206 protein-coding genes, 4 tRNA genes, 3 pseudogenes and 1 riboswitch (2 of these 214 cut by a window edge) are annotated in these 226,852 nt (G+C 70.8%); of the genes and pseudogenes, 119 read left to right on the plus strand and 94 right to left on the minus strand.

Annotation, left to right across the window (positions count from 1 at the left end; genetic code table 11):
* Both AB0C19_RS03030 and AB0C19_RS03035 read left to right on the plus strand, forming a co-directional pair.
* On the plus strand, positions 1–19 hold the end of the coding sequence (locus AB0C19_RS03030) for an Lrp/AsnC family transcriptional regulator (RefSeq protein ID WP_030331732.1). The gene continues 446 nt to the left of window position 1, outside the view; the window shows 19 of its 465 coding nt (coding positions 447–465); the start codon falls outside the window, past its left edge; it ends in the stop codon at positions 17–19.
* Positions 20–91: 72 nt separating this feature from the next.
* On the plus strand, positions 92–1,048 hold the full coding sequence (locus AB0C19_RS03035; RefSeq protein WP_357178543.1) for a zinc-binding dehydrogenase: 957 nt from the start codon (positions 92–94) through the stop codon (positions 1,046–1,048).
* Positions 1,049–1,054: 6 nt separating this feature from the next.
* On the opposite strand, the gene AB0C19_RS03040 is transcribed toward AB0C19_RS03035, so the two are convergent.
* The 3 genes from AB0C19_RS03040 to AB0C19_RS03050 all read right to left on the minus strand — a co-directional run bounded on the left by AB0C19_RS03040 (position 1,055) and on the right by AB0C19_RS03050 (position 3,297).
* On the minus strand, positions 1,055–2,161 hold the full coding sequence (locus tag AB0C19_RS03040; protein ID WP_357178546.1) for a hypothetical protein: 1,107 nt from the start codon (positions 2,159–2,161) through the stop codon (positions 1,055–1,057).
* An 81-nt stretch (positions 2,162–2,242) separates the two neighbouring features.
* On the minus strand, positions 2,243–2,509 hold the full coding sequence (locus AB0C19_RS03045) for a DUF6457 domain-containing protein (protein ID WP_357178549.1): 267 nt from the start codon (positions 2,507–2,509) through the stop codon (positions 2,243–2,245).
* Entirely contained in the window at positions 2,506–3,297 is a 792-nt protein-coding gene (locus tag AB0C19_RS03050; protein ID WP_357178552.1) for an NTP transferase domain-containing protein, read from the minus strand. Before AB0C19_RS03050 ends, AB0C19_RS03045 begins: the two co-directional genes overlap by 4 nt.
* A 319-nt stretch (positions 3,298–3,616) precedes the next feature.
* Between AB0C19_RS03050 and fdhD the strand changes: the two genes are divergently transcribed.
* The gene (gene fdhD / locus AB0C19_RS03055) at positions 3,617–4,483 is read left to right on the plus strand and encodes a formate dehydrogenase accessory sulfurtransferase FdhD (protein ID WP_357178555.1); all 867 of its coding nucleotides are present in this window, start codon (positions 3,617–3,619) and stop codon (positions 4,481–4,483) included.
* A 13-nt stretch (positions 4,484–4,496) separates the two neighbouring features.
* On the opposite strand, the gene AB0C19_RS03060 is transcribed toward fdhD, so the two are convergent.
* The 4 genes from AB0C19_RS03060 to AB0C19_RS03075 form a co-directional block, all read right to left on the minus strand.
* On the minus strand, positions 4,497–5,213 hold the full coding sequence (locus AB0C19_RS03060; RefSeq protein WP_357178558.1) for a GAP family protein: 717 nt from the start codon (positions 5,211–5,213) through the stop codon (positions 4,497–4,499).
* 116 nt (positions 5,214–5,329) lie between these two features.
* Positions 5,330–5,728, minus strand: coding sequence for a hypothetical protein (locus tag AB0C19_RS03065; RefSeq protein ID WP_357178561.1), 399 nt, complete (start codon positions 5,726–5,728; stop codon positions 5,330–5,332).
* Positions 5,725–5,976 carry a hypothetical protein gene (locus AB0C19_RS03070; RefSeq protein WP_357178564.1) on the minus strand — a complete coding sequence of 84 codons (252 nt, stop codon included), beginning with the start codon at positions 5,974–5,976 and terminating at the stop codon, positions 5,725–5,727. The genes AB0C19_RS03065 and AB0C19_RS03070 overlap by 4 nt, the downstream gene beginning before the upstream one ends.
* A gap of 61 nt (positions 5,977–6,037) precedes the next feature.
* Positions 6,038–7,081, minus strand: a complete 1,044-nt coding sequence (locus AB0C19_RS03075; RefSeq protein ID WP_357178567.1) for a DUF4192 domain-containing protein — start codon at positions 7,079–7,081, stop codon at positions 6,038–6,040.
* 173 nt (positions 7,082–7,254) lie between these two features.
* On the opposite strand from AB0C19_RS03075, the gene AB0C19_RS03080 reads away from it, so the two are divergent.
* From AB0C19_RS03080 to AB0C19_RS03100, 5 genes are all read left to right on the plus strand, one after another.
* Positions 7,255–8,169: a fructosamine kinase family protein gene (locus tag AB0C19_RS03080; RefSeq protein ID WP_357178570.1), complete on the plus strand. Its 915-nt coding sequence runs from the start codon at positions 7,255–7,257 to the stop codon at positions 8,167–8,169.
* Positions 8,166–9,179, plus strand: coding sequence for a GTP 3',8-cyclase MoaA (moaA, locus tag AB0C19_RS03085; RefSeq protein WP_357178573.1), 1,014 nt, complete (start codon positions 8,166–8,168; stop codon positions 9,177–9,179). The genes AB0C19_RS03080 and moaA overlap by 4 nt, the downstream gene beginning before the upstream one ends.
* A 2-nt stretch (positions 9,180–9,181) precedes the next feature.
* Complete coding sequence (locus tag AB0C19_RS03090; protein ID WP_357178576.1) at positions 9,182–9,436, plus strand: MoaD/ThiS family protein; 255 nt, start codon at positions 9,182–9,184, stop codon at positions 9,434–9,436.
* 13 nt (positions 9,437–9,449) lie between these two features.
* Positions 9,450–10,694 (plus strand): metallophosphoesterase, encoded by a 1,245-nt coding sequence (locus AB0C19_RS03095; RefSeq protein ID WP_357178579.1) that lies wholly within the window; start codon positions 9,450–9,452, stop codon positions 10,692–10,694.
* A 61-nt stretch (positions 10,695–10,755) separates the two neighbouring features.
* Entirely contained in the window at positions 10,756–13,935 is a 3,180-nt protein-coding gene (locus AB0C19_RS03100; RefSeq protein ID WP_357178582.1) for a UvrD-helicase domain-containing protein, read from the plus strand.
* Positions 13,936–14,122: 187 nt separating this feature from the next.
* Here the strand turns inward: AB0C19_RS03100 and AB0C19_RS03105 are convergent, their stop codons facing one another.
* Entirely contained in the window at positions 14,123–14,767 is a 645-nt protein-coding gene (locus tag AB0C19_RS03105) for a prepilin peptidase (RefSeq protein ID WP_357178585.1), read from the minus strand.
* A 10-nt stretch (positions 14,768–14,777) separates the two neighbouring features.
* Positions 14,778–15,782: an EamA family transporter gene (locus AB0C19_RS03110; protein WP_357178588.1), complete on the minus strand. Its 1,005-nt coding sequence runs from the start codon at positions 15,780–15,782 to the stop codon at positions 14,778–14,780.
* Positions 15,783–16,217: 435 nt separating this feature from the next.
* Here AB0C19_RS03110 and AB0C19_RS03115 point away from each other — a divergent pair.
* The 3 genes and pseudogenes from AB0C19_RS03115 to AB0C19_RS03125 form a co-directional block, all read left to right on the plus strand.
* Positions 16,218–16,685: pseudogene (locus AB0C19_RS03115) on the plus strand (hypothetical protein); the annotation flags it as partial.
* Between the two features lie 422 nt (positions 16,686–17,107).
* Positions 17,108–17,557: a hypothetical protein gene (locus tag AB0C19_RS03120; RefSeq protein WP_357179477.1), complete on the plus strand. Its 450-nt coding sequence runs from the start codon at positions 17,108–17,110 to the stop codon at positions 17,555–17,557.
* A gap of 156 nt (positions 17,558–17,713) precedes the next feature.
* Positions 17,714–18,955, plus strand: a complete 1,242-nt coding sequence (locus tag AB0C19_RS03125) for an ATP-binding protein (protein ID WP_357178591.1) — start codon at positions 17,714–17,716, stop codon at positions 18,953–18,955.
* A gap of 25 nt (positions 18,956–18,980) precedes the next feature.
* On the opposite strand, the gene AB0C19_RS03130 is transcribed toward AB0C19_RS03125, so the two are convergent.
* Positions 18,981–19,529 (minus strand): N-acetyltransferase, encoded by a 549-nt coding sequence (locus tag AB0C19_RS03130; protein WP_357178594.1) that lies wholly within the window; start codon positions 19,527–19,529, stop codon positions 18,981–18,983.
* 133 nt (positions 19,530–19,662) lie between these two features.
* On the opposite strand from AB0C19_RS03130, the gene AB0C19_RS03135 reads away from it, so the two are divergent.
* Positions 19,663–20,208, plus strand: a complete 546-nt coding sequence (locus AB0C19_RS03135; RefSeq protein WP_357178597.1) for a DoxX family protein — start codon at positions 19,663–19,665, stop codon at positions 20,206–20,208.
* 215 nt (positions 20,209–20,423) lie between these two features.
* Positions 20,424–21,890 (plus strand): glycosyltransferase 87 family protein, encoded by a 1,467-nt coding sequence (locus AB0C19_RS03140; protein ID WP_357178601.1) that lies wholly within the window; start codon positions 20,424–20,426, stop codon positions 21,888–21,890.
* A 4-nt stretch (positions 21,891–21,894) separates the two neighbouring features.
* Here the strand turns inward: AB0C19_RS03140 and AB0C19_RS03145 are convergent, their stop codons facing one another.
* The 5 genes from AB0C19_RS03145 to AB0C19_RS03165 form a co-directional block, all read right to left on the minus strand.
* Positions 21,895–22,323 carry a molybdenum cofactor biosynthesis protein MoaE gene (locus AB0C19_RS03145; protein ID WP_357178604.1) on the minus strand — a complete coding sequence of 143 codons (429 nt, stop codon included), beginning with the start codon at positions 22,321–22,323 and terminating at the stop codon, positions 21,895–21,897.
* Positions 22,320–23,576 (minus strand): molybdopterin molybdotransferase MoeA, encoded by a 1,257-nt coding sequence (locus AB0C19_RS03150; protein ID WP_357178607.1) that lies wholly within the window; start codon positions 23,574–23,576, stop codon positions 22,320–22,322. The genes AB0C19_RS03145 and AB0C19_RS03150 overlap by 4 nt, the downstream gene beginning before the upstream one ends.
* A gap of 101 nt (positions 23,577–23,677) precedes the next feature.
* Positions 23,678–24,148, minus strand: coding sequence for a MogA/MoaB family molybdenum cofactor biosynthesis protein (locus AB0C19_RS03155; RefSeq protein WP_357178612.1), 471 nt, complete (start codon positions 24,146–24,148; stop codon positions 23,678–23,680).
* Complete coding sequence (gene moaC / locus AB0C19_RS03160) at positions 24,145–24,636, minus strand: cyclic pyranopterin monophosphate synthase MoaC (RefSeq protein WP_357178616.1); 492 nt, start codon at positions 24,634–24,636, stop codon at positions 24,145–24,147. The genes AB0C19_RS03155 and moaC overlap by 4 nt, the downstream gene beginning before the upstream one ends.
* 261 nt (positions 24,637–24,897) lie before the next feature.
* A complete protein-coding gene (locus tag AB0C19_RS03165; RefSeq protein ID WP_357178619.1) occupies positions 24,898–28,002 on the minus strand; it encodes a BTAD domain-containing putative transcriptional regulator in 3,105 nt (1,034 codons plus the stop codon).
* Between the two features lie 708 nt (positions 28,003–28,710).
* On the opposite strand from AB0C19_RS03165, the gene AB0C19_RS03170 reads away from it, so the two are divergent.
* The 5 genes from AB0C19_RS03170 to AB0C19_RS03190 all read left to right on the plus strand — a co-directional run bounded on the left by AB0C19_RS03170 (position 28,711) and on the right by AB0C19_RS03190 (position 34,511).
* Complete coding sequence (locus tag AB0C19_RS03170) at positions 28,711–31,242, plus strand: bifunctional diguanylate cyclase/phosphodiesterase (protein ID WP_357178622.1); 2,532 nt, start codon at positions 28,711–28,713, stop codon at positions 31,240–31,242.
* Between the two features lie 50 nt (positions 31,243–31,292).
* Positions 31,293–32,657, plus strand: coding sequence for a glycosyltransferase family 87 protein (locus AB0C19_RS03175; RefSeq protein ID WP_357178625.1), 1,365 nt, complete (start codon positions 31,293–31,295; stop codon positions 32,655–32,657).
* A 41-nt stretch (positions 32,658–32,698) separates the two neighbouring features.
* Positions 32,699–33,331 carry a phosphoribosyltransferase gene (locus AB0C19_RS03180; protein ID WP_357178628.1) on the plus strand — a complete coding sequence of 211 codons (633 nt, stop codon included), beginning with the start codon at positions 32,699–32,701 and terminating at the stop codon, positions 33,329–33,331.
* A 22-nt stretch (positions 33,332–33,353) separates the two neighbouring features.
* Positions 33,354–33,728: a zf-TFIIB domain-containing protein gene (locus tag AB0C19_RS03185; RefSeq protein WP_357178631.1), complete on the plus strand. Its 375-nt coding sequence runs from the start codon at positions 33,354–33,356 to the stop codon at positions 33,726–33,728.
* A 105-nt stretch (positions 33,729–33,833) separates the two neighbouring features.
* Complete coding sequence (locus AB0C19_RS03190) at positions 33,834–34,511, plus strand: maleylpyruvate isomerase N-terminal domain-containing protein (protein WP_357178634.1); 678 nt, start codon at positions 33,834–33,836, stop codon at positions 34,509–34,511.
* 20 nt (positions 34,512–34,531) lie between these two features.
* Here the strand turns inward: AB0C19_RS03190 and dnaB are convergent, their stop codons facing one another.
* On the minus strand, positions 34,532–35,938 hold the full coding sequence (gene dnaB / locus AB0C19_RS03195) for a replicative DNA helicase (protein ID WP_357178637.1): 1,407 nt from the start codon (positions 35,936–35,938) through the stop codon (positions 34,532–34,534).
* A gap of 395 nt (positions 35,939–36,333) precedes the next feature.
* Between dnaB and AB0C19_RS03200 the strand changes: the two genes are divergently transcribed.
* A complete protein-coding gene (locus tag AB0C19_RS03200) occupies positions 36,334–37,887 on the plus strand; it encodes a hypothetical protein (RefSeq protein WP_357178640.1) in 1,554 nt (517 codons plus the stop codon).
* A 115-nt stretch (positions 37,888–38,002) separates the two neighbouring features.
* Here AB0C19_RS03200 and rplI read toward each other — a convergent pair whose 3' ends face one another.
* The 4 genes from rplI to rpsF form a co-directional block, all read right to left on the minus strand.
* Positions 38,003–38,449 carry a 50S ribosomal protein L9 gene (gene rplI, locus AB0C19_RS03205; protein ID WP_030487689.1) on the minus strand — a complete coding sequence of 149 codons (447 nt, stop codon included), beginning with the start codon at positions 38,447–38,449 and terminating at the stop codon, positions 38,003–38,005.
* 14 nt (positions 38,450–38,463) lie between these two features.
* A complete protein-coding gene (gene rpsR / locus AB0C19_RS03210) occupies positions 38,464–38,745 on the minus strand; it encodes a 30S ribosomal protein S18 (RefSeq protein WP_051723758.1) in 282 nt (93 codons plus the stop codon).
* Positions 38,745–39,281, minus strand: coding sequence for a single-stranded DNA-binding protein (locus AB0C19_RS03215; protein ID WP_181518404.1), 537 nt, complete (start codon positions 39,279–39,281; stop codon positions 38,745–38,747). The genes rpsR and AB0C19_RS03215 overlap by 1 nt, the downstream gene beginning before the upstream one ends.
* Before the next feature lie 80 nt (positions 39,282–39,361).
* Positions 39,362–39,652 carry a 30S ribosomal protein S6 gene (gene rpsF, locus AB0C19_RS03220; protein WP_036391391.1) on the minus strand — a complete coding sequence of 97 codons (291 nt, stop codon included), beginning with the start codon at positions 39,650–39,652 and terminating at the stop codon, positions 39,362–39,364.
* Between the two features lie 629 nt (positions 39,653–40,281).
* Here rpsF and AB0C19_RS03225 point away from each other — a divergent pair.
* A complete protein-coding gene (locus AB0C19_RS03225) occupies positions 40,282–41,073 on the plus strand; it encodes a deoxyribonuclease IV (RefSeq protein ID WP_357178645.1) in 792 nt (263 codons plus the stop codon).
* Positions 41,070–43,184 (plus strand): hypothetical protein, encoded by a 2,115-nt coding sequence (locus AB0C19_RS03230; RefSeq protein ID WP_357178648.1) that lies wholly within the window; start codon positions 41,070–41,072, stop codon positions 43,182–43,184. The genes AB0C19_RS03225 and AB0C19_RS03230 overlap by 4 nt, the downstream gene beginning before the upstream one ends.
* Before the next feature lie 108 nt (positions 43,185–43,292).
* Here AB0C19_RS03230 and AB0C19_RS03235 read toward each other — a convergent pair whose 3' ends face one another.
* Positions 43,293–44,801: a glycosyltransferase 87 family protein gene (locus AB0C19_RS03235; protein WP_357178651.1), complete on the minus strand. Its 1,509-nt coding sequence runs from the start codon at positions 44,799–44,801 to the stop codon at positions 43,293–43,295.
* Positions 44,802–44,927: 126 nt separating this feature from the next.
* Positions 44,928–47,237 carry a transglycosylase domain-containing protein gene (locus AB0C19_RS03240; protein WP_357178654.1) on the minus strand — a complete coding sequence of 770 codons (2,310 nt, stop codon included), beginning with the start codon at positions 47,235–47,237 and terminating at the stop codon, positions 44,928–44,930.
* Between the two features lie 4 nt (positions 47,238–47,241).
* On the opposite strand from AB0C19_RS03240, the gene AB0C19_RS03245 reads away from it, so the two are divergent.
* On the plus strand, positions 47,242–47,928 hold the full coding sequence (locus AB0C19_RS03245) for a hypothetical protein (RefSeq protein ID WP_238687616.1): 687 nt from the start codon (positions 47,242–47,244) through the stop codon (positions 47,926–47,928).
* 139 nt (positions 47,929–48,067) lie between these two features.
* On the opposite strand, the gene AB0C19_RS03250 is transcribed toward AB0C19_RS03245, so the two are convergent.
* Entirely contained in the window at positions 48,068–48,517 is a 450-nt protein-coding gene (locus tag AB0C19_RS03250; protein ID WP_030487681.1) for a DUF5318 domain-containing protein, read from the minus strand.
* Between the two features lie 175 nt (positions 48,518–48,692).
* Here AB0C19_RS03250 and AB0C19_RS03255 point away from each other — a divergent pair, with 175 nt between their 5' ends.
* Both AB0C19_RS03255 and AB0C19_RS03260 read left to right on the plus strand, forming a co-directional pair.
* Positions 48,693–49,331 carry a PadR family transcriptional regulator gene (locus AB0C19_RS03255; protein ID WP_030331823.1) on the plus strand — a complete coding sequence of 213 codons (639 nt, stop codon included), beginning with the start codon at positions 48,693–48,695 and terminating at the stop codon, positions 49,329–49,331.
* A 23-nt stretch (positions 49,332–49,354) separates the two neighbouring features.
* Positions 49,355–50,434, plus strand: a complete 1,080-nt coding sequence (locus AB0C19_RS03260; RefSeq protein ID WP_238687617.1) for an inositol-3-phosphate synthase — start codon at positions 49,355–49,357, stop codon at positions 50,432–50,434.
* A gap of 62 nt (positions 50,435–50,496) precedes the next feature.
* Here AB0C19_RS03260 and AB0C19_RS03265 read toward each other — a convergent pair whose 3' ends face one another.
* The 3 genes from AB0C19_RS03265 to AB0C19_RS03275 form a co-directional block, all read right to left on the minus strand.
* Positions 50,497–50,841 carry a hypothetical protein gene (locus AB0C19_RS03265; RefSeq protein ID WP_238687618.1) on the minus strand — a complete coding sequence of 115 codons (345 nt, stop codon included), beginning with the start codon at positions 50,839–50,841 and terminating at the stop codon, positions 50,497–50,499.
* 38 nt (positions 50,842–50,879) lie between these two features.
* Positions 50,880–51,086 carry a ribbon-helix-helix protein, CopG family gene (locus AB0C19_RS03270; RefSeq protein ID WP_238687619.1) on the minus strand — a complete coding sequence of 69 codons (207 nt, stop codon included), beginning with the start codon at positions 51,084–51,086 and terminating at the stop codon, positions 50,880–50,882.
* Positions 51,087–51,284: 198 nt separating this feature from the next.
* On the minus strand, positions 51,285–51,764 hold the full coding sequence (locus AB0C19_RS03275) for a methylated-DNA--[protein]-cysteine S-methyltransferase (RefSeq protein ID WP_357178662.1): 480 nt from the start codon (positions 51,762–51,764) through the stop codon (positions 51,285–51,287).
* Positions 51,765–51,880: 116 nt separating this feature from the next.
* Here AB0C19_RS03275 and AB0C19_RS03280 point away from each other — a divergent pair, with 116 nt between their 5' ends.
* A complete protein-coding gene (locus AB0C19_RS03280) occupies positions 51,881–52,420 on the plus strand; it encodes a hypothetical protein (RefSeq protein WP_357178665.1) in 540 nt (179 codons plus the stop codon).
* Positions 52,421–52,448: 28 nt separating this feature from the next.
* Positions 52,449–53,972 (plus strand): SPFH domain-containing protein, encoded by a 1,524-nt coding sequence (locus tag AB0C19_RS03285; RefSeq protein WP_357178668.1) that lies wholly within the window; start codon positions 52,449–52,451, stop codon positions 53,970–53,972.
* A gap of 128 nt (positions 53,973–54,100) precedes the next feature.
* Here the strand turns inward: AB0C19_RS03285 and AB0C19_RS03290 are convergent, their stop codons facing one another.
* Positions 54,101–56,212 carry a S8 family serine peptidase gene (locus AB0C19_RS03290; RefSeq protein ID WP_357178671.1) on the minus strand — a complete coding sequence of 704 codons (2,112 nt, stop codon included), beginning with the start codon at positions 56,210–56,212 and terminating at the stop codon, positions 54,101–54,103.
* A 287-nt stretch (positions 56,213–56,499) separates the two neighbouring features.
* Positions 56,500–57,960: a CCA tRNA nucleotidyltransferase gene (locus AB0C19_RS03295; protein WP_357178674.1), complete on the minus strand. Its 1,461-nt coding sequence runs from the start codon at positions 57,958–57,960 to the stop codon at positions 56,500–56,502.
* Between the two features lie 126 nt (positions 57,961–58,086).
* Between AB0C19_RS03295 and murJ the strand changes: the two genes are divergently transcribed.
* From murJ to AB0C19_RS03330, 7 genes are all read left to right on the plus strand, one after another.
* Positions 58,087–59,844, plus strand: coding sequence for a murein biosynthesis integral membrane protein MurJ (gene murJ / locus AB0C19_RS03300; RefSeq protein ID WP_357178677.1), 1,758 nt, complete (start codon positions 58,087–58,089; stop codon positions 59,842–59,844).
* A gap of 446 nt (positions 59,845–60,290) precedes the next feature.
* Positions 60,291–61,898, plus strand: coding sequence for a protein kinase family protein (locus AB0C19_RS03305; RefSeq protein ID WP_357178681.1), 1,608 nt, complete (start codon positions 60,291–60,293; stop codon positions 61,896–61,898).
* A 43-nt stretch (positions 61,899–61,941) separates the two neighbouring features.
* Positions 61,942–62,652, plus strand: a complete 711-nt coding sequence (gene sigM, locus AB0C19_RS03310) for an RNA polymerase sigma factor SigM (RefSeq protein WP_357179479.1) — start codon at positions 61,942–61,944, stop codon at positions 62,650–62,652.
* Positions 62,649–63,671, plus strand: coding sequence for a hypothetical protein (locus tag AB0C19_RS03315; RefSeq protein WP_357178686.1), 1,023 nt, complete (start codon positions 62,649–62,651; stop codon positions 63,669–63,671). Before sigM ends, AB0C19_RS03315 begins: the two co-directional genes overlap by 4 nt.
* A gap of 183 nt (positions 63,672–63,854) precedes the next feature.
* The gene (gene trxB / locus AB0C19_RS03320; protein ID WP_330439380.1) at positions 63,855–64,805 is read left to right on the plus strand and encodes a thioredoxin-disulfide reductase; all 951 of its coding nucleotides are present in this window, start codon (positions 63,855–63,857) and stop codon (positions 64,803–64,805) included.
* Positions 64,806–64,836: 31 nt separating this feature from the next.
* Positions 64,837–65,160, plus strand: a complete 324-nt coding sequence (gene trxA / locus AB0C19_RS03325; RefSeq protein WP_030331849.1) for a thioredoxin — start codon at positions 64,837–64,839, stop codon at positions 65,158–65,160.
* A 171-nt stretch (positions 65,161–65,331) separates the two neighbouring features.
* Entirely contained in the window at positions 65,332–66,495 is a 1,164-nt protein-coding gene (locus AB0C19_RS03330; protein ID WP_238681543.1) for an N-acetylmuramoyl-L-alanine amidase, read from the plus strand.
* Between the two features lie 14 nt (positions 66,496–66,509).
* On the opposite strand, the gene AB0C19_RS03335 is transcribed toward AB0C19_RS03330, so the two are convergent.
* A complete protein-coding gene (locus AB0C19_RS03335; RefSeq protein ID WP_357178691.1) occupies positions 66,510–67,175 on the minus strand; it encodes a GNAT family N-acetyltransferase in 666 nt (221 codons plus the stop codon).
* 294 nt (positions 67,176–67,469) lie between these two features.
* Here AB0C19_RS03335 and AB0C19_RS03340 point away from each other — a divergent pair, with 294 nt between their 5' ends.
* A complete protein-coding gene (locus AB0C19_RS03340) occupies positions 67,470–68,783 on the plus strand; it encodes a PLP-dependent aminotransferase family protein (RefSeq protein ID WP_357178693.1) in 1,314 nt (437 codons plus the stop codon).
* 7 nt (positions 68,784–68,790) lie between these two features.
* Positions 68,791–69,792, plus strand: coding sequence for a D-alanine--D-alanine ligase (locus AB0C19_RS03345; RefSeq protein ID WP_357178695.1), 1,002 nt, complete (start codon positions 68,791–68,793; stop codon positions 69,790–69,792).
* 752 nt (positions 69,793–70,544) lie between these two features.
* Here the strand turns inward: AB0C19_RS03345 and AB0C19_RS03350 are convergent.
* The 9 genes and pseudogenes from AB0C19_RS03350 to rpmH all read right to left on the minus strand — a co-directional run.
* Positions 70,545–71,135, minus strand: a pseudogene (locus AB0C19_RS03350) (hypothetical protein); the annotation flags it as partial.
* Between the two features lie 1,354 nt (positions 71,136–72,489).
* Positions 72,490–73,506 carry a ParB/RepB/Spo0J family partition protein gene (locus AB0C19_RS03355; RefSeq protein ID WP_357178698.1) on the minus strand — a complete coding sequence of 339 codons (1,017 nt, stop codon included), beginning with the start codon at positions 73,504–73,506 and terminating at the stop codon, positions 72,490–72,492.
* Between the two features lie 27 nt (positions 73,507–73,533).
* Complete coding sequence (locus AB0C19_RS03360; RefSeq protein WP_357178701.1) at positions 73,534–74,859, minus strand: AAA family ATPase; 1,326 nt, start codon at positions 74,857–74,859, stop codon at positions 73,534–73,536.
* Positions 74,860–75,115: 256 nt separating this feature from the next.
* On the minus strand, positions 75,116–75,970 hold the full coding sequence (gene rsmG, locus AB0C19_RS03365; protein ID WP_357178704.1) for a 16S rRNA (guanine(527)-N(7))-methyltransferase RsmG: 855 nt from the start codon (positions 75,968–75,970) through the stop codon (positions 75,116–75,118).
* 4 nt (positions 75,971–75,974) lie between these two features.
* Entirely contained in the window at positions 75,975–76,592 is a 618-nt protein-coding gene (locus tag AB0C19_RS03370) for a R3H domain-containing nucleic acid-binding protein (protein ID WP_091397533.1), read from the minus strand.
* Positions 76,593–76,804: 212 nt separating this feature from the next.
* Positions 76,805–77,794, minus strand: a complete 990-nt coding sequence (gene yidC, locus AB0C19_RS03375) for a membrane protein insertase YidC (protein WP_357179481.1) — start codon at positions 77,792–77,794, stop codon at positions 76,805–76,807.
* A 2-nt stretch (positions 77,795–77,796) separates the two neighbouring features.
* The gene (gene yidD, locus AB0C19_RS03380) at positions 77,797–78,093 is read right to left on the minus strand and encodes a membrane protein insertion efficiency factor YidD (RefSeq protein WP_091396555.1); all 297 of its coding nucleotides are present in this window, start codon (positions 78,091–78,093) and stop codon (positions 77,797–77,799) included.
* Positions 78,090–78,506 carry a ribonuclease P protein component gene (gene rnpA, locus AB0C19_RS03385; protein ID WP_357178710.1) on the minus strand — a complete coding sequence of 139 codons (417 nt, stop codon included), beginning with the start codon at positions 78,504–78,506 and terminating at the stop codon, positions 78,090–78,092. Before rnpA ends, yidD begins: the two co-directional genes overlap by 4 nt.
* A 34-nt stretch (positions 78,507–78,540) precedes the next feature.
* On the minus strand, positions 78,541–78,678 hold the full coding sequence (rpmH, locus tag AB0C19_RS03390) for a 50S ribosomal protein L34 (protein WP_007453904.1): 138 nt from the start codon (positions 78,676–78,678) through the stop codon (positions 78,541–78,543).
* 626 nt (positions 78,679–79,304) lie between these two features.
* Here rpmH and dnaA point away from each other — a divergent pair.
* From dnaA to AB0C19_RS03415, 5 genes are all read left to right on the plus strand, one after another.
* The gene (dnaA, locus tag AB0C19_RS03395) at positions 79,305–81,134 is read left to right on the plus strand and encodes a chromosomal replication initiator protein DnaA (RefSeq protein ID WP_357178713.1); all 1,830 of its coding nucleotides are present in this window, start codon (positions 79,305–79,307) and stop codon (positions 81,132–81,134) included.
* Between the two features lie 775 nt (positions 81,135–81,909).
* Positions 81,910–83,043 carry a DNA polymerase III subunit beta gene (gene dnaN / locus AB0C19_RS03400; RefSeq protein ID WP_210782097.1) on the plus strand — a complete coding sequence of 378 codons (1,134 nt, stop codon included), beginning with the start codon at positions 81,910–81,912 and terminating at the stop codon, positions 83,041–83,043.
* A 40-nt stretch (positions 83,044–83,083) separates the two neighbouring features.
* Positions 83,084–83,956 (plus strand): phosphogluconate dehydrogenase (NAD(+)-dependent, decarboxylating), encoded by an 873-nt coding sequence (gene gnd / locus AB0C19_RS03405; protein WP_357178718.1) that lies wholly within the window; start codon positions 83,084–83,086, stop codon positions 83,954–83,956.
* A gap of 16 nt (positions 83,957–83,972) precedes the next feature.
* Positions 83,973–85,106, plus strand: coding sequence for a DNA replication/repair protein RecF (gene recF, locus AB0C19_RS03410; protein WP_357178720.1), 1,134 nt, complete (start codon positions 83,973–83,975; stop codon positions 85,104–85,106).
* A complete protein-coding gene (locus tag AB0C19_RS03415; protein ID WP_357178723.1) occupies positions 85,096–85,701 on the plus strand; it encodes a DciA family protein in 606 nt (201 codons plus the stop codon). The genes recF and AB0C19_RS03415 overlap by 11 nt, the downstream gene beginning before the upstream one ends.
* A 9-nt stretch (positions 85,702–85,710) precedes the next feature.
* Here the strand turns inward: AB0C19_RS03415 and AB0C19_RS03420 are convergent, their stop codons facing one another.
* Positions 85,711–85,938 (minus strand): hypothetical protein, encoded by a 228-nt coding sequence (locus tag AB0C19_RS03420; RefSeq protein WP_357178726.1) that lies wholly within the window; start codon positions 85,936–85,938, stop codon positions 85,711–85,713.
* A gap of 125 nt (positions 85,939–86,063) precedes the next feature.
* Here AB0C19_RS03420 and AB0C19_RS03425 point away from each other — a divergent pair, with 125 nt between their 5' ends.
* Positions 86,064–86,552 (plus strand): MarR family transcriptional regulator, encoded by a 489-nt coding sequence (locus AB0C19_RS03425; RefSeq protein ID WP_357178729.1) that lies wholly within the window; start codon positions 86,064–86,066, stop codon positions 86,550–86,552.
* Here AB0C19_RS03425 and AB0C19_RS03430 read toward each other — a convergent pair.
* The gene (locus AB0C19_RS03430) at positions 86,537–87,091 is read right to left on the minus strand and encodes a hypothetical protein (RefSeq protein WP_357178731.1); all 555 of its coding nucleotides are present in this window, start codon (positions 87,089–87,091) and stop codon (positions 86,537–86,539) included. The two genes, AB0C19_RS03425 and AB0C19_RS03430, sit on opposite strands and share 16 nt — an antisense overlap.
* A 522-nt stretch (positions 87,092–87,613) precedes the next feature.
* On the opposite strand from AB0C19_RS03430, the gene gyrB reads away from it, so the two are divergent.
* The 6 genes from gyrB (at position 87,614) to AB0C19_RS03460 (ending at position 93,645) form a co-directional block, all read left to right on the plus strand.
* Complete coding sequence (gene gyrB / locus AB0C19_RS03435) at positions 87,614–89,560, plus strand: DNA topoisomerase (ATP-hydrolyzing) subunit B (protein ID WP_238687640.1); 1,947 nt, start codon at positions 87,614–87,616, stop codon at positions 89,558–89,560.
* A gap of 130 nt (positions 89,561–89,690) precedes the next feature.
* Entirely contained in the window at positions 89,691–92,213 is a 2,523-nt protein-coding gene (gyrA, locus tag AB0C19_RS03440; protein WP_357178735.1) for a DNA gyrase subunit A, read from the plus strand.
* Positions 92,214–92,217: 4 nt separating this feature from the next.
* On the plus strand, positions 92,218–93,132 hold the full coding sequence (locus AB0C19_RS03445; protein ID WP_357178738.1) for a DUF3566 domain-containing protein: 915 nt from the start codon (positions 92,218–92,220) through the stop codon (positions 93,130–93,132).
* 150 nt (positions 93,133–93,282) lie between these two features.
* Positions 93,283–93,356 (plus strand) — tRNA-Ile (locus AB0C19_RS03450).
* 42 nt (positions 93,357–93,398) lie between these two features.
* Positions 93,399–93,527 (plus strand): DLW-39 family protein, encoded by a 129-nt coding sequence (locus AB0C19_RS03455; RefSeq protein WP_209444550.1) that lies wholly within the window; start codon positions 93,399–93,401, stop codon positions 93,525–93,527.
* Between the two features lie 42 nt (positions 93,528–93,569).
* Positions 93,570–93,645: transfer RNA gene (locus AB0C19_RS03460), tRNA-Ala, on the plus strand.
* Positions 93,646–93,854: 209 nt separating this feature from the next.
* Here AB0C19_RS03460 and AB0C19_RS03465 read toward each other — a convergent pair.
* Together AB0C19_RS03465 and AB0C19_RS03470 are read right to left on the minus strand one after the other, a co-directional pair.
* The gene (locus AB0C19_RS03465) at positions 93,855–94,718 is read right to left on the minus strand and encodes an alpha/beta hydrolase (RefSeq protein ID WP_357178741.1); all 864 of its coding nucleotides are present in this window, start codon (positions 94,716–94,718) and stop codon (positions 93,855–93,857) included.
* Positions 94,719–95,018: 300 nt separating this feature from the next.
* A complete protein-coding gene (locus AB0C19_RS03470; protein ID WP_357178744.1) occupies positions 95,019–95,777 on the minus strand; it encodes a TetR/AcrR family transcriptional regulator C-terminal domain-containing protein in 759 nt (252 codons plus the stop codon).
* A gap of 111 nt (positions 95,778–95,888) precedes the next feature.
* Between AB0C19_RS03470 and AB0C19_RS03475 the strand changes: the two genes are divergently transcribed.
* A complete protein-coding gene (locus AB0C19_RS03475; protein ID WP_357178747.1) occupies positions 95,889–97,100 on the plus strand; it encodes a DUF418 domain-containing protein in 1,212 nt (403 codons plus the stop codon).
* A 578-nt stretch (positions 97,101–97,678) separates the two neighbouring features.
* Here the strand turns inward: AB0C19_RS03475 and AB0C19_RS03480 are convergent.
* Positions 97,679–102,121 carry an HAD-IC family P-type ATPase gene (locus tag AB0C19_RS03480; RefSeq protein WP_357179483.1) on the minus strand — a complete coding sequence of 1,481 codons (4,443 nt, stop codon included), beginning with the start codon at positions 102,119–102,121 and terminating at the stop codon, positions 97,679–97,681.
* A gap of 217 nt (positions 102,122–102,338) precedes the next feature.
* Between AB0C19_RS03480 and AB0C19_RS03485 the strand changes: the two genes are divergently transcribed.
* The 5 genes from AB0C19_RS03485 (at position 102,339) to AB0C19_RS03505 (ending at position 105,837) form a co-directional block, all read left to right on the plus strand.
* On the plus strand, positions 102,339–102,599 hold the full coding sequence (locus tag AB0C19_RS03485) for a hypothetical protein (protein ID WP_196920384.1): 261 nt from the start codon (positions 102,339–102,341) through the stop codon (positions 102,597–102,599).
* 59 nt (positions 102,600–102,658) lie between these two features.
* Entirely contained in the window at positions 102,659–104,047 is a 1,389-nt protein-coding gene (locus tag AB0C19_RS03490) for an MFS transporter (protein WP_357178751.1), read from the plus strand.
* Between the two features lie 51 nt (positions 104,048–104,098).
* Positions 104,099–104,752, plus strand: a complete 654-nt coding sequence (locus AB0C19_RS03495) for a GAP family protein (RefSeq protein WP_357178754.1) — start codon at positions 104,099–104,101, stop codon at positions 104,750–104,752.
* 246 nt (positions 104,753–104,998) lie between these two features.
* The gene (locus AB0C19_RS03500) at positions 104,999–105,193 is read left to right on the plus strand and encodes a hypothetical protein (protein WP_030331904.1); all 195 of its coding nucleotides are present in this window, start codon (positions 104,999–105,001) and stop codon (positions 105,191–105,193) included.
* 95 nt (positions 105,194–105,288) lie between these two features.
* Positions 105,289–105,837: a YbaK/EbsC family protein gene (locus tag AB0C19_RS03505; protein WP_112601232.1), complete on the plus strand. Its 549-nt coding sequence runs from the start codon at positions 105,289–105,291 to the stop codon at positions 105,835–105,837.
* A gap of 74 nt (positions 105,838–105,911) precedes the next feature.
* Here AB0C19_RS03505 and AB0C19_RS03510 read toward each other — a convergent pair whose 3' ends face one another.
* The 4 genes from AB0C19_RS03510 to AB0C19_RS03525 are packed head-to-tail and all read right to left on the minus strand — an operon-like array spanning position 105,912 to position 109,290.
* The gene (locus AB0C19_RS03510; RefSeq protein WP_357178759.1) at positions 105,912–106,553 is read right to left on the minus strand and encodes a DsbA family oxidoreductase; all 642 of its coding nucleotides are present in this window, start codon (positions 106,551–106,553) and stop codon (positions 105,912–105,914) included.
* A 20-nt stretch (positions 106,554–106,573) separates the two neighbouring features.
* A complete protein-coding gene (locus AB0C19_RS03515) occupies positions 106,574–107,002 on the minus strand; it encodes a SufE family protein (RefSeq protein ID WP_238687650.1) in 429 nt (142 codons plus the stop codon).
* 35 nt (positions 107,003–107,037) lie between these two features.
* Positions 107,038–107,463, minus strand: a complete 426-nt coding sequence (locus tag AB0C19_RS03520) for a CBS domain-containing protein (RefSeq protein ID WP_030487636.1) — start codon at positions 107,461–107,463, stop codon at positions 107,038–107,040.
* Positions 107,464–107,520: 57 nt separating this feature from the next.
* On the minus strand, positions 107,521–109,290 hold the full coding sequence (locus AB0C19_RS03525; RefSeq protein WP_357178764.1) for a proline--tRNA ligase: 1,770 nt from the start codon (positions 109,288–109,290) through the stop codon (positions 107,521–107,523).
* Between the two features lie 140 nt (positions 109,291–109,430).
* Between AB0C19_RS03525 and AB0C19_RS03530 the strand changes: the two genes are divergently transcribed.
* From AB0C19_RS03530 to AB0C19_RS03560, 7 genes are all read left to right on the plus strand, one after another.
* A complete protein-coding gene (locus AB0C19_RS03530; protein ID WP_112726603.1) occupies positions 109,431–109,961 on the plus strand; it encodes a SigE family RNA polymerase sigma factor in 531 nt (176 codons plus the stop codon).
* Positions 109,958–111,163 (plus strand): hypothetical protein, encoded by a 1,206-nt coding sequence (locus AB0C19_RS03535; protein WP_266304093.1) that lies wholly within the window; start codon positions 109,958–109,960, stop codon positions 111,161–111,163. The genes AB0C19_RS03530 and AB0C19_RS03535 overlap by 4 nt, the downstream gene beginning before the upstream one ends.
* Before the next feature lie 216 nt (positions 111,164–111,379).
* The gene (locus AB0C19_RS03540) at positions 111,380–112,516 is read left to right on the plus strand and encodes a hypothetical protein (RefSeq protein WP_357178769.1); all 1,137 of its coding nucleotides are present in this window, start codon (positions 111,380–111,382) and stop codon (positions 112,514–112,516) included.
* A 173-nt stretch (positions 112,517–112,689) separates the two neighbouring features.
* The gene (locus tag AB0C19_RS03545; protein WP_238687704.1) at positions 112,690–113,457 is read left to right on the plus strand and encodes an SGNH/GDSL hydrolase family protein; all 768 of its coding nucleotides are present in this window, start codon (positions 112,690–112,692) and stop codon (positions 113,455–113,457) included.
* Between the two features lie 2 nt (positions 113,458–113,459).
* A complete protein-coding gene (locus AB0C19_RS03550) occupies positions 113,460–113,906 on the plus strand; it encodes a hypothetical protein (protein ID WP_238687653.1) in 447 nt (148 codons plus the stop codon).
* Positions 113,907–114,035: 129 nt separating this feature from the next.
* On the plus strand, positions 114,036–115,394 hold the full coding sequence (locus AB0C19_RS03555) for a hypothetical protein (RefSeq protein ID WP_357178774.1): 1,359 nt from the start codon (positions 114,036–114,038) through the stop codon (positions 115,392–115,394).
* Between the two features lie 92 nt (positions 115,395–115,486).
* On the plus strand, positions 115,487–116,389 hold the full coding sequence (locus AB0C19_RS03560; RefSeq protein ID WP_238687655.1) for a sulfurtransferase: 903 nt from the start codon (positions 115,487–115,489) through the stop codon (positions 116,387–116,389).
* 104 nt (positions 116,390–116,493) lie between these two features.
* On the opposite strand, the gene AB0C19_RS03565 is transcribed toward AB0C19_RS03560, so the two are convergent.
* The 3 genes from AB0C19_RS03565 to AB0C19_RS03575 form a co-directional block, all read right to left on the minus strand.
* A complete protein-coding gene (locus tag AB0C19_RS03565) occupies positions 116,494–117,687 on the minus strand; it encodes a hypothetical protein (RefSeq protein ID WP_357178779.1) in 1,194 nt (397 codons plus the stop codon).
* Positions 117,684–118,232, minus strand: a complete 549-nt coding sequence (locus tag AB0C19_RS03570; RefSeq protein ID WP_357178782.1) for a SigE family RNA polymerase sigma factor — start codon at positions 118,230–118,232, stop codon at positions 117,684–117,686. Before AB0C19_RS03570 ends, AB0C19_RS03565 begins: the two co-directional genes overlap by 4 nt.
* 70 nt (positions 118,233–118,302) lie before the next feature.
* Positions 118,303–118,884, minus strand: coding sequence for a TetR family transcriptional regulator (locus AB0C19_RS03575; RefSeq protein WP_357178785.1), 582 nt, complete (start codon positions 118,882–118,884; stop codon positions 118,303–118,305).
* Positions 118,885–118,989: 105 nt separating this feature from the next.
* On the opposite strand from AB0C19_RS03575, the gene AB0C19_RS03580 reads away from it, so the two are divergent.
* Complete coding sequence (locus tag AB0C19_RS03580) at positions 118,990–120,147, plus strand: FAD-dependent oxidoreductase (RefSeq protein ID WP_357178788.1); 1,158 nt, start codon at positions 118,990–118,992, stop codon at positions 120,145–120,147.
* On the opposite strand, the gene AB0C19_RS03585 is transcribed toward AB0C19_RS03580, so the two are convergent.
* Complete coding sequence (locus AB0C19_RS03585; RefSeq protein ID WP_357178791.1) at positions 120,144–121,367, minus strand: MFS transporter; 1,224 nt, start codon at positions 121,365–121,367, stop codon at positions 120,144–120,146. The two genes, AB0C19_RS03580 and AB0C19_RS03585, sit on opposite strands and share 4 nt — an antisense overlap.
* Positions 121,368–121,488: 121 nt before the next feature.
* Between AB0C19_RS03585 and AB0C19_RS03590 the strand changes: the two genes are divergently transcribed.
* From AB0C19_RS03590 to AB0C19_RS03610, 5 genes are all read left to right on the plus strand, one after another.
* A complete protein-coding gene (locus AB0C19_RS03590) occupies positions 121,489–123,276 on the plus strand; it encodes an HSP90 family protein (RefSeq protein WP_357178794.1) in 1,788 nt (595 codons plus the stop codon).
* A gap of 2 nt (positions 123,277–123,278) precedes the next feature.
* Positions 123,279–126,197 carry a hypothetical protein gene (locus AB0C19_RS03595; RefSeq protein ID WP_357178797.1) on the plus strand — a complete coding sequence of 973 codons (2,919 nt, stop codon included), beginning with the start codon at positions 123,279–123,281 and terminating at the stop codon, positions 126,195–126,197.
* A 100-nt stretch (positions 126,198–126,297) separates the two neighbouring features.
* A complete protein-coding gene (locus tag AB0C19_RS03600; RefSeq protein ID WP_238669677.1) occupies positions 126,298–126,897 on the plus strand; it encodes a TetR/AcrR family transcriptional regulator in 600 nt (199 codons plus the stop codon).
* 71 nt (positions 126,898–126,968) lie between these two features.
* Positions 126,969–128,336 (plus strand): biotin carboxylase N-terminal domain-containing protein, encoded by a 1,368-nt coding sequence (locus tag AB0C19_RS03605; protein ID WP_357178801.1) that lies wholly within the window; start codon positions 126,969–126,971, stop codon positions 128,334–128,336.
* A 177-nt stretch (positions 128,337–128,513) separates the two neighbouring features.
* Positions 128,514–129,434, plus strand: coding sequence for a hydroxymethylglutaryl-CoA lyase (locus AB0C19_RS03610; RefSeq protein WP_357178804.1), 921 nt, complete (start codon positions 128,514–128,516; stop codon positions 129,432–129,434).
* 54 nt (positions 129,435–129,488) lie between these two features.
* Here AB0C19_RS03610 and AB0C19_RS03615 read toward each other — a convergent pair whose 3' ends face one another.
* Positions 129,489–130,049: a snapalysin family zinc-dependent metalloprotease gene (locus AB0C19_RS03615; protein WP_357178808.1), complete on the minus strand. Its 561-nt coding sequence runs from the start codon at positions 130,047–130,049 to the stop codon at positions 129,489–129,491.
* A 168-nt stretch (positions 130,050–130,217) separates the two neighbouring features.
* Here AB0C19_RS03615 and AB0C19_RS03620 point away from each other — a divergent pair, with 168 nt between their 5' ends.
* The 3 genes from AB0C19_RS03620 to AB0C19_RS03630 all read left to right on the plus strand — a co-directional run bounded on the left by AB0C19_RS03620 (position 130,218) and on the right by AB0C19_RS03630 (position 135,770).
* A complete protein-coding gene (locus tag AB0C19_RS03620) occupies positions 130,218–131,750 on the plus strand; it encodes an acyl-CoA carboxylase subunit beta (protein WP_357178811.1) in 1,533 nt (510 codons plus the stop codon).
* Between the two features lie 77 nt (positions 131,751–131,827).
* Positions 131,828–132,976, plus strand: a complete 1,149-nt coding sequence (locus AB0C19_RS03625; protein ID WP_357178815.1) for an acyl-CoA dehydrogenase family protein — start codon at positions 131,828–131,830, stop codon at positions 132,974–132,976.
* A 133-nt stretch (positions 132,977–133,109) separates the two neighbouring features.
* On the plus strand, positions 133,110–135,770 hold the full coding sequence (locus AB0C19_RS03630; RefSeq protein WP_357178818.1) for a helix-turn-helix domain-containing protein: 2,661 nt from the start codon (positions 133,110–133,112) through the stop codon (positions 135,768–135,770).
* A gap of 230 nt (positions 135,771–136,000) precedes the next feature.
* Here AB0C19_RS03630 and AB0C19_RS03635 read toward each other — a convergent pair whose 3' ends face one another.
* Entirely contained in the window at positions 136,001–136,519 is a 519-nt protein-coding gene (locus AB0C19_RS03635; protein ID WP_357178821.1) for a MarR family transcriptional regulator, read from the minus strand.
* Between the two features lie 99 nt (positions 136,520–136,618).
* Here AB0C19_RS03635 and AB0C19_RS03640 point away from each other — a divergent pair, with 99 nt between their 5' ends.
* Together AB0C19_RS03640 and AB0C19_RS03645 are read left to right on the plus strand one after the other, a co-directional pair.
* Positions 136,619–137,200 carry a YceI family protein gene (locus AB0C19_RS03640; RefSeq protein ID WP_357178824.1) on the plus strand — a complete coding sequence of 194 codons (582 nt, stop codon included), beginning with the start codon at positions 136,619–136,621 and terminating at the stop codon, positions 137,198–137,200.
* Positions 137,201–137,510: 310 nt separating this feature from the next.
* On the plus strand, positions 137,511–138,989 hold the full coding sequence (locus tag AB0C19_RS03645; protein ID WP_357178826.1) for a glutamate--cysteine ligase: 1,479 nt from the start codon (positions 137,511–137,513) through the stop codon (positions 138,987–138,989).
* Between the two features lie 137 nt (positions 138,990–139,126).
* Here the strand turns inward: AB0C19_RS03645 and AB0C19_RS03650 are convergent, their stop codons facing one another.
* Positions 139,127–140,572, minus strand: a complete 1,446-nt coding sequence (locus AB0C19_RS03650; RefSeq protein WP_357178829.1) for a hypothetical protein — start codon at positions 140,570–140,572, stop codon at positions 139,127–139,129.
* A gap of 123 nt (positions 140,573–140,695) precedes the next feature.
* Between AB0C19_RS03650 and AB0C19_RS03655 the strand changes: the two genes are divergently transcribed.
* Positions 140,696–141,376, plus strand: a complete 681-nt coding sequence (locus AB0C19_RS03655; protein ID WP_357178832.1) for a PASTA domain-containing protein — start codon at positions 140,696–140,698, stop codon at positions 141,374–141,376.
* A 160-nt stretch (positions 141,377–141,536) separates the two neighbouring features.
* Entirely contained in the window at positions 141,537–142,379 is an 843-nt protein-coding gene (locus tag AB0C19_RS03660; protein WP_357178835.1) for a PASTA domain-containing protein, read from the plus strand.
* A 7-nt stretch (positions 142,380–142,386) separates the two neighbouring features.
* On the opposite strand, the gene AB0C19_RS03665 is transcribed toward AB0C19_RS03660, so the two are convergent.
* Positions 142,387–142,842 carry a hypothetical protein gene (locus tag AB0C19_RS03665; protein WP_357178837.1) on the minus strand — a complete coding sequence of 152 codons (456 nt, stop codon included), beginning with the start codon at positions 142,840–142,842 and terminating at the stop codon, positions 142,387–142,389.
* A 104-nt stretch (positions 142,843–142,946) separates the two neighbouring features.
* Positions 142,947–143,231: a hypothetical protein gene (locus AB0C19_RS03670; protein ID WP_091396374.1), complete on the minus strand. Its 285-nt coding sequence runs from the start codon at positions 143,229–143,231 to the stop codon at positions 142,947–142,949.
* Positions 143,232–143,857: 626 nt separating this feature from the next.
* Here AB0C19_RS03670 and AB0C19_RS03675 point away from each other — a divergent pair.
* The 3 genes from AB0C19_RS03675 (at position 143,858) to AB0C19_RS03685 (ending at position 145,543) form a co-directional block, all read left to right on the plus strand.
* On the plus strand, positions 143,858–144,739 hold the full coding sequence (locus AB0C19_RS03675; protein ID WP_357178840.1) for a helix-turn-helix transcriptional regulator: 882 nt from the start codon (positions 143,858–143,860) through the stop codon (positions 144,737–144,739).
* Positions 144,709–144,930, plus strand: a complete 222-nt coding sequence (locus AB0C19_RS03680) for a DUF397 domain-containing protein (RefSeq protein WP_091396369.1) — start codon at positions 144,709–144,711, stop codon at positions 144,928–144,930. Before AB0C19_RS03675 ends, AB0C19_RS03680 begins: the two co-directional genes overlap by 31 nt.
* Before the next feature lie 214 nt (positions 144,931–145,144).
* Positions 145,145–145,543: a hypothetical protein gene (locus tag AB0C19_RS03685; protein WP_355004604.1), complete on the plus strand. Its 399-nt coding sequence runs from the start codon at positions 145,145–145,147 to the stop codon at positions 145,541–145,543.
* Here the strand turns inward: AB0C19_RS03685 and AB0C19_RS03690 are convergent.
* Positions 145,511–146,110, minus strand: a complete 600-nt coding sequence (locus AB0C19_RS03690) for a hypothetical protein (RefSeq protein WP_357178844.1) — start codon at positions 146,108–146,110, stop codon at positions 145,511–145,513. The two genes, AB0C19_RS03685 and AB0C19_RS03690, sit on opposite strands and share 33 nt — an antisense overlap.
* Positions 146,111–146,326: 216 nt before the next feature.
* Here AB0C19_RS03690 and AB0C19_RS03695 point away from each other — a divergent pair, with 216 nt between their 5' ends.
* Positions 146,327–147,883, plus strand: a complete 1,557-nt coding sequence (locus tag AB0C19_RS03695) for a S8 family serine peptidase (protein WP_357178846.1) — start codon at positions 146,327–146,329, stop codon at positions 147,881–147,883.
* Positions 147,884–147,949: 66 nt separating this feature from the next.
* Here the strand turns inward: AB0C19_RS03695 and AB0C19_RS03700 are convergent, their stop codons facing one another.
* The 3 genes from AB0C19_RS03700 to AB0C19_RS03710 form a co-directional block, all read right to left on the minus strand.
* A complete protein-coding gene (locus AB0C19_RS03700) occupies positions 147,950–148,756 on the minus strand; it encodes a WecB/TagA/CpsF family glycosyltransferase (protein ID WP_357178849.1) in 807 nt (268 codons plus the stop codon).
* Positions 148,753–149,868, minus strand: coding sequence for an NAD-dependent epimerase/dehydratase family protein (locus tag AB0C19_RS03705; protein WP_357178852.1), 1,116 nt, complete (start codon positions 149,866–149,868; stop codon positions 148,753–148,755). Before AB0C19_RS03705 ends, AB0C19_RS03700 begins: the two co-directional genes overlap by 4 nt.
* A gap of 64 nt (positions 149,869–149,932) precedes the next feature.
* Positions 149,933–150,018 (minus strand) — tRNA-Leu (locus tag AB0C19_RS03710).
* 206 nt (positions 150,019–150,224) lie between these two features.
* Between AB0C19_RS03710 and AB0C19_RS03715 the strand changes: the two genes are divergently transcribed.
* From AB0C19_RS03715 to AB0C19_RS03750, 8 genes are read left to right on the plus strand one after another with little or no spacing between them, the layout of a single operon-like run.
* On the plus strand, positions 150,225–151,013 hold the full coding sequence (locus AB0C19_RS03715) for a DUF3662 and FHA domain-containing protein (protein WP_007454122.1): 789 nt from the start codon (positions 150,225–150,227) through the stop codon (positions 151,011–151,013).
* 6 nt (positions 151,014–151,019) lie between these two features.
* Complete coding sequence (locus AB0C19_RS03720; RefSeq protein WP_357178856.1) at positions 151,020–151,505, plus strand: FHA domain-containing protein; 486 nt, start codon at positions 151,020–151,022, stop codon at positions 151,503–151,505.
* Positions 151,502–152,971, plus strand: coding sequence for a protein phosphatase 2C domain-containing protein (locus tag AB0C19_RS03725; protein ID WP_357178859.1), 1,470 nt, complete (start codon positions 151,502–151,504; stop codon positions 152,969–152,971). The genes AB0C19_RS03720 and AB0C19_RS03725 overlap by 4 nt, the downstream gene beginning before the upstream one ends.
* Before the next feature lie 30 nt (positions 152,972–153,001).
* Entirely contained in the window at positions 153,002–154,495 is a 1,494-nt protein-coding gene (locus AB0C19_RS03730) for an FtsW/RodA/SpoVE family cell cycle protein (RefSeq protein ID WP_357178863.1), read from the plus strand.
* Entirely contained in the window at positions 154,492–155,997 is a 1,506-nt protein-coding gene (locus AB0C19_RS03735; protein WP_357178866.1) for a penicillin-binding protein 2, read from the plus strand. The genes AB0C19_RS03730 and AB0C19_RS03735 overlap by 4 nt, the downstream gene beginning before the upstream one ends.
* 1 nt (position 155,998) lies before the next feature.
* The gene (locus tag AB0C19_RS03740; protein WP_357178869.1) at positions 155,999–157,417 is read left to right on the plus strand and encodes a protein kinase; all 1,419 of its coding nucleotides are present in this window, start codon (positions 155,999–156,001) and stop codon (positions 157,415–157,417) included.
* The gene (gene pknB, locus AB0C19_RS03745) at positions 157,414–159,231 is read left to right on the plus strand and encodes a Stk1 family PASTA domain-containing Ser/Thr kinase (protein ID WP_357178872.1); all 1,818 of its coding nucleotides are present in this window, start codon (positions 157,414–157,416) and stop codon (positions 159,229–159,231) included. Before AB0C19_RS03740 ends, pknB begins: the two co-directional genes overlap by 4 nt.
* A gap of 19 nt (positions 159,232–159,250) precedes the next feature.
* Positions 159,251–159,946: an ElyC/SanA/YdcF family protein gene (locus AB0C19_RS03750; RefSeq protein WP_357178875.1), complete on the plus strand. Its 696-nt coding sequence runs from the start codon at positions 159,251–159,253 to the stop codon at positions 159,944–159,946.
* Between the two features lie 46 nt (positions 159,947–159,992).
* Here AB0C19_RS03750 and AB0C19_RS03755 read toward each other — a convergent pair whose 3' ends face one another.
* The 4 genes from AB0C19_RS03755 to AB0C19_RS03770 are packed head-to-tail and all read right to left on the minus strand — an operon-like array spanning position 159,993 to position 163,471.
* Positions 159,993–160,643 carry an aminodeoxychorismate/anthranilate synthase component II gene (locus AB0C19_RS03755; RefSeq protein ID WP_357178878.1) on the minus strand — a complete coding sequence of 217 codons (651 nt, stop codon included), beginning with the start codon at positions 160,641–160,643 and terminating at the stop codon, positions 159,993–159,995.
* 2 nt (positions 160,644–160,645) lie between these two features.
* Positions 160,646–160,927, minus strand: a complete 282-nt coding sequence (locus tag AB0C19_RS03760) for a hypothetical protein (protein ID WP_238687886.1) — start codon at positions 160,925–160,927, stop codon at positions 160,646–160,648.
* Positions 160,928–160,931: 4 nt separating this feature from the next.
* Positions 160,932–162,674 carry a class E sortase gene (locus AB0C19_RS03765; RefSeq protein ID WP_357178882.1) on the minus strand — a complete coding sequence of 581 codons (1,743 nt, stop codon included), beginning with the start codon at positions 162,672–162,674 and terminating at the stop codon, positions 160,932–160,934.
* On the minus strand, positions 162,671–163,471 hold the full coding sequence (locus AB0C19_RS03770; RefSeq protein ID WP_357178885.1) for a DUF881 domain-containing protein: 801 nt from the start codon (positions 163,469–163,471) through the stop codon (positions 162,671–162,673). The genes AB0C19_RS03765 and AB0C19_RS03770 overlap by 4 nt, the downstream gene beginning before the upstream one ends.
* 221 nt (positions 163,472–163,692) lie before the next feature.
* Between AB0C19_RS03770 and AB0C19_RS03775 the strand changes: the two genes are divergently transcribed.
* The 5 genes from AB0C19_RS03775 (at position 163,693) to AB0C19_RS03795 (ending at position 169,968) form a co-directional block, all read left to right on the plus strand.
* A complete protein-coding gene (locus AB0C19_RS03775) occupies positions 163,693–163,959 on the plus strand; it encodes a cell division protein CrgA (RefSeq protein WP_238687690.1) in 267 nt (88 codons plus the stop codon).
* 206 nt (positions 163,960–164,165) lie between these two features.
* Complete coding sequence (locus AB0C19_RS03780) at positions 164,166–166,364, plus strand: (Fe-S)-binding protein (RefSeq protein WP_357179486.1); 2,199 nt, start codon at positions 164,166–164,168, stop codon at positions 166,362–166,364.
* A 103-nt stretch (positions 166,365–166,467) separates the two neighbouring features.
* Positions 166,468–167,793, plus strand: a complete 1,326-nt coding sequence (locus AB0C19_RS03785) for a hemolysin family protein (protein ID WP_357178888.1) — start codon at positions 166,468–166,470, stop codon at positions 167,791–167,793.
* Entirely contained in the window at positions 167,786–168,787 is a 1,002-nt protein-coding gene (locus tag AB0C19_RS03790; protein WP_112601088.1) for a hemolysin family protein, read from the plus strand. The genes AB0C19_RS03785 and AB0C19_RS03790 overlap by 8 nt, the downstream gene beginning before the upstream one ends.
* A 167-nt stretch (positions 168,788–168,954) precedes the next feature.
* The gene (locus tag AB0C19_RS03795) at positions 168,955–169,968 is read left to right on the plus strand and encodes an NlpC/P60 family protein (protein ID WP_357178893.1); all 1,014 of its coding nucleotides are present in this window, start codon (positions 168,955–168,957) and stop codon (positions 169,966–169,968) included.
* 55 nt (positions 169,969–170,023) lie between these two features.
* Here the strand turns inward: AB0C19_RS03795 and AB0C19_RS03800 are convergent, their stop codons facing one another.
* Complete coding sequence (locus AB0C19_RS03800; RefSeq protein ID WP_357178896.1) at positions 170,024–172,006, minus strand: peptidoglycan recognition family protein; 1,983 nt, start codon at positions 172,004–172,006, stop codon at positions 170,024–170,026.
* A gap of 235 nt (positions 172,007–172,241) precedes the next feature.
* Positions 172,242–172,377: riboswitch (cyclic di-AMP (ydaO/yuaA leader) on the plus strand.
* Between the two features lie 76 nt (positions 172,378–172,453).
* On the opposite strand from AB0C19_RS03800, the gene AB0C19_RS03805 reads away from it, so the two are divergent.
* Positions 172,454–173,431 (plus strand): NlpC/P60 family protein, encoded by a 978-nt coding sequence (locus tag AB0C19_RS03805; protein WP_357178899.1) that lies wholly within the window; start codon positions 172,454–172,456, stop codon positions 173,429–173,431.
* Positions 173,432–173,504: 73 nt separating this feature from the next.
* On the opposite strand, the gene dcd is transcribed toward AB0C19_RS03805, so the two are convergent.
* Positions 173,505–174,083 (minus strand): dCTP deaminase, encoded by a 579-nt coding sequence (gene dcd, locus AB0C19_RS03810; protein WP_030332009.1) that lies wholly within the window; start codon positions 174,081–174,083, stop codon positions 173,505–173,507.
* Between the two features lie 99 nt (positions 174,084–174,182).
* Between dcd and AB0C19_RS03815 the strand changes: the two genes are divergently transcribed.
* Both AB0C19_RS03815 and AB0C19_RS03820 read left to right on the plus strand, forming a co-directional pair.
* A complete protein-coding gene (locus AB0C19_RS03815; RefSeq protein WP_357178904.1) occupies positions 174,183–174,740 on the plus strand; it encodes a pyridoxamine 5'-phosphate oxidase family protein in 558 nt (185 codons plus the stop codon).
* A gap of 252 nt (positions 174,741–174,992) precedes the next feature.
* A tRNA-Gly gene (locus AB0C19_RS03820) sits at positions 174,993–175,066 on the plus strand.
* 16 nt (positions 175,067–175,082) lie between these two features.
* Here the strand turns inward: AB0C19_RS03820 and AB0C19_RS03825 are convergent.
* The 4 genes from AB0C19_RS03825 to AB0C19_RS03840 all read right to left on the minus strand — a co-directional run bounded on the left by AB0C19_RS03825 (position 175,083) and on the right by AB0C19_RS03840 (position 177,863).
* Positions 175,083–175,625 (minus strand): hypothetical protein, encoded by a 543-nt coding sequence (locus AB0C19_RS03825; protein ID WP_357178906.1) that lies wholly within the window; start codon positions 175,623–175,625, stop codon positions 175,083–175,085.
* A gap of 73 nt (positions 175,626–175,698) precedes the next feature.
* Positions 175,699–176,220 carry a 2'-5' RNA ligase family protein gene (locus AB0C19_RS03830; protein WP_357178909.1) on the minus strand — a complete coding sequence of 174 codons (522 nt, stop codon included), beginning with the start codon at positions 176,218–176,220 and terminating at the stop codon, positions 175,699–175,701.
* Positions 176,221–176,325: 105 nt separating this feature from the next.
* Positions 176,326–176,997 carry a class I SAM-dependent methyltransferase gene (locus AB0C19_RS03835; RefSeq protein WP_357178912.1) on the minus strand — a complete coding sequence of 224 codons (672 nt, stop codon included), beginning with the start codon at positions 176,995–176,997 and terminating at the stop codon, positions 176,326–176,328.
* Positions 176,925–177,863: an LD-carboxypeptidase gene (locus AB0C19_RS03840; RefSeq protein ID WP_357179489.1), complete on the minus strand. Its 939-nt coding sequence runs from the start codon at positions 177,861–177,863 to the stop codon at positions 176,925–176,927. Before AB0C19_RS03840 ends, AB0C19_RS03835 begins: the two co-directional genes overlap by 73 nt.
* Positions 177,864–178,148: 285 nt before the next feature.
* Between AB0C19_RS03840 and AB0C19_RS03845 the strand changes: the two are divergent.
* Both AB0C19_RS03845 and AB0C19_RS03850 read left to right on the plus strand, forming a co-directional pair.
* Positions 178,149–178,874 (plus strand): annotated as a pseudogene (locus AB0C19_RS03845) (AfsR/SARP family transcriptional regulator); the annotation flags it as partial.
* Between the two features lie 5 nt (positions 178,875–178,879).
* Positions 178,880–179,170, plus strand: a complete 291-nt coding sequence (locus tag AB0C19_RS03850; RefSeq protein WP_357178915.1) for a hypothetical protein — start codon at positions 178,880–178,882, stop codon at positions 179,168–179,170.
* A gap of 26 nt (positions 179,171–179,196) precedes the next feature.
* Here the strand turns inward: AB0C19_RS03850 and AB0C19_RS03855 are convergent, their stop codons facing one another.
* Genes AB0C19_RS03855 through AB0C19_RS03865 form a run of 3 tightly spaced genes read right to left on the minus strand, consistent with a single transcriptional unit; the run spans position 179,197 to position 180,765 of the window.
* On the minus strand, positions 179,197–179,634 hold the full coding sequence (locus AB0C19_RS03855; RefSeq protein ID WP_357178918.1) for a GyrI-like domain-containing protein: 438 nt from the start codon (positions 179,632–179,634) through the stop codon (positions 179,197–179,199).
* Positions 179,635–179,668: 34 nt separating this feature from the next.
* Positions 179,669–180,013: a transcriptional regulator gene (locus tag AB0C19_RS03860; RefSeq protein WP_357178920.1), complete on the minus strand. Its 345-nt coding sequence runs from the start codon at positions 180,011–180,013 to the stop codon at positions 179,669–179,671.
* Complete coding sequence (locus tag AB0C19_RS03865) at positions 180,010–180,765, minus strand: hypothetical protein (protein ID WP_357178922.1); 756 nt, start codon at positions 180,763–180,765, stop codon at positions 180,010–180,012. Before AB0C19_RS03865 ends, AB0C19_RS03860 begins: the two co-directional genes overlap by 4 nt.
* A gap of 182 nt (positions 180,766–180,947) precedes the next feature.
* On the opposite strand from AB0C19_RS03865, the gene AB0C19_RS03870 reads away from it, so the two are divergent.
* Positions 180,948–181,289 (plus strand): VOC family protein, encoded by a 342-nt coding sequence (locus tag AB0C19_RS03870; protein ID WP_238685215.1) that lies wholly within the window; start codon positions 180,948–180,950, stop codon positions 181,287–181,289.
* A 25-nt stretch (positions 181,290–181,314) separates the two neighbouring features.
* On the opposite strand, the gene AB0C19_RS03875 is transcribed toward AB0C19_RS03870, so the two are convergent.
* From AB0C19_RS03875 to AB0C19_RS03885, 3 genes are all read right to left on the minus strand, one after another.
* Entirely contained in the window at positions 181,315–181,959 is a 645-nt protein-coding gene (locus AB0C19_RS03875; RefSeq protein ID WP_357178926.1) for a dihydrofolate reductase family protein, read from the minus strand.
* 32 nt (positions 181,960–181,991) lie between these two features.
* Positions 181,992–182,696, minus strand: a complete 705-nt coding sequence (locus AB0C19_RS03880; RefSeq protein WP_357178929.1) for a dihydrofolate reductase family protein — start codon at positions 182,694–182,696, stop codon at positions 181,992–181,994.
* 77 nt (positions 182,697–182,773) lie between these two features.
* A complete protein-coding gene (locus AB0C19_RS03885; RefSeq protein WP_357178931.1) occupies positions 182,774–183,205 on the minus strand; it encodes a hypothetical protein in 432 nt (143 codons plus the stop codon).
* Between the two features lie 116 nt (positions 183,206–183,321).
* On the opposite strand from AB0C19_RS03885, the gene AB0C19_RS03890 reads away from it, so the two are divergent.
* Positions 183,322–184,230 (plus strand): LLM class flavin-dependent oxidoreductase, encoded by a 909-nt coding sequence (locus tag AB0C19_RS03890; RefSeq protein ID WP_357178934.1) that lies wholly within the window; start codon positions 183,322–183,324, stop codon positions 184,228–184,230.
* 32 nt (positions 184,231–184,262) lie between these two features.
* On the opposite strand, the gene AB0C19_RS03895 is transcribed toward AB0C19_RS03890, so the two are convergent.
* The 3 genes from AB0C19_RS03895 to AB0C19_RS03905 are packed head-to-tail and all read right to left on the minus strand — an operon-like array spanning position 184,263 to position 186,383.
* Positions 184,263–184,694, minus strand: a complete 432-nt coding sequence (locus AB0C19_RS03895) for an ASCH domain-containing protein (RefSeq protein WP_112700111.1) — start codon at positions 184,692–184,694, stop codon at positions 184,263–184,265.
* Between the two features lie 57 nt (positions 184,695–184,751).
* Entirely contained in the window at positions 184,752–185,798 is a 1,047-nt protein-coding gene (locus tag AB0C19_RS03900) for a questin oxidase family protein (protein ID WP_357178938.1), read from the minus strand.
* A 33-nt stretch (positions 185,799–185,831) separates the two neighbouring features.
* Positions 185,832–186,383: a phosphoribosyltransferase family protein gene (locus AB0C19_RS03905; RefSeq protein ID WP_357178941.1), complete on the minus strand. Its 552-nt coding sequence runs from the start codon at positions 186,381–186,383 to the stop codon at positions 185,832–185,834.
* Positions 186,384–186,570: 187 nt separating this feature from the next.
* On the opposite strand from AB0C19_RS03905, the gene AB0C19_RS03910 reads away from it, so the two are divergent.
* From AB0C19_RS03910 to AB0C19_RS03925, 4 genes are all read left to right on the plus strand, one after another.
* On the plus strand, positions 186,571–187,209 hold the full coding sequence (locus AB0C19_RS03910; protein WP_357178945.1) for a septal ring lytic transglycosylase RlpA family protein: 639 nt from the start codon (positions 186,571–186,573) through the stop codon (positions 187,207–187,209).
* Between the two features lie 104 nt (positions 187,210–187,313).
* Positions 187,314–188,438: a PP2C family protein-serine/threonine phosphatase gene (locus AB0C19_RS03915; protein WP_357179492.1), complete on the plus strand. Its 1,125-nt coding sequence runs from the start codon at positions 187,314–187,316 to the stop codon at positions 188,436–188,438.
* A 129-nt stretch (positions 188,439–188,567) separates the two neighbouring features.
* A complete protein-coding gene (locus AB0C19_RS03920) occupies positions 188,568–190,424 on the plus strand; it encodes an acyl-CoA dehydrogenase (RefSeq protein WP_357178948.1) in 1,857 nt (618 codons plus the stop codon).
* Positions 190,425–190,619: 195 nt separating this feature from the next.
* Positions 190,620–190,889, plus strand: a complete 270-nt coding sequence (locus AB0C19_RS03925; protein ID WP_030487564.1) for a DUF6458 family protein — start codon at positions 190,620–190,622, stop codon at positions 190,887–190,889.
* Between the two features lie 49 nt (positions 190,890–190,938).
* On the opposite strand, the gene AB0C19_RS03930 is transcribed toward AB0C19_RS03925, so the two are convergent.
* A complete protein-coding gene (locus tag AB0C19_RS03930; RefSeq protein ID WP_357178950.1) occupies positions 190,939–191,478 on the minus strand; it encodes a histidine phosphatase family protein in 540 nt (179 codons plus the stop codon).
* 112 nt (positions 191,479–191,590) lie between these two features.
* On the opposite strand from AB0C19_RS03930, the gene AB0C19_RS03935 reads away from it, so the two are divergent.
* Positions 191,591–191,878, plus strand: a complete 288-nt coding sequence (locus AB0C19_RS03935; RefSeq protein WP_210783027.1) for a DUF6458 family protein — start codon at positions 191,591–191,593, stop codon at positions 191,876–191,878.
* Positions 191,879–192,388: 510 nt separating this feature from the next.
* Here the strand turns inward: AB0C19_RS03935 and AB0C19_RS03940 are convergent.
* Positions 192,389–193,066, minus strand: coding sequence for a hemolysin III family protein (locus AB0C19_RS03940; protein ID WP_112601190.1), 678 nt, complete (start codon positions 193,064–193,066; stop codon positions 192,389–192,391).
* Between the two features lie 107 nt (positions 193,067–193,173).
* Here AB0C19_RS03940 and AB0C19_RS03945 point away from each other — a divergent pair, with 107 nt between their 5' ends.
* The 3 genes from AB0C19_RS03945 to AB0C19_RS03955 are packed head-to-tail and all read left to right on the plus strand — an operon-like array spanning position 193,174 to position 195,594.
* Positions 193,174–194,001, plus strand: a complete 828-nt coding sequence (locus AB0C19_RS03945) for a carboxyltransferase domain-containing protein (protein WP_357178954.1) — start codon at positions 193,174–193,176, stop codon at positions 193,999–194,001.
* Entirely contained in the window at positions 193,998–194,861 is an 864-nt protein-coding gene (locus AB0C19_RS03950) for a biotin-dependent carboxyltransferase family protein (RefSeq protein ID WP_357178957.1), read from the plus strand. The genes AB0C19_RS03945 and AB0C19_RS03950 overlap by 4 nt, the downstream gene beginning before the upstream one ends.
* Positions 194,845–195,594: a 5-oxoprolinase subunit PxpA gene (locus AB0C19_RS03955; RefSeq protein ID WP_238685227.1), complete on the plus strand. Its 750-nt coding sequence runs from the start codon at positions 194,845–194,847 to the stop codon at positions 195,592–195,594. Before AB0C19_RS03950 ends, AB0C19_RS03955 begins: the two co-directional genes overlap by 17 nt.
* 33 nt (positions 195,595–195,627) lie before the next feature.
* Here AB0C19_RS03955 and AB0C19_RS03960 read toward each other — a convergent pair whose 3' ends face one another.
* The 6 genes from AB0C19_RS03960 to pdhA form a co-directional block, all read right to left on the minus strand.
* Entirely contained in the window at positions 195,628–197,466 is a 1,839-nt protein-coding gene (locus tag AB0C19_RS03960; protein ID WP_266304060.1) for an NHL domain-containing thioredoxin family protein, read from the minus strand.
* A gap of 660 nt (positions 197,467–198,126) precedes the next feature.
* On the minus strand, positions 198,127–200,859 hold the full coding sequence (locus AB0C19_RS03965; protein ID WP_357178962.1) for a hypothetical protein: 2,733 nt from the start codon (positions 200,857–200,859) through the stop codon (positions 198,127–198,129).
* A gap of 343 nt (positions 200,860–201,202) precedes the next feature.
* Positions 201,203–201,340, minus strand: a complete 138-nt coding sequence (locus AB0C19_RS03970; RefSeq protein WP_165435866.1) for a hypothetical protein — start codon at positions 201,338–201,340, stop codon at positions 201,203–201,205.
* 218 nt (positions 201,341–201,558) lie between these two features.
* On the minus strand, positions 201,559–203,052 hold the full coding sequence (locus AB0C19_RS03975; protein ID WP_357179494.1) for a dihydrolipoamide acetyltransferase family protein: 1,494 nt from the start codon (positions 203,050–203,052) through the stop codon (positions 201,559–201,561).
* A 5-nt stretch (positions 203,053–203,057) separates the two neighbouring features.
* The gene (locus AB0C19_RS03980) at positions 203,058–204,047 is read right to left on the minus strand and encodes an alpha-ketoacid dehydrogenase subunit beta (RefSeq protein ID WP_357178965.1); all 990 of its coding nucleotides are present in this window, start codon (positions 204,045–204,047) and stop codon (positions 203,058–203,060) included.
* Complete coding sequence (gene pdhA / locus AB0C19_RS03985; protein WP_357178968.1) at positions 204,047–205,222, minus strand: pyruvate dehydrogenase (acetyl-transferring) E1 component subunit alpha; 1,176 nt, start codon at positions 205,220–205,222, stop codon at positions 204,047–204,049. Before pdhA ends, AB0C19_RS03980 begins: the two co-directional genes overlap by 1 nt.
* Positions 205,223–205,747: 525 nt before the next feature.
* On the opposite strand from pdhA, the gene AB0C19_RS03990 reads away from it, so the two are divergent.
* Positions 205,748–206,632 (plus strand): hypothetical protein, encoded by an 885-nt coding sequence (locus AB0C19_RS03990; protein ID WP_357178971.1) that lies wholly within the window; start codon positions 205,748–205,750, stop codon positions 206,630–206,632.
* A 58-nt stretch (positions 206,633–206,690) separates the two neighbouring features.
* Complete coding sequence (locus AB0C19_RS03995) at positions 206,691–207,314, plus strand: phosphatase PAP2 family protein (protein ID WP_357178974.1); 624 nt, start codon at positions 206,691–206,693, stop codon at positions 207,312–207,314.
* A 97-nt stretch (positions 207,315–207,411) separates the two neighbouring features.
* Here AB0C19_RS03995 and AB0C19_RS04000 read toward each other — a convergent pair whose 3' ends face one another.
* Genes AB0C19_RS04000 through AB0C19_RS04010 form a run of 3 tightly spaced genes read right to left on the minus strand, consistent with a single transcriptional unit; the run spans position 207,412 to position 212,195 of the window.
* The gene (locus AB0C19_RS04000) at positions 207,412–208,635 is read right to left on the minus strand and encodes a hypothetical protein (protein WP_357178976.1); all 1,224 of its coding nucleotides are present in this window, start codon (positions 208,633–208,635) and stop codon (positions 207,412–207,414) included.
* A 57-nt stretch (positions 208,636–208,692) separates the two neighbouring features.
* Entirely contained in the window at positions 208,693–210,378 is a 1,686-nt protein-coding gene (locus AB0C19_RS04005; RefSeq protein WP_357178979.1) for a GTPase, read from the minus strand.
* On the minus strand, positions 210,375–212,195 hold the full coding sequence (locus AB0C19_RS04010) for an ABC transporter (protein WP_357178982.1): 1,821 nt from the start codon (positions 212,193–212,195) through the stop codon (positions 210,375–210,377). Before AB0C19_RS04010 ends, AB0C19_RS04005 begins: the two co-directional genes overlap by 4 nt.
* A 220-nt stretch (positions 212,196–212,415) precedes the next feature.
* Here AB0C19_RS04010 and dnaK point away from each other — a divergent pair, with 220 nt between their 5' ends.
* The 5 genes from dnaK (at position 212,416) to AB0C19_RS04035 (ending at position 217,157) form a co-directional block, all read left to right on the plus strand.
* The gene (gene dnaK, locus AB0C19_RS04015; RefSeq protein ID WP_112586096.1) at positions 212,416–214,284 is read left to right on the plus strand and encodes a molecular chaperone DnaK; all 1,869 of its coding nucleotides are present in this window, start codon (positions 212,416–212,418) and stop codon (positions 214,282–214,284) included.
* 48 nt (positions 214,285–214,332) lie between these two features.
* Positions 214,333–215,088, plus strand: coding sequence for a nucleotide exchange factor GrpE (gene grpE / locus AB0C19_RS04020; protein WP_357178986.1), 756 nt, complete (start codon positions 214,333–214,335; stop codon positions 215,086–215,088).
* Positions 215,089–215,173: 85 nt separating this feature from the next.
* Positions 215,174–216,355 carry a molecular chaperone DnaJ gene (gene dnaJ / locus AB0C19_RS04025; protein ID WP_357178989.1) on the plus strand — a complete coding sequence of 394 codons (1,182 nt, stop codon included), beginning with the start codon at positions 215,174–215,176 and terminating at the stop codon, positions 216,353–216,355.
* 30 nt (positions 216,356–216,385) lie between these two features.
* Positions 216,386–216,826, plus strand: coding sequence for a helix-turn-helix transcriptional regulator (locus tag AB0C19_RS04030; protein WP_030332087.1), 441 nt, complete (start codon positions 216,386–216,388; stop codon positions 216,824–216,826).
* 136 nt (positions 216,827–216,962) lie between these two features.
* Positions 216,963–217,157 carry a hypothetical protein gene (locus tag AB0C19_RS04035; protein WP_357178992.1) on the plus strand — a complete coding sequence of 65 codons (195 nt, stop codon included), beginning with the start codon at positions 216,963–216,965 and terminating at the stop codon, positions 217,155–217,157.
* A gap of 278 nt (positions 217,158–217,435) precedes the next feature.
* Here AB0C19_RS04035 and AB0C19_RS04040 read toward each other — a convergent pair whose 3' ends face one another.
* Positions 217,436–217,867, minus strand: coding sequence for a hypothetical protein (locus AB0C19_RS04040; RefSeq protein ID WP_357178995.1), 432 nt, complete (start codon positions 217,865–217,867; stop codon positions 217,436–217,438).
* A gap of 173 nt (positions 217,868–218,040) precedes the next feature.
* Between AB0C19_RS04040 and AB0C19_RS04045 the strand changes: the two genes are divergently transcribed.
* Positions 218,041–218,499 (plus strand): GNAT family N-acetyltransferase, encoded by a 459-nt coding sequence (locus tag AB0C19_RS04045; RefSeq protein WP_357178998.1) that lies wholly within the window; start codon positions 218,041–218,043, stop codon positions 218,497–218,499.
* On the opposite strand, the gene AB0C19_RS04050 is transcribed toward AB0C19_RS04045, so the two are convergent.
* The 3 genes from AB0C19_RS04050 to AB0C19_RS04060 all read right to left on the minus strand — a co-directional run bounded on the left by AB0C19_RS04050 (position 218,488) and on the right by AB0C19_RS04060 (position 221,462).
* On the minus strand, positions 218,488–219,702 hold the full coding sequence (locus tag AB0C19_RS04050; RefSeq protein ID WP_238685255.1) for a cation:proton antiporter: 1,215 nt from the start codon (positions 219,700–219,702) through the stop codon (positions 218,488–218,490). The two genes, AB0C19_RS04045 and AB0C19_RS04050, sit on opposite strands and share 12 nt — an antisense overlap.
* Before the next feature lie 5 nt (positions 219,703–219,707).
* The gene (locus AB0C19_RS04055; RefSeq protein WP_030332098.1) at positions 219,708–220,208 is read right to left on the minus strand and encodes a TrkA C-terminal domain-containing protein; all 501 of its coding nucleotides are present in this window, start codon (positions 220,206–220,208) and stop codon (positions 219,708–219,710) included.
* 117 nt (positions 220,209–220,325) lie between these two features.
* Positions 220,326–221,462 (minus strand): epoxide hydrolase, encoded by a 1,137-nt coding sequence (locus AB0C19_RS04060; RefSeq protein ID WP_357179003.1) that lies wholly within the window; start codon positions 221,460–221,462, stop codon positions 220,326–220,328.
* Between the two features lie 85 nt (positions 221,463–221,547).
* Here AB0C19_RS04060 and AB0C19_RS04065 point away from each other — a divergent pair, with 85 nt between their 5' ends.
* From AB0C19_RS04065 to AB0C19_RS04090, 6 genes are all read left to right on the plus strand, one after another.
* A complete protein-coding gene (locus tag AB0C19_RS04065; RefSeq protein WP_357179007.1) occupies positions 221,548–222,192 on the plus strand; it encodes a helix-turn-helix domain-containing protein in 645 nt (214 codons plus the stop codon).
* 85 nt (positions 222,193–222,277) lie between these two features.
* Positions 222,278–224,869, plus strand: coding sequence for an ATP-dependent chaperone ClpB (gene clpB, locus AB0C19_RS04070; RefSeq protein ID WP_357179010.1), 2,592 nt, complete (start codon positions 222,278–222,280; stop codon positions 224,867–224,869).
* Between the two features lie 177 nt (positions 224,870–225,046).
* Complete coding sequence (locus AB0C19_RS04075; RefSeq protein WP_357179013.1) at positions 225,047–225,673, plus strand: DUF4178 domain-containing protein; 627 nt, start codon at positions 225,047–225,049, stop codon at positions 225,671–225,673.
* Between the two features lies 1 nt (position 225,674).
* Positions 225,675–226,187 carry a DUF2617 family protein gene (locus AB0C19_RS04080; RefSeq protein WP_357179016.1) on the plus strand — a complete coding sequence of 171 codons (513 nt, stop codon included), beginning with the start codon at positions 225,675–225,677 and terminating at the stop codon, positions 226,185–226,187.
* On the plus strand, positions 226,184–226,609 hold the full coding sequence (locus AB0C19_RS04085; RefSeq protein ID WP_357179019.1) for a DUF4247 domain-containing protein: 426 nt from the start codon (positions 226,184–226,186) through the stop codon (positions 226,607–226,609). Before AB0C19_RS04080 ends, AB0C19_RS04085 begins: the two co-directional genes overlap by 4 nt.
* 33 nt (positions 226,610–226,642) lie before the next feature.
* Positions 226,643–226,852: the beginning of a DUF350 domain-containing protein gene (locus tag AB0C19_RS04090; RefSeq protein ID WP_357179022.1), read on the plus strand. It continues 213 nt past the right edge of the window; 210 of the gene's 423 nt are visible here — the first part of the coding sequence; it begins with the start codon at positions 226,643–226,645; its stop codon lies beyond the right edge, outside the window.

Below are 226,852 nucleotides of genomic sequence, written 5' to 3' on the forward strand. Positions count from 1 at the left end.
GTCCGCCGGCACCTCTTGACCTCAACCCAGGTTGAGGAGGTGGACTGGCAGCGAGTGGGCGAGGCAGCCCATCGGGGCCGAGGGGGCTGTCATGCGGGCGATCTGGTTACGTGAGTTCGGTGGGCCCGAGGTGCTGGTGCCCGGCCCCGCGCCCGACCCGGTTCCCGGTCCCGGCCAGGTGCTGATCGACGTCGCGCACGCGAACATCACCTTCATCGAGACGCAACTGCGCGCCGGACACCCCGGCCCGTTCCGCCTCACCCCACCGCTGATCCCCGGCAACGGCGTCGGCGGAGTGATCACGGCGATCGGGCCGGACGTCGACCCGGCGCTGACCGGGCAGCGGGTGGTCAGCGCCACCGGAGGTTCCGGCGGTTACGCCGAACGCGCGGTAGTGGACGCGTCGGCGACGATCGCGGTGCCGGCCGGGTTGGCTCTGGACGAGGCGGTGGCACTGCTGGCCGACGGGCGGACCGCCACCATGCTGATCGAGGCGGTCGGCGTCCGCCCAGATGACCGGGTGCTGGTGGAGGCCGCGGCCGGCGGCGTCGGCAGTCTGTTGGTGCAGCTCGCGGTCCGGGCCGGGGCCCGGGTGATCGGCGCGGCCGGTGGGCGACGCAAGGTGGACCTGCTACCCGGCCTGGGCGCCGAACTGGCCGTCGACTACCTGCTGCCCGAGTGGGCCGAGCAGGTCCGCGCTGCGGTGGGCGCTGTTGACGTGGTGCTCGACGGGGTCGGCGGTTCGGTGGCCCGGGCGGCCTTCGGCCTGCTCTCCCCGGGCGGCCGGATGGTCAGCTTCGGGCTGGCGAGCGGGGAGTGGTCCCCGGTGTCGGCGGAGGCCGCTGCGGCTCGGCAGGTCACACTGGTCCGCCCGGACGTGCCGCCGGCCCGGCTGCGGGCGTACACCGAACAGGCCCTGGCGGACGCGGCGGCCGGCCAGCTGCGACCGCTCATCGGCCAGCGCTTTCCACTGGAACGCGCCGCCGACGCGCACGCCGCCATCGAGGCGCGCGCGACGGTCGGCAAGACCCTGCTGGACGTGGCCTGATCGAGCTCAGAGGTACATGCCGGTGCGGTGCTCCGACTCGTCGCGCCGGACCGGCTTGTCACCCTCACCGAAGAACCGCTTGCCACCGAACTCGCCGTGCAGACGGTCGTCCAACTCGTCGGCGAGACCGGTCATCACCTGCACCGCCAGCATCAGATGGGTCGCCTGGAAGTTACGGCCGAACACCGGGATGGACGCCCAGACCGTGTCGTCGGCGCAGTAGAGGCGGCCGATCGGCATCCGGTTCGTCAGCTCGGAGAGCTTGACGTAGAGCCGCTCGGTCGGCTCCACCTCAGTGAGCACCGGCGAGAAGACGTCCACCAGGGGCGGATTGTCCCGCACCCGCACGAAGACCATCGCCGAGCCGGCACGGATGGTGATGTCGCCGTCCGAGTCGATCTGCAACCGGTCGGTGTCCGACTTCAACATGGTGGAGACCACTGTGCGGACCCGATCGGCCAGGTCGAGCACGTCGTCCCGCTCGACCTGCGAGGCGGCCGCCTCGGCCAACGCCTCCTCCAGATCCGCCTCGACGTCGGCGTCCGGACCGAACTCGCTACGGGCGGTGCCCAGCGCGTCCACTGCCAACGGCTCGCCCTCGGCGTCATGCACCAGATAGACGAGGAAGGCCGGGTGCGGAGCACCGTAGACATCCCGCAGCGTGCGGGAGAGCAGCGTGGCGACCTGCGTCGACTCGGCAGTCGTGGCGTTCAGCCCGAAGGAACCGCCGGAGCCGGCGACCACCCCGGGCGGGGACCAACCGAGCGCGACCATGTCCGCCACCGCGCCGCGGTCCAGTCGGTAGCCCGCCGGCAGAGCCGCGTTGCCGACCGCGCGGGCGGACAACACCCGGTCCGCGTCCACGTCGACGCTTATCGAATAGACGGCGTCCCCGGTGCCGGAGGCGGTGGGGTCCAGGGTCACGTCGAGGTGCGCGCCGACGGGAAGTTCCCGCAGCCGTACGGCGAGCGCGCGGGCGAACTCCCGCCACGCCTCGGTCACCTTCGCCCGCAGGTCGGTGGTGCTGGGCTCGTCGAGCAGGATCGATTCCGCCGGCTCCGTCGAAGCGCCGGGCAGCTCACCGTGCGGCGCCGAGGGGTGGTCAGCCGTCATGATCGCCTCCGTCCGTCACGATCACCCTACCCACGCCGCCTGTTGGTCGAATCAGCCCGGACCGGGATCGGACAGCGGCGGTCAGGGGGCTGTCGGGTCGGCGGGGTCGGCGCCCAGCTCCACCGGCCAGGCGCCCGCCAGCGCGGTGAGCCGGGCCGCGGCGTCCGCCGGGTCCGCGCCCCGACCAACGGCCAACCCGAAGAGGTACGCGGTGACCGGCGCACCCGGACGCAGCACCTGATGGGCGACGTCCCGGGCCAGATCCAGCACCGCCGGCACCGGCACCGCGGCCGGGTCCAGATCCAACTCGGCGCACACCGCCGTGACCCAGTCGTCCATCACCGTCATCGCGCCCACTCCTCCGCCCGGCGTACGTCCTCGTCAGTGTCGCAGTCGAACCACGGCGGCGGACCCTCGCCGGACCAGGCCATCTCCCGCACGACGAGACCCGCGAGCAACGCCCGGACCGGGGCTCCGGACAGGCTGCCACCTCGCTCAACCCTCAGCCGGTCCAAGGCCGCCCGCAGCGCGGCGACCCGCCAGACGCCGCAGAGCGACTGCCGCCGCCCGTCCCCGTCCACGAAGCACGCCCCGTCCGGTCCCCGCTCAGCGCCGCCGAGGCCGCTGTAGACCGGCGGAGCAACGCCGCTGTGGGCCGGCGGCGCCGACGCAACGCCGCTGTAGGCCGGCGCCGCCGGGGCGGAGCCGCCGTGGGCCGGCAGCGCCGGAGCGGAGCCGCCGTGCGCCGGCAGCGCCGGAGCGGAGCCGCCACCCGCCGGTTCGGTGTCGGGGGCCTCAAGGTCGAGGTGTTTCAGCAGGTCGCCGATCGCGGTCCGGGTGAGCAGTGGCAGGTCGGCGGCGAGCAGCGCGACCACCGTGACGTCGGGATCCAGCAGCGCCAGGCCGGCCGCCGCCGCAGCGACCGGACCCCCGCCGGGCGGGTCCTCCCGGACGACCCGCACACCCGCCGGCACGGCGTCGGCCGCACCGACCAGCACGCGCGGCGTCGCGTCGCTGACGGCTGCCAGCACCCGGTCGCGCATCGGCCGGCCACCGACCGGAAGCGCGGGCTTGTCGACCCCGCCCATCCGTCGGGCGGCCCCACCCGCGAGCACCACTGCGGCGTACGTCCCCACCCGCCCACCGTAGCCGTGCCCACGCCCGCTCGGGCCGGCCTGCCCTTCGCCTCGCCCCTCGCCCCTCGCCCCTCGCCCCTCGCCCCTCGCCCCTCGCCCCTCGCCCCTCGCCCCTCGCCCTGGTGATCATGAAGTTATCGCTCGACACGCCCACGACACGCGCGGACAACTTCATGATCAACGCGTGAGGGCGGGGTGGGGGCGGGTCGGAGTGGGGGCGGGTCGGGCGGGTGGGCGGCGCTCGGTCGGGTCGGCGCTTGCGGGTGCCCGATGGCCGGCGGTCGTGCGGGTGTGCCGGCGGGGGGTGGAGGATGGCGGGATGGGACGGGCAACTGATCGACGCGGCGTACTCCGGATCGACCTGGACGCGGCGACCGCCGGGCGCGGGTCGGTCCGCCGGCCGGACACGCTCGCCGTGGAGGAGCCGCTGGAGATCCGGGTCGGCGCGGCCGGCCCCGGCCGACGCCGGCCGCTCGCCGTCACCATGCGTACTCCCGGCGACGATCTGGACCTGGCCATCGGGTTCCTGCTGACGGAGGGGCTGATCCGGTCGACCGACGACGTGTTGACAGCGCAACTCTGTGCCGGCGCGGAGACGCCGAACACGTACAACGTGGTGGACGTGGTGCTCGCCCCCGGCGTACCGGAACCGACCACCGACCCGTCCCGGAACTTCTACACGACAAGCTCCTGCGGGGTCTGCGGCAAGGCCAGCATCGACGCGGTACGCACCCGGTCGCTCTTCCCTGTCGCGGCGGACCCGCTCAGCGTGCCGGCCACGCTGCTCGCCGAACTGCCCGACCGGTTGCGCGCCGCCCAGCGCGGCTTCGATCGGACCGGCGGGCTGCACGCGGCGGGGTTGTTCACCCCCGGCGGTGAGCTGGTGGTGCTCCGAGAGGACGTGGGCCGGCACAACGCCGTGGACAAGGTGATCGGCTGGGCCGTGCGGGAACGCCGACTGCCGCTCGCCGGGCACCTGCTGCTGGTCTCCGGACGGGCCAGCTTCGAGCTGACCCAGAAGGCGTGGATGGCGGGGTTGCCGCTGCTGGCCGCGGTGTCCGCCCCGAGCACCCTCGCCGCGGAACTGGCCGACGAGGCAGGGATGACGCTTGTCGGCTTCCTGCGCGGGCGGACCATGAACGTCTACGCCGGGCCGCACCGGATCACTGTGGAGCAGCCAGCCTGACGGGAGTGGCCCGTCAGCGACCGATCCGGTCGATCAGGTCGAACAGGGCCAGCCGTGCGGCGGCATCACGGGCGATCAGGAAACCGGCGATGCCGAGGATCCAACCCAACGCGCTGCCCGCCTTCGTGACGATCCAGGTGTTCAGGCGGGCCAGCACCGGCTCGACCAGTCGCGGGCGGGCCACCCTGGCACCCAGCAACAACACCGCCGGCAGCACCATGACCAGGCAGTACCCGGCGAGCAGCACCACCACGCTCGCCGCTCCCACCTCCGAGGTGGCCAACAAGCCAACCGCACCGAGGTACGGAAGCATGGTCGCCACCTCGGCAAGCGCCGCGAGCAGCGCGAGCCCGACCAACCAGCGGGCCGAGGAATCTCCGGCGGTGGCCCGGTCCCGCCAGCGCAACACACCACCGGTACGGGGACGCCGCTTGCCGTCGTAGCGGAAGCTGAGCGCCAGCATTCCCACGCCCAGGACGAGTTGTGCCCAGAGGACGCCTCGGTTGTCCAGGGCGCCGCCCAGCGCGTCGCCCAGCCTGCTGCCTCCCCAGACCAGCAGCAACCCGACCGCGAGGTAGAACACCGCGATGGTGGCGAGGTAGCCCAGGATCCGCCGGACGTTGACTGGCCCGGGGGCGAGCAGCAACCAGACCGGGATGAAGAGGGTGCCGATGCTGGTGCTGTCGATCAACGCCAGCCCGGCCAGCGACAGCAGCAACTCGGGGGTCATGTCGTACCGACGCGGAGAAGGGCCACGAGATCATTCTCCGGCGGCGGTGAGCCTGCCGCGTCGGCCGTGGACAGGAGTAACGCGTACATCCTTCGACGGAGGCGTCGCCGGAGCCGTCACCCCAGGTCGAGGATGCTCCAGTTGGTGGGGAGCACCTTCGCCGCCACAGTGGGTTGCACTGTCGCGTAGTGCGCCTCGTGGGTGAGTGCCGCGCGGGCGGCCTGGCCGAACGAGATGTCTCCGGCCGCGGCGCGAGCCAGCTTGCCGGTGTCGCGCACGTCCTCGGCGTCGAGCGGCAGCAGTCGGATCATCGGGGCAGTCGTCATCAGGGCCAGCAGCGCGGCATCGATCTCGTCGGCCACGCTCGCGAATGCGACAGCCAGGCAGGTCGCGGGGATGGCCACCTGCCGACCCTCGTCGGCGACCTCCAGCATCAACTCCCCCACCGAGACGTTGCCCTCGATGTAAGCCGTCAACGCCGACGCGTCGAACACGACAGCGATCTGATCGCTCATCCGGCGCGTCCCAACATCCGGCGCCCCTCGGCGAGAGCGTCCGCCGGAATGGGCGTCGCCAGGCGCTCCCGCCATCGCGCCCTGCCCGCCTCGGTCACCTCGATGCCGGCTCGCCGCAGCACCTCGTCGAGGTGCCCGCGGGCCATCTGGACCCGTACCGCCGCGGTGATGGCGGCCGAGACGTTGGGCTGCTGGTCGAGCCACTCCGCGACGTCGTCGGGGAGGCTCACGGAGCGCTTCACTGTCACGCTCGCCAGCCTAGCAACGTCGGTAGCACCGGCGGTATTACCGCACGGATGGCCGGGCCGGTCAGCGGCGGCCACGTCGGCTCCGTTTGCGGGGCCGGATGACGCCGGGCATCCCGACCGACGGCCAGCCGTCCAACTCGGCCGGGGGCACACCCCGCCGGAGCAGGTCGTCCAGCACCAGGGCGAGCGGGTAGTCGGGGTGCAGGCTCAGCGTGCGTTCGAGCGCGACCGCCGCCAACGCGCCCTGACCGGCGCGCCAGGCGGCGAACGCCAGCAGCGCACCCGGCGCGGCGGCCATCTCCGGCTCGGCGCGGCGCAGCACGTCGGTCCAGAGGGCGATGTCCCGGTCCCGGCCGTCGGTGCGTTCCCACGCGTGATCGCGGACCGACAGGTGGGTCATCAACAGGCTCAACCAGGCCACCTCGTCGTCGTCGAGCCGCTCACCACGCCGCTGCCGGCGCTGGGCCTCGCGGACCGCCGCCACCCCGGCGGCGCGCAGCGCCCGCGCTCCGAGCAGGTCACTCTCGGGTGCCTGCTCGATCAGCTCGGCCAGTCTCAGCTCGGCGCGGGCGGTTGCCGCGCGGGCCGCCTCCCGGGCCGGGCCGTCCACCGGTGCCACCTGCGCCACCAGGGCGGACCGGTCGGGGAGTGCGACCTGACCCGCGAAGATCGCCGAGGCGGTCACCCGGTTGACTGTCGGGTCGTAGCGGCGCCCCTCGGGCGGGCAGCAGTCGGGCTCGGTGCAGAGGTAGGACCACCAGCGGCCGTCGGTCACCCGCAGCGCGTCGAGCACGTGCAGCCCGAAGTCGTTCAACGCGTCGCGCACCGCGTCCACGGCCGGGGTGACCCGCTCCGGTTGCCCGTAACCCACGACGGTGGCGGCCTCCGCGCCCTGCCGGCGGATCACACCAGCCAGGTGCCCGGCCAATCCGCCCAGCTCGGCCGGCTCGGGCAGGTCCGCGCGGGCGGCGAAGACGATCTGTCGGCCGACCAGCGCCACGGCGACCACGCTGTCGGTGGGATGAAAGCCGAGCAGGTACGGCACAGCGGCGATCAGGTCGGCGGGTGAGCGGACGGCGAGCTGGGGGCGTTCGGTCGAGGTCATGTCGGAAGCCTGCGGCGGGTGTACCAGGCCCTGCCACCCCTGTGGACGACACGCGACTTATCCACAGTTACTGAACGTGTTTTCCCTGCTCACGCCACACCTACGGGTGCGGAAAGAGCGCCGATGTCGTCGGGCGACACCTGGCTGTCGTAAGGAGCGGTTACCGTGCGCTGATGGACCTGGCGTACCTGCGCGCGCATCCGGCACACCTCCCGACTTTCCGAACCCATCAGCGGCTCCGGGAGACGCCGGTCGCCGGTGGAAACATCTGCGCGGCCGCCCGGCTCACCCTCGACGACGGCCACTCCGTCTTCGCCAAGTCCTGGCCGGAGGGTGCCGACCGTCCGGCGCCGGAGGGCTTCTTCGCCGCCGAGGCCGCCGGGCTGCGCTGGCTACGGGAGGCGGGTGCGGTCGGCGTACCCGAGGTGATCGTGGTGTTGCCGGAGCTGCTGGCGCTCGACTGGGTGGAGCCCGGCGAACCGACGCCGGAGGCCGCAGAGCGCTTCGGTCGGGAGTTGGCCGGGCTGCACGGTGCGGGCGCAACCGCCTTCGGTGCCACCTGGCCAGGGTTCATCGGCTCGCTCCCACAGGACAACACCCCCACGGCCGGGCGCTGGTCGACCTGGTTCGCCGAGCGACGCCTCGCCCCCTACCTGCGACGCTCGGTCGACGGTGGCGCGCTGACCAGCGCCGATGCCGCTCTGGTCGAGCAGGTGATCGGTCGCCTCGACGGGCTCGGCGGCGACGAGCCGCCCGCGCGCATCCACGGCGACCTGTGGCCGGGCAACGTGCTGTGGGGTGCCGACGACCGGGCCTGGCTCGTCGACCCGGCAGCGCACGGTGGGCACCGGGAGACGGATCTCGCCCAGCTCGCCCTCTTCGGCGGCATCCCCCACCTGGATCGGGTGCTGGCCGCCTACCAGGAAAGTTGGCCACTACCGGACGGTTGGCGTGACCGCGTGCCGGTGCACCAACTGCATCTGCTGCTCGTGCACACAGCACTCTTCGGCGTCAGCTTCCGAGATGTGGTCGTCCAGACCGTCCGTGGCGTCCTGAGCCGGGCCGAGCGCGCTACGGTCGACAGGTGAGCGTCGCCCCGAGGACCGACGGCGTCCTCGTCGACCGGTACGGCCGTGTCGCCCGGGACCTGCGTGTGTCCCTCACCGACAAGTGCAACCTGCGCTGCACCTACTGCATGCCGGCGGAAGGTCTCCCCTGGCTGGCCGGCCCCGAGTTGCTGACCGACGAGGAGATCGTCCGGCTGGTCCGGGTGGCTGTCGAGCTGCTCGGCGTGACCGAGGTGCGGTTCACCGGCGGTGAGCCTCTGATCCGACCCGGGCTGGTCGACATCGTGACGGCGGTCGCCGCCCTTCAACCCCGCCCCCGGGTCTCGCTGACCACCAACGGCATCGGCCTGGATCGGCTCGCCCCGGCGTTGCGGGCGGCCGGCCTGGACCGGGTGAACGTCTCACTCGACACCCTGGACCCCGACCGGTTCACCAGGCTCACCCGCCGCCCCCGCCTCGATGCGGTTCTGGCCGGGCTCGCCGGGGCGGCGACCGTCGGGCTCAGCCCCGTGAAGATCAACTCAGTGCTGATGCGTGGTGTCAACGAGGACGAGGCGCCGGCGCTGCTCCGCTTCGCCCTCGATCACGACTACCAGCTGCGGATCATCGAGCAGATGCCGTTGGACGCCCAGCACGGTTGGGCCCGCGACACCATGGTGACCGCCGAGGAGATCCTGGCGTCGCTGCGTACCGTCTTCGATCTGAGCCCCGATCCGGCCGAGCGCGGCGCGGCACCGGCGGAGACCTGGCTGGTCGACGGAGGCCCCGCCCGGGTCGGTGTGATCGCCAGCGTCACCCGTCCCTTCTGCGGGGACTGCGACCGCACCCGGTTGACCGCCGACGGCCAGGTCCGTGCCTGCCTGTTCGCCACCGAGGAGTCGGATCTGCGCGCCGCGTTGCGCACCGGTGCGGACGACGACGAGTTGGCCCGGCGCTGGCGTACCGCTATGTGGGGCAAGCGCGCCGGGCACGGCATCGACGACCCCACCTTCCTCCAACCGACCCGCCCGATGTCGGCGATCGGAGGCTGAGCGTGGAGGGGACCCCGCTGACCGTCCGCTACTTCGCGGGCGCCCGCGCCGCCGCCGGCCGCACCGAGGAGGCCATCTCCGCCGGGCGGTCACTGGACGACCTCACGGCCGAGCTGACCCAGCGCCACGGCGACCGTCTCGCCGGGGTGCTGCGGGTGGCGAGTTTCCTCGTGAACGGCGTCACCTGTCATGATCGTCAGGCACCCCTACCGGCCGGGGCCACGATCGATGTCCTGCCCCCGTTCGCGGGCGGCTGAGGGAGGCGCACACATGATGGCGGTTCTGGGGTTCGTGGCTGTCCTGGCGCTGGTCACCGGTCTGATCCACCTCTACCTGTGGAAGCGGCTCGTTCGGGACACCACAACGCCGGGCCGTTGGCGACGGATCGGCGGGATCGCCGCCCTGGTGCTGGCCCTGCTCGTGCCGGTCACCCTCGCCGGAACGCAGGCCGGACTCTACTGGCTCGCCTGGCCGGGCTACCTGTGGCTCGCGCTGATGTTCTACCTGCTGGTCGTCCTGGTCGTGCTGGAAGTCCCGATGCTGGTCACCCGGCTGGTGCTGCGTCGCCGGGTGGTCGCCGCGGAGCCCACCACCGCCGCCCCCGAGCCGGTGCTGGTCGGTGCCGCCGGGCCGACCGAACCACCGGCAGCCGGCGCCGTGGCGGCACCGGACCACGACCCGTCCCGTCGGTTGCTGCTGGCCCGCGGGGCGGCCATCTTCGCCGGCCTCACCGCCACCGGCGTCACCGGGTACGGCATCCGCACGGCGCTGGGCCCGCCCCACCTCGACCGGGTGCGGATCCCACTGGCCAAACTCCCCCGCAGCATGGACGGCCTGCGCATCGCCACCGTCTCCGACATCCACCTCGGCCCGCTGCGCGGGCGGGCACACACCGAGCGGATCGTCGCCGCGATCAACCGGCTCGACGCGGACATCGTCGCTGTCGTCGGTGACCTGGTCGACGGCTCCGTGGCCGAGCTCGGCTCGGCCGCCGCGCCGCTGCGCGACCTGCGCTCCCGCTACGGCAGCTTCTTCGTCACCGGCAACCACGAGTACTACTCCGGCGTGGAGGAGTGGGTCCAGGAGGTCGACCGGCTCGGTCTGCGGGTGCTGCAGAACCGGCGGCAGGAGATCCAGGCCCGGGGCGGTGTGCTCGACCTGGCTGGCGTGAACGACATCACCGCTGTGGGCACCGGCCTCGCCGCCGGGCCGGACTTCGCCGCCGCCCTCGGTGACCGCGACCCGAGCCGACCCGTTGTCCTGCTCGCGCACCAGCCGCTGGCCGCCAAGGAGGCGGCCCGCTACGGCGTCGACCTGCAACTGTCCGGGCACACCCACGGCGGGCAGATGGTGCCGTTCAACCTGGCCGTCAAGCTGGAGCAGCCGGTGGTCAGCGGGCTCGGCGAGGTCGACGGCACCAAGGTCTACGTGACCAATGGCGCCGGTTTCTGGGGGCCGCCGGTCCGGGTCGGCGCGGAGCCGCAGATCAGCCTGGTGGAGCTGCGCTCGGCATAGCGGAGGTCACGTACGCGCGTGGCGGCGGGTGGCCGGCGCGGCGGGCGTGACAGGATGCGGCGTGCCTCCGTTCAGCGCCGTACCCCCCGGTGGCCTACCGCCATTCGTCGCGGACCTGCACATCCACTCGAAGTACTCGCGCGCGTGCAGCCGTGACCTCACCCTGCCGAACCTCGCGTGGTGGGCCCGGCGTAAGGGCATCGGCCTGCTCGGCACCGGAGACTTCACCCACCCCGCCTGGTACGACCACCTGCGGGAGACGCTGCGCCCGGCCGAACCGGGGCTCTACCGGCTCGACCCGGAGGCGGAACGGGACATCGCCCGTCGGCTGCCACCGCGGCTCGCGCACACGGCGGAGGCGGACCCGGTCCGTTTCATGCTGAGCGTGGAGATCTCCACCATCTACAAGCGGGACGACCGGACCCGCAAGGTGCACCACCTGATCTACCTGCCGGATCTGGACGCGGTGGCCCGGTTCAACACCGCGCTGGGCCGGATCGGCAACCTCGGCTCCGACGGCCGGCCGATCCTCGGACTGGACTCCCGCGACCTGCTGGAGATCACGCTGGAGGCCAGCCCGGACGGCTACCTGGTGCCGGCACACATCTGGACTCCCTGGTTCTCCGCGTTGGGCTCGAAGTCCGGCTTCGACGCGATAGCGGACTGCTACGCCGACCTGGCCGAGCACATCTTCGCCGTGGAGACCGGGCTCTCCTCCGACCCCGCCATGAACTGGCGGGTCGGCAGCCTGGACAGCTACCAACTGGTGTCCAACTCGGACGCGCACTCGCCGCCGGCGCTCGGCCGGGAGGCGACGGTGCTGACCGCCGAACGGGACTACTTCGCCGTTCGGGAAGCGCTGCGAACCGGTGACGGTCTGGCCGGCACCATCGAGTTCTTTCCCGAGGAGGGCAAGTACCACGCGGACGGGCACCGGCTGTGTGGGGTCAACTGGTCACCGGAGCGCACCCGAGCGGCCGGCGGGCGCTGCCCCGAGTGCGGCAAACCCCTCACCGTGGGTGTCCTCAGCCGGATCGAGGAGTTGGCGGACCGCCCGGACGGGCACCGGCCGGCGCACGCCCGGGACGTCACCCACCTGGTGCCGCTGGCCGAGATCCTCGGCGAGATCAACAAGGTGGGTGCCCGGTCGAAGAAGGTCGAGGGTCGGCTCAACGAGTTGCTGGCCGCACTCGGCCCCGAGCTGGAGATCCTGACCACCACCCCGCTGGCCGAGATCGCGCAGGCCGGTGGTGAGCTGCTCGCCGAGGGCATCGGACGGCTGCGGCGCGGCGACGTCCGCCGGGTGCCCGGTTACGACGGCGAGTACGGCGTGATCACGCTTTTCGACAGGGCCGAACTGGGCGCGCAGGAGACGCTGTTCGACGTACCGGTGCCGGCGCAGCGACGACCCGCGGAGCCGGCTCCCCGGGTCCCGGCCAAACGCCCGGCGGCGGCCAAGGCGGAGCCGAAGCGGAAGCCGGTCCCGGCACCCGCGCCGCCGATCGCATCGCCGCCGTCTCCGCACGAGCCGTTCGAGCCGATGCTCTCCGGCATGGAGGAGGTCGGCACCGGCCTGCTGGACCGACTGGACGCCATGCAGCGGGTGGCCGCCTCCGCACCCGGCGGTCCGTTGCTCATCGTGGCCGGTCCAGGCACCGGCAAGACCAGGACGCTCACCCACCGGATCGCGTACCTCTGCGCGGAGCTGAACGTCTTCCCCGAGCACTGCCTCGCGATCACGTTCACCCGCCGGGCCGCCGAAGAACTGCGGCACCGGCTCGACGGCCTACTCGGCCCGGTCGCCGAAGACGTCACAGTGGGTACGTTCCACGCGTTGGGGTTGACCATCCTGCGGGAGAACGCCGACGCGGCGGGTCTGCCGGCCGACTTCCGGATCGCCGACGACGCCGAGCGGGCGGCAGCGCGCACCGAGGCCGGCGACGACAGCGCCGCGTACGTGTCGCTGCTGCGCAAGCAGGACCTGGTCGACCTGGACGAACTGGTGACGCTGCCGGTGGAGCTGCTGCGGGCCGACCGGAAGCTTGTCGAACGGTACCGGGACCGCTGGCGGTGGATCTTCGTCGACGAGTACCAGGACGTCGACGAGGTGCAGTACGAGCTGCTGCGGCTGCTCAGCCCCGCCGACGGCAACCTCTGCGCCATCGGAGACCCGGACCAGGCCATCTACTCGTTCCGGGGTGCCGACGTCGGCTACTTCCTGCGCTTCTCCGAGGACTTCACCGACGCCCGACTGGTCCGGCTCAACCGCAACTACCGCTCGTCGGCCCCGATCCTGGCCGCCGCCGTGCAGGCCATCGCGCCGTCCTCGCTGGTCCGGGGCCGACGACTGGACCCGGCCCGGCTCGACCCGGAGGCTCCGCTGGTCGGGCGCTACCCGGCGGCGTCCGTGGCAGAGGAGGCCGACTTCGTGGTGCGTACCGTCGACGATCTGGTCGGCGGGTTGTCGCACCGTTCGCTGGACTCGGGCCGCATCGACGGCCGGTCCACCTCGCTGTCGTTCTCCGACATCGCCGTGCTGTACCGCACCGACGCGCAGGCCGCCCCGATCGTGGACGCCCTGGCCCGGGCCAACATCCCCGTGCAGAAGCGTTCCCACGACCGGCTGCGGGATCGGCCCGGGGTGGCCGCCATCGCCCGCGAGCTACGGCACGCCGACGGTCTGGCCGGCTCACTTGCCGCCCGGGTGCGGCTGGCCGGTCAGGTGGTCGCCGAGCGGTTCGCCGTGCCCACACTGGACGGCGCCAGCAACGCGGTCCGGCCCGAGGACGTCCGCTCGGCCGTGGACCTGCTGACCCCGCTGGCCCGACGCTGCGGTGACGACCTGGAGGCTTTCCTGTCGCAGTTGGCCACCGGCGCGGAGGTGGACGCGCTCGACCCGCGTGCCGAGGCGGTCACGCTGCTCACCCTGCACGCCGCGAAGGGCCTGGAGTTCCCGGTGGTCTTCCTTGTCGGTGTCGAGGACGGGCTGTTGCCGTTGCGCTGGCCGGGCTCGACGCCGGACGAGGACGCCGTCGCCGAGGAGCGCCGGCTCTTCTTCGTCGGCCTGACCCGGGCCCAGGACCGGCTGTACGTCAGTCACGCCGCCCGCCGCACCCGGCACGGCGCCGAGCGCGACTGCGCCCCCTCACCGTTCCTCAACACCATCGACCCCGGCCTCTTCGAACGCTTCGGCGAAGCCGAGCCCCGCCGCCCCAAAGACCGCCAACTCCGCCTGATCTAACCCGGTCCCCACGCCCCGCGCCCCTCCACCCCGCGCCCCTCCACCCCGCGCCCCTCCACCCCGTCGATCTTGCACTTTCGGTCGTCGTTGTGCGTGGAATGCACCTTATGTCGGCGCAGAAACTGCAAGATCGACGAAGCCGGGGGGCGGGGCCGGGGCGGGGCAGGGCGGGGCGGGGCGGGGCGTTTTAGGTGAGGAGGGGGGCTAGCCAGGTGCCTACCAGCAGGGCCGGGCCGAGGGGCAGCAGGGTGTTCCGGTGCACCTTTCGGGTGGCGAGCAGGCCGAGCACCACACCGCCGTGCAGCACGTGCGGCAGGAGCAGCCCGGTCAGTAGGACGTCCCACCCCAACCAGCCGAGCGGCAGGCCGAGGACGGCGGCGAGTTTCACGTCCCCGAAACCCAGCCGTGAGCCGGGCAGCAGGGCCAGCAGCACGTGTGCCGCGCCCGCCACCGCCGCACCTCCCAGCGCGCCGAGCAGCCGGCCGGGGGTGTCGGACAGCAGCGCCGCGATGGTCAGCCCTCCGAGGGCCAGCAAGCCGGCGACGAGCACCAGCGGGTCGGGCAGCCGCAGGCAGGCCAGGTCGACCCGCGCCAGCACCAGACCGACCGCCGCGACCGCGAGGAAGACCGGCAGCGCCGGGTCGCCACCCACGGCGACGGCAAGGCCGACGAAGACGCTGGCCGCCACCATCGGGTCCACCCAGGGCCGCTGCGGCAGTGGAAACGCCGGTGGCCGGGCGTCCGCTGTGGCGAAACGCCGCGACACCAGTGGTACGACGAGGCCGACCAGCGCGCCGAGCAGCGCGATAGACACCAGCACGGCGGCCGACATGAGCCGGACGTTACTGGCGGTCGCGCACCGGCGTGTCCCCCGATCGTGATCCCGTGCCCGCCCGACGCGGCCGTTCGGTGGTCACCACCAGGGCGACCCCGGCGACGATGACAGCACCGCCGAGCAGCACCTGCGGAGTGATCGGCTCGGCCACGAGCAGCGCGCCGAGCGCCACCGCGACCGCCGGGTTCACGTAGGCGTACGTCGACACCAGCGAGATCGGCGCGTTGTGCAGCAGCCAGACGTACGCGGTGAAGGCCACCAGCGAGCCGGCCACCATGAGGTAGCCCAGCGCCAACCAGGACCGGGTGCTCACCGCCGCCGGGTGGAAGTCGGCCAGTTCGCCACGACCGGCGGCGACGGCCACCAGAAACAGCGCGCCGGCCATCATCTCGTACACCGTAGCCACGAACGGGTCAGCGGGCATCCGGATCCGTCCGGACAGGAACGACCCGACCGACCAGGAGGTGGCCGCCGCCACCACTGTCAACGCCCCGATCAGCGGCACCGCTGCCGAACTACCGCCCGGCAGCACCAGCAGGATGAGGCCGACGAAGCCCACCGTGACCCCGGCGAACGTCCAGATCGGCGGTCGATCCCCGGTGGCCGAGCGCAACAGCACCACCAGCAGCGGCACCGTGGCCACCAGCAGCGCGGCGATCCCCGACGGCACCGCCACTCCCGGCGGCCCCGATTCGGCGAGCACCACCAGGCCGTTGCCAGCGGCGAGCAGGAGCACCCCGACCAACGCGGCCGAGCCGAGTTGCCGTCGGTCCACCCGCAGCGCGCCGGGGCCTCGACGCAGTCGCAGCACCACCGCCAGGACCAGGCCGGCCACGGCGAACCGGAGCGCTGCCGACAACAGCGGAGGCATCGTCTCCACAGTGATCCGGATGGCCAGATAGGTCGACCCCCAGAGCACGTAGACCACGATCAACGCGGTCCAGATCAGTGTCGGGGTGCTGCTGGCACGACGGCCGGCGAGGGCCGTGGCGCTTGGTAAAGGTGAGCTCATCAGTGGACCACGCTACGGTGACCCCGGAGTCCGCGTCGCGCTTTGGTGGCCGGCCTCTCACCACTCGTGCAGGAGGGCGGCATGACGAACTACGGACAACCGGGGAGCGGCCACCCGGGGCCGTGGCGTGGGCAGAGACCCGACGAGACGGCCGGTCGACCGGCGCAGCAGCCCTACCCGCCCGCGGCGGAGCCCTACCCGCCGGCGGTCCCGTCGTACCCGCCCGCACCGCAGGGACGACCCGGGCCGTACGGCGGCCCACCCAACCCGCCCTACGGTGCGGCGCCCGGCGCGCCCTACGGTGCAACTCCGCCCTACGGCGGCGGAACGGATACGCCCTACGGCCACGAGCCCCGCACGCCCTACGGCGGCTCGTACCAGCCGGCCCAGCCGACCCAGCCGTACGGCGGGCAGCCGTACCGGCCCGACGACCCGTACGGCGAGGATCCGGCACCGAGCCGGCGCGGTCGGGGGCCGTTGATCGCGGTACTGGCCGTCGTACTGCTGGTGGTGGCCGTCGCTGGCGCGTTCTGGTTGCGCCGTGGGCAGAGCGACCCGGTGCCGGCAGCCGCGCCGAGCAACTCGGCCGTTGCCGGTGAACCCAGCGCGGACGCGGTCGAGCCCGCGCCGAGCGCGGCAGCACCGGAGTCGTCGGCCGATCCCCGGTTCGCGAAGGTCGGCCAGTGCGTCCGCAACGACGGCACCGCCGGCGGCAAGCCGAAGCTGCTGATCAGCGGCTGCACCGCGAAGTCGTACGAGGTGCTGAGCCGGATCGACGGCCCGACCAGCGGCGAGCGGGACGCCGAGGCCAAGTGCGGCAAGGTCGAGGGCTACACCAACTGGTATTTCTTCGACAGTGAGCTGGACACTCTCGACTTCGTCCTCTGCCTCAAGCAACGCTGAGACCCTCCACCCCAGGGGATGACATGACGACCTACGGACCTGCGGGTTCCGATCAGCCGGACGATCCGTACCAGCGCCCAGCCAGTGGGCCTGACAGCTCACCGCCGGACGACCCGACAGTGCCCCAGTGGAGCGCCCCGCCTTCCGCGGACGATCCGACCCGGCAGCAGTGGAGTGCTCCCCCGACCGACGCGGAGCCACCGACGGCACCCCTGTGGGCGCCGCCGCCCACCAACCCGGAGCCGCCGACCACGCCGATGTGGGCGCCGCCGCCCACCTCGGGCCCGGGTTACCCACCGCCCGGGCCGTTCCCACCGGCCGGGCCGTTCCCACCGGCGGGCCCGATGCCCGGTCAGCCGGCCGGGCCGACACCGGGCCAGCCACCCGCGCCGTGGGGTCAGCAGCCTCCCGGTGGCTACGGGATGCCGCCCGTCGCGCCGGTGAAGAAGACCGGCCGCAACGTCGCTCTCATCATCACTGCGGTGGTGCTGCTCGTGCTCTGTCCGTGCCTCGGCCTGGCCGGATGGGCGATCTGGAAGGTGGCCGACGCCGGCGGTGACGCGGCGCGTGCCCCGTCGACGAGCGCCCCGGGCGTTCCACCCGCGCTGCCCAGCGACGCCCCGACGTCGGCCGCCCCGACTCCGGGCGAGGAATTCGCCAGGGGTGACTGCGTGGTGAACGACGGCAGTGAGAACGACGCGGACCTCCGCAAGGTGCCCTGCGGCCCGAACACCTATCAGGTGCTGCTGCGAATTCCGGCGACCACTGACGGCGACCGGTGCGAGACGCTCGCGCCGCAGGCGACCGCGAACTACGTGCACGACAACTCGGTCGACCTGTTCGACTACGTGCTCTGTCTGAAGAAGCGCTAGCCCGATCTGGCCGATCGCTGGTCCGATTGCCAAAACTAGGGCTGTCTAGCATGGACGCTAGACAGCCCTAGTTTGTGGTCGACGGTCTCGACACGCCGGTAGCCCCATCTATCCATGTCTAGCCTCGCAGCTAGATGGCCCGATAATCTGCGATGCGTGGATCCGGTCCGCAACCCGTACGCGCCGGGCGCCGGTCAGCGTCCGCCCGAACTTGCCGGGCGGGGGCGAGAGCTGGACGTCTTCGACATCGTGCTCGAACGCATCGCCCGGGGCCGACCCGAGCGCAGCCTGATGCTCACCGGGCTGCGGGGCGTCGGCAAGACGGTTCTGCTCAACACGCTCCGATCGCAGGCGATCAACAGGCTCTGGGGCAGCGGCAAGATCGAGGCGCGTCCGGACCAGTCGTTGCGCAGACCGGTCGCCGCCGCGCTGCACATGGCAGTCCGGGAGCTCGCCCCCCGCCACCGCGCACCCGACCGGATCGACGCGTTCCTCGGCGTCCTCAAGGCGTTCGCCCAGCGGTCCAACCCGACCGGCCGGGCCGGTGCCGCCACCAAGCTGCGCGACCGGTGGCAGCCCGGCATCGACGTGCCAGCCGCCAGCGGCCGGGCCGACTCCGGCGACATCGAGATCGACCTGGTCGAGCTGTTCAGTGACGCCGCCGCCGTGGCCAGTGACGTCGGCACCGGCATCGCCATCTTCATCGACGAGATGCAAGATCTCGGCCCGGAGGACGTGTCGGCGCTCTGCGCCGCCTGCCACGAGCTGTCCCAGCTCGGCGCGCCGCTGATCGTCGTCGGCGCCGGCCTTCCGCACCTGCCGGCAGTGCTCAGCGCCGCCAAGTCGTACTCCGAACGGTTGTTCCGCTATCAACGCATCGACCGGCTCGATCGGATCGCCGCCGACCGGGCGCTCTGCGCGCCCGCCGAGCGCGAGGAGGTCGAGTACGAGCAGAAGGCACTCGACCTGCTCTACGAGAAGTCCGGCGGCTATCCCTACTTCGTCCAGGCGTACGGCAAGGCCACCTGGGACCACGCGCCGCGCTCGCCGATCACCGCCGCTGACGTGCGGGTCGCCGCACCCGAGGCGGAGGCCGAGCTGGCGGTCGGGTTCTTCGGTTCCCGGTTCGAACGGGCCACTCCCGCCGAACGCGAGTACATGCGGGCGATGGCGATGATGTCAGCGGTCGAGGGCGAGCCCGGCACCGTCGTCCGCGACGACATGGACGCCGCGGTGCCCACCGCGGAGATCGCCCGTGCCCTCGGCCGCAAGCCGGCCAGTCTGTCTCCGGCCCGGGACGCGCTGATCAAGAAGGGGCTGATCTACTCCGGTGAGCGGGGCACTGTCGCCTTCACCGTCCCGCACTTCGGCCGGTACCTGCGGACCCAGCCGGCCTGACCCCCAACAATCGCGTCGACCCCGGTCAGACCTTCGACCAGGGTGCCGGGAAGAGCACCTCACCGCGAGGCGGGGGCCCCTCCTCGCTGGTGGACGGCGGCAGCACCAGCGCCTGCCAGGGTTCACCGAGGCCGGCCCATGGGCCGGTCAGGCCGAGTTCACTCGCCGGGCCGAACCCGAACCGGCGGTAGAAGGCCGGGGCGCCGAGGACGATCACGAGCCGCTCACCCAACTCGGTGGAGGCGTCCAGGGCGGCCTGCACGACAGCCGTGCCGTGCCCGACACGCTGTCGGTGCGGCGCGACCGCCACCGGGCCCAGGGCCAGGACGGGCACGTCCGAGCCTCGCTCCGGCCGCAGCCGCGCCCGGGTGAGCAGCGCGTAGCCGACCACCTCACCGCCGTACTCGGCGACCATTGCCAACTCGGGCAACCAGGCGGTGGTGTCGCGTAGCTCGTCGACCAGGCTGACCTCCGGCGGCGTCGTCACGTCCGGACGGGCGAAGGCCGCGGCCAGTACGCGGCGGACCGGGCCGGCGTCGGCCGGGTCCTCGGGGCGTAGCCGCAGCGTGGTCACCCGCGCGACGTTACCCGCCAGCGCCCGTCCATCCGTGACTGTCGCTCGATTCGGCGTGGCGCACGTGTACGAACACCAATCCGATCCTGCGGTTGACGGGGTAGCAAACGTCGCGACGGGGTATGACTGATCCATGACGCCCGTACGCTCCCTCGCCCGCGCCATGCTGAGCGGCATCTTCGTGGTCAGCGGGTATCGCAACTTACGCAACCCCGACCGGCTTACGGTGGCCGCCAAACCGGTGACCGACAAGGTCGCACCGATGCTGAAGAAGGCACACCCGAGCTTCCCCACCGAGACCGAGACGTTGATCCGGCTCAACGCGGCCGTGCAGGTCAGCGCCGGTCTGATGCTGGCCACCGGCCGGTTCAGCCGACCCGCGGCGCTGGTTCTGGCCGGCACGCTGGTGCCGGTGACCATCGCCGGGCATCCCTTCTGGAACAACGACGACCCGATCGCCAAGAACAACAACCAGATTCATGTCCTGAAGAACCTCGGGCTCCTCGGCGGTCTGCTGCTCGCCGCGGCGGACACCGGCGGCAAGCCGGGTCTGCGGTGGCGGACGGGCCATCGCATCGGCCACTCTCGACGTTCCATGCAGCGCGCCGTCCGCACCGCCCGACGCGAGGCCCGAATCGCCGTCCGCTCCGCGTCCACCGCACGTCGACTCCCCGGCTGACCTGCGTCGATCCGTCTCCGTCTCACCCCCACCCCTCGCTAAGGCCACGAATTACCTGAACCACCCGGTAGGCGTTAACGCGGTGGAAATGTCAAAAACATGTGTGGGATCGGACACGGTCGCATAACGCGGGAGGCACTGACGTGAGGCGCCGTTCTAGGCTCCGTGCAGGACCTGGACGGGTAGGACGACCTTGGTACGGGGGTGGCCACGCCATGCCGACGGATGTCGGTAGACGGGCGGACCGCCTCGCCCCAATCCAACGTGTGTCACGCGGGCTCGACCGTGTGACGCGCGGGATCGATCGCAGGAACGTCGTACGGGGCGCCATCGTGGCCGCCGTCGCCTACGCCGCATGGCTTGCCATCGGCACCTTCGGGCGGCCGTACAACTTCTTCGACATGAAGATCTACCACGGTGCCGTGGTGTGGTGGGCGAGCGGTCACGAGCTCTACGAGTTCATCGCGCCCGAAACCACACTCGGGTTCACCTACCCGCCCTTCGCCGGGCTGGTCATGCTGCCGATGGCGCAGCTGCCGATCGGCGCGGCCGGTCTGGTCAACGCCGCCGCCAGCATCGCCGCGTTGGCGCTGGTGCTGGCCGGGCTACTCCGACCCATCGTGGACCGACTGGGTTGGCCACTGTGGTTCACAGTGGCACTGGCGGTGCCGCTCGCGGTCGCCATCGAGCCAGCTCGGGAGACCCTCGGCTACGGCCAGGTCAACATCCTGCTGTTCGCCTTGATCATGGCTGACCTGATCGGCCTGCGCTGGCGGTCCCGCCGGGGCACCCACTACGCCGCCACCGACGGCCCGCTGCTGCGCTTCATCTACGGCGGGGCCTGGGCGGGGGCCGGTATCGGCCTCGCCACAGCGGTCAAGCTCACCCCGGCGCTGTTCATCGCCTACCTGCTGATCACCCGTCAGTGGCGGGTGGCGGCCACCGCCATCGGCACGACGATCGGCGTGACGGTGGGGACCTTCGTGATCGTCGGTGACGAGTCGCGGACCTACTTCGGCAGCGTGCTGTGGCAGACCGAACGGGTCGGCGCGGCGGACATGACGCCCAACCAGTCCCTCGCCGGCCTGCTCGCCCGGCTGTACGACTCGATCGAGACCCCTGGGCTGCTGTGGCTCGCCTTCTCGGTGCTGATCCTGGCGCTGGGCCTGTCCCGGGCGGCCAGTTCCCGCGCCGACGGTGACGAGCTGACCGCCTTCACGTTGGTCGGTCTCACCGCGAACGTGATCAGCCCGATCTCCTGGACGCACCACCTGGTCTGGGTGATCCCGGCGATCATCGTGCTGGCCGACGCCGCAGTGCGTCGCCGCGAGGCGAGCCGGGGGATGCCGCAGCGCACCGGCCAGGGGCCGGTCTTCGGCGGACTACCCGGGGTCAACGGGCTCCGCCCACCGATCTGGTACCCGACGCTGACCGGGCTCCGCCACGGCTTCGCCGCGATCGGGCTCTACCTGCTCTTCCTGATCTCTCCGATCTGGCCGTACGAACACCAACTGCCGGAGATGTCGCACTACCAGGACGGCCTGTTCGGGGCACTGATGGAGAACTCGCTCGCGCTCGCGCTGATCATCCTGGTCGCCGCGCTGCCCTGGCGTCCAGGCGCGGAGCCGGCGTTCTACGGCGACCGGCTCGCGCGGGCCGTGGTGGTCAACGGCCGCCGCTGAGCGGTCAGGGGCAGTTGACCCATTCCTCGGTGCCGTCGGTGAAGACCTGCCGCTTCCAGATCGGCAGCCGCGCCTTGACCTCGTCGACCAGTCGGGCGCAGGCCGCGAAGGCCGCCGCCCGGTGTGCGGTGCTCACCGCGGCGACCAGCGCCACGTCACCGATGACCAGGGGGCCGACCCGGTGCGAGACCGCCACCGCGTAGACGTCGGGCGCCGCGGCGATCTCGGCGGCCACCTCGCGCAGCACCTGCGCGGCGCTCGGGTGCCCCTCGTACTCCAGGCTGGTGACCTGGCGACCGTGGTCGTGGTCGCGGACCACGCCCTGAAAGGACACCACGGCGCCGGCCCGGCGGTCGGCGACCGCCGCCTCGTGCGTGGCGAGGTCGAGCGGCTGGTCGGTGACCTCGCCGAAGGTGATCGCTGGTGCCGTCACGACGCACGCTCCCCGGGAAACAACGGCAGTGGCACGAGCGGCACCCGGTCGCCGGGCTCGCCGCTGGTGCCGGGACGGATGACAGCGAACCCGTCCGCGCCGGCCAGGCCCCGCAGCATCGCCGAGCCGACGTGGCGGACCGGGAGCGCGACGCCGGCGGACCGGTCCAGTCGGACCAACGCCAGGTGGGTGTGGTCGCCGCGACCGGGCACCGCCTCGGCCAACGTGACCTGCGGCAGCACCGGCATCGACCGGCCCTGGAGGCCGGCGAGCAGCGGGGCGACGAGCGACACCAGCGCGACGATGGCGGACTGCGGGTTGCCCGGCAACCCGGCCACGAACCGGGCTCGCCCGTCGGGGCCGGTCAGTCGGGCCAGCAGCATCGGAAAGCCGGGGCGGACCGCCACAGTGTTGACCACGTAGTCGGCGCCGAGCGCCTCCAGGGTCGGGTGCAGGTGGTCGACCGGGCCGTTCATCGTGCCGCCGGTGGTGCAGACCAGATCGGCGTGGCCCAGCGCCGAGCGTAGGGCCGCCACGTGCGCGGGCAACGTGTCAGCCACCGGGCCGACAACGTCGGATGGGCGGACCTGGCAGCCGTATCGCCGCAGCCAGGCCGGCACCGCGGGGCCCAGCGCGTCGCGGATGCGACCGGCCGCGGGCGGGCCCGCCGTCAGCAGCTCGTCGCCGAAGACCAGCAGCGCGGCGCGCGGCACCCGCCGGACCCGCAGCGTGTCGTGCCCGCAGGCGGCTGCCAGGCCGATCACCGCCGGGTCGACCGGCGTGCCGGCCGGCAACAACTCCTCATCGGCGTACGCCTCCTCGCCGGGGTTCCGCCACTCGGGCGACTCCCGGGGAACGCCGGTGACCAGGCCGTCAGCGCTCGTCGACTCTTCCACCCGCAGCACGGCGGTGGCGCCCTCGGGCACCATCGCACCGGTCGCGATCTCGACGGTGGTGTCGTCCTCGGTGAGCGGCGCGGGGGTGCTGCCGGCCAGGACCCGGCCGACGACGCGCCACGGCCCACTGCCGCGCACCGCCCAGCCATCCACGCTGGAGGTCGGGAACGCCGGCAGGTCGGTGCGGGTGGTCAACGGCTCGGCCAGGGTCGACCCGTCGGTGTCGACAAGTGGTCGGGCGGCGGCGGGCAGCGCGGCGGCCAGACCGACCGCGTAGACCCGCGAACGGGCTTCTTCCCACCCGGCTGGTGGGGGCGCGGCGACCCGATCCGCTGTGGGTGCGGTTTCCGTGCTCACCGACCGAGCCTATCGGCACTGACCGACACCCGCCCGGGCCTGGCGCGCACCGGTCAGTGGTCCCCGCCGCGCACCGGTCAGTGGTCCCCGCCGCGAAGCGGTCAGTGGTCCCCGCCGCGAAGCTGGTCGACGGTGTGGCCGAGGATCGGCCCGAGAACGGCCAGGCCATCCCGGGCACCGCCGGTCGAGCCGGGCAGATTGACCACCAGCATCCGACCGGCGACCCCGGCAACGCCCCGGGACAGCACCGACGTCGGCACGCGGTCACGACTGTGCGCGCGGATCGCCTCGGCGATGCCGGGGATCTCGTAATCCAGCAGGCCCCGGGTCACGTCCGGGGTCCGATCCGTCGGGGTCACTCCGGTGCCACCGCTGGTCAGCACCACGTCGACACCGTCGGCGCGGGCGGCCCGCAAGGCGTCGCCGACCGGCTCACCGTCGGGCACCACCACCGGGTCGTCGACCTGGCAGCCCAGCTCGCGCAGGCCGGTGACGAGCAGCGGCCCGCTGGTGTCGGCGTAGACGCCGGCGGCGGCCCGATTGGAAGCGACGATCACCCGAGCGCGGATCACGGCCGGCCCTCCGGACGGACCCACTCGCCGGTCTTGCCGCCTTCCTTGCGCAGCACCCGGACCGCTTCCACCGACGCCGCCGGGTCGACCGCCTTGACCATGTCGACAAGGGCGAGACCGGCGACGGCAACCGCCGTCAGCGCCTCCATCTCCACCCCCGTCCGGTCCGCCGTGCGGGCGGTGGCCGTGATCTCCACGGTGTCGGCGGTCAGCAGCAGGTCGACGGTGACGCCGTGCAGGGCGATCGGGTGGCAGAGCGGGATCAGATCAGGGGTGCGCTTGGCCCCCATGATCCCGGCCAGCCGCCCGACGGCCAACGCGTCGCCCTTGGGCAGCCCGTCGCGATGCAGCAGGTCGATGACCTCGGGCGTGGTCCGCAACCGGCCGGCAGCGACGGCCAACCGACCCGTCACCGCCTTGGCTGAGACGTCGACCATGCGGGCCGCGCCGGCGCGATCGACGTGGCTGAGTTGCGCGGGTTCGGTCACGGTCGTGAGCCTATCGGTGCGGTACGACGGCGGTCGGGAGGAGCGGCGTCACGCTGGCGACCGCACCGGGTGCTGCCGGCGCAACGGCCCCGACGCCGCTCCTCCCTCACCAGCCCGCCGCCGAGGTCGCTGGGGGGACCCGGCAGCGGGGCGTGTCGACGACCCGGTTCTGCCCACAGGCAGAACCTCCCCCGTTCGCCGATACGGCCGGTAAGTTACCGGGCCTGCCGATAAGAAATCGATAAACGCCGTTCAGGCTGGTCAGCGCCCTGCGACCACTGTGGCGCCGGTCAACTCGGCGAGGCGACGTTCGGCCTCGAAGCGCTCCGGCACGCCCATCCGTCGGAAGATCGCCAACGCCCGCTCCCAGTGCCGTCGGGCCTCCGCCGGGTCGACACGGGTGAAGTGTTCGGCGAGACCGGCCAAGGCACGTCCCTGCTCGTACGGGTGTGAGATCCGAGTGGCCAACCGCAACGCCTCCTGGTGCACCTCGGACGCCTCGCCACCTCGCCCCTGCGCCAGCAGGGTGCGCCCGAGTTCGTTGAGCGCAGCCGCCTCGACGTGTCGCTCCCCCGAACCGATCGACAGCTTCCGGGCCAACTCGTGCTCCTGCTGGGCCTCCACCAGACGACCCAGACCGCGGTAGGCGATCCCGAGGTCGTTGCGCACCTCGGCCTCGGCGTACCGGTGTCCGGTGCGATCGCGTAGCGCTAACGAGGCCAGGAGAATTCGGATCGCCTGCGGCAGATCGCCCATTCGGACCCGCACGGCGCCGATGTGGCTGAGAGCGTTGAGTGTGTGGAAGACGTCGGAGTTTGTCCGGGCCCACGCCAGGTGCAGGCGATGCAGGCGCAGCGCCTCCTCGTAGCGACCGAGTGAGGTAAGTGCCATGCCGAGGTTCGGCAGCGCCATCGGCACCTTGACTCTGCCGTACCCCTTGTAGTCACGCAAGCGCTCAAAACCGACCCTCACCGCTTCGGTCAGGTTGCCGCTCCAGTAGTAGACAGCAGCGAGATTGGCGCGGTACCGCGCGGTTCTGAGCACGTCCCGCGAGTCTTTGGAGAGGGCGACAGCGCGGGTCAGATGGTGCAGTGCTTCCCGGTTGTCGCCAGTCCGGATATATCCGGAAGCGAGGTAGTTGTTCATCAATGCCGCCGCACCAACGTCCCCGGATGCGTCCGCTGCGATCAGCGCGTGCCGGTGGGTCGTGATGATGTCCTCGAAGTATCCGCGGATGTAACAGAATCGCCAGAGGGCGCGGGCCAGCCGCCACGAGTGCTCGTGGAAGCCCTCATCGAGCGCTGCCCTCACCATCGTCACCAAGTCCGTCCGCTCCGCTTCCAACCAGTCAGCGGTGGGCTCTCCGATCGCGTCGACCAACTCAGGTCGCCCGAACGGGAGATGTGTGACGCGAGATTCCAGGTCGTTGAGTTCCAGCGTCTTGGCGACCCTCAACGCCGCCGCCAGAGTGAAGTCGAACAGGTGAGCCAACCCGGCCTTTCGGTCGCTCGCGGAGTCGGTGTGCGAACACAGCTCGATGGAGTACTGCCGCATGAGGTCGTGCAGTCGGTATCGCGTCGAGTCCACGTCCTCCACCAAGTTCCTGTCGACGAGGTCGTCGAGCGCCGCGCGAGCCTCCGTGGTCGTCAGCCCGGTCAGCGCGGCGACTGCCGGCGTACTGAAGCGACTACCGGGATACAGGCCCAGGAATCGGAAGACACGCTTGGTCGAACTGGCAAGCGGCTCATAGGAAGCGGCGAAAGCTCCGGTGACGGTGCTCTCTTCCTGGGCCAGGTGGTGCAGCACCGGAGCGTCGCCAGCCATCTGCTCGGCAAGGTCCGCCAACCGCCAGCCGCGCCGGTGCGCCAGCCGCGCACCGGCCAGCCGGATTGCCAGTGGGAGATACCCGCACCGACGCACCACGTCGGCGGCCGCCTCCGACTCGGCCTCAACCCTGTCCCGACCGATGCTCAGGCTGAGGAGGTCCACGCTCTCCTGTGGGTTCAGGAGCGGCAGCGTCTGCGAGGGCCCGACATCCGGGTGGGACAGACGCCGCCGCGAGGTGACCAGCACGACGGTGGTCGGCTCGGCCGGAAGCAGGGGCATGATCTGCTCGCTGCTCGCCGCGTTGTCGAGCACCACCACTGACCTCCGACGGGCCAGTTCCTGTCGCCACAACTCCACCCTGTCGTCGAACTCCACCGGTACACGGCCAGCCGGAACGCCCAACTGTCGAAGCAGGGTGACCAGCGCGCTCGATGGCTCGACCCGGTTCTTTTCACCGTGCCCGCACAGGTCGATGAAGAGCGCGCCGTCCGGGTATCGATCGGACAGCCGGCGGGCCAGGTGCACGGCGAGGGCCGTCTTCCCGCTGCCCGCCATGCCGTCGATGATGTGTACGGCCGGCACCCGCTCCTCGATCCGCCGCGTCTCCGCCAGCAGCCGCACCACCACGTCCGCCCTGCCGACGAAGTCGGTGACAGCTCGGGGAAGGTGATCTACCGGGCTGATCTGAGCGGCCGGCTCCAGTGCCGCGCTGACCGCCACGCTGGCCCCGCCCGCTAGCAGTCGCGCCCGATCAAGTCCGCCAACCCGTACGGCGGCACGCGCCGAACCAGGGCGCGACATCGCCGTGACGATGGAGCGGCGCAGCTCCTCAAGATTGCCCCCGGGGCCGACACCCAACTCCGTGGTCAGCGTTGTTCGAACCTCGTCGTACACCGCCAGCGCCTCCGCGTTGTCCCCGCGCTCGTGCAGGGCACGCATGAGCAGGACGTAGGCCGGCTCGCGCAGAGGATGGCGGGCAACCACCTCCCGCAACAGCGCAATCGCCAGGTCGTCCCGGCGCGATCTCAGTTGGACGTCGGCGAGAAGTTCCACTGTCAACAGCCGCTCCTCCTCGGCCGCGACAGTTCGGGAGGTGAGGACGGGCCCGAGCGGTACGCCGGCGAGCATCGGTCCCCGCCACCGAGCCAGGGCGCGCCCCAGCAGCTCACGGGCACGGTCCAAGTGGCCACCCGTCAGGGCTTCCCTGGCCGCGTTCCGTTCCAGCTCGAAGCGAAAGACGTCGACCCGTTCCGGCTCGACTACGAGCCGATAGCCGCTGCGCTGGCGTTCGATGGCACCGCCGCCAGCCGGGAAAGCCTCGAAAGCCCGGCGCAGATTAGCGGCGTAGGTACGCACATTAGCTACGGCCGATCGCGGTGGGCGATCGGCCCATAGCTCATCGACAAGGTCGTCCACTGTCACAAGTCGCTCGGGCTGAACGGCGAGCATCGCGAAGATTGTCTGCTGTTTGGGTGTGCCAAGGCGCAGGGTGTGGGCAGAGAGATGCACCGAAAGGCCGCCCAGAACCTGAATCTCCACCCGCCCCCGCCAGCCGTATCAGGTATTCAGCCGATCACGCAACGGAGTGTACGACCCCGCGCCGTGGCGTACCGCTTACGGGGCGATACGAACGACCGCTGAGTGTCCAGGAGTGACGCGAGGAGCTGTGCCAATGCGAGTCCGGGACCGCACACTGCCTGCCGCAAGTTGCATCGCGGCCTACTGAAACGCGATTATCCACCCGTCGTCGCCAACGATCCCGGAGAAGGGCGGCACTATTACCTGCCCCGTTGGGCACCTACGACCGTGCCAACTCTGCCCATGCCGCCCGTACGCCTGACCAAACTCCGGATGAGGCAACTCCTCACGAGCCCTCAGACTCAAGGAATAGCGCGTCCCATAACCTGGTCAGATACCGTCCGCAGTTGCAAGGTGCCACTTGAATCCAGCGCCGGCACGCTCGACCGCACTGCGTTCAGTAACGATGGACAGAACGTGATAAACAGGCTTCAACTTGGCTAATGTTGCGCATACCGACATTTATTTCTTCTAGCCTGCCCTTCCGGCTCTTAAGCTGCCTTTCGGAGGAAGACCTCCCCATCCGGGGACAGGTACTCCAATTGACGCAGCGAGAGAAGGGGGCAACGCGATGCGTGGCACCGACTGGAACTGACAAGTTCGACACAGGACTTCTGAGGGCCCGAGCAGTAGGCTGCGAGAACGCGCAGGCAGTCCTCCGGGAGCGGCATGACCCTTCCTCAGCGACGAGAGATTGAGACCGATCGGCGGCTGTTGCTGCTCGTCGGTCTCGTCGTCGTTGTTGCCACGGTCATCGTCGCCACGTCACTTCCGGCCGCGTTGCGTTCGGCGAAGCCAGAGACGGTGAACGACGCTGCGGTCCTTGTCATGCTCACGCTCATGATCGCGTTGGGCACGCTGGTCAAGGCCCGCGTACGGATCCGGTCGACGACCCAGTCGATCAGCTGGAACGAGACAGCGATCATCGTCGGTGCAGCCATCGCTCCAACGTCAGTAGTCGTGCTCTGCACCGCAGTCGGGATCGCCCTCGCCTCGATTCGCCTCACACCGATAAAGCTGGCCTTCGGTATCGGCAAGAACGTCATAGTGGCCTGGGGCGCCGGCACGGCACTCGCGATGACGACCTGGACCTGGCCGCCCACGGGAACAGCCCCCCTGATGCTGCTGGGGCCGTTGGCACTCGCCTACCTGGTCGCGGCGCTCCTGGACGACCTACTCGCCATCCCAGTCATCGCGCTCGCCTCCCAGACCAGGATCGCGAAGCACTTCCGCAGCAACCTCGACCTTCGGCTCGCCGGCTTCGCCGTGCGGTTCGCCGTCGCGGCCTGCACGCTGCTGATCATCCGGATGGACCCCCGGCTCCTGCTCGCCGTCCCACCCCTGGTGCTGAGCCTGCACCTGGCCTACTCCGCGCGGATTCGAGGCCGCACCGAGCAGCAGGCGTGGCAACGGCTCGCCCGCACCACCGACGCGCTCAACGTGGTCGACCTGGACAACGTCCTCACCACCGCCGTCACCCAGGCCGCCGAGTTGTTCTCCGCCGACGAGGTCGAGATCGAGCTGCGCGACGGCGGCCGCGCCGTACGCGGCGGCACCGCCGGCATCACCTTCGACGGCCCGACCGGCACGCCCACCGACGTGGGCGGCACTATCGTCCCCGCGCCGCTGGAGGGCCACGACCGGACTGTCGACATCGGCATGCTTCGACTGCGCTTCCGCGGCCCGGTGCAGCTCTCCGAGCGGGAGCAGTACACCCTGCGGACCTTCGCCTCCGCGCTGTGCACCGCCGTCCGCAACGCCCAGGCGTACGCCGAACTGGCCCGGGTCGCCGACGAGCACGCGTACGCGGCCTCGCACGACGCGCTGACCGACCTGGCCAACCGTCGGCACCTCCTCGACGAGGGCACCGAGCAGTTGAGCACTCGCCATGCCGACGGGGTGACAGCGCTGGTGCTGATCGACCTCAACCACTTCAAGGAGGTCAACGACACGCTCGGGCATGCCGCCGGCGACCAGGTACTGGTGCAGGTCGCCGACCGGTTGCGGGGTGCCGCCCAGCCGAGCGACCTGGTGGCCCGCCTCGGCGGCGACGAGTTCGCCGTACTCATGCGCGGTCTGCCGGCCCCGGCGGTCGCCGCGCACCGGGCCGAGACGTTGCTCGCCGCCCTGCACGAGCCGTTCGAGCTGGATGGCATGCGAATCAGCGTCGAAGCCAGCGGCGGGATCTCCGGCGCCCCGTCCAACGGCGGCATGGCCGAGTTGCTGCGCCGCGCCGACGTGGCCATGTACCAGGCGAAGCGGGCCGGGCAGCGGATCTCCACGTACGCCCCGACCCGCGACACCGCCGACCTCGGTCGCCTCACCCTCGGCGGTGACCTACCGCGCGCGGTCGCCGACCACGAGTTCGTCGTCAACTTCCAACCGATCGTCGACCTGCGCTCCGGTGAGGTGACCAGCGCCGAGGCACTGGCCCGCTGGCACCACCCCACCCACGGCCTGATCGACCCGCTGCGGTTCCTGGAGGCGGTGGAACGGTCCGGCCTGCTACCGGCCTTCGCCGAAGCGATCCTCGACCAGGCGCTGATCGCGGCGGTGAGTTGGCGCGACGCCGGCTTCGACGTACCGGTCGCGGTCAACGTGTCCCCGCGCAGCCTGCTCGACGCGCGGTTCCCCGGCTCGGTGCTGGCCCGCCTCAGAGCCCACGACCTACCACCGGACCGGCTGGTCCTGGAGTTGACCGAGACGCTGACCCTCAGCCAACTCGACGTGGTCGACCGGGTGCTCAGCCGGCTCCGCGACGAGGGAGTCCGGTTGGCGTTGGACGACTTCGGCACCGGCTACTCCTCGCTCTCGCTGCTCTCCCGAATCCCGGTCCACGAGCTGAAGATCGACCGGAGCTTCGTGACGACGATGGAGAGCTCGGCGGAGGCCGCCGCCGTCATCCGCTCCACCCTCGACCTGGGTCGCAGCCTCGACCTGGACGTGGTGGCCGAGGGCGTCGAGAGCGAGCCGCAACGGCGGGCCCTCTGGGAGTTGGGCTGCGTCGCCGGCCAGGGGCATCTGTTCGCCCGGCCGATGCCGTCCGGCACCCTGCTCGCGGCGATGCAGCGCGGCTCGGGCGGCCGACCGGGCACCCTCGCCGCGCCGCTGCACGACACCGGGGCGGTGATCCGGTTGAGCCAGAACCGCCGCCAGGCCGGCCGTTCCAGGCCCGACCGCCTGCCACACCTGCCCGCCTGAGCAGGCATCGCCCCGTTGCGCGGGCAGCCCGGTCTGCCAGACTGTCGCGCGTGATCGTCGACGACCCGACCGCCCACCGCAGTCGCTGGCACTGGCGCACGCTCGACGACGCCGCTGGCGGACTCGCCCTCGACCTGGGCCTCTACGCCGTGTCGGCCACCTTCGCCGCGATCACCGCTGTCACGTCGACACTGCTGCCGCACCGCGCCTGGGGCGCTGTCGCCGCCGTCGGCTACCTGCTCGCAACGGTGACGGTGATCGCCCAACTTCTGCTGCGTCGACGTTCTCCGTCCTCCCGGCTGAGCGGTCTGCCAGCCCGCTGGGCGGTCACCGGTCTCGCCTGGGCCACCACCACACTGCTGCCCCTGGCCTGGCAGAGCGTCGACCGCGCCGGTGGACGCACCGACCGGGCCCAGGAGGAGGTGCTGGTCGTCGAGCAGGCCGGCAGTCGCCTCCTGGAACACGGCACGCCATACCTCGGACCCGACGCCATCGCCGCCCTGCCACCGGGCGAGCAACTGATGGGCTACACCCCTTACCAGCCCGGCATGGCGATGTTCGGCCTGCCCAGAGCACTGCTCGACACCTGGTGGACCGACTCCCGGGTCTGGTTCGCGGTGGGCACCGCGCTGGCGCTCGCCCTGGCCGTGGCCGCCCTGCGCAGAACACCGGCCACCACCGACGAGGCCACTGCCGGCCAGGCCACCACCACCGCGACCCACCGGCGGGACTCCGCCCTGCTGCGCGGCGTGCAGGCCGCCACCGTACTGCCGATCTGCGCCCTCACCCTCGCCACCGGCGGCGACGACCTACCCGTACTCGCGCTCTGCCTGCTGGCCCTCGCGTTCGCCGCCGCCGACCGGCCCGGCCGGGCCGGCCTCGCGGTCGGACTCGCGGGCGCGCTGAAGCTGTTCGCCTGGCCGGTCGCATTGGTCCTGATCGTCTGGGGCCTGACCCGACGCGCCGGCGCCCGAGTCGCCGTCGGCGCGATCGGACTGCCCGTCGCCGCACTACTACCGGCGCTGCTGGTGGACCGCGACGCCCTCACCGAGAACGTGCTGCGCTTCCCCCTCGGCCACGGGCTGGTCACCAGCCCCGCGCAGTCCCCGTTCCCCGGCTACCTGATCGCCAACGCGCTACCCGCCGGCCGGCTGATCGCCGCCGGGCTGCTTGTCGCCGCCGGAGTGGCCATCGCCGTCCGGCTCGCCCGCCGCCCGCCCCGCACCGCCGTCGCCACCGCGCTCATCTGCGGGTACGGGCTGCTCGCCGCCATCGCCCTGATGCCCTCGACCCGCTTCGGCTACCTGCTGTACCCGCTTGCCCTGCTGACCTGGGCTCCCGCCCTGCACCGCCCGGACGGCACACCGACCGCCGCGGTTGCCGATGAGCGGTCCGGTCGGACCACTTCGGCGTAACTTCCAAGCGGATCGGCGCGTCAGGGCGTAGACCTGAAGGCATGACCACGTACCGCGACCGGGCCGACGCCGGCCGGGTGCTCTCCGAACGGCTCACCGCGCTCATCGGCGAACCGGACGTCGTCGTCCTGGGCCTCGTCCGTGGCGGCGTGCCGGTCGCCCGCGTCGTCGCCGAACGCCTCGGCGCGCCACTGGACGTGCTGGTCGTCCGCAAGCTCGGCATGCCGTGGGCCCGGGAGGTCGCCTTCGGCGCCCTCGGGCCGGGCGGTGTCCAGGTGCTCAACGACGCGGTGGCCAGCCGACTCAGCAGCGACGACATCGCCGAGGTCCGCCATCGGGAGCAGGCCGAACTGGAGCGCCGGGAACGGCTCTACCGGGGCGACCGCCCACAGCTGGACCTCACCGGGCGGACGGCCGTGATCGTCGACGACGGCCTCGCCACCGGCGCAACCGCCCGCGTCGCCGTCGAGGTCGTCCGCCACCTCGGGGCACACCGCGTCGTGGTCGCGGTCCCGGTCGGTGCGCAGGAGGCGTACGAACTGCTCGCCGCCGAGGCCGACCAGGTCATCTGCGCGCAACGCCCGGCGGACTTCGGCGCGGTCAGCGTCTACTACGACGATTTCCACGAGGTGTCCGACGAAGAGGTCACCGAGGCGCTCACAGCAACTGCATAGGAACACCGGGTACCGTCGGGCGATGAGTAGCCTCACCTGTCCCAAGTGTCACGGAGAAATGCGCCAGTACGAGCGCAGCGGCGTCGTCATCGACCAGTGCGGGGAGTGCCGAGGCATCTTCCTGGACCGCGGCGAGCTGGAGAAGCTGTTCGAGGCGGAGGCCAACTGGAGCCGCCAACAGGCTGGCGGCGCGCCAGGGCAGCCCGCGCAGCAGCCTGCCGGCTACCCGCCCCCGCCGCCCCCGGCACACCAGCCCGGTTACGGCGCCGTCCCGCCGCCCCCGCCCGCCCACGGCTACCCGCCGCAGCCGGCGTACGGCCACCAGCAGCAGCACGGCTACCACGGCCACTACCGGCAGAAGAAGCGCAAGGGCTTCCTCGACGACATGTTCGGCTGAGCCGGAGCCGACGTTCCGCCCGGGTCGATCCACGCGTCGGCCCGGGCACACCACCCGGGCCATTGATCGTTGGCGGGGGCGATGCTTCATGCGAGGCTGAATCGCATGACCGCGATCCGACCGGACGAGGCGCTGGCCGAGGCGTACGACGGGATCACCACGGTGGTCGGTGGCCTGGATGACGCCGGCCTGCAACGAGCCACCCGCTGCCGGGGCTGGCTCATCGCCGACCTGCTCCTGCACGTGCTCGGCGACGCCCAGCGGGCACTCGTCACCCTGGCCAGCCCCGTCGACGGCCCTGCGGACGTCGACGACGTGAGCTACTGGCGTGACTTTCCCGGCAGCGACGACGAGGCCGCCCGGCACGCCTGGTGGGTCCGCCGATCGGCTGCCGCCTTCGACCGTCCGACCGGGATCGTCGAGCTCTGGCGGGAAACCGCGCCCGCGGCGGTCCGCGCCGCCAGGTCAGCCGACCCCGAGGGGTACGTGACCACCCAGGGACACGTGCTGCGCGTACCGGATTTCCTCGCCACCCTGACCACCGAGGCCGCCGTCCACCACCTGGACCTGACGCTGGAACTGCCCGACGCGCCGCCGCCCGGCCCACTGGCGGTACGCGTCGCGGTAGCGACAATGGACGGCCTGCTCAGTGACGACACCGTTCGACCCAGCGCGTGGGACGACCACGACTTCCTGTTGAAGGCCACCGGGCGGGTACCGCTGACCGACCGGGACCGGCTGGAACTGGGTGAGTCGGCGGGCTGGTTCCCACTGCTCGGCTGACTGACGGGCTGCCGTGTCGGTCAGCCGATGGCCATGTCGACGAAGCGGGACAGGTGCAGCTGGGCTGCGACGGTCACCGTGTCGGTGGGCCCATTCCGATGCTTGGCAATAATAAAGTCCGCCTCCCCGGCCCGCGGCGACTCCTTGTCGTAGTAGTCGTCGCGGTGCAGAAGGATGACAACGTCCGCATCTTGCTCAATTGATCCCGATTCACGCAGGTCGGACAGCTGGGGTCGCTTGTCGGTGCGCTGCTCGGGGCCACGGTTCAGCTGACTGACCGCGATCACCGGACACTCGACCTCCTTGGCCAACAGCTTCAGGCCACGGGACAGGTCGGCGACCTCCTGCTGGCGACTCTCGGTGCGCTTCGGTGAGGTCATCAGCTGGAGATAGTCGACCACGATCATCTTGAGATCGTGCCGCTGCTTCAGCCGCCGAGCCTTGGCCCGGATCTCCATCAGGTTCATGCTCGGCGTGTCGTCGACGAAGAGCGGCGCCTCGCTGATCTCACCCATGCACCGGGCCAGTTTGGTCCAGTCGTCGTCGGAGAGCTGACCGCTGCGCAGCACGTGCAGCGGCACCCGCGCCTCAGCGGAGAGCAGCCGCATGACGATCTCGACCTTGCTCATTTCCAGCGAGAAAATGGCTGCCGCCTGGTTGGCGCGAATAGCAGCATTTCGGGCAAAGTCCATGCTAGCGGTCGATTTGCCCAAGCCCGGCCTTCCGGCCACGATAATAAGTTGGCCGGCGTGCAGGCCGTTGAGCAGTCGGTCCAGGTCGCTGAACCCGGTCGGCACGCCGGTCATCATGCCGCCGGTCGCGCCCACCGCCTCGATCTCGTCCAGCGTCGGCTGCAACATGTCGGCCAGAACCGCGAAGTCCTCGCTGACCCGCCGTTCGGTGACGTCGTACACGGCTTGCTGGGCGAGGTCCACGACGTCGTCCACGTCGCGGCTGCCGCCGCTGGCGGTGCCGTAGCCCAACTGCACGATCTTCGTGCCGGCCTCGACCAGTCGGCGTAGCACTGCCCGCTCGCTGACGATGCGGGCGTAGTACGCGGCGTTGGCGGCGGTGGGCACGCTGGCGATGAGTGTGTGCAGGTACGGCGCGCCACCGATGCGTACCAGATCCCCGGAGTCGGCGAGCGCCGCCGCGACCGTGATGGAGTCGGCCGGCTCACCCCGGCCGTATATGTCGAGGATGATGTCGAAGATGGTGGCGTGCACCGGCCGGTAGAAGTCGTTGGTCTTGAGGATCTCGACGACGTCGGCGATGGCGTCCTTGGAGAGCAGCATGCCGCCGATGACGCACTGCTCGGCTGCGACGTCCTGGGGCGGGGTCTTGTCGAACTGGCCATCCCGCTGCTGCGCAGGTGGCTGACCTCCGCCGGAGCGTGGTTCTGCCCGCATGTCGTCGGTGATCGACACGGGTCCCCCCTCCACTGCGCCGGATCCAACCCCAGCTCTACCGCTGGGGTACGACACTTCCGTCCGACCGGGCCGGTCGATCGGGGGCCATCGCCGGCGGTCGAGGGCCAACCATACGGACCCCGAGGTCAGAGACTCAACAACGCCGGTGGACGAGCCTCGGGACAACCTGTGGATCCCGGTGGACAGCATGTGCGCAGCGTGTGCACAGCCTGTGGATAACCATTGGGGAATTCTCGGCCAAATGTCGCTGACCTGCGAATACATACTCCCCAGCCTGTGGAGGAGAATATTTCGGTCGGGCCTGTGACACGATCGTCCCGTACTATCTCCAGCGAACGGCTACACCTGGACAGCGGATTCCGCTTTCGGTTCAGAAGGGTCACACTCCGGCCGTGAATTACCGGGACTGGGGACGCGGCGATGGCAGCCCGCGCGAGCGCCAGCCAACCGCCTCGTGGGGTGAGCGCGCGGCGTCCGTTCCGGTTGATCCGTACGACGAGGACGGGCGCTACCGCACCTCCAGTCGGCGGCGTGCGTTGGACCGGGGCCAGGACGAGCCTGTCGACGCCTACCTGCCCCGGTGGGCGCTGGAGTCAGGGGTTCGGCACGCGGACGGCGGTGGTCGCCACGCGGCACCGGACGACGACGAGGACGAGCCCGAGCGGCCGATCTCCGGGGCAGGCCGACGGTCCGCCGAGTCGTCGGGTGGTCGGCGGCGGGGCAGCGAGCCGCGTCGGCGGGAGCAGGCAGCGATCGGCCCGGCGCCAGACTCGGACCACACCCGAGAGTGGACGCTCGACCGTCCCCAGGACCAGGGGTACTCCGGCCGCCGACGGGCCGACGCCGGGGAGGACGAGCCGGTCTCCGGCGCTGTCTCGGACCGACGCCCCCGCCGCGCGCCAGTTGGCCGTCCGCAGGTGATCTGGTCGGGCGGGGAGCCGGAGTCCGCCCCGAGCGAGCAGGTGCCGGACCAGGAGCCGAGCCGTCCCAGCCGGCGAAGTCGCCGTGCGGCGGAGGAGTCCTGGACCCGTCCGGCGGCCGACCCGTGGGCCCGCGGATCGGACCGGGCGGCGGAGCCCGAACCGTCGTACCCGCCTGCGGTGGACCCGTGGGACGCCTCGGGCGTGCACGCGTGGCCGCCGGCGGCCGGCGCGGACGGCGGGGACCTGAGCGGGCAGTGGTCGGCGGTGGAGAGCGTCGGTGGCTGGGAGCGGTCGGACCGCACCGGCCAGTGGGAGCGGTCCGCGATCGAGGACGACCAGTGGGACCGTACGCTGGCGCCGCGCTCCGATCGCTCGGTGGCGGCCGAGGGGTCGCCGAGCCGGGAAGACGGGTTCTGGTCCGGCACTCGGTTGGCCGATGACGATCCGCGTTGGATGGATCCGACGACGTCGGCACCTCGGTCTCCGGTGGTGGGATACACCGCTCCGCGGCCGCGCAGCGCGCCTGCACCGCGTACGGCTGCGCCGCGTGCGGGTACGCCCCGGCGTCGGGCGGACCGGCCGGCGGTGGGAACGGCGTCGGTACGTCGGCGGGTCGAGTCGGCCGCCACTGGTGCCTGGGCGCGGCGTCTGGAGGACGACCTACTGGACCCGGATCCGGGTGGGTCCGTCCGGCCTCTGCTGTACACGGCGGCCTGTTACCTGGTGCCCGCGATGCTGATCTTCGTTTGGCTGTTGACGTTGGACAGCCAGGCGCCGGCTGGTTGTGTGACCGACATCAGCGGGGGCGGGTGTGAGTCCGCCCGGTCCCGCGCGCTGGAGTCACTACTGGCCGGTTCGCCGCGCTTCGGTCTGGCGCTGGTGAGCAGTCTGGTGGTGGCGGCGCTGCTGCGGCGGGTGGGTACGACGTGGCGCTCGGCGACAATCGCGGTTGCCGCCGCGGTGGTGGGCGGCGGCCTGTCCACGGTGCTGATCAGCGCGGTGACGGGCCAGCCCATCGGGTGAGCCGTCGGCGAGCCGCCGACCACCTTGGCCCGGGCAGTGTGCCGGGTCGGACGACCTACGCACGAGGGCCCGCACCGATCGCTCGGTGCGGGCCCTCGTGGTGGTGTTGCGGACGTCAGCCCTGAACGACGTTCAGGTTGAACGACGCGGTCACCTCAGGGTGCAGCTTGATCTTCACCGGGTAGGCGCCGATCGACTTGATGTGACCGGGCACCTCCAGCCGGCGACGATCGAGAACCGGGCCGCTGGCGGCCTTGACGGCGTCGACGATCTCGGCCGGGGTGACCGAGCCGAAGAGCCGTCCACCGTCGCCGGCGCGGACCTTCAGGTTGACCTTGAGACCCTCGAGCTGAGCCTTGACCTCGTTGGCGTGGTCGAGGTCGCGGATCTCGCGGGCCCCACGGGCCCGCTTGATGACCGTGACCTGCTTTTCCGCGCCCTTGGTCCAGACGATCGCGAAGCCCTGCGGCAGCAGGTAGTTACGGCCGTAGCCGTTCTTGACCTCGACGATGTCGCCCGGGGCACCGAGGCCGGACACTTCCTGAGTCAGGATGATCTTCATATCGGTGCCTCCTCTCAGCGGGTGGTGGCCGTGTACGGCAGGAGTGCCATCTCACGGGCGTTCTTGACCGCACGGGCGATCTGCCGCTGCTGCTGCGAGGTGACGCCGGTCACCCGCCGAGCGCGGATCTTGCCGCGGTCGGAGATGAACTTGCGCAGCAGCGCGGTGTCCTTGTAATCGATGTAGGCGATCCCGTCCTTGTCGAGCGGGTTCACCTTCTTCTTGGGCTTGCGCAGTGCCGCAGCCTTGGCCGTTGCACGTGCTCCTGGTTTGCGATCGCGAGCGCTAGGCGCCATTAGAACGGTGGCTCCTCGTCAAAATTGGCGCCCGAACCGGCACGCGCGGGAGAAGGAGCAGCCGAAGCCCAGGGGTCGTCGAAGTTGCCTCCGCCGCCACCCTGGTTGCCACCGCCACCGCCGCCACCGAAGCCGCCGCCGCCACCGCCGGAGCGGGACATCTTCTGCACCTTCGCCGTGGCGTAGCGCAGCGACGGGCCGATCTCGTCGACCTCAAGCTCGATGACAGTGCGCTTCTCACCCTCGCGGGTCTCGTACGACCGCTGACGCAGCCGGCCCGACACGATCACCCGAGCGCCACGCTGCAGCGACTCGGCGACGTGCTCGGCGGCCTGGCGCCACACGGTGCATGCGAGGAACAGCGGCTCGCCGTCCTTCCATTCGTTCGACGCCTTGTCCATGAAACGGGGCGTCGAAGCGACTCGGAACTTGGCGACCGCAGCCCCGGAGGGGGTGAACCGCAACTCGGGGTCATCGGTCAGATTGCCGATGACCGTGATGGTGGTGTCTCCTGCCATGACCATCTCCTCGCGCACTCAGCGTCTCGTCGTACAGGCTCGCAGAGCCGTACGACAGAGTCGCGGAGGCTGATCCGGACGAACCGGGGTTGGATGCTCTAGCGCATTTCCGGTCGGATGACCTTGGTGCGCAGCACGGACTCGTTGAGCCGGAGCTGACGGTCCAGCTCGGCCACCGCAGCAGGCGTGGCCTGCAGGTCGATGACGGCGTAGATGCCTTCGGCCTTTTTGTTGATCTCGTACGCGAGGCGCCGACGGCCCCACACGTCGGTCTTCTCAACCGAGCCACCCGCGGTCCGAATCACGTTCAGGTACGTGTCGAGCGACGGTGCGACGGTGCGCTCCTCGAGGCTGGAGTCGAGGATGACCATTAGTTCGTAGTGACGCAAGACGTGCTCACCTCCTGTGGGCTAAGCGGCCACGGTCCTTCCGTGGCAGGAGGTCTTGTGTCGCTGCCCGCACGCGCCGAGGGAACCCGGCCGGACGCGGACAACCTGACCAGGATACCCGGTCCCAACGATCATGCCCGGGGTGGTCGGGCCCGGGCCCGGACGAGCCGACAGGGGCCCACCGTCCGACCGTCAATTGGTCGGTGGTGGGCCCCTGCCTACGAGGCCGCGGGGCGTCCGGTCCGCATTCCTTGGGTGGGACCTGGGGAGGAACGACCACACCGATGAGGTTGGACCGAAGACGCCCCGCGGAGCTTTATCGTGTTGTTATCTGACGATACAACAGCACTCGTACCTTGTCGGGGGGAAAAGCACAATTTTCCGAGATTCGTCGTCGCTCGGTATCCGCTGTGCGATGGGGTCGCCCCCGCTGCGCCGGGCCGCGCCGCGGGGGTGACCTCGCTGTCGGCCGTCGACCGCCGGTCGCCGTGTGCGACGCTCGCGCCGCTGGCGGCACCGGGATGCTGGTCGCCGGTTCAAACCCATCAACGATCGTCGGTCCCTCCGGTGACGCGACACCGCGCCGGCCGTCGCCCCGCCGGTCGGGGGCGCGACGTAGGCTCGCTCGCATGCGTATCGGAGCCCACGTCGACTCGACCGACCCGCTGGCGGAGGCGGCCGCCCGGTCCGCCGAGACCGTGCAGTTCTTCCTCGCCGACCCACAGGGTTGGAAGGCGCCCAAGCCTCGCGAAGATGCCGAGCGGCTACGCGCCGCCGAAGTCGACCTCTACGTGCACGCGCCATACGTCATCAACGTGGCAACGCTCAACAACCGCATCCGGATCCCGAGCCGCAAGCTGCTACTCGGGCACGCCAACGCGGCCACCGCCATCGGCGCCAAGGGCCTGATCGTCCACGGTGGGCACGTCAACGCCGGCGACGACCTGGCCGTCGGCTTCGACAACTGGCGCAAGACCTTCGCGTACGCGGCGGACTCCGGCGGCTTCGGCGTACCGGTCCTGATCGAGAACACCGCCGGCGGCGACAACGCCTGCGCCCGGCGGCTGGACGCGCTCGCCCGACTCTGGGACGCCATCGGTGACTACGAGGTCGGCTTCTGCCTGGACACCTGCCACGCGTTCGCGGGCGGCGAGGAGCTGCTCGGCCTGGTCGACCGGGTCAAGGCGATCACCGGGCGGATCGACCTGGTGCACGCGAACAACTCCAAGGGCGCGTTCAACTCCGGCCAGGACCGTCACGACAACCTGGGCGGCGGGACGATCGACCCGGAGCTCGTGGTGGCGGTGATCCGGGCGGCCGGAGCGCCGGTGGTCGTCGAGACACCGGGCGGTGTGACAGGTCAGGCCGCCGACATCGACTTCCTGCGTGAGCAGCTCGGAGCGGAGAGCCCGGCGGCATGACGAGCGGACAGCCCGGGACCGGCAACGCCCGGCCCACTCCCACCGGTGTGACCGCCGAGAGCCAACAGGCCACCACCGCCGCGGCCGGCACCCCCACCCAGCAGAACGCAGCAGCCAAGCAGGATGCCGCCGAGGGCGGCACCGCGGCCGGCGACAGCACCGCCGAGGGCACCGACGCAGCCAAGGACGGCGACGCGGCCAAGGGCAGCGACGCGGCCAAGGACGGCGACGCGGCCAAGGACGGCGACGCGGTCAAGGACGGCGACGCGGCCAAGGACGCGAAGGCGGACGAAACCGACGGTACGGATAAGGCCGACAGCGGGGCCAAGCCGGTCGGCCCGGAGCGTTGGGAGGCGTTCGCCTCCGCCCCTGAGCCGAAGCCCTCCATCTTCAGTCGCGCGGGCCGGGCGGTCGGTCGGTTCCTGATCCATGAGTGGACCCTGGCCGCCCTCGGCTCGTTGGCACTGGCCGTGTTGATGACCTGGCCGACGCTGCGCTATCCGCGCTACACCCTTCCGCAGGACTATTGGGACCCGAGCCTGCAAGCCTGGCAGATGGCCTGGTCCGGGCACATCCTGCTGGCCGAGCCGGCGCGGCTGTGGCAGTCCAACACGTTCTTCCCCGAGCTGTGGAGCTTCGCGTTCTCCGACACTCTGCTCGGGTACGCCCCGGCCGGAATGCTCGGCAGCGGTCCCGAGGACGCCATGCTGCGCTACAACATCATGTTCGTGCTGGCGCACGCGCTCGCCACGCTCGGGGCGTATGCGCTGGCCCGACAGCTCGGGGCCGGCCGGATCGGTGCGGCCGTCGCGGGGGTGAGCTACACCTACGCGCCGTGGCTGCTGGCCCAGGCCGGGCACCTGCACGTGCTCTCCAACGGTGGCATTCCGCTGGCGCTGGCGATGTTGGCGCGCGGGCACGGGTGGTCCCTCCGACACGGCTACCGGCCGGAGCGCCGGCATGACGGTTGGGTCTACGCCGGGTGGCTGGTGGCGGCCTGGCAACTCAGCCTCGGCTTCGGCATCGGGCTGCCCTTCGCGTATTTCCTGGCCGGCGCGGTGCTGGTTGCCGCCGTCCTGTTTTTCGCACGGAGGCTGCGCACCAGGCAGGCCGTTCCGTTCGGTCGCCGGTTGTTCGTCGCCGACGTGCTCGGCGGGGTGTTGTTCGCCGGTGTCGGTCTGCTGATGGCGTTCCCGTTCTTCAAGGTGACCGAGCTGCACCCGTACGCCGAGCGCACCATCGGCGACATCAGCCTCTTCTCGCCACCGGCGTCGGGCTTCGTGACGGCGCCCGGGGAGTCGCGGATCTGGGGTGGGCTGCACGAGGGTGCCCGGGCAGCGCTGCCGTGGCACCCGGAGATGACCCTGCTGCCGGGCTTCGTGCTCTACGCGCTCGCAGCGGGCGGGTTGCTCTTCTCGGTGTGGCGGCTGCGGCACCGACTGCTGCTGCTCGCCGGGGTGCTGCTGACGATGGCCTTTGCCATGGGCACCCGTTTCTTCGACGGCACCTTCACCTACGTGCCTCTCTTCGAGCATCTGCCGGGCTGGAGCGGGCTGCGTACCCCCGGACGGTTGATGCTCTGGACCACGTTGTTGCTCGGCCTACTCGCGGCGGGCGCGGTCACCGCCCTCACCGACCGGGTCCGCGAGTTGACAGCGCAACGGATCCCGTCGTGGCCGGGCCCGTGGCTGCGGATGGCCACCCTGCTGCCGTTGCTGCTGGTCACCGTCGAGGGCCTGAACACCACCCCACACCCGGTGGTGCCGACCCAACCGGCGGCAATGCGTTCGGCGGAGGGCCCGCTGCTGGTGCTGCCCAGCAATCAGAGCCTGGACCAGCACGTGATGCTCTGGTCGACCAGCGGGTTCCCCGACGTGGTCAACGGCGGTAGCGGCTTCACGCCGCGCCAGCTCGACGACGTCCGTCGGGTGAGCCAGTCGTTCCCGGACCAGACGAGCGTCGACTACCTGCGCACGCTCGGCGTCCGCACTGTGGTGCTGCTGCGCGGCCAGGTGGCCGGCACACCATGGGAAATCAACATCGACGCGCCGGTCGACTCGCTGGGCATCAGCCGGCAGGACGTCGGCGACGCTGTCGTCTATCGCCTGTGAAGCTTTAGGGCGGGGCCCACCCGGCTCCGGGCGGTCAGGCTTGATCCCTGCGCCGGGTGGGCTCCCCCGAAAACCCCGACCTGGTCCGGGCCGCGGTCGGCCTTAGGGTCAGGTCGTGGGCACCGGCACGGGTGCTTGTTCGCTGGCCGTCGTGGGGCGGCGCCAGCGGTCTATCCAGGGTGCGTCCGGGGCGCCGTCGAGAACGCCACCGTCCGGGTCGTCCGGGTAGGTGGCCCGCACCGCGTCCTGCTCGGGGTGCAGGATCTCCTTGACGACGAAGACGCAGAGCACCACCACGGTCACCAGTCGCAGTGTCGAGGCCAGCACGAACACCCCTTCCGGGAAGACCGGACGGCTGGTTGCCGCGCCGAGCAGTTCCCCGTAGAAGGCGACGAAGTAGCAGACCTCGGCGATCTGCCAGGCCAGGAATGCGCCCCACTTCGGTCGGGCCAGCACCACGAGCGGGAGCAGCCAGAGCACGAACTGCTGCGACCAGACCTTGCTGAAGATGAGGAACGCGGCGACCACCAGGAAGGCGAGCTGACCCAGCCGCGGTCGGCGCGGCGCCCGCAGCGCCAGCACGGCGACGCCGAGGCAGGCCAGCCCGAACAGCGCGTACGAGACGGTGTTGAGGGTCGGGATGTTGGCGTTGAGCCACTCGAACGGGCCGAGATTGGCGGGGTCGTTGCCGACCTTGCCGTCCAGGTAGCGCCCGATGTACCAGAGCGTGCCCCAGTCGATCGGTCGGGTGGTGTTCAGTTCGAAGAACCGGTCCCAGTTCTCCGGGTACGCGCGGGCGGCCGGCAGGTTGACCAGCACGACTGCCGCGATGGCCGTCCCGATGGCGGTGAGCGCGGCACGAACCCGGTCGGCCCGTAGCGCCAGGATGAGGATCGGCCCGAGCAGGAAGAGCGGCCAGAGCTTCGCCGCGCCGGCCAATCCGAGCAGCACTCCGGCCACCGCCGGTCGTTTTCGGGCCCAGGCCAGCAGGCCGAAGGCGGCCAGCCCGATGGCGAGCAGATCCCAGTTGACTGTGGCGGTGAGCACCAACGCCGGGGCGAGTGCGAACATCGCCGCGTCCCAGGGTCGCCGGCGGCGCAGCGCCAGGATCACCGCCACCGTGGCCACAGCGAGCGCGCCCAGCACCAGCGCGTTGAGGTTGTAGAACCACTGGCCCTGGTTGATGCTCGGATCGCCGTCACCGATGGCGTGCACCGGCAGGCCCAGCGCCCCCATGAAGTAGCCGGTCAGGACCGGGTACTCGACCGGGTGGTCGCGGTAGGGCACCTTGCCCTCATTGAGCCCTTCGGCGTAGTAGAGGGCGAGGACGTCGGTGTAGCAGAACCGGGTGTACTGGACGTTGTTCTGCCAGGCGCCGTCCTGGCAGGGCGATTTCTGCACCCAGTGCAGGGCGAGCGTGAGGCACACCATCGCCAGGACGATCCGCACGGCGGTCCAGAAGCGACGCTCCCGACCGGCCGGCCGGTCCACCGCTGTCGCGTGGTCGCCCAGCGGCCCGCCGATGACGCTGGAGATGCCGCGGACGAACCCGTCGGAGCGGGACGGGTGATCGGTGGTTCCGGCGTCGTCGATGCCGGGCGTCGACTGGGTGCTCATGAAGAGGCATCCTGCCGTACGACAGGGGTACCCGTCCTGTCCCGGCGCCGAGTTCCGGGTACGAAAACGCCGCCGCCGGCCGGGACAGGTCGTCCGGCCGGCGGCGGCGTCGTGTGCTGGTGCCTGTCAGTCCCGGTTGGGTGGCAGGCCGGGCAACAGCCCTCCACCGCCACCACCGGTGCCGCCACCGCCGGGATTGCCTCCTGGGTTACCTCCCGGGTTACCGCCGGGATTGCCCCCGGGGTTACCGCCAGGGTTACCACCACCAGGGTTGTTGCCCCCGGGATTGCAGAGGATGTCGATCAGCGGGTTACAGGGGGTGCCCTGGCCGGGCTGACCCCCCGGGTTGGGTGGCGGCGGCGGGGGCGGCGGGGCTTCACCGTTTCCGGAATCCGGATCGCCGATGTTCTGGGCCGGCGGGAAGTCGACCTTGGGCTTGCCCTTCAGCGCCTCGTCCATGAACCGCTCCCAGATGTCGCCCGGGAGGTTTCCACCGCTGACCTTCCGCTTGTCCTTGAGGATGAGCGGCTTCCGGTCTCGCACGTTGCCCACCCACACAGCGGTGGCCAACTGCGGCGTGTAACCGACCATCCAGGCGTCGCCGTTGTCCCTGCTGTCGCCCTTGAGCTCCCAGGTACCGGTCTTGGAGGCCGCCTTGCGACCGTCGTCGAGCCGGTGGTTGACAGCGGCCGGGTAGTCCTTCAGCACCGACGTCACGTCGTCCACGACGCCCTTGTCGATTCGCCGCTTCGAGTCGAGCTTCTCGCTGTAGATCTTGTCCCACTTACCGGTGTTCGGGTTCTGCTTCTCCACCGAGTAGAGGAAGTGCGCCTTGTTGTAGACGCCCCCGTTGGCGAAGGTGGCGACGCCGTTGGCGTGGTCCAGCACCGTGATCGGGTACTGGCCGTAACCGACGACGTTGAAGAACGGCTCCGGCGTGATGTCCTTCGGGTCGGTCTTGGTCAGGTCGTAGGCCTTGGCCGGGTTGGTGTCCGTGCGCCACATGGTGGTGACGCCGGCCTGCTTGGCCATGTCGACGACCTTGTCCGCGCCGATCTCCTCGGTGACGTAGTAGAACGGCACGTTCAGGGACTTGAGGGTGGACACCTTGAGCGTGCAGGAGTTACCGCAGTCGGGGTTGTCGTCGCCCGCGTTGCTGACCTTGAACTCGGTGCCTTCCGGCTTGAAGGCCTTGCCCTTCCACCGGGACTCGAGCGCCTTCTTCTCCTTGAGCGCCGCCGCCAGGGTGTAGATCTTGAAGCTTGAACCTGGCGAGTGACCGCCGCTGATCGTCCCACTGGAGTCGGTGTTCTTACCGGCGTAGTCGGTGCCGGTGCCGTTGTCACCGCCGTAGTACGCGACGACCCGACCGTTTGTGGGGTCGATTGCCACCACCGCGGCCATGAGGTTGGACGGCTGATCAGCCAACTCGGAGCCCTTGGACTTGCGTTGGGCCGTCTCGACCGCCGCCGCCTGCATCTTGGTGTCCACAGTGGTCCGGATTCGATAACCGCCGGCCATCAGCGCCTGGGAACACAGCGGCTTGGTATCTGTCACCTCCGTGTCCTTCTCGACACAGATGCCCCTGTCCCGCATTTCCTGCCGGACGTAGTTGATGACGTTGCCGTACGGGGTGTCGACGCCGAAGTCGACGCCGATGCCGCCCTTCTTCGGGGCCTTGATGGCCTTCATCGGGTACTCAGCAGGACGCGGCTGCTTGCCGGGCACACCGAGCCAGCCCTCCTTGACCATGCCATCGATCACGTAGGTCCAGCGATCCTGGGCCGCGGTCGGGTTGATCGCCGGGTCGTACCCCTGGTGGGTGGAGCTGGGTTCTGGCTGCTTGATCAGAGCGGCGAGGACGGCACCCTCGGCCGGATTGAGCTTGCCCACCGACTTGCCGAAGTAGGTCTGCGCCGCGGCCTCGATGCCGTAGGCACCCCGGCCGAAGTAGATCACGTTGAGGTAGTGCTGCATGATCTGCGGCTTCGTGTACTCGTCGTTGAGCTTGGAGGCGAAGATCGCCTCCTTCACCTTCCGGGCGTACGTGTCGTCCTTCAGGTTGTCGTAGGCGTTGCGCGCGTACTGCTGGGTGATGGTGGAGGCGCCCTGCTTGTCGCCGCCGGAGAGGTTGTTCCAGCCGGCGCGGGCAATGCCCTTGTAGTCCACACCGGAGTGGCGGTAGAAGTTCCGGTCCTCGGCTGCGGCAACCGCGTTCTGCACGTACTCCGGAATCTGGTCGATGGTGACCAGGGTTCGGTTCTGATCGCCCACCTTGGCGATGATCGTCTTGTTGTCGAAGGCGTACAGGGTGGTCGCCTGCGGCGGAGTGATCTCGTCCGGGAGCACGACGCTCGTCGAGTAGTAGGTGAACCCGACCACGCCGATTCCGGCGAGCATGATGAAGACGGCGAACCCGGCGATCAGCAGGTTCATTCGCTTGCGCTTCTTCGCCCGCGCCGCGCCCGAGTCACCCGGACCACGGCCGCCCCGACCGGGACCACCCGGACCACCGGGTCCCCCAGGGCCGCCCGGTCCACCGGAGACCGGTGAGACGCTCGCTCGGGCGACCGCCGCACGACCACCGACCGACGCGGAGCCGACGCTGGCCCGGCCTGCTGAGGCGCTGCCGACCGAGGCCGCACCGACGGCGGCGGCACCGACCGAGGCCCGACCTGCTGGCGCACCCGGCGCGGGAGAGACGGGCACGGAGGCCCGACCGGCGCCAGCACGGCCAGCGGCCACACCCGGTGCCGGCGACACCGGCACCGAGGCCCGACCGGCCCTGCCGTTGGCTGCCGAACCCACCGAGGCGGACCCGGCCGCCGCGCTGCCACGCGGCGGCACCGAGGCCGAACCGCCGACCGTGGCGCGACCGCCGGTCGCCCGGGGCGTCACCGAGGCACGGCCCGGGGTTGCCGCGCCGCCCTCCGAGGCTGACCAGCCGCTCCCGCCGGAGTCACCGCCGGGCCGGCGGTACGCGTCGTCCGCGCCCGGTCCGGGGTCACCGTCCGGACCCGAGTACTGGGCCCGCCCGCGCGCAGAACTGGGATCACCGTACGAGTTCATTCCTCACACCCTGCCGGTCGCGGTGGGGCGCGACTGCGCCGCCACCGGGTTGCCGTGAGTTGCTTCACCCCGGCTGCCGGCACGGGGGCGCCGAGCGAGCGGGGTCATTGTCGTATCAATCGGGCCAATCGGGCCAACAAGCGGTTGACCGTCCCGGGTTTCGTCTACGGCCCCGGGGCCGGTCCAACCAGCTGAGATCACCGTTGCGCCTCTCGCCTCCGCCGACCGGCGCCTTCGGCGCCCGCCGCGTCCTGCTCGCTCGTGCCGTCGCTGTCGCCGGTGAGGCCGTCCCGGCCGAGCAGGTACTGCTCGACGAGATGGTTCCAGTCACAACCGAGGCACACCTCCACCACGAAGACCTGAAACTCACGCAGCGTCATCGCCAGCACTGGCAACTCGGTCAGTGTCCGAGCCTGGCCGGCGGACTGCTTGAGTTCGTCACCGTAAATGTAGTGGACCAGGGTCAGGTTTTCGCTGCGGCAGATCGGGCAGCGCCGGTCCGTCGGCTCTCCGTGGAACCGAGCGGCGTTCTTCAGGTACGGCGACGCGTCGCAGACGTCGTACGTGCCGACCCGGCCGGCCAGGAGCTCACGCAGCACTGCTCGCTTCTGAAGCGAGTAGTCGACGACCTGGCGCTGCGTACGCATGCGGAGAAGGGTACGCGGTCCGACCGGAGCAGGCGACCACGCTCACAATCCGTGACGACAGCATCTCGGTGCGGGGGTTTGCCCTGGCCCACGCGAACCGCTAACGTGCGATGTATCGGTCCGATACATCGCGGCGGTTACCGCTCCACGCCGGAGGGTAAAGAGAGGGTGGCCAGTGCTCGAGTTCGCCATCCTCGGCCTCCTGCAGGAGTCTCCGATGCACGGCTATGAGCTGCGCAAGGAGCTGACCGCCAAACTCGGCGCGATCCGGGCGGCGATCAGCTACGGCTCGCTCTATCCCACGCTACGCAGGCTGCAGGCGGCGGGGTGGATCACCGAAGCTGCTGAGACACCCGCCACTGCCGAGGAGGTTCCCGCGCTGACCAGCCGACGAGGTCGGGTGGTCTACAAAATCACCGCGGAAGGCAAGGAACGCTTCGCCCAGCTGATCGCACAAGCCGGACCCGAGACGTACGACGACACGGGCTTCGGGGTGCACTTCGCGTTCTTCGCCCGAACCGACCAGGCGACCCGACTGCGCATTCTGGAGGGTCGCCGCCGCAAGATCGAGGAGCGTCGCGAAGGGCTTCGCGACGTGCTGGGCCGGGCGGCCGAGCGCCTCGACGCTTACACGCTGGAACTGCAGCGCCACGGCCTTGATGCCTGTGAGCGCGAGGTCCGCTGGCTGGAGGAGCTCATCGCCAACGAGCGCTCCGGCCGAGCCCCGACGGTCCCGAACATCGGGACAGCCGGCGGCCGACGAGAAGACAACAGCCCGCCTCCGCCTGGAGAGACCAGGAATGAGCGGCCGTGACAGAAAAGAAGGAGGCAGACGCTATGGGCTCCGTCCGCGTCGCCATCGTCGGTGTGGGTAACTGCGCCTCGTCCCTGGTTCAGGGCGTCGAGTACTACCGGAACGCCAACCCGAACGACCGCGTCCCGGGTCTCATGCACGTCGCCTTCGGCGACTACCACGTCAACGCCGTGGAGTTCGTCGCGGCATTCGACGTGGACGCCAAGAAGGTGGGCATGGACCTCGCGGAGGCGATCGTCGCCAGCGAGAACAACACCATCAAGCTCTGCGACGTGCCGCCGACCGGCGTCAGCGTGCAGCGCGGTCCGACCTTCGACGGTCTGGGCCAGTACTACCGCGAGATCGTCGAGGAGTCCGACGCCACCCCGGTCGACGTGACGCAGGCGCTGCGCGACGCGCGGGTCGACGTCGTCGTCTGCTACCTCCCGGTCGGCTCCGAGCAGGCCGCCAAGTTCTACGCCCAGGCCGCGATCGACGCCGGCTGCGCGTTCGTCAACGCCCTGCCGGTCTTCATCGCCTCCGACCCCGAGTGGGCCAAGAAGTTCGAGGACGCGGGCCTGCCGATCGTCGGTGACGACATCAAGAGCCAGGTCGGTGCCACCATCGTGCACCGCGCCCTCGCGAAGCTCTTCGAGGACCGCGGCGTCGAGCTGCTGCGCACGTACCAGCTCAACTTCGGCGGCAACATGGACTTCATGAACATGCTGGAGCGTAAGCGGCTGGTCTCGAAGAAGATCTCGAAGACCCAGTCGGTCACCTCGCAGATCCCGCACGAGATGAGCAAGAGCGACGTGCACATCGGCCCGTCGGACCACGTGCCGTGGCTGGACGACCGCAAGTGGGCGTACATCCGCTTGGAGGGCCGCTCGTTCGGTGACACCCCCCTCAACGCCGAGCTCAAGCTCGAGGTGTGGGACTCGCCGAACTCGGCCGGCGTCATCATCGACGCGGTCCGGGCCGCGAAGATCGCCCTGGACCGGAAGATCGGCGGCCCGATCCTGTCGGCCTCGTCGTACTTCATGAAGTCCCCGCCGGTGCAGTACGCCGACCACGACGCCCACCAGGCCGTCGAGGAGTTCATCGCCGGTGAGGTCACGCGCTGACGCGCTGAATCATCACGCACGTGGAAGGGCCGGGTCCGTGCGGACCCGGCCCTTCGCCGCGTTCAGCTCGACATCTCCAGGTACGGCGACAGCCGCAGCGCCAGCTCGTCAATCGAGTCGACCTCGCCACTGACCAGCGCGTCGGTCACTGCCATCCGCTCCTTCGCAGGCATGTTGAGGATCAGCCCAGCCTGTTCGAAACGGACGTCCGCAGCCCTCCAGGCGAGCCCTGCGTTCCACAAGTCAAGCGGACGCCAGAGCATGATCCCGTGGAGCAACGCGGCAGCCTGATCCAGGGTTGTCGGATAGACGGGACCATTGAGTAGATGGGCGTGTGGCCGGGCGGCAGCCGCGAAAAGGATGCCACCGTCGCGCACGACCGTGTGTGGGCCGGTGCTTTGTGCCATCAGGAGCAGTAGATCCTCCGCGTCCGGCCAGCGGTGCCTCACCGGTCGCCGAGCATTTCGTAGAACTCCGCGTTGCGCTCCTCCACCCGCTTGACCGCCCCACGGGTCCACTCGTCGCGCTCGCGGCGGTCCAGATATGCCTGGATCGCCACCTCGACGGTCTTGTGCATGGACCGCTGCTCGGCCTCGGCAAGCTCCTTGAGGCGCTGTTCGACTTCAGGCTTGAGCGTCAGGGTAAAGGCCATACCACTTTTGTATAGCCCCTCCGGTGGCACGTCAACCGCGCTTGGCACTGCCTCTACCTCCTCATTCGTTGATCTCGGTTGCCGCTGGCAAGCCGCGCACCGATCAACGGCAGAACGTGAAAGTCAGACACGGAGGACGGGGTATCGAAATGTTTAACAGCGATCACATGTCCATCCACCGCGAAGCATCCGACGGGGTCAGGACCAGGCGTGTCGCAGGGCGACCCCGGCCTCCAACTCCAGCAGCTTGACCTTGCGGGGCAGGCCCCCGCCGAAGCCGACCAGCTTGCCGCCCGCGCCGACGATCCGGTGACAGGGCACGATCACCGGCACCGGGTTGCGGTTGCAGGCCACTCCCACCGCCCGCGCCGCTCCGGGATCGCCGACCAGGCGCGCCACCTCGCCGTACGTCAGCGTCTCCCCGTACGGGATCCGCGTCATCTCCCGCCACACAGCGCGCTCGAAGTCGGAGCCGCGCGGCACCGAAACCGGGACGGTGAACGCGGTCAGCTCGCCGGCGAAGTACGCCCGCAGCTCGTCGACGGCCTGCCGGGACAGCGCGTCGCCGGGCTCGTCGACCGCTGCGTCGACCCGACCGAAGGCGGCACCGCGGACGCTCGTGCCGTCGGTGGCGACGGAGAACTCACCGATCGGTGAGTCGAACACGGCCCAGCGCATCCACCTATTCTCCCCCACGCGGACTCTCTCGCCGGCCCGGCCACCAGCCTCGGACCGAGCGTCACTTCCGACCCGCATCGGTAGATCATCTTCACGCCCTGCCAGGGCCTTCGGCGTTGCGCGGCGTCGATACCGTCAAGGTCGTGGCAACGGGAACGCTCATCTTTCTGATCATCGGCGGGGCGGGCATCGGTGTGCTCGCGCTCGCCCTGCTCGGCACCGAGCTGTTCCAGTTCGGGCACGCCGACGTGGACGGGCCGATCTCGATCGAAACGGTCGCCGGCTTCGCCGGGGCGTTCGGGTTCGGCGCGGCCATCGTCAACGAACTGCTCGGTGCTCGTACACCCGGCATGGTCGTCGGGGCGGTGGCCGGCGGCGTGCTCGCAGCCGTGCCCACCGGCTGGTTGGCGTCCCGACTGAGTCGGGCGGCACGGAACATGCGCACCGACCCCACCCCCACCCGCGACGACCTGGTCGGCGCGCTCGGCCTGGTCGTCACCCCGGTGCCGGCCAACGGGTACGGCGAGGTCCGCATTCGCCTCGCCGGCCAACCAGTCAAGCTCAGCGCCCGCGCGGACCAGCCGATCCCGATCGGCGCCCAGGTCTTCGTCGTGCAGGCGCTCAGCGAGACCAGCGTGCACGTAGAGACCTACTGATCTCCCCCTCATAGACGGGACTTTTTATATGGCCCTACTCATCGCCATCGGTGGCGCTGTCCTCCTCGCGCTCATCCTGGTGCTCTTCGTGCTCTCCCGGATCAAGGTGGCCGGCCCGAACGAGGCGTTCATCGTCACCGGTCGCAAGGGCCGCACCACCCAGACCGCCGACGGCGGGCGGTCCACCGACAACTCCGGCCAGAAGGTAGTGCTGGGCGCCTCGGTCTTCGTGCTGCCTGTGGTGCAGAAGCTCCAGTCGCTCGACCTGTCCAGCCGGCGGATCGACGTCGGCATCCGGGGCGCCGTCAGCAAGCAGGGCATCCGCGCCGACCTGCACGGCGTGGCGATCGTCAAGGTCGGTGGCACCGAGGACGCGATCCGGGCAGCCGCACAACGGTTCCTGCACCAGCAGGACGAGATCGACAACTTCACCAGGGAGGTGCTGGCCGGCGCGCTTCGCTCGATCGTCGGCCGGCTCACCGTCGAGGAGGTCATCCGGGACCGGGCGGCGTTCGCCAGCGCGGTCGCCGAGGAGGCCGAGCACTCGATGACCAACCAGGGTCTGGTGTTGGACACCTTCCAACTCCAGGACATCCTCGCCGAAGGCTCCTACCTTCAGGACCTGGGCCGACCCGAGGCCGCCCGGGTGCTCAAGGACGCGGCGATCGCCGAGGCCCGGGCCCGGCAGCAGGCCGAGCAGGAGCGGCTGCTCGCCGAGGAGGCAATCGCCGAGGCGAACCGCAACCTGGCCCTCAAGCAGGCCGGCATCCAGGCCGAGATCGACGCGGCGAAGGCGAAGTCCGCGGCGGCCGGACCGCTCGCCCAGGCCGAGCGGGACCAGGCGATCCTGTCCGAACAGCAGAAGGTGGCCGAGCGCAACGCCGAACTCAAGCAGCGCCAACTCGACACCGAGGTTCGCAAGCCGGCCGACGCGGCCCGGTACAAGGTGGAGCAGGAGGCCGAGGCGTCCCGAGCAGCGGCGGTGCTGCACGCCGACGCGCAGCGTCAGTCCGTCATCGCCGCCGCGCAGGCCTCCGCCGAGCAGGCCCGCCTCACCGGTGAGGGTGAGCGGGCCCGACGGGCCGCGCTCGCCGAGGCCAACGCCATCGAGGGTGCCAAGGAGGGTGAGGCCGAGCAGCGGCGACGCTCCGCCATCGCCGAGGCCGTGGAGCGGGAAGGCCAGGCCGAGGCCGCGGCCATCCTCGCCAAGGGTGAGGCCGAGGCCGACGCGATGGCGCGCAAGGCCGAGGCGTTCGCCGCCTACGGAGAGGCGGCCGTGCTGGACCTGCTGGTCAAGGTGCTGCCGCAGGTCGTCGAGGCGGCCAGCGCGCCGATCGGAGCGATCGACAAGATGACAGTCATCTCCACCGACGGCGCGTCGTCGCTCACGAAGTCGGTGGCCGGCAACGTGGCCCAGGGCCTCCAGCTCGGCAGCGATCTCACCGGGATCGACCTGCCCGGCCTGCTGGCACGGCTGGGTGCCGGACGGACCGACGCCACCGCTCCGGCCACCGGGGTCGACACGGTGGACGGCAGCACCGTCTCGCGCTGAGCCCGCGGGACCGGCCGACCGTCAGGTCTCTGGCCGGCACCGGATGACCCACAAACGGCCGGCGCCCGCCGGCACCGCCTCCCGAGGGAGGGGTGCCGGCGGGCGCCGGTGGTAATTCCGTGGCTGGTTCAGGCGAGGTTCATGAAGAAGCGCTCGCCCGCCGAGAGGCCCAAGTCCGGTGCCTCGTAGTTGAAGTTCTTGTTCGGGATCAGCTGGCTGGTGCCGGCGCTACCGGCACTGACCGCCTGCTGGTCGACGTTCGCGAAGAGAAAACCCGACCCGTCAGTGTCTCCGAAACCCCGGTGCCAGAAGTTGAAAGCCTCCCAGGCATCGATTCCAGCGGCCGAGGCAAGGATCGGCTGCGATCCGGCAGCGGTCGCCGAGACCCACTTGCCGTTGGCCAACGAACGCATGCCGAAGTAGCCGTAGTAGTCCAGGTCGAACAGCTCGAACTTCTCCCAGGTGCTGACCGACGCGGCCAACGGGATCAACGGCTTGCTCCCGGCACCGTCAGCGGAGACGTACTTGCCGCTGACGGCCGACTTGAAGCTGACGATCAGGTTCGTCTCGAGGTCGAACTTCTCCCAGGTGCTGGCGTTCGTCGCGCTGGCAATCAGCGGACCACCATTGCTGGGGGCACTGACGTACTTGTTGTTGACAGTGGCCCTCAGGCTCACGGTGCCGTCGGTCTGGTGAACCAGCTGGAACCTCTCCCAGGTGCTCACCGTCGCGGCAGCGGCGATCAGTGGCTTGCTGCCGGCACCGTTGGCGCTGACGTACTTACCGTTGACGTTCGCCCGCAGTGCGACCAAGCCGTTGCCGGCGTCGACGATGTCGAGCTTCTCCCAGCCACCGAGCACCGGGCCGACGCCGGCCAGAGGCTTGCTGCCCGCACCGTCAGCCGAGACGAAATAGCCGTTGGAACGCGCCAGCAGACCGTGCGAGGTGCGCGCGGGAGAGAGGGCCGACGCGACGTTGAGCAGCCGGTCCACCCCGCCCTGCGGGTTCAGCACCGCGCCAGCGAGCCCCCGGGTCACGATCGTGTTGCGCACCTGCGACGGGGACCACGCCGGGTTCGACTGAAGCAGTAGCGCAGCGGCTCCAGCCACGTGCGGCGCCGCCATCGAGGTCCCGCTGAAGGCCACCGATCCGTCGGTGGTCCCGCTTGCCGCCGAGACGATGTCCACGCCCGGAGCCCAGACGTCGACACACGGACCGTAGTTCGAATCCCACTTCTCGGTCGCGACCCGACGATCGAACCTGTCGGTCGCTCCGACGGTGATCGCCGCCGACACCCTGGCCGGGCTGTACACGCAGGCATCGTTCGCGTCGTTGCCGGCGGCCACCGCGTAGGTGAGACCGGTGGCGATGGAGTTGCTGACCGCGTTGGCGAGCGCCGGGTAGTTCGGGTTGTACGGCGCGCCGAGGCTCATGTTGACCACGGCAGGCTTCTGCGCGTTGGCGGTCACCCAATCGATCCCGGCCACGACCTGCTCGGTGGTGCCTTCACCCAGGCAGTCGAGGACCCGGACGGCGACCAGGTCGACGTTCTTTGCCACGCCGTACTTCGTGCCGCCGACGGTGCCCGCCACGTGCGTGCCGTGACCGTCGCAGTCCTGCGCCACATTGTCCTGGTCGATCGCGTCGTAGCCGTACGAGGCACGGCCACCGAAGTCGCTGTGGTTGATGTCGATGCCGGTGTCCACGATGTACGCCTTCACCCCGGCACCGGTGTTGGGGTAGGTGTAGCTGCCATTCAGCTTGGGCGAAACCTGATCGATCCGGTCCAGGCCCCAGGAGGGGGGCGCGCTCTGCGTTCCGCTCTTGTGGAAGCGGATCACCGGCTCGACGGATGCGACATCCGGGTCGGCGGCCAGCCGGCCGGCCTGCTTCGCGGTCATCGCGGCGGAGTAGCCATTGAGGGCGTTGCTGTACGTCCGACGGATGCTGCCGCCGTTCTCCTTGGCCAGAGCCGAAGCGGCGGCCTTGATTTTGGCCGGGGTGGTCTTCTTGTCCTTGAGGACCACGATGTAGCGATCCGGTACGACCTCGGCGGGCTTGGCCTTGGCCAACCGGCCGTCCTGCTTGGGAGCGGTCAACTTGCTCGCGGGCTTCGGCGCCAGCGGAGCGGTCGGTTCGGCCATGGCGGCCCCACCGGTCGCAGCGGTGACGATGATGGTTGCGGAGGCGAGAGCAAGGCTCGCCACCGCCGAGCGGCGTATTACGCCACGGCGTTTCACTAGGTGATCTCCCCGTTTGGTCGTCGCCCGTCCAATCCGGAGGGCCGGACGGGCGGTGGGGTCGGCGGCGGTGTCGATGCACCGGTAGCCGACGGACGCCCAGACATCATGGACGACGATGAAAGCGCTACACCTCAGCCATTCGGTCGATCCGCTCGCGTTTCGTCGGCGAGCGGACAGCTGTGGTCTGCATCGTCCTTCATCGCCGTCGGTTACGTCCCGCAAGTGACGGCTCCCGCCACCCCACGGCAGATCGCGCTACAGGACCAGCATCGAGGTTGAGCGCGTCAGCCGAGGATGCCCTCGGCGCGGGCCCAGCGCAGCAGCTCCGCCTCGGCGGCGTCGCGGTCCAGCGGGCCGTGCTCGAGGCGTTGCTCCTTGAGGTGCTTCCAGGCCCGCCCGACCACCGGCCCCGGCGGAACGCCGAGCAGCTCCATGATCGCGTTGCCGTCCAGGTCGGGTCGAACCCGCGCCAGGTCTTCCTCCGCCTCGATCCGGGCGATCCGATCCTCCAGCGCGTCGTAGTCGGCCGCGAGCTGGGCGGCCTTGCGCCGGTTGCGGGTCGTACAGTCGGAGCGGGTCAGCTTGTGCAGACGGGGCAGCAGATCACCGGCGTCGGCGACGTAGCGGCGCACCGCCGAGTCGGTCCACTCGCCCCGCCCGTACCCGTAGAAGCGCAGGTGCAGCGCGACCAGCGCGGTCACCTGCGCGGTCACGTCCTTGGGGTAGCGCATCGCCTTCATCCGGGCCTTGGTCAGCCGGGCGCCGACCACCTCGTGGTGGTGGAAGCTGACCCGGCCGTCGGACCCGACCGCCTTCGTCGCCGGCTTGCCCGCGTCGTGCAGGAGGGCGGCCATCCGCAGGATGAAGTCGCAGCCGTCCTCCTCGTAGGAGACCGCGTTCTCGACGACGGTCAACGTGTGCTCGTAGACGTCCTTGTGCTGGGCGTGCTCGTCGATCTCCAGCTTCAGCCCGGTCAGCTCCGGCAGGAACCGCTCGGCCAGCCCGGTGTCGACCAACAGCCGCAACCCGGTGATCGGGTCCGCGCCGCAGAGCAGCTTGGTGAACTCGTCGCGGATCCGCTCGGCGGTGATCCGGTCCAGGTCGGCGGCCATCTCGGTCATCGCCAGGTGCACGTCCGGGTGGACGGCGAAACGCAGCTGGGCGGCGAACCGGGCGGCCCGCAGCATCCGCAGCGGGTCGTCACCGAACGACTCACCAGGCGTGCTCGGGGTACGGATCACCTTGGCCGAGAGGTCGGCCAGCCCACCGTGCGGGTCGGTGAACCGGTGGTCCGGCAGGCCGACCGCCATCGCGTTGATCGTGAAATCGCGCCGCTTCAGGTCCTCGTCGAGGCTGGTGCCGTACACCACCACCGGGTTACGACTGACCTGGTCGTACGACTCCGCGCGGAAGGTGGTGATCTCCAGTCGGAGGCCGTCGCGCTGAGCGCCGATGGTGCCGAACTCCCGACCGGTCTCCCAGATCGACTCGGCCCAGCCCTTGATGATCCGCAGGGTCTCGTCGGGGTGCGCGTCGGTGCAGAAGTCGAGGTCATCCCCGAGTCGTCCGAGCAGGGCATCCCGCACCGAACCGCCCACCAGGTGCAACTCGTGACCGGCGCGGACGAAGCGGCGGCCCAACTCGTCGGCGACCGGGGACACCCGGAGTAGTTCGGCGACGGCGTTGCGCTGCGCGGCGGTGAGTTCGCGGCGGTCGGCGGCGTGAGGAGCGGAGGCTTCGGACATGGGATCGCCAGCTTATCGGGCCCAGGTGTGATCCGATCCGCCGGGCGCGGGTAACGGGTGGGGGTTGACTATGGTCTGTGGCGTGCGGGTCGGTGTCCGACTCGACGTACCCCTGGGAGGCTGGAGATGAGCGGCGGGCTCTACCGCAGCGCCAACGCCGCGAATGATGGCGGCCCCGGCCCCGGTGCCCGTCCCGGGGACGGCGCCACGTTCATCTCCGCCGAGCCGCTGAACCAGCCGGCCATGGAGTCGACAGCGCCGCCGCAGGAGCAGGTCGGCGAGGCGAGCGCGGCGACCAACAGTGCGGTGATGGCGATCGGCAGCCTGGTCAGCCGGGGCACCGGCTTCCTGCGCACGTTGGCGTTGACCGCCGCGCTGGGCGGGGCGCTGGTGGGTGACGCGTACACCACCGCGCAGATCCTGCCCGGCATGGTCTACGAGTTCCTGCTCGGCGGCATCCTCACCAGCGTGTTGATCCCGGTGCTGGTCCGTCGGCGCAGGGTCGACACCGACGGTGGACAGGCGTACGCCCAGCGGCTGCTGACCCTCGCGGTGCTGACCCTGGCGGGAGCAGCCCTGCTGGCCGTGCTGTCGGCCGGCCTGCTGACCAAGCTCTACGCCGGCGACAACACGGGCGACGACTTCCGGGACCTGGTCAAGGCACTGTCGTACCTGATGTTGCCGATGATCTTCTTCACCGGTCTCAGCGCGCTGATCAGCGCAGTGCTCAACACCCGGGGGCACTTCGCCGCGCCGATGTGGGCGCCGATCCTGAACAACATCGTGGTGATCGCCACCGCGGGTCTGTACATCGCGATCTTCGGCGCGAAGATCGTCAAGCCGGAGGACATGACCACCGGCCGGATTCTGCTGATCGGTGGCGGCACCCTGGTCGGCGTCGCGATCCAGGCCGCCGGGCTGCTGCCGGCGCTGCGCAAGGTCGGCTTCCGGTGGAAGTTCCGGTTCGACTTCCGCACCCTCGGGCTGCGCGAGCTGGGGCGTCTCGGCGGCTGGATGTTCTGTTACGTCGCAGTGAGCCAGGTCGGCCTGATCGTGCTGTTCAACCTGCTGAACCGGGCAGGTAAGGAGAACGCGGCCGGTCCGCTGATCTACAACAACGTGTTCCTGCTGCTGATGATGGCGCACGGCATCATCGCCGTTTCGATCATCACGGCGCTCATGCCGCGGATGAGCGCGGCCGCCGCCGATGGCCGGTACTCCGATGTCGCCGCCGACCTCTCCCGAGGCACGCGCACCGTCTCGGCGGTGCTCGCCCCTATCGCGGTCTGCTATGCGGTACTGGCGACTCCGCTGGCCGTGACGCTGTTCCGCTACGGCGCGTTCACCGACGAGAACGCGGCGGACACCTCGCTGGTGCTGCTCCTGGCGGCGCTGGCACTGGTGCCGTTCGCAATCAGTCAGCTCTTCACCTTCGCCTTCTACGCCCTGCCGGACACCCGCACCCCGGCGCTGATCAACATCCCGGTGGTCGCGCTGCGGATCGGCGTGCAGGTGGTGCTCTACGTCGCCTTCGCCGCTCACTTCGCCGCGGCCGGGATGATGATCGGCAACGCGGTGTCCTACCTGGCGGCCGCCTTCGCCTCCGCGTGGCTGCTGCGGCCCCGCGTAGGCCGGATCGGGATGGGCGCCATCCTGCGCACGCTCGGCCGAGTGGCGGTCGCCGCGTTGGGGGCCGCCCTGGTCGGCCTTCTCGTCGTGAGCCTTCTGCCTGGCGGCGACAGGCCAAGTTGGATGCAGGCTGTCGTGCAGCTCGTGATCGGCGGCGTGGTGATCGGCGGGACCTATCTGGGTCTGGCCATGCTGCTGAAGATCGGTGAGATCACCGAGGTGGTCGGGATGGTTCGCCGCCGCCTCGGTCGCTGAAAGTCCGCATCCGATTACAACAAGTTGGCACTCATACGGAATGTGACTACGGATCACCAGGCTGGGGATGCGCCTGTGGATAACTCCGCGATTCGCCGGTCAACCGCCGCTTCGGCCTGTGGATAACCAACCGTACGGCTGAGGGTGGCGACCCGATCGGTGGGAACGTACGAGGCAGCGCGAGCGCCACGCCAGCCCAGCCCCGGCGTCGGTCACTTGCGGTGAAGCCGTAGATTAGCTAGTACATGTGCCAGCAACGTGGCTGACAACGGTCGTAACCGGACGAGCTCTTCGACTGCCGGAAACCCCGCCAGGTACGGCGGGAAGATGACATGTCGGAGAGACGGGCAACCCGGGTAAGGTCGCTCTCGACGGGTACGGCAGGGGCCGACGCTGGGCGTCGACACCGGTCGGCCGGTTCCTTCAACGGCAGAGCGGGAAGCCACATGCCCAGCAGTTCGGGTTCATCGATCGACACGATCACCGAGGGAGGACGGGTGACCCAGGTCGGCGAGGGTCAGGAGGCGGACGAAAGCGCTCCTCCGGTCATGACCTTCGGTGCTCCCACGGCCGGTGAAGTCCTCGCCGAGCGGTACGAACTGGTTGAGCACATCAACAACGACAGTGCGGGTCGGCTGGTTTGGCGCGGGGTCGATGTCATCCTGCGCCGTCCCGTTGCCGTGGTGCTGCGTTACCCGGGTGGCGACTCCGCCACCGAGATGCTTCAGGCCGCCGTCGCGGCCAGCCGGGTCATCCACCCCAACCTGGTCGGCGTCTACGACGCGATCGACGAGGCCGACCGGGCGTACGTGGTGCGCGAGTGGGTCGACGGGCAGTCCCTGCGGGACCTGGCGACCGACGGCCCCCTGGACCCGGCTCGGGCCACCGCGATCGGCAACGCCGTCGCGAGCGCGCTCGCCGCGGTGCACGCCACCGGCATGGTGCACGGCAACGTCCACCCCGGCACCGTCATGATCAGTGATGAGGGCCGGGTGGTCCTGGCCGACGCCCGCACCGACGGCGCCGACAGCCAGGAGAACGACATCCGGGCGGTCGGCGGTGTCCTCTACTTTGCGCTGACCGGCTCCTGGCCGCACGCGGAGGCACCACTGCACGGCGCCACCGCCGGCCACGGCCGCGCCGCCATCCCGGACGCTGTTCGGGACGCCGGGGGTGCCATCGCGGCACCGCGCCAGGTTCGGGCGGGCGTTCCTGCGTACCTGGACGACCTGACCATGGACCTGCTCGACGCCGAGATCGCGCCGCCGTCCTCCGACGTGCTCGCCGCGGAGTTGGCGCGACTCGACGTGCCGGCCGAGGATGAGCACTACCTCGACAACAGCGGGCCGCTGCGGTTCGCCGCGGAAACCGGGGAAGAGCCGTCACCGCTGGCTGCGGCCGGGGGCCGCAAGGTCGCCGTAGGCATCGCTGGTCTGCTGGCCGTCGCCCTGGTCGGTCTGCTGATCGGGATCATCGCCTTGGGTGGCGACGACGAGGACCCGCAGTCCAACCCGGTCGCCGCGCCGACCTCCAGTGCTCCGGCCGGCGACGCCACCCCGGCCGCCGCGACGGCCCGCAAGCTGACAGTCAAGAGCGTCCGGATCATCGACCCGGACAGCAAGGACCGCAGTGAGGTCGACGGCGCCGAGAAGGTCATCGACGGTGACGAGGACAAGGGCTGGGAGACCGAGACCTACCGGGACCGGCCCAACTTCGGCAACCTGAAGAAGGGCATGGGCGTCTGGATCGACCTCGGCCAGCCGCACACAGTCAAGTCGGTGCAGGCAGTGCTGTCGGCCACCAACGCGTCCGCCCAACTGCTCGCCGGCACCACCAACCCGCCGTCCAGCTCCAACGGTGACAAGCAGTTGGTCGCGAGCTACAAGTCCGCCATCGGCCAGCCGTTCGAGGACCACGACGGCACCACCATGACGTTCAACGGCTTCGACGCCGACCAGAAATACCAGTACCTGCTGTTCTGGATCACCGAGCTGGCTCCGGCCGAGGGTGGGTTCAAGCTGGGGGTGCAGGAGATTACGGTCCAGGGGTCGTGAGCCGGGCACCACGATCCGGGCATCGCACGCACTGGCCGCGGTGATGGACGAGCGCGCCGCCGCGAGGGACCTGGAGCTGCTGCGCGCGCACGTCGCCGGGGACCGGGACGCCTTCACCGAACTGTTCCACAGGCACCGGGACCGGTTGTGGGCGGTGGCCCTGCGGACGCTCGGCGACCGCGAGGAGGCAGCCGACGCACTCCAGGACGCCCTGCTGTCGGCGCATCGGGCGGCGGCCCGCTTCCGTGGCGACTCCGCCGTCACCACCTGGCTGCACCGGATCGTGGTAAACGCCTGCCTGGACCGGATCCGACGCCGGCAGGCGCACCCCACAGTGCCGCTACCCGACGGCAACCGGGCCGACGACGGCACCGGCGGGCTGGAGCCGGCGGCACCGGCAACAGACCACGACACAGTGCTGGTGGTCCGCGAGGCGCTCGCCGCGCTGCCTTTTGAGCAACGCGCGGCGCTGGTGCTGGTCGACGTACAGGGCTATCCGGTCGCCGAGGTCGCCCGCATCCTCGGTGTCGCCGAGGGCACTGTGAAAAGCCGGTGTGCTCGGGGCCGGGCGCGGCTGGCCGTGCTGCTCGGGCATCTCCGCCCCGCCGCCGTCGCGACGCCTTCGGCCCGACCGGACCCCACCGCCCCGATCACGGGCGTGCCCGGCGTCACGCCGGGGAACCCCGGCCCGGTGGAGGGCGTCGGATCGGGGTCAGGTCGATACCGGCGGGACGCCAACCAGGAGGACACGTGACGACCGAGGGGTTCCGGGAGGTCGACATCGACCTCCTCGCTGACTACCTCGGCGGGGCGTTGGAGGGCACCCCGCAGCAGGACGAGGTCGCCCACCTGGTCTCCGCGGACCCGTCCTGGGCCGAGGCGTACGCGCTGCTGGCCCCCGCCGTGGCCGAAGTCCGGACGGGTCTGACCCGCTGGGCCGAGCCGTCCCCGGAGATGCCGTCGGCGATCACCGACCGCCTCCTGGCCGCGTTGGCCTCCGCGGAGCCGACGACCGACACGTCGACCGAGGAGGCACCCGCCGGCGCGCCCAGCGTCGATCGCGACGGCGACGCGGCGACGCCGTTGGTCGTACCGGCCCAGGGCGGGGCCGGTCGCCGGCCTCCCGTTCCCACGCCCGGCGGGTCGGGGCGTAGGGCGTCCACCGGTCCGGGCCGCCGCCAGCGCGGCTGGGTCCGTCGTGGCGCACCAGTGGCCGCCGCCGCGATCGCCGTCATCGCCGTCGCGCTGGGCCTCAACCAGCTCTCGATGCGGGCGTCGGACGACTCCGGTGGCACCAACGCCATGAACCAGCCGGCCAGCGCGCCGGAGGGCGTCGCGGGGGCCGGGACGGCCCGCACCACCGGGCCGGCACTGCGCAGTGGTACGAACTACAGCCCGCAGACCCTCGGCAACGCCTACGGCACGGACGCGCCAAGCACATCGGCTGCCACCCGGGCGACCGACAACACTCCGGGTGAGCAGCCGGAGGTGCATGCCGAGGACGAGCGCCGTCCCTCTCCCGACGGTTCGGACCAGCTCGCCCGGCTGACCGACGAGGCCGCGCTGACCAGCTGTCTGGCCAGCGTCGCGACGGAGCACGGATCGACCCCACTGGTGGTCGAGGTGATCGACTACGCCCGGTTCCAGGGCGATCAGGCGTTGGTCATCCACTTCACCGACGCGAGCGGCGCCCGGTGGGCCTGGGTGAGTGGCCCGGAGTGCGGGGTGCCCGGGTCCGGCTCGGACAGCCGGTATTCGGCGCGGGTAGGGTGAATCCACGGTCAATGGCACGATGCCCCTCCACGTGACCTGACCCACCGGATGCCCGGCTAGGGAATCCCCGGTTCGTACGATGACGTTCTGGAAGTCAGCTGCCGGCTCCACCCAGGCGTCGGCGACTCGGATCGGCATCGGTGCTCACGCCGACGCCGAACACACACAACTCGGGAGACGGCAGTGGACGAGGTCCGCAACCTGATCATCATCGGCTCCGGGCCGGCCGGCTACACAGCGGCGGTCTACGCCGCACGTGCCAACCTGAAGCCGCTGATCATTGAGGGCGTGCAGTCCGGTGGCGCGCTGATGACCACGACCGAGGTGGAAAACTTCCCCGGCTTCGCGGACGGCATCCTCGGCCCCGAGCTGATGGACAACATGCGTAAGCAGGCCGAGCGGTTCGGCGCCGAATTCCTCACCGACGACGTGACCCGGGTGGAGCTGGTGGACACCGGCGACGCCGGCTCCGACTCGGTGAGCACCGTCTGGGTCGGCGAGACCGCCTACCGGGCCCGATCGATCATTCTCTCCACCGGTTCGGCCTGGCGTCCGCTGGGCGTGCCCGGCGAGCAGGAGTTCCTCGGCCACGGCGTCTCCTCCTGCGCCACCTGCGACGGCTTCTTCTTCCGCAATCAGCACATCGTGGTCGTCGGCGGCGGCGACTCGGCGATGGAGGAGGCCAGCTTCCTCACCCGCTTCGCCGAATCGGTCACCATCATCCACCGCCGCGACTCGTTCCGGGCCAGCAAGATCATGGCTGAGCGGGCGTTGAGCAACGAGAAGATCAAGGTCGAGTGGAACAGCGCCGTCGAGGAGATCCTGGGCGACGACGGCAAGGTCACCGGCGTACGGGTCCGCAACGTGCACACCGGTGACACCAAGGTGATGGACGTGACCGGCGTCTTCGTCGCCATCGGTCACGACCCCCGCAGCGAGCTCTTCCGTGGTCAGGTCGAGATGGACGACGAGGGCTACGTCAAGGTCCAGGCCCCCAGCACCCGCACCAACATCCCCGGCGTCTTCGCCGCCGGTGACCTGGTCGACCACACCTACCGTCAGGCGATCACCGCGGCCGGCACCGGTTGTGCCGCAGCGCTCGACGCCGAGCGGTTCATCGCGACGCTCAGCTGAAACAAGGAACACATCCCGGAGGAGGGGCATAGTGGGAACAACCAAGGCCGTCACCGACAAGAGCTTCGTCGCTGACGTGCTGCAGGCCGACAAGCCGGTGCTGGTGGACTTCTGGGCGGAGTGGTGCGGGCCGTGCCGCAAGGTGTCGCCGCTGCTGGAGGAGATCGCCCGGGAAATGGGTGACCAGGTCACCATCGTCAAGCTCAACATCGACGAGAACCCGGAGACCGCTCGGGCCTACCGGGTGATGTCGGTGCCGACGCTCACCGTCTTCAAGAACGGCCAGCCGGTGCAGTCGATCGCCGGCGCCAAGCCGAAGGGCGAGCTGGTCCGGCTCATCGAATCGGCCCTCTGACCAGCAGAAACATCAACCGAACCCCGCACCCGCTCGCCGGGTGCGGGGTTCGGTGTCTTCCCGGCCGTACCGCCGACGGATTTCTCGGCCCCAGCCACCTCGCCGCCCCGGAACGCATAACCTCAAGCCTGGGCCGCCCGGCCAGCCAGCGTCGTGCAGAGGGGGTCGTGCGTGCGTCCGATCCGACCCGGTGACCGGGGACCCGCGGTCACGGAGATCCGTACCATCCTGACCGGCCTCGAACTGCTCGCCGCCGCCGGCCCGCAAACCGACGAGTTCGACCTCGACACCGAGCGGGCGGTCCGCGCGTTCCAGCAGTCGCGCGGGCTCAGTGTGGACGGCCGGGTCGGCGCGGAAACCTGGCGCGCCCTGGATGCCGCCCGTTGGCGGCTCGGCGCCCGCACCCTCTACCACGCGGTCCCCGAGCCGCTCACCGGCGAGGATGTCCGGTCGCTACAGGAGCGGCTGCTGGAGATGGGGTACGACGTGGGCCGCGCGGACGCGATCTACGGTGTCCGGACGTCGCGGGCGGTGGCCCAGTTCCAGCGTGAGGTAGGGCTCACCCCGGACGGATCCTGCGGCCCACACACCATGAACGCGCTCCGCCGCATCGGCCGCAAGGTGGTCGGTGGCCGCCCGCAGTGGCTCCGCGAATCCGACGCGATCCGGCAGTCCGGGCCGGCGTTGGTCGGCAAGACGGTCGTCATCGACCCGGGGCACGGCGGCACCGACCCCGGGATGGTGGTGCCCGACGGCTCGCTGCGCTGGACAGAGGCGGACCTGGTGCACGACCTGGCCAGCCGGCTGGAGGGACGGCTCGCCGCCTCCGGGGTGCGAGTGCAGCTCACTCGGGGCCCGTCGCCCGACAGTTGCCTGCCGGACGCCGACCGGGCCCTGCTCGCCAACTCGCTCGGCGCCGACGTGTTCATCTCGCTGCACCTGGACGGCCACGCCAACCCGGATGCGGAGGGAGTCGCGACCTACCACTACGGCACCGACAACGGCGTGACCTCGGCGACCGGTGAACGCCTGGCCGGGCTGGTGCAGAGGGAGATCGTCGCCCGCACCGGGTTGCGGGACTGCCGTACCCACGCCAAGACGTGGGAGTTGCTGCGACTGACACGGATGCCCGCCGTCCGGGTCGAGGTCGGCTATCTCACCTCGCCGACGGACCGCGCCCACCTTGTCGACCCCCGGTTCCGGGATCGGGTGGTGGAGGCGATAGTGGCAGCGGTGCAGCGGATGTACTACCCGATCGAACGGGACGTCCCGACCGGATCGCTCGACGTCAGCGAACTGCGTGCCGTGGTGACCGCAGGCACTGTGGTCGACTGATTCGCCGCCTGGTGTCAGCCGTTGGTCGAGCGGGTGGCCGGAGCCGGACGGACCGGCCGGAGCAGGGTTTCCGGGCTCATCGACCCGAGCAGCTTCTCCAGCGCGTACTCGACGTCGGACTTCCAGCTCAGCGCCGTACGCAGCTCAAGGCGCAACCGAGGGAAGCGCGGATGCGGACGTACGGTCTTGAAGCCCACGGACAGGAAGAAGTCGACAGGGGCCACGCAACCGCCGGCGGGGTCGTCCGTGTCGCCGAACTTGGCGTCGCCGAACGCCTCGATCGCCTTGATCCCACGCTTGGTCAGATCCCGGGCGACACCCTGGACCAGCATCCGGCCCAACCCGCCGCCGGAGAACGCGGCGACCACGTTGGCAGTCATCAACAATGCCGCGTCCGCGGAGACCGGTGAGGTCGGAAACGCCATCGACCGGGGCACGTAGGCGGGCGGGGCGTACATCACGAAGCCGGCCGGCATGCCGTCGACGTACGCGAGTTTGCCGCAGGAGCCCCACTCCAGCAGCGTCTGGGAGACCCATGCCTCTTTCTCCAGGCCCGGATCGCCAGCGGCGCAGGCCCGGTCCGCGGAGACCGGATCGAGCTCCCAGTAGACGCATTGTCGGCACGGGCGCGGGAGGTCTTCCAACGTGTCGAGGGTCAGGCTGACCAGACGTCGCGACATATGGAGCATCCCCACAATAGGCTCGGTGGTGAGACCGGCATGGAACGACAGCGCCGCCTTCCTGCCCCCGACGAGCGATCGTACGCCGCCGATCGGCGATACGGGAGGGGACGCGCGAATGCCCACCGCAACGGCGGACGCCGAGGACGGTCCGCCATGTGGTCGATCTGCTGCGGCACCGCGGCGGCACGACTCTTGCGGACTAGGATCGACAATCGGTGTGTCCGCCGCCATGGTCAGCGGTGTGCGGGGTACCCGGGGCGGAGCCACTCGAGCAGTGATCGAGGTGAGGTCATGACCGGCACGACACTCGACGACTACACCGACCGGTACGCCCGGCGGGTACGCGGGATGACCGCCTCGGAGATCCGAGCATTGTTCGCGGTGGCCAGTCGTCCGGAGGTCGTCTCGCTCGCCGGTGGCGCACCGTACATCGCCGCCCTTCCGCTGGACGCGGTCGGCGAGATGCTCGGCCGGCTCGGCTCCGAGCACGGCGTGACCACCCTCCAGTACGGCATCGGCCAGGGCACCCTCGAGCTGCGCGAGCGGATCTGCGAGGTGATGTCGCTCTCCGGGATCGACGCCGCGTGCGGGGCTTCCCCGGAGGACGTCGTGGTCACAGTGGGCGGGCAGCAGGCACTGGACCTGGTGGCCCGGCTCTTCCTCGACCCGGGTGACGTGGTGCTCGCCGAGGGGCCGACGTACGTCGGTGCGCTCGGCGTGTTTCAGGCCGCCCAGGCGCAGGTCGTCCACGTACCTATGGATGCGGACGGGCTGATCCCGGAGGCGCTGGAGACGGCCATCGCCGACCTGGCCCGCGCGGGCCAGCGAGTCAAGTTCCTCTACACGATCCCCACCTACCAGAACCCGACCGGCGTGACGCTCAGCGAGGAGCGCCGGGAACGGGTGCTCGACATCTGCGAGCGCGCCGGCCTGCTCGTCGTCGAGGACGACCCGTACGGCCAGTTGGGGTTCGAGGGTGAGGCCCCGGCCCCCCTGCGGGCCCGCCGCCGCGACGGCGTCTTCTACCTCAGTACCTTCTCCAAGACCTTCGCCCCCGGGCTGCGGGTCGGCTGGATCCTGGCGCCGCACGCGGTCCGCGACAAACTGGTCATCGCCAGCGAGGCGCAGATCCTCTGCCCCAGCGGTTTCGCCCAGGCCGCGGTGGCCACCTACCTGACCACGATGCCCTGGCGGCAGCAGCTCAAGGTCTATCGCGAGGTCTACCGGGAACGCCGCGACGCGCTGCTCGACGCGATGGCCGACCTGATGCCCGAGGGCACCAGCTGGACGACACCGGCCGGCGGTCTCTTCGTGTGGGCCAGCCTGCCCGACGGGCTCGACTCGAAGGCCATGATGCCGCGAGCGGTCGCCGCCCGGGTCGCCTACGTTCCCGGCACCGGCTTCTACGCCGACGGCACCGGCACCGACGCCATGCGGCTCAACTTCAGCTTCCCGCCGCCGGAGCGGATCCGCGAGGGCGTCCGCCGGCTGGCCGGTGTGATGGAGCAGGAGATCGCGATGCGCCGGGTCTTCGGTGCCGTGGGTGGCGCCGCCGGCCGACGCGGCCGGGCCGGCTCCGACGTGCCCGGGCCCGACTTGGCATGATGCCGGCATGGCTACGACCGCCGAGCACCTCCTCGTGACCGATTCCGCCATCTCGGCCGACCTGCGCGTCGTGGTGCTCGCCGGTGGGCTCTCCTACGAACGAGACGTGTCACTGCGCTCCGGTCGTCGGGTGCTCGACGCGCTACGCGCCGTCGGGGTGGAGGCCGAGCTGCGGGACGCGGACGTGGCGCTCCTGCCGTCGCTCGCGGCCGACCCGCCGGACGCTGTGGTGATCGCACTGCACGGCGCGACCGGCGAGGACGGCTCACTGCGCGGGGTGCTGGATCTGTGCGACATCCCGTACGTCGGCTGCGACGCTCGGGCCTCCCGGGTCGCCTGGGACAAGCCCTCGGCCAAGGCGGTGCTCCGCGAGGCCGGCATCCCCACCCCCGACTGGGTCGCGCTCCCGCACGATCGTTTCTCCGAGCTCGGCGCGGTCGCCGTCCTGGACCGGATCGTCGACCGTCTGGGCGTACCCCTGATGGTGAAGCCGGCGCAGGGCGGGTCCGGGCTCGGCGGGGCTGTGGTCCGGGACGCCTCCGCGCTGCCCGCCGCGATGGTCGGCTGCTTCGCGTACTACTCCACGGCGCTCGTGGAGCGGTACGTGCCGGGGATGGATGTGGCGGTCTCCGTCGTCGACCTCGGCGACGGCCCGCAGGCACTGCCCCCGGTGGAGATCGTGCCGCGCAACGGCGTGTACGACTACGCCGCCCGCTACACAGCAGGACGGACCACCTGGCACGCCCCCGCCCGGCTGGACCCGGAGGTGGCTGCCACTGTCTCTGACGTGGCCCTCGCCGCGCACACCGCGCTCGGGCTACGGGATCTCTCCCGCGTCGACGTGATCGTGGACGCGGCCGGCCAGCCGCACGTGCTGGAGGTCAACGTCTCGCCAGGCATGACGGAGACGTCACTGCTTCCGCTCGCCGTGCAGGCGGCCGGGCTGGACTTCGGCCGGCTCCTCGGCACCCTGGTCGCCCGAGCAGCCGCCCGCCTCACCAAGCACTGAGCTACCCGCCAACCCGTCGCACCGCAGCACCGTCCATGAGGTTGGCCCTCGGGGTCAACCTCATGGCCGGTTGCAGGTCACTGGGTCGCGCGTACGTCGGGTGTGCCGCTGCCGTTGGTGGGCGCGGCCGCGCCCGGAGTGCCGGCGTCCTTCTCGGGGGCGGTCCTGCTGACGGCTTCTCCGGAGGCGCCCCCGGTGGGCGGGGACGCGGCCGGGTTGGCGGAACCAGCTTCGTCGGCGCTTCCGCTCGCCGGACCGACGTCGGGCCCGCCGGTGGGCTTCTCTGCCGAGCCGACCACGTGGGGTCTGTCGGTGGGCACCTCCGCAGAGCCAACCTGGAGTCCGTGGCTGCCCGATGCGGCGCTGCCCGATGCGGCGCTGCCGGATGCGGCGCTGCCGGATGCGGCGGCGGTGGAGTCCCGGGTGCCGGAGGCCGGGGTGCCGGGCAGATTGGTGGCGGATGCCGTCCGAGCGGGTTCGGCCGCCGGACCGCTGACCGTCACCGTGGGGGCCGGTTCAGACGTGCGGCCGCTGACGGTCGTCGTGGTCGAGCCGGCACCGGTGCCCGGCTCCGCGACCGCTTCGGTACGGGGACTGCTGTCGGCGTCGGTCCGATCAGGGATGGAGTCGAGCGCCGGTTCCGGAATCTCCTCTGCCGCCTCGATGACCGAGACGGTCTCCGTCCCGGCTGCTGCCGCTGAGGCAGCCTCCGCTGCGGCAGCGGCATCCGCGGCAGCGGACTGGGCCAGCAGACTGGACGGCGCCTGCCACTGGATGCGGGGCGGCTCGGCGAGCGGGCGGCCACCGAACTCGGCGAGCCAGGCCGCGACGAGCGCCAGATTTTCCCGCCACTGCGCCTCGGAGATCGGCGGCAGGATCGAGTCCCACAGGGACAGGAACGTTCCCCGCAACTGAAGGCGGCCGTATGGACGAGCGAGAAACCACATGTGCAGATGAGCCGAGCCGTCGCCCCAGCGATTGACGTGCACCCGTGCCACGCCGTCGAGCGACCGGATGGCCCGCTCCAGACGTACGGTCATCACCCCCAGCTCGGCGGCCAGCAGGTTCGGCAGGTCGCCGAGGTCGAGGTGGGTGCGCGATTCCAGGATGAGCACCATGGGCAGGCCGGTGGGTCGGTCCATGGCGCGGACCCGCCACCGCTCGCCCACCCAGATGTAGGCGTCGTCGGGCGCGTTGCAGGCGGTGCATTCCCGGAGACCCTCACCCTTCCGGGGCGGTTCGACCGGGACCGGATCATCGAGTTGCTTCACGTGGAGGTCACCCTCGAAGGGAAATGACGGCCACTGGGTGAAGTCCGGGACTGAGGGAGGGTTGTCGTGCACGACGCTGACCCTAACCGAGTCTGGCACCGCTGTCCCTACCTGTTCGAGCGGTCCCGGGCCGCCGGATCGGCGTCCGTCGCCGACCGGGTGCGCGTGGTCGCGCAGGGCACCGAGAGGCGATATCCACAGGCTGCCGAGATCCTGAACACAGGCCGTCATCCACAGGCTCACACCCGCTCCCACGCGCTGTTTCACGTGAAACGGGGGGTGCCTGTGGACAACCGGTGTGGATAACTTTTCGGCCGGTCGGTCGTTGTCCGCGAACCGCCAAATCCGGCGGAATCGATGATCAACAGGTGTGGAGCTGGACGGGCGCCCTCCGATCGGCGCCGCATGCCGCCGCCGGGGCGGTACCCAGCCGCCAATGACCGCTCGCCGGCCCATTTGGAACGCGTCAGCGGTGACTGCCCTGGCTCGTTCGCGGACCCGCGTCAACACAGACCTCGGCCCTTGCGGCCCGGAGGCCTGGACACCCGGACGACCGGACGGCCTGGACGCCCAAGGCCAGGGGAGGTCGGTTCGCAGCGCAGGCGTCGAGCGTCGGAGGACGGGAGCGATTTCGTTTGGCCGCCGCTTCGACTCCGGTGGTTTCGTTCGGCGACACCGAAGCGCTGACTCGGTTTCACGTGAAACGGGGAGAGCGGGCGGCGAAGTCGGTCCGGCGGTTCAACGCCGGGCAGCGAAGGCGAGCCGGCAGTTCCGGGGCCGAGTTCCCGCTCGCCTATGGCGCGTACACCCCAGTTCCTGCGGTTCGACGGTCCAGCAACGCGGCGACCCGGCGGACTCCCGCCAAGGTCGCCGTGAGGCTGCTCCGCCGGAATCGCCGCGAGGGTGAGCCTCTGCCCGCCTGCCGATGACCACGGAGACGCCGTTTCGCGCCACTCAGCGGCTCGCTGGCGCTTTGATCGACGCCGGGGGTGGTTGCGGTCGAGTGGACCATTCCCGAGCCTTCTGCGACGCGCGTAGAGGATCCGCTCGGCATCCGCACTCACCAAGCGGCCAGTGGCCCGCCACCGCCTCCGGCTTCGCCACTAACCGCTCACCACGCCGGAGCTCCCCGCCCATCACCGTGCCGTCTGGCGCACGCAGCCCGCAGCCCTGGGGATTGTCCTGCGGCGCGTGCGGGTCGACGCGACCGGTCCATCCGCTCACCGCTCACCGCTCTCCGCCGACGCCTCCTGCCGTCAGAGGGGTACGCCGGGTTGCTGGACGAGCAGAGGACGACGACGAACCCACAGGGCATGCCGACCGGCCGAATCAGCGCCGTCCGGCTGTTTCACGTGAAACGCGACGACCCCGGAACGCAGAACGGCCGCGCCCCCAGTGGGTGGCGCGGCCGTGGGCGAGCGGGGGGTCAGTCCTCCCCGCCCTCCTCCTGTTGCACTCCGATGATCCCGACGATCCGCTCAAGGTCGTCCACCGTCGCGAACTCAATCGTGATCTTGCCCTTGCTCCGGCCGATGTCCACCTTCACGCGGGTGTCGAAGCGGTCGGACAGCCGGTCGGCGAGGTCGGTCAGGGCCGGCGCGTGTGCCTTGGGTCGCCGCTTCGCGGCCTGACCCTTCGCCGGACCGTCGTTGAGTGCCAAGGCGACGATCTCCTCGGTCGCCCGAACCGACAGTCCCTCGGCCACGATCCGCAGAGCCAACTGTTCCTGCGCCTCCGCCTCGTCGAGGCTCAGGAGGGCGCGTGCGTGCCCCGCCGACAGGATGCCGGCGGCAACCCGGCGCTGCACCTGCGCGGGCAGGTTCAGCAGTCGGATGGTGTTGGAGATCTGCGGGCGACTCCGGCCGATCCGGCGGGCCAACTCCTCGTGGGTGGCCCCGAACTCCTCCAGCAGTTGCTGGTAGGCGGCGGCCTCTTCCAGTGGGTTCAGGTTCGCCCGATGGATGTTCTCCAGCAGGGCGTCGCGGAGCATCGCGTCGTCACGGGTGTCCCGGACGATCGCCGGGATGCTCTCCCGACCCACCGCCTGGGCGGCCCGCCAGCGCCGCTCGCCCATCACCAGTTCGTACTTCTCGTCGTCGAGTTGCCGAACGACGATGGGCTGGAGGAAGCCGACCTCCTGGATCGAGGTCTTCAACTCCTCCAGCGCCTCCTCATCGAAGACCTGGCGGGGCTGCTTCGGGTTGGGCATGATCGCGTCGACCGGGATCTCGGCGAATCGAGCACCCGGCACCGGGCTCAGCACGGGCTCCGGCTCGTGGACAGGCGCTCCGGCCGGCACCGCGTCGACGGCGACGGTGCCCGCGTCGTCCAGATGCTCGTTCTCCGGCTCGGCCGTCGCGGTGCCAGCGGCAGCCGGCGCCGGCCCGGTCGGGATCAGCGCCCCCAGGCCCCTACCCAGACCGCCCCGAGGACGGTTCTTCATGCGACGCCTCCCAGCGACTCGTCCGCACTACGCATTCCGGCCCACCGGCTCCTTGACGCCGCGCTCGGCGATCTCCTGGGCGGCCTCGAAGTAACTCGTGGCACCCCGCGAACCGGGATCGTAGGTCATCACCGACTGGCCGTAGCTCGGCGCCTCGGAGACCCGGACGTTGCGGGGGATGACCGCCTGGAGAACCTTGTCGCCGAAGTGGTTCCGGACGTCCTGCTCGACCGCGTCGGCCAACCGGGTGCGCCGGTCGTACATGGTCAGCAGGATGGTGGAGACATCGAGCTTCGGGTTGAGGTGCTGGCGTACCAGGTTGATGTTGTTGATCAGCTGGTTGAGCCCCTCCAGCGCGTAGTACTCGCACTGGATCGGGATCAGCACCTCCTGCGCGGCAACCAGAGCGTTGACCGTGAGCAGGCCGAGCGAGGGCGGGCAGTCGATGAAGACGTAGTCGAACTCGCCCGGGTAGGCGGCGATCGCTCGGTCCAGGCGCGACTCCCGGGCCACCACCGACACCAGCTCGATCTCCGCGCCGGCCAGGTCGATGGTCGCGGGTACGCACCAGAGGTTGGGGATGCCCTCGACCGCCTGCGCCACCTCGGCCAGCGGCACGCTGTTGATCAGGCAGTCGTACACGTCGGGGATTCCGGTGTGGTGTGGCACGTTGAGCCCGGTCGACGCGTTGCCCTGCGGGTCGAGGTCGACCACGAGCACCCGGTTGCCGTGCAGGGCGAGCGCCACCGCAAGGTTGACGGTGGTGGTGGTCTTACCCACGCCACCCTTCTGGTTGGCGACGCACATGACCCGGGTCCGGTCCGGCCGAGGCATGGTCACCTCGCCACTGGGATTCAGGATCTGCACGGCGCGCATCGCCTCCATAGCCAACGGTGGGTCATCCTCTTCGCGCGTCGGGGTTTCACGTGAAACGTACGTGGGATCGGCCGCCACGGCGGCCAACGACTCGGTCGAAGCGACCGGTGCGTCGGCGACCACCGGCGCGGCATCCCGAACGGCAGCCGCGGTGGGTTGGTGTGGGACGGCCGCCTCGAAGCGAACCGCCGCGGCGGTGTTGCGGCGACCCGAGGTCGACCGCACCTCGGCGGCGTTGACCGGCCGACTCGACACCTCCGGCGCCCGACGACCACTCGCCGGCTCCGGAGTGGCCAAGCCCTCCGGCCGCCCTGCGCCCAACGGCGCGTCGAGCGGTGCCGGCGGATCGCCGTCGGTAGGTCGGGTCGATGGCCCGGTCGCGCCGGGCGACCAGCTCGGGTAGTCGGTTTCACGTGAAACGGGATCGCTGGTCGACCCGGTCACGCGTGGATCGTCGTACCTGCCGTCGTCATGCACCTGTCATCCCTGCCCGCTTCGGATGGTCGGTCCGCGCCCCGGTCAACTTGGCCGCATCCTCGCCCGCAACCCGGAGCGTACGGCCCGCGGGAGCGGTCGGAGACCCGCGACGTCCGTCACCCGCTCCACACTATCGACGCGCGGTCAGCCTACGGCGGACGGGCGCGGCCGGTCCACGTCGGGTTCTCATCCCCTCGTCCATCCGTACCGGTACAACGAGGCAACCCACCGGCCGGAAGCCCGATGGCGCGAAGTGTCAACCTCGGCGGGAGCGTCCGCCCCGGGCGCGCTTCTTGGCCGCCGGGCGGGCCGGGCCGACCATCCGCTCGCGCACGATCTCCACGACGGTGGTCGGCGGATCGATCACCCCGACGCCGCAGAGTTGCACTGTCGGCTCCCCGCCGCCGAGTCGGGCCACCACGTCGGCGTGCTCCTCGATCTCGGCGGCGGCGGACGAGCCCTTGAGCGCCAGCAGCCGACCACCGCGAACCGCGAGGGGAAGGCTCCAGCCCGCGAGCCGGTCCAGGGGCGCTACCGCGCGCGCGGTCACCACGTCTCCGCTGATCGGCTCCCGGCCGCTCGACCCGCTGGCCGCCTCGTCGGCCCGGCCGCGGAACACCCGTACCGACTTGGCCAGACCAAGCCGCTCGACGACCTCGATCAGGAACGACGTCCGCCGGGCCAACGGCTCGATCAGGGTGACAGTGAGGTCGGGGCGGGCGATTGCCAGAACGAGCCCCGGCAGACCGGCGCCGGAGCCGACGTCGAGCACCGTCACGCCGGACGGGATCCGCTCCGCGACCGCGGCGCAGTTGAGCAGGTGCCGATCCCAGATGCGGGGTGCCTCCCGGGGGCCGATCAGGCCGCGGACCACTCCGTCGGTAGCCAGCAGTTCGGCGTACGCGGCGGCCAGGTCGAGTCGGTCACCGAAGAGGGTCAGCGCGGCCGGGGCCAACTCGGACGGCAACGCCGCGTCGGCCGGTGACGGGGCGCTGTCTCGCCCGGCCGATTCGGCATCGGCGTCGACGGTGGCGGGGCTGACAGCGGACGGCCCGGGCGGCGTGCCGCCCGGGCCGGACACGGCATCGGCCGTGATGTCGTCGTGGGTCACCCGGTCAGTCCGCCGGCCGTACGACGATGCGCCGGTTCGGCTCCACACCCTCGGACTCGCTCGCGACACCGGACATGGCGTTGACGACGTCGTGCACGCACTTGCGCTCGAACGCGGACATCGCCTCCAGGCGGACCGGCTCGCCGTACTCCTTGACCTTCTCGACGGCGTTCTTGGCGACCGCGGCGAGTTCCTTACGGCGGTTCGCCCGGTAGCCACCGACGTCGAGCAGCAGACGGCTCGGCGTACCGGTCTGCCGGAAGACGGCGAGGCGGGTCAGCTCCTGGAGCGCCTCCAGGGTGGCCCCGCGCTGACCGACCAGATTCTGCAGGCGCTCGCCGACCACCTCGACCATCGGACGGCCGGCGGCGACCAGCTCGTCGATGTCGCCGTCGTAGTCGAGGATGTCGAGCAGGCCCTCGACGTAGTCGGCGGCGATCTCGCTCTGCCGGAACAGGTCGCCCTCGCCCACAGCCTTCTTCACCCGGGTGCCGGCGGCGGTGTCGGTGTCGTCGTCCGCCTCGGTGTCATCGGCTTCGGTGTCGTCGCCGTCCACCGCGAGCGTGGCGGTCTCCTCCTCGTCCAGGGACTGCTCGGCGCGGGGGATGCTGGTCTCGGTCACGGTCTCATCTCCGTACTCGCTCGGCCGGACCGTCGGGTCCGACTGGTTTCCCGGGGCCGGCTGGAGGTCGCCGGTGCCCACGGGCACGTCTGTACGGGCAGTGTCGCCCGTGGCCGCGCGGTGCGCGGTCGGTTCCGCCCGGCGCCGGCCGTACGGCGGCTGCGCGGTGCGGAGCGGGCCGCCGCCGGATCACCGGCGGCGGCCCTCGCAGGTCAGCCCTGCCGCTTGGCGGGGCGGCTCTTCTTCGGGTTGTTCGTCGGCTTGGCGCCCGGCTTCGGCCCGGCAACCTTGGGCGCGGTCGCCTTGACCGGCGCCGGCGGGGCGGCCTTGCCGCGACCGAACAGACCACCCGACTTGGCGGGCTGCACGGGGTTGCGACTGGCGGCGGGCGCGACGGCCTTCTTGGCGGTCACCGGCGGCGGGAACTTCCGCAGCACCCACTGCTGCTGGCCGAGGGTGAAGAGGTTGTTGGTGACCCAGTAGATGATGACGCCGATCGGGAAGATCGCGCCGGAGATCAGCAGCGACGCGGGGATGCCGTAGAGCATCAGTCGCTGGATCATCCGCTGCTGCGGGTCCTCGGCCCAGCCGGTCTTGAGGATCATCTGACGGCTGGTCAGGTAGGTGGTGGCGATCATGACCAGGACCAGGACACCAGCAATGATCTTCACGGTGCTGCCGTTGGCGCCGAGGCTGGCCAGCTCGTCGGCAGTGGAGCCGAACTTGCCGGCGATCGGGGCGGTGAAGAGCTTCGCCTCCGAGGCGCTCTGGAACTGGTCGACGGTCCAGCCGTAGAGGGTCTTGTTCTGCTTGTCCGGGTCGAGCCGGCGCAACACGTGGAAGAGACCCAGGAAGACCGGGATCTGAAGGAACATCGGAAGGCAACCCATAAGCGGGTTGGCCTTCTCCTTCTTGTAGAGCTCCATCATTTCTTTCTGGAGCGTCTCCCGGTCACCCTTGTGCTTCTCCTGAAGCTCCTTGACCTTGGGCTGGAGCGCCTGCATCGCCCGCTGCGACTTGATCTGCTTGACGAAGACCGGGAACAGGATCACCCGGACGGTGACCACCAGGAAGATGATGGACAGGATCCAGGCGAAGTTGGTGCCGATCACCGCACCGACGGGCACCCCGATGGCGTCCCAGGCAGAGTGCCAGGTCAGCAGGATCCACGAAATCGCGTAGTAGATCCAGTCGAGACTCAGACTCAATTCGGGGCTCCAGTCACATCAGCACGACGGCGGCCGCCCGGCTCCGGCACCGGGTCATATCCACCAGGGTGAAAGGGGTGGCAGCGCAACAACCGCCGGGCCGCCAGCACGGCTCCCCGGAGCGCGCCGTGCCGAACGACCGCCTCCTGGGCGTACGCACTGCACGACGGATAGAACCGACAGCGAGCCGGCAGTGCCGGACTTATCCACCGACGGTACGCGATGATGGGCGCGATCAGCACCTTGGCACCGGTTGTCGACGGCCGTGGGCTGCTCTGCTCGGTGCCGCTCATCGGGACCGCCGTTCGCGCGGCGACCGGGCGACCGCGATGGCGGCGTCCAGGTCGGTGGCGAGCCGAGGGTACGACGCCTGCGCCGCGGCGGGGAGCGCCCGGACGACCAGGGTGCTGCCGGCGGGCAGGTCGGTCAACCGTTCCCGGACCAGCGCCCGCAGTCGGCGCCGGACCCGGTTACGGATCACCGCGTTGCCGACCGCCTTGGACACGACGAAGCCGGCACGGGACGGCACGGACGACTGCTCCGCACTGTTGTCCCGTACCGGCTCCGGCAAGGTCGGTGTGCTGGGGTCGACTGTCACCGGCACGGTCAGGTGGACCACGACGGCGCCACGTCCGGCGCGTCGGCCACCGCGAACCGCTGCGGCGAAGTCAGTGCTGCGCCGCAGTCGCTGTGCGGCGGCCAGCACGACTGCCCACGTCCCCTGGACCGGCCCGGTCGGCTCAGGCCGACAGGGTGGTGCGACCCTTGGCGCGACGGCTCGACAGGATGGCACGGCCGGCACGGGTGCGCATGCGCAGCCGGAAGCCGTGGGTCTTCGCGCGCCGGCGGTTGTTCGGCTGGTAGGTGCGCTTGCTCACGTCAGGCTCTCCGTTTTCGTACGCGCCCCGCGCGACGGGATCGCCGGGGTCGTGTGGTGGTCCAGGACACCTCGACGGTGGCCCACGATCGGTGCTGTCCGGCGGAGCGGGACCTCGGCGTTGCGGGGATGCGACCGCGGACAGCAAGCACCCATCACCCTAGCAGAGGGCGAGAAAGCAGCCGTTCCAGCCTACGCAGGGGGGCAATGACCGTCAAACACCCCGAGCAGGGGAGAACGGGACGCGCCCGAGGCCGAAGGGTGGTTTTCGCTGATGCCGACAAGGGCGCCGACGCGTCGCCGGTTGATGGCGCAGGGACAACGCTGTTACCGTGCCCGATTGCGGTGAGCGTCGGAAGCTCCGGTCGTCGCGCAGGCAAGACCGGACATGGCAGTGAATCGTTCGGCACGGTGAACCCGCTTCGGCGCCCGATCAGGCAGGGGCAGGTCCCACCCGCGTCCGGCGGCGGCCACAATCGGTCGGTACACAGGCTGTGGATAACTTGTGGATGACCACCGGTCGACCGTCCGGGTGGGTGTTGTTCCACCCCGCGAACGCGGCGGGCCCGGGACGGCCGGCTGGCAGACAGCGGCGGCCGGGAGCAGAAGCGAGGGGGTGGCACGACGGTGGCCGGTACGACCGACCTTGCCGCAGTGTGGTTAGCGGCGACCGACGAGCTCGCCGACGAGATCATCTCCGCCCAGCAGCGTGCCTATCTCCGACTGACCCGGTTGCGAGCGATCGTCGAGGACACCGCACTGCTCTCCGTTCCGGACGCGTTCACCCGCGATGTGATCGAGTCACGGCTGCGCCCAGCGATCACCGAGGCGCTCACCCGCCGGCTCGGCCGGCCGATCCAGGTCGCGGTCACCGTTCGGGTGGCCGAGGACGCCACCGGCCGCCCGGCCGGCACGGTCTACCGCAGCGCCCCGGAGACCGGGCAGCTCGACATCGACGGCCCGGGTATCGCCCCGTTCGACGACGACCAGGGCGCTCGACCGTCGGCCGACGCGATGATCCCTGAGCAGTCGCCGGTGCCGCGTACCCCCGATCCGGCTCCGCTGCCCGCGCCGGCGGGTCCGCCGCTCGCGCCGCCCGTGGAAGGGCATCGCGCGGGGTTGATTCCCGCCAGCAGGGACGGGCAGGAGGCGTTGTTCAGCGCTGCCTTCGCGGAGCCCCTGCGGCCCTCCCGACCGGGCCCGGACCGGCGCGGCTACGACGAGCAGGCCGCCCGCCTGGACCCGTCCGGCCCCGACACCCGGCCCTACGAGCCCCGCTACCGGGACGACTCGGCGTCACCGCGCGACCAGCACGTGATCCGCTCGCTCCCCCGGGACAGCGGAACGGACAGCGGCCCGGGTCGCAGCGCCGTGGACCATCGGACCGGTGGCCGCGACGACCGTCGGTTGCCCGGTGCCGACACCGGCGGCAACCGGCTCAATCCGAAGTACATGTTTGAGACGTTCGTCATCGGCTCGTCCAACCGCTTCGCCCACGCGGCGAGCGTGGCGGTGGCGGAGTCACCGGCCAAGGCGTACAACCCGCTGTTCATCTACGGGCACTCCGGGTTGGGCAAGACGCACCTGCTGCACGCCATCGGGCACTACGCCACGACGCTCGGCAACGCCCGCTCGGTCCGGTACGTGTCGACCGAGGAATTCACAAACGACTTCATCAACTCGCTCCGGGACGACAAGACCAGCGCGTTCCAGCGGCGCTACCGCGACGTCGACATCCTGTTGATCGACGACATCCAGTTCCTGGAGAACCGCGAGCGCACCCAGGAGGAGTTCTTCCACACCTTCAACACGCTGCACAACGCCAACAAGCAGATCGTGATCACCTCTGACCGGTCGCCGCGCCAGCTCGCGACCCTCGAGGACCGGATGCGAACCCGGTTCGAGTGGGGGCTGCTGGCCGACATCCAGCCGCCGGATCTGGAGACCCGGATCGCGATCCTGCAGAAGAAGGCGGCGCAGGAGCGGATGTACGCCCCGCCGGACGTGTTGGAGTTCATCGCCTCCCGGGTGTCGAACTCGATCCGGGAGTTGGAGGGCGCGCTGATCCGGGTGACAGCGTTCGCCAGCCTGACCCGGTCGACGGTCGAGCTGTCGCTGGCCGAGGAGGTGCTTCGGGACTTCATGCCCGACGGCGCCGGTCCGGAGATTAACGCTGACCAGATCATGGCCTCGACCGCTGACTACTTCGGTGTGAGCCTGGAGGATCTGCGCGGCCAGTCCAGGTCCCGGGTGCTTGTCAACGCCCGCCAGGTGGCCATGTACCTGTGTCGGGAGTTGACCGAGTTGTCGCTGCCCCGGATCGGGCAGGCGTTCGGTGGCCGGGACCACACCACTGTGATGCACGCCGACCGCAAGATTCGTCAGCAGATGGCGGAGCGGCGCTCGCTGTACAACCAGATCGCCGAGTTGACCAACCGCATCAAACAGAACAGCTGAGGCGTACGACACCCTCGCGGCGGCGAACAGCCGCAGGACACGCCCGACCGGATCTCCGGTCGGGCGTTCTTTTTGGTCAGTCAGCTGGACTCTCGACATGGTGGAGACCACAGCATTGAGGCCGTGACCGCCTCGATCCCCACTCGTTGTGCACAGCTCGTTGTCCACCGTCGGTGGATAACTACGGTCCGTCCTCCGCCAGTTACCCACAGGCTGTGGAGAAACCCTGTGTACGAAGCTGTGGACGCCTGGGGACGACCGTCAGGTTATCCACCGATCATCATCAACCTGTGTACGAGCTGTTGAAGGTTCTGGGGATGACGGCAATGGTGATCTTCCCCGCGATCCACAGGCTTGGGGAGAAAGTCGGTGGATTACCGGTGGACAACCGGTGGACAACGGTGGACAACCGGCCGTCGTCGCCGGGCTGTGGACACACGAGCCGGTTGTGCCCCCGGTTCTCCACAGCTAAATCACCGGTGGATAACCTGTCTGACCTGCGCAGACCTCGGTTTTCCACAGTTTGCACAGGTGCGATGAAGACGATGAGTTATCTCTTCTAAGAGAACAAAAACCAATCATCACCGTTGGGCTTTCTGTGGATCGGGCCGAACGCTGCCGGATCAGCCGGTCAGCATCGACACGATCCATGGGGTCGGGCGCACAGCCGATGTCCTCGCGCCCTAAGGTGCGATGGGTACCCGCACGGTCGGGCGGGACGGTAGGCAGCGGTCGGCATGAGAGAGTTGTCGCTGACGTCGACGCGGAGGCATTGATGAAGTTCCGAGTGGAGCGCGACGCGCTCGCCGAGGCTGTGGCGTGGACCGCGAAGAGCCTGCCCAACCGGCCATCCGTACCGGTGCTCGCCGGGGTGATGCTCCGCGTCACCGACGGCAACCTGCGGGTCTCCGGGTTCGACTACGAGGTCTCCAGCCAGGTGACAGTCGAGGTGCAGGGCGACGCCGACGGCGCCGCGCTCGTCTCCGGCCGCCTGCTCGCCGAGATCACCAAGGCGTTGCCGGCCAAGCCTGTCGACATCGCCGCTGTCGGCGCGCACCTCGAGCTGGTCTGTGGCAGCGCCCGGTTCACACTGCCCACCATGCCGGTGGAGGACTACCCCGCGCTGCCCGAGATGCCGCAGAGCGCCGGCACCGTCGACGCCGCGGCGTTCGCCACCGCTGTGGCCCAGGTAGCCATCGCCGCCGGTCGCGACGAGACGCTGCCGATGATGACCGGTGTCCGCGTCGAGCTGTCCGGCGACACCCTGTCGATGCTCGCCACCGACCGTTACCGGTTGGCGCTGCGCGAGATCCAGTGGCGGCCGGACGACCCCGAGGTGAGCATCAACGCCCTGGTGCCCGCCCGCACCCTGAACGACACCGCCAAGGCCCTCGGCCCGCTGGGCGGCGAGGTCACCCTCGCCCTCGCCCAGGGCGCCGCGGGCGAGGGCATGGTCGGCCTCGCCGGCGGCACCCGACGTACCACCAGCCGGCTGCTCGACGGCGCCAACTACCCGCCGGTGCGGTCGCTCTTCCCGGCCACTCACAACGCTGCGGCCCGGGTGCCGGTCAGCACGCTGATCGAGGTGGTCAAGCGGGTCGCGCTGGTCGCCGAACGCACCACCCCGGTGCTGCTCAGCTTCAGCGCCGACGGTCTCGTGGTCGAGGCCGGCGGTTCCGAGGAGGCGCGGGCCAGCGAGGCGATGGAGGCCACCTTCACCGGCGAACCACTGACCATCGGCTTCAACCCGCAGTACCTCATCGACGGTCTGGCAAACCTCGGCGCTCAGACGGCAGTGCTCTCGTTCGTCGACGCCTTCAAGCCCGCGGTGATCTCTCCCGCTGGCGAGGATGGCGAGGTAATTCCGGGGTACCGGTACCTCATCATGCCGATCCGCGTCTCGCGCTGATCGCGCCCAGCAACACCCAGATCCACGGAGGTAGAAACACATGCAGCTCGGCCTAGTAGGACTCGGCCGTATGGGCGGCAACATGCGGGAGCGGTTGCGTTCGGCCGGGCACGAGGTGGTCGGCTTCGACCACAACGCGCAGATCAGCGACGTTACGACCATCGCGGGCCTGGCAGAGAAGCTTGAGTCGCCCCGCGCGGTCTGGGTCATGGTGCCCGCCGGTGTCACCGACGCCACGATCGACGAGCTCGCCGAGGTGCTCGGTGAGGGCGACATCATCATCGACGGCGGCAACTCGCGCTTCAGTGACGACGCGCCCCGCGCGGAGCGACTCAACCAGCGGGGCATCGGCTACCTGGACGTCGGGGTCTCCGGCGGCGTCTGGGGCCGGCAGAACGGCTACGGGCTGATGGTCGGCGGCGCCCAGGAGCACGTGGACCGCCTGATGCCGATCTTCAACGCGCTCAAGCCGGAGGGTGAGTTCGGCTTCGTGCACGCCGGCCCCGTCGGTGCCGGGCACTACTCGAAGATGGTGCACAACGGCATCGAGTACGGCCTGATGCACGCCTACGCCGAGGGCTACGAGCTGATGGCCGCCTCGGAGCTGGTGACAAACGTGCCGGGCGTCATCAAGTCCTGGCGGGAGGGCACCGTCGTCCGTTCCTGGCTGCTCGACCTGCTCGACCGGGCACTCGACGAGGACCCGGAGCTGGCCGATCTGAGCGGCTACACGGAGGACACCGGCGAGGGCCGGTGGACCGTCGACGAGGCGGTCCGGCTGGCGGTGCCGCTGAACGTCATCACCGCTTCGTTGTTCGCCCGGTTCGCCTCGCGGCAGGACGACTCGCCCGCCATGAAGGCCGTCTCCGCGCTGCGTCAGCAGTTCGGTGGCCACGCCGTCCACAAGCGCTGAGCGGTATCCACAACCTGTGTACGTTCACCGGCTGGAACTGGTCGACTTCCGCTCGTACGAGCGGGTGGCCGTCGACCTCCAGCCGGGAGCGAACGTCCTGATCGGCGCCAACGGCGTCGGCAAGACAAACCTTGTCGAGGCGCTGGGCTACGTGGCGACCCTGGACTCGCACCGGGTCGCCACCGACGCGCCTCTGGTCCGGATGGGCGCCACGTCCGCGGTGATCCGTTGCGCGGTGGTGCACGACGGCCGCGAACTCCTTGTCGAGCTGGAGATCGTGCCCGGCAAGGCCAACCGGGCCCGACTGGGCCGCTCACCGGCACGGCGGGCCCGGGATGTGCTCGGGGCGCTCCGGCTGGTGCTCTTCGCCCCGGAAGATCTTGAGCTGGTCCGGGGCGATCCGGCCGAGCGCCGCCGCTACCTGGACGACCTGCTGGTCAATCGGCAGCCCCGGTTCGCGGGCGTGCGGGCCGACTACGAGCGGGTCGTCAAACAGCGAAACGCCCTGTTGCGCACCGCGTACCTGGCCCGTAAGACCGGTGGTTCCAGGGGTGGCGACCTCGGCACCCTCGCGGTCTGGGACACCCACCTGGCCCAGCACGGTGCGGAGCTGCTCGCCGGCCGTCTGGAGCTGGTGGCAGCGCTCACCCCGCACGTGGCCAAGGCCTACGACGCGGTTGCCGCCGGTCGGGGTGCGGCGAGCATCACCTACCGGCCCTCGGTCGAGCTGGCCGAGCCGACCACCGATCGGGCCGCGCTGGCCGAGGCGCTGACGGCAGCCCTGGCCGCGTCCCGCTCCGCCGAGATCGAGCGGGGCACCACCCTGGTCGGCCCACACCGCGACGAGTTGGCGCTGAGCCTCGGTCCACTGCCCGCCAAGGGGTACGCCAGCCACGGCGAGTCGTGGTCGTTCGCCCTCGCGTTGCGGCTCGCCGGGTACGACCTGTTGCGCGCCGACGGCATCGAGCCGGTGCTGGTGCTCGACGACGTCTTCGCGGAGTTGGACACCGGCCGCCGGGAGCGGTTGGCGGAGCTGGTCGGCGGGGCGAGTCAGCTGCTGGTCACCTGCGCTGTGGACGACGACGTGCCGGCCGCCCTGCGCGGCACCCGCTACCAGGTCGGCGAAGGGACGGTACGCCGTGTCGGATAAGCCAGGCACCGATCGGCCAGCGGCGGGCGATGCCCCTGCTGCGCGTACTCCTAAGGCGGAGTCGGCGAGCGGTGAGCCGGCGGCGGCCGCCAGTGGGCCGGAGCTGGCCCGGGCGGTGCTCGACGCCGCGCTGTCCCGACGGCAGGCGGCGTCCCGCGCCCGGCGTACTCCCGGCAGCGGCGACGCTGCCGGCGGCTCGGGGCGGCGGTTGCGCGGTTACTCCGGCCCCGGCCCCGATCCGCGCGATCCGCAACCGCTCAGCGCCGTGCTGAACCGGCTGGTGAAGGCGCGCGGCTGGCAGCAGCCGGCCGCCGAGGCCACAGTGTTCGGCGCCTGGGAGCGGGTCGTCGGCGCGGAGGTAGCGCAGAACAGTCGCCCGGTGAAGTTGGAGAACGGCGAGCTGACAGTGGAGGCGCGCTCGACCGCCTGGGCCACCCAACTGCGGCTGCTCGCCGGCTCGCTGCTCAAGCAGATCGCCAGCGAGGTCGGGCACAACGTGGTGCGCAAGCTGCACATTCACGGCCCGGCAGCGCCTTCCTGGGGGAAGGGCCCGCGCCGGGTCCGCGGCCGGGGTCCACGCGACACGTACGGCTGAGCCGGCCGTTCAGCCGCGCCGGTTCGCCTCGCGGGCTGCCCGCTTGCGTTCCCGCTGCTCCCGGGTGAAGCGCTTGCGCTCGGCCAGGTCACGTTTCCACGCCTCGCGGGCCTCGGCCGAGCCGCCCTGTACCGCGCCCTGCACACCCTCGGCCGGGCCGGCGAGGTGCCGGAAGGCCCAACGCATCAATCGGCCGCCCTCGCCGGGGGCCCTGGTGATCGCGCTGTCCTCGCTCATCTGCCGCCCTCTTCCCCGCGTCGCCTCGCCGGTTCTCGCCCGTCGCACGAGCAAACCTTTGGGGCACCAATAGTTGGTGTACCAATGATCGGTACGATAGTCACCGTGCGGAGAGAGGGCAACCGATGAGCGAACGACCGGACGGCGTCGACCCGCTGGCCCTGGAGCAGCAGGTCTGCTTCGCCCTCTCGGTCGCCGCACGCAGCGTGGTGGCCGTCTACCGGCCGCTGCTGGAGCCGATGGGGCTGACCCACCCGCAGTACCTGGTGATGTTGGCGCTCTGGCAGCACGCGCCGTTGTCCGGCCGCGACCTCAGTCGCCTGCTCCAGCTCGACCCGGGCACGCTGTCACCCCTGCTCAAGCGTCTTGAGGCGGCCGGCTACCTGCGCCGGGAACGCGATCCGAGCGACGAGCGCAGCCTCGCCGTCACCCTCACCGCCAGCGGTGCCGCGCTACGGAGTCAGGCCGAGCTGATCCCGGCCGCGATCGTGCAGCGGCTCGGGCTGCCCGTCGAGGACCTGCAACACCTGCACGCGGTGCTCACGCAGCTGATCTCGGCCGCCAACCGACCGGCACCCTCGGAGACCGACTCGGCGGCTCAGGCGTCGGCGTAGACGGCGAACCCGCGCTCGGCGCAGCGCCGGTAGAACGCGGCCAGCACGCCCAGCTCGGCGCAGGTGAAGTTCCACTGCGGCGGGTCACCGCGCTCGTCGCGCAGCGCGTCGAGCCGGCTCTCCAACCAGCGCAGTTGCTGCTCGGCCAACCGACCGTCGCCGAGCAGGGAGCGCAGCACGATGCTCACCGACTCGAAGGTGACCGACTCGCCGGTCGCGCGGTGGGCGGCCACGAACCGTTCGATGCCGCTCGCGATCCAGGAGCAGCCGTCCGGGTCGATCACCGGGTCCTCGTCCTCGGCGGCTGCGTCTGTGGCGTACAACACACCTTCCAGGCCGAGAAGCAGATCCACCAACTCGGTGTACGCGGTAGCCCGGATGGTGCCGGTCTTCGCGATCAGCTCGGCCAGCGCCGCGGTCGGCGCGGAGATACGCGGCAGGTCGACGATCTCGCCGAAGTCGACGAACTCGGCCGGCGCGACCGGATCGTAGAAGCGGCCGGTCCGCGGCCAGTGCACCGCGACGTTGTCCAGCCCCATCTGTCACCTCTTAAAAGAGCACGTGTCGGGTCGATCGGGTCGATCGTCCCGGTTCCAACCGGTAAAGATCAAGGCTGGTTCCGGGGCGCCGCAAACGTACGGCACTGACGCTTCGGCCGCGACCCCCGACCCGCCCGACCGCGGGTCAACCCGTTCCGGGGCGGCGCGTGCGATGGGGGCCTGGCGTGTGGGGGGAGTCGTGGGCGGCGGGGTTCTGCCGGCTATGGACTTCTCAGCCGCCTCGCTGAGGGTGCCGAGTGGTGGTTCTGTCCCCCGCGCACAGTAGGATTGACAGTGAGACGAAGACCCGGTGCGGGAGTGGGACGGGGCCGGTGGCCCCAGATTCATTCTCCACGTCGGGTCGAGCCGATCGCGATCCGCGGGCAACCGCGGCGACCGGCGCGTTCGACCCGCTGTCCGGAGTTCTCCGGTGCCGGTCCGCGCGCCGACGTCGCGTCCTGTCCGCCGAACCCGCGCCCGACGCGCCCTACCGGCGCGGCTGACGCGAGAAAGTGGCCGAGGGTGGCAGCGCAGGACAAGCAGGAGTACGGCGCAGAGTCGATCACCGTTCTCGAGGGGCTGGAGGCGGTTCGCAAGCGGCCCGGTATGTACATCGGGTCCACCGGCGAGCGCGGTCTGCACCACCTCGTCTGGGAGGTCGTCGACAACGCGGTCGACGAGGCGCTGGCCGGATACTGCGACACCATCGACGTGGTGCTGCTCGCCGACGGCGGCGTCCGGGTCACCGACAACGGCCGTGGTTTCCCCGTCGACCTTCACCCTAAGCTCAAGAAGCCGGGTGTCGAGGTCGCGTTGACCATCCTGCACGCGGGCGGCAAGTTCGACGGCAAGGCGTACGCGGTCTCCGGCGGTCTACACGGCGTCGGTGTCTCAGTGGTGAACGCGCTCTCCACCAAGATGTTCGTCGAGATCCACAAGTCCGGCAACGTGTGGCGGCAGCACTACACCAACTCCAAGCCGAGCCCGCTGGAGAAGGGCGAGGCCACCGACCGCACCGGCTCGGCGGTCTCCTTCTGGCCCGACCCCGACGTCTTCGAGACCGTCGACTTCGACTTCCAGACCATCTACCGGCGCCTGCAGGAGATGGCCTTCCTCAACCGCGCCCTGCGCATCCACCTGCTCGACGAGCGGGTGGCCGAGGAGGAGGACGGCCGGCAGCGCGAGGTCACCTTCTACTACGAGGGCGGCATTGCGGACTTCGTCCGGCACCTCAACGCCTCGAAGAGCCCGATCCACAAGACAGTGGTCGAGTTCGAGGCCGAAGAGGAGGGCATGTCCCTCGAGATCGCCATGCAGTGGAACGAGTCGTACGGCGAGTCGGTCTACACCTTCGCCAACACGATCAACACCCACGAGGGCGGCACCCACGAGGAGGGCTTCCGGTCCGCGCTGACGAGCGTTGTCAACCGCTACGGCACCGACAAGAAGCTGCTCAAGGGCGACGAGAAGCTCTCCGGCGAGGACATTCGCGAAGGGCTCGCGGCGATCATCTCGGTCAAGTTGGCCAACCCGCAGTTCGAGGGTCAGACCAAGACCAAGCTGGGAAACACCCCGGTGAAGAGCTTCGTGCAGCGGGTCTGCAACGACCGGCTTGTCGACTGGTTCGACCGCAACCCGGCCGAGGCCAAGATGATCATCACGAAGGCGTCCCAGGCGGCCCGTGCCCGGATCGCCGCGCAGCAGGCGCGCAAGCTGGCCCGGCGCAAGTCGCTGCTGGAGTCGGGCTCGATGCCGGGCAAGCTGGCCGACTGCCAGTCGACCGACCCCCGCGAGTCCGAGGTGTTCATCGTCGAGGGTGACTCCGCCGGCGGCTCGGCCAAGCAGGGTCGCGACCCACGGACCCAGGCGATCCTGCCGATCCGCGGCAAGATCCTCAACGTGGAGAAGGCCCGGATCGACCGGGTGCTGAAGAACAACGAGGTCCAGGCGCTGATCACCGCGCTGGGCACCGGCATCCACGACGACTTCGACATGGAGAAGCTGCGGTACCACAAGGTGGTGCTGATGGCCGACGCGGACGTCGACGGCCAGCACATCCAGACGCTTCTGCTCACCCTGCTGTTCCGCTTCATGCGTCCGCTTGTCGAGATGGGCAACGTCTACCTGGCCGCCCCGCCGCTCTACAAGATCAAGTGGAACAAGAAGGGCGACGACGCCCAGTACGCGTACTCCGACCGCGAGCGGGACGGTCTGATCGCGCTGCGGCAGCAGAAGAAGCCGAACGCCAAGCCGGACGACATTCAGCGCTTCAAGGGCCTCGGCGAGATGAACTATCCCGAGCTGTGGGAAACCACGATGAACCCGGCGACGCGTACCCTGCGTCAGGTCACTCTCGACGACGCGGCGACCGCCGACGAGTTGTTCAGTGTGCTGATGGGTGAGGACGTCGAGGCGCGCCGGTCGTTCATTCAGCGCAACGCCAAGGACGTGCGGTTCCTGGACATCTGACGGACTGCTGCGGATCGGTCGGGCACTGCCCGGCCGATCCGACGGTCCACACAGTTATCCACAGCTTGGCCGGTATCCACAGCGGTTATCCACAGCACGAAAACGACTCTGAGTCTGATAAGGGTATACAGTGACCGATTCTCCCGAGTCCACACCGAACGAGCCCGAGGTCCCCGCCGAGGCCATCGCCGCGGTGGTCGCGCACGACCGGATCGAACCGGTCGGGCTCGAGGTGGAGATGCAGCGCTCCTACCTCGACTACGCGATGAGCGTCATCGTCGGTCGCGCGCTGCCGGACGTCCGGGACGGCCTCAAGCCGGTCCACCGCAAGATCCTCTACGCGATGTTCGACTCCGGCTACCGTCCGGACCGCGGCTACGTGAAGTGCTCCCGTGTCGTCGGTGACGTGATGGGTCAGTTCCACCCGCACGGCGACTCGGCGATCTACGACGCGCTGGTCCGGATGGCGCAGTCCTGGTCGCTGCGCTACCCGTTGGTCGACGGCAACGGCAACTTCGGCTCGCCGGGTAACGACCCTGCCGCCGCCATGCGATACACCGAGTGCAAGCTCGACCCCCTCGCCATGGAGATGCTGCGGGACATCGACGAGGACACCGTCGACCTGCAGGACAACTACGACGGCCGGGCCAAGGAGCCCACCATCCTGCCGTCGCGGATCCCCAACCTCCTGGTGAACGGCTCCGAGGGCATCGCGGTCGGCATGGCCACCAAGATCCCGCCGCACAACCTGCGGGAGATCGGCGCGGCGGTGCAGTGGTGCCTTGAGCACCCGGAGGAGGACGAGGAGACCACCCTCGAAGCCCTGCTCGGCATCGTCAAGGGCCCGGACTTCCCGACCCACGGCCTGATCGTCGGCACCACGGCGATCCAGGACGCGTACCGCACCGGTCGCGGCTCGATCCGGATGCGCGCAGTGGTGGAGGTCGAGGAGGACAAGCGGGGCCGCCCCTGCCTGGTCGTCAGCGAGCTGCCCTACCAGGTCAACCCGGACAACCTCGCCGAGCGGATCGCCGAGCTGATCAAGGAGGGCAAGCTCGCCGGGATCGCCGACATCCGCGACGAGTCCTCCGGTCGTACCGGCATGCGGATCGTCCTGGTGCTCAAGCGCGACGCTGTCGCGAAGGTCGTGCTGAACAACCTCTACAAGCACACCCAGCTCCAGGAGACCTTCGGCGCCAACATGCTGGCCCTGGTCGACGGGGTGCCGCGCACGCTCAACCTGGCCCAGTTCCTGCGCTACTACGTCGAGCACCAGATCGACGTGATCCGCCGGCGGACCGCGTACCGTCTGCGCAAGGCCGAGGAGCGGGCACACATCCTGCGCGGCCTGGGCAAGGCGCTGGACGCGCTGGACGAGGTGATCGCCCTGATCCGGCGCTCGCCGACGGTGGACGACGCCCGGCAGGGCCTGATCCGGCTGCTGGAGATCGACGAGATCCAGGCGACCGCGATCCTGGACATGCAGCTGCGCCGGCTCGCCGCCCTGGAGCGGCAGCGGATCATCGACGACCTGGCGAAGCTCGAGATCGAGATCGCCGATCTCAAGGACATCCTCGCCAAGCCCGAGCGGCAGCGGAAGATCGTCTCGGATGAGCTGGGCGAGATCGTCACCAAGTGGGGCGACGACCGGCGGACGCAGATCATCCCGTTCGACGGCGAGGTCTCGATGGAGGACCTCATCGCCCGCGAGGACGTGGTCGTCACGATCACCCGCACCGGGTACGCCAAGCGGACCAAGGTCGATCTGTACCGCTCCCAGCGGCGCGGCGGCAAGGGCGTCAGTGGCGCCACGCTGCGGCAGGACGACATCGTCAGCCACTTCTTCGTCTGCTCGACCCACGACTGGATCTTGTTCTTGACGAACAAGGGCCGCGTCTACCGGGCCAAGGCGTACGAGTTGCCGGAGGCCAGTAGGGTAGCCAAGGGCCAACACGTGGCCAATCTGCTCGCCTTCCTACCCGACGAGCAGATCGCGCAGATCATTGAGATCCCGAACTACCAGGTAGCCCCCTATCTGGTACTGGCCACGAAGAACGGCCTGGTGAAGAAGACGCGGCTCGAGGAGTTCGACTCCAACCGTTCCGGCGGCATCATCGCGATCAACCTGCGCGATGAGGACGAGCTGGTCGGTGCTGCGCTGGTTGCGCCGGAGAACGACCTGCTGCTGGTGTCGAAGAAGGCACAGGCGATCCGGTTCAACGCCTCGGACGAGGCGTTGCGGCCGATGGGTCGGGCCACCTCGGGCGTGATCGGCATGCGCTTCACTGACGATGACGTCCTGCTCGCCATGGAAGTCGTGCGGGATGGTTTGGACGTTCTGGTGGCCACGAACGGGGGATACGCGAAGCGAACCCCGATCGAGGAATACCCGGTGCAGGGCCGGGGAGGTAAGGGCGTGTTGACTGCAAAGATCACCGAACGGCGCGGTGGTCTGGTTGGCGCGGTGGTGATCGATCCGGACGACGAGCTGTTCGCGATCACCAGCAACGGTGGTGTCATTCGGACTCCGGTGAAGCCTGTACGGCGTACGCGTGACCGGAACACAATGGGGGTCAAGCTGATGGACCTCCCGGACGGCGTGACTATCGTGGCGATTGCTCGCAATGCCGACGAGCCTGACGAACAGGACTAGTTGAATGACGGAGACACAGGCGAAGTCGGGGAACTCGGGGACCTCGGCCAAACCGGTCGACGAGGAGGCCGCCAAGGGCGGCACACCAGCGACCGGCCGCGCGGCCGTGGGCCGGGCGACGGTCCCCGCCGACGCGCCTGCCCCGAAGTTCACCAGGGCTCCAGGTATGACACCCCCGCCGGAGCAGCCGGGCGACGATGGCGAGTCCAACGACAAGACCGAGACGCCCAGCGCCGAGGCGCCGACGTCGGCCGCCGCCAGTCCTCCGGGTCCGGCGGCGGCACCCTCGGCACGTCCGGCGACCACCCAGCCGATCGGTCTCCGACCCGGTCAGGCGGCGTCCACCGGGTCCACCGGCACCCAGCCGCGGATCACACCCGGGATGACCCAGCCGCAGCCGGACGCGGCACGTACTGCCGCCGCTGCCGGCCGCCCGGCCAGCGGCGGTGGCCTGCCGCCGGGCATCGGCAACGCGTCCGCCGTCGGCGCAGCCCGCGTCGGTGACGCGGTGCGTGCGGCGCGTACGTCGGTCAGCTCGGCCGCCTCCCGCGGCCCGCGCCGGGCCCGGCTGAACCTCAAGCGGATCGACCCCTGGTCCGTGATGAAGTTCGCATTCGCGGTGTCGGTGGTGCTCTTCATCGTCGTGGTGGTGGCCACCTCGGTGCTCTACCTGGCGCTGGACGCGATGGGTGTGTTCCAGAGCGTCAACGAGAGCCTGAGCGATCTGGTCAACGCCGGTGGTGGGCAGAGCACCAGCGGCTTCCAGATCACCGCCAAGGGCGTGATTCTCAGCTCGGCGCTGATCGGCCTGGTCAACGTGGTGCTGTTCACCGCGCTGGCCACCCTTGGCGCGTTCGTCTACAACGTCTGCGCCGACTTGGTCGGCGGGATCGAGCTGACCCTCGCCGAGCGGGACTGAGTGACCGGGACGCCGGGGCACCGCGGAAAGCGGTCGCTCCGGCGTCCCGTACTCGGGTAGGTTTTGCAGGCGGCGACGGCCTGGCTCGCAAGCGCGGACCCCGATTTGGGGCCGGCGGAGCGGATGGGTTAATCTTGCTCGTCGCAACGCGGGGCTATAGCTCAGTCGGTTAGAGCGCAGAGCTGATAACTCTGAGGTCGATGGTTCGATTCCATCTAGCCCCACCGCATGTCGTCCGACGGTAGTCGAGCGCGAGGGGTCGCCCCATGTTCAAGAAGCTGCTGATTCTGGCTGGCGTCGTCGGTGTGGCCGCCGTCGTGTTCAACAAGATCAAGGCGTCGAACGACGAGCGTGCCCTGTGGCACGAGGCGACCACCGCGCCCGACCTGCGCTGACGCTCGGCCCGGCGACGAGCGATCGTCGCCAAGGCCACCCGCGGGGCCCTAGCTCAACTGGCAGAGCACTGCCTTTGCAAGGCAGGGGTTAGGGGTTCGAGTCCCCTGGGCTCCACCAGCACTTTCCCGGTTGATACCGTCCCTCCTGCCCGAGAATCCGGTCAACGCTGAGGCAGCGTGGCGAACCCTCGCCAGCGGGACATGGCCACAGAAACTCTGCGCCTGCCGAAAGCAGCCCGGCGGTTTCTGGGTAGCCGCGAACGGCGCCCAGGCGGCAGCCGACGCCCTCACCGGAAGCGCCTACCGCGCCGCGAGAGTGTTTGAGCGTTAGTCGACTAGCCGGCCGACCAGCGCGGCGAGCTGATCGGGATGCTCATCGGTGACCAAGTGGCCGGCGGCGGAAATAATGTCAGGGTCAACATGGAGCCGCTGTTGTGCGCCTGAACGCAGTCGGTTCGGCGGCAGGAATACGTCCTGGTCTCCGCTTGCGATCACGACCGGCATCGTGCGCGCCACCGCCGGTACGAGGTCATCGGAACTCACCGGACGGGCGTGTCGGGCGACCAACGTCATCCACTCCACGAGGTCGGTGCGGGGCTCTCGGCCGGGAGCAGACAGGATTCGCAGCAGACGAAGGCTCGAAGCAGCCCGTGGCCGCACCAGCCAGCTCAGGAACGCCAACAACACACGGGGAGTGACCCTGAGTCGGCACAGCCCTCCCGGAGCCACGGCGACCTTGCCGTGAATCCGCGAATGATCTGCCGTAAGCGCGACAGCGCCGCCGAACGAATGCCCGAACACCACGACCGGCCCGACGCTGGTTTCCTCAATGACCTCTCCCAGCCATGAGCCGTACCACGTGAGCCGGCCACCGGCGGCATCCGCTTCACCGGAACTCAATCCAGGCTGGCCCGGAACGTCAGCAGCGACCACCCGGTACCGCTTAGTCAAGGCTGTGAGCAACGGCAGGTAGGCGGCCGTGCTGAAGCGGTCTCCACCGACGAATACGACCGTGACCGGGCCTGCGCCAGCGGTAACGACGTGCGTGTCCTCGCCTTGGACGCGAATCACGTGTCGATCGTGTTGGACCGGCCAGGCACTCAGCTGTTCCTCGCACCACTGACGGATGCTGTCCCTGCCCGCAGGAGTCCGATAGATCGACCTCACCGCTGCATCCTGCACCAGGATCATCGGAAGCACCATGCCACCACCTCAAGCATTGACACCGGGAAGCAGGCCCGTTCCACGCTGTGCGGACTCACAGGGGGATGGGCTTGAGGGGGAAGCGACGGCTCCACGCCTCAGGCGTGCCACGACTTGCCCATCAATCTCAATCTTCATACGGCGCACAAGGCCACTAGCGTTCAGGGCGCGACTGACGGTGATCCTCGGCATGAGGGTTCCGTCCCTTCCCTGCGGCGCTGTGGTACATCGAAGTACCTCAGCGCCGTGCACGCTAGACCAAAGGCAGGCAAGTACAGCCATCCGTACTCAGGGGTCGGAGCGCGCGACGCGGACGGCGACGCCGTCGAGGATCAACTCCAGCCCGAGTGAGAAGTCCGCGTCGGCGATCGCCTCGTCGGGAGTGTCGGACGGCGGCGCCTCGAACAGTGTCGAGGCGAACAGCCGGGCTGTCTCGGGGAAGCGGTCGGGGTTGACGAGTCGCGCCAGCGCCCGGCCGTAGTCGCGTTCGGCGTCGGCCTGGCCCTGGCCTTCAGCCCTGCCGTCGGCGAGTTCGCTGTGTTGCCGCACCGACTGAACCACGTAGCCGCTGATCAGTGACATCGCGCCGATCTTGTGCGCCCAGTCGAGGAGGGTGTCGGACATGATCGCCAGCGCGGCCTCCATCCAGGCGATCTGGTGCGGCCCGGAGGGCGGTCCGGCGACGGGCACGCGCGTCAACCACGGCCGACGCTGAAGCACCGCGCGGTGCGCGAAGGCCCAACGGCGCAGCCCTCCTCGCCACTCAGGGGCGTCGATGTTCGGCGGTGGGCCCAAGGCGGCGTCGGCCATGAGTGTGAGCAGTTCGTCCTTGGAGCCGACGTGCCGGTAGAGCGACATGCTCGTGAAGCCGAGGCTCGTGGCGACCTTGGGAAGCGTCACGCCGTCGAGCCCGTCCCGGTCGGCGATCTTCACCGCAGCGGCGACGACCACGTTGACGTCGAGGGACGCGGGCCGTCCGAGGCGCGACGACTCCGACATCCCCCACAGCCGGCGCAGTGGCGCCGGAACGAAATCGTCGCTGGTCATGGGCTCCCACGTTCGCCCCGGAAGGTTACGTCCACATCATGACAGACAGCATTAGTGTACGGCTGATACTTTCTCTCTGAAACTATAGTTGAGTCACGGGGAGGGACGTCCATGAGCATTGACACCGCACCGCGGACTTCGAGAGGGCCGGTGCTGCGCGCCGAGCGTGCCCTCGCGCCGGACCTGGCCCGGGGAGCGATGCTGCTGATCATCGCGCTGGCCAACGTCGCCGGAGTCGTCTTCGCCGGGGAGCCCGGCCTCGACGCCACGCCGGAAGGCGTTGACCGCGGCCTCAACTTTCTGCTCTTCGAACTCGTCCATGCGCGCGGCTATCCGGTCTTCGCCGTGATGTTCGGCTACGGGCTGGTCCAGCTCGCCCGCCGCCAGGACGCCTCCGGAGCCACCCCGAGGCAGGTCCGCTCCGTGCTGTTGCGCCGCAACTTCTGGCTCGTCGTGTTCGGCTTCGTGCACGCCGCGTTGCTGTACTACGGGGACTTCCTCGGCGCGTACGGGATCGTCGGGATCCTGATGACAGTGTTGCTGCTGCGCCGCAGCGACAGGTTCCACCGCATAGCGCTGGTGCTCTGGGCGCTGTCGGCGGTCGAGGTGCTGGCCATCGGCGCCATGGTGGTGAGCGGCATCCTCGGAGGGTCGGGTGGGTCGGCGCCGCTGCCGTCGGGCCACGTCGACTCCCTCGCCGCGCCCGGTTACGTCGCGGCCATGCTGGAACGCCTCGGCGAGTGGCCGGCGCACACGCTGACCGTCCTGCCCTTCATCATGATCGCCTGGCTGGGCATGTGGGCAGCCAGGCGCCGGATCCTCGAAGAGCCGGCTCGGCACCGGGCCCTGCTCACCTGGACCGCAGTCATCGGTCTCGGCGTCGCCGTCGCCGGAGGCCTACCGGCAGCCCTGGTCGGTGCCGGATGGCTGCACGTCGACGAATCAGCCGCCAGCCTGATGATGCTGCTGCATGGGGCGAGCGGCATGTTCGCCGGACCGGGTTACGTGGCCGTCTTCGGCCTGATAGCCCTGCGGGTCAGCCGATCCGGCACCGTCGTCGGCGCTCTCGCCGCCCTCGGTCAGCGGTCCCTGTCGGGATACCTGTTCCAGTCGGTGGCCTGGCTCGTTCTCCTTGCGCCCTTCACGCTCGCCCTCGGCGACCGGTTCGGCAGCCCCACGGTGACCGGTCTGCTCATCGCGGTGGCCGTCTGGCTGGCCACCGTCCTGATCGCCCGCCAGCTCGACAAGCGCAAGCAGCCCGGACCCGCCGAGATCGTCCTGCGCCGCCTGACCTACCGGCCCCGAGGAATCGACTGCGGTTGAGCCGCCGGAAGCGGGGACCGGCCCAAAGCCAGAAGAGCGACGCCGCCAGTCCAATGGCGCCCATGGCGACGATCACGCCTCGGGGCATCTCGGTGTTGACTGGCTTCGGCATGCATCTGGCCGGGGTGTAGTCGATGGTCAGTTGCTGGTGCAGCGGCGGAAGCTGCCGGTCGGGGAACGAGTGCGCGTAGATACCGCAGGTGGTCGGTCCGTCGGCGGTGACGACACGTACCTGCACGTAGGCGCCCTGGGCGCCGTGGGCCGGTTCCACCGCGACCACCGTCGCTGGCATCAGTACGCCGGCCGGTGGGGGCGGCTGGCGGTCATCGGTGATGCCTATCAGTATCAGCAAGCTGCACGGCAGCAGCAGCGACAGCGGAAGGGATGGCCAGACCTTTGGACGAGTCCCGTTGGCCAAGAACGACGGCATGGCGTCAGGTTAGCCATCGAAATCAATGAGGTTGTCCTGGGCGGTGATGGCGCTGCCGGTCGGGGCGATCCCGTTGCGGTCAGCGTGATGACTCAGGGGCATCATGATGACTCAGGGACATCACGCACTTCGCTGCGAACGCCGCCAGTCAACCTTCGGAGCCGCCGGCGGCCTTGGGGTGGGCCTCCGGGAGACGTTCCACAAGCTTGGTGAGCGCGCCGTTGGCGAAGGTCGCGCCGAGCGCCGACCCGGCCCCGATGGTCCAGCCCACCGGCCCGAGCGGGGTGCAGCCGAAGAACTGGCTCACCCCGGGGGTCTGCACCACCACTACCAGGACTCCCAGTGACGCCGCAGTGGAGGCCAGCACGGCCGGGCTGGTGCCGCCGGCCAGGATGGTCTGCCCGAGTTGGGTGCCGACCAGGGAGACCAGGGCGACGGTGCCGGCCCGTTGACGGCGTCCGGTGTAGCGGGCCAACGTCCAGCCTGCTGTCGCGCCCAGCGTGGTGGCTGCCGCCCGCAGCCCGATCTCCCTGGTGAGGCTCTCGCCGAGCGCCGTGTCCGGGCCCTCCCGGAGCAGCGCGTCGGTGCGGTCCGACGCGGGTGGCCGGACTGCGATGGCCAGCGCCGGCGCCAGGTCGGTGAGCAGGTTGACAAGCAGGAGTTGTCGTCCGGTGAGCGCGGAGCGGCCGGTCGCGGCAGCGGTGAGCACACTGAACGCGATCTCGCCGAGGTTGCCGCCGACCAGGATGCTGAGCGCGTGCCGCACCGACGACCACATGGCCCGCCCTTCGATCAGGGTGGCGATGATGGTTTCCAGCCGGTCGTCGGTGACCACCAGGTCGGCTGCCGCGCGGGCGGCCGGGGTGCCCCGTTGACCGAGGGCGATGCCGACGTCGGCCAGCCGGATCGCCGGGGCGTCGTTGGCGCCGTCGCCGGTCATCGCCACGGTCCGCCCGCACTTCTGCAACGCCTGGATGATCCGCACCTTGTGCGCAGGGGTGCAGCGGGCCACCACGTCGGTGTTGGCCAACCGCTCGGCGAGCGCGTCGTCGTCCAGCTTGTCGAGTTCGGCGGCGGTGACCACCCGCTGTTCGTCGTGTTCACTGATGGTGGCGGCGATCGCCTCCGCGGTGGCCGGGTGATCCCCAGTGATCATGATGGTGTGCACGCCGGCCTGCCGGATCCGGCGTACCGCCGGGGCCGCGCTCGCCCGGACACCGTCAGCGAGGGCCAGGAAACCCACGAAGGTCAGCCCTCGAACGTCGGAGTCCGTCACCTTCGGGTCGTTCACCGGGCACTCCGCGACTGCCAGGATCCGGTTTCCCGCACCGGCCCGGTCGGCGAGCATCCGCTCCAGCTCCGCGCGACCGGCGTCGTCCAGCGGCTCCTGACGACCGTCCATGCGTCGGGACGAACAGCGCGGCAGCACCGTCTCCGGAGCACCCTTGACGCTCAACAACAGGTGACCGTCGGTCTGTCCGATGCTGGCGTGGTAGCCGCGGGACGGCTCGAACGGCAGGCCCCCGGCGGCCCGCCACCCGGCGGCACCGGTCTGCTCCACCACCCCGGCCTCGCCGGCGCCCCGCCGGACCGCCCGGTCGGTCTGCAACGCCAACTCCTCCGGATTCTTCGCGGCGGGGGTGGCCCGCAGCGCCGCGGCCAGCGTCATCCGGAGTCGGTCGTCCAATCGGTCCAGCGGGGCGTACCGGTCGCCGACGCTGTCGCCGACCCCGGCCAGCAGCAGTTTGCCCTCGGTGAGGGTGCCGGTCTTGTCGAAGCAGAGCACGTCCACCCGGCCCAGCGCCTCGATGGTGCGCGGGTTGCGGACCAACGCGCCGTGCTCGGCCAGCCGCCGGGCCGCGGCCAGCTGCGCCGCGCTGACCAGGAACGGCAGCCCCTCCGGCACGGACGCCACGGCGAGGTTCGCGGCGGTCGCCGCCGTTTCGGCAAGGGGTACGCCTCGAAGCAGGCCCGCGCCGGCCACCGCCACGGCGGAACCGGCCGCCAACGGGATGGCGGCGCTGGTCAACGCGCCGAGCCGAGCCTCCACTCCACTGGCCGGCGGGTCCTGCTTGACCAGCGCGAGACTGCGGCCGGATTCGGTGTCCGACCCGGTCGCCACCACCACTGCGGTGCCGTGCCCGGCGGCGACTGTGGTGCCCTCGTAGAGCATCGAGTGTCGGTCGGCGATGGCGGCGGCCACCACCGGTCGGTTGGACTTGGCGACCGGCAGCGACTCACCGGTCAGCGACGACTCGTCGGCCTCCAGGCCCACCGACTCGAGCACCCGGCAGTCTGCGGGCACCGAGTCGCCCGGTTCGAGGGCGATGACGTCTCCGAGGACCAGGTCCTCGGCGGCGAGAACCTGCTCGGCACCGTCCCGGCGGACCCGGGCGGTCACCGCCGAGCGCGACAGCAGCTCCGCCAGCGACCTTTCCGTGTTGCGTTCGTGCACCGCCCCGATCAGGGCGGACCCACCGACCACGCTGCCCACCAGCGCGGCGTCGACAAGTGAGCCGAACGACGCGGAGAGCACCGCCCCGGCGGCCAGCACCGGAGTGAGTGGGTTGGACAACTCGTCCACGAAGGCACGCAGCAGCCCGCCACTTCCGGGTGCGGCGCCGCCGTTGTCACCGGAACCGTGGCGTCGGCGCTGCGCCTCGGCGCTGGCCAGGCCGTCCGGGGTGGAGCGCAGGTGGTCGAGCACGGTGCCGACGGGCATCAGGTGCCAGGCCGTTGCCACGGGCGCCGGGGTGTCCGACTGGTCGTGCAACCGGCGGGCCTGCCAGACCCCGTTGGCGAAGGCCAGCCCGGCCGCGCCGTTGACCGCGACGAGCGCCCGGTGCGGCAGCTGGGTCGGTGGGGCGGTGAACGCGCCCAACGCCCCGAGACCGGTGCCGGCCATGGCCAGCCGGATGTTCTGTTGAGCCGTACGCCGGGCCACCCCGGTCGCCTCGATCACCAGCGCCACCACCCGCAGGTCGGCACCGACCAGCAGGTGCGCGCCCCAGGGCGGCAGCTCCTCCGGAGCGGCGAACCCGAGACCGCAGTCGGACGCGCCGAGTGCCTTCCGGTCCGCGGAGACCAGCATCACCACTGCGCCGTCGCGCTGCAACGCGCGTACCGACTCGGTCAACTGGTCGCCGCCGGGGAGCATCGCGTCGGCGAAGCCGTACCGCTGCTCGTCGCCGCCGGCGACGACCAGCCGCAGGCCGGCATGTCGGGCGGCGGCGGGCAGGCCGTCGACGCCCGGCGCGGGTTCCGGCTCGACCCGCAACAGGGCGGCGAGCCGGTCGCCGTGGGCGAGGCCGAGGAGTTGGCCGCCAGCGGACCGCAACCGGGCCGCGTCCGGGATGTCCGAGTCGTTCGCGGGCATCTTCTCCAGCGGCCCGAGCCGCCAGCCGTCCGCCGTCCGGGAAGCGGACGGCTCGTCGGGGTCGAACAACGCGAACGCCCGTTCGGCCACCTGGTCGACGTCCGCGTCGGGCGCCGGCGCCAGATCGGCCAGTACGCCCCGGTCCGAGCCGAGCACAGCGGCGTCGAGCACGAGCGTGTCGATCCGGTCCAGTTCGCGCAGCACACTCCGGTCCATCGCGATCACACCGCGCCGCGCCAGCATCCGGCCGAGCTGAGCCGCGTACCCCTCGCGGCCGCTGCCTGGCGCCTTCGGCAGCGCGGACAGGCCCAGCGCGGTGGCCCGCTTCGGGCCGGCGAACGGCACCGCCGCCGCACCGGCGGCCGCGCCGGCGGCGAGCATGCGGTTGATGTACCGCTCGACCGGGCCGTCCGGCTTCGGCCGCGGACGTTCGATCACCGGCCAGCGGGCGGTGGCCCGTTCGGCGTCGCCGGTCAGCCGTGGCTCGGCCTTCTCCCAGGCGGAGAGTTGGGCCCGATCCTCACCCCACTGCACGACCCGTTGGGCGCCGTCCAGGACGATGCCCGTCCAGCGGCCGGTCAAGCCCTGCACCACCGCCTCGGCCAGCGGAAAGAGGATGTCGGCGCGCGGGTCGGAGCGCAGCCGTCTGCCGATGAACTCGTGCAGCTTCGGCTGAAGATCCACTGCGGAGAGCAGGCCCGCCACCTCACCGGGCAGCGGTGCGAACGGCAGGATCCGGGTCGCCGCCGAGATGGTCAGGCCCAACGCGTCCGAGGCGAGCGCGCCGAGGGTGCGCGGCGTGCGCGGCCCCTCCTCCGGTGGGTGCGGCGGTGGGATCTCCGGGTCGGGTTCGTGGTCGCAGGTCCGCTCGACGCGGTCGATGGTGGCGATCAGGTCGCGCAACGTCGGCTCGGGGGCTTGGACGGCGACCACCACCCGGCCGGAGGGTGCGTTGACCCGGGCCCAGGCCACCCCGGGCATCTGCTCCAGTGCGCCCTCCACCTGACGGGCCAGCCGGTTGCCACCGTCCTGGCAGACACCGTGCACCTCGATGTGGTGCCGGCCCGGTCGGGACCAGACCCGACGCCGCGTCAGCCCGGCCGTTCGGGCCAGCCGGACCGCGGCCGAGCTGACCGACCGGGACGCCTCGCCGACCAGGTGCGGCACGCCGAAGGACGGCAGGATGCGGCCGGCAGCGCGACCCGCCGCCGTCATCGAGGCGTACGGCTGGACGGGCGCCGGCCCGGCTCCCTGTTGCCGCTCGTCCTGACCTTGGCCATGTCGTCCTCCCACCGCACTCACGTCCGGCGGCCTGGCTTCCCGACCTGCCATCCGTTATGCCCCCTGAGTGGCGGAATTTTCCGCAGTCGCTGGCGCATGGACGGGGTGGGCCGTGGAACCCGACGACCATCACCGGACAGGGGAGGCCGGCATGAGCACGCTGACGCGACATCTCAACGGTTCACGGGAGAACGTCACGATGTACAACCGGCGGGTGCAACTGCCGATGCTGGGTGAGGTGGCGGTGCCACCACCGGACAAGGTCGCCTACTACGCCGGGCTCGGGGTGCTCGCCGCGCTACAGGTCATCGAGTGGCCGATCGCTGTGGTGATCACCGCCGGTCACCTGCTGGCAGACCAGCATTTTTCCGGCCTGGTGCGCGGTGTCGGGGAGGCGCTGCAGGACGCCTGACGAGAGCCAGGTCACCGGACGGTTGACATGAATCAGGGTTGAGGTCGCATGCTCGGTCGATGCCGAGCACAGCCGTCACCGCCACACCCGCCGCACCGGGCCTCTTCGCACCGCGGCTGCGCGCGATGACGGTGGGCAGTGTCGCGCTGATCTCACTCCTCGCGTTCGAGGCGTTGGCGGTCGGTACGGCGATGCCGACCGTCGCGCGCAGCCTGGACGGGTTGGCGCTCTACGGGATCGCGTTCGGCGGTCCGTTCGCCACCGGTGTGCTGGCCATGGTGGTTTCCGGCATCTGGTGCGACGCGCGGGGTCCAAAAGGGCCGATGTGGCACGGCGTCGCCTGGTTCGTGGTCGGGTTGCTGATCGCCGGGACCGCCCCCGTGATGAGCGCGCTGGTCGTCGGGCGGGTCGTGCAGGGTTTCGGCTCCGGGCTGCTCTCGGTGGCGCTCTATGTGATCGTCGGGCAGGCGTACCCGCAGGAGCTGCACCGGCGGATCTTCGCGGCGTTCGCGGCGGCGTGGGTCGTACCGTCGCTGGTCGGGCCGGCGGTCGCCGGCCTGATCGTGCAGTACCTGGGCTGGCGGTGGGTCTTCCTGGCGGTGCCGGCGGTGGCAGTGCCGGCGGTGCTGCTGATCCACCCCGGCCTGCGGTCGCTGGGCCGAAGTGCGACAACGCGCCCGCCGACGGGTGCGGTGGCGCGGATCGGTTGGGCGTGCGGGGCCGCTGTGAGTGCCGCACTGCTGCACATCGGGGGACAGCAGCGCGGTGTCACAGCTCTGGGTCTTGTCGCGCTCGCCGTGGTCGGCCTGCTGGTCTGTGCCCCGCGACTGCTGCCGGCCGGGTTCCTCCGGGCCGCGCGCGGGTTGCCCACAGTGGTGGGGCTGCGTGGTCTGGCGTCGGCGGCCTTCGTCGGCGCTGAGGTGGTCATCCCGCTCATGCTCTCCCGGGAACGGGGCCTGTCGCCGACGGCGGCCGGTCTGGTCCTCACCGTCGGCGCGCTGGCGTGGTCGGCGGGCTCCTGGTTGCAGGGCCGGATCCCGGTGCCGGCGTCGCGGGCCAGCCTGCCGCGGGCCGGGCTGACCTGCATCACGGTCGGCACCGTCACTGTGGCGCTGGCCGTCCGGCCCGAGCTTCCGGTGACCGTCGCCGTGCTCGGTTGGGCGATCGCGGGTCTGGGCATGGGGCTGCTCTATCCGTCGTTGTCGGTGCTCACCTTGGAGCTGTCCGCACCGGGTGAGCAGGGCCGCAACAGCTCGTCACTGCAACTGAGCGACTCCCTCTTCGCGGCGACGGTGCTCGCGCTGACCGGGGCCGTGTTGGCGACCGGAAGTGCGCCCGGCCCGGCCAGCTACGCGACGACGCTGGTGGTGGCCGCAGGCCTGGCGCTGCTCGGGGCGCTGCTGGCCGGCCGGGTCGTGGTGGGCGGGGGTGCGCGACCGGCCGGGTGATCCGTGGATTCGGCCGCGTCCCACCCGCTCGTGCCGGAAGGATGGCGGGCGATGAACCTCCTGACCATTCTGCCGCTCGCCGTGGTCATGGTCGCCGGAACGCAGTTGGTGGTGGCGGTCTTCCTGGCGTCGTCGGATCGGCCCCGGGCGGCGTCGCTGGGCTTCCTCGCCGGTGCGGGGCTGGTGGTCGCCGCCGGGGTGACGGTGGCCTGGTTGTTGACCAAGCTGGTGGGTGGGGTGGCCGCCGACGCCAGCGCCGTCGCCGGGAAGGTCGATCGCGGCCCCGCCATCGACCTGGTGGTGCTGGCGCTGCTGGTGTGCCTGGCCGTGCTGATCTGGGTTCGCCGGGACCGCTCCGGGCCGCCGCGCTGGCTGGGGAGCATCGAGCATGCCGGTCCGTCGCGGGCGCTGCGGTTGGGTGCGCTGCTCTTCGTGGCGACGCCGACCGACGACCTGACCATGGCCACCGTCGGGGCGAGCGTGGCCCGACATGATCTGCCGTGGTGGCACCTGGTGCCGTTCGTGCTGCTCACAGTGCTCCTGCTCGCGCTGCCTCTGCTGGCGTTGCTGCTGCTGGGGAGCAGGGCCTCGCGGGTGCTGACCCGGATGCGGGAGTGGGCCGAAGGGCACGCCTGGATCGTCAACGAGATCGTGATCGCGTTCTTCGCGCTGCTCACAGTGGTGGACCTGATCCGGTCGGGGTGAGCCGCCGCCCGGGATGCCACGCCGTTTCGTCAAGGTCAGATCGAGCGAGTGGGAGGACGAGATGAGGGTTCTGGTCACCGGGGCGTCCGGCAATCTGGGCCGTGCGGTGCTGGGCCGATTGCGCGACGACGGGATCAGCGGCCGCCAGCCGCCAGCCGCCCGCCGCCGACCACCTGGCCGACACGTACGGGGGAACCGGGCGGAAATGAGAGCAACAACGGTTCACGTTCGTCTTACCGTGACGCCATGTTCGCTGTCGTCACCACTGTGATCCTCTACGTCTTCGGCTTCGTCTTCCTTTACGGCGTGATCCGGCTGGGTGTCCGGCACGCGTTCGAGGATCTGGAGCTGCAACGGGCCAAGGCTCAGCGCGAGGAGGAGTTGGCGGCTGCCCGCGACCGCTCCTTCATGCGCGACAACGCGTTCCTCGCGGGCAGTTGAGCGCCGGATCGATCCGGCCCGGTCCGGTGGCGTCGCCGGGAGGCCGGGGAGCCGCTGGGCGGTTCAGCGTCGCGGATGCGAGGATCGCACCCGTGATGGGAACGCTGAAGACCGAACCGGCCCGCGCCCGCCTGGATCTGCTCGCCCCGCCGGTAGCGGAGGCCATCGCGCAGTGGCCGGCCGACGCGCCGGTGGACGTCAACGACGTGCTGGTCGCGCCGATCGACGCGGACCTCGCCGACACCGCGGCGTTCTGCGCGGCGTACGAGGTGGGGTTGGACGTGTCGGCCAACTGTGTCGTGGTGGCGGGCAAGCGTGAGGGCGTGGTCCGCTACGCCGCCTGCATCGTCCTGGCCACCACCCGGGCCGACGTGAACGGGGTGGCCCGCCGGGCGTTGGACGTCCGCAAGGCGAGCTTCGCCCCGATGGACGACGCTGTCGAGTTGACCGGCATGGAGTACGGCGGCATCACCCCGATCGGGCTGCCGGCGCAGTGGCCGATCCTGGTGGACGCGCGGGTCATCGCCACACCGCACGTGATCGTCGGGTCCGGCGTACGGCACAGCAAGATAGCGCTGCCGGGGCCGGCATTGGGCGCGCTGCCGGGAGCCCAGGTGGTGGAAGGGCTGGCCAGGCCGGTCTGACCAGGCATCGGCATCAATGTTGTTGCACGTGAAACATCGTGATCATCGATGCCGGACGCCCGGCCATTGGTGACTCAGTGTGAGTGGGCGGCCGACTCGCGCTGCTCGACCTCGGCGAGCGCGGCAAGCAACGTCTGCACCTCCTGCGCGCCGGAAACCGCGTACTTCCCGGCCAGCACGAAGGTCGGCACGCTGGTGATGCCCAGATCCCGGGCGGCGGCCAGACCGGCGGCGACGTCGGAGACGCGCTCGTCGGAGTCGAGGAACCGGCGCGCGTCGGCCGCGTCGAGACCGATCTCACCGGCCAGGGTGGCCAGCGCCTCCCGCGAGCCGACGTCGACCCCGTTGTTGAAGTGCGCCTGGTAGAGCGCCTCCACCATCTCCGCCGCCCTGCCCTGGTCGGTCGCCCAGGAGACCAGCCGGTGCGCGTCGAAGGTGTTGGCGATCACCGCGCGGTCGTAGTCGAGCCGCAGCCCGTCGGCCGCCGCCACCTGGGTCACGTGGTCGACCATCTGCCGGGCGCGCTCCGGACCACCGAACTTTCCGGCGAGCGCCTGCACCAGGGGCAGGGGCTGCGCCACCGGCGACGGGTCGAGCTGGAACGGTCGGTAGCGGACCGTCACCTCGCCCTCGTAGCTGGCGAGGGCCTCATCCAGGCGGCGCTTGCCGATGTAGCACCACGGGCAGATGACGTCCGCGTAGATCTCGATCTCCATGATCGGTGGCAACCTCGCGGTCAGCCGAGTTGTTCCCGGATCTGCCGCTTGAGACGGCCCAGGATCGCCGTGCCGCCACGGATCCGCAGCGGGCTGATCGCCTGCGCCAGCCCCATCCGCTGATACAGGTCGTCCGGCACGGCCAGCACCTGCTCGGCGCTCGCCCCCGCCAACCCCTCGGCGAGGATCCCGGCGAACGCTCGGGTGGTGGGCGCCTCCGGCGGGCAGTCGAAGAGCGTCTCCACTGTGCGTTCCGGGGTCACGCGGGCGCGCAGGAAGAACGCCGTCTGACACTCGGGCACCTGTTCCATGCCCTCGCGCTCCGCGGTGCCTTCCGGCAGCGCCGGGAGCACGTCCGAGTACTCCAGGAGCAGCTCCAGAACCAGGTCGCGCGGCGCGGCGGCGAACTCGTCGACGATCTCGGCCAGTCGGGCCGGCATGTCAGCCATGCGTCGAGGCTACCGCCGTCGTGCGGGAGCCCCGGTCACACGGTGGGTGACTGCTCGCTGATCTCGCTGAGCGCGCTGGTGGGGTCGAGCTGCATGGCCAGGTCACCGAGCGAGACGATCCCCACCAGCTTGCGGTCACTGTCACAGACCAGCACCCGCCGGATGCCCCGATCCCGCATGAGCGCCGCCGCCTCACCCGCAGTGCAGTGCTGCTCGATCATGACGACCTCGCGGGTGACGATCGAACCGATGGTGGTGGCCGCGGGGGAGCTGTTCTCCGCCACGGCCCGCACCACGATGTCCCGGTCGGTGAGCATGCCGGCGAGGCTGGCGCCGTCGGTGACCACCACATCACCGATGTCGGCCTCCTTCATCACCCTGGCCGCCTCGTCCAGGGTGGTCTCGGCCGGCAGGTACACGACCTGCTTGGTCATCACGTCACTGACCCGGTAACCGGTCATGAGAGCCTCCGAAGACGTTTCCACCCGATCCGACAGCACTACCCCGTGACGCGGCAGCTACACCAGGCTCGCACGAACCTGGCGTACCTCGTGGACGAGTCGATCCACCAGACCGTCCAGCGGCAACTCGGTGCGCCCGTCGCCGGCCCGCTCGCGCAGCTCGACGTACCCCTCGGCGAGCCGGCGGCCGACCACGACGGCCCGGGGGATGCCGATCAGCTCGGCGTCGGTGAACTTGACCCCGGCCGAGACGTGCGTGCGGTCGTCGACAAGCACCCGCAGGCCGGCGGCGGCGAGACGCCCGCCGAGCTCCAGCGCCGCGTCGAGCTGCGGGCCCTTGCCCGCAACCACCAGGTGTACGTCACACGGCGCGACCGCCGCCGGCCAGACCAGTCCCCGGTCGTCGTGGTGCTGCTCGGCCACGGCCGCCACCGCCCGGGAAACCCCGATGCCGTAGCAGCCCATCGTCGGCCGGACCGGCTTGCCGGCCGGCCCGAGCACGTCGACAGCGAAGGCGTCGGTGAAGCGGCGGCCGAGCTGGAAGATGTGCCCGATCTCGATGCCCCGCCGAATGGTCAGCTCGCCCGCCTCGCACTCCGGGCAGGGGTCGCCGGCGCGGACGTCGGCCGCCTCGATGGTGCCGTCGGGGGTGAAGTCCCGTCCGCACACCACGTCGGTCGCGTGTCGGCCCGACTCGTTCGCTCCGGTCAGCCAGGCAGACCCGGTCACCACCCGAGGGTCGACCAGATAGCGGATGCCCAGTTTGTCGAGCAGTTGCGGGCCGATGTAGCCGCGAACCAGCTCCGGATGCTCGGCCCACTCGTCGAAGACGGTCACCTGTGCCGGGTGCAGCGCGGCACCGACCCGCTTCAGGTCGACCTCCCGGTCACCGGGCAGCCCGACGACCAGGAGTTCGGCCCGGTCGGCACCCGGCTGACGAGCTGACAACACGACGTTCTTCAGGGTGTCGGCGGCGGTCCAGCCGGCCCGACCGCCCAATTGGCGCGCGTTCGCCAACTCCACCAGGCTGGCGATCGTCGGAGTCTCCGGAGTGTCGTGCACCTCGACGGCCGGCTGCGCGCTCGGGTCACCGGCGCTCGGCACCCGGGTGGCCACCGCCTCGGTGTTCGCCGCGAAATCGCAGGAGGTGCAGCCCACGAAGGTGTCCTCGCCGACCGGCGTCGCCGCCAGGAACTCCTCCGACGCGGAGCCGCCCATCGCTCCGGACATCGCCTGCACCACCGTGTAGTCCAGCCCCAACCGGTCGAAGATCCGCCGGTACGCGGCGCGATGCCGCCCGTACGCCTCCCGTAGCCCCGCCTCGTCCAGGTCGAAGGAGTACGCGTCCTTCATCAGGAACTCCCGGCCGCGCAGCAACCCGGCCCGAGGCCGCGCCTCGTCGCGGAACTTCGTCTGCACCTGGAACAGCGTCACCGGGAAGTCCCGGTACGAGGTGAACAGGTCCTTGACCAGCAGCGCCGCCATCTCCTCGTGGGTGGGCGCCAACAGGTGCTCGGCACCGCGCCGGTCGGCGAGGGTGAAGATGTCGTCGCCGTACTCCGTCCACCGGCCACTCGTGCGGTACGGCTCGGCGGGCAGCAGCGCCGGGAAGTGCACCTCCTGGTCGCCGATCGCCACCAGTTCGGCGCGGACGACCTCGGTGATCCGATCAAGCACCAGCTTGCCCAGCGGCAGCCAGGTGTAGCCGCCCGGTGCGGCACGACGGATGTAGCCAGCGCGCAGCAGCAGCCGATGGCTCGGCACCTCCGCGTCGGCCGGATCCTCGCGCAGGGTCCGCAGCAACAGGGTCGACATGCGTAGCAGCATCCGCGCAGCCTACGGCCGGTGCGACAGGATGAGCGATCCATTTCGATCCGAGCGGACCCGATGCCGGCAACCATCGGCGCCGTTGCTGGCGTCTGCAAGGACACCAAGTCCTCGTACCCCGACCTGAAGGATTGGCCCGTGTGGACCCTCTGCTGAGTGAGTTCGACTCGTTCGTCCGTACCCGCACGCCAGCGTTGCTGCGCTCGGCCTACCTGCTCACCGGCGACCAGCACCTGGCCGAGGACCTCGTCCAGTCGGCCCTGGCCCGGACCCACCGCTCCTGGAACAGCCTGCACCACAGCGGCAACGCCGAGGCGTACACCCGCAAGACCATGTACCACCTACAGGTGTCCTGGTGGCGTCGGCGCCGGGTACCCGAGTCGATGCCGGGCGACCTGCCCGAGCCACGCGGAGGCGACTCGGCCCCGGACCACGCCCACCAGACCAGTCTGCGGCTCACCCTGCGGGCGGCACTGGCGAAGCTCTCCCCGAAGCAACGTGCCGTGCTGGTGCTGCGGTTCTTCGAGGACCGCACCGAGGCGGAGGCGGCGGACCTGCTCGGCGTCACGATCGGCACCGTGAAGAGCCAGACGGCCAAGTCACTGGCCAGGCTGCGCACCGTCGCACCCGAACTCGCCGAGCTGTACGTCCTGGAAGGGAGTACCCGATGAACGACCAGCGCCTCCGGCTCGATTTGACCGCCCTGGCCGACGAGGTCACCTCGGTCGACCTGCGGGACCGGACCCTGCGTACGTCCCGCCGGCTCGGCATCCAACGGGCGGTGGCCACGTCGGCAGCCGCGCTGGTGCTGATCGCCGCGGCGGCCGGTACCGCCTTTGCCATCCGACCGGACCAGTCCCCGACCCCGCTGCCCGCCGACACCCCGTCGGTCACCGCGACTCCGACGCCGTCGGCGTCCCCCACCCCGACGCCCTCCACCAGCGCCGGCGACACCCCCGGCGCCCCACCCAGCGGCGGAACGGGCACGAACACCCCGTCCGTGCAGTTCGGCAAGCTCTTCTACGGCCCCGCCAGGAACCCCGTCGGCGAGAACGGGAATCTGCGGTCATGGCGTCCGGGTGAGAGCCCGGTGCGACTCATGGAGCTGCCGCACACAGCAGCGATCCTCAACGTGAACGTGTCGCCGGATGGCCGCCGGGTGGCCTGGTCGGGCGAGGATGCCGAGGACAGCGGCGACCTCTACATCGCCAACGTCGACGGGTCGAACAAACAGAAGATGCGCTCGGAGGTCGACCCGTACTGCGTCACTCCGGCCTGGTCCCCAGACGGGCGGCAGTTGCTGTTCCGCGTGGATTTGCCAGGCGGTGGTCATGGCCGGTTCGGATTATTGGATACGCGCTCCGAGAAGAGGACGGTGCGCTGGTGGCGCACCGAACCTTCGGCCTGCCATGCCGTCTGGTCGGCGGACGGTAAGACCATCGCCATGACCACCGATGTCGGGGTCACGGTCGATGCCGGGGTCGTGCTCTACGGCACGGACGGCACGAAGAAGCGAGCCATCCCCGGCTTCTCCCTCGACGGTTGGCACAGCAACGACATCGCTAGTCTCTCCCCGGACGGCTCCCGGATCGCCCTGCTGCGAATGAAACTCGGTGAGGACGACGGCAACCTCGCGCGTGATCTGCGGGCCAATGTGGTGTTGGACACCCGTACGGGCAAGCAGGTCTCGTTGCCGTTGGGTGGGCGCACCTTGGAACAGGTCTACTTCCAGTCGGACGGCTCGATGGTCGTGCGGGTCAAGGCCGGCAGCGGGTACGCGCTGCTGCTGGTGGACGAGGACGGCAGGAAGATCTCTGAGACCGCTGAGCCGGCGAGTCTGAAGAACGAGCAGATCCTGGCCGTCGTCGACTGACCGATCGGCGCGAGACGGGCGGGTCACCCTCGGGTGGCCCGCCCTTGCACCGCCGGCCAGTCGGTGTTGATCACGGTCGGTGAACTGCGGAAAAGGTTGCCGGTGCGAGCGGATCCGACTGTCAGGTAGTAGCGCGCTGCGGCGGCAACTCGCCAGGGCCAGGGGCTCGTCTTGGGTGGTGCCAGGCACTGTGAGCCTCCACAAAGGATGGAAACGATGAACCTCGGCCCGTTTACCCACACCACCCGTCCCGCCTCGGCCCGTCGTTCCGGTGCGCTCGCCGGTACCGCTGCCCTGCTGCTTCTGGCGTTCGGTGCGGCTGCCTGCGGCACCGCCGACCCGAAGGCCGCGCCCGCTCCGGCCGAATCGGCCACCGCCACCGCCGCCGCCGCTCCCTCGGCCGGCGACACCTCGGCCGCCGGCACCGGCGGCTCCGTGCCGGATGCGGCCCCGGCTGTCGCGCCGGCCCGCCCGGCGGTCGGCTCGACGCAGTGGCCGCAGCTCACCTGGTACACCGCCGAGGAGCACGGCCAGAAGCAGACCGACCCGGCCCGGATCTGGCGGCGTACCCCTGCTGGGACGTGGCAGGTGGTGCGTTCGGGCCGTCCCGAGAACGGCAAAGCCCTCAACGGCCCGCTCGCCGTCTCGCCGGACGGCCGACGGGCGGCCTGGGTGGAAGGGTCCGCCCGCCGGCTGGTGATCAGCGCGTTCGACGGCACGAAGCGGCACGTCATCCCGACCCAGGGCCAGCAGACCTGCGCGCCGAGCTGGCTCGACTCCGGGCGGGTGCTGTACGGCCTGGGGCGGGAGAAGGAGCTGACGCTCATCGCGGTCAACGCCGACGGGACCGGGCAGAAGGTGCTCGCCACCCACTACCCGAAGTGCCCGACGGTGTCCGGCGGATGGATCGCCCAGGTCGGCGCGCAGACCGTGGCCATCGGGGACGAGCGAGGCGTCCGACGTGCGATCAGCCCGCGCCTCCCCGCCGGCCTCGTCATTGGTGGGGTGGCGGCGGTCTCCGGCAACGGCCGGACGCTGGTGATCAGCGCCCACACGACCAGCCCCGGGGGATGTGGGTGCAGCGAGCGGTTCCGCAACTACCGGCTCGACGCGGTCAGCGGGGCCGTCACCGAGCTGACGCCGTTGGACTCGGCGTGGAAGCAGGCGACCGGGCACGGCGAAGCCGTCGACGGGGTCGTCCTGGCCGACGGCGGCCTGGTGGTGCAGATCAACGCGGCGACGCCGGCCGACGGCGCGCCGGCGTACCGGTTGGTCCGGTACGCCGCCAGTGGCCGGGTGCTGGCCACCGCGTCGGTGCCTGCCGGCCAGCCGTGGGGTGCTCTGCTGGGCTGAGCTCCCGGTGCAGCGTCACCGGGTACGAGGGACCGGCCACTCACGGGGGTGGCCGGTTCCGCCCGTCGTCTGTGCAATGACCTCCGACACGTAGTGGATTCGGGGCGGTGCCGGGCGTTCCTGCGGTGACAGACTGGTCGCCGCAGGCAACGAGTGGCGTGAGGGAGGCGCGGGTGCGCTGGCGCAGTTTTGTCGCGGTCGGGGACAGCTTCACCGAGGGTATGGACGACGCGTACCCGGACGGGACCTTCCGGGGCTGGGCGGACCTGGTGGCGACCCGGCTCGCCGCCGACGCGGGGCCCGACTTCCGGTACGCGAACCTGGCCATCCGGGGCCGGCTCTTTCCCAGCGTGGTCGCCGAGCAGGTGCCCTCCGCCGTCGCGATGAAGCCCGACCTGATCAGTTTCGCGGCCGGTGGCAACGATGTGCTGCGGCGCACCTTCGACCCGGACACGCTGGTCGCCCGCTTCGACGAGGTGGTCCGGCAACTGCGCTCGGGTGGCGCGGACGTGCTCCTCTTCCGGTTCGCGGACGTGATGGCCCGACTCCCCGGCCAACGCCTCGTCGCCCCCCGGGTGCAGCTGCTCAACCAGGCGGTCGGTGAGACCGCCGAGCGGCACGGCGCCATCATGGTCGACCTGTACGCCGACGACACGTTCCTCAACCCCATGCTCTGGAGCACCGACCGGCTGCACCTCTCCCCGGCCGGGCATCGCCGGGTCGCCGGGCAGGTGTTGAACGCCCTCGGGGTTGGTTGCGACGAGGAGTGGCTGATGGTTCCGCCGCACCCGTCGCCGTCGCCGTGGCTGGCCGCCCGCGCTTCCGACCTGCGGTGGGCCGGTCAGTACCTCGCCCCCTGGGTGAAGCGGCGGTTGACCGGTCGGTCGTCCGGCGACACTGTGACGGCGAAGCGCCCGCAACTCGGCCCGCTCGTCGACTGAGCATGATCACCCTGCACACGGCGGCCCTGCTGCGCCGCGACCGGGACGGCGAGTCGTTGCCTGACCACGCCGTGCTGGTCAGTGGCGACCGGATCGAGGCCGTCGGCCCGCTGGCCGAGCTGAGTTCGGCGTACGCCAACGCCCGAGTTCGCCGCTGGCCCGGCACGCTGGGGCCGGGTCTGCTGCACGTCGGTCCGCTTCCGCCCGCGCCGACCCCGCGTGAGCGGGTGCACGCGCTGCTGCGTACCGGGGTGACGGCGGTGCTGGCGGAACACCTTGCCGACCCCGCCCTGCGGGCCGCAGCCGAGCGCGGTGACCTGCTGGTGCTGGCCACCGCCGTGGCGCCGACGCTGCGGTCGGCCGGGCGGGCCGACCTCGCGGTGCACGGCGTCGACGGGGCCTGTCTGGTGACAGTCGTCGCTGGTCGGATCGCCCACCGTCGCGCCTGAACAGGTCGGAAGATCTCCACTGTGGAGTCGATCGATCGAATCGGGGTCGCCCGATGTCCGTCGTCCTCGATAGCATCCGCTGCCCCCGCTGATCGGAAGGCGGGGACATCGGGGAAAGGTGGATGAGGGATGACCCTCATACCTGGCACGACGACATCCGCAGGACCGGTCCGGGCACTGCTGGCCATGGGGCTTTCCGTTGCGGTCGCCGCCGGGGCGCTCACGCTCACGGCCACACCGGCCGCAGCGAACGAGGCGCTGAACCAGCCGCCGGGTGTGCCGACCGAGCTGCACACCTCCGGCGAGCCGTGCACGACGGCCGAGCCGTACCAGTTGTGGCAGAACGACGACCTGGCGCTCTCCGCCGTCCTGCACGACCCGGACGTCGACGAGAACGGTGGCACCGACCGGTTGACCGCGACCTTCGCGCTCTGGCCGGTTGACGAGCCGACGGCTCGGATCGAGCGATTCGGGTACAACGCTCGGGAAGGCGATCGGGAGAGCGGCCTCTTCGAACGGGAAACGCTCACCCACGACCGGTTGTACGCGTGGCAGGTCCGGGCGGCGGACAGCCAGGCGACCGGCGAGTGGAGTGGCCTCTGCTATCTCCGGACCGACTTCCAGGGCCCGGAGGTCGCGCCGGTCGTCACCTCCACCGACTTCCCGGTCGAGGGCTGGCACCCGGCGCTGTCGGGTCAGTTCACCTTCGACGCGGCGGCGACACCGGACGCGGTCGGCTTCCGGTATGAGCTGCTCGGCGGCGACGGCGTCCACGCGGTGCCGGCGGACCAGCCCGGCGGCTCGGCCACTGTCACGCTCCGCCCGGATGCGGGGCCCAACACTCTCGTGGTGTGGAGCATGGACGCGGCAGGGAACAGGTCGCCGGAGGCGCGGTACGAATTCCGGGCCAGCGACGTCGCGCCGATCGTCACCGGCAGACTCACCGAGATCGGCGTGCCGACCACGTTCACCGTGCAGCCGCAGATGGCGGGTGTGATCCGCTACCGGTTCCACCTGGACGGCGACCCCGAGCAGACGGTGGAGGCGGCGGCCGACGGCACTGCCACGCTGACCGTCACCGCGACCCGGGGCGGCAACCGGACGCTCTCCGTGACCAGCGTGACCGCCGATGGCGTGACCGCCACCACGGCGAGCACCTTCGCGCTGTCCACCGCCCCGAAGATAACCGCGACTGTCTATCGGCAGGGCGGCACCAGTGGTGGGCCGGGTGTGCCCGGTGTCTTCACCTTCACCCCGCGCCAGCCTGACGTGGTCAGCTACCGCTACAGCTTCAACACGGTGACCAGCACCGTGGCCGCGGCGGCCGACGGCACCGCGTCGGTGACCTGGACGCCGACCAAGGCCGGGCTGACCATGCTCACCGTCTGGAGCATCGACCGGAACGGCACCCAGTCGGGTTCGACGTCCTTCATCTTCTTCGTCGGCAATCTGCCGCCGAGCAACCCGGCGCAGGCCGGCGACCAGTAACCCGCCGATCGGCCGGCCCACCATCCCGTGCGGGTGGTGGGCCGGTCCTGTTACAGCGGTCGCGGCGGGCGATCCGGCGTACCTTGGGGATCATGTCTGTGCCGAACGATCCCGATCCCCGCCTCCAGTCGTACGCGGACCCCCAGCGGCTGGTCACCACCGAGTGGCTGGCCGAGCATCTGGGCGATGAAGGCCTCGTCGTCGTCGAGTCCGACGAGGATGTGCTGCTCTACGAATCCGGTCACATTCCCGGTGCGGTCAAGGTCGACTGGCACCTGGATCTGAACGATCAGGTGACCCGGGACTACCTGGACGCCAAGAGCTTCGCCGAGATGTGTGCCGCGAAGGGCATCGGCCGGGGCGACACTGTCGTCTTCTACGGCGACAACTTCAACTGGTGGGCCGCGTACGCCCTCTGGGTCTTCACGCTCTTCGGTCACGCCGACGTGCGACTGCTCGACGGCGGCCGGCAGAAGTGGATCGCCGAGGGACGCGAGGTGACCCGCGACAAGCCGGCTCGCCCGCGCGCCGACTATCCGGTGCCGCTGCGCGACGACGCGCCGCTGCGGGCCTTCCGTGAGCAGGTCATGGCGCACGTCGCCTCCGGCCGGCCACTTGTCGACGTCCGGTCGCCGGGTGAGTACACCGGCGAGATGCTGCACATGCCGGACTACCCGCAGGAGGGTGCGCTGCGCGGTGGACACATCCCGGGCGCGCTCAGCAAGCCGTGGAAGTCCGCCGCCAACGAGGACGGCACGTTCAAGTCCGCCGACGAGCTGAAGGCCATCTACGCCGACCAGCTCGGGCTGAGCCCGGACGACGACGTGATCGCGTACTGCCGGATCGGCGAGCGGTCCAGCCACACCTGGTTCGTGCTGCGGCACCTGTTGGGCTACCCGCAGGTGCGCAACTACGACGGCTCGTGGACCGAGTGGGGCAACCTGGTCCGGGCGCCAGTCGTCAAGGGCGACCAGCCCGGCGGCCTGACCGTCTGACCAGATCGTCGTGTGATCGACTCGGGTTCCCTGACGTCGGGCTGTCCCCCTCGCCGGGACACCGCGACATCTATGAGCCCGAGTCGATCACGTCGAGACCCGTGTCAGCTGGCGAGTGCGAACACGCCGCGCAGGTCGCCGACGATGCCGGTGATCTCGCCGGTCTCCGGGTGCCAGCGGGCGAGGGCGGCCGGTTCCAGTCGGAGTAGCACCGCGCCCTTGTTGTCCCAGCCCAGCACCTCGCAGCAGCCCTTGCCGCGCTCCCGGCCCAGGTCGAGCAGGTGGAGCACGGCGCCGGTCCGCGCGTCCAGCACTGCCGCCCCCTCGGCGCCGTCGATCTCGCTGCTGGTGATCCAGGCCGCCCGCGCCAGGCGCTCGCCGTGCAGCCAGCCCCGGCCGTAGAACTCGTTGACCTGATAGGGCGAGGGCAGCGCCGAGGTGTTTACCGGCTGTTCGGAGCGGAGTTCGCCCTCCCGGGCGGTCCGGCTGCGTAGTTTCAGGCTGGTCCGTTCGCCGTAGACGTCGATCAACGCGGCCTCACGGCCGGCGGCCGGGTCGGGTGCGATCAACTCCCAGGTCGACACGTCGATCGTGCTGGCCGCCCCGGTGACACGGTCCACCGCGTACGTCCGGTCGTCGCCTCCGACCAGTACCCGGTCGTGGGCCCACACCACCAACTCCAGGTAGCCGTCGAGCGGTATCCGGCGGACCGCCGCCGTGGTGAGGTCGATCATGATCAGCTCTTTGGTCTGCGCGAACGCTGCCGACCGGCCGTCCGGCGACAGCACTCCCGGCTTCAGCGCAGGCGCCTCGTTACCGCCCGCGTCCCGGGTCGGTGCCAGCGTCACCACATCCAGACTGCGCACCACGCCGTCGTTGCCGAGCACCCGCACCGGGCCGTCGGCGTGATACTCCTCGTCAACCGGCTGGAACAGCGCCAGTGCCTGCTGGACCGGTCGCTCGGAGAGCGGCACTGTCGCCGGGTCGCCGAGCTTGGCCAACGGATCGGGCGGGTAGGTCAGCTCGGCGGGCGGTTTCTGCACTGGACCCGCGTGGGAGGGGTCGACGGTCGGGGTGACAGTGGGGCCGACCGGAGGGGCCGGCGCCGGGTCGGTGGGCGGTCGCAGCGCCGCCACCGTGCCGCCACCGACCAGCACCACGGCCAGGGCGACCACTGCGACGGCCCGCCGGGTACGCCGGGTACGCCGCGCCCGATCCCATCCGGCGGTGGCCGGCTGGCTGGGGAGCACGTCCTCGACGCTGACGGTCAGCAGCCGACGCAAGTCCTGCTCGTTCACGGGTTCACCTCCAGGCCGCTGGCCAGATCGGCCGAGCCTCGGCTCGGCCGGGCATCGCGGGCGAGGTCCGGGGCGACCTCGCGGAGTCGGCGCAGCGCCGCATGGCACTGGCTCTTCACGGTGCCGACCGTCACCCCGAGCGCCTCGGCGGTGGCGACCTCGGTCAGGTCCTCGTAGTAGCGCAACACCAGCACGGCCCGCTGGCGCGGTGGCAGCAGGCCCAGCGCGTCGTGCATCGTCAGCCGTAACGCGCCGTCACGGTCGTGGGCCACCTGGTCCGGCGGTGCGGCGCTGAGCCATTCCCGCCGTCGGCGACGCCACCACGACACCGAGTCGCGGTAGAGGATGGCCCGCACGTACGCGGAGGGGTCGCCGTCGCGGACCGAGGACCAGCGCAGCGCCAGCTTGAGCAGCGCGTCCTGGAGGAGGTCTTCGGCCTGATGCCGGTTGCCACAGATCAGGTAGGCCGCGCGGAGTAGCCGGTGCTGGTGGTTCTCCACGAAGGCGAGGTAGCCGTCGCGTCCGTCGTCCCTCGTCGGCGCCATCCGCCCCCCTCCCGGCCGTCGTGCTGTACGCGTCACCTGGCAGACGCACGGGAGGCGGCAAAAGGTTGGGTCAGCTCGGCGGCGTTCCGGTCAGATAGCGCTGAAGCGTCGGCGCGATCCAGGCGACCATCTCGTCCGGCGTGGTGTCCACCATGGGCGGCAGGCGGACGATGTACCGGGTGAAGGCGAGGCCGAGGATCTGACTGGCCACCAGGCCGGCCCGTCGGGCGGTCAGCGTCGGGTCGCTGCCGAACGTGGCAACGGCGGCGGTGAGCTGGTCGGCGAAGATGCCGCGCATGCGTTCGGCAGCGCCGGGGTTGGTGCTGGCGGCCCGCAGCAGTGCCACCAGGGTCTCGTCGCCCTCCCAGCGGGCGAGGAAGTGCCGGACCAGCACCTCACCGAGTCGAGCGGGCGGCACCGAGGTCAGGTCGGGCAGGCGTAGGTCGAACTCGGCCGCCGCCGCGAAGAGCCCTTCCTTGCTGCCGTAGTAGCGCATCACCATCGACGGGTCGATCTGGGCGTCGGCGGCGATGGCCCGGATCGTGGCGCGCTCGTAGCCGTCCGCGGCGAACCGTTCCCGGGCCGCTCGCAGGATCGCCGCCCGGGTGGCGTCGGAGCGGCGGGGCTGGGTCGACTGCGCGGACGGCGTCATGCCAACGACCGTAGGCCAACAAGTGTTGACACGCAATCCAGGTGGCCCTAGCGTTGCCAACACATGTTTGCCAACAGGTGTTGGCAACGGTTTCTGGAGGTGGCCATGCTGCCCACGAGCACCGACGTCCTGGTGGTGGGCGCCGGCCCCACCGGTCTCGCCACCGCGTTGACGCTGGCCCGGCGCGGGGTCGAGGTGACGGTGCTGGACCGGATGGCCGCGCCGCCGACGACCTCCCGCGCCGCTGTCGTGCACGCGTACACCCTGGAGGTGCTGGACCGGATCGACGCCGCGGCGCCGCTGATTGCCCAGGCGGTGCGGACGCCGCGCTTCACGGTGCGCGACCGGGACCGGGTGCTGCTGTCCGTGCCGTTCCACGAGCTGCCATCCCGCTTCCCCTACGCGCTGCTGGTCTCCCAGGCGGTCACCGAGGCCGTGCTCACCGAGAAGTTGGCGGAACTCGGTGTCCAGGTACGACGGCCGTGCAAGCTCACCGGGCTGAGCCAGGCCGGTGACGGCATGCTCGCGCAGGTCGACGACGAGGCGCTGCGGGCCCGGTTCGTGGTTGGTGCGGACGGCCTGCACAGCACGGTCCGGCAGTTGGCCGGCATCGGCTTCACCGGCGACAGCGACGAGGAGTCCTTCGTGCTCGCCGACGTGCGGGTGCGCAGCGTGCTGCCCCGCGACGAGGCGGCGCTCTTCCTCGCCCGCCCCGGGCCGCTGGTCTGGGCACCACTGCCCGGCGGGGTGGTCCGGCTGGTCGCCGCCGTGGCGAGCGCCCCGGCCGAACCGGACGCGGCCTACCTCCAGGCGCTGCTCGACGAGCGCGGCCCGGCGCGACGACCCGACCGGGTGACCGAGGTGCTCTGGGGCTCCCGGTTCCGGGTGCACCACCGGATCGCCGACACCTTCCGGGCCGGGCCGGTGCTGCTGGCCGGCGACGCGGGGCACGTGCACAGCCCGGCCGGTGGGCAGGGCATGAACCTCGGAATCTGCGACGCGGTAGCGCTCGGCACCGCAGTGGCGGACGTGCTCGACGGTGGCCCGGAGACGCTGCTCGACGACTACACCGCCCGGCAGCGGCCGATGGCCGAGGACGTGCTGAGCTTCGCCGCCGGGCTGACCAGGATGGCCGCTGTCTCCCCGGCTCGTCGGCCCGCCCGCGACGTGCTGCTCCGGCTGCTCGGTGCCGTCCCACCGGCCCGCCGACGCATCGCGCTGCGCCTGTCCGGGCTGTCGCACCGGGAGCGGACGCCGGGCTAGCCCGCGCGGCTCGACACAGCGGGCGTGGCCGGTCGCAGCGTCCGCCACGCGGCGACGGTGACCAGCGCGAACGTCGCCGCCGCCGCGCCCGCCACCGGCGTTGTGCCGTACGCCGCGGCGGCCAATCCGGCGAGCGCCGCCCCGAGCGGTGCGGTAAGCAGACCGACCATCCGCTGGGCCGCACCGACCCGGCCCAGCAATTCGCTCGGCACCTGCCGCTGCCCGAACGACGCCCACAGGCTGTTCCACACCACGGTGCCGCCGGCGAAGACGGCCAGCGCGATCCCGCCCGACACCGGATGCCGAGCCAGCGCGAACCCGGTCAGCGCGACGGTCTCCACGGCCAGCACCGCACGCAGCGCCGGCACCGTGCCGAGCCGGGCGGCGAGCCGCCCCGCCCCGAGCGCCCCCGCCACACCCCCGACGATGGCGGCGGCGGCGAACAGCCCGTACCCGGCCGGCGGCACCCGGAGCACGTCCAACGCGTAGAGCACCAGCACCGCCATGATCCCGCTGATCGCCAGGTTGCTCGCGGCGGTGAGCAGCGTGACCCGCCACAGGGTCCGGTGCGCCAGCAGCCAACGCAGCCCGTCGACGATCTCGCTCCACACCGAGCCGCGCCGTCGCGCCGTCGCTGTGGTGATGGCGGGACGCGGGCTGAGGGCCAGCACGAGCACTGCGGCCGCCGCGAAGGTGATGGCGTCGAGCGCGAACGGAAGGGCCGGGGCGGCGGCGAACAGGACACCGGCGGCGGGCGCCCCGAGGAAGCCACCGGCCACCGCCGACCCCGCCTGGAGCCGGCCGTTCGCCCGGGGCAGCGCGTCCGGCGGCACCAGCGCGGGGAGCAGCGCGAACGAGGCGGAGTCGAAGAGAGTGCCCAACGTGGCGAGCAGGAACGCCGCCACCAGCAGCACCAGCACGCTGACCCGGTTGAGCGCGACCACCACCGCCAGCGCGGCAACCACGCCCGCGCGTACCCCGTCGACCAGCGCCATCGTCCGACGGCGGTCCCAGCGGTCCGCGTACACGCCGCCGAGCAGGCCGAAGAGCAGCGGCGGCAACTGCCCGGCCACTGTGACCGCCGCGATGATCCGCGGATCGCGGGTCACCGTCGCGGCCAGCAGGGCCAGTGCCGGGGTACGCAGCGCGTCCCCGAACCGGGACGAGACGGCCGCGGACCACAGGAGCCGGAAGTCCCGGCCCAGAGCGGAGGAAGTCATGCCGGCGACCGTGCCGGTTCGACCGGGTCGAGGGTCAAGCCGCCGGGGCTAAAGGGGACCGCGCCTGTCGGTGATCATCGGTACGGTGAGCGCCGGCATCGGGACCGGGGAGACAACAGGCGTGGATCACACTTTCCAGGTCGACCTACGTGGCGTGGTTGACCTGCTCAGTCATCACCTCTACGGCAGCCCGCGGGTCTACGTCCGCGAGCTGCTCCAGAACGCGGTGGACGCGATCACCGCCCGACGCAGGACCGAGCCGGACGCGCCGGCGCTGGTACGCATCGAACCCCCGGACAGCACCGGCGACGGCACGCTACGGGTGCACGACACCGGCATCGGCCTGACCGAGGCGCAGGTGCACGAGCTGTTGGCCACCATCGGCCGCAGCTCGAAGCGCGACGAGCTTGGTTTCTCCCGGCACGAGTTCCTCGGTCAGTTCGGAATCGGTCTGCTCTCCTGCTTCCTGGTGGCCGACGAGATCCAGGTGCTCACCCGGCACGGCGACAACCCCACTGTTCGCTGGACCGGGTACGCCGACGGCCGCTACGCGGTCACCGTGGCCCCGCCGGAGGCCGCCCGCACCGAGCCGGGCACCACTGTCACGCTGGTGCCCCGCCGCGACGCCGACCAGTGGTTCACCACGGCTACCGTCACCGACCTGGCCCGGCTCTTCGGCGCGCTGCTGCCGGTCACCGTCCGCGTCGGCGACGTCGTCACCACCACCGGGGAGCCGCCCTGGCCGACCACGCCGGGTGCGCCACTGGACCGCGCGGCGCTGATCCGGTACGCCCGGGAGACGCTCGGCGTGGACCCGTTCGACGTCCTGCCGCTGGCCGTGCCGGAGGCCGGGCTGACCGGTGTCGCCGTCATCCTGCCGACGCCGGTGAACCCGGCGGCCCGGGCCGGGCACCGCGTCTACCTCAAGCGGATGCTGCTCACCGAGAACGCCGACGGGCTGCTGCCGGAGTGGGCGTTCTTCGCGCACTGTGTGGTGGACGCGACCGAGCTGCGCCCGACCGCCAGCCGGGAGGCCCTCTACGAGGACACCCTGCTGACGGCGACCCGGGAGGCGCTCGGCGACCAGGTGCGCGGCTGGCTGGTCCGGTTGGCCCGGCACGACCCGCACCGGCTGGCCGAGTTCCTCCAGGTGCACCACCTCGGGGTGAAGGCCCTGGCGCTGCACGACGACGAGATGCTCCGGCTGGTCGACAAGTGGTGGCCGATGGACACCAACGTCGGCACGCTCACCCTCGCCGAGTTCCGCGAACGCCACGGCGTGGTCCGCTACGCGGCCAGCCTCGACGAGTTCCGCCAGCTCGCCGCGGTGGCCGCCGCGCAGGACCTGGCGGTGGTCAACGCCGGCTACACGTACGACACCGAACTGATCGAGCGGCTGCCGGTGGTGGACCGCTCGGTGCTCATCGAGCGGCTGGAGCCGAGCGACCTCACCACCCGGTTCGACGCGCTCGACCCGCCTGTGGAGATGGCGCTGCGGCCGTTCCTCGCGGCGGCGCAGCGGGCCGTCGAGCGGTCCGGCTGCGAGGTGGTCATCCGGGCGTACGACCCGGTCTCGCTGCCCGCGCTCTACCTGGTCAGCCGGTCGGCGGCGTTCAACGACCAGCTCGCCGCCAGCCGGGACCGGGCCGACGAGCTGTGGGGTGGAGTGCTCGACGCGCTCGCCGCCACCGCCCCGCCGGACCGCCCGCAGTTGGTGCTCAACCACCGCAACCCGCTGGTCCGGCGGGTGACCATGCTGAGCGACCCGGAGCTGGTCGGTCTGGCCATCGAGGCGCTGTACGGGCAGGCGCTGCTGCTCGGCCACCATCCGATCCGCGCCGCCGACGCGGCGTTGCTGAACGATTCCTTCCTCGGCCTGCTCGGCCGGGCTGTCCCGGGACGGGAGTGAGCATGAGCGACGAGGATCTGTGGCGGGTGCTGCGCGGCATCTCCGACATGCCGTACGGGGCGGGGCAGATCGCCGCCCTGGAGCAGCTGCTACGCCGGGTGGACGCCGCCGATGACCGGCACCTTGCCTTCGTTACGCGGATGCAGGCCACCACCGGCTACATCTACGGCGGTGAGCCGGCCAAGTCCTTCGTGACCTTCTCCTGGTGTCTGTCCGAGTTCGACGGTGACCCGCAGCCGTACCACCAGCGTCACCTGCACAACTTGCTCTGGCACTTCAAGTACATGATCAACGGCCTGTTGAACTTCCCGGAGGTGCCGCTCGACCGCACGTACGCCGTGCTGGACGACATGGAACGCCGCTACCGCGCCGGTGGGCACAGCCTGCAGGCCGTGCACAAGCACCGGTTCCGGGTCGCCGACCACGTGGGCGACGTCGAGGCCGCTGCGCACTGGTACCGGCTCTGGCAGACCACCCCGCGCGACGGCCTGTCCGACTGCGCCGGTTGCGACCCCACGAGCCAGGTGGGCTACCTCGCCGACACCGGGCGGGACGTGGAGGCGGTGGAGCTGGCCGAGCCGGTGCTCGCCGGCCGGCTCAACTGCAACGAGCAGCCGCAGTCGATCCTCACCGCACTGCTCCTGCCGTACCTGCGGACCGGGCGGGCCGAGGAGGCGCGGGACGCGCACCGGGAGGCGTACCGGCGGCTGCGCGGCAACCTCGCCAACCTGTGGGACGTCGCGGACCACATCGAGTTTTGCACGCTGACCGGCAACGAGGCGCGGGCGATCGAGCTGGTCGAGCGGCACCTGGACTGGCTGGACCGGCCACCGTCGCCGGCCGCCGCCATGCACTTCGCGGCGGCGGCCGCCGCCGCGCTGCGTCAGGCCGGCCCGTCGACGGTGTACCGCCGGGCCGCCGACGGCCGGTCGGCCGCCGAGGTGTCGGCGGCGTCGTTGGCGGACGAGCTGGCCGAGACCGCGACCGGTCTGGCCGCCCGCTTCGACGCTCGTAACGGCACGAGCCACCAGTCGGAGTGGGTCGCTCGTCGGCTGGCCGTGCAGGCGAGCGGGGAGCATGTGCCGCTGTCCGCGAGCGTCCGCCGCCGCCCGACCCGCCGGACCCGTCCGGTCGGGGAGGAGCCCAACGCACCAGCGTCGTCCAGCGAGCTAGCCGAGCGGGTGCGAAGCGGTAAGGATGAACGATCCGCCGTGACCGTGCCCGTGACCGTGACCGTGACCGTGACCGTGACCGTGCCCGCCGACGCCGGCCCGGACGATCTGCTGAACCTCGCGGAGCAGAGCTGGGGCCAGCACGACCTGTCCACCTTCCGCGCGGCGCTGGTCGCCTTCGACGACCGGTTCGGCTCCGCCGAGCTGCCCGCCCGCACGTCCGCGCACCGGCTGGCGCTGCGCGCGTCGGAGCGTGGCGACGAGGACGACATCGAGGGTGCGATCACCCTGAATCGGGCGGCGTTGGAGCTGTACCGGAAGGCGGACGAGGAGGTGGCCGCCCAGACGGTCGCCGGGCGGCTCGGCGTGCTGTTGACCCGGTCCGACGAGGACACCGAGGAAGGCCTGCTGCTGGTCCGGGAGGCGGCCGAGGTCCTGGACCGGCTCGGCGACGCCCAGCAGCGGGCGGCCGGACACGACCGGGTGGCGTTGGCGCTGCTGCACCGCGAGCGTTGGGCGGAAGCGCTCGCCGCCCTCGACCGGGTACCGGCCGACGCGGGCGGCGATCGGCACCTGGCGGCCCGGATCGCACTGCACCGGGGGCACCTGCTGGAGCAGTTGGACCGCGTCGACGAGGCCCGCGCGGCAGTCGACGAGGCACGCCGGATCGGCCGGGAGCTGGGTGTCGGCGAGGTGGTCACAGGCGCCGGCCTGGCGTACGCGCGGCTTGTCGACGATCCGGCGGACGCCGTGGCCGCCTGCGACGAGGCGTTGGAGGCGGCCACGGCGGACGCGGAACTGCCGGTCCGGGTCACCCGCGCCCGAGCGTTGCTGGCGGCCGGCCGGGCCCCGGACGCGGTGGACGACTTCGTCGAGGCGGTGACGCTGTGCGTGGAGCGGGGCGCCGAGGGGGACGCGTTCCTGCGGTGGGAGCTGGCGAACGCGTACCGGATGGTGGGTCGGCTCGCCGAGGCGGCCGAGGTCGCCGAGGAGGCAGTGCTCGGTCTGGATCGGCTGGGCGCCCAGGCGGAGGCCGACCGCTGCCGGCACCTCCTGGCCGGCGTCTACGCCGGGCTTGGTGAGATCGACCCCGCGTTGGCCCTGTTGGAGCAGTTGGCCAGCAATCTGGACGGCCCGGACAACCTTCCGCACCGGGCGCAGGTGCTGGAGGAGGCCGGCGGGATCCTCTACGACGCCGACCGGGACGCCGCGGCGGGCGAGCGGTTCGCCGCCGCGGCTGAGGCGTACCGGCTCGGTGACCTGCCGCTGGACGAGCTGCGCGCTCGCCGGCGGGAGACGTACGCCTGGTTCTGGGCCGACGACCGGGACGCGGCGTTGCACGCCGTCGAGGTGGTGGACGGGTTGGCGGCGAAGCTGGCCGGGCAGGCCGAACCGCCGGTGCTGTACGAGCTGGCGATGGCGGCCGAGGCCGGAGCACGTGTGCTCACCGGGCAGGACCGGTTGGACGAGGCCCTGGCCCGGCTCAGCGGGGTGCCGGACCGGTTGCGCTCGATCGAGGCGTTCGGCGAGGCCGCCCAGGTGGAAGCCCTGATCGGTGAGCTGCTGCTGCGCCTGGACCGGCCGGCCGAGGCGGAGCCCCTGCTGCGCCGCGTGCTCGGTGGGTTGCCGGCCGCCTCGCGGCAGGTTCGCCAGACGGCCTGGCTGCTGGCTCGGGCGCTGGATCTGCTCGATCGACCCGCGGAAGCGGCCGCGCTGCGCGCGGAGCACGACCTGGACGAGGACGACTGATCTCGCCGGCCGCCCCTGGCCAGGTCAGGGGCGGCCCGGCCCGGGGCGGACGGAACTGACCGGCAACCATCGCGGGCTCTTCGCGGTCTAGGCTTGCCCGGTGACGGTGGAGCAGCAGGCACGGGGTGCGGCGGGTGCGGGCCGGCGCAGGTCCCGCAAGGACGAGATCCTGGAGATCGCGGTAGGTCTGTTCGCGGCGCGTGGCTATCACGGCGTGTCGATGGACGACATCGGCGCGGCCGCCGGGGTCACCGGTCCGGCGCTCTACCACCACTTCGCGGGCAAGGAAGCCATGCTGGCCGCCGCGCTGATTCCGGTCAGTGAGGGGTTGCTGGCCGGTGGGCGGGAACGTGCCGTCGGGCGCTCGGACGACCCGCGCGGCGTGCTGGAGTCGCTGATCGACTTCCACGTCGAGTTCGCGCTGGCCAATCCGGCGGTGATCGCGTTGCACCTGCACGAGCTGGACCGCCTGCCCGAGGAGCCACGACGCCGAATTCGTCGTCTGCAACGGCTCTACGTCGAGGAGTGGGTGACCGTGCTCACCGCGCTGCACCCGGGGATGCCCGACGGTGAGGCGCGGGTTCTCGCGCACGCCGCGTTCGGCCTGATGAACTCGACGCCGTTCCTCGGTGGTGAGGTGGACAGGCGACGCCGCGCCGAGCTGCTGCGCGGCGCGACCCTGGCCGCGCTGCTCGCCTGAGCCGACTCGTCAGAACCGTGCCGGTCATGATTCCCTGACATCGTCCCACCATCCGGACGCCGGGAGGAAACATGATCGAGTCACTGCTGGTCGCCAATCGGGGCGAGATCGCCCGCCGGATCATCCGGACCGCCAAGCGGCTCGGCATCCGCGTGATCGCTGTGCACTCGGAGGCCGACGCCGACCTGCCGTTCGTCGCGGAGGCGGACGAGGCGGTCCTCATCGGCCCACCGAACCCGGCGCTGAGCTACCGCAACACCGAGGCGATCCTCGCCGCCGCGAAGTCGACTGGCGCCCAGGCCATCCACCCCGGGTACGGCTTCCTGTCGGAGAACGCCGAGTTCGCCCGTACCGTCGAGGCGAGCGGCCTGATCTGGGTCGGACCCGACGCGGACGCGATCACCGCGATGGGCGACAAGATCAACGCCCGGAACCTGATGGCGGCGGCCGGTGTTCCGGTCGCGCCCGGCACCACCGACCCGGCCGCCGACCTGGACGCCGCGGTCACGGCTGCGGCCGAGATCGGCTACCCGGTGATGGTCAAGGCCGCGGCCGGCGGCGGCGGCATGGGCATGGGCGTGGCGGTTGACGAGGCCGCGCTACGCACCGAGTACGACAAGGTGCGCGCGTTCGCCGAGCGGATGTTCGGCGACGGTTCGGTGTTGATCGAGCGGTACTTCCCCCGGGTACGGCACGTCGAGGTGCAGATCCTCGGCCTGGCGGATGGCCGGGTGGTGGCGCTCGGCGAGCGGGAGTGCTCGGTGCAGCGGCGCAACCAGAAGCTGGTCGAGGAGTCCCCGTCGCCGGCTGTCTCGCCGGAGCTGCGGTCCCGGCTCCTGGCGGCGGCGGTGCGGGCCGGCGAGGCGGTCGGTTACCGCAACGCGGGCACTGTGGAGTGCCTGCTGGTTCCGCGTGAGCGGGACGCTGCTGACGCTGCCCCCGGCTCCGAAGACTTCTTCTTCCTGGAGATGAACACGCGGTTGCAGGTGGAGCACCCGGTGACCGAGTACGTCTACGGCATCGACCTGGTCGAGGAGCAGTTGCGGGTGGCCTCCGGGTTGGCGCCGACGTTCGACCCGGACGCGTTGACCCCGAGTGGGCACGCCATCGAGATGCGGATAAACGCGGAGGACCCGAAGCGCTTCCTGCCCGGCCCGGGTGTGATCAGGACGTGGGTGGAACCGACGGGCGAGGGTGTCCGGGTGGACTCCGGTTACACCGAGGGCAACACTGTCACCCCGTTCTACGACAGCCTGCTGGCCAAGCTGATCGTCAGTGGCGCGACCCGCGACGAGGCGCTCGATCGTGCGAAGGCAGCCGTCGCGGCGTTCCAGATCGAGGGCCCGAAGAACAACGTCCCCTTCTTCGCCGAGCTGCTCACCAACGACGAGTTCCTCTCCGGCGCCTACGACACAGGCATCGTCCCCCGCATGCGCTGACCGCCCCTGACCCCCCTGACCCCCCCTGACCCCCCCTGCCCCCCTGACCGCCCCGGTGATCAAGAGGTTTGCGTCAGGATTCGCGCCGCGGATGACGCGAACCTCTTGATCAACAGCGGGGTGGCATGCTGGGAGGACCCCCTAAGCGCTGCTTTCGTCACAGTGAGGTGACCCCTAATGGCGGACCTGCCAGATTCCGTCTCCATTCGTGAGGTTGGGCCGCGGGACGGGTTGCAGAACGAGGACCCGATCCCGACCGACGCCAAGGTTCGGCTGCTCGACGCCCTCTCCGGCACCGGCGTACGCCGAATCGAGGCGGTGTCGTTCGTGCACCCCAAGGCGATCCCGCAGATGGCCGACGCCGACGAGGTGTGGCAGCGGGCGGTGAGGGCCGACGGGGTGCGGTACTCCGCGCTGGTGCCTAACACCCGGGGCGCCCAGCGGGCCCTCGCCGCCGGATTCACCGAGATCGAGGTGGTGGTCTCGGTCAGCGACACCCACAACCGGCGCAACGTCAACCGGTCCACCGACGAGTCGCTGGACGACATCGCCGAGCTGATCGACCTGCTGCACGGCGCGTCGGCGCGGGTCGAGGTGATCGTGGCGACCAGCTTCGGCTGCCCGTACGAGGGGGACATCGACCCGCGGCGGGTGGCCGGGATCGTGGACCGGGTGGTCCGCGACGGCGCGGACCGGGTCGCATTCGGCGACACCACCGGCATGGGCACCCCACGCCGGGTCCGCGAGCTGCTGACCGCGGTACGCGACCGCAACGCGCACGTACCGGTCCTGCTGCACTTCCACAACACCCGGGGTACGGCGCTGGCCAACCTACTGACCGCGCTCGAGCTGGGGGTGACCGAGTTCGACGCCAGCGTCGGTGGGCTCGGTGGCTGCCCGTACGCGCCGGGGGCGAGCGGCAACCTGGCCACCGAGGAGGCCGTGCACATGCTGCACGACATGGGCATCGACACCGGCATCGACCTGCCGGCGCTCATCGAGGTGGCGGAGTTGGCCGAGGAGTTGCTCGGCAAGAAGCTGCCGTCCGGTGTGCTGCGGGCCGGTCCGCGTACCCGGCTGACGCCGCTGCCGAGCTGAGGACGCGACGAAGGGGCCGGCGCACGCGCCGGCCCCTTCCACGTGCCAGGTCGGTCAGCTCACCGAGGCGAGCGCGCCCGGCCAACTGTCGCGGAAGATGTCCGCGCTGCGGTCGGTGGCGCTGAACGTGCCGGCGAAGAGGTTGCTCACCCGGTTCGCCTCGGCGGTGCTGGGGTAGGCGTTGGTGCAGCTGGTGCCGGCGCTGCCGCCGGACATCAGCAGGGCGCAGTTTCCGTTGTAGTTGTCCGGCAGGCCGAGGATGTGCCCGATCTCGTGGGTCATGATCCGCAGCACGCTGTACTGGGCGGCCTGCTGGGTGTCGATGTAGACCCGGCCGTTGCCGAGGCTGGTCCGCTGGGCGTACGAGCCGCCGCCGGTGATCCGGTAGATGCGCAGGTTCGAGCCGCAGTTGGCGGAGAGCGTCAGGTTGACTGTGGCGTTGTTCCAGATCGAGGCCGCCTGGTTGGCGACGCTGGCGTAGTTGCCCGCCTGGCTGGTGTTGTAGCAGATGGTCATGGCGGCGGACGCGGGCGACGGGTTGGCGACCGTGATGCCGAGGGTGGCGAGTGTCGTCGCGAGCAACGCGACGGCGAGCCGGTTGAGTCGTGAGGTCATCGCTGACTCCGATCTGGGAGGAGGGGTGCCAGGAGCCTAGCGATATGTATTCACGTTTTTCAATGTCTTGCTCTCGGCTTCGCTGTCTGGTTCGCTCGTAGGTCGCCGACAACCACGCCGATGCGCTAGCCTAACGATCGTTCAGGTCAGTATGGCGGAGGAGTCGGCGTGACGCTCGACGGTGAGGCACTGGAGCAGCTGCGCAAGCGGGCCCGGTCCGGCGGCGCGGACAAGTACCACGCGGCCAACGCGGCCAAGGGCAAGCTTTTCGCCCGTGAACGGGTCGCACTCCTGGTCGACGAGGGCTCGTTCGTCGAGGACGGCCTCTACGCCAACACGATGGCAGAGGGGCTGCCCGCCGACGGCGTGGTGACCGGCACCGCCACCATCGACGGCCGACAGGTCTGCCTGATGGCCAACGACTCCACAGTCAAGGCCGGCAGCTGGGGTGCCCGCACCGTCGAGAAGATCATCAGGATCATCGAGCGGGCGTACGGCGCCGGCGTGCCGATGGTCTACCTGGTCGACTCGGCCGGTGCCCGGATCACCGACCAGGTCGACCTCTTCCCCGGTCGGCGTGGCGCCGGCAAGATCTTCTGGAACCAGGTCCGCGCCTCGGGCTCGATCCCGCAGGTCTGCGCGCTGTTCGGTCCGAGCGCTGCCGGTGGTGCGTACATCCCGGCGTTCTGCGACGTCGTGGCGCTGGTCGACGGCAACGCCAGCATGTACCTCGGCTCCGACCGGATGGTCGAGATGGTCACCGGCGAGAAGACCACCCTGGAGGCGATGGGCGGGGCGAAGGTGCACACCGCCGAATCCGGCGTGGGGCACTTCCTCTGCAAGACCGAGGCCGACGCGCTCGACGTCGTGAGGACCTACCTGTCGTACCTGCCGGCGAACTGGACGCAGGCGCCGCCGACCGCACCGGCGGTCGCCGCGCCCGCGAAGGCCGACCTGGCGGCCTTGGTGCCGGCCAGTGAGCGGCAGGCGTTCGACATGCGGCGGTACGTAAAGGGCCTGCTCGACGAGGGTTCGTTCTTCGAGATCCAGGCGCTCTGGGCCAAGGAACTCACCATCGGCTTCGGCCGTCTCGACGGTCAGGTCGTCGGGGTGGTCGGCAACAACTCGATGTTCAAGGGCGGCGTGCTCTTCGTCGACTCGGCCGACAAGGCCACCCGGTTCGTGCAGCTCTGCGACGCGTTCAACGTGCCGCTGCTGTTCCTCAGCGACGTACCCGGCTTCATGGTCGGTAGCGCCGTGGAGAAGCAGGGCATCATCCGGCACGGCGCCAAGATGATCACCGCGATCTCCGAGGCGACAGTTCCGAAGATCTGCGTGGTGGTCCGCAAGGCGTACGGCGCCGGCCTCTACGCGATGGCCGGCCCCGGGTTCGAGCCGGACGCCACCATCGCGCTGCCGACCGCGAAGATCGCCGTGATGGGCGCAGAGGCTGCCGTGAACGCTGTCTATGCCAACAAGATCGCCGCCATTGCGGACGAGGACGAGCGGGCGGCCTTCGTCGCCGCCAAGCGGGCCGAGTACGAGCAGGACATCGACGTCGTCCGGCTGGCCAGCGAGCTGGTGGTGGACGCCATCGTCGAGCCGCACGACCTGCGCACCGAGCTGGTTCGCCGATTCGCGGCGGCGCGTACCAAGGATCGGCACTTCTCCCGCCGTCGGCACGGCGTCACACCGGTCTGATCACCGACTCAGGCCCGCACAGCGACCCGCGTCGGCGTCACGAGCGCCGAGGCGGACCGTCCTTACAGGAGGATGAGATGGACTTCCGGCTCACCGACGAACAAGCGGCGCTGCGCGAGAGCGTGCGGGAATTCGCCCGCGAGGTGATCGCCCCGGTCATCGCCGAGCACTACGAGCAGCACACCTTCCCCTACGAGGTGATCCGGCAGATGGGCAAGATGGGCCTGTTCGGTCTGCCCTTCGCCGAGGAGCACGGCGGCATGGGCGGCGACTACTTCGCGCTGTGCCTGGCCCTGGAGGAGTTGGCCCGGGTCGACTCCAGCGTCGCCATCACGTTGGAGGCGGCGGTCTCGCTGGGCGCGATGCCGATCTACCGCTTCGGCACCGAGGAGCAGAAGGCGACCTGGCTGCCCCGGCTGCTCAGCGGAGAGGCGCTGGCCGGCTTCGGTCTCACCGAACCGGGCACCGGCTCGGACGCCGCCGGCACGCAGACCCGGGCGGTGCTGGACGGCGACGAGTGGGTGATCAACGGGTCGAAGGCGTTCATCACCAACTCGGGGACCGACATCACGGCCATGGTCACTGTCACCGCGGTGACCGGCACGAACCCGGACGGCTCCAAGGAGCTGTCGACGATCATCGTGCCGACCGGCACGCCCGGGTTCGCCGTCGCGCCCGGCTACTCCAAGGTGGGCTGGACCGCCTCGGACACCCACGAGCTGACGTTCGACGACTGCCGGGTGCCGGCCGCCAACCTGCTCGGCGAGCGGGGCCGGGGTTTCGCCCAGTTTCTGCGGATCCTCGACGAGGGCCGGATCGCCATCGCCGCGCTCGCCGTCGGCCTCGCGCAGGGCTGTGTCGACGAGTCGATCAAGTACGCGAAGGAACGGCACGCCTTCGGCAAGCCGATCGGCGCCAACCAGGCCATCCAGTTCAAGATCGCCGACATGGAGCTGAAGGCACACACCGCTCGCCTGGCGTACTACGACGCCGCCGCGCGGATGTTGGCCGGCGAGCCGTTCAAGCGGCAGGCCGCCATCGCCAAACTGCACGCCAGCACTATCGCCGTGGACAACGCCCGGGAGGCCACCCAGATCCACGGCGGGTACGGCTTCATGAACGAGTACCCGGTGGCCCGGTTCTGGCGGGACTCCAAGATCCTGGAGATCGGCGAGGGCACCAGTGAAGTGCAGCGCATGATCATCGCTCGGGATCTGGGCCTCTGAGTGGCCCCGCCGAACTGATCGGCCGGTCGTCCCGAACGGACTGTCCGTACGGCTGTCGGGTTTCGGCGAGTGGGCGTCAGTAGCCCGACGTTCGACTGCCGACGGTCGGAGTCCATCCGTACTCTTCGTGCCCATGACTCCGGATCATGAGTGGTCGCGGAGCCCGGCTGGACGTACCACTCTGCCGGAGCTGCTCCGCGGGCATCGACGCGCCGCCGGCCTCACCCAGGCCGAGCTGGCGTCCCGGGCCAGGGTGGGTGTCCGTACGGTGCGTGACCTGGAGCGTGGCCGTTCGATTCGGCCACAACGCACCACTGTCGAGCTGCTCGCCGGGGCGCTGGCGCTGACCGGCACCAGCCGGGCGGCGTTCCTGGCCGCGGCCCGCGGCGCCGGTGTCGAACCGGCCTCGCCGGACGCCACCTCGACGACGTTCGCGGTCGGCGGCAACGCCACGTCGGCCGCCGCACCCGCCGACCCGTCGGTAGCGCTCCCGCCCCCGGTCGCGTTGATCGGCCGGGAGCGCGACCTCACCGAGCTGGCCGGAATGCTGACCGCGGAGCGAGGCCCCCGGTTGGTGAGCCTCGTCGGGTTGGCCGGCGTCGGCAAGACCGCCCTGGCGACGTCGGTGGCGCACCTGGTGGCCGCCGCCCACCCGGCCGGTGTGGCAGGGGTGCTGGTGGGCGAGGGTGCGGACGGTCCGGACGTGCTCGCCGCCTCGATGTCGGTGCTCGGCGTGGCGCGCCTGCCCGAACTCGTGGCGTTGCTCGCCGGGCGGCCGACGCTGCTGGTGATGGACGCGGTGGAGCGCGCCCCGGGCCCGGTGGCCGCGACTCTGCACCGGTTGCTCGGCGCACTGCCCTCGCTGCGGGTGCTGGTCACCGGGCGGCACCCGGTCGGGTTGCCCGGTGAGCGGGTCTGGCCGGTCGCGCCGCTCGACGTGCCACCACCGGAGGCCGAGCACTCCGGACTCGAATCGTGGCCGGCGGTCGCGTTGTTCACCGCCCGGCTCGCTCAGGTCCGCCGGGAGCCACCCACCCCCGCCGAGTTGCCGGCGCTCGCCGCGTTGGTGCGCCGGTTGGGCGGGCTGCCGTTGGCCATCGAGCTGATGGCCGCCCGGGGCCGTCTGCTCGACCTCACCGAACTGCTCGACCGGTACGGCGACCGGGTGCTCGACCTGGCCACTCCCGCCGACGCGTCCGCCCACCCGGTCTGGGACGCACCGGAGGCGCTCGGCAGCCGGACGAGCGGCCCCGACACCCGTGCGGCGGTCTCGGTCGCCGTCACCCTGCGGGACGCCGTGGCGTTCAGCTACCGCCTGTTGGCGTCGGACGAGCAGGCGGCGCTGCGGCAGTTGGCCGTCTTCGGTAACCGCTGGTCGGTCGAGTTGGCCGAGGAGATGCTCGCCGACGAGGCCGACCGGGACGGCACTGTGGCGATCGACCCGGTTCCACTGTTGGACCGCTTCGTCGAGTTGGGGCTGCTGAGCGTACGCGGATCCGGGTCGTTCCGGTTCCGGCTGCTCGACGCGGTCCGTGACTACGCCGTCGAGCAGGCGGCCGGTGCAGGCGAGCTGACCTGTATCCGGCGTCGACACGCCGAGGTCATCGCGCGCCTGGTGGCCCGTACCGCCAGTGACCTGACCGGCCCACGGTTACCCGACGCGGTGCACCGGCTGGACGAGATGAGCAGTGACATCAGCTCGTCGTTGGCCCACGCGACCACCGACGACCCGTTGACAGCGCTGCGCCTGGCGGCCTGCCTGACCCGCTGGTGGCGGTTCCGCGGACGCGACGTCGTCGGTCGGCAGTGGTTGCGGCGGCTGTTGGCGGACCCGCGAACCGCCGACGCTGATCCTCTTCTGCGTGGCTGGGCCGCCCTCGGGGTCGCCAGGCTGGCGGCGGAGCACGGCGCGGGTGCCGAGGAGTTGTCGACGGCCCGTGCGGCGTTGAACACCTTTCAACAGGCCGGCGACGTCACCGGGGAGTTGGAGGCGCGGAACGTGCTTGGCACCCTGCTGATCTCCGTGGGGCGGCAGGACGAGGCTCGCGAGCAGGCCGAGGCGCTACTGCGGTTGGCTGCCCGCAACGGGCGGACCCGGGACCTGGCGGTGGCCCAGAACAGCCTCGCCTGGCACGAGATCCGCGCAGGTGATCTGGCTGCGGCCCGTCGCCGGCTCGCCGCTGTGGACCGACTCGCCGCCGAGAGTGGGGAGCAGCGACTGCGGGTGCTGGGCTGGGCCAATCGAGCCGAGGTCGCCCGACTGGAGGGCTGGTACGCGGACGCCATCGACCGTGGTCGGCGGGCGATCGTGGCCCTGTCCGAGCTGGGTGATCCCGGGCGTCGCCGTCGGGTGCTCGGGACCGTCGGGCTCGCACTCGCCCAGGACGGGCGGGCCGCGGAGGCCACCGAGGTGCTGACCGAGTTGCGTGCCGGGGGTGTGGAGGCGCTGCCGGCGCGGCCGACCGTGCCGCGACCGCGACCGCGCTCGGACGACGCGGCGCTGGCCTGGGGTGGGCCGGAGGCCGGGCTCTGTGCGCTGATCGAGGGGAACCTGGCGCTGCACCGGGGCGACCGGGAGTTGGCTGCCGAGTGGTTCGCGGCCGCGGCCGACCATGCGGGGCAGGATCGCCGCGACGCGGTGGAGGCGCTGGTTGGGCTGGCTGCGAGCACTGCGGACCCGTCGGTGCTCGATCGACTGGACCGGGTCTGTGCGGAGGGCGGCATCCGGCTGTTGCCGCAGGAGTCGGGACTGCTCTACGCGCTGCTCGCCGCCCGAGGTGGACCGGCTCAGTAGCCTGCGCTCTCCCCGAGCGGATCGCAGCGGTGAGAGTGGCGCGGGCGAAGAGCCCCCTTTGGTGCTACCCCTCGCTGATCGCCCGCGCCGTCACCCCCCGGTGATCCCCGGTGCAGGAAGCGTGCCACCGGCGCGCTGGCAGAAAGTCGGCTTGGACCGAATCCTCCAGCTTGGCCGGGTCAGTTCTGCCGGTCTTTCTGCCGCTGCCGCCGCCCGACGGCGGGTGGTGGTCAGTGCCGTCGGGTGGCGCTGTCGGTGGCGGCGACCTGCTCCGGGCCGACGTCGTCACTGCCGGCGGTGGCGCACGGATGCGCGGCGTCGCGGACCCGACGCAACCCGTCGAGCAGGGCTGCCAGCGCCTCGGGGTCGAGTTGCCCGGTGAACCACTGTTCGATCATCTGAAGATGCCCGGGCAGCGTCTCGTTCAGGCGTTGCATCCCGGTGGCGGTGACCACCGCGTACGAGCTGCGTCGGTCGTTCGGGCAGGCCCGGCGGGTGAGCAACCCGTCGCGCTCCATCCGGTCGACCACCCTTGTCACTCCGCTGGTCGAGAGGGAGGTCTGTGCGGCGAGGTCGGTCATGCGTAGTTGGTTGCCCGGCGAGCGGGCCAGTCGGGTGATGACCTCGAACTCGACCGCGGAAAGGCCGTGCTCCTCGAGTTGGGCGTTGAACCGGGCTGACAGCCCGGCGTGTGCCTCGAAGAGCAGGCCGACGGCGGTGATCCGGGGATCGTCGAAGACGTTGGTCACCCGTTCATCATACCAGTGGTTGACACGGGGAATGTTGCAACGGTTATAGTTGCTCAAGCAGTCGTTGGGCTACTAAACAATCTCCTGGAGGACAGCACCATGACCAGCAGCATCGATGCGGTTACCCGCGACTGGGACGGCCTCACCATCCCGGCGGCCGGCACCTACGCGCTCGACGTGGCGCACAAGCGGGTCGGCTTCGTTGCCCGGCACATGATGGTGAGCAAGGTTCGCGGTGAGTTCAACGAGGCCACCGCCACCATCACCGTCGCCGAGGACCCGCTGCAGTCGTCGGTCGTCGCCACCATTCAGGCCGCCAGCGTCGACACCACCCAGACCGACCGGGACGCCCACCTGCGCAGCCCCGAGTTCCTGGACGCCGAGAAGTTCCCGACGCTCGAGTTCCGCAGCACCGGGGTCAAGTCCCGTCGCGGCAGCGAGTTCGTGCTCACCGGTGAGCTGACCATCAAGGACGTCACCCGCCCGGTCGAGCTGGAGGTGGAGTTCGAGGGTGTCGGCCGCAGCCCGTTCGGCCAGGACATCTTCGGCTTCTCCGCGAGCACCGAGATCGACCGCGAGGAGTTCGGCCTGACCTGGAACGTCGCCCTGGAGACCGGGGGCGTGCTGGTCAGCCGCAAGATCAAGATCGAGATCGAGGGCGAGGCCGTCCGTCAGGCCTGATGTCCCGGAATCGCCGGAGGGCAGGGGGAACCCTCACGGCGATCCGAAACGCAGGGCCCGCGCCGCACGTCGGCGCGGGCCCTGCGTCGTTCCCACTGGTGGTAATTGTCACGGGTTGTTCGCACCGCAATCGGGTCCAGCCAGTCGACGACGGGGTACAGATGGCGCCACGAGCGCGTCCGCTCCGGTCGCCGTCGGATCAACGCCGTCGGCCTCTGGCCCCGGTCAGGTGGGCGCTCTTACCGTGGATGCTTCACAAAGCGCTTCCGGGACGGCATGATCCCGACCGCGCCGGCCGTCGGGAGGACACATGGGCAGGGACGTCTCAGAGGGCGCCTTCACCCGGGATGATCGCGTCCGATATCGGCAGAAGGTGCGGCGGTGCCTGGACGTCTTCGCCCTGATGCTTGACGACTTCGGCTTCGACGCCGACCGGCCGATGACCGGCCTGGAGATCGAACTCAACCTGGTCGACTCGGCCGCCGAGCCGGCGATGCGCAACGAGGAGATCCTCGCCGACATCGCGGACCCTCTCTTCCAGACCGAGTTGGGGCAGTTCAACCTTGAACTCAACGCCGAGCCCCGACTGATCGAGGGCACCGGCTTCGCCGACTACGAGCACGACCTGCGCGGCAGCCTCTCCCGGGCCGACGAGCGTGCCGCCAGGTCCGACGCGAAGATCGTCCTGGTCGGCATCCTGCCCACCCTCACCGAGGGGCACCTGGTCGAGGACAACCTCTCCACCAACGAGCGTTACCGGGTGCTCAACGACCAGATCGTCGGCGCCCGGGGCGAGGACATCGAGCTGGACATTCGCGGCGTTGAGCAGTTACGCACGCACACCGACTCGATCGCCCCCGAGGCCGCCTGCACGAGCCTCCAGTTCCACCTCCAGGTCGCCCCGGACAGCTTCGCCGACTACTGGAACGCGTCCCAGGCCATCGCCGGGGTGCAGGTGGCAGTCGGGGCGAACAGCCCCTTCCTGTACGGCCGCCAACTGTGGGCCGAAACACGGATCGCCCTGTTCCAGCAGGCCACCGACACCCGTCCAGACGAGCTGAAGGCCCAGGGAGTACGGCCGCGGGTCTGGTTCGGCGAACGGTGGATCACCTCGATCTTCGACTTGTTCGAGGAGAACGTCAGGTACTTCCCGCCGCTGCTGCCGATCTGCGAGGACGAGGACCCGGTGGAGGTCCTGCACGCCGGAGGTGTGCCACAGCTCGGGGAGCTGCGGTTGCACAACGGCACCGTCTACCGGTGGAACCGTCCGGTCTACGACATCATGAACGGCCGCCCTCACCTGCGAGTGGAGAACCGGGTGCTGCCGGCCGGTCCGACGGTGGTGGACATGCTGGCCAACGCGGCCTTCTACTTCGGGCTGGTACGCGGCCTGGCCGAGGCCGACCGACCGATCTGGAGTCAACTCACCTTCAGCTCCGCCGAGGAGAACTTCCACGCCGCCGCCCGACGTGGCCTCGACGCCGTGCTGCACTGGCCCGGGCTCGGCGACGTGCCGGTCACCAAGCTCGTCCTGGACCAACTGCTGCCCACCGCCGCCACCGGTCTGGACGGGTTCGGCGTCGCCCCGGCGCAGCGGGATCGGCTGCTCGACATCATCGAGCAGCGCTGCCGTACCGGCCGCAACGGCGCCGTCTGGCAGACCGAGGCGGTCTGGGCGGCGGAGCGGCACCACGGCATGGACCGGACGGCCGCGCTACACCACATGGTCCAGCGCTACGCCGATCTCCAGCGCACCAACGAACCCGTCCACACCTGGCCAACCACCTAATCCACCCCACCCCCACCCCACCCCCCGAGCGCGTTGATCATGAAGTTATTGCCATGACACGCCGGGCGAGGTGGCAATAACTTCATGATCAACAGGGCAGGTGGGTGGGGGTTGGGGTGGGGTGGGGTGGGGCGGTATTAGTCGGTGGTGGGGCGGGTGGCGCGGCGGGCTGCTCGGGTGCGCCGGCTCGTGGCGGTCAGGTCCTCTGCCGCTGTTGCTTCGGTGGGACGACCGGCCGGATCCGCGAGGTCCGGGTCCGTACGCGGGGCGGGAACCTGCGGTGCTGCGGTGGTGTCGCCCGGCAGCGAGTCCGTCCGGGGCGTCCGCGGTGGGGCGTCGGCCCTCCTGCGCCGCGCCGCGGTTCCGGCCGTGGAGGCTGAGGTTGTGGCGGTCGAGGCTGAGGTTGTGGCGGTCGAGCCGGAGACCGGCGGGGTGGGCTCGGTCTCGGCGACCGGGGCCGGGTCGGCCACCGTGTCCCGAGGCACCGCACTCGGCTCGGCCGAGCGGCTCAGTTGGGCCGGGCGGTTCCGTTCGCTTCGCTCGCCGAGGCGGGCGGCCAGCACCGAGCCGCCGATACCGGCGATCACCGCGTACGGGGCGATCAGCTGGGTGGACAGCTGCGCGGGGCCCAGCGTCGACCAGTGCGGCAGGGTGGTCAGGTAGGCGAGCGCGACGAGCACCGGGCCTGCCGCGCCGGAGGCCGCCGCACCGACGCGGTGCTCGCCCGAGCGGGCGGACCGCCGGGCGGCCAGTACGCCGATCAGCAGCGCGGGCACCAGCGCCAGCAGCGCGCCGGGCCAGTAGAGCTGGCCCCCGATCCAGTACCGGGCGTGGTCCGGGTCGAACTGCCAGGTGCCGAGTTGCGCGCCGGTCAGCCCTCGTCCGACGCGTACCCCGTCGATCACGGAGATCACCGCGAGCAGCCAGAGCCAGGCGGCCGTCGCTGTCACGTTGACCGCTGCTGCTCGGGAGCGAAGCGCCCAGATCGCGACGAGGACGCCGATCAGGATGCCCAGCGTCGCCTGTAGGGCGGCCGTCCGTTGCGGAGCGCCGGTGTCCGCGCCGGTCGCGACCCGCGCGGGCACCGCGATCAACAGCACCGTGACCAGGCCGCCCAGCCCGGCGCCAAGCGCCAGGGCCACCCGGCGCAGCAGGCCGCCTCGGTCGTGGACCGGCGGCTCCGCCACCGGTGGTGGCGTGCCCGCCACTTCCGGGCGGGCGGTGTCGACGGCCGGTGAAGGCCCGTCGACCGGGCCCTCGTGCTCCGGCTTCCGATCGTCGAGCTGCGGGCCCTCCTGGCGGGCAGCGCCGTCGGGCGACGTTTCCGGAGAGATCACGGTCTTCGCCGGGGCGTTCCGTTGGTGCAGACGCTGCGCGCAGACCGCGCCGAGGACCGTCGAACTGGCGGCGAGCCAGGTGGCCCAGGCGAGGCCGTCCGCCCAGGCTGTGTCGGTCGCACCGGCATCGGTGGGCGTCCAGGTGATGACGCCGAGCCCGTAGCCGAAGCCCAGTTGTGCGGCACCCGCGCCGGCAGCGACCCCGATCGCCGTCGCGATCGACACTCCCCAGCCCTGTCTGGCCATGCCGGGCAGCGTAACGTCCCGTCGTCGGCGCGGCGAGTCGCAAAGACCCGCCGGTGTGGACCGCCGGTGCGGGCGGATTGGGCGGCGGGCGGTACGGTCGCCGGTGATGAGGCGGTGGGCGTTATGACGGACACGAACACGGGCCAGCAGAATGCCGCCGGTGGCGGTGCGGGCCGGGCCAGCGTCGTGCTCGGTGGCGGGTTGGCGGCGGTGCTGCTCGCCGCAGTGGGTGCGACCGGCGGCTGGTTGCTGGCCGGCGAGGACGAAGCACCCTCTGGTGACCCGCTGGCCGTTGCGACCACTGCTGGCGCGTCGACCACCAGGGCCACCGCACCCCGACCGAGCAGCGGCCGGCCGACACCGTCTGCGGTCCAGACCTCCGCCACCCCGACCAAGGCGGCCGGCCTGACCGTGCCGCCGGTGATCGGCACCGACTTCGAGCAGGCCCGGGACACGCTGCGCAAACAGCGGCTGGGTTGGCGGCTGGTCTTCGGTGGCGGCGTCGGCCGTACGGTCGAGAGCACCACACCGGACGTGGGCACCGAGGTCGCCCGGGGAACGACAGTGCAACTACAGGTCGCCGGGCCGGCGCCGGCCGCCGAGGTGCCGGACGTGGTCGGCAAGAGTTGCGCCGACGCCGCCGACGAGTTGGTCGACGAGGGCCTCTACCCGCGCTACCTCAGCGGACGTACCGGGAAGGTCAGCCGGCAGGAGCCCGCCGAGGACGGCCCGGCCCGGTGGAACGACCAGGTCAGCATCTGGTGCGGCTCCGACAGCCAGCCGACCGCGAAACCCACGCAGTGATTCCAGGCCGGCGGGCTCGAGCCTGCCGGCGCCTGACGCCGTCCTGTCCCGTCGGCAGCCGGCGCGGCTCGGCACGCTGATCCCCACCGATGGCGGTGTGGGCGACTAGGTTGGCGGTCGAGGGCCATGACGCCCGTCCGGGTTCGGGAAAGGACGTGCGATGAGCGACGACCGCCAGGAGCCGCCCGCCGGCGAGCACGACGATGACCGGACCCGCCCCCTGCCCCCCGCCGCTGACCGGCCCGGGCCCGCCGCCGACCGACCGGAGCCGACGCAACCGACGCCAGCGGCCACCGACCCGGACGAGACGGCACCGATCGACAGGACTGTTCCGGCTCGTCCCGACCTGTCGCCCGACCAGACCATGCCGATCGACAGGTCCGCCGGCACCCGGCCGGGTCCGCCGGCCGACCGGACGGCGCCGATGCCGCCGGCCTGGTCAGGTCGGGCCGAGGTGCGCTCGCCCCGACCGGACGAGGCCGGCGGTGAGTGGTACGTCGAGGAGCAGGGTGGTCGGCGGTGGTGGTCGCCGATCCTCTGGGGCGTACTGGCGCTGCTGCTCGCCGGCCTGCTCGGGGGTGCGCTCTGGGTGGTGCTCGCCCAGCAGGATGACGATCGGGACGATCGTGGGCCCACCCCGTCCCCTCCGCCGACCAGTGCCCCCAGCGCCCCGCCGACCAGCGCAGCCTCCACGTCGGCGGCGCCCACCAGTGAGTCGCCGAGCAGCTCGCCGACCACTGACGCGCCGGACGAGCTGCCGGTGCCTCCGCTCGCAGGCCTGCCGCAGGCCACCGCCGAAGGGCTGTTGGCTCGGCTCGGCCTGGCCTACCGGGTGGTGTACCGCCCGTCGGAGCTGCCACCGGGGACGGTGGTGGGCACCGAGCCGGAGGCGGGCACGTCGGTGTCGACCGACGACGAGGTCTTGTTGATCATCTCGCAGGCCGGGACGCCGACCGGGGCGAGCCCGACCACGCCGAGCCCCACTGTGACGAGCACGCCGTGACCGCTGGTCACCACATCCGGCGGCGGGTGCTGACGAGGCCGATGCCGGCCAGTGAGATGGCGAGGCCGAAGATGCCGGACCAGAAGAGGGAGCGGCGGACGTCAGTGGCGTTGTGCCCGGCCGGAGCTGCTTCGGTGAGTTCCTGACGGCCGTCGGACTGGCCGCCGGCACCAAGGCCGGACACCGGCCCGGTCGGGTCGGCACCACCGGCGTGGTCGGCCGGGGAACCGGTGTCGGTCCAGCCGGGTTCCTCGTAGACCGAATGGCCGTCGCCCGTCGGCGGGTCGGAGTCGAGCACGGTGATCTCTGGTGCGGGCACCGGTGCGGTCAGCCGGGTGGACGACATCGCCGGGTCACGGACGAGGACCAGGACTGTCGCCATCGCCCCGAGGAGGGCGAGGAGTCCGAAGGCATAGGCGATACGAGAGCGGTGGTGCCGCCGCAGGGCGGGCTGATTGACCATGACCATCCCAGGGTCAGGGTCCTGGACGAGCGGGTGGAACGGTGCCGGGGTGGGCGTACCGATTCTATGGCGACGGCACGCCCCCCGGCGGCGGTTCGGGTCGGTCAGCCCACCCGGAGCGGGGTACGCGCGACCGGGCGGCGGGCCCGCACGGTGTGGGGGCGGGGTTCGGGGGCGGCCTGCAGTTGCTGCAGCCCTTCCCGCTGGACGAAGATCGACCGTCGGGTGACCGCGTCGCCCGCGGCGTTCAACTCGTAGCCGTCGAGCCAGAGCCAGCCGTCATAGGTCGGCCAGTCGAGCACCCGGATCACCCGGAACTTGATCGGCCTGAGGAACTGGACACTCGCCGCGCGTGTCACGTGCAGTACGTCACCGGTGCGGGGAAGCACATGGGCTCCTGGGGAGGATCGGCCGGCGGTCGCGCCGGCGGTGCCTGAACGGGGGACGTCTCGGCCGGTGACGGGGTCGTGCCTCGTGAACCGGTGGTGCGGATGGCAGTGGTCGGGCCGTACCCCGCTGGTGACGTGCCGCCACCCGACCACCACCCGGTTGCTTCCGGGAACCGCGCCCGCCGCCGCAGCTTGCCGGCTTGCAGCGGCGGGGTCCTTACCCCGGAGCAGGTCGCGTTGTCGTCGGCCGGGCCCGCGCCGTGCCCGGCTTCCTCGAAGCGGTGGGGTCACCACTGCGAGGGACCGAACGGAGACGCTGAGTGATCCGTGCCATACGGACAGAGTGCATCAGGGACGTGCTTCATGCAAGTTGCACGTCGACTTTTGCCGATACGTGAGCGTGTCACGCGAAAGGCCTATTGAAGCCATCCGCGTCCGGGCGGCAGACTGGGGACCGGTTTCGCCCGTCGCGGCCGGCCGAGGACCGGCACCACCCCCTTCGTCGCGAACGCTCGCCGGTCGACGGTCGCGCCCCCGGCGGGTGTCACCCAGTGGCGCGTTACCGGAGGTAGCCCGAGTGGGGTCGAGCAGCCAGCGGCGGGGACCAGTGGCTCACGGGTTGCGCGATGAGTGAGCGGCGCAGTCCCACCATCAGACGGCGGCGGCTCGGGGCCGAGCTGCGTCGCCAGCGGGAGTCCGCCGGAATCACCATCGAGGTGGTCGCCGAACAGTTGGAGTGCTCGGCGTCGAAGGTCTCCCGGATCGAGACCGGGCACACGACGGCCACCCCACGCGACGTGCGGGACATGCTGCGGATCTACGGCGTCGTCGGCGCCGAGAGCGACGAGCTCGTGCAGATCGCCCGGGAGGCCCGCCAGAAGGGCTGGTGGCACCCCTACAGCACGGTGCTCGTCGGCGCTTACGTCGGGCTGGAGGCGGCGGCCAGTTCGATCCGGGCGTACGAACAGCAGGTCGTTCCGGGTCTTCTGGAGACCGAGGAGTACGCCAGTGCCATGATCCGTGCCGCTCGGCCGGACTTCACCGCCGATCAGGTGCATCAAAGAGTGCGTGTCCGTTTGGGCCGTCAGTCGTTATTGACCCAGGACGATCCGGTCGATCTGTGGGTGGTGCTCGATGAGGCGGTGGTAAGTCGGCCGGTGGGCGGGGACGAGGTGATGCGCGGTCAACTCAAGCGGTTGGTCGAGGTGGCCGAGTTGCCGAACGTGACGCTGCAGATCCTGCCCTTCGAGGTGGGTGCGCATGCCGGCATGGACGGCACGTTCACGATCCTCAGCTTCCCTGAGCCCGGTGATCCGGATGTTGTGTACGCGGAGAACGCCACGGGTGGGCTCTTCCTGGAGAAGAGCGACGAACTACAGAAGTACAGCTTCATCTTCGATCACATCCGCGCTGCGGCCATACGTCCGGAGGAGTCCGTCGCACACATCGCAAAACTGGCAGAGGAGCCGTTGTGGAAATGGCGACCAAAGGGTTCCCCGTGGACCTGACGCAGGCAGCATGGTTCAAGAGCTCGAAGAGTGGGCCGAACTGTGACAACTGCGTGGAGGTGGCGTACGTGACGGGGGCGGTCGGAGTGCGGGACTCGAAGGACAAGGCGGGCCCCGCCCTGGTCTTCGCTCCGGGTGACTGGCACTCCTTCGTTGCCGGCACCCGGGGTGGTGTGTTCGGCGCGGTCTGACCGACTGGTCAACGGAGTCCCCGTCCGGTTCGCCGGTCGGGGACTCTGTCGCGTCCGCGGTAGGCGCGGCTGACTGTCGCGTCGCAGCGGGGGGTCGGAGAGGTTCCGTCGGGATTCCCGTCGCCAGAGCGTCCCCGTCTCGTTGAACCGGTCGGTACGGCGCTGGTCGACGACCCGCCGCACCGACCCGCAACCGAGCGAGTAGGCGAGACGGATGACGACGATCGGTTCAGACAACCTCACCACCGGTCCGGCAAAGCCGGAGCGGTTCGGTGGCAAGTACCGCGGCGCTCGTCGGGACACGGTTCTGACCGAGGTGGTCTCGACCGACCAGGAGTTGAGCGGGCGGGAGGGCGATTCCGAGACGACGGATCCCCCGCTCTCGCTGCCCTCACTGGACCCGAACCCGCTGATCGAGCCGTCGTTCCCGCCGGCGGGCTGGCCGATGGAGCCGCCCGAGTCCCTGGCGGACCACCCGTTGCTGCGTGGCCTGCTGATGGAGTTGCCGCCGAAGGGCACAGTGCCCTCGCAGGACTGGCTGGACCGCTGGTTCGAGGCCACCAGGTCGATCCTGGAGCTGCTATACGTGCAGAGCGCCAGCCGCCCGCGTTGACCCTGCGACGGCGGGTTGGGCCCGCTCCGCGAAGCGGTTGTGGCGCAGCGCGTGCCGGACCCCGATGGCGATCACCGCGAGCGCGCCCACTGTGATCGCCGGCCCGGTGACGCCGGGGTCGGCTCCGAGGTCCGCGCCAGCGGCGGCGATCAACGCCGGCAGCGTGGCCAGGGCGGTGACCTGTAGTGGCAGCCCGACGAGCGGGTGGGCCGCGGCGGCGCGCAGCCCGTGCGGCGCGGGGGTGGCGGGGGCACTGGCGAACGCGCCCGCGCCGGCCCAGAGCCGGCGGATCCGTCGTACCGAGCAGACCGTCGCCACGAGCGCCGGGCCGGCGGCCACTGTGAGCCCGGCGGCGGCCCGGTCGACCGGCGCGGTGCCGGCGCTGAGCAGCCCGCCGCCGAGCACGGCCGCGGTGAGCGCCACGCCGGTGAGGGCCAGCGCCAGCAACCATCCGGTACGCCGACGCAGCATGCGGGTGTTGCGCAGCCGGGGAAGGCCGTCGGCAACGATGCCGGCGGCCAGCCAGACGGCGGCGACCGGGAGCAGGATGGTGAGCTGACTCTCCATGTTCGAGAGTCTTTCCCGATTCCCGGCGAGGCGAATCCGGGCTCGTCCCCCGTTCGCCCCGGACGCCGGGCCCGTAGGGGGTCATCACTCGAAGGTATGGCCGTTTCGACATGTTCAACTGCCCGACGGCTGACTTACCCTCAGCTAGATCGGCAAGTGTCGATTGATGTTGGGACCGGTGGTCACGTTCCACTGCCGGTCAGAGGGAGGTAGGAAATGGGTCTTCCACGAAGGTCCGTACTGATCGGGGTGGCCGCGGCGACAGTGCTGGCCGTCGGTACCCCAGCCCTGGCCGCCGAACCCGTGGGTGTGGTTCGGGCCGCCGGCGGAGCCACCGCCGTGCCGGACAGCTACATCGTCGTACTCAAGGACAGTGCCGTGGCCCGGGACCGGGTCGGCGACACCGCGAAGCGGCTCTCCGGCCGCCACGGCGGCACCGTGGCCCGCACCTACGGCGCGGCGCTGCGCGGCTTCGAGGTCACTGTGAACGCGAGCGCGGCGGCGCGGATCGCGGCCGACCCGGCGGTGGCGTACGTCGAGCAGAACCACACCGTGTCGATCTCCGGCACGCAGGCCAACCCACCCTCCTGGGGCCTCGACCGGATCGACCAGCGCAACCTGCCGTTGGACAGCTCCTACACCTACCCGAACACGGCGAGCAACGTGCACGCCTACATCATCGACACCGGCATCCGGTTCTCCCACAACGACTTCGGCGGCCGGGCCACCTCCGGCTACGACGCCGTGGACGGCGGGTCGGCCGACGACTGCAACGGGCACGGCACGCACGTGGCCGGCACTGTCGGCGGATCCGCGTACGGGGTGGCCAAGGGCGTCCAGCTCGTCGGCGTACGGGTGCTGAACTGCTCCGGCAGTGGCACCAACGCTGGTGTGATCGGCGGCGTCGACTGGGTCACCGCGAACGCGATCAAGCCGGCGGTGGCGAACATGAGCCTCGGCGGCGGCGCGAACAGCTCGCTGGACAACGCCGTCCGCAACTCGATCGCCTCGGGTGTCACGTACGGTCTGGCGGCCGGCAACGACAACGGCGCGAACGCCTGCAACACCTCGCCGGCGCGTACCACGGAAGCCATCACGGTGGGCTCGACGACCAGCTCGGACGCCCGGTCGTCGTTCTCCAACGTCGGCACCTGCCTGGACATCTTCGCGCCCGGCTCGTCGATCACCTCGGCCTGGTACAACAGCAACACCGCCACCAACACGATCAGCGGCACCTCGATGGCCACCCCGCACGTGGTCGGAGCGGCGGCCCTGGTGGCCAGCGCCAACCCGAGCTGGACCCCGGCTCAGGTCCGCAACCAACTGGTGGCCAACGCCACGCCGAACGTGGTGAGCAACCCTGGCTCGGGCTCGCCGAACCTGCTGCTCTACGTGGGCACCGGCAGCACCCCGCCGCCGCCCACCGGCTGCACCGGCACCAACGGCACCGACGTGTCGATCCCGGACGCCGGCTCGGCGGTGACCAGCTCGATTACCATCTCCGGCTGCGGTCGCAACGCCTCCTCCGCCTCCACGGTGGCGGTGAACATCGTGCACACCTACCGCGGTGACCTGGTCATCGACCTGCTCGCCCCGGACGGCAGCTCGTACCGGCTGAAGAACAGCAGCACCTCGGACAGCGCCGACAACGTGAACGCCACGTACTCGGTCAACGTGTCGGGTGAGGCCGCCGACGGCATCTGGCGACTTCAGGTGCGGGACACCTACTCGGCCGACACCGGCTACATCAACACCTGGACCCTGACCGTCTGACCGGTCTCTGACGAACGAGGCCCCACCCGGCACGCCGGGTGGGGCCTCGCGTCGTACGGATCGGGCTCAGACCGAGAAGGTGGCCGGCCGTTCGGTGGCCGGGGCCGGCGGGCGGGCCTTCCACAGGCCGATCTTCTGCGCGGCGAGCCGGCTCAGATAGGCCGGGTTGAGGATGACGTAGCGGCGCCAGAGCCGCTTCGGCTCCAGCCCGAGGCGCCAGAACCACTCAAGACCGGCGCGCTGCATCCACGGCGGGGGCTGGCGCAGCAGGCCGGCGTGGTAGTCGAAGGCCGCGCCGACCGCCATCAGCGGCATGTCGAGCAGCGGCCGCATGGCGTACGCGAAGACCTCCTGGCGCGGGCAGCCGAGCCCGACCAGCACCAGCCGGGCGCCACTGGACCGGATCCGGTCGGCGATCTCGGCGTCCTCACCGGGCTGGACGGCACGGAACTTGGACGGCTCCACCCCGGCGATCTTCAGCGCCGGGAACATCCGCTCCAGGGCCGGGATCAGCCGGGCGAGGGTCTCCTCGGTCGAGCCGTACAGGTAGACCGGTAGCCCCTCGTCGGCGAAGCGCGACAGCACGTGCAGGGTCAGGGTCGGCCCGTACACCCGGTCGCCGAGCCCGGCGTGGTGCAGCAGGTTGAGCGCCCACCGCACCGGCTGCCCGTCCGGCGTGACCACGTCGAAGGAGTTGAGCCGCGCGTTGTGCGCCGGGTCGAGCACCCCGGTCATCACACCGTGCACCGCCAACGCGGTCAGCGCGAGGGGACGCCGTTCGTGTGCCGCTGTCACCACCGCGTCGGTAGCCGTGGCGTAGTCGGTGGCGTCGACCAGGACGCCGAGCACGTTGCGCTTCGTCCGGGCGCTCACGGCTGGGCCACCCACTTGTCCACGTTGGCCTCGTAGATTTCCCGCAGGATCATCGGCACGTCGTACGTGATCTTCCAGTCCGGATACTGCGCCTCGAACCTGGCCATGCTGCTGACGTACCACTGGTGGTCGCCGGTGCGGTTCTGCTCGACGTAGTTGATCCGCGCCTCGCGGCCGGTGATCTCCTCCGCGATCCGGAACGCCTCGATGTGCGAGGTGTTGGAGTGCCGGCCGCCACCGAGGTTGTAGACCTCGGCGGATCGCGGGGCCCGGAAGAACGCCTCGAACGCGGTCAGCACATCGTGCGAGTGGATCGCGTCCCGCACCATCTTGCCCTTGTAGCCGAAGAGGTTGTACGTCCGGCCCTCCATGACGCAGCGCATCAGATAGGCCAGGAACCCGTGCAGCTCGGCCGCGGAGTGCGCCGGGCCGGTCAGCGTGCCGCCCCGGAAGCAGGCGGTCTTCATGTCGAAGTAACGCCCATACTCCTGGACCATCACGTCCGCGGCGACCTTGGAGGCCCCGAAGACCGAGTGCAGCGAGTGGTCGATCGACATCTCTTCGGTGATGCCCTGGTACCAGCGGTGGTCCTCGGGCAGCTCGTAGCGGGTCTCCAGCTCGACGAGCGGCAGGCTGTTGGGCCGGTCGCCGTACACCTTGTTTGTCGAGCAGTGGATGAACGGCGCGTCGATCGCGTGCCGGCGGGTGTTCTCCAAGATGTTGAGCGTGCCGCCGGCGTTCACGTCGAAGTCCGTGTACGGCTCCTTGGCTGCCCAGTCATGGCTCGGCTGGGCAGCGCTGTGGATCACCACTGCGATGTCCGAGCCGTACTTCTTGAACACCTGCTCCAGGCCGTCCCGGTCCCGGATGTCCACCGCGAAGTGGGTGTACGCGTTACCCAGGTCACGGCCGAGCCGTTCGAGGCTCCACGAGGTGGAGCCGTCCTCGCCGAAGAAGTACCGGCGCATGTCGTTGTCGATGCCGACGACATCCAGACCGAGGCCGGCGAAATGCCGGACCGCCTCGGAGCCGATCAGACCACCCGACCCTGTCACCAACGCGACACTCACACGCCACTCCTGGTCCATCGGAGGCAGAATCCATCGGAGCATAGCGTGACGTCCAGCACGCCCCGATATGACGGAAGGGCCCCGCATCAAGCGGAGCCCTCGTCGTTGGTGGGGATGGGGGGAGTTGAACCCCCACGCCCTTTCGGGCACACGGACCTGAACCGTGCGCGTCTGCCATTCCGCCACATCCCCGTGGCACAACCCGGAACACTCTAGCTGCCCGGCCCCGCTGTCTCCAACGGGCCTCGGGAATACTACGCTGTCCCTGGCACTCGCCACGAACGATTACCGTTCGTGGCGGACGAAAGATTAGCACGACAATCCCGGCCCTTCCGAACGGGTCGAGAGCAGCCGGCCGAGCGGCGTGTGAGCTGCGCGCGCGCCGGCCGGATACCATCATGTCCTCGGGACCCGAGGAGGAGCCGGTGAGCGTGCTGCAACGCTTCGAGAAGCGTCTGGAAGGCCTGGTCGAAGGGGCCTTCGCCAAGGTCTTCAAAGGGGTGGTCCACCCCGTGGAGATCCTCAACGCCATGCAGCGGGAGGCCGAGGCGCACAAGGCGATCCTGGCCGGTGGGCGCACGTTGGTGCCCAACCGCTACGTGATCGATCTCTCGCCGTTCGACCACAGTCGGCTGGCGCCGTACGCCGCCGCGCTGGCCCAGGAGTTGGCCCAGTCGCAGGCGGAGTTCATCGGCGAGCAGGCGTGGACGGTCTACGGCGACGTGATCGTCGAGATCGAGCGAGGCGAGGGTCTGGACACGGGCATGTTCCGTGTCACGGCCGAGGTCTACACCGGCGGCGAGGTCGCCCCGGTGTCGGCGCCCGGCTACGACGCCGGCCCGCCCGCCTACCCCGCGTACGACCAGGGCGGTGGCTACGGCCCGCCGCCCGGGCACGGTGGCGGTCGCAACGTGCGGCTGGTCTCCGGCGACGGTCGCACCTATCCCCTCCAGATGGGGTCAACGGTGATCGGTCGCGGCGACCAGGCCAACCTGCGTCTGCCCGACGTCGGCATCTCCCGGCGACACGCCCGGCTGGATTTCGACGGAGGCCAGGTCGTGTTGACCGACCTGGGTTCGACCAACGGCACCATGGTGAACGGGCAGCGGGTCTCCGCCGTCGCGCTCAACCCCGGTGACATGGTCCAGCTCGGGACGACGACGCTGACCTTCCGCGTGGACGGCTGACCCGCCTTGCCGGAACTGGTCATCACCGTTGCCCGGTTCGGGTTCCTGATCCTGCTGTGGATCTTCGTGTTCACGGTGGTCGGCGTGATCCGCCGGGACCTCTTCGCGGGCGCCCGGTCCGGTCGTCTGGTGGCCGCGCCACGCGCGGTGGGCGCCTCGACGGGGCAGGCGACCAAGCCAGCGAAGGTGAAACGGGGCAGAGCGGCGCACCAGCTGGTGGTGACGGCCGGTCAGCTGGCCGGCACCAAAATCACTCTCGGTGAAGCGCAGATCACCATCGGTCGGGCTGAGGACTCCACCCTGGTCATCACCGACGACTACGCCTCCGCGCGACACGCCCGGCTCGTGCCGCGTGAGGGGCAGTGGTACGTCGAGGACCTCGGCTCGACTAACGGCACTTACCTCGATCGCGCTAAGGTCTCCGGACCAACCCCCGTCCCCCTCGGCGTGCCGATCCGGATCGGCCGCACTTCCCTCGAATTACGGCCATGACTCTGACCCTGCGCTATGCGGCCCACAGCGACCGCGGTCTGATCCGAGACGGCAATCAAGACTCCGTCTACGCCGGGCCGCGGTTACTCGCCGTTGCCGACGGCATGGGCGGTATGGCCGCCGGTGACGTCGCCAGCAACATCGTCATCGGTGCCATGGCGCCGCTCGACGAGGACGTCCCGGGGGACGCTCTCGTCGATGCGTTGCGTTCGGCCGTGGGCACCGCCAACCAACAACTCCGCGACACGGTGGACGCCAACCCGCAGTTGGAGGGGATGGGCACCACGCTGACGGCGACCCTCTTCACCGGCAGCAAGCTGGGGATGGTCCACATTGGCGACTCGCGGGCCTATCTGCTGCGCAATGGCGAGTTCGCGCAGATCACCAAGGACGACACCTACGTCCAGATGCTTGTCGACGAAGGCCGGATCAGCGCCGAGGAGGCGAGCAGTCACCCGCAGCGGTCGCTGCTCACCCGCGCCCTCGACGGTCGGGACATCGACCCGGAATACTCGGTCCGCCAGGTCATGCCCGGCGACCGGTACCTGATCTGCAGCGACGGCCTCTCTGGTGTGGTCAGCGCCGAAACCATCGGCGAGACCCTGCGGGAGTACACCGACCCGCAGCAGTGCGTCGAGCGGCTGGTGCAGCTCGCGCTGCGCGGCGGTGGGCCGGACAACATCACGGTGATCATCGCCGACGCCACGGACCAGGACATCGTCGAGGCGACCCCGATCGTGGGCGGCGCCGCCGCCCGGGACCGCGGCATGGCGACCTCCGCCGACGACTCGACTCCGGCCGCCCGAGCCTCGGCGCTCTCCGCGCCGCGTCCGGCCGCGCCAGAGGAGCCGGCGGCCTCCGACGATGACGCCGACCGGCCGAAGCGACACCCGGTCCGGACCGCCGCCATGGCGCTGGCCCTGCTGGTGATCGTCGGCGGTGCGGCGTTCGGTGGTTGGACGTACACCCAGCGGCAGTACTACGTGGGAGCCACCGAAGAGGGCCAGGTTGCCGTCTTCCGCGGTGTCCAGGGGCAGATCGCCGGGATGGATCTGTCCAGCGTGCACCGTCGCAGCGGCACCCGCCTGGACGACCTCACCGTCGCCGCACAGGACACCGTCAAGGTCGGCATCCGGGCCAAGAGTGAGCCGGACGCCGAGCGTCAGCTCGCCGAGCTGACCAGCGACACGCCGAGCAACCCCAACCTGAAGCCACTCTGCCCGCTCGACCCGACCGCCGCCGGGGTCACCACGCCGACGCCGACCCCGGTCGGTTCGACGCCAACCCCGAACGGCAGCCCGAGCCCCAACGCGTCGCCGACCCCCAACGGGGTCGTCAGCGCAAGCCCGACCGTCGGTGCCACCACCGCTCTCGGTGGGGCCGGCGCGACCACCACACCCGACGTCACGCCCTCCGACTCGGCCACGCCGGCGCTCGACCCGGCCGGCTGCCGGTCTCCTGAGTGAGCGTCGGCTGAGATCCTGAGGACTCCACCCGTGACCGTAGCGGCCACACCGGCACCCTCGCCCGCCACCGCGGGCGAGCAATCCGGCGTACGCCTGGCGCGGTCGCGCCGCAACGCCGAGCTGTACCTGTTGTTGCTCGCGATGGTGTTGGTGGCCGCGTACGGGGCGACCGTCGAGGCGAACCTGCTGGACACTGTCACCTCGGACTTCTGGATGCCGGCCGCCGCGCTCGGCGCGGTCTTCCTCGGCCTGCACCTGGTCATCCGGTTCCTTGCCCCGTTCGCCGACCCGGCGCTGCTGCCGGCGGTGGCCCTGCTCAACGGGCTCGGGGTGGGCTTCCTCCGCCGGATCGACCTGGGCGACGCCCCGGTGGCCGAGCGGGAGAGCCTGGCCGTCTTCGCGGGGCAGGGCGGGCGTCAGCTGGCCTGGACGCTCGGTGCGGTGGTCCTCGCCGCCGCCCTGCTCGCCATCATGCGTGACCATCGGTCGATCTCGCGGTACGCGTACACCCTGGGGTTGGCCGGCATCGTGCTGGTGATGCTCCCGGCGGTACTGCCGGCGAGCATCTCCGAGAGGAACGGCGCGAAGCTGTGGATCGATCTCGGAGCCTTCTCCATCCAGCCGGGTGAGTTCGCCAAGCTGGCGCTGCTCGTCTTCTTCGCCTACTACCTGGTCCGCAAGCGCGAGGTGCTGTCCCTGGCCAGTCGACGCTTCCTCGGCATCGACTTCCCGCGCGGGCGGGACCTCGGCCCGGTCGTCGGCGTCTGGCTGGTCAGCCTCCTGGTGCTGGTCTTCGAGAAGGACCTGGGCACCTCGCTCCTCTACTTCGGCATGTTCGTGGTGACCCTCTACATCGCCACCGAACGGGTGAGCTGGCTGTTGATCGGTCTGGTCCTCTTCTTCGGCGGCGCGTACCTCGCCTACGTCCTGGGCTCGACTGTCGGCGGGCCGTTCGCCAACTTCTACCTCCGGGCGGAGATCTGGCTGGACCCGTTCGCCGACCCGACCGACAAGGGCTACCAACTCGTTCAGGGGCTGCTCGCCCTGGGCACTGGTGGGCTCTTCGGCGCCGGGCCGGGCGGCGGCCAACCGGACATCCTTCCCGAGGTGCAGAACGACTTCATCTTCGCCGGCATCGGTGAGGAGATCGGCCTCTTCGGCCTCTCCGCGCTGCTCGTCGTCTACCTGCTGATCGTCGAGCGAGGGCTGCGGGCCGCGCTGGCGGTACGGGACTCGTTCGGCAAGCTGCTCGCCGGCGGTCTCGCGTTCACCCTCGGCCTCCAGGTCTTCGTGATCGTCGGCGGGATCAGCAAGCTCATCCCGCTGACCGGTCAGACCACCCCGTTCCTGTCCGCCGGCGGGTCGTCGTTGATGGCCAACTGGCTGCTCATCGCGGTGCTGCTGCGGGTCTCCGACGGGGCCCGGCGGCCGGTGACCGGAGGAGGCGGCGGCAAGGCGGCGCGTCCCAGCGGTGGCCCGCCCGAGCAGCTGCACGGTGCTCCCACGGAGGTGATCAAGCCGTGAACGCACCCCTGCGCCGCGTTGGCGTCGTCGTCATGGTCCTGTTCGGTCTGCTCTTCGCCAACCTCAACTGGATCCAGGCCTACAAGGCGGATGAATACCGGACCAGCGACTACAACGGTCGGGTCCAGGTCGCCGAGTACGACCGTAAGCGCGGCAACATCGAGGCTGGCGGCACGGCCGTGGCCACGAGCAAGGAGACCACCGGCAGCCTGAAGTTCCTGCGCACCTACCCCAGCGGCGCCAAGTACGCCCACGTGCTCGGCTACAAGCCGGTCAACCTGGCCGACCAGGGCATCGAGCAGGTGGAGAACGACTTCCTGGCCGGCACCAGCGACCAGCTGATCGGCGACCGGTTGAAGGACATGTTCACCGGCGACGACACCGGCGGCGGCAACGTGCTCCTCACGCTCTCCAAGCGGGCCCAGGACGTGGCGTACGAGCAGCTGGGCAACAACGAGGTGGGTGCGAAGCGGGGCGCGGCGATCGCCATCGACCCGCGTACCGGTGCCATCCAGGCGCTGGTCTCCATGCCGAGCTTCAACCCGAACCCGCTGGCCAGCCATGACACAAAGGAGGCGGCGGCGGCGTACAACAAGCTGGAACAGGACCCGGAAGGTCCGCTGAAGAACCGCGCGCTCGCCGAGACGCTGCCGCCGGGCTCCACCTTCAAGATCGTGGTGGCGGCGGCGGCGCTGGAGAACGGCGTCACCAAGTCCACTCAGATCCCGGCCGGTCCCAGCTACACCGCGCCCACCTCGGGCACCCCGATCCGCAACGCCGATCCGTCGATCTGCCCGACTCGGCAGGTCACCCTGCTGGAGGCGGTCACCAAGTCGTGCAACACCGGCTTCGCCCAGCTCGGTGTGCGGCTCGGCGCGGAGACCGTCAAGGAGAAGGCCCGGCAGTTCGGTTTCGAGCAGGAGGACCTGACCGTCGGCCAGCTCGGCGAGGGCGGCCTGCCCACGGCGGCCAGTCGAACCGGGACGATGCAGAACCAGGACGGCAGCACCGACCCGGCCGCGCTGGCCCAGTCCTCGATCGGTCAGAACAACGTCCGGATGACGCCCCTCGAAGGCGCCATGATCGCCGGCTCGATCGCCAACAACGGCAGCCAGATGCGGCCGTACCTGGTGCGGCAGCTGCTCGCTCCGGACCGGACCACCAGCTACTACACGGCGAAGGCGCGGGAGCTGCGTCAGCCCGTCGAGCCGCAGGTCGCCACCGACCTGCGCGAGATGATGGTCAGCGTGGTCCAGAACGGCACCGGGCGAAAGGCCGCGATCAACGGCTACACGGTCGGCGGCAAGACCGGCACCGCCCAGTCCGCCCCGGACCGGCCCGACCACGGCTGGTTCATCGGCTTCGCCCTGGACAAGAACGGCAATCCGGTTTCCGCTGTCTGCGTGATGCTGGAACAGGCCGGCCCCGGTGGCAGCGCCGAGGCGGCTCGGATCGCCGGTCAGATCATGCGGGCCGCCATCGCCGACCCAGGGGGTCGCTGACATGCTCAGCCCCGGCGTGCAGCTCGGCAACCGCTACCGTCTCGACGAGCGGATCGCCAGCGGCGGCATGGGCGACGTCTGGCGCGGCACCGACCAGGTGCTCGGCCGGACAGTCGCCGTGAAGAGCCTGCTCCCCGCCCTGCTCGACGACCCGGACTTCGGTGAACGGTTCCGCGGCGAGGCCCGCACCATGGCCACCATCAACCATCCCGGCGTGGTGGACGTCTACGACTTCGGCAACGACCAGCAGATCGCCTTCCTGGTCATGGAGTACGTCGAGGGCGACGCCCTGTCGTCCACGTTGAGCCGGGTCGGCCGGCTCACCCCGGCGCGGACGATGGCCCTCGTCGCGCAGGCCGCCGACGCGCTGCACGCCGCCCACGAGAAGGGCATCGTGCACCGCGACGTGAAGCCGGGCAACCTGCTGGTCCGGCCGAACGGCACGCTGGTGCTGACCGACTTCGGCATCGCCCGCTCCGACCTGGTCGGCCAGCTCACCGCCGCTGGTTCGGTGCTCGGCACCGCCTCGTACATCTCGCCGGAGCAGGCCACCGGCGGCGTGGCCACCCCGGCGTCCGACGTGTACGCCCTTGGCGTCGTCGCCTACCAGTGCCTTGCCGGTCGGCGGCCGTTCGAGGGCGACAACCCCCTCGACATCGCCATGCGGCACGTCCGGGAGACGCCCCGGCCACTGCCGGCCGACATCCCTCCGCAGGTGCGCGCCCTGGTCGAACGGGCGTTGGCGAAGGATCCGGCCGCCCGCTGGCCGAGCGCCGCCGCACTCGCCGGAGTGGCCCGTCAGCTCAAGGCCGCGCTTTCCCAGCAAGCTCGGGCCGGCGCCAACTCCGGGCCGGTGTCCGCGGCGCCCGCCTCACCCGCCTCACCCGCCGCGCCCGGCCGGGCCCAGGTGCCGCAGGCGCACCAGATGCGTCCGCCGACTGCCCGTCCGCCGGTGGCCGGAGCGAGGCCGACCGCTGTCGCACCCGCCCAGCAGCCACGCCCCACCGCCGTCGCGCCGGCCGTCCAGCCCGTCCGGCCGCAGGGCGCACCGAACGGCTATCCACGCGGCGCGGCAGCAGTGCCGTCCGGGCCGCCCCGGCAGGAACACCCGCCGGCGTACGTCCGGCAGGCCGGCCCGGCGACGCCGTCGCCCCAGCCCCAGCGGTCCCGGCCGGGAATGGTGCTTCTCGCCATCCTGCTGGCCGTGCTGGTCCTGCTCTGCTCGGGCGTGATTTCCTACAACCTACGGAAGCAGTCGCAGGCCGGTGTATCCGCCGGGCTGGGGCCGCGCACCGTGGCGTCCGGCGCGCTACGACTCGACGGGCGCGACGATCCGACCCGGACGTCGTACCGTCGAGAGGTACGACTCCAGCCGGGCGACGGCGGGACGACGACGAGCGAAGGACGACAGACGCGATGACAGCGCAGGCCCGCCTGCTCGGTGGCAGGTACCAGGTCGGCGAGCTGCTCGGCTATGGCGGCATGGCCGAGGTGCACCGTGGTCGCGATCTCCGGCTCGGTCGGGACGTCGCGATCAAGATGCTCCGCACCGACCTCGCCCGGGACGCGACGTTCCAGATGCGGTTCCGTCGGGAGGCGCAGAACGCCGCCTCGCTCAACCACCCGGCCATCGTGGCGGTCTACGACACCGGCGAGGAGACCGCGCCGACCGGTGAGACGCTGCCGTTCATCGTCATGGAGTTCGTCAACGGACGGACCTTGAAGGAGGTCCTCGGCGCCGAGGGGCGACTCCAGCCACGTCGCGCGCTGGAGATCTGCGCCGACATGTGCGCCGCACTGGAGTTCAGCCACCGGCACGGCATCATCCACCGGGACATCAAGCCCGGCAACGTGATGCTCACCCAGACCGGCCAGGTCAAGGTGATGGACTTCGGCATCGCCCGCGCGCTCGCCAGCGGTGCGACCACCATGACCCAGACCAGCGCGGTCATCGGCACGGCCCAATATCTTTCACCGGAGCAGGCACGCGGCGAGGCTGTCGACGCACGCTCCGACGTGTACGCGGCCGGCTGCGTGCTCTTCGAGCTGGTCTGCGGGCACCCGCCGTTCGTCGGGGACAGCCCGGTCAGCGTCGCCTACCAGCACGTACGGGAGACGCCCCCGACGCCCAGCGACATCAACCCGGACGTCACGCCGGCCGTCGACGCGATCGTGCTCAAGGCGCTGTCGAAGAACCCGCTCAACCGCTACCAGAGCGCCGGCGAGATGCGGGCCGACCTGCTCCGCGCCGCCGCCGGCCGGCCCGTGCTGGCCACCCCGGTGCTGCGCGAGGCGGAGACGGTGGCGATGGCCCCGGCCGGCGGTGGGGGCGGCTATCCGGCTTCCGGCCGTGGGCCGCAGACCGGGCAGATCCCGGCCCGGGTGGGTGACCCCCGTCAGCGCAAGGCGTCCTCCTGGCTGATCGCGACGTTCAGCGCGGTCGGCGTACTGGCGGTGATCGCCCTGGTCGCCGCCCTGCTCTGGAACATGCAGAAGGACAACGACCTGAAGTCGGTGCCCACCCTCACCGGCAAGGCCCGGGACGTGGCGATCGCCGAGATCCAGAAAGCCGGTCTGTCCGCACAGGTGGGTGACCCGGTGCTGGCCAGTGACTGCACCGAGGGCACGGTCGTCCAGCAGAACCCGCTGCCGACCACCCAGGTGAAGCAGAACGGCACTGTCACCATTCAGATCTGTGGCGGCAAGCCCGAGGTACGCGTTCCCGCTGGGCTCAAGGGCAGCAAGCGGGAGAGCGCCATCGCGCGGCTCACCGAGGCGAAGCTCAAGTACGACATCAAGACGGTCAACGACGAGGCTAGCGAGGACGAGGTTCTCAAGGTCGAGCCGCCCGAGGGCGAGAGCGTTCCCGAAGGCACGCAGGTGAAGCTCACGGTCTCGAACGGCAAGGTCCGCGAGGTGCCGGACGTCGTCGGGTTGAGTCAGGAGGAGGCCACCCGCGTCCTCCGGAACGCCGGATTCACGGTCGACCCGGAGGACGGGCCGGAGGTGCCCGCCGCCCAGGCGGGGAAGGTCACCGACCAGAGTCCGAACGGCAAGGAAAAGAAGCCCACCGGCACGAGGGTGACCATCAAGGTGAGTCAGCCCGAGCCGGAGACCGACCCGACGCCGTCGGTCACGCCGTCGGGCACGCCGACGGGTACACCGACCACTCCCGGCAACGGGGGCGGTGTCGGTCTGCCGTTCCCACCCCCGCCGGGCCGGCCCCAGGACTAGGCCACACCCGGGCATCGGCATGACCGAAGCGGAAGCGTCAGCGGTCGGGGCGGTGCGGCGGTGGCCTCGACGCCTCCGCCGCCTGGCCGTCGCGGGCCTCGTCGTGCTGGTGCTCGCCAGTTCCCCGTGGCTGTGGACGACGCTCGCCGCACGCGGGCACGTGTACGCCGCTGCCGACGCGCCGGCCGCCGACGTGGTGATCGTGCTCGGCACCGAGGTGGCAGCCGACCGTCAGCGGCCGGGTGACCGTCTCGCCGGCCGCCTGGACACCGCCGCCGAGCTGGTCGCCAGCGGGCGGGCCACTGTCGTTCTCGTGTCGGGCGACGGCGGCGGAGCGTCCGGCGACGAGCCGGCGGTGATGACGACGTACCTCGCCGAGCGCGGTGTCGACAGGCGTCGGGTGGTGGCCGACCCGTTCGGCCTGGACACCTACGACAGCTGCGCGAGAGCCCGCGAGGTGTACGGCGTCGAGCGGGCCCTGATCGTCACCCAGTCCTACCACCTGTCCCGGGCGGTGACGCTGTGCCGGCAGCTCGGCCTCGACGTCGACGGAGTGACCGCTCGCTGCGACGGTTGTGGCGCCGCCCTGCTCGCCGAGAAGTCGGTTCGGGACTACTTCGCCAGTGGCAAGGCGGCCTGGGACGCGGTACGCGACCGACCACCAGCGGTGCGTTCGCCCGCGAGTCCCGCGGTCCAGGACGCGCTGCGGGGCTGACCCGGCCCGCACGGGGTCACGATGATCCGGTGATCGGGCCGCCGTCTCAGGCGGTGGCGAAGGCCGCCCGACGACGGGCGTCCACATCGGCGGCCAGCGCGGGCGCCCGCTCCAGCGCCTCGGGGTGACCGCAACTGGCCAGCCAGTTGGCCAGCATCAGGTGACCGCCCTCGGTGAGCACCGACTCCGGGTGGAACTGGACGCCCTCGATGGGCAGCGTCCGGTGCCGCATCGCCATCACCACGCCGGAGCCGGTCCAGCCGGTGACCTCCAGCTCGTCGGGGAGCGTCTCGGGCAGCACGGCCAGCGAGTGGTACCGGGTGGCGGTGAACGGGTCGGGCAGACCGGCGAGTACGCCGACCGAGTGGTGTCGTACCTCGGAGGTCTTGCCGTGCAGCAGCTCGGGGGCGCGCGTCACCGTCGCCCCGAAGGCCTCGCCGATCGCCTGATGGCCGAGGCAGACGCCGAAGATCGGGAGTTGGCCCGCGTACTCCCGGATGACGTCCAGACAGATGCCGGCCCGGTCCGGGCTGCCCGGCCCGGGCGACAGCAGGATGCCGTCGGCGCCAACAGTGCCCACCTCGGCGACGTCGATCTCGTCGTTGCGGCGGACCTCGCAGTCCACGCCGAGCTGGCCCAGGTACTGCACGAGGTTGAACACGAAGGAGTCGTAGTTGTCGATCACCAGGACGCGCATGGTCACCTGCTCGGGGAGGGGGGCGCGGGGTTGTTCTGGTCGGTGTCGTACGGCAGTTCGTGCTCGTCGCCGGCCGGGGTCTCCCCGGTCACCGGGTCGCCGCCGCCACCCGTCTCGGCGGGCACTCCTGACTCGACCTGCACGTCGTCGAAGGGCAGCAGGGGCTCGGCCCACGGGAAGGCGACGTACCACAGCAGGGCCACAGTGGCAGCCACCAGAAGGACCGAGCCGGTCAACTTTCCTACCACGCCGAACGGCAGCTTGCGCCAGATGAACGCGTACATCGGGTCAGCCTCCCAGCTCCGCCGGCCGGCCCGCGGACTTGGGTTGGGTGCGGTCCAGTTCGGCGTGGATGATCAGGCGCTGGTAGTTGTCGAACTTCGGGTTGCACGTGGTGAGGGTGAGCATCCGCTTGGTCGCCTTCTTGTCCGGTTCGCCGGGCACCGGTGCCACCACCTCGACCTGGGTCGGCCGGACGATCCGGGACTGCGACACCCGGTAGACGTACCAGTCGGTCTTGCTCTCGACCACTATCGGGTCGCCCTCATTCAGCTCGTCCAGCCGCCAGAAGGTGGCCCGGTTGCGGTGGCCGGCGACGGAGAAGTTGCCCACCTGGCCGGGGAGCGCACTGGTCGGGTAGTGGCCGGGGGCGAAGCGAATGTCCTGCTGAGTGACGCCCTCGACGACGACCCAGTTCTTGTCGAGCTTGGGGATGTAGAGGCCGGCGAGCGGCTTTCCGCGTACCGGCGGGGACGGTTTGACGCTCGGGCCGACAGACGGGGCCACCGTCGGGTCGTCGGTCGGGCCCCACGCCTGGGCCAACTGGTTGTTGAGGTCGTTCTGGTGGGCGTCGACGATGGCCGACTTGCCCCAGACCTCGTAGCCGGCGAAGAGCAGGACCACCAGACCGAAGGTGATCAGGATTTCGCCGGTGACGCGGACGCCGGTGCGCAGTCGCGAGCCGAACGACGGTCGGGTCAGCTCGGAGTAGACGCTCTTGTAGCCCTCACCGGTCTGGTGCGGCCGAAGTTGCACCACCCGCTCGCCGCGTCGGGGTTGGGGAGGGTCGGCGGGGTTGGCGGCGGTCGGCTCATCCGGGACGGCGGTGCGGGGGACGGCCCCCATCAACGCTGTCGAATCCATTGTCGGCGGCCTGGTGGCAGGAGTGCCTGGCACTGCCGGAATCAACGCGGTGGCGGCCGGGTCCGCGCCGCGATCCCCGCCAGCGCTCGGCGGGACCCGGCTCGGCCCGGTCGGCGGGACCCGGCTCGGCCCGGTCGACACGAAGCCTTCCGGCCCGGCCGCTGCGACGCGCTCGGGGGCGGCCGGTGAGACCGGGGTGGCCGGGGAGCCGGTGGGTCGGCCGGGACGGGCGGTGACCTGCGGAATGTACGCGGTCGGCGAGTCGGCAAGCGGCGGCGTCGAGGGCCCGGAGGAGACAGGCCGGCTCGGTGTACCGGGGGCCGCCGGCCGGGTCGGCATCGGCATCCCGCCGGGCGTGGCCGGGCGGGTCGGTGCGGTGCCGGGTGGGTTGCCTGCGCCCGGCGGGCGGGTCGGTGCGGTGCCGGGCGCGGTCGGTCGGGTGGACGCGGCGCTGGGTGCGGGGGGTCGGGTCGGGGCGTTGCCGGGGGCAGCGGGCCGAACCGGGCCCTGGTTGCTGGCGGTCGGTCGGCCGGGGGTGGTCGCGGGGGGAACCCCGGCGCTGCCGTGCGAGCCCGGCCCGGCAGCCGCGCTGCCCGGCCACGGCGGCGGCGCTTCGGCACCCGGGCGGCCCGGGGTCCCGGGCGGCTCGGGTCGAGTGACGCTCGGCGGCGGCTGCTCGGCGTGCGGCGGCTGCTGGGCTCGCGGCGGCTGCTCGGGTCGCGGCGGCTGCTCAGCGCGCGGCGGTTGCAGCACCGGCTCGGGCCAGTTGCTGGCCGGGGTCGGTCGGCCCGGTGCCGACTCGGGCCGGTCGAACTTGGGCAGAAAGGCTGTCGGCTCGTCGGTCTGGTCCCGGTGTCGCCCGTCGCGTCGTTCGTCCGGCCCGCTCACTTGGGCACCGTAGCCGAGCGCAGGGCGGTGGAATCCTCGAATGCGGGAACTCGCACAGTGGAGGCCGTCTCGCTGTAGCCAAGCTGGTAGTCGTCGACCGCGTCCTTGAACAACCGGACTCCCTGAGAGCTGGCGAGGGCCTGCTGGAGGGCAGCGGGATCGCCGATCGCTACGATCTTGAACGGTGGGGAGTACACCCGGCCGTGCAGTAGCAGGGTGTTACCGACGCAGCGTACCGCGCTGGTGGTGAGCACGCGGACATTCATGATTGACATGGCCTCGGCTCCGCCGGCCCAGAGCGCGTTGACCACCGCCTGCACGTCCCCCTGATGCACCACCAGGTCGTCGTTGCTGGCGTCCGACTGCGTCTGCTCGAGTTGGGGCGCGTCGTTCAGCTCGACTGTGACCCCGGGCCCGCTGAGGGCGGTGAACCCGGCGTTCTGGAGGCTGCCCTGGGCGCGATTCTGTTGAGCCTTGATCGGGGCGTCCGACCCGGCCAGGGTGTTGGTCCGTTGCTCGACCTCGCCGCGCAGCGTGGCGGCGCGGCGCTCGCTGGCGGCGACCTGTTCGCGGCGGTCCTCGATGAGTTGGTTGAGCTGGGGGCGCCGGTCCTCTCGGAGAGCGGTGCCGCCCGCGGTGGTCGCGGTGGTGGTGAAGAGCAACCCGGCCGCCGCGGCGATCAGGGGCACCCCGATCGACCAGCCCGGACGGCGTTGGCGCGGTCGCCGGGGCAGCAGCCCGGCGGCGGCCCGTCGGAGGACCTTCTGCCAGGAGGTTGCGCCGGATGTGTACTCCACCGAGCGTTCCTTCCGCGTGTCGGGGATCGGTCCGTGCCGGCTGGGCCGGTGATGCGAACAGTCCCGCCTCTTTCGGTCACTCCGTGCACCGGCCTGACCCCATTCGTGGTCCAGGCGGCCAATCGGGACTACGCTAGCTCTCGAACATTATTGGCCATGGACCGTCGCCCCCGCGCCCGGTTGTCAGGCCGGACGAGGTCGTCACCCCTCTGGAGAGCGCCGTGCCCAAGTCTCAGGTCCGTAAGAAGAAGGTGTACACCCCGCCGACGGACGTACGTCCGACGACGACGACGTCTTCGTCGCGCAAGCCTAGCCCGGTGTGGTTGCCGATCACCGCGGTCGCCTTGATCGTCGTCGGGATCGGCTGGCTGGTGCTCTACTACCTGTCCGAGCAGGAGTACCCGGTCATGGCGTGGGGTTACTGGAACCTCGCCGTCGGCTTCGGTGCGATGGTCGCCTCGCTGGGGTTGCTCTCTCGCTGGCGCTGATCCGAGCGGACCGTCGCGTCGGCGGTCCCACGTCACCCCGTCGAGCCCCTGCCCAGCAGGATCGGGTGGGGCCCCCTATGGTGTGCGCAGGCAGCGCGGCCTACTGCGAGATGACTCACGTTACCGCTGGGTAACCTTCGCGTAGGCTGCACTGCATGACCGAGCACAGCGAGGTCATCAGGCAGCAGACCGGGGAGGCCAACTCGATGGGCAGCGTCCAGATCGTCACCACGATCCTCGCGGCCGCCATCACCGCCGTGGCGGTGTGGCTTGCGGTGCGTGCGGTCCTGAAGATGGTGGCAGTCATCCGGCTCGGGCAACCCGCGCCGGAGCGGTTCTCCGACAAGGTCGCCCGCGCCAGGACGATGCTGGTGGAGACGGCCGGCCACACCCGGATGCTCAAGTGGGGCGTGGTGGGCGCCGCGCACTGGTTCGTGATGGTCGGCTTCGTCGTGCTGTCGCTGCTGGTGCTCGAGGCGTACTTCGAGGTGGGCACCACCGACGGCGGTCTGCCGATCATCGGGCACTGGACGATCTTCGGTCTGGTCACCGAGATCATCGGGGTGCTGAGTCTGGTCGGCATCCTGGTGCTGATGGCGATCCGGCTGCGCAACCGGCCGACCCGCCCGGGCGGGCGGTCCCGGTTCACCGGCTCGACCATGTGGCAGGGCTACTTCGTCGAGTGGATCGTGCTGCTGGTCCTGATCTTCGGCTTCGTGATCCGGGGCTTCAAGGTCGCCACCGACCACTTCGAGTTCCCGTTCTGGGCCACTCCGGTCAGCCACGCGGTTGGTGCGGTGCTGCCCGACTGGGCGGACGGCGTCAGCGTCGCCGCGGCCATCAAGATCATTATTTCGATGACGTGGCTGATCGTCATCTCCCTGAACGTCACGATGGGCGTCGCCTGGCACCGCTTCCTGGCGTTCCCCAACATCTTCTTCAAGCGGGAGCCGGCCAGGCCGGCCGGCTCCGGTCTCGGCGCGCTGCGCCCGATGACGAGTCAGGGCAAGCCGCTCGACTTCGAGGAGGCGGACCCGGAGAAGGACCAGTTCGGCGTCGCCCACGTCGAGCAGTTCAGCTGGAAGGGCCTCCTGGATTTCAGCACCTGCACCGAGTGCGGCCGCTGCCAGTCGCAGTGCCCGGCCTGGAACACCGGTAAGCCCCTCTCGCCCAAGCTGCTCATCCTGAGTTTGCGCGACCACGCGTACGCGAAGGCGCCCTACCTGCTGGCCGGTGGCGGCAAGGACCTGACCGGCGAGGAGAAGGCCACTCAGGCACAGCTGGCCCACCTGGACGTGCTGGCCCTCGCCGAGGCCGACAAGCCGTTGATCGGCACCGCCGAGGAGGGCGGTGTCATCGACCCGGACGTGCTCTGGTCCTGCACCACCTGCGGCGCCTGCGTCGAGCAGTGCCCGGTGGACATCGAACACGTCGACCACATCGTCGACATGCGCCGCTACCAGGTGCTGATCGAGTCGAGCTTCCCCTCCGAGGCTGGCGTGATGCTGCGCAACCTGGAGAACAAGGGCAACCCGTGGGGCGCCCCGCAAAACACCCGCGAGGACTGGACCAAGGGCCTGGACTTCGAGGTGCCCCGGGTCGGCGAGGTGGACGACTTCGAGTACCTGTTCTGGGTCGGCTGCGCCGGCGCGTTCGAGGATCGGGCCAAGAAGACCACTCGCGCGGTCGCCACGCTGCTCAACGAGGCGGGCGTGAAGTTCGCGATCCTCGGCGAGGGCGAGACCTGCTCCGGCGACCCGGCACGACGGATCGGCAACGAGTTCGTCTTCCAGATGCTCGCCCAGCAGAACGTCGAGACGCTGAACGAGGCGTTCGAGGGCCGGGACAAGACCAAGCGCAAGATCGTCGCTACCTGCCCGCACTGCTTCAACACCCTGGGCAACGAGTACGGGCAGCTCGGCGGGGAGTTCGAGGTGGTCCACCACACCCAACTGCTCGCGCACCTGGTCGCCACCGGCAAGCTCACGCCGGTGCAGCCGGTCGACGGCGGCGTCACCTACCACGACCCCTGCTACCTGGGTCGGCACAACCGCGTCTTCGCGGCCCCCCGGGAGGTCCTCGGCGACGCCATCGCTGGCGACCTGACCGAGATGCCGCGCAACAGCGAACGCTCCTTCTGCTGCGGCGCGGGCGGCGCCCGGATGTGGATGGAGGAGAAGATCGGCAAGCGGATCAACGTGGACCGCGTCGAGGAGGCCATGGCGACCGGGGCGAAGACGGTGGCTGTCGGCTGCCCGTTCTGCTCGACCATGCTCAGCGACGGGGTCAACGGCAAGGGCGCCGGCGAACAGGTCGAGGTGATCGACGTGGCCACCGTACTGCTCCGCTCGGTCAAGCCCGAGCAGCCGCAGGGCGGCAAGGAGACCGCTCCGATCGGCGGCTGAGACGCGTACACCAGGGTTTTGAACATCGACGGCGGCGGCCCTCAGGGGCCGCCGCCGTCGTGCAAGAATCTCGCCGAGGTGAGGCGACATCGACGGCCTACTCTTGACGACGCTGTTGCCCCTGGTCGGCTTCGTAGCCCTGACCGCGGGCAACGCGTTCTTCGTCGCGGCCGAGTTCGCCCTGGTCACTGTCGACCGGGCGGAGATCGACAGGCGGGCCGCCGCGGGCGACCAGGCCGCCCTGACGGTACGCACAGCGTTGCGCGAACTCTCCTTCCAGCTCTCCGGGGCGCAGCTCGGCATCACCATCACCGCGCTGCTCACCGGCTACCTGGCCGAGCCGGCCCTGGCCCGGCTCTTCACCCCGCTGCTGCGCCCGCTGGCCGGCGACAGCACCGAGCGGCTCACCCCGTTCATCGCGCTGGCACTGGCCACGCTGATCTCCATGCTCTTCGGCGAGTTGGTGCCGAAGAACGCGGCGCTGGCCCGGCCCATGCCGGCGGCGCTGGCCACGGCAGGCCCTATGCACACCTTCTCCCGGACGTTCGGCTGGCTGATCCGGGGGTTGAACGGCTCGGCGAACCGACTGGTCCGGGCGCTGGGCGTGGAGCCGCAGGAGGAGTTGGCAAGTGCCCGCTCGCCGGAGGAGTTGGGCCTACTGGCGGGCATCTCGGCGCGGGCCGGCGCGCTGCCCACTGACACCGCCATGCTGCTGCGTCGCACCATCCGCTTCGGTGACAAGCGGGCCGCGGAGGCGATGACCCCCAGGGTGGACGTGGTCGCGCTGCGCGCCACCGCCACAGTGGCGGAGCTGCTGGAGCAGTCGCGGCGGACCGGGCGGACCCGCTTCCCGGTGTACGAGGAGACCCTGGACCTGGTGACCGGTGTGGCCGGTGTGCCCGACGCGCTGGGTGTGCCGCTGGCCGACCGGGCGTCGACCCGGGTCGGCTCGGTGGCCCGCGAGCCGGTGTACGTGCCGGAGAGCCTGAACCTGGACGGTGTCCTTGCCGCGCTGAAGGAGGCCGGGGCCGACCTGGCCATCGTGGTCGACGAGTACGGCGGCACGGACGGCGTGGTGACAGTCGAGGACCTCGTCGAGGAACTGGTCGGAGAGATCGCCGACGAGTTCGACCCGGCGAGCGTGGACGAGAACGGGTCGGCCGAGCTGACAGTGCCGGGCGGTGAGCGCACAGTGCTGGTCGACGGTGTGCTCCGTTCCGACGAGTTGGCCGAGCAGACCGGCTTCCGGCTGCCCGAGGGGCCGTACGAGACGTTGGCCGGGTTCCTGATGGCCCAGCTCGGGCACATCCCGCTCGCCGGCGAGACGGTCGAGACGGACGGCTGGGAGTTCACAGTGGTCGAGGTGGAGCGGCACCGGATCGAGCAGGTCCGGGTGTTGCGCCCGGCGGATCCGGACGACGATGACTGAGCTGCTGGTGACAGTGCTGTTGCTGCTCGGCAACGGGTTCTTCGTGGGCAGCGAGTTCGCGCTCATCGCGTCCCGCCGGACGGTGATCGAGCCGCTGGCCGCCGGGTCGAAACGCGCCCGCTGGGCGTTGTCGGCGATGAACCAGATCCCCCTGATGATCGCTGGCGCGCAGCTCGGCATCACGGTCTGCTCGCTGGGTCTGGGCGCGATCGCCGAACCGGCGCTGGCTCACCTGCTGGAGCCGCCGTTCCACGCGGCCGGTCTGCCGGAGCGGGCGGTGCACCCGGTGGCGTTCGTGTTGGCACTGGGCGTGGTGGTGTTTCTCCACACGGTCGTCGGTGAAATGGTGCCGAAGAACATCACGCTGGCCGGTCCGGAGGTCTCCGCGCTCTGGCTCGGTCCGGCGATGCTGGCATTCTGTGTGGCCACCAAACCGTTGTTGCTCGCTATGAAATGGGCGGCGCGGCGGGTGCTCGCGTTCTGGCGGATCGAGGCGTCCGAGGCGGTGAAGACGGTGTTCACCGCCGAGGAGTTGGCCGGGTTGGTTTCCCAGGCGCGGACCGAGGGGCTGCTCGACGCGGAGCAGCACGCCCGGATCACCGGCGCGCTGGCCCTGCACGCCCGGACGGCGGCGGACGCGCTGCAACCGTGGTCGACGGTGGTGACGGTGGCCGAGGACGTCTCGCCGGCGTCACTGGAGGTGCTGGCGACCCGGACCGGTCGGTCCCGGTTCCCGGTGGTGCAGCGGTCGACCCGTCGGGTGCTCGGATTTGTGCACGTCAAGGACGTGCTCGGGTACGCCGGGCAGGGCCGCCGGTCCCCGGTGCCGGCCGACGTCTACCGGCCGCTGGCGGTGGTGCCGCCGGACCGTACGCTGGCCGATCTGCTGCTGGCGATGCGTCGCGAACGGCGGCACATGGTGCTGGTCAGCGACGGTCGACGGCCACTCGGTGTGGTCACTCTTGACGATGTATTGACCGCAATCGTTGGGTGATGGGCCAATACCCTTGGTGTGCAAGCGGTTGCACGACAGTGATGGTTACCGCCCTCGCCTTGATTACCGCACCGAGCTTCCCTAATGTGGGGCACCGACCGCTGTGGGTCGTCTGCCTCGGCCCTTCCCTCACGCGAGGCGCCCGGCGGTCGGTTGCAAAGGAGTCGGTGCCGGTGGCAACCATGCCCCCTCATCGTCACGACCTGTTTGCGTCTGCTCGCTCTGGTGGCCTGCGCCGCGTCGCGCAACGGGTGCTGATCCTGGTCGCCGCGGCGGCGGTCGGCGCCGGTCTGCTGACCGCGCCGGCACATGCCGCGCCCACGGTCGACGAGATCGAGGCGCAGATCGACAAGAAGTGGGAGCAGTTGGAGCCCACCATCGAGCAGTACAACAAGGTCCGGGCGCAGTTGAAGGTCAACCGGCAGAAGTCGGCGAACCTGCAGAAGAAGATCGAGCCGCTGGCGCTGCAGAGCGAGCTGGCGCTCAACCGGGTCGGCGACCTCGCCTCCCGCTACTACATCTCGGGCCCGTCGCACGACATCGGCGCGCTGCTGGTCAGCGCCAAGCCGGACACGCTCACGGAGCAGCTCACCATCCTCGACCGGCTCGCTTCGCAGGAGCGCAAGGAGGTCGAGGGTGTGCTGGCGGTGCGGGCCAAGTACGACGGCGAGAAGCAGAAGCTGGACGCGCTGATCGTCACGCAGACCAAGCAGCAGAACGAGCTGGCGGCCAAGAAGAAGCAGATCGACGCCGAAATCAAGCAGCTCGAGGCGTCGATGCCCAAGACCACGGTCAAGACCGCGGCCTGCCCGACCATCAACGGGGTGGTCAGCGCGGCAGCACGCACCGCGATCAAGACCGCCTGTGGCAAGGTCGGCAAGCCGTACGTCTGGGGCGCCACCGGGCCGAACTCGTTCGACTGCTCGGGGCTGACCCAGTACGCCTACAAGGCGGCCGGGATCTACCTCACCCACCACACCGGTGACCAGTGGAACGAGGGCAAGGCCATCTCGCGAGGCGACGCCCGCCCCGGTGACCTGGTCTTCTTCTTCTCCGGCCTGAGTCACGTCGGGCTCTATCTGGGCAACAACACCATGGTGCACGCACCACGTGCCGGTAAGCCGGTGCAGGTGTCCAGCATCAACACCATGCCCGTCGCCGGGTTCCGCAGACCTGGCTGATCCACCTCACGCGACACGAAGGCCCCCGGTCACCGACCGGGGGCCTTCGTGGTTCTCAGCGGGGCGCGCCCACCGGGGACGGCAACAGCTGTACGTCGGCGAGGTCGACGTACATGATCCGGTGGCCGAACTGGATCTGCGCGTACCGGTTCTTGCCGCGAATCACCGTCCAGTCGCCGGGCGAGGAGCCGTCGACGGTGCTGGCCCGGTAGTACTCCCCGGCCAGCACCGCGCCGACGGCGTACCGCTGCCCGGCGGCCAGGGTGTACTGAAGAGGCGATATCGCCTGGTAGGGCACCCCTTCCGGGTACGCGGACTGCTCCGGGTACGCCCGTCCGTAGACCGGAACGGTGGTCCGTCCGGGCTTCGGCGTGGCCACGACGCCGACGGTCCAACTGGCGGTCGGCGCGGACGCCGGGTTGTGGAACCAGGCCCGCTGCCCGAGGTACCAGATCGCCGTCCAGTCACCCTGCCGCCCGGCCAGCGCGTACGTCTGCCCGGCTGACGCCCGGGCCCCGTGGTCCGACACGACCATCGTGTTCGGGGTGCCGTCCGGGCGGAGCGCGATGTCGTTGACCAGCGGCGCGTCCGCGGACGGTGCGCTGCGCAGCACCACCGCCGAGGAGCCGCGTGGCGCGCAGGGCACGCCCGGGGTGACGCAGTCGGTGAACGCCGGCTGGTTGGTGGCGTAGTCCGGGTCGATCCGCACCATTCCGGTGGCCGGGGTGCCGGTGTCCAGTCGAGGCGCGTGCAGCAGGTCGAAGTAGTGCGTCCAGTCCCAGTACGGGCCCGGATCCCAGTGCATTCCCCGCACTGTCGAGGGAATGGTGCCGGGCACGTTGTCGTGGCCGATGATGTGTTGCCGGTCCAGTGGGATGCCCAGCCGCAGCGCCAGGTGCCGAACCAGCTTCGCCGAGGTCCGGTACATCGCCTCGGTGTACCAGGTGCCCTGCGCCGCGAAGCCCTCGTGTTCCAACCCGATCGACTTCGCGTTGACGTACCAGTTGCCGGCGTGCCAGCCGACATCCTTGGTCTTCACGTGCTGGGCGATGTGCCCGTCTACCGAGCGCAGCGAGTAGTGCCAGCTCACGTAGGTCGGGTCCTGGACGAGTTGCAGGGTCGTGGCCCAACTCGCCTCGGTGTCGTGGATGACTATGTACTCGATCTTCTGCCGCCCGGGCCGGTCGGAGAGGTCGTGGTTGCCGTAGTCCCCGTCGCCGAACGCCTCGTAGGGCGCCGGGATCCACTCGCAGGAGATGGCGCGGGGGCACTCCACCCCGTCCGGGCGGGCCAGGCGGCGCAGGCCCAGCCGGTCCAGCCAGGAACGCTCGGGCCGTACCGCGCGAGCCGGCAGTGTGATCTGCTGGCCGTCGTCGGTCACCCGGGCTTCGCCCGCGCCGATGGTGGTGAAGACCTCGTCGGCGAAGGCCGCGGCGGCGTCGGCGCTGTCCGCGCCGGAGTAGCGGGCCACCGCGCCGTACCAGGCGGCCGGGTCGGTGTCCGCGCCGACCGGCGCGCCCAGATCCCTCTGGTACGCGCTCAGCAGTGCGGCCCCACCCCGGATGTTGAGGCCCGCGTCGGTGCGCAGTGCCTCCGGGGTGGCGCCGGTCAGCGTGGCGGCGGCGTCGACGGTCTGCAACGCCGCTGTGGACGGCGCGGGTGCCTCGACCGGCCGGGGCGCTGGCACCCGGGCGGGACGGGAGTCGTCGCCGCGTGGGTCCTCGGCGCCGGCGTCGTGGTGGCCGCGCCCGGGCAGGGCGGTCACGTGCCGGGCGTCGGTCAGGTGCATCGGGCCGTAGCCGCCACTGGTGCTCGGTGTGCCGGCGTTGGTGTCCCAGCGCGACTCCAGGTAGGAGACGGCGAGCAGCACGACGGCCGGCACGCCGTACTCGCTGGCCGCAGCGGCGTACTGCTGCTGGCGGTCGGTGGTGGGCGCTGCGGCGGCCGGGCCGACGGAGAGCGGCACAGTGGTCGCGGCGGCGACCACTGTGGCGGCGAGCAGTGCGCGCCAGCCGGTCGACAGGGTTGGATGGTGCATCGAACCCCCTAGATTCTCGCGAAGTGAGGTCAGGTCACCATCGCGCCGTCCGGGAGGTCACGTCAATACCTTTCTATCTATCGAAGCCGATGGAAAGAATTCTTCACGCACTGTCGGTGACCTCTTCCAATCCGTACGGAGTGTCACTGCCGCACGGGTTGCGGATCGGTAACAAGCGTCTCTACTCTGGTCATTCGTCGGCCCGACAGCAGCTCCGCCCAGCCCGGGCGGTAACGGACCGACACCGCCGAGTCGTTTCCGAGCGAACCGGGGACCCAAGTCCCTCGGGGTGAATCCGCAGCCACTGCGGTAGGGCGCCGACTTCCCGCCCGAACCCGTCAGCTAACCCGGTAGGCGGTCAGGAAGAAGGAGTACGGAACCCCGGTGGCACTCCATGCCCCGCGGCCGTCGTCCGAGCGGTCGGCATCAGCCGGCCCGGTGTCGATAGTGCCGCGCCCACGCTGGTCCCGCTTCACCACCGCACTCGCCGCGCTGGCCGGCATCGCCGTCGTTCTGACCGGCAGTGCCACGGCGGCCCACGCCGATCCGTCCGTCGCCGAGATCGAGCGCCAGATCGACGCCGACTGGAACAAGCTCGAACCGATCATCGAACGGCACAACGCCACCCGCACCGACCTCGCCGCGAAGCGCAAGCAGGCCGACGCGCTGGCCGCCCGGATCACTCCGCTCGAGCGCCAGGTCGACGCCGCGATGGACAAGGTCAGCGCCCTGGCCGTACGCGCCTACAAGGGTGAGAACGTCTCGACGGTCAACGCCGTGCTGGGCAGCCGGTCGCCCAGCGAGGTGGTCGGCCAGCTCGAAATGCTCGACCGCTTCGCGCACAACCAGCAGAAGGACGTACGCCAGGTGGCCGACCTGCGCGACCAGTTGGCCGCGCAGAAGGCGCCACTGGACGAGATGGTGGCCCAGCTGACCCGCACGGAAGCTCAGCTGGCGGCGAAGAAGAAGCAGATCAACGATGAGATCGACCGCCTGCAGAAGCTGCGCCTCAAGGTGTACGGCAACGGCGGCGGCGGTCCGCTGCGCCCGGCGCCCTGCCCGGGTAGCTACCCCGGCGGCGCCGCGGGCACCGCAGTCAAGTTCGCCTGCGCGCAGATCGGCAAGCCCTACGTCTGGGGTGCCGAGGGCCCGAACTCGTACGACTGCTCCGGGCTGATGCTGGCCGCCTGGGCGAAGGCCGGCGTGTCGCTGCCACACAACGCCGCCGCGCAGAGCCGGGTGACCAAGGACGTCAGCAAGGGCGACCTGCGCCCTGGCGATCTGGTCTTCTACTACAGCGACATCCACCACGTCGGCATGTACGTCGGCGGCGGCTGGGTGGTGCACGCCTCGCAGGCCGGTCAGCCGGTCAAGATGAAGAAGGTCGACGACGGCCCGATCCACAGCTACGGCCGTCCAGGCTGACAGTGAGTGCTCGAAGGGCCCGTCGCGATCCGTCGCGGCGGGCCCTCGTCGTCTCGGTTCTAGCGGGTGGGCCTCAGCGGGTTGGCCAGGTGCGCCAGTGCTGCCAGGCGCGGCTGGGTGTCGGCCCCCGCTGGCCCTGGTAGCGCGAGCCGTAGACCACCGAGCCGTACGGGTGCTCGGCCGGCGAGGAGAGCCGGAAGATGCAGAGCTGCCCGATCTTCATGCCCGGCCAGAGGGTGATCGGCAGGTTCGCCACGTTCGAGAGTTCCAGCGTCACGTGACCGGAGAAGCCCGGGTCGATGAAGCCGGCGGTGGAGTGCGTGAGCAGACCGAGCCGGCCCAGGGAGCTCTTGCCCTCCAGTCGGCCGGCGAGCTGGTCACCCAGCGAGATGACCTCCAGCGTCGAGGCGAGCACGAACTCCCCCGGGTGCAGCACGAACGGCTCGCCGTCGGGGACCTCGACCGCCGAGGTCAGGTCGTCCTGCTGCATCGCGGGATCGATGTGGGTGTAGAGATGGTTGTTGAAGACCCGGAACAGCCGGTCGAGTCGGACGTCGATGCTGGAGGGTTGGACCAGGGTGGGCTCGAACGGCTCCAGGCCCAGCGTGCCGGCCTTGATCTCGGAGACCAGGTCGCGGTCGGAGAGCAGCATCGGACCACCATAGCCGCGTTGCCGAAAGTGGCTGGATTCGGTGCCGGTGACCAGCGCGTCGAGGTCGCTGCTCGTACATTTGTTCGATAGAATGCCCACATGGCTTCCTGGTCCGAATTCGCCGCCGACGAGCCCCGACTCGCCGACGGGATCCGCATTCTCCTCCAGCAATACGGGCCGGGCTTCGGCTATCTGGCCACTGTCCGTGCCGACGGCGGGCCCCGCGTCCATCCGGTCTCCCCGGTCATCACCGCCGAGGGGCTGTTCTGCTTCATCATCGACTCGCCCAAGCGTCGCGACCTCGAACGTGACGGCCGCTACGCGCTGCACTCGTTCCCGGCGGAGGAGAGCGACGACGAGGCGTACGTGGCGGGGCACGCCCGTCCGGTGAACGATCCGATCCGGGTGGCCCAGTTGGCGCAGAGCGCCCGGGCCGAGCCGCAGGTCGACTGGCGGCTCTTCGAGTTCACTGTCGACGTGGCGATGCTCACCCGCCGCGAGCAGCACATCGCGGGCATTCCGGGCCTCGCGCCGAGTCGGCCGGCCGTTCGGGTCTGGCTCGACCCAAACGCCCCGTCGGCGGTGGCAGCGCCGCTCGCCGTCCCGCAGGCTCGCCCGACCCGCCTCAGCCGTGACGTCCAGTGCACGGCCGCCTGACCACCGCCGGAAGATCATCGGTGCCGGCTCCGTCGTAACGGAGCCGGCACCGGGCGTACGTGCCGGTCCAGCGCCCGCCGCCTGCGGTGATCAACTCGACTTCAAGAAAGTCGCGGGGTCCCAGCGCTCCGGATGCCCCGACTTCCAGAAAGTCGAGTGGATCAACCCGGGCGGAGCGGTACGCGGACACCTGCGGCCGGCGGGGGTACCTGGGTGCAGAGGCCCGACGACTCGGGTACAGTGGTGCCGCTTGCGGGTGTAGTTCAATGGCAGAACATCAGCTTCCCAAGCTGACAGTGCGGGTTCGATTCCCGTCACCCGCTCCACGTACGGAAGCCCTGGTCAGGACAGACGTCCCGCCAGGGCTTCCGTGGTTCCGGGTGATGCCCGCTCGCCGCGTTCGCTGTTGAACTCAGCGCAACAGTCTGCAGCTCGTCCATGTTGGTTCGGTACCAAGTGCCTCGGGTGAAGGCGTGCAGGTCGCCCGCTCCGGCAGGTGTAGCGGAGCCGCTGTGCTTCGACGCCATCAGGTAGCACGAGACGGCACTGCCCGCCGATGCGGCGCACGCCGTCTGTGCCGATGCGCAGCGGCTGCACGAACGACACCCGAAGGTCCGTCTCCACGTCGATGGCACCGACAGTCCGGATCCCCTTGCCACCGACATGCCAGGTGACCTGCTTGCGCCGGGAGTCGATCCGGTTTGACCAGACGGCGAACGCCGTACCATCGGGCCCGACGCCGACCGCCTCAGGCTCGCTCTCCATATCCGCGCGGTCCGAGGGCGTCAGAAATCCATGGCGTTCCAGTGGCACAACCGGCAGCTTCAATACGTCCAGCCGCCGCTGAAGACTGGCCTGATCGCGTTCGCCTCGTGGTGTCGTCATCGCGACCATCATCGGTCACCCGACCACCGGATTCGCGAGGGTCGGCGGGCCATTAGCGGGCCGGTAGCCGGAGTCATCCCAGCGGGAAGTCGCAGACGGTACGCCAAGGGCTGACGTCGGGCGTTCCGGCAATGAGCCGGACTCTGTCGATGGCTGCGGTGATCGGCAGGTGCGCGGAGACGGCTTCTGCGGCGTGGCTCAGCGTGGGCTTGGCGGCGTCGTGACCGATGGTCAGGTGTGGCACCACGTCGCTGTGCGCCCCGGCATACGGGGGTGCCTCGGGAAAGCGCTGCCACACCGCCGACGTAAGTTCCCGGAACGGGCGAGCTGGCTGCGGAGCAAGCCAGACGACCGTGTCACCAAACCAGCCAACGTGCGTCAGCGCGACGTTGAAACGCGGTATCCCGGCAATGGTGTCGCGCAGCACCGCCAAGACCTGCTCATCGATCTCCTGTGGGGGCAGGAACGGGTGGAGGACGGTCACGTGCGCTGGCACCCCCCACCCGGCGGCCGGGTCCAGCGAGGCCCGGAACCGGCCCACCGCCTCCTCGGCCTCGGGTATCGGCACGATGAGCGCCGTCTGTGTCGGTTCCATCCCCGCAGTTTCCAACCACCGTCGGTGCCGGTCCACTGGATTCACCACCCGCCGGGCGGTCCGCGCCAGCAAGGTCGGACAGGCGTGGTGTGCAAGCGCCCGTCCCTAGTCTCCGGACCGCAGTCGTGCGGCGAGGAAGGACGGCCGTTCGGTGAGACGGGTGTACGCGGCTTCGTCGACCGTGCGGAGTTCGGCGCGCGGCCGTGGCTCGACGAGCTTCTCCAGTAGGAATCCGGCGTCCAGGAGTTCGCCGAGGAATGTTTCCACCGTCATCCGCTGGAAGTGGAGAGCGCCCGGCCCGTGCGGCAGGTCGACCCAGGAATCGTCGTAGTAGGAGCCGCCGAAGTGTCGCCAGTCAGCCGTCGGATGGGTGGTCGAGATGACGAGCCAGCCGGCGGGACGTAGCACCCGGCGCATCTCGGCGAGCAACTGCCGCCGGTTTGTCAGATGACCGATGACCAGCGCGCAGACGATCCCGTCGAAGGACGCATCGGCGGCGAAGTCCAATGGCCGCTCCAGGTCGTGCAGGCGAAACTGCGCTCGGCCGGCACGTGAGTGGGCATGGCGGAGCACTGTGGCGCTCGCGTCGATGCCGGTCACCCGGTCCCGGTAGGCATCCGAGCACGATCCCGACCGCCGAGGGGATCCGCAACCGTTTTCGCCCGGCGGCACGACGCTCGCCCGCAGCAGTTGGCAGAGGGCCGCTATCGGTAGTCGGCGAAGATGCGACGTTCCACGCCGTCGACGGTGACCGGGCCGCCGTGAGGAAGGATCCACTGCGGTCTGGTGTGGCCGAACGGGACGCCGACGCAGACGACGGCCTCGGGGTTGTAGCGGGTCACCACGTCGACGACAGTGTCGCGCTGCTGCTCGCGAAGTCGCGCCCGATCCGCGGCCGGGGGTCGACGGGTGTGGTCGGAGACCGGCGGACGGGCGACCAGGACCGCGTCGACGGCGCTGAGAAGACCTCGTTCACCCAGTGACCGGACGATCCAGCCGACTTCGCGGGCGGGGAGAAGCTCCTCCGACGTCTCGATGATCAGCACCCCGCCGTGCAGGACCTCCGGGGGAAACGGGAAGCGTCCCGCCGTCAGGATCCACTGGATGACTTCCAGGCAGCCACCCCAGGTGCGGCCGGTGACTGCGCGGGACGGCCCGTGCCAGCTCCACGGCTCCGTCGGTTCGCGCTCCCCAAACGACTTCAACGCCTGCGGATCTGCCCAGTCGATTCCGACATCCTCGGACTCACCCGGGTCGGTGATCTCCAGCCGATCCCCGGTGAGTAACGCCGCTCGCAGCGACCGAACGTGGATGTCGTCGACGGCAGGCCCGGGGCCGAGGTGCACCTGGGAGGACCCGCCGTAGAAGCTGGCGATGCCGTGACCCCAGAGCCAGTGGTGCAGGTTGGTGTTGTCGCTGGTGCCGAGGAACGGCTTCGGGTCGGCTCGGGCCAGGTCGGCGTCCAGGTGGGGGATGACAGTGATCTGGTCGTCGCCGCCGACGACGGCGAGAATGCCGCGTACCCGGGGATCCGCGAAGGCGGCGTTGATGTCCGCCGCCCGCGCTGCCGCGCTCGCGCCCACCTGGCGGGTGGTGGGGTATTCGACCGGAACGAGGCCGGTCAGGTCAGCGAGCCGTCGCATTGCCTGCTCGTGGATCCCGGGATAGGCGCCGGCCGCGGCGAAGGACGGTGAGAGGACCGCGAGGTGGTCCCCCGGGCGTGCCTTCCGAGGACGAACAAGCTCATGCTCCATGTCGAGATCCAACAGGTGCGCGAGCCCGTGCGCATCTCATTTCGAGACGCGTCCCAGGACCACCACGGCGATCTACCGGCGTGCAAGTGGGCCAGGAACGCGTGGTCGACCGCCGTCGGCGGAGCGGGCATCGGCCACACGGATGCCTCTCATGTTCATGGCAGGATCTGCCAGGTGCAGGTCAGGATGCTTGGTCCATTCGAGGTTCGCACGGACATCGGCACCGTCATCGACGTGCCGGGCGCGCGGCTGCGCGGGCTGCTGACCGCCCTCGCACTCAACCCGGGTCACGTGGTCCCGAAGGGGACCCTCGTCGACTGGATCTGGGGCGAACATCCGCCCACCGACGCGGCTAACGCCCTGCACCGCCTGGTTTCCCGGCTCCGGAAGGCGCTGCCGGAGGGGTCGATCGAGGGACAGACGGACGGCTACCGGTTGATGGTCGAACCCGACGTCGTCGACGCCGTACGGTTCGAGCGCCTCGTCGGTCTGGCTCGCGATGACGAGGGCCCGCAGCGGGTACGGCGGTTGCGCGAGGCCCTCGACCTGTGGCGCGGTGCGGCGATGCAGGACGTCGGTCTGGTCGACAGCACGGCGCTCGACGCGGCGGTCACCCGGTTCGACAGGCTGCGTCTGACCGCCCTGGAGGATCGCTTCGACGTGGAGATCAGTCTCGGCCACGGTCCGGAGCTGGTCGCGGAGCTGACCGACCTGGTGGCCGCGCACCCGGTGCGGGAACGGCTGGTTCTCGGGTTGATGCAAGCCCTCGCCGCGAGCGGCCGTGACAACGAGGCGCTGCTCGTGTACCAGCGCACGAGTGAGGCCTTGGCCGACGCGCTGGGCGTCGACCCCTCGCCGGAACTCTCGGCGTTGCACGTCGCGCTCCTGCGGGGGGCGACGTCGCGGTGAGCGGCCGGGTCGGCGCTCGGGTGCAACGGCTGGTGCTGGAACACGGCGACGGGCAGACGACCACGGCGCGCTTGGCGCACGGGGTGTTCGGCCTACTCACCGATCACGCAGAAGTCACCAGGGACGCCGAGTTGGTCAGCTATGACAGCACCGGGGCAGAAATCGACCGCCGCCTGCTGTTCCGTTCGTCGCACGAGTTCGATCACTGTTACGTGGACTCCGCCGGCACCCTCGTCTACGGCAAGCCGGGAGCTGACTGCCGACCAGCCGAGCCCTGGGGAAGATAGGCGAGCCCGGTGAACCGCCCGCGTCGCTAGCGGGCGTTCACCGGGATCAGCAGGTCGATCTCGTCGCGCCGACGGTAGAACTCGATGCTGGGACGCGTCGAGTCGTGGTCGGCGACCTGCTTCAGCTCCGCGTATCGGGTGGGGATGTGCGAGTAGATCTCCGGCGGCTCGCCCTGCACGGTCGTCGACAGGTAGTGACCGCCGGGGATCGACCCGGACTCGAGCCCGTTCAACGCCGCATCGTCGTCGTCCTGGACCTGCACACAGACCCGGTATGACCCGTCGGGCGGGCCGAAGACCCCGAAGAACTTCCGCCCCTGGAGTGACCCGACGATCGTCTCCAGGCGATCCCACGCCTCGGTGATCGCGTCCTGCTCGTCGGCGGTCGAGATGAACAGGACTGGTGTCTCCCGGCGCTCGACGCGCCGGGTGATCAGATCCGCTGCGGGCATCGACGCATTCATGACCGGCAACCTATGCCACCCGTACGACAGGCTCCTACCCGGTTGGCCGCGGAGGGCCACCCAACTCCTGGTGGCGGCGCAGCAGCTCGCGCAGCGCGTCGATCTCGGCAGTCAACGCAGCCTGCCCCTGATCGGTGATCCTGATCCAGGTCTTGGGCCGGCGGCCGTGGTAGCCCCGTTCGATCTGGATCAGGTCGGCCTCCTCCAGCACGGCGAGGTGTCGGGAGAGGTTGCCGGCGGTGAGTTCGAGGGCGTCGCGCAGGTAGGCGACCTCCACCCGCTCGGCCTCCGCCGCGATGGTGAGGATGCCGAGCCGGTTGCGTTGGTGGACGGTGTCGCTGAGCCCGTTCGTCGGGTGCCCGCCGGTGCCGGTGCTCATGTCGACCTCTTACCCGTGGTGAAAAGAGCGATGATGCCACCGACGAGCAGGATCGGCGCCGGCAGCAGGGCCGCCAGCAGGAAGCTGTGGCGGTTCAGGTCTCCCGGCTCGAAGTTGGCGGTCTGGAAGTAGATGTTCACGAGGGCGACCGCCGCAGCGTAGAGCGCGGCCACGGCCGTCAGGCCTCGGCTGCGTTCCAGTCGAGCCAGAACCAGTAGCCCCACCGCGATGACCAGGTGCGGGATCATGCCGCGATCGGAGACGCCCAGCAGCGGTGTGGTCACCCAGCTGGTCCCGTTCGACACCGACGTCGCCGAGTTGAGCAATAGGAATCGCAGCACGATCGGCAGCACGAGCCCGACCAGCGTGCCGACGATGCCAGCGATGACGTATGTCCGGGTCGGTGTCTGGACACCCACCCGCGCGCCGTGCCACCGGTACCACCCGAGGGTCAGCAGGTAGCCGCCGATGAGCGCCACCAACCAGTACCACCCGAGGCCCGCCGAGCGTTCGAGGAAGTCCCCACCGAGGCCGGTCAGCGCGGGGTTGTCCTGCGGACCGCGCATGACGAGGGGGTCGGTCGACTCCACGTACAGGGGGGCCGCCGCCGCGATCAGGAGACCGAACAGCAGGAGCGGCAGCCAGTAGGCGTGCCGGGTGACCCGGGTGCGGCGGCGGAGCGCGGCCATCGACGCGAGGAGTTCTGCGGGGTTGTCTCTGCTGTTCGGCGCGGTGCTCGATTGCTCCGACACGATGACCTCCAGGCCGCTTGGCGCTGCTGCGATACCAATAGGTTTGCATCGCAAACCATTCTGCGCAAGAGGTAACCGAACAACGACGCCCACCGGTATCGACAGTGGTGGTTCCACCGGAGCCGCAGCGCGGCTAGGGTCCGGCGTGGAGGTGGTCCGTGTTCACCGAAGCCTTTCCGATCGTGACGACACCTGACCTGCCACGACTGATCGCGTTCTACCGGGACGTGGTCGGCTTCGAGCTGACCTACCAGTTCCCGGACGAGGGCGCCCCGGAGTTCGTCGCGCTGCGGCTGGGCAGCAGCGAGCTCGGCCTGGCCGCCAACCCGGAGGCTGGCGGGCCGGCCGACTCGCACCGCTGGGAGTTGTGCGTCTACGCCGACGACTGCGACGCAGCAGTGGGCGCGCTGCGTACGGGTGGAGCGACGGTCACCGAGGAGCCGGTCGACCAGCCCTGGGGCGAGCGGTCCGCCAGGGTCACCGACCCCGACGGCAACCGGTTGCTGGTGCTGGCCCGGCTCTAGACGACGGCGCCGGGGAGGAGGGCGGTCATCGCCTCCAGAACAGCAGATGGGTGACTCCGCTGGGGCTGGGCACCGACTCGAGGTGGAAGCGGTCGAGCAACTCGTCGGGGCTGTCCCACAGCCGCTCGCCCCGCTGGAGGTCGACGGGCGCCACGGCGATGTGCATCGTGTCGACCAGGTCGGCCTCGAGGAACTCGCGGATTATCGCCACCCCACCACCGAGGCGTACGTCCCGACCGTCGGCTGCCTGCTTCGCCTCGGCCAGTGCCTCGGCCGGTCTGACATCGCGGAAGTGGAACGTGGTGTCGGACAGGCTGAACGACGGACGCAGGTGGTGGGTGAGCACGAAGACCGGCGTGTGGAACGGCGGGTTGTCCCCCCACCAGCCCTGCCACTCGTGGTCCTTCCAGGGGCCGCGCTGCGGGCCGAACTTGTTGCGACCCATGATCTCCGCGCCGATGTTGCACTCGGCGTCGCGGGTCAGGTAGTCGTCCAGGCCACGAGTGCCGCCCGGCTCGGTGCGATACACGAAGCTGGCGGTGGCGGAACGCCAGGAGAACAGTGGGGTGGGGTCCGCGTGACCGAAGGGCCGCTCCAGGCTCTGCCCCTCTCCGGTCCCGAACCCGTCGCGCGAAACGTTGAAGCACTGCACCCGCAACAGTTGCGGCATGGTGTCCCCTCCTTCCTTCGATGGGCCGTGATTCAGTTCGCGGTCACCGTTGGGCCGCCTCCGCTGCCCCGGTCGTCGAGCACGAGCGGGGCGCGACCGCGCACCGCGTACCGGATGTGGGTCACCTGTGGGGTGGCAAGGACGCGGGTCGGCGTCAGCTCGACCCCTTCCCGGTCGCCCAGGTCGAGGTCCGCGTCGAAGAGTCGCAGGCCGGTGCCAAGCACTACCGGTACGACGTGCAGCTCCAACTCGTCGAGCAGCCCGGCCTTGAGCACCTGCCGCACCAGGCTGCCGCCCCCGGCCACCGCGACATCCTTGCCACCGGCCACCGCGCGCGCCTGCTCGACGGCGCTGACCACGCCGTCGGTGACGTAGGTGAAGCTGGTGCCCCCGCCCTTCACCAGCCGCTGGCGGGGGCGGTGGGTGACGACGAAGACCGGCGCGCGAAACGGCGGCTCCTCACCCCAGGGGATCTCACCTCCGTCGGCCATCCGGCGCCCCATCACGTACGCGCCGGCCGCCCCGAACGACTCGGCGATCACCTCGGAGTTGGTGTCCTGCTCCCCGCCGGCAAAGCCCTGTCGTTCGCGCCAGGCCGCCGCTTCGGTAGCCCACCGGGTGACCCGGAAGAATTTCGCGCTCTCCGCCGAGTCCATCCAGTTGCCGTTCCCGTCGAACTGTGGGCCGGCGTAGAAGCCGTCGACCGACACCGACAGTTGTGCTGTCACCTTCGTCATCGCGCTCTGGTCCTCTCCTCGGGCGACACCCCGCCTGGGTGCCGCTCCCCGAGGGGTCGGAGCCGAAAGCGATGTCCCTACCGGGAAGCAGTGTGACGCGTGCCACTCTCGGGCTCGGTCAGGTACCACGTGCCGGCGTGTTCCGGGTCGCGTGACCAGCGCATCCGGGTCTTCTCCTCCGGGCGGGGGCTCCAGTCCCGGTAGGGCGCGAGGGCCACCCGCCAGGCGATCACCGTGAAGACGTAGATGCCCGGGCCGACCAGCCAGAGCAGGGCGTCGCGCCGGCGATAGGAGGCGTACGGCGCGAGCCACGCGGTCGCCGCCATCGGCACCGCTACCGCGCTGAGGTCGGCCACCGGCCCGCGGCCGAACCGAGACTCGATCAGCTCGCGGAGAATGAGGGACGGGACGACCACCCCGACCAGCAACCCCACCGTGCGGATCATGCGGAGCCGGCGCGCCTGGCGACCCGGGGATACGCGGGCGGCAGCAGCTCCTTCGGTGGGCATCCCCGGAGAGTACGGGCCGGCCGCAGCAGTGGATCTAGGGCTGCCGGTCGGCGAAGGTCGGCTGGCAGGTGTTCCGGACGCCGGCCGTCCTCTGCTCAGCGGGATGCTGGGGGCGGATGGCCGGCCCGACTAGGGTGGCGATCATGCGGATTGGCATCGTGATCCTGCCGGACCAGCGGTGGGCGGAGTCGCAGCGTCGCTGGCGGCAGGTCGACGAGTGGGGCTTCGACCACGCCTGGACGTACGACCACCTGGGTTGGCGTGACCTGGTCGACGGCCCGTGGTTCGACTCGATGGCCACGCTGACCGCGGCCGCCACTGTGACCTCGCGGATTCGGCTGGGCACCCTCGTGGCGTCGCCGAACTTCCGGCATCCGGCCGCGTTCGCCAGGCAGATCACCACAGTGGACGACGTCTCCGCCGGCCGGCTGCTGCTCGGCCTGGGCGCCGGCGGCATCGGCTTCGACTCGGCGGTGCTGGGTGGTGAGACGCTGCCACCGCGTCAGCGGGTCGACCGGTTCGCCGAGTTCACCGAGTTGTTGGACCTGATCCTGCGGGAGGACGGCACCACCTGGCGTGGCGACTGGTTCGCCGCTGTGGATGCCCGCAACAACCCCGGCTGCGTGCAGCAGCCTCGGGTGCCGTTCGTGGTGGCCGCCAACGGGCCACGGTCGATGCGGTTGGTGGCCCGCTTCGGGCAGGGTTGGGTCACCACCGGCACCGGTGATGACAACGACCTGGCGGGTTGGTGGGGCAGTGTGTCGGCGCTGTCCGCGCGGATGGACCGGACCCTGGACGAGGCCGGCCGCGACAGGGCCAGCCTGGACCGCTACCTCTCGCTGGACGCGGCACCGGTCTTCTCGCTCAGCAGCGCACAGTTCTTCGCCGATCAGGTCGGCCGGGCCGCCGAGTTGGGTTTCACCGACGTGGTGACGCACTGGCCGCGCGCCAGCAGTTGGTACGCCGGTGACGAGGCCATCCTGGTGGACGTGGCGACGCGGTTGCTGCCACAACTACGGGGCTGAGGCCGCCACACCGAGCCGGCTGGGGCGGCCGGTCAGGTGCCGAGGTCGCCGCTGGCCACACCGCCCTCGCCGCCGGAGACCAGGCGGAAGCGCAGGCAGACGATCGGGGTGTCGCCGTCGACCGGGGTGCCGAGCCGCGCCCAGTAGGTCGAGTGCCCGGCCCGCCACTCCTCGATCGAGCGGTCACCCTCGCCCTCGGCGTGGGCGAAGTCCCACGGCACGTCGGCGAAGCGGACCACTTCGACTCCGGTGATCTCCACGACGCCGGCCAGTGCGTTGTCGTCGTCGACAAGTGCCAGGCGTTCGCCGACGTGCTCCAACTCCTCGCCTTCTTCCGCGTACTCGGCGAGCCGGCCGGCCGTCGCGGTCTTCACACCGGCCAGCACCAGGGTGTTGAGGGTCGACCGCAACTCGCCGGGGGTGCCGAGGGCGAGGGCGCGCAGTTCACCGATCCGAGGCCACATCCTGCCGAGGCTAGGCCAGCGCGGCCCGGGCCGCCGCCGCAATACCCGTCGCCCCGCTCAGATCAGTTGGCCGGCGTAGCCGGGTGCGGTGAGGAGCCGCTCGTCAGCACTGGTCGCGTAGGCGTCGAGGATCGCGTCGGCGAGCTTGACCACGTGCTCGTCGCCGTGGCGGGCCGCGCGGGCGAAGACCTCCGCCGGCGTCGCGGGGGTCACTGTCGGTGGCGCGATGCCGTCGGCTGGGGCGTACACGGAGGTCATGGCCGCCGCCGCGGCCCAGGCCGCGGCGTAGCTCGGCGCCCACAGACCCCTGTCGAGTGCCGGCAGGGTACGCAGCACGGCGGTCGGCGCCGTGACCGCGTGCACCAGCATGACCGGCGCTGCGTGCCCGAAGCGCAGGTAGTCCAGGCCGGCCCGGTGCACCAGCGTGGTGAGCCCACGCTCCGCCTCGGCCGGGCTCCGCGCGGGGCGCAGCTTCGCGAGTGCCGGCTCCCATCGGGGTACGCCCGGCAGCTGGTCCAGCCGATCCCGGACGCCGCCGGTCTGGTCGTCGATCCGGGGCAGCCCGGCCAGCGCAGCCGTCACGTCGATGTCGTCGGTGGCCGGCTGGTCCGAATCGCCGGTGAGCAGCCGGTCGGTGCCGGGGATCGGCTGCCAGCGGGCCGCCCAGTAGCCGAGGGCCTGACCCAACTCGGTGAGCCGCTGTCGGTTCTCGTCGTCCGGGTCGAGCGCGCGTACGGCGTGCCCGACCCGGATCACACCGTGCGTGGCGCCGGCGGCGATGCCCGGCAGTAGCCGGGGCCACCAGGTGCCGAGCACCGCGCGCCACTGGTGTTCGCGCAGTTGCCTGTCGAAGTAGGCCAGCCAGTCACCGGCGCGCTTCGGATCACCCAGCGCCGACCGCCAGTCGTCGATCGGGTGCAGCCCTCGGGGCAACTCGTCGAGGCGGCCGAGGTAGTCGTCGAGCCAACGGTGCACCCGGTGCGGGTGCCCGTGTCGGACCAACGCCTCGACGGCCATCGGCCCGTGGTTGGACAGCCAGCCCTGATATTCCGGGCCGGTGCGGTGCAGCCGCTCGTACGCCTCGTCAAGAATCCCGTCACTCATCCGCCGATCGTCGGTGCTCAACCTCGCTTCAGGTCAAGAGGGCAGATCAGCGGCGTCGATCAGGCCGGTGACCCGTAGGTCGGCAGCGACCTCGGGCGGGCAGTCCACGGCTACCACCGCGGTGCCCAGCACCTCGGCGCCCCGCGCGGCGCAGATGTCGTAGAGGGCGCGTAGCTGCGCGCCGGTACGCACCCAGTCGTCCACCACCAGCACCCGGTCGTCGGGGCCGAGGTGTCGGTTCCGTACGGCGAGGTCGACCCGTCGGCCCCGGTAGTCCGGTGGGCTCTGCGCCCAGGTGAGTGGCCCGGCCGGCAGTCGCCCGTCACCGGGCTTGTGGGCGGCCACGAAGCCGACCCCGAGGGCGGTGGCGGCCAACGGCCCGAGGAGCAGCCCGGTGACGGCCGGCGCGAGCACCACTGTGGGCCGGGCGGTCCGGTACGGCGCCACCAGGGCCGGCCCCAGCTCGGCCAGCACCGCCGGGTCCCGCCACCAACCGGAGATGTCGCTGACCAGGTGACTGATGTCCGGGCCGGGGTCGATCCACTGGAACAGGGCGGCCAGGCGTTCGGTCAGATCGGCGGGCATCCGCTCATCCTCCGGCACGGGGGGTGGGCGTGCCGGCACCCGGGCCACCCGGCCCACCCCGGGTCGGATGATCGGCTACACGTACCTGTGCAAATACGGGCATAGCACCATGATCACGTTGACTTCGGAAGTGCTTCTCTCGTTACGGTCCGACCCGGTTTGTTCAGACGACGAAAGGACCGGGCAGGTGGCAGGCAAGCACTCCCGTACCCGCATCTTCTCCTCCCCGGCGGGCATCGTGGCCACCGCGGCGGTCGGCGTCGCCCTCGCCGTCGGAGGCACCGTAGGTGCCGTGCAGTTGGTCTCCGGCCCCGACCAGTCGGGGCAGGTGGCTCTCGACCTCACCCCGACCACCGCCGCGAGCAGCCTCACCCCCAGCGCCCCGGCCGTCACCCCGAGCGTCAGCGCCTCGCCCAGCGCGACCGCCAGCCCGTCGGCGACCCGGTCGCAGCAGGCCGCCTCTCGGGGCAAGGAGCGCACCGCGTCGCCGAAGCCGAAGCCGAAGCCGACGGTCAAGAAGACCACGGCCGCGGCGAAGGTGCTGGAGAGCGGTTCGTGCGGCGCCTCGTTCTACTCCGACGGGCAGCTCACCGCCAACGGCGAGTCGTTCAACCCCGACGCGCTGACCGCCGCGCACAAGACACTGCCGTTCAACACCAAGGTCCGGGTGACCAACCCGGCCAACGGCAAGTCGGTGACGGTGCGGATCAACGACCGCGGCCCGTTCATCGACGGCCGCTGCCTGGACCTGTCCCGGGCCGCCTTCGCCAGCATCGCCTCGGTCGACGTGGGCGCGCTCACCGTCCGCTACGAGGTCCTCGGCTGAGCGGGGCCGGCGACGCCGATTCGGCCGGCAGACTGGGCCGGCCGGACAGAACCTCCTCGGACGACGGGTCAGGTTCATTCACCGGTTCACGTGGATCAGGCAAACTGTCCCTCGTACCCACGCGACTCCTCCAGTCGGGCCGTCGCCCGCTGAGCCCCGGATCCCGCGCCGGCCTCGGCGCGGCCCTCGTTCTGCTCGCGATCGTGTCGGCGGTGGAGGCGGCGGACGGCCGCAAGGTGCACTACGTCGCGCTCCTGGCGGCCGCGCCGGTACTCGCCGCCGCCCTGGCGTCCTGGCTGGTGGTCCTGGGGGTGGGCGTCGCGGCGACACTGATCGGCACCGGCTTCGCGCTGGTCGCGCCGAAGGTCTCGTTGGCCACCTCGGTCAGCGTTGTCGCGGTCGCGCTCGTCACCGGGATGGCCGTGGCGGTGGCCTGGGTTCGTCAGCGGCAGGCCGAGCGGATCGTGGAGCTGACCAAACTCGCCGCGGTGGCCCAGCAGGCGGTGTTGCGCCCGCTCGGGCCGCAGGTCGGCACGCTCTCGGTAGCGGGACGCTACATCTCCTCCACCGCGACGGCCGAGATCGGCGGCGACCTGTACGAGGCGATCGACACGCCCTACGGCGTCCGCATGATCATCGGTGACGTGCGGGGCAAGGGTCTGGACGCGGTCCGGCTGGCCAGCATCGTCCTCGGCTCCTACCGGCACGTGGCGTACGAGCGGGCCGACCTGCGGGCCGTCGTCGCCGACCTGGACCGCGCGGTGGCCCGCAACGTCGGCGACGAGGACTTCGTCACTGCGGCACTGGTCGAGGAGCGCGGCGGCACCCTCACGATCGTCAACTGCGGGCATCCGCCACCGCTGCTGCTACGCCGGGGTGCGGTGATCCCACTGGAACCACCGGCCCCGGCGCCTCCGCTCGGGTTCATGCCGGTGGTCCGCCCCCGGGTCGAACGCCTGGAGCCCGGGGACCGGCTGCTGCTGTTCACCGACGGTCTCGGCGAGGCGCGGCGGGACGGCGAGTTCTTTCCGACCGCCGACCGGGCCTGGCGACTGCTCGGCCATGGCACTGTCGCCGACGGGCTGGCATCGCTGGAGACCGCCCTGGTCGAGTGGGTGCACGGTCGGCTCGACGACGACATCGCGCTGGTCCTGATGGAGTACGTGGGGGCCCGTACCGGCGCGGCCGTGGCCGTCCCGAGCTGGGAGGTCGGCGCCGCCGAGAGCTGAGCCGGCCGACAGCGCCCGCAGGTGTGTAATCGCTGTCACTTGGGTGATCCGCTTGTCGCTGCCTACCCGCGAGTAATACAGTCGGGGTTACTGATCGGTAACACCTGTCCGGAAGCGGGGCCAGCGAGCATGACCCACTACAAGAGCAACCTCCGGGATCTCGAGTTCAACCTGTTCGAGGTCTTCGGGGCGGACCGGGCGTTCGGCCAGGAGCCGTACTCGGATCTCGACACCGACACCGCCCGCAGCTTCCTCGCTGAGGTCGACCGCCTCGCCCGCGAGGATCTGGCCGCCAGCTACACGGACAGTGACCGTAATCCGCCGGTCTTCGACCCGGCGACGCACACAGCGCCGCTGCCGGAGTCGTTCAAGAAGTCCTACCAGGCATTCATGGACTCCGAGTTCTGGCGCCTGGACCTGCCGCCGGCGCTGGGCGGCACCAACGCGCCGCGCGCCCTCTGGTGGGCGCTCGCCGAGCTGGTGCTCGGCTCGAACGCGCCGGTCTGGATGTACGCCTCCGGCCCGTCCTTCGCGCACGTGCTGCACGTCGAGGGCAACGAGCGGCAGAAGAAGTGGGCCAGGCTCTTCATCGACAAGCAGTGGGGCTCCACGATGGTCCTTACCGAGCCGGATGCCGGCTCGGACGTGGGCGCGGGGCGCACCCGGGCGATCCAGCAGCCCGACGGCACCTGGCACATCGAGGGCGTGAAGCGCTTCATCACCTCGGGTGAGCACGACCTGAGTGACAACATCGTGCACTACGTGCTGGCCCGTCCGGTCGGCGTGGAGGGTGTCGGTGGCCCCGGCACCAAGGGCCTGTCGCTCTTCGTGGTGCCGAAGTTCCACTTCGACGAGACCACCGGCGAGCTGGGCGAGCGCAACGGCGTCTACGCCACCAACGTCGAGCACAAGATGGGCCTGAAGGTCTCCAACACCTGCGAGGTGACCTTCGGCGAGCACGGCGTACCGGCCAAGGGTTGGCTGCTGGGCGACAAGCACGACGGCATCCGACAGATGTTCATGATCATCGAGTACGCCCGGATGATGGTCGGCACCAAGGCCATCGCCACCCTCTCCACCGGTTACCTCAACGCCCTCGAGTACGCGAAGAACCGGGTTCAGGGTGCCGACCTGATCCAGCAGGCGGACAAGACCGCCCCCCGGGTCACCATCACCCACCACCCGGACGTGCGCCGCTCGCTGCTGCTGCAGAAGTCGTACGCCGAGGGTCTTCGCGCTCTGGTCCTCTACACCGCCACCTGGCAGGACAAGGTCGCGCTGGCCGAGGCTGCCGGGGACGAGAAGGCCACCAAGCTGGCCAAGCGGGTCAACGACCTGCTGCTGCCGCTGGTCAAGGGCGTCGGTTCGGAGCGGGCGTACGAGATGCTCGGGCACGAGGCCCTGCAGACCTTCGGCGGCTCCGGGTTCCTCCAGGACTACCCGCTGGAGCAGTACGTCCGCGACGCCAAGATCGACACCCTGTACGAGGGCACCACCGCCATCCAGAGCCTCGACCTGATCTTCCGCAAGATCGTTCGGGACAACGGCAAGGCGCTGCTCGCGGTCTCCGGCGAGATCCAGGAGTTCATCTCCTCCGAGGCGGGCAACGGCCAGCTCAAGGAGGAGCGGCAGGCGCTGGGCAAGGCGCTCGCCGAGATCCAGAACATCCTCGGCGTGCTGACCGGCTGGCTGGGCGAGGCGCAGGGCGGCGACACCCGCGCGCTCTACAAGGTCGGGCTGAGCAGCCGGCGGTTCCTGCTGGCGATCGGCGACCTGGTGGTCGGCTGGCTGCTCCAGCGGCAGGCCGACGTGGCGCTGAAGGCCCTCGCGGGCGAGGTCTCCGCCAGCGACAAGGCGTTCTACACCGGCAAGGTGGCCGCTGCCCGTTTCTTCGCCCGTGAGGTGCTGCCCCGCATCGGCGCCGACCGGCGGATCATCGAGGGCGCCGACCTCGACATCATGGACCTCCCGGAGGAGGCCTTCTAGGTCTTGTGCCGGGTCGCACCACCCGGCACCTGCCACGGCCGGTGGGGCTTCTGCCCCGCCGGCCGTCGCCGTCTCCGTCCGGCGGCGGCACGTATTGGCCGAGCCCGGTCGGGTATGCCGCTGGCGTGGCGGGTAACCGTCGCGTGACCTCGAAAGGGAACGCCCAGAGCCACCGCACGGGGGAGTGCAGCGCACATGGGTGTAGGAAGCGGCATTTTTCTCATCGCCATCGGCGCGATCCTGACCTTCGCGCTGAGGGCCAACGTCTGGTGGATCGACGTACGCGCTGTCGGCTGGGTGTTCATCCTGGCCGGGCTGGCCGTACTGCTGACCACTGTCTGGTTCTGGCAGGACCGGCGCAAGCGGGCTCGAACCCTCATCGTGGAGGAGAACCGGCTGTCTCATCCGACGGCGATGATGCCGCCACCGCCGGACCCGCCGCCACCAACCGCACCGCCGTCCTGATCCCCGCACAACGCGTACCCCTGAGCCACCCGTCGGATCGGCGGGTGGCTCAGTCGCGTGCGGTGTGCCGAGCCGTGAGCGGCGCTCCCGCCCTGCTCAACTCGACCCAGCCGGTCGGGCAGGTGTGCACCGCCAGCTCGGCGGTGCGCAAACCCTCGTCGTCAACTCCCTCGGGGTCCAGGAGCGCCGAAAGCAGCGAGATGCCCGGATTGTGGGCAATGAGTAACGCCGTGCGGGCCGCCGGATCCACAGTGCGGACCAGCGACAACAACTCCTCGGGATGCGCGTCGTACGCACCAGGCTCATAACGGACCGTCGGGCGAGGACCGGTCGGGCCGCCCTCCGGCGGTGAACCGGTCATCCCCATCGCCACCCCGTGCCAGGTCTGCCGGGTGCGTCGGGCCGTCGAGCAGATCACCACGTCGGGCAGCAGTCCCTGGTGCGCCAACCAGGCCCCAGCCGCAGCCGCGTCGGCGGTCCCACGTGCGCTCAACGGCCGCTCCGCGTCGTCCGCCGCGTCGCTGCCCTGCTCGGCCTTCGCGTGCCGCAGCAACACCAGAGTCCGTGTGTCGGGGTCGGCGTCCGTCATGCCCCCAGCTTGCCCGATTGGCGATCTCTGCGCCTGGGTAAGTCGATGGATGCCGCACCCCTACCGACGGCCGCGGCGCGACGTACGCCAGGTTAGAGCCGAGGAGCGAGACATGGGCATTGGTGGCAGCATCTTCTTGATCGCGTTAGGCGCGATCTTCGCGTTCGCAGTGGAGGCCGACCTGGGCTGGCTGGACCTGGCCGTGGTCGGCTGGGTACTGATGCTCGCCGGCGTCGCCGGTCTGCTCGCCACCCTCTACTTCTGGAACAGCCGCCGCCGACCGGTGGTGGCCGCGCCGGTTCGCGAGGAGCGCGTGGTGGCAGACCGGGTCGTGCCGGTCCAGGACAACCAGGTCATGCAGGAGTACCGCGAGGTGCGTCGGCCGGGCCGACCGGTCTGATCCTCGCCCACAGAATCCGGGGTCCCGCAGCGTCGCGGGGCCCCGGCTCGTGTGTCCGCCCAGTCCGGGTGTGCGCCGGCACCGCCGGGCCCCCGCTACCCCTGCGAAGATCTGCACACTTTCGGGGAAACTGCTGGCTGACGGCGCGCCGAGGCAGCAGTTTCCCCGAAGTTGCGCGGATCTCGGCAGGGGGCCCGATCCCGGGGGCCGCCCTGGAGAGGTGATCGGCCGAAGATCGTGCTCGATCCAGGAGATAGGGCTTTCGGGTGCGAGCGAAGCCACCTCCTTGATCGAGCACGATCATGGCGGCTGCCGCCGTTGCGTTAGTGCCGAGCGGCGTTGCCGGGACCAGGAGGCCGGGGTGCGTTCGCGCCAGGGTGCGTTCGCGCCGAGCTGCGTTCGCTGGGCCGCCTGTGCCCCGGCCGTTCGGGTCGCGCGGCCTGCGTCGTGGCCGGGTCGCGCCCTGCGTCGTGGCCGTTCGGGTCGCGCCCTGCGTCTTGGCCGTTCGGGTCAGGCGAACAGCGCGAAGTAGATCGCGATGTGATGACAGAGCGCCGCCAGCAGCGTGCAGGCGTGGAAGAACTCGTGGTGGCCGAAGACGGTCGGCCACGGATTGGGTCGGCGCAACGCGTAGAAGACCGCGCCGACGCTGTAGATCGCGCCGCCGACGATCAGCAGCACCAGTGCTGCGACGCCGCCCCCGTGCAGGATCTCCGGCAGCATGGCCACCGCCACCCAGCCCAGCGCCAGGTAGAGCGGCGCGGACACCCAGCGTGGCGCGTGCGGCCAGATCACCTTGACCGCCACGCCGGCCAGCGCGCCGCCCCAGACCAGGGCCAGCATCACGGTGGCCGGCCGGGGCGCGAGCAACATCGCGCACAGCGGTGTGTACGTGCCGGCGATGAACACGAAGATCATCGAGTGGTCCATCCGGCGCATCACCTGGTAGCCGCGCTCCGACCACACGCGACGGTGGTACAGCGCGCTCGTGCCGAAGAGCCCGCAGACCGTCAGGCTGTAGATGAGGCAGCTCACCAGGGGTGCCCACCCCGGCCGGGTGGCGGCGATCGAGCAGAGCACGATGCCGCAGACCACGGCGACGAAGAAGGCGTACGTGTGTAGCCAGCCGCGCATCCGGGGCTTACCGATGTCGACCGGCTTCAGGCGAAGCGGGGCGGAGGTGGTCACCCAGTTAGGTTACGGCACCGTAGGTTACTTGTAAGTAGTGGCGTTGGTGACACCCGGCACCGTCAACGTGAACACCGGATCGACTCGACATCGGCGAGGATGAGCGAATGCGGATCCGGCCCGTCGGGGCGCACGCCCTGCTACTCGACTGCACCGCCCCCGCCGACACCCCCGAAGCCGTGGCCGACATCCCGGAAGCCGCGCTTGTCGAAGCGTGGCGGGCCGAGCTGTGGCGGCGTCGGGAGCGGGGCGACCTGATCGCTGCGGAGATCGTGCCGGCGGCCCGGACCGTGCTGCTCGACGGCCTGCCCGACCCGACCACCACGGCCGAGCAGCTGACCCGATGGGCGCCCGCCGTCACCACCGCGACCATCCGCCCCAATCAGGCCGACGCCGACGCCGACGCCGACGCCGACGCCGACGCCGACGCCGACGCCGACGCCGACGCCCACGGCAAAGACCACGCCAAAGCCGAAGCCCACGCCAAAGCCGAAGCCCACGCCAAAGCCGACGCCCATGCCCACAGCGCCGCCACCGGAGACGGAGCCGACGGCGCGGCGGACGTGGACGTACCGGTCATCTTCGACGGGCCGGACCTGCCAGCGGTGGCGGAGCACTGGGGCGTGGACGTGCCGGCAGTGCGGCACCGGTTGACCATCACCCGGTTCCGGGTGGCCTTCTGCGGATTCGCCCCCGGATTCCCCTACCTGACCGGGCTGCCCACCGAGTTGGCGCTGCCCCGGCTGGCCACGCCCCGTCCCCGGGTGCCGGCCGGCTCGGTCGCGTTGGCCGGCCCGTACGCCGGCATCTACCCGGGCGCTTCCCCGGGCGGCTGGCTGCTGGTCGGTCGGACCGACCTGGTGCTGTTCGACGTGGCCGCCGACCCGCCGGCCCGACTCGGTCCGGGCACAACGGTCCGGATGGTGGCGGCGTGACCCACGCGGCCGCCATCGAGGTGCTCCGCGCCGGTGCGCTCACCACGGTGCAGGACCTGGGCCGGCCGGGTTGGGCGCACCTGGGCGTACCGCGGTCCGGTGCCCTCGACCCGGGTGCCCTGCGGTTGGCCAACCGACTGGTAGGCAATCCGGAGCAGGCGGCCGGCCTGGAGATCACCCTGACCGGTTGCACAGTGCGGCTGACCCGGGCGGCGACGGTGGCTGTGACCGGCGCCGAGGTCGCCGTCCAGGCGGGTGTCCGACCCGGTGACACCGGACGCCCGCTCACAGTGCCGGCGGGGACGGTGCTGCGGATCGGTCCCGCCCTGCGGGGTGTACGAAGTTGGCTGGCGGTGGCGGGCGGCATCGACGTGTCGCCAGTGCTCGGTAGCCGGGCCACCGACACCCTCTCCGGGCTGGGACCGCCCCGGCTACGGGACGGTGACCTGCTGCCGCTCGGTGACCCGGTCGGCACCCCCGCACCGGTGGACCTGACCGTGTGCCCCACGCCGCCTGAGGAGCTGCACCTGACGTTGGTCCCCGGTCCTCGCGAGGACTGGTTCACGCCGACCGCGTTCGACAGGCTCTTCGGCAGCGCGTACACCATCAGCCCGGTGAGCAACCGGGTCGGCGCGCGGCTCGCCGGCGCGGCGCTCCCCCGCGCGGTGGCCGGCGAACTCCCCAGCGAGGGCATCGTGCTCGGTGCGGTGCAGGTGCCGGCGGACGGACAACCCCTGATCTTCCTCGCGGACCACCCGACCACCGGTGGATACCCAGTCATCGGGGTGGTCACCGACGTGACCCCGCTCGCGCAGGCCCGGCCAGGTACTACCGTCAGATTCCATGGACCTCAACGCTGACCTGGGCGAGGGATTCGGCATCTGGCGACTCGGCGACGACGAGGCGCTGCTGAGCCTCGTCACCTCCGCAAACGTCGCCTGCGGTTTCCACGGCGGCGACCCGTCCACCATGCGGCGGGTCTGCGAGGGCGCCGCGCGGCGCGGGGTCGCGGTGGGCGCGCAGGTCGGCTACCGGGATCTGGCCGGCTTCGGCCGGCGGCACATCGCGTACGACTTCGCCGAGCTACGCGACGAGGTGACCTACCAGTTGGGGGCGCTGGACGCGTTCTGCCGGTTGTTCCGCACCCGGGTCCGCTACCTCAAGCCGCACGGGGCGCTCTACCACGCGGCCAGCACCGACGAGTCCCAGGCGGCGGCGGTGGTCGCCGCCGTCAGCGGCTACGACCCCGAGCTGCCCGTACTCTGCCTTCCCGGCTCGACGCTCGCCCAACTCGCCGTGGGCGCGGGCCTGCCGGTGGTTGCCGAGGCGTTCGCCGACCGCGCCTACCTGCCCAACGGGGCGCTGGTGCCGCGCGGCACCCCCGGCGCGGTGATCACCGATCCCGAGCAGATCGCCGAACGGGCGGCGCGGATGGCCACCGAACGCAGCGTGGTGGCGGTCGACGGCACAGTCATCCCGTGCTCGGTCGACTCGATCTGCGTGCACGGTGACACCCCGGGCGCGGTTTCCGCCGCCGAACTCGTCCGCGCCACCCTGATCGACGCCGACATCACGCTGGCCCCGTTCGCCTGATCGGAGGGGCCCAGTTGGGCCCCTCCGATCGCGTCAGGCGTCCAGGCCGCGAAGCACCAGCGGCAGCCGGGTCACCGCGCCGTCGACCACCCGGACCGGTACGCCCCAGTCCTGCCGGGTCAGGTGGCACGCCGCGTGCTCGACGTCCGCGTCACAGGTCGCCGCCTGCGCGGTCACCTGAAGCACCCCTGCGGTGACCTCGCCGTTGAGCACCAACCGGCGGGAGAGTTCGGTGCCAGTGCCGGCACCGTCCACCAGCAGTTCCGGCGGGGACGCGGAGACCACCAGCCGGGTCGACGGCCCGTACGTCTCGTCCAGCTTCTGCCCCGGCGCCGGGGTGAAGACGATGTCCAGGGTGACCTCGCCGGCGGCGACGTCGGTCGGCTTGCGCTCCGTGCGGCGCCGGGGCCCGTCCACAGTGCTGGCACCCGCCGCCGACAGGGCACCGGGGGCGAGCCGGGTCAACCGGTGCGCGGCGGACTCCACCACCAGCACCTCACCGGACGGGGTGAGCACCAGGTCGCTCGGCTCCGCCAACCCGTCGGCGACGGTGGAGACCTGGTTGCTGGCCGGGTCGAAGCGACGCACCGCGCCGTTGTACGTGTCCGCGATCAGCACCGAGCCGTCCGGCAGCGCGCACACGCCCAGCGGGTGTTGGAGCAGCGCCGACTCCGCCGGGCCGTCCACGTGCCCGAAGTCGAACAGGCCCTGCCCGACGGCGGTGCCCAGCACACCGTTCTCGACGTACCGGACGGCGCTGGACTCGCTGTCGGCCACCCAGAGCCGGGTGCCGTCCGCGGAGACGGAGAGCCCGGACGGTTGGGCCATCCACGCCTCGGCCAGCGGGCCGTCGCGCAACGCCTCGACAGTGGTGCCGGCGTACATGCCGGCGGTCCGCTTGATCGGGTCGAACCACCAGAGCTGGTGGATGCCGGCCATCGCGATGATCAGCTTGTCGTCGTACCAGGCCAGGTCCCACGGCGACGAGAGGTCGACGGCGAACGCGTCGTGGGCGTGGTCGTCGACCTCGGCGCGCCACTGCCGCCCACTGCCGGCCACGGTGACCACCTCGCCGGACTCCAGCCGTACGCCGCGCAGCAGGTGGTTGACAGTGTCGGCCACCACCAGGTCGTAGCCGGCCACCTCGGCGACGTGCGTGGGCAGCAGGCACACCCCCTGCGGCTCGGAGAACGTCGCCGCGGTGGCCGGCCCGTCCGCCCGGCCGCGCTCGCCCGAGCCGATCCGACGCACCGGCGTCTCGCCGTCCGGGTCGATCTCGACCAGGGAGTGCCGGGCCGAGTCCGAGACCAGCAGGTTGTCGTTGGGCAGCAGCACCGCCTTACCCGGGAAGCGCAGCGCGGTCTCCGGTGCCGGCGGCGGGACGTACGGGCCGTTCCCCCGGTGCAGGGTGCCCTTCGCCTCGTGGGTGGCGACCAACTCGTCGATCAGTCGGGCCAGCCCCTCGGCGTGCCCCTCGCCGGCCATGGTGGCCACCACGTAACCCTCGGGGTCGATCACCGACAGGGTCGGCCAGGCCCGGGCGGCGTACTGCTGCCACATGTCCAGTTCAGGATCGTCGAGTACGGGGTGGTGCACCCCGTACCGCTCCACGGCGGCGGCGAGGGCGTCGGCGTCCTTCTCGTGCTCGAACTTCGGCGAGTGCACGCCGATCACGACGAGCACGTCGCCGTACTTCTCCTCAAGCGGGCGCAGCTCGTCGAGCACGTGCAGGCAGTTGATACAGCAGAACGTCCAAAAATCGGCAATGACGATCTTGCCGCGAAGGTCGGCGAGCTTCAGTTCGCGCCCACCGGTGTTCAGCCAGCCCCGACCGCGCAGTTCGGGGGCACGTACACGCGCTGTCGTTCCCATGCCTGTCAGCCTGCCACGCCCCGTGGGCCCAGCCGCCGTGACCCGTACGACAAGCGTCCTAGCCTGCGCCGCCTTCGCTGCGGTGACCTACGCGATCTTGCACTTTCTGTCCCGACCCAGGGTGCATTTGGTGCAAAAGAACGACCGAAGCTGCAAGATCGACGGGCCGAGCTGCGAATAGCCTGCTCAGTGGCCGAGCTTCCCAATCTCGCTGATCTCGGTCCCAAGAGTGGGACAGGCCCAGACCGCTCGGTCGGCGCGTACCACCGCTGCCAGGGGTGGCTCTCGGGATGCTGGGGACAGGGCGGCCAGTTGGTGGCACGGCCCAGTGACCACAGTGCCTCCACCGCCCAGTCCTGAACCTGGTCGGCGAGTGTAACGATCTGCGTCACGGCGGGTAGTCCGAGGCCGATCGAGATCCCGTGGCCGGAACCGTCGGAAGCGTAGAGGAAGGCGCTGGCGGTCTGTGGGTCGTCTCGCCACGGTTCATCGCGAAGATCGGGCTGCACCCCGCCAGGCTTCCCAAGATCGGACAAGACCGGCTCCAGCGCCGCCGCCAACTCACGTTCCACAACCGGATTGTGCCCGAGATGCCGACAACACCTACGGGTACGACGACGGCGGGGTCACGGTTGCCCGTGACCCCGCCGTCGGTTGCAGCTACTTCGTGGCCGGCTTCAGGCAGAGCACCCGGTTGGTGCCCTCACCCGGCAGCACCACGTGGGGCTGCGTCGTGTCGGTGCACTTCTCCTTGGCGTCCACCTTCGAGACGATCGTGAACGCGCCCGCCTCGCCGCAGTCCGCCGCCGAGGCGCCGCCCTGCCCGGACTGCTTCACGCAGGTGCCGACCGCCGGGTCGAAGGACGGCGTGTCGTCCCCGCCGACCTTGCCGAGCAGCAGCAGCAGGCCGAGCGGCACTGCCAGGATGAGCATCGCGGCGATCAGCACCGCGGCCAGCACCCTGCCGTTGCGCACCTTCGGCGTCGGTGGCTCCACCTTCGGCTCGTCGGCGGCGTCCGGCTTAAACGCGTCGAACCGGCCCTGGTCCGACTGGCCGGTCTCCTGGCCCCAGGACGGCGCGGGCTGTGGCGGTGGCGGGAACGACGGTGGGAAGCCGCCGCCCGGCACCGGTTCGGTCGCCGGCCCGCCGAAGCCCGGAGCGCCGGAGCCCGGCCCGCCGAAGTTCGGCGCACCGAAGGTAGCCGTCCCGGTGGCGGTGCCGGCGGCAGGCGACCCGGGGCCGCCGAACTGGTCCGCCGGCGGCTCACCACCGGAGTGCGGGCGGGTGCCGTTCACCGGCCTGTTGTTGCCCGGGGCATCGACGAAGGACGGCACACCGGGCGGGAACGCCGGAGGCGCCGACTGGGCCTCGTTGAACGGGTTCGGTGCGGGCTGCCGGTCGTCGAAGCGCGGCTCGGCCGGGGACTCGCCGCCCCAGCCGGGCCCTGCCTGCCGCTGTGCGTCGTTCTGCCAGTCGGGTGCGGACTGCTGCCGCTGCGCCTCGTTCTGCCAGTCGGGAGCGATCTGTCGCTGCCCCTCGTGCTGCCAGTCGGGCGTGGCCTGCCGCGGCGCGTCGTTCTGCCACTCCGGAGCACCCTGGCGGTCGGCGCCCGAGTCGCCCTGGAACGCCTCCGGCTCCGGCTCGGCCTCCGGCTCCGGTCGCGCCGGACGGCCGTACACCCGGGGTTGCGGGTTTGCCGTGCCGGTCGGTCGGATGGCCTGGTCGGTCGGGGGCATCACCCGGCTGGCCAGCGGCACCGAAGCGCTGGCCGTGGCCCGGGCCGCCGCGCCGGCTACCGACTCGGCGTCCGACACCGGTACGACAGCGCGGCCCGCTCCGGACTCCGGAGAGGTACGCGGGGCGGGCACGACCGCGCCGCTCGCGGAGGCGTCCTCGGGGCGGCCACCGTACTGAGCGGGGGCGTCCGGGGTCTCCCGCTCGGCGTAGGCGGGCTGCTCGGGGATCGGAGCGAACTGGGCCTGGGGCGCGTAGTCGGCCGGCGGGGCGGCAGCCAGGCTGGCACCCGGGACGCGCTGCTCCTGGGGGGGCAGCGGCACCGCGTTCGCCGGCGAGATGCCCGGCGCCGGCCCGGGCTGGTAGGCCGGTGCCTCGTCGCCCCGGTCCGCCTCCCAGCCTCCACGGGACTGGGCGGAAGCTTCGGCCTCCGCGCGACCCCACACCTCGCCGGGGGCCCACGGCTCGACCTCCGGTACGCCCCCGGAGTTGTTCTGGGCGGCGTTGTCCGGGCCGGCGGCCCAGTTGGGCGCGCCGCCGCTGGTGGGCACGCTGGCGCTGGCGCGGGCAGGAAGGTTGCTCGGCTCCGCCGGAGTCCACCCTGCCTGCTCCGGCCGCTCGGTCGGCTGCTCCGGTTGGGAGAGCACCCAGTCGGGCTGCTGCGGACGGCCCTCGGCCTCGCCCCAGGCGGCCGGCTGCGTGGACTGGTCCTGCCGGGCCTCGTTGCCGTCGTTCCATCCTGCGGGCTGCGCCTGCTGCTGCTGCGCGGCCCACCCGCCGGAGTTGGCCGGATCGTCCTGCGCGGGCCAGTTCGTCGTCGGGGCCGGGACCTGAGCGGCGCCACGGGCCGGGCTCGGCTGGGCGGCCTGACCCCAGCCGGGGGCGGGCTGCTCGGTCGCCTCGGCGGGCTGGCCCCAGGTCGGTGGCGACTGCTCCGCCGGCGTCCACACCGGCTGGTCGTCGCGGGCGGCGTCGGCAGCGGGCCAGCCACCGTTGCCAGCGGCCTGGTCCTGCTGGGCGCCGCCGGACCAGCCGGCGGCCTGCGGTGCGTCAGGTTGCGGAGATTCGCTCGCTCGCCAGTCAGCTGCGGGCGGGTTGGCCTGGGCCGTGCCGCCCCAGCCGTTGGCCGGGTCCTCCTGGGCGGGCCAGGCTGCGGTGGCCGGGGGAACATGCGCGGCGCCCCGTGCGGCTGGCTGGGCCTGCACCCAGTCCGGCTGCTCAGCGGGGGCGTTCGGGGTCCAGGTCGGTGCGGGAGCACTCTGCTCGGCGGGCGTCCAGCCCTGCTGCTGCGCTGCCCAGGGGTCGGGCTGCGCCGGAGCTGGCGCGCCGTCGTTGCCGGACCACGCGCCCGGCTGCTGCTGCGGCGGCTCACTCGCGCCACCGCCGGCGGCCCAGGCGGGCTGCGCCGGGTCGTTGGGCTGCGGAGCGGCGGCCGTACCCCAGGCGGGGGCTGGCGGCTGCTCGGACTGGGCCGCCCATGCCGGCGCCGACGGGTTGGGCCGTGTCGGGGGCGGGGGTGCCCAGCCCAGGTCGGGGCCGGCGGCGTTCTGGCCGTTGTCCGGCTGCGCCGGGCGGTCGCCGTACGGCGCCGGTCCGCCGGCGCCCGGTGACACCTCGTCCGGCTCTTGGCCGGGTCGGTGCGGGCCCTCGGACGTCATGGGTGCGCCTCCTCCATCACATGTCGGCTCGCCGGTGCCGATCGGTCTCCTCGGCGTGGCTGCCGGCGTCACCGGCGTACCGCTGTGCCGGCTCCCCGCACGGTATCGGGTGGTGGCACGACACGTCCAAGGAGCACTGGCCGTCACTCACCGTCGCCGGTTGATGTCGAGCAGTTTCTGTCGGCTCGGCCTCTGCCGGGTCGGCGGGCGGCGACCGAAGCCCACCGTACCGGGCGCTGCGGCAGGGCGGAATCCCGGTGGTGGTGGTTGGGAAACGCCGATGGCCCACCCGGTGGGCCGGGTGGGCCATCGATCTGGAGGAGGTGAGGAATGTCGTGGAGCGTCAGCTCATGTGACGCTGGGCGATGACGAGGATTTCCTCGCGAACCGCCGGCGAGTTCGCCGAGCGCAGCGCGTGCTCGATGGCACGGGCGCGGCGGGTCGCGTCGCGGTGGTTGCGGATTCGCTCGATCATGCTCATTGGTGGGTCCCCCTAGCTATTCGGTTGTCAGCCCCTGATGCGTCTATTCAACAGCAGAAGCCGGCCAACTTCCATCGATTATTAGGTGAGCTGAGACACTTGCCTAACAATCAAAGGTCAACAGGCCGCCTTGCCGACGGTTTCGTCGCCCAACGGACACGGCCGGTGTGCCGGGCGTTAACCCGTGGCACACCGGCCGTGGCTGGCGTTCGAACCGATCAGGTCCAGGCGAGCAGCGCCGCCTCCGGGTCCGTGAGGAAGTCGCCGACGTCCCGCAGGAACTTCGAGCCCAGCTCACCGTCGATGATCCGGTGGTCGAAGCTCAGCCCCAGCGTGGTGACCTGGCGAACCTTGACCTTGCCCTTGTGCACCCAGGGCATCTCCCGCACCGCGCCGAAGGCCAGGATCGCGGACTCACCCGGCGGCAGGATCGGTGTGCCGGTGTCCACCCCGAACACGCCGACGTTGGTGATGGTCAGGGTGCCGCCGGACATGGCCGCCGGCGAGGTGCGGCCGGACTTCGCCGTCTGCACCAGGTCGGTCAGCGCGTCCGCCAACTCCCGCAGCGAGAGTCGGCCGGCGTCCTTGACGTTGGGCACGATCAGGCCGCGTTCGGTGGCCGCCGCGATGCCGAGGTTGACGTACTCCTTGACCACGATCTCGTCGCCCGCCCAGGTCGAGTTGACCATCGGGTGCCGTTGCACCGCCAGCAGCACCGCCTTCGCCACCAGCAGCAGCGGCGAGACCCGTACGTCACGCCACTCCCGCCGGCCGCGCAGCCGGTCCAGGGCCTTCATCGCCCGGGTCACGTCGACGGTCAGGAACTCCGTCACGTGCGGGGCGGTGAACGCCGAGCGGGACATGTTCTCGGCGGTCAGCTTGCGCACGCCCTTGACCGGGATGCGCTGCTCCCGGTCCGCGCCGAAGCTGGGCGCTGTCGTCGCCGCGATCGGCTCGGCGACCACCACACTCGCGCCGCTCGCCGCCTGCTGCACGTCCTCCCGGGTGATCGAGCCGAGCGGCCCCGACCCGGTCAACGTGCCGAGGTCGACACCGAGATCCTTCGCGAGCTTGCGCACCGGCGGCTTGGCCAGCACCCCGCCGCTCGCCCCACCGCTCGCCCCACCGCGTCGATCATGGACTTGTGGTGCCGGAATCGTGGAGGTCACGGCTGGTTTGTCACCCACCACAACTCCATGATCGACCCCAGCGGGGGTGGCGGGAGCCGTCACGGCCTGAGCCGGGACCGCGCCCTTGCGGGGGCGGCGCTTCGCGGCGGTGGTACGCGGGCCGTAGCCGACCAGCACCGCCGTGCGCCCGCCCGGGGCCGCACCGCCGATCAGGCCGGGCTCGATCATGCCCTCGGCCGGTGCCACCTCCACCGCCGCCAGCGAGGCCGCCGACGGGGTGGGCAGGTCACCGCTGGGCGTCGCAGTGGTCGACGGCGGGTCCAGCGGCCCGGCACCCGGATCGGTGTCGATCGCGATGATCGGCGTACCGACCTCGACAGTGGTGCCCTCCGGGTGGTGGATCGCCTGCACCTGACCAGCCCACTTCGCCGGGATCTCCACGGCCGCCTTCGCCGTCTCCACCTCGACGATCGGCTGGTTCAGCTCGATGGTGTCGCCGACCTTGACCAGCCAGGCCAGGATCTCGCCCTCGGTCAGCCCCTCGCCCAGGTCGGGCAGGTTGAACGTCTTGATCCGGGACATGTCGCTCACCAGCCGAAGGTGCGGTCGACGGCGTCGAGCACCCGGTCGAGGTCGGGCAGGTACTCCTCCTCCACCCGGGCGGCCGGGTAGGGGGTGTCGAAGCCGGTCACCCGCAGCACTGGCGACTCCAGGGAGTAGAAGCACTCCTCGGTGATCCGGGCGGCCAACTCGGCGCCGAGGCCGATGTTGGAGGGCGCCTCGTGCACCACTACCGCACGGCCGGTGCGCTTCACCGACTCGTACGCCGCGGTCAGGTCCAGCGGCGAGAGCGAGCGCAGGTCGATGACCTCCAGCTCCCGGCCGTCCTCGGCGGCGGCGGTCGCCGCCTCCAGGCACGTCCGCACCATCGGGCCGTAGGCCAGCACCGTGACGTCGGTGCCGGGCCGCACGACCCGGGCCGAGTGCAGGGGGTACGCGTCGGACAGCGGCGCGTCCAGGTCGACCTGGCCCTTCTCCCAGTAGCGCCGCTTGGGCTCCAGGAAGACGATCGGGTCGTCCGAGGCGATGGCCTGCTGGATCATCACGTACGCGTCCTGCGGGTTGGCGCAGGTCACCACCTTCAGGCCGGCGGTGTGCGCGAAGTACGCCTCCGGCGACTCGGAGTGGTGCTCGACAGCGCCGATGCCGCCGCCGAACGGAATCCGGATCACCATGGGGATGCTGAGCCGGCCGCCCGAGCGGTAGTGCATCTTCGCCACCTGCGACACGATCTGGTCGTACGCGGGGTAGACGAAGCCGTCGAACTGGATCTCGCAGACCGGCCGGTAGCCGCGGATGGCCAGACCGACAGCGGTACCGATGATGCCGGATTCGGCCAACGGGGTGTCGATCACCCGCTGGTCACCGAAGTCCTTCTGGAGACCGTCGGTGATCCGGAAGACGCCGCCGAGCTTGCCGACGTCCTCGCCCATGATGATGACCTTGGGGTCGTTCTCCAGGGCGCGGCGCAGACCGGTGTTGAGGGCCTTTCCGATGGTGAGCGTCTCCGTGGCCATCAGTGGGCGCTCCCCTCGAACGACTCCATGTAGCGGCTGAACTTCGCGCGCTGCTCGTCGAGCAGCGGAGACCCGTTGGGGTAGACGTTGTCGAACATCGTCACCGGCTCCGGGTCCGGCATCTCGAGCACCCGCTCGCGCAGGTGCACCGACTCGCGGCGGGCCTGCTCGTCAACCTCGGCGAAGAAGCCCGCGTCGGCGATCTGCTGCTTCTCCAGGAAGGCCTTGACCCGGGTGATCGGGTCCTTGGCCTGCCACGCCTCGACCTCGCTGGCGATGCGGTAGCGGGTCGGGTCGTCGGAGGTCGTGTGCGCGCCCATCCGGTAGGTGTACGCCTCGATCAGGCTCGGGCCCTGCCCCAGGCGGGCGTTGTCCAGCGCGGTACGGGTGACCGCGTACGTGGCGAGCACATCGTTGCCGTCCACCCGTACGCCGGGGAAGCCGAACCCGGCGGCCCGCTGGTAGAGCGGGACCCGGGTCTGCCGCTCCAGCGGCTCGGAGATCGCGTACTGGTTGTTCTGGCAGAAGAAGACCAGCGGGGCGTTGAACACGCTGGCCCAGACGAACGCCTCGTTCACGTCGCCCTGGCTGGTGGCGCCGTCGCCGAAGTAGGCGATCGCCGCCTCGCCGTCGTCGGTGCCGGTCTTGCCGTCGATGGTGATACCCATCGCGTAGCCGGTCGCGTGCAGGGTCTGCGCGCCGATGACGATCGTGTACATGTTGAACTTGAACTCGTTCGGGTCCCAGCCGCCCTGGTCGACGCCGCGGAACAGGCCGAGCGGCATGATCGGGTCGATGCCCCGGCAGTAGAGGACGCCGTGCTCCCGGTAGGTCGGGAAGGCCATGTCCTGGGTACGCAGCGCCCGCCCGGAGCCGACCTGCGCGGCTTCCTGGCCGAGCAGGCTGGCCCACAGGCCCAGCTCGCCCTGACGCTGGAGAGCGGTCGCCTCGGCGTCCAGCTTCCGGACCAGCACCAGGTCGCGGTAGAGACCGCGGTATTCCTCGTCGGTGAAGTCGACGCGGTACTCGGTGCCGTCCGGCCCGGTGGCGCTGTCGATCCGCTCGCCTTCGGGGGTGAGGAGCTGCACCAGCGCGGGGTCGCCGGCCGCGCCCTTTTTGGAGCGGGGTGCGGCCCGCCTGCTGCGGGTGGTGCCCCCGGGGTCGCCCTTTGCCATCGGTCTCTCCCTGTCGTGTCTGCGTCGGCACCGGGGGGTCACCCGGCCGCGCAACTCGTGCGCCTGCCCGGCTGCTGCCGGACCGGTTCCTGGCGGCCGCGCCTAGCCCCGGTGGGGGTTGCCGCACGGCGTGATCCGGGTTCTGGCCGAACCCGGATCGGGAGCGCCGGCGCTCAACCGCGCCTGCCGCGAGGGTGCGCGGAGGTCACGGCTGCGTTGCCGTCGTGCTCCATATTCGCAGAGCAGGTGAGCGCGCCCACAGTACGCCTGCCTCCGCAATCCGACCGCCCATGCTTTGATGCCGTTTGTCGCCATCATGCCGGCCCGCGTTTCCCATGCGTTGCGGCACGATTCGTCACCGTTCGGGCAGCACCGCGTGTCGACACGCGGTGGAGGTTGGCTGACACACCGTGACTGCGCGAGGCTGATTCCCACAGGATCGCGCCTATCGGGTTAATTGTCGGGTTTTTGGCCCACGGCGGCGTCCATTCATGTCATCCGACGGCCGACGACTAGGGGTGTGCGGTGTACGAGCCAGGTGACGGTCCCGGCACACCAGCGCTTGGTCGGCATCGGTCGGCTGGCGGCTACCGCCGGGTGGTCGGTGTCCACCGGGCCCCCGGCGCCGGTGGCCCCTCCCGGGGTTACCTGCTCACCGTCGCGCTGCTGGCCGGCACGGCGTCGATGCCCATCCTCGCGGCCATCAGCGCGGGCTCGGCCACCCCGGGCAGCACCGCCCTACCGGACAGCAGCACCCCGTTCATGCCGACCCCGTCCGTCGGGCCGGTGGTGATCCCGATGCCGATGACCAGCCAACCACCGCTTCCCCCGCTCGGCACACCCAGCGTCGACCCGACCAGCGGCTGGCTGCCGGCCGCCCCGTCGCGTCCGCGGGAGGGGCCCGCCGGCGATCCCGGGCCCGTCCGGTGGACGACCGCACCGCCGGTGGCACCGAGACCCACGCGAAGCACCTCGCCGCCGGTACCCCCGCCCGTCGCTTCGCCACCGCCGACCGACCCGACCGATCCGCCGGACCCGGACCCCACCGACCCGGACCCCACCGACTCGCCGCATCCCGACCCGACCGACTCGCCGGATCCGGACCCCACCGACCCGGACCCGACCGGCTCGGCCGATCCCGATCCGACCCCGACCCTGACTGTGGACCCGACGCCCACACTGGACCCGACGCTGGGGCCGACACCCACGCCGACCGACGACGCGTCAGCGACCGCCGTGCCGACCAGCACTCGGTCCGTCCCGGCCCCCACACCCACGCCGCCTGCGGTACCGACCCGCCGACCCAGCCCGGCGATCCCGTCGCCGTCGGCCGGCGCCTCGACGCCCAGCGTCAGCCCGGCGCCGCTCGCCGGACCGACGTACCCGGCGGTGTCGCCGACGGTACGGTGACGATCAGGCGCGGCCCGTCCGGCGACGGCGGCAGTAGGCGCGTACCGGAGGGGGTGGAGTGGGCGGCGGTGCGGAACCCCGCCCGGTCACCACCCGGCCCGGCCCGGGGTTGCGGATCGCCCGGCTGGTCACCGAGGTGACCGCCCCGGCGGTGCTCGTGTCGCTGCTGATCATCACGGTGAGCTGGCACAGCGCCAGCCGCCCCGGTCAGGGCCTCGTCTGGGGTCTGCTCGCCACGCTCTTCGTCACCGGCATACCGTTCGCCTACATCGTCGGCGGGGTACGCCGTGGCCGGCTCACCGACCACCACGTGGGCCGCCGGGAGCAGCGCCGGGCGCCGCTGCTGGTCGGCCTCGGCTCGGTCGCGGCAGGGCTCGCCCTACTGGCCGTGCTCGGCGCGCCCCGCCCGGTGCTGGCACTGGCGGTGTCCGGCCTCGTCGGCCTCGTCGTCGCCGTGTCGGTCAGCCACTGGTGGAAGATGTCGATCCACTCGGCGGTGGCGGCCGGCACGTTGGTCATCCTGACGCTGACCTTCGGGACCCGGCTGATCGTCGCCGCACCGCTGCTGGCGGTGGTCGGCTGGTCCCGGGTACGGCTGAGAGACCACACTGTGGCGCAGGTGCTGACCGGAGGCGCGCTCGGCGCCCTGATCGCCGCGGTGATCTTCGGCCCGCTGCGCTAGCCCGGGCCCAGGCGGGCGGCGTGCCGTTCGGCCCCCTGCTGGCGATGCCGGCCGGGCCCAGGGTGGGCGGCGTGGAGCCGCCCACCCTCAGGCGCCGTCAGGCGCCGTCGTCGGCGAGGCGGTGGCGGTTCGCCTCGATCCACGCGTCCAGCGCGGCCGGGTCGTCCGGGTCCACCCCGTCGGCCATCAGCTGCGCCACAGCGGCAGTGGCAGCGCTACGCCGCTCACCTGTCGAGTAGAGGCGGGCGAACTCCGGCACCATCTCCTCGATCGCCTCGTCGGTGCGCGTCGCCGCCGCCTCGGGCAGCCCGCGCTGGCGCGACGCGTACCGCGCCCAGGCCCGCAGCACCCGGGGGAGCATCGCCGCGTCGTCCATGTCGAGGACGGCCCGGCGGTGCACCCAGTCGAGCAGGAAGAGCCCGGACACCGCGGGACTCCAGCGCATCGGATCAGCGTCCGGGAAGCTCGCCGAGTGGTCCAGCAGCAGGCTCAGGCAGAAGTGCAGGGAGGCCAACTCCGGGCCGTCGACGGTGTCCAGCCCAAAGCGGGCGGCTTCCGGTGCGGCGAGGAACTGCCGGACCAGGTCGGTGCGCTCGGCCGCGGAGAGCGGCTCGACCTCCGCCGGACCCGTCGGGACGGCAGCGGTGGGCAGCATCGCCAGCCGGGCCCCGACCAACGCTCGGTCGGTGGCGAGTGACCCCTCGCCGGGCAACTCGCCCAGGTCGTCGGTGACCGCCAGATGGCGGGCCACCTCGCCCCGGAACCGGGCTGGATCTTCGGTACGGAACCAGGTCAGCTCGTCGTCGGCGCACATCTGCCGGACCTGGTCCAGGATCCGTTCGGCGGGCCCGCCCACGAAGATGTCCTTGGTGATCCCGATGTTGTGGTCCACCAGGGCCACCAGCGCGTGCTCCGAGCCGCCGGACTCGTCGTCGTAGGCGAAGGTCGCGAGGTAGGAGGTCTGGTCGCCGTACACGTCGCCGTACGCCCAGGTGCCGGTGAGGTGCACCCGGCCGAGCTGGGCCGTCCAGGTGGGCGCCTGGCTGCCCGGGCGCACCCGATCGGCGCCCTCGGCGGTCGGGACGAGGGTGGCGAAGACCTGCCGGATGGTGGTCGCCGCCGCTACCCTGCGGCGGGCGGTGGCGGCGAGGAAGCCGGTGACGAACTCCCGTACGGCCGCGTCGCGGTCGGTCTCCGCGATCGCGTAGACACTGCCCAGCAGGGCGCTGCCGAGCATCTCGGCGTCGAGGGCGGACTCCAGCTTGGTCACGTCGCGTGCGGCGTGCAGCACCGCGTCGTAGGGGGTCTGAGGCGTGGCCATGCTCCGACCCTACGCCGCCCGAGGCGTACGCAGAGCGGTAGCGAGCCGTGCGGAGCGTCAGCGGCGTGCGGCGTCCCGCAGCGCGTCGCGTGCCTGCGCGTACGAGCCCAGCACGATCCGTACCGGTGTCAGCACGTACTCGTCGCCCACCTGGGCGACCCGCGCCGTCAGCCGCTGGTCGGCGCGGGCCCGGGCGCGCCGGGCGGCCCAGCGCACCACCGGGCGGGTCAGCGCCGCCACCAGCAGCCCGGCCAGCAGGCCGCCAAGTAGCAGCACTGTCGGCAGCGGCACCTGGCCGACCATCGGGTTGTCCAGCGCGGGCAGGCCGAGCGCCCGCAGCGCGTAGCCGAGCACCAGCCAGCCCAGCCCGACCACTGCGGCGAGGGTGACCAACCACTGCACACCGCCGACGACCCGCCACCACAGCGGGCGGCGGTCGAGGCCGAGGTCGGTGCCGGCGATCGTGCGATCCAGGGCGTCCGGCAGGTCGCCGAGGCGGGACCGGGCGGCGGAGGTCACCGCGCCGGGCCAGGCGGCGGGCAGGTCGGCGGCGGCCCGGTCGGCGACCGCGCGGATGGCGAGGCCGAGCGCCGAGCGCTGGGCGGCAGTCGGGTCCGGTACCGAGGTGGCCGCCACCAGGCTCTCCGCCGGGTCGGCATGGTCGCCGGCAGGGCCGGGCAGGTGCAGCCGACGCAGCGGGTCGGGGCGCAACCGCCGCCAGCCCCGGACCACTGGCCAGCCGGTGGCCGCGCCGGCCCGGTGTCGGTACGCCCGTTCCACGGCCTCGGTCACCGCTGGCACCCCGGCCGCCCCGGCCAACGCCCGGTTCAACCCGTTGACGGCGGTGTCGTCCGGCTCGTCCGCCGGCCGGGCCGAACCGACCAGCTCGTCCAGGCCGGCGACGACAGTGTCGACGTCACCCGCGAGCCGGCGCAACGCGGCCTGCCGCTCGGCGACGGTGCGCTCCAGGGCGTTGCGCAGCCCGACCATCCCGGCCGGGTCGATGGCGGTGGTGGCCAGCAGGGGCACCCCGGTCAAGCCGTCCGTGTCGAGCAGCCGACGCAGGTCGTCGAGGACCCGGGGCACCTCGGCCGGGGGCAGCCGGTCGGCCTGGTTGAGCACGACAAGAGTGACCTCGCGGTGCCTGTGGAACTCGCGCAGGTAGCTGTCGTGGATGACCCGGTCGGCGTACTTCTGCGGGTCGACCACCCAGACCACCTGGTCGACCAGGCCCAGGAGTCGGTCCACCTCGAGGCGGTGAGATCGCTGCACCGAGTCGAAGTCGGGCAGGTCGAGCAGGATCAGCCCGTGCAGGGCCGTCTCGTCGTCCGCGTCCAGGGCGCTCTCCCGGACGAAGCGGTGACGAGGCAGTACGCCGACCCAGTCGAGCAGATGGTTGGCACCCTCCAGCGGCCCCCACACGCAGGCGTGGGTGACGCCGGTGGTCGGTCTGCGGACACCGACCGGCGATAGCTCCAGTTGGGCCAGCGCGTTGAAGAGGCTGGACTTGCCGCTGCCCGTGGCACCGGCCAGGGCGACCACTGTGTGGTCCCGGGACAGCGCCAGCCGGGTGCCGGCCCGTTCGACCAGTGTGTGCGCGGGCACCAGGTCGGTGTCCGGCAGCAGACCGTCCACGGCGGTCAGGAACCGGCGTACCGCGTCCAGGCGGGCGATCAGCGCGTCGGCGTCGACCCGCTGGTCCCCGCGGAACACCTCGCGTACCCGGCCGGCGATGTTGCTCACCGGGAACCCTCCTCGTCGGCGGCGGACAGGCCGCTGCGGTGCCGGGCCAGCTCGACCCGGCCGGCGGCCCGGCGCAGCCCGTCGCCGGCGTCCTCGGCGGGGCGGGCGTCGGCGGTGCGGCTCAAGAAGCGGTCGGCCTCCGCGTCGAGCAGCGTCCGCACCCGGTCCAGCAGGTCGGCTCGGGCCTTGGCGGCGAGGGTACGCACCGCCTGGTCGCCGAAGATCGCCTGGAGGACGGCCTGCGCGGCGACAGTGGTGCCGGCCCCGGTGGCCAGCTCCAGCCCGGTCGGGATGAACGCGGTGGAGGCGAAGACGGCGATCATCACGGCCAGCCCGGTGGCGTTCACCGCGTACGCGGCGGTGCGGGCCACGAACCGCTTGTCACCGCCCTCGACCCGGACCAGTTCCAGCACACCGCGCTGCCAGTCCCGGACCATGCGCTCGGCGCGCTCGGGCAGGTCGTCGCTCGGGTGGGCGAGCGCCGGGTCGAGCAGCCCGGCGCCGGCCGGGTGTGCCTTCCACCCGGTGTACGCGGACTCGGCGGCCTCCGAGGCCACCCCGCGCAGCAGCGTCACCAGTTGGGACTCGATGGCGTTGCGCAGCTCGACGGCGGGCGCCGGCCGACCGGTGACGGCGGCCACGACCCGGTCCCGGAGGCGGCCGATCCGTGCCTCCAGCGTGCGGAACAGCTCGCCGGTGCCGACGAACTCCTGCCAGCGGGCGAGCACCTCACCCCGGAGCAGCCGGCCGTCCTGAAGCCCCTGCTCGACCGTGCGCTCGGCACCCCGGTACGCGGCCCGGACCCGTTCGTCCAGCCCGTCGGCGGCGGCGAGCTGCTCGTCGGCGGCGTCGGCCAGATCCTCCACTGCCGGGTGGAGCGCGGCCAGCGCCCCGTCGAGGGTCTGGCGGACCACCGCCGCCCGCGCGTCCACGTCGGCGGCCAACCGGGCGAACCAGTCGGCCAGTGGGGCGGTGACTCCCTCGGGCAGCAGCCCTTGACCGTCGACCCAGGTCTCGGGCAACACGAACAGCGGTGCCCGGCCGAGGTCCTGCTCGGCGAGCATCTCGGTCAGGTGCGCGGCGATCTCGTCGGTGGCCTCGGCGGGCACCCGGTCCAGCACCATGGCGATCACCGCGCCGCGCGCCCGGGCACTGCGCAGCAGCTCCCAGGGCACCGCGTCGGCGTACCGGGCGGCGGTGGTGACGAAGAGCCACAAATCGGCGGCGGCCAGCAGTTGGGTGGCGAGCGCCCGGTTGGCGTCGACGACCGAGTCGATGTCGGGCGCGTCGAGGAAGGCCAGCCCGGCGGGCAGGGCCGGGGCGGTGACGAGGTGCAGGGCGCGCGGATCGTCGCTCGGCTCGGTGGTGCGCGTCAGCCCGGGCAGGAGGTCACCCTGCCGAAACCAGGCCGCGTCGGACGGGTTGCAGACCAGCACCGGGGAGCGGGTGGTCGGCCGGAGCACTCCGGCGGCGCTGACCCGGGCCTTGACCAGGCTGTTGACAAGGGTCGACTTACCCGCGCCGGTGGAGCCGCCGACCACCACGAGCAGTGGGGCGTCCAGCCGGGCGAGCCGGGGCAGCAGATAGTCGTCGAGTTGGTCGGTGAGCGCGGTAGCACTGTGCCGGGCAGAGTTGGCAGAGGGCAGCGCGAGGGGATACCGGGTCGCGCCGATCGCCTCCCGGAGGCCCGACAGTGCGCCGGGGAGGCTGTCGTCCCCGGTGGTGGCGGGCGGCTCCTCCGCGGCGTCCGGCGGGTCGGTACGGGCTGCGACGGCGGGCGCACCGGAACGGGTGGCGGGATCGCCGTGCGTCGTCACCGCTAAAGCGTGCCCGACCGATGCAAGGGAAGACAACCGGACGGTAATAACGGCTGGGTTGCGTCGGGTTGACTCAAGTCAACTTGACGATTGGCCAACGCGTGGCACTATTGAGTCCAGTTCACTCAACTTGTGGTGGGGCCCGCTGCGGGCGGTGCTCGCCAGCAGCCCACGGGCGATGCCCGTCACCTGCACAACCTTACGAAGCGAGGAAGCGAAGATGGCACGTGCGGTCGGTATCGACCTCGGCACGACGAACTCCTGCGTCAGCGTTCTCGAGGGCGGTGAGCCCACCGTCATCGCCAACGCTGAGGGGTCGCGGACGACTCCTTCGATCGTCGCGTTCGCCCGTAACGGCGAGGTGCTCGTCGGTGAGGTCGCCAAGCGCCAAGCGGTGACCAACCCGGACCGGACGATCAGGTCGGTCAAGCGCGAGGTCGGCACGAATTGGTCCGTCGACATCGACGGCAAGAAGTACACCCCGCAGGAGATCTCGGCCCGGACCCTGATGAAGCTCAAGCGGGACGCCGAGGCGTACCTGGGTGAGCAGATCACCGACGCGGTGATCACCGTTCCGGCCTACTTCAACGACAGCCAGCGCCAGGCCACCAAGGAGGCCGGTGAGATCGCCGGCTTCAACGTGCTGCGGATCGTCAACGAGCCGACCGCCGCCGCCCTGGCGTACGGGCTGGACAAGGGCTCCAAGGAGCAGACCGTCCTGGTCTTCGACCTCGGCGGCGGCACCTTCGACGTGTCGCTGCTGGAGCTGGCCGAGGGCGTCGTCGAGGTCAAGTCGACAAGCGGTGACAACCAGCTCGGTGGCGACGACTGGGACCAGCGGATCATCGACCACCTGGTCAAGACGTTCCGCGGTGAGCACGGCATCGACCTGGCTCAGGACAAGATGGCCCTCCAGCGGCTCCGTGAGGCCGCCGAGAAGGCCAAGATCGAGCTTTCGGCCGCCACCACCACCAACATCAACCTGCCGTACATCACCGCCGGCGCGGCCGGCCCGCTGCACCTCGACGTGACGCTCAGCCGCGCCGAGTTCCAGCGGATGACGCAGGACCTGCTGGACCGGTGCAAGGGCCCGTTCGAGCAGGCAGTGAAGGACGCCGGGATCAAGATCTCCGACGTCGAGCACGTCATCCTGGTCGGCGGTTCGACCCGGATGCCCGCCGTGACGGACCTGGTCAAGCAGCTCACCGGCCGCGACCCCAACAAGGGCGTCAACCCGGACGAGGTGGTCGCCGTCGGCGCCGCCCTCCAGGCCGGTGTGCTCAAGGGTGAGGTCAAGGACGTTCTGCTGCTCGACGTGACCCCGCTGAGCCTGGGCATCGAGACCAAGGGCGGCATCTTCACCAAGCTGATCGAGCGCAACACCACCATCCCGACCAAGCGTTCCGAGGTCTTCACCACGGCTGACGACAACCAGCCGTCGGTGCTGATCCAGGTCTTCCAGGGTGAGCGGGAGATCGCGGCGTACAACAAGAAGCTCGGCACCTTCGAGCTGACCGGCCTCCCGCCGGCGCCGCGCGGCGTGCCGCAGATCGAGGTCGCCTTCGACATCGACGCCAACGGCATCGTCAACGTGCACGCCAAGGACCTGGGCACCGGCAAGGAACAGAAGATGACGATCACCGGCGGCTCCTCGCTGCCGAAGGACGACATCGAGCGGATGCGCCGGGACGCCGAGGAGCACGCGGAGGAGGACAAGCGCCGCCGCGACGACGCCGAGACCCGCAACGTGGCCGAGGCGCTCCAGTGGCAGACCGAGAAGTTCCTCGCCGAGAGCGGCGACAAGCTGCCCGGTGAGAACCGCGAGCAGCTCAACGAGGCGCTCGGCGAGCTGCGTGGCGCCCTCGGCGGTCAGGACATCGAGAAGATCAAGTCGGCCCACGAGAAGCTGGCGCAGGTCTCCCAGCAGGCCGGTTCGCTGCTCTACTCGCAGCAGGCCGAGCAGGGTCAGCAGCCGGGTGGCGAGCCCGGCCCGGGTGCAACCGGCGCGACCGGTGCGACCGGCGCGCAGGCCGGCGGCGCCGACGACGTGGTCGACGCGGAAATCGTGGACGAGGACGGCAAGAAGTGACCGTCGACCTCCGGCACGTTTCCACCGCGAAGGGGATGAGGTAGCCGCATGACGCAGAAGCCACGAGCCGCCGACCCGGGCGACACCGGGTCGACGCCGGGTGGCTCCGCGACCACGGAGCCGACCGGCGACGGGGAGCGGGTCGTCATCCGCAACAACCGCAAGCTCGTCGACACCGCCGAGCCGGAGGGCACCGCCGCCGACGCGGAGACCGGTGTGCCGGCCGAGGGTCTGGTCGAGGACGCCGAGGTCGTGGTCGACGAGATCGAGGTCGAGGTCAACGCCACCGACGGGCCGGAGCCGTCCGGTCCGCCGGTGGTGGACGCCCCGGCGCAGCCGGTGGACGGCGGCGGCGCGGGCACCTCGCTCGGCGCCGAGCTGGAGGCTCTCCGGGCCGAGCTCGACGAGCGGACCAGGGACCTGCAGCGGGTGTCGGCGGAGTACGCCAACTACCGCAAGCGCATCGACCGCGACCGCAACCTCGTGCAGGAGCAGGCGACCGGCTCGGTGCTGGCAGCACTGCTACCGATCCTTGACGACCTGGACCGGGCGCGGGAACACGGCGACCTGGTCGGGCCGTTCGGCACCGTGGCGGAACAGCTCACCACCGCGCTTGGCAAGTTCGGCCTGAACGCCTTCGGCGAGCAGGGCGACCCGTTCGATCCGACCCGGCACGAGGCGGTCGCGCACCAGACCTCGGCCGACGTCAGCGAGCCGACCTGTGTGCAGGTCATGCGGCGCGGCTACCAGCTCGGTGAGCGGCTGCTGCGCCCCGCGCTGGTAGCGGTCGCGGATCCGGAATAGTGCCAGACAGTGACCGAGCCGTCCCGTCCACCGCTCATCGGTGGGCGGGACGGCCGGGCCACCAGGGTCGGAAGGAGGTGGACCGGTGAGTTCGAAGGACTGGATCGAGAAGGACTTCTACGCCGTGCTCGGCGTGGACAAGGCCGCCTCCGCGGATGACATCAAGAAGGCGTACCGCAAGGTGGCCCGGGAGTCGCACCCGGACCACAACCCGGGCGACCCGAAGGCCGAGGAGCGGTTCAAGGCCGCGTCCGAGGCGTACAACGTGCTGTCGGACAGCGGCCGCCGTCGCGAGTACGACGAGATGCGTTCGCTGTTCGGCTCGGGCGCGTTCCGGCGCAACGCCAGGGGTGGGGGTCAGCCGGGCGGCACGCCGTTCGACGTCTCCGACATGTTCGGCGGCGGCGGAGGCGGCGACCGTCGCTTCGGCGGCGCCGGCTTCCAGGACCTGTTCAGCTCGATCTTCAGTGGCGGTCAGGCCGGTGGGCAGGCCGCACCACGCGGTCCGGCCCGTGGTCGGGACGTGGAGACCGAGGTGGCGCTGGACTTCGGCGACGCGGTGCGCGGAGTGACGCTGCCCCTGACGCTGCGCGCGCCGGGAGTCTGCGACACCTGCCACGGCAACGGGGCCAAGCCCGGCACCCAGCCGCGTACCTGCCCGGTCTGTCATGGCGCCGGCGTGACCACCCGCAACCAGGGGTCGTTCAGCTTCTCCGAGCCGTGCCGCAACTGCCAGGGCGTCGGCACGGTGGTCGAGGAGAAGTGCCCGGAGTGCCACGGCAGCGGCGGTGTCACCAAGACCCGCACCATGAACGTGCGCTTCCCGGCCGGTGTGGCCGACGGTCAACGCATCCGGCTGGCCGGGCGTGGTGAGCCGGGCGAGCGCGGTGGCCCGGCTGGCGACCTCTTCGTGCACGTCAAGGTTCGCCCGGACGAGCTGTTCGGGCGTACCGGTGACGACCTGACGCTGACCGTGCCGGTCACCTTCGCGGAGGCCGTGCTCGGCACGGACCTGCGGGTGCCCACGCTCGATGGTGCGATGACCCTGCGGGTGCCGCCGGGAACGCCGAGCGGGCGGGTGCTGCGGGCCCGGGGCAAGGGTGTGGTCCGCCGCGACGGGCAGGCCGGTGACCTGCTGGTCACGCTGGACGTGGTGGTGCCGGCCCGATTGTCGGACGAGGCGCGCACGGCGCTGGAGTCGTTCGCCGAGCAGACCCCGCCGGCGGCCCGGGAACATCTCGACGCCCGGGTGCGTCGAGTCAGTTAGTCCAGTGGAATGGACGCGGAGGTGAGCGGGATGTCGGGCGAGTTCCTCGGTTCGGGCGACCCTGCCTACGAGGCCAAGGTGCTGATGATCTCGGTAGCGGCACGGATGGCGGGGATGCACCCGCAGACCCTGCGCCAGTACGACCGACTGGGGCTGGTGCAGCCCGGCCGAGCCGCTGGTGGCGGGCGTCGCTACAGCGTCCGCGACGTGGTGTTGCTGCGCGAGGTGCAGCGGCTCAGCCAGGACGACGGCATCAACCTGGCCGGCGTCAAGCGGATCATCGGGCTGGAACGGCTGTTGGAGCAGGCGCAGCAGCGGGTGGCCCGGCTGGAGGCGGAGCTGGACGCCGCATACCGCCGGGTGGCGGAGCTGGAGTCGTTGGCCCGCTTCCCGGGCCGGGATCTGGTGCCGACCAACCGCACCTCCACCGCCCTGGTGGTGTGGCGCCCACGCCGGACGCCCGATCGCTGACCCGCCGCTCACCCGGATCTGACTTCTCGGCCCGGACCACGCTGGATTCCCGGCGCGGTCCGGGCCACTTCAGTTAGCCTGTCGATAAGGGTCCAATCGGCTTAATCTGGACCTACCGGCATGGCAAGGGGGAGCGATGGCGGAATCGGCGAAGAAGGTGGCCCAGCAGACCGAGGACCGGTTGGAGAACCTGGCCGAGACCGTCCGCAAGAAGTTCGACAAGGTGACCGAGGGGACCTATCGGGACCGGATCATCGCGGGCCGGTTCGCCGAAGACGGCGACCACGCCGGCGAACGGGGCCGACCCGAGACGGAGCGTAAGCAGGACTGACCGGTGACCGACGTGCGGGCCGGGACCCACGGGGGGTCCCGGCCCGTTCGCCGTGTCGGGGTCGCGGCCCGTTCGCTGTCGGGAAGTGCGGGCCGACGTTGGGACGCCGCCCTCGACCCGAGCTGGGTGGCCGGCCGACGCACAGGTTTTCTAGAGCTGAATCGTTGACGACATCGCGCCACCGGGGCGGGCGTGAATCGTTTACGACATCAGCTCCAAAGGGCCGCACACAGCAACAGCACCCCACCGCCGCGGGCGAGGGAGCCGCCTGAGCCGTCTCAGCCGAGGCGGCGGTTCTCGCGGACCAGGCCGCCCTCGCACCAGTCCCGGTAGACGAAGAGGTCCGGTCGGGCCAACAGCACCCGGCCGTTGTGCGCCCAGACCTTCATCAGCTCGTCGCCGTCACGCTCGGCCTGTTCGACGAGCTTGCGGAAGCGGCGCTTCGGGTGGGCGCGGAAGTTCGTCCGGATGCCGTCGGCCGCGTAGATGTAGAGGCAGTGCAACGCGAAACGCCGGGCCGGGCAGGTTGGATCCATCGCCAACTCGAAGAGTGTCAACACCAGCCGGTCACCGGAGACCAGCAGGTCCCAGTCGGGTGGCATCGAGGCCAACGGCACCGAATCGGGCTGGTACGCCCACGCTCGCAACTCCGCCGGAGTCGGATCGACGGGGTTGGCGAAGCCGTGGAACGTCGACTCCTGCACGCTCACCGGCCAACCTTCCGCTCTCGCCCGCGTTTGGCAACGCTGCCTGCGGACCCTGGGCTGCTGGGGCGAAACGGTAACCCGCCGTCGGGTGCTGCGGTAGTACCCGCGAGGAGCAATTCCGCAACCGTTGGCACGGGCGGGTCCATCGCATCGACGGCGCAGCCGATGATGCTCCTATGACTATCCACGTTCGACGGTTTCAGCGGGGCGCCGAGGCCGAGTTCGTCGCGGGGCTGGAGTGGCTATTCGCCCCTCCCGGCAGTCGTCCCGGGGATTGGGACCGCGACCGCGCCGTCGAGCGGACCGGGCAATTGCTCGCCCACGAGGACGTCGCACTCTTCGCGGCACGATCGGACGAAGATCAGTTGGTCGGCGTGGCCAGCGTCTACGTGGACATCCTCTCGGTGCGCTTCGGCCGCAGGGCTTCGATCGAGGACCTCGCCGTGCACCCCGAGTGGCGTTCCCGGGGTGTCGGCTCCAGCCTCCTCACGGTGGCCAGGGCGTGGGCGAACGAACAGGGTGCCGACTACGTCTTCCTGGAGTCCGGCCTTGCCCGCACCGAGGCGCACCGTTTCTACCTCCGCGAGGGCGCGACCCACGCCGCCGCGGCGTTCAGGTGGAGCTCAGTGCAGTGAGTCGGCGACCGGGATCGGCTCCCGCCGTTGGGCCGCCGCGCGGTTGCGCAGCCACCGCTTGAACCACGGGTAGTCAGGCAGCCGGGCCAGGATCGGCCCGGTCACCACTGTGATCAGGACGTACGTAGCGGCCAGCGCGGCCAACCGCGGCTCGACGCTCCCGGCGGCCACCGCGAGCCCGGCGATGACGATCGAGAACTCACCTCGGGGTACGAGTGCCAGGCCGGTCCGCCATCGACCGGGTTCCGCGATGCCGACCCGGCGGGCGGCCAGGTAGCCGGTGAGCGTCTTCGTCGCCATGGTGACCACGGCCAGGGCGAGTGCCGGCAGCAGCACCGGCGGAATGTCCTGCGGGTCGGTGGTCAGGCCGAAGAAGACGAAGAACACCGCGGCGAACAGGTCCCGCAGCGGCGAGAGCAACTCGGTGGCGTGGTGCGCCACCGGGCCGGAGAGCGCGATGCCTACCAGGAACGCGCCGACCGCCGCCGACACCTTGAGCGAAGCGGCGAGGCCCGCGATCAGTAACGTCAGACCGAGTACGCCGAGCAGCAGCGCCTCCGGGTCCTTCACCGACAGGGCGGACGAGATCAGGTGGCCGTACCGGATGGCGACCACCAGCACGATCAGCACCGTTCCCACCGCGATGGTGAGCGCGATCCCGCCGCCGAGCAGGCCGGTGCCGGCCAGTACGGCAGTGACGAGTGGCAGGTAGAGGGCCATCGCCAGGTCCTCGATGACCAGCACCGAGAGGATCACCGGTGTTTCCCGGTTACCGAGCCGGCCCAGGTCGGCGAGGACCTTGGCGATCACGCCGGAGGACGAGACCCAGGTGATGCCGCCGAGCACCAGGGCGGCGACCCAGTCCCAGCCGAGCAGCAGGGCGAACCCCGCGCCGGGTAGCGCGTTGAGGACGCCGTCGATCAGCCCGGCCGGTGCCGCCGAGCGCAGGTTGCCGACGAGTTCGTTTGCCGAGTACTCCAGGCCGAGCATCACCAGCAGAAGGATGACGCCGATCTCGGCGCCGACTGCGAAGAACTCCTCGCTGGCGTCCAGCGGCAGCAGCCCGCCGTGCCCGAACGCGAGCCCGGCGAGCAGGTAGAGGGGAATGGGAGAGAGGCCGAATCGCCGGCTGAGCCGGCTGAGAAGCCCAAGCAGCAGCAGCAGCGCACCGACTTCGATGAGCAGCGTGGTGAAATCGTGCATCCGCCTCAGCCGTCCGGGTCACTGTCGGCGAGGATGGCGGAAACGCCGTCGAGACCTCTACGGGTCCCGACAACGACCACCACGTCGCCGGCCGCGAAGCGGAAGGAGGGGAGTGGCGAAACGATCACTTCGCCTTCACGCAGTACAGCCACGATGGAGGCGCTGGTGCGGGTACGCGCCTTGGTGTCGCCGAGCTTCCGGTTGACGTACGGGGAGCCGGCAGTGATGGCGATCTGCTCGGTGAGCAGACCGGCGGCCTGCTCCCGGAGCCCGGAGAGCTGGCCGAGCATCAGCGACGCGCCGAGGATGTCGGCAAGAGCCTCGGCCTCGTCGTCGGTCAGCGGAATGTCCGACTGGCAGGCGTCCGGGTCGTCGGGATCGTAGAGAACGAGATCACGGCGGCCGTTGCGGTGAGAAACGACGCCCAGGCGGCGTCCGGACTCCGTCACCAGATCGTGACGTACCCCGATCCCGGGTAAGGCGGTCTGCTCGACACGTACTCGCACAGTCCAAGGCTACCGCTTCGTGAACAGAACGCAGATCTTGGAGGGACAGCCCTCCTCGGATCAAGCGGTCGGTGCCCGCGCCGGCAGAGCGGGCGCGGGCACCTGGGCACGTCGGGGTCAGCGGAGGCTGGCGAAGAACTCGCGGATGTCGGCGACCAGCACCTCGGTGGCCTGGTGGGCGGCGTAGTGGCCGCCGACGTCGCCCCGGCCGTCGACGTCGGTCTCGTACGCCGTCCACCGGACGATGTTCGCGTGGTCCCGCTCGGCGAAGCGGCGGATGGACTGGAAGTCGCCGGGGAACATGGCCAGCGCGGTCGGAGCGGTGGTCGGCTCGGTCGGCGGTTCGCCGGCGTGCGCGTCCTCCCAGTAGAGCCGGATCGCCGAGGCGGCCGTGCCGGTGAACCAGTAGAGCGCCACGTTGGCCAGGATGAAGTCGGCGTCCAGGCTCTCGTCGAAGAGTTGGGCGTTCCAGGCGAGCAGCCCCACCGGCGAGTCGGCCAGCGCGAACGCCAGGGTCTGCGGCTGCTGACTGTGCACCTGGTTGAAGGAGAACTTGTTCTCGTAGAACCACTGGAGGTGCCCGAGCGCCGCCTGGTCCGCCTCGGAGAGCCCGGCGAACTCGGCCGGGTCGCCGGAGGGGAACGAGAAGAGCTGGGTGACGTGTACGCCGAGCACCCGCCCCGGGTCGACCCGGCCCAGCTCCGGCGCGACCATCGAGCCGGCGTCGTTGCCGACCGCGCCGTAGCTGTCGTACCCCAGGCGGTTCATCAACTCGGCCCAGGCGCGGGCGATGCGGAACCGGTTCCAGCCGGCGGCGCGGGTCGGGCCGGAGAAACCGAACCCGGGCAGCGACGGAACGACCACGTGGAAGGCCGGCGCGTCCCTGTCGGTCGGCTCGGTGAGCGGGGCGATCACGTCGAGGTACTCCAGTACCGAGCCGGGCCACCCGTGGGTGAGCACCAGCGCCGTGGCGTCCGGCCGGGACGACCGGACGTGCAGGAAGTGGATCTGCTCGCCGTCGATCTCGGTGACGAACTGCGGGTTTGCGTTCAGGCGGGCCTCGACGGCTCGCCAGTCGAACTCGCCCCGCCACCTGTCGACGAGGGTGCGCACCCGGTCGTTGCTCATCCCGTACGAACCACCGGCGCCGGGCAGGTCGGCGGGCCAGAGGGTGCGGTCCAGCCGGGCGGCCAGGTCGTCGAGGGCGGTCTGCGGGATCTCGACGCGGAACGGGCGGATCGCGGTGTCGCTCATGGCGGAACTCCTTCGGAACGGAATGTTTCGTTCTGTAATTACCATAGCAGAGCGGAACGATCCGTTCCACTGTTAGGCTGAGAGCATGTCAACGACTTCCGGCAAGACGCTGGGCGGTCGCCGCGCCCAGGCCGCCCGCAACGACGAGGTCATCCTCGAAGCCGCCCGCGCCGTCTTCCTCGACGACCCGAAGGCCCCGATCGCCGCCGTCGCGGAGCGCGCGGGCGTCGGCATCAGCGCCCTCTACCGGCGGTACGCGGGAAAGGAGGACCTGCTGCGCCAGCTCTGCCACGACGGCCTGCGCCGGTACGTCACCGAGGCCGAGACCGCCCTCGACGAGCCGGACGACTGGGCCGCTTTCACCGGCTTCCTGGCCCGGGTGGTCGACGCCGACGTGCACTCGCTCACAGTCCATCTGGCCGGCACCTTCACCCCGACCGAGGAGATGGGCCGGGACGCGATGCGCGCCGGCGAGTTGGCCACCGCTCTGGTCGACCGGGCCCACGCCAGCGGGCGGCTGCGCCCCGACGCTGTCGTACACGATCTGGGGTTGCTGTTGGAGGCGTGCGCCGCGGTCCGCGTACCCGATCCGGAGCGGACCCGCCAACTGCGCCGGCGGCAGCTCGCGGTCCTGCTGGCCGGTCTGTCGTCGGTGCCGGAAGCGGACCCGCTGCCCGGCCCGCCCCCGGCGGCCGGCGAGTTCGACTGGCGGTGGCGGCGCCGGGAGTGATGGGCGTCACGCGCTAAGGTTGAGCGGAATACGCTCAACTCTGGTTGTGTCCAACCCAATGGACAACGCCGATCCGGGGGAGCCCATGAACACCGAAAGACTCACCACCAAGAGCCGCGAAACCATCACGGGCGCTGTCGCGCTGGCCAACCAGCGCGGTCACGCCACAGTGGAGCCCTGGCACCTGCTCCTCTCACTCCTGGACACCGACGGCTCGACCGCCACCGGTTTGCTGCGCGCCGTCGGGGCCGACCCGACCGAGCTGCGCCAGGCCGCCCAGCGCGCTGTCGACAACCTGCCGGCCGCACGCGGCTCCAGCATCGCCGAGCCGACGTTGGCTCGGGAGTTCGTCAACGCCATCGGTGCCGCCGAGCAGATCGCCAGGCCGCTGGGCGACGAGTACACCTCCACCGAGCACCTGCTCGCCGGCCTGGCCCGGGTGGGCGGGGCGGTGTCCGGAGCGCTGAAGACCGCCGGTGCCACCGAGGAGGCCCTGGTCGCCGCCTTCCCGACCGTTCGCGGTGGGGACCGGCGAGTCACCACCGCCGACCCCGAGCAGACCTACCAGGCCCTGACCAAGTACGGCGTCGACCTCACCGCCAGCGCCCGGGACGGCAAGATCGACCCGGTCATCGGCCGGGACTCCGAGATCCGTCGGGTCATCCAGGTGCTCTCCCGGCGTACCAAGAACAACCCGGTGCTGATCGGCGAGCCCGGCGTCGGCAAGACCGCGATCGTCGAGGGCCTGGCCCAGCGGATCGTCGCCGGCGACGTGCCCGAGTCGCTGCGCGACAAGAAGCTGATCTCGCTGGACCTCGGCGCGATGGTCGCCGGTGCGCAGTACCGGGGCCAGTTCGAGGAGCGACTGAAGTCCGTCCTGGAGGAGATCAAGAACTCCAACGGGCAGGTCATCACGTTCCTCGACGAGCTGCACACAGTCGTCGGTGCCGGCAAGGGCGAGGGCTCGATGGACGCCGGCAACATGCTCAAGCCGATGCTGGCCCGTGGTGAGCTGCGGATGGTGGGCGCCACCACGCTGGACGAGTACCGCGAGCACATCGAGAAGGACCCGGCACTGGAGCGTCGTTTCCAGCCGGTGCTTGTCGGTGAGCCGACCATCGAGGACACCATCGGCATCCTGCGCGGGCTCAAGGAGCGCTACGAGGTGCACCACGGCGTACGGATCACCGACGCCGCGCTGGTGGCCGCCGCGACGCTGTCCGACCGTTACATCACCGACCGGTTCCTGCCCGACAAGGCGATCGACCTGGTCGACGAGTCCGCGTCCCGGCTCCGGATGGAGATCGACTCGCGGCCGGTCGAGGTGGACGAGATCGAGCGGGCGGTCCGCCGGCTGGAGATCGAGGAGATGGCCCTGGCCAAGGAGCCGGACGCCGCCTCGGCCGAGCGGTTGGAGCGGCTCCGCAAGGAGTTGGCCGACAAGCGCGAGCAGCTCACGGTGCTCTCCGAGCGTTGGCAGACGGAGAAGAGCCACATCACCAAGCTCTCCACCGCCAAGGAGGAGCTGGAACGCCTCGGCGGTGAGGCCGAGCGGGCCGAGCGGGACGGCGAACTGGAACGCGCCGCCGAGCTGCGCTACGGCCGGATCCCCGCCCTGAAGGTCGAGCTGAAGCAGGCCGCCGAGGAACTGGCCCAGCTCCAGGCCGACGGCGCGATGCTCAAGGAGGAAGTCGGCGCGGACGACATCGCCGCGGTGGTGGCCTCCTGGACCGGCATCCCCGCCGGCCGCCTGCTCGAAGGTGAGACGGCCAAGCTGCTGCGGATGGAGGAGTCGCTGGGCGGCCGGGTGGTCGGCCAGACCGAGGCGGTCGGCGCGGTCTCCGATGCGGTACGCCGCGCCCGGGCCGGTATCGCCGACCCGGATCGCCCGACCGGCAGCTTCCTCTTCCTCGGCCCCACCGGCGTCGGCAAGACCGAGCTGGCCAAGGCCCTCGCCGAGTTCCTCTTCGACGACGAGCGGGCCATGGTCCGCATCGACATGAGCGAGTACGGCGAGAAGCACTCGGTCGCCCGCCTGGTCGGTGCCCCGCCCGGCTACGTCGGTTACAACGAGGGTGGTCAGCTCACCGAGGCGGTGCGCCGACGGCCGTACTCGGTGGTGCTGCTGGACGAGGTGGAGAAGGCCCACCCGGACGTCTTCGACGTGCTGCTCCAGGTGCTCGACGACGGCCGGCTCACCGACGGCCAGGGTCGCACCGTGGACTTCCGTAACGCGATCCTGATCCTCACGTCCAACCTCGGGTCGTCGGTGATCAGCGACCTGACGCTCGCCGACGAGCAGCGCCGGGAGGGCGTGCTGGCCGTGGTCCGGTCGCACTTCAAGCCGGAGTTCCTCAACCGGCTGGACGACATGGTGGTCTTCGCCTCGCTGCGTGGGGACGACCTGCGCTCCATCGTCGACATCCAGTTGAACCGGATGCGGCGGCGGTTGGCCGATCGCCGGCTGGGTCTGGAGATCACCGATGCCGCCCGGGACTGGCTGGCCGAGCACGGCTACGACCCGATCTACGGTGCGCGACCGCTCCGTCGCCTGGTCCAGACCGCAATCGGAGACCAACTGGCGAAGGCCCTCCTGTCCGGCCAGATCCGCGACGGCGAAACGGTGAAGGTGGACCGCGCCACCGAAACCAACACCCTCTCCGTCACCGCCGCCTGATCCGCCGCGCCCGGGCCGATCCCGCCTCGCAGGCGGGGTCGGCCCGACCCGTTTCTCCGCCCCGACGGCACCCCACCGGGACGCTCCGTAGCTGCCGCATCACCAGACAATGAAGTGTTTCTCCAGGTGCGCGGGGTTGTTACCGTTCCCGCCGACGCACTTGGGGAGGTGGTCGGCATGAACGGTCCTATGGCGTACCTGGTGACGACGCTGGGGTGTCTGATCGGAATCGCCGGGGTCGTGGTGGCGGTGGTGGCGGTGCGCAAGGGCCGCAAGGCCGCCCGGCCGGCGGCACCCGCGGACCCGTTCCGGGACACCGACAGCGACGCGCTCCGCGGTGACCCGCGCACGCTCAAGCCCGGCGACATCGTCGAGATCCGCCGGGTGTCGTACGCGGTCCGAGGCTCGGTGCATCTGAACGAGGGCGGCTGGAGCTGGGCCGAGCACCTGCTGGACACCGTCGAGGGCGACAAGCGCTGGCTCTCCGTGGAGGAGGACCCTGACCTGGAGCTGGTGCTCTGGACCGCCGAGCCGGCCGCCACGATCACCCCGGGTGCGTCCACGCTCGACTTCGCCGGCCGCCGCTACGCCCTGGAAGAGTCCGGTCAGGCCCGCTTCACTGCCACCGGCAGCACCGGCCTCGACCCCAGTGGCACCCTTCGATACCACGACTACCGGGCCCAGGGCGGCGAACGGCTTTCCTTCGAGGCGTACGGCCAGGCCGGCTGGGAGGTCGCCCGGGGCGAGCAGTTGCACCGCGCCGACGTGATGGTGTATCCGCAGGCCGGGCCGGAGGCCAGCTGACGTGTTGGTGAGCCTCCACACCCCATACGTCGACACCTGTGCCGCCGACCTGAGCCTGGCACTCGGCGGCCCGGAGCGGCCAGCGCTGCACGTCCGCGACCTCACGCTGCCCGGGGACGTCCGGCTACGGCTGCGCCTGCTGGGCGCGTCCCACCAGGTGGTGCTGGCCGAACCCGGCGGTGCGGCCGAACTCACCGAGACGGTCGCCTGCCTGCCTGGTCGGCCGCCGCACCTGCCCGACGCCCTGCACGACGAGGCGGGCGGCTACCGCTTCACCGCCAGCGTGCTGCGCCCCGCCGACGGTGAGTTGCACACCCGGATCGCCGGGCTCCGCGCCGACCTGGCCGACGACCCGTACGCCCTGGTCGGAGTCTTTCCCGGTGACCCGGACGCGGTCACCGCGCTGGCCGTGCGCACCGACCTGCCGCACCTGTCGGTCGGCTGGCGTACCTGGCACGCGTACCCGCAGACCAACGAGCTGGTCCTGACCGAGACGGTGGTGGCACTGCGATGACGTACCGACGCTGGTTCGTGGTGGGCGCGGCGACGGCAGTGGTCGGCGTGCTGGTGGCGGCCTTCGCGCTCGTCAACGGCACCTTCTCGCCGCGCGCCTACGTGCAGGACAGGTACTCGCGAGCGGCCAGCCGGGACATCGGCCGGGAAGCGACCGCGTACACCTCGTCCAAGTCACCGACCACTGTCGCCAAGGAACTGACCGACGCGTGGAAGCCGTCCGACCGGTACGCCGACGGCAGCGGCGTCTACCTGCGCTACGACGACGACTCGGTGGTGATCCTGCCGAATGCCGCCGGCTCGGTGATCCTGCTCGAAGACATGGACACCGCTCACCCCCGTTACCACTCGACCGTCGGGTCGTACTGGGGCTGGGGACGCGGCAGCAGCGTGCGGGGCGGCGGCCCCGGCGCCGGCAAGTAGCCCGACGCCCGACCCCTTCATCTGGAGCCCCCCGTGCACAACCTCGTCACCGATCTGCTGGCCACCCTCGCCTTCGGCGCGGTCGGCGTCGTCCTCATGGGCGTCGGCTACGGGCTGGTCGACCTGACCACTCCCGGCAAGCTCCATGAACTGATCTGGACCGAGCGCAACCGCAACGCGGCGCTGCTGCTCGCGTCCAACCTGCTCGGCGTCGGCACCATAGTGGTCGCGGCGATCGTCGCC

The sequence above is a fragment of the Micromonospora sp. NPDC048842 genome (assembly GCF_040649935.1).
GTDB lineage: Bacteria > Actinomycetota > Actinomycetes > Mycobacteriales > Micromonosporaceae > Micromonospora > Micromonospora hortensis.

Excerpts from the sequence above, each read along its gene's own strand:
- AB0C19_RS03345 (WP_357178695.1), top strand. The coding sequence starts at position 68,791 with ATGGCTACGACCGCCGAGCACCTCCTCGTGACCGATTCCGCCATCTCG.
- AB0C19_RS03140 (WP_357178601.1), top strand. The coding sequence starts at position 20,424 with ATGCCGACGGATGTCGGTAGACGGGCGGACCGCCTCGCCCCAATCCAA.
- AB0C19_RS03580 (WP_357178788.1), top strand. The coding sequence starts at position 118,990 with ATGCTGCCCACGAGCACCGACGTCCTGGTGGTGGGCGCCGGCCCCACC.
- rpsR (WP_051723758.1), bottom strand. The coding sequence starts at position 38,745 with ATGGCGCCTAGCGCTCGCGATCGCAAACCAGGAGCACGTGCAACGGCC.
- AB0C19_RS04085 (WP_357179019.1), top strand. The coding sequence starts at position 226,184 with ATGACGTACCGACGCTGGTTCGTGGTGGGCGCGGCGACGGCAGTGGTC.
- AB0C19_RS03905 (WP_357178941.1), bottom strand. The coding sequence starts at position 186,383 with ATGCCCGCCGATCTGACCGAACGCCTGGCCGCCCTGTTCCAGTGGATC.
- AB0C19_RS03630 (WP_357178818.1), top strand. The coding sequence starts at position 133,110 with ATGACTCCGGATCATGAGTGGTCGCGGAGCCCGGCTGGACGTACCACT.
- AB0C19_RS03515 (WP_238687650.1), bottom strand. The coding sequence starts at position 107,002 with ATGGCTGACATGCCGGCCCGACTGGCCGAGATCGTCGACGAGTTCGCC.
- AB0C19_RS03265 (WP_238687618.1), bottom strand. The coding sequence starts at position 50,841 with ATGGCACAAAGCACCGGCCCACACACGGTCGTGCGCGACGGTGGCATC.
- AB0C19_RS03470 (WP_357178744.1), bottom strand. The coding sequence starts at position 95,777 with ATGACCAGCGACGATTTCGTTCCGGCGCCACTGCGCCGGCTGTGGGGG.
- AB0C19_RS04045 (WP_357178998.1), top strand. The coding sequence starts at position 218,041 with ATGACTATCCACGTTCGACGGTTTCAGCGGGGCGCCGAGGCCGAGTTC.
- AB0C19_RS03480 (WP_357179483.1), bottom strand. The coding sequence starts at position 102,121 with ATGACGGCGGCGGGTCGCGCTGCCGGCCGCATCCTGCCGTCCTTCGGC.
- AB0C19_RS03475 (WP_357178747.1), top strand. The coding sequence starts at position 95,889 with ATGAGCATTGACACCGCACCGCGGACTTCGAGAGGGCCGGTGCTGCGC.
- AB0C19_RS03065 (WP_357178561.1), bottom strand. The coding sequence starts at position 5,728 with ATGAGCGATCAGATCGCTGTCGTGTTCGACGCGTCGGCGTTGACGGCT.
- AB0C19_RS03240 (WP_357178654.1), bottom strand. The coding sequence starts at position 47,237 with ATGAACCTGCTGATCGCCGGGTTCGCCGTCTTCATCATGCTCGCCGGA.
- rplI (WP_030487689.1), bottom strand. The coding sequence starts at position 38,449 with ATGAAGATCATCCTGACTCAGGAAGTGTCCGGCCTCGGTGCCCCGGGC.
- AB0C19_RS03980 (WP_357178965.1), bottom strand. The coding sequence starts at position 204,047 with ATGGCCACGGAGACGCTCACCATCGGAAAGGCCCTCAACACCGGTCTG.
- AB0C19_RS03555 (WP_357178774.1), top strand. The coding sequence starts at position 114,036 with ATGACCCTCATACCTGGCACGACGACATCCGCAGGACCGGTCCGGGCA.
- AB0C19_RS04050 (WP_238685255.1), bottom strand. The coding sequence starts at position 219,702 with ATGCACGATTTCACCACGCTGCTCATCGAAGTCGGTGCGCTGCTGCTG.
- AB0C19_RS03685 (WP_355004604.1), top strand. The coding sequence starts at position 145,145 with ATGACGACGATCGGTTCAGACAACCTCACCACCGGTCCGGCAAAGCCG.
- AB0C19_RS03445 (WP_357178738.1), top strand. The coding sequence starts at position 92,218 with ATGACGGAGACACAGGCGAAGTCGGGGAACTCGGGGACCTCGGCCAAA.
- AB0C19_RS03585 (WP_357178791.1), bottom strand. The coding sequence starts at position 121,367 with ATGACTTCCTCCGCTCTGGGCCGGGACTTCCGGCTCCTGTGGTCCGCG.
- AB0C19_RS03595 (WP_357178797.1), top strand. The coding sequence starts at position 123,279 with ATGAGCGACGAGGATCTGTGGCGGGTGCTGCGCGGCATCTCCGACATG.
- AB0C19_RS03925 (WP_030487564.1), top strand. The coding sequence starts at position 190,620 with ATGGGTGTAGGAAGCGGCATTTTTCTCATCGCCATCGGCGCGATCCTG.
- AB0C19_RS03270 (WP_238687619.1), bottom strand. The coding sequence starts at position 51,086 with ATGGCCTTTACCCTGACGCTCAAGCCTGAAGTCGAACAGCGCCTCAAG.
- AB0C19_RS03110 (WP_357178588.1), bottom strand. The coding sequence starts at position 15,782 with ATGAGCTCACCTTTACCAAGCGCCACGGCCCTCGCCGGCCGTCGTGCC.
- AB0C19_RS03060 (WP_357178558.1), bottom strand. The coding sequence starts at position 5,213 with ATGACCCCCGAGTTGCTGCTGTCGCTGGCCGGGCTGGCGTTGATCGAC.
- AB0C19_RS03715 (WP_007454122.1), top strand. The coding sequence starts at position 150,225 with ATGTCCTCGGGACCCGAGGAGGAGCCGGTGAGCGTGCTGCAACGCTTC.
- AB0C19_RS03605 (WP_357178801.1), top strand. The coding sequence starts at position 126,969 with ATGATCGAGTCACTGCTGGTCGCCAATCGGGGCGAGATCGCCCGCCGG.
- AB0C19_RS03855 (WP_357178918.1), bottom strand. The coding sequence starts at position 179,634 with ATGAATGCGTCGATGCCCGCAGCGGATCTGATCACCCGGCGCGTCGAG.
- pknB (WP_357178872.1), top strand. The coding sequence starts at position 157,414 with ATGACAGCGCAGGCCCGCCTGCTCGGTGGCAGGTACCAGGTCGGCGAG.
- AB0C19_RS03170 (WP_357178622.1), top strand. The coding sequence starts at position 28,711 with ATGACCCTTCCTCAGCGACGAGAGATTGAGACCGATCGGCGGCTGTTG.
- dnaK (WP_112586096.1), top strand. The coding sequence starts at position 212,416 with ATGGCACGTGCGGTCGGTATCGACCTCGGCACGACGAACTCCTGCGTC.
- AB0C19_RS03505 (WP_112601232.1), top strand. The coding sequence starts at position 105,289 with ATGGGAACGCTGAAGACCGAACCGGCCCGCGCCCGCCTGGATCTGCTC.
- AB0C19_RS03790 (WP_112601088.1), top strand. The coding sequence starts at position 167,786 with ATGACTGAGCTGCTGGTGACAGTGCTGTTGCTGCTCGGCAACGGGTTC.
- AB0C19_RS04075 (WP_357179013.1), top strand. The coding sequence starts at position 225,047 with ATGAACGGTCCTATGGCGTACCTGGTGACGACGCTGGGGTGTCTGATC.
- fdhD (WP_357178555.1), top strand. The coding sequence starts at position 3,617 with ATGGGACGGGCAACTGATCGACGCGGCGTACTCCGGATCGACCTGGAC.
- yidD (WP_091396555.1), bottom strand. The coding sequence starts at position 78,093 with ATGAGCGGCACCGAGCAGAGCAGCCCACGGCCGTCGACAACCGGTGCC.
- dcd (WP_030332009.1), bottom strand. The coding sequence starts at position 174,083 with ATGCTGCTCTCCGACCGCGACCTGGTCTCCGAGATCAAGGCCGGCACG.
- AB0C19_RS03655 (WP_357178832.1), top strand. The coding sequence starts at position 140,696 with ATGACGGACACGAACACGGGCCAGCAGAATGCCGCCGGTGGCGGTGCG.
- AB0C19_RS03180 (WP_357178628.1), top strand. The coding sequence starts at position 32,699 with ATGACCACGTACCGCGACCGGGCCGACGCCGGCCGGGTGCTCTCCGAA.
- AB0C19_RS03575 (WP_357178785.1), bottom strand. The coding sequence starts at position 118,884 with ATGACGCCGTCCGCGCAGTCGACCCAGCCCCGCCGCTCCGACGCCACC.
- AB0C19_RS03520 (WP_030487636.1), bottom strand. The coding sequence starts at position 107,463 with ATGACCGGTTACCGGGTCAGTGACGTGATGACCAAGCAGGTCGTGTAC.
- AB0C19_RS03550 (WP_238687653.1), top strand. The coding sequence starts at position 113,460 with ATGATCACCCTGCACACGGCGGCCCTGCTGCGCCGCGACCGGGACGGC.
- AB0C19_RS03540 (WP_357178769.1), top strand. The coding sequence starts at position 111,380 with ATGAACCTCGGCCCGTTTACCCACACCACCCGTCCCGCCTCGGCCCGT.
- AB0C19_RS03960 (WP_266304060.1), bottom strand. The coding sequence starts at position 197,466 with ATGGGAACGACAGCGCGTGTACGTGCCCCCGAACTGCGCGGTCGGGGC.
- AB0C19_RS03660 (WP_357178835.1), top strand. The coding sequence starts at position 141,537 with ATGAGCGACGACCGCCAGGAGCCGCCCGCCGGCGAGCACGACGATGAC.
- AB0C19_RS03695 (WP_357178846.1), top strand. The coding sequence starts at position 146,327 with ATGGGTCTTCCACGAAGGTCCGTACTGATCGGGGTGGCCGCGGCGACA.
- AB0C19_RS03495 (WP_357178754.1), top strand. The coding sequence starts at position 104,099 with ATGAACCTCCTGACCATTCTGCCGCTCGCCGTGGTCATGGTCGCCGGA.
- AB0C19_RS03105 (WP_357178585.1), bottom strand. The coding sequence starts at position 14,767 with ATGTCGGCCGCCGTGCTGGTGTCTATCGCGCTGCTCGGCGCGCTGGTC.
- AB0C19_RS03040 (WP_357178546.1), bottom strand. The coding sequence starts at position 2,161 with ATGACGGCTGACCACCCCTCGGCGCCGCACGGTGAGCTGCCCGGCGCT.
- AB0C19_RS03690 (WP_357178844.1), bottom strand. The coding sequence starts at position 146,110 with ATGGAGAGTCAGCTCACCATCCTGCTCCCGGTCGCCGCCGTCTGGCTG.
- AB0C19_RS03420 (WP_357178726.1), bottom strand. The coding sequence starts at position 85,938 with ATGAGCGAGGACAGCGCGATCACCAGGGCCCCCGGCGAGGGCGGCCGA.
- clpB (WP_357179010.1), top strand. The coding sequence starts at position 222,278 with ATGAACACCGAAAGACTCACCACCAAGAGCCGCGAAACCATCACGGGC.
- AB0C19_RS03675 (WP_357178840.1), top strand. The coding sequence starts at position 143,858 with ATGAGTGAGCGGCGCAGTCCCACCATCAGACGGCGGCGGCTCGGGGCC.
- AB0C19_RS03945 (WP_357178954.1), top strand. The coding sequence starts at position 193,174 with ATGCGGATCCGGCCCGTCGGGGCGCACGCCCTGCTACTCGACTGCACC.
- AB0C19_RS03970 (WP_165435866.1), bottom strand. The coding sequence starts at position 201,340 with ATGAGCATGATCGAGCGAATCCGCAACCACCGCGACGCGACCCGCCGC.
- AB0C19_RS03560 (WP_238687655.1), top strand. The coding sequence starts at position 115,487 with ATGTCTGTGCCGAACGATCCCGATCCCCGCCTCCAGTCGTACGCGGAC.
- AB0C19_RS03430 (WP_357178731.1), bottom strand. The coding sequence starts at position 87,091 with ATGGGGCTGGACAACGTCGCGGTGCACTGGCCGCGGACCGGCCGCTTC.
- AB0C19_RS03485 (WP_196920384.1), top strand. The coding sequence starts at position 102,339 with ATGAGCACGCTGACGCGACATCTCAACGGTTCACGGGAGAACGTCACG.
- AB0C19_RS03305 (WP_357178681.1), top strand. The coding sequence starts at position 60,291 with ATGCCCAGCAGTTCGGGTTCATCGATCGACACGATCACCGAGGGAGGA.
- AB0C19_RS03260 (WP_238687617.1), top strand. The coding sequence starts at position 49,355 with ATGGGCTCCGTCCGCGTCGCCATCGTCGGTGTGGGTAACTGCGCCTCG.
- dnaN (WP_210782097.1), top strand. The coding sequence starts at position 81,910 with ATGAAGTTCCGAGTGGAGCGCGACGCGCTCGCCGAGGCTGTGGCGTGG.
- AB0C19_RS03830 (WP_357178909.1), bottom strand. The coding sequence starts at position 176,220 with ATGGAACCGACACAGACGGCGCTCATCGTGCCGATACCCGAGGCCGAG.
- AB0C19_RS03285 (WP_357178668.1), top strand. The coding sequence starts at position 52,449 with ATGGCCCTACTCATCGCCATCGGTGGCGCTGTCCTCCTCGCGCTCATC.
- AB0C19_RS03930 (WP_357178950.1), bottom strand. The coding sequence starts at position 191,478 with ATGACGGACGCCGACCCCGACACACGGACTCTGGTGTTGCTGCGGCAC.
- AB0C19_RS04065 (WP_357179007.1), top strand. The coding sequence starts at position 221,548 with ATGTCAACGACTTCCGGCAAGACGCTGGGCGGTCGCCGCGCCCAGGCC.
- AB0C19_RS03535 (WP_266304093.1), top strand. The coding sequence starts at position 109,958 with ATGAACGACCAGCGCCTCCGGCTCGATTTGACCGCCCTGGCCGACGAG.
- AB0C19_RS03135 (WP_357178597.1), top strand. The coding sequence starts at position 19,663 with ATGACGCCCGTACGCTCCCTCGCCCGCGCCATGCTGAGCGGCATCTTC.
- AB0C19_RS03075 (WP_357178567.1), bottom strand. The coding sequence starts at position 7,081 with ATGACCTCGACCGAACGCCCCCAGCTCGCCGTCCGCTCACCCGCCGAC.
- AB0C19_RS03225 (WP_357178645.1), top strand. The coding sequence starts at position 40,282 with ATGCGTATCGGAGCCCACGTCGACTCGACCGACCCGCTGGCGGAGGCG.
- AB0C19_RS03900 (WP_357178938.1), bottom strand. The coding sequence starts at position 185,798 with ATGAGTGACGGGATTCTTGACGAGGCGTACGAGCGGCTGCACCGCACC.
- AB0C19_RS03625 (WP_357178815.1), top strand. The coding sequence starts at position 131,828 with ATGGACTTCCGGCTCACCGACGAACAAGCGGCGCTGCGCGAGAGCGTG.
- AB0C19_RS03975 (WP_357179494.1), bottom strand. The coding sequence starts at position 203,052 with ATGTCCCGGATCAAGACGTTCAACCTGCCCGACCTGGGCGAGGGGCTG.
- AB0C19_RS03740 (WP_357178869.1), top strand. The coding sequence starts at position 155,999 with ATGCTCAGCCCCGGCGTGCAGCTCGGCAACCGCTACCGTCTCGACGAG.
- AB0C19_RS03525 (WP_357178764.1), bottom strand. The coding sequence starts at position 109,290 with ATGCTGCTACGCATGTCGACCCTGTTGCTGCGGACCCTGCGCGAGGAT.
- AB0C19_RS03885 (WP_357178931.1), bottom strand. The coding sequence starts at position 183,205 with ATGCCCACCGAAGGAGCTGCTGCCGCCCGCGTATCCCCGGGTCGCCAG.
- AB0C19_RS03935 (WP_210783027.1), top strand. The coding sequence starts at position 191,591 with ATGGGCATTGGTGGCAGCATCTTCTTGATCGCGTTAGGCGCGATCTTC.
- pdhA (WP_357178968.1), bottom strand. The coding sequence starts at position 205,222 with ATGGCAAAGGGCGACCCCGGGGGCACCACCCGCAGCAGGCGGGCCGCA.
- AB0C19_RS04000 (WP_357178976.1), bottom strand. The coding sequence starts at position 208,635 with ATGGCCACGCCTCAGACCCCCTACGACGCGGTGCTGCACGCCGCACGC.
- grpE (WP_357178986.1), top strand. The coding sequence starts at position 214,333 with ATGACGCAGAAGCCACGAGCCGCCGACCCGGGCGACACCGGGTCGACG.
- AB0C19_RS03860 (WP_357178920.1), bottom strand. The coding sequence starts at position 180,013 with ATGAGCACCGGCACCGGCGGGCACCCGACGAACGGGCTCAGCGACACC.
- AB0C19_RS03425 (WP_357178729.1), top strand. The coding sequence starts at position 86,064 with ATGAGCGAACGACCGGACGGCGTCGACCCGCTGGCCCTGGAGCAGCAG.
- AB0C19_RS03965 (WP_357178962.1), bottom strand. The coding sequence starts at position 200,859 with ATGACGTCCGAGGGCCCGCACCGACCCGGCCAAGAGCCGGACGAGGTG.
- AB0C19_RS03570 (WP_357178782.1), bottom strand. The coding sequence starts at position 118,232 with ATGGCGCCGACGAGGGACGACGGACGCGACGGCTACCTCGCCTTCGTG.
- AB0C19_RS04060 (WP_357179003.1), bottom strand. The coding sequence starts at position 221,462 with ATGAGCGACACCGCGATCCGCCCGTTCCGCGTCGAGATCCCGCAGACC.
- AB0C19_RS03815 (WP_357178904.1), top strand. The coding sequence starts at position 174,183 with ATGGCTTCCTGGTCCGAATTCGCCGCCGACGAGCCCCGACTCGCCGAC.
- AB0C19_RS03185 (WP_357178631.1), top strand. The coding sequence starts at position 33,354 with ATGAGTAGCCTCACCTGTCCCAAGTGTCACGGAGAAATGCGCCAGTAC.
- AB0C19_RS03725 (WP_357178859.1), top strand. The coding sequence starts at position 151,502 with ATGACTCTGACCCTGCGCTATGCGGCCCACAGCGACCGCGGTCTGATC.
- AB0C19_RS03500 (WP_030331904.1), top strand. The coding sequence starts at position 104,999 with ATGTTCGCTGTCGTCACCACTGTGATCCTCTACGTCTTCGGCTTCGTC.
- AB0C19_RS03750 (WP_357178875.1), top strand. The coding sequence starts at position 159,251 with ATGACCGAAGCGGAAGCGTCAGCGGTCGGGGCGGTGCGGCGGTGGCCT.
- AB0C19_RS03955 (WP_238685227.1), top strand. The coding sequence starts at position 194,845 with ATGGACCTCAACGCTGACCTGGGCGAGGGATTCGGCATCTGGCGACTC.
- AB0C19_RS03355 (WP_357178698.1), bottom strand. The coding sequence starts at position 73,506 with ATGAAGAACCGTCCTCGGGGCGGTCTGGGTAGGGGCCTGGGGGCGCTG.
- AB0C19_RS03880 (WP_357178929.1), bottom strand. The coding sequence starts at position 182,696 with ATGACGAAGGTGACAGCACAACTGTCGGTGTCGGTCGACGGCTTCTAC.
- AB0C19_RS03250 (WP_030487681.1), bottom strand. The coding sequence starts at position 48,517 with ATGCGTACGCAGCGCCAGGTCGTCGACTACTCGCTTCAGAAGCGAGCA.
- AB0C19_RS03760 (WP_238687886.1), bottom strand. The coding sequence starts at position 160,927 with ATGTACGCGTTCATCTGGCGCAAGCTGCCGTTCGGCGTGGTAGGAAAG.
- AB0C19_RS03705 (WP_357178852.1), bottom strand. The coding sequence starts at position 149,868 with ATGCTCCGATGGATTCTGCCTCCGATGGACCAGGAGTGGCGTGTGAGT.
- AB0C19_RS03120 (WP_357179477.1), top strand. The coding sequence starts at position 17,108 with ATGCCGCCCGTCGCGCCGGTGAAGAAGACCGGCCGCAACGTCGCTCTC.
- AB0C19_RS03650 (WP_357178829.1), bottom strand. The coding sequence starts at position 140,572 with ATGGCCAGACAGGGCTGGGGAGTGTCGATCGCGACGGCGATCGGGGTC.
- AB0C19_RS03890 (WP_357178934.1), top strand. The coding sequence starts at position 183,322 with ATGGCCGGCCCGACTAGGGTGGCGATCATGCGGATTGGCATCGTGATC.
- AB0C19_RS03640 (WP_357178824.1), top strand. The coding sequence starts at position 136,619 with ATGACCAGCAGCATCGATGCGGTTACCCGCGACTGGGACGGCCTCACC.
- AB0C19_RS03465 (WP_357178741.1), bottom strand. The coding sequence starts at position 94,718 with ATGATCCTGGTGCAGGATGCAGCGGTGAGGTCGATCTATCGGACTCCT.
- AB0C19_RS03095 (WP_357178579.1), top strand. The coding sequence starts at position 9,450 with ATGATGGCGGTTCTGGGGTTCGTGGCTGTCCTGGCGCTGGTCACCGGT.
- AB0C19_RS03510 (WP_357178759.1), bottom strand. The coding sequence starts at position 106,553 with ATGGAGATCGAGATCTACGCGGACGTCATCTGCCCGTGGTGCTACATC.
- AB0C19_RS03875 (WP_357178926.1), bottom strand. The coding sequence starts at position 181,959 with ATGCCGCAACTGTTGCGGGTGCAGTGCTTCAACGTTTCGCGCGACGGG.
- AB0C19_RS03455 (WP_209444550.1), top strand. The coding sequence starts at position 93,399 with ATGTTCAAGAAGCTGCTGATTCTGGCTGGCGTCGTCGGTGTGGCCGCC.
- AB0C19_RS03045 (WP_357178549.1), bottom strand. The coding sequence starts at position 2,509 with ATGACGGTGATGGACGACTGGGTCACGGCGGTGTGCGCCGAGTTGGAT.
- AB0C19_RS03615 (WP_357178808.1), bottom strand. The coding sequence starts at position 130,049 with ATGACCTCACGACTCAACCGGCTCGCCGTCGCGTTGCTCGCGACGACA.
- AB0C19_RS03780 (WP_357179486.1), top strand. The coding sequence starts at position 164,166 with ATGGGCAGCGTCCAGATCGTCACCACGATCCTCGCGGCCGCCATCACC.
- AB0C19_RS03190 (WP_357178634.1), top strand. The coding sequence starts at position 33,834 with ATGACCGCGATCCGACCGGACGAGGCGCTGGCCGAGGCGTACGACGGG.
- AB0C19_RS03610 (WP_357178804.1), top strand. The coding sequence starts at position 128,514 with ATGGCGGACCTGCCAGATTCCGTCTCCATTCGTGAGGTTGGGCCGCGG.
- AB0C19_RS03680 (WP_091396369.1), top strand. The coding sequence starts at position 144,709 with ATGGCGACCAAAGGGTTCCCCGTGGACCTGACGCAGGCAGCATGGTTC.
- gnd (WP_357178718.1), top strand. The coding sequence starts at position 83,084 with ATGCAGCTCGGCCTAGTAGGACTCGGCCGTATGGGCGGCAACATGCGG.
- AB0C19_RS03340 (WP_357178693.1), top strand. The coding sequence starts at position 67,470 with ATGACCGGCACGACACTCGACGACTACACCGACCGGTACGCCCGGCGG.
- AB0C19_RS04030 (WP_030332087.1), top strand. The coding sequence starts at position 216,386 with ATGTCGGGCGAGTTCCTCGGTTCGGGCGACCCTGCCTACGAGGCCAAG.
- AB0C19_RS03490 (WP_357178751.1), top strand. The coding sequence starts at position 102,659 with ATGCCGAGCACAGCCGTCACCGCCACACCCGCCGCACCGGGCCTCTTC.
- AB0C19_RS03335 (WP_357178691.1), bottom strand. The coding sequence starts at position 67,175 with ATGTCGCGACGTCTGGTCAGCCTGACCCTCGACACGTTGGAAGACCTC.
- AB0C19_RS03235 (WP_357178651.1), bottom strand. The coding sequence starts at position 44,801 with ATGAGCACCCAGTCGACGCCCGGCATCGACGACGCCGGAACCACCGAT.
- murJ (WP_357178677.1), top strand. The coding sequence starts at position 58,087 with ATGAGCGGCGGGCTCTACCGCAGCGCCAACGCCGCGAATGATGGCGGC.
- AB0C19_RS03755 (WP_357178878.1), bottom strand. The coding sequence starts at position 160,643 with ATGCGCGTCCTGGTGATCGACAACTACGACTCCTTCGTGTTCAACCTC.
- AB0C19_RS03645 (WP_357178826.1), top strand. The coding sequence starts at position 137,511 with ATGGGCAGGGACGTCTCAGAGGGCGCCTTCACCCGGGATGATCGCGTC.
- AB0C19_RS03080 (WP_357178570.1), top strand. The coding sequence starts at position 7,255 with ATGGACCTGGCGTACCTGCGCGCGCATCCGGCACACCTCCCGACTTTC.
- AB0C19_RS03275 (WP_357178662.1), bottom strand. The coding sequence starts at position 51,764 with ATGCGCTGGGCCGTGTTCGACTCACCGATCGGTGAGTTCTCCGTCGCC.
- AB0C19_RS03800 (WP_357178896.1), bottom strand. The coding sequence starts at position 172,006 with ATGCACCATCCAACCCTGTCGACCGGCTGGCGCGCACTGCTCGCCGCC.
- AB0C19_RS03895 (WP_112700111.1), bottom strand. The coding sequence starts at position 184,694 with ATGTGGCCTCGGATCGGTGAACTGCGCGCCCTCGCCCTCGGCACCCCC.
- sigM (WP_357179479.1), top strand. The coding sequence starts at position 61,942 with ATGGACGAGCGCGCCGCCGCGAGGGACCTGGAGCTGCTGCGCGCGCAC.
- AB0C19_RS03230 (WP_357178648.1), top strand. The coding sequence starts at position 41,070 with ATGACGAGCGGACAGCCCGGGACCGGCAACGCCCGGCCCACTCCCACC.
- AB0C19_RS03035 (WP_357178543.1), top strand. The coding sequence starts at position 92 with ATGCGGGCGATCTGGTTACGTGAGTTCGGTGGGCCCGAGGTGCTGGTG.
- AB0C19_RS03665 (WP_357178837.1), bottom strand. The coding sequence starts at position 142,842 with ATGGTCAATCAGCCCGCCCTGCGGCGGCACCACCGCTCTCGTATCGCC.
- AB0C19_RS03295 (WP_357178674.1), bottom strand. The coding sequence starts at position 57,960 with ATGTCCGAAGCCTCCGCTCCTCACGCCGCCGACCGCCGCGAACTCACC.
- AB0C19_RS03920 (WP_357178948.1), top strand. The coding sequence starts at position 188,568 with ATGACCCACTACAAGAGCAACCTCCGGGATCTCGAGTTCAACCTGTTC.
- AB0C19_RS04035 (WP_357178992.1), top strand. The coding sequence starts at position 216,963 with ATGGCGGAATCGGCGAAGAAGGTGGCCCAGCAGACCGAGGACCGGTTG.
- AB0C19_RS03840 (WP_357179489.1), bottom strand. The coding sequence starts at position 177,863 with ATGCGACGGCTCGCTGACCTGACCGGCCTCGTTCCGGTCGAATACCCC.
- AB0C19_RS03825 (WP_357178906.1), bottom strand. The coding sequence starts at position 175,625 with ATGACGACACCACGAGGCGAACGCGATCAGGCCAGTCTTCAGCGGCGG.